Annotated in this window: 202 protein-coding genes, 2 tRNA genes and 1 pseudogene (2 of these 205 cut by a window edge); 72 read left to right on the top strand and 133 right to left on the bottom strand. The window is 34.2% G+C overall.

All coding sequences use genetic code 11. From position 1 onward, the window contains the following. Positions 1-372, bottom strand: the 5' end (the start) of a protein-coding gene (gene speB, locus DU428_RS04655; RefSeq protein WP_072349973.1) for an agmatinase. Its footprint begins 570 nt before the window's first position; only the first 372 of its 942 coding nucleotides appear in the window; it begins with the start codon at positions 370-372; its stop codon lies off the left edge, out of view. After that, positions 362-1,759 (bottom strand): type III PLP-dependent enzyme domain-containing protein, encoded by a 1,398-nt coding sequence (locus tag DU428_RS04650; RefSeq protein ID WP_072349974.1) that lies wholly within the window; start codon positions 1,757-1,759, stop codon positions 362-364. The genes speB and DU428_RS04650 overlap by 11 nt, the downstream gene beginning before the upstream one ends. A gap of 495 nt (positions 1,760-2,254) precedes the next feature. Here DU428_RS04650 and DU428_RS04645 point away from each other — a divergent pair, with 495 nt between their 5' ends. The 4 genes from DU428_RS04645 to DU428_RS04630 all read left to right on the top strand — a co-directional run bounded on the left by DU428_RS04645 (position 2,255) and on the right by DU428_RS04630 (position 6,466). Next, positions 2,255-2,827, top strand: coding sequence for a Crp/Fnr family transcriptional regulator (locus DU428_RS04645; RefSeq protein WP_072350026.1), 573 nt, complete (start codon positions 2,255-2,257; stop codon positions 2,825-2,827). Positions 2,828-2,939: 112 nt separating this feature from the next. After that, positions 2,940-4,313, top strand: a complete 1,374-nt coding sequence (locus tag DU428_RS04640; protein ID WP_113966209.1) for a TolC family protein — start codon at positions 2,940-2,942, stop codon at positions 4,311-4,313. 18 nt (positions 4,314-4,331) lie between these two features. Beyond that, positions 4,332-5,288 carry an HlyD family secretion protein gene (locus tag DU428_RS04635; protein WP_072349975.1) on the top strand — a complete coding sequence of 319 codons (957 nt, stop codon included), beginning with the start codon at positions 4,332-4,334 and terminating at the stop codon, positions 5,286-5,288. Continuing rightward, positions 5,288-6,466, top strand: a complete 1,179-nt coding sequence (locus DU428_RS04630; protein WP_072349976.1) for an ABC transporter permease — start codon at positions 5,288-5,290, stop codon at positions 6,464-6,466. Before DU428_RS04635 ends, DU428_RS04630 begins: the two co-directional genes overlap by 1 nt. 41 nt (positions 6,467-6,507) lie before the next feature. Here DU428_RS04630 and DU428_RS04625 read toward each other — a convergent pair whose 3' ends face one another. From DU428_RS04625 to DU428_RS04600, 6 genes are all read right to left on the bottom strand, one after another. Continuing rightward, a complete protein-coding gene (locus DU428_RS04625) occupies positions 6,508-6,942 on the bottom strand; it encodes a hotdog fold thioesterase (protein ID WP_072349977.1) in 435 nt (144 codons plus the stop codon). Between the two features lie 155 nt (positions 6,943-7,097). Next, the gene (locus DU428_RS04620; RefSeq protein ID WP_113966208.1) at positions 7,098-7,973 is read right to left on the bottom strand and encodes a pseudouridine synthase; all 876 of its coding nucleotides are present in this window, start codon (positions 7,971-7,973) and stop codon (positions 7,098-7,100) included. Between the two features lie 310 nt (positions 7,974-8,283). Continuing rightward, positions 8,284-9,195, bottom strand: a complete 912-nt coding sequence (locus DU428_RS04615) for a geranylgeranylglycerol-phosphate geranylgeranyltransferase (RefSeq protein WP_113966207.1) — start codon at positions 9,193-9,195, stop codon at positions 8,284-8,286. Between the two features lie 54 nt (positions 9,196-9,249). After that, positions 9,250-10,179, bottom strand: a complete 930-nt coding sequence (locus DU428_RS04610; protein ID WP_072349980.1) for a mevalonate kinase family protein — start codon at positions 10,177-10,179, stop codon at positions 9,250-9,252. Between the two features lie 273 nt (positions 10,180-10,452). Beyond that, entirely contained in the window at positions 10,453-11,535 is a 1,083-nt protein-coding gene (mvaD, locus tag DU428_RS04605; protein ID WP_072349981.1) for a diphosphomevalonate decarboxylase, read from the bottom strand. Positions 11,536-11,592: 57 nt separating this feature from the next. After that, complete coding sequence (locus DU428_RS04600) at positions 11,593-12,807, bottom strand: BaiN/RdsA family NAD(P)/FAD-dependent oxidoreductase (protein ID WP_113966206.1); 1,215 nt, start codon at positions 12,805-12,807, stop codon at positions 11,593-11,595. A 145-nt stretch (positions 12,808-12,952) separates the two neighbouring features. On the opposite strand from DU428_RS04600, the gene DU428_RS04595 reads away from it, so the two are divergent. After that, complete coding sequence (locus DU428_RS04595; protein ID WP_113966205.1) at positions 12,953-14,569, top strand: Kelch repeat-containing protein; 1,617 nt, start codon at positions 12,953-12,955, stop codon at positions 14,567-14,569. Between the two features lie 35 nt (positions 14,570-14,604). After that, positions 14,605-15,450: an SdiA-regulated domain-containing protein gene (locus tag DU428_RS04590; protein ID WP_072349984.1), complete on the top strand. Its 846-nt coding sequence runs from the start codon at positions 14,605-14,607 to the stop codon at positions 15,448-15,450. 55 nt (positions 15,451-15,505) lie between these two features. Here the strand turns inward: DU428_RS04590 and DU428_RS04585 are convergent. Beyond that, positions 15,506-15,587 (bottom strand) — tRNA-Leu (locus tag DU428_RS04585). 118 nt (positions 15,588-15,705) lie between these two features. On the opposite strand from DU428_RS04585, the gene DU428_RS04580 reads away from it, so the two are divergent. Further along, entirely contained in the window at positions 15,706-17,094 is a 1,389-nt protein-coding gene (locus tag DU428_RS04580) for a dipeptidase (protein ID WP_072349985.1), read from the top strand. 181 nt (positions 17,095-17,275) lie between these two features. Here the strand turns inward: DU428_RS04580 and DU428_RS04575 are convergent, their stop codons facing one another. The 11 genes from DU428_RS04575 to DU428_RS04525 all read right to left on the bottom strand — a co-directional run bounded on the left by DU428_RS04575 (position 17,276) and on the right by DU428_RS04525 (position 25,462). Further along, positions 17,276-18,649, bottom strand: coding sequence for a M28 family peptidase (locus DU428_RS04575; protein WP_113966204.1), 1,374 nt, complete (start codon positions 18,647-18,649; stop codon positions 17,276-17,278). A gap of 155 nt (positions 18,650-18,804) precedes the next feature. Next, complete coding sequence (locus DU428_RS04570; RefSeq protein ID WP_113966203.1) at positions 18,805-19,383, bottom strand: PhnA domain-containing protein; 579 nt, start codon at positions 19,381-19,383, stop codon at positions 18,805-18,807. A 60-nt stretch (positions 19,384-19,443) separates the two neighbouring features. Next, positions 19,444-19,722 carry an STAS domain-containing protein gene (locus DU428_RS04565; RefSeq protein ID WP_072349988.1) on the bottom strand — a complete coding sequence of 93 codons (279 nt, stop codon included), beginning with the start codon at positions 19,720-19,722 and terminating at the stop codon, positions 19,444-19,446. A 51-nt stretch (positions 19,723-19,773) separates the two neighbouring features. Next, positions 19,774-20,052, bottom strand: coding sequence for an STAS domain-containing protein (locus tag DU428_RS04560; RefSeq protein WP_072349989.1), 279 nt, complete (start codon positions 20,050-20,052; stop codon positions 19,774-19,776). Between the two features lie 204 nt (positions 20,053-20,256). Beyond that, the gene (locus tag DU428_RS04555; protein WP_072349990.1) at positions 20,257-21,081 is read right to left on the bottom strand and encodes a hypothetical protein; all 825 of its coding nucleotides are present in this window, start codon (positions 21,079-21,081) and stop codon (positions 20,257-20,259) included. 152 nt (positions 21,082-21,233) lie between these two features. Further along, entirely contained in the window at positions 21,234-21,596 is a 363-nt protein-coding gene (locus DU428_RS04550) for an MmcQ/YjbR family DNA-binding protein (RefSeq protein ID WP_113966202.1), read from the bottom strand. A gap of 2 nt (positions 21,597-21,598) precedes the next feature. Then, on the bottom strand, positions 21,599-22,210 hold the full coding sequence (locus DU428_RS04545; RefSeq protein ID WP_072349992.1) for a DUF4230 domain-containing protein: 612 nt from the start codon (positions 22,208-22,210) through the stop codon (positions 21,599-21,601). Between the two features lie 87 nt (positions 22,211-22,297). Next, on the bottom strand, positions 22,298-23,050 hold the full coding sequence (locus DU428_RS04540; RefSeq protein ID WP_113966201.1) for a cyclase family protein: 753 nt from the start codon (positions 23,048-23,050) through the stop codon (positions 22,298-22,300). Between the two features lie 51 nt (positions 23,051-23,101). Continuing rightward, positions 23,102-24,244 carry a radical SAM family heme chaperone HemW gene (hemW, locus tag DU428_RS04535; RefSeq protein ID WP_113966200.1) on the bottom strand — a complete coding sequence of 381 codons (1,143 nt, stop codon included), beginning with the start codon at positions 24,242-24,244 and terminating at the stop codon, positions 23,102-23,104. Positions 24,245-24,266: 22 nt separating this feature from the next. Next, on the bottom strand, positions 24,267-24,821 hold the full coding sequence (ruvC, locus tag DU428_RS04530; protein WP_072349995.1) for a crossover junction endodeoxyribonuclease RuvC: 555 nt from the start codon (positions 24,819-24,821) through the stop codon (positions 24,267-24,269). Then, on the bottom strand, positions 24,821-25,462 hold the full coding sequence (locus tag DU428_RS04525) for an outer membrane beta-barrel protein (RefSeq protein WP_113966199.1): 642 nt from the start codon (positions 25,460-25,462) through the stop codon (positions 24,821-24,823). Before DU428_RS04525 ends, ruvC begins: the two co-directional genes overlap by 1 nt. A 38-nt stretch (positions 25,463-25,500) precedes the next feature. Here DU428_RS04525 and DU428_RS04520 point away from each other — a divergent pair, with 38 nt between their 5' ends. The 3 genes from DU428_RS04520 to DU428_RS04510 all read left to right on the top strand — a co-directional run bounded on the left by DU428_RS04520 (position 25,501) and on the right by DU428_RS04510 (position 28,390). Continuing rightward, a complete protein-coding gene (locus DU428_RS04520; RefSeq protein WP_113966198.1) occupies positions 25,501-26,472 on the top strand; it encodes a lysylphosphatidylglycerol synthase domain-containing protein in 972 nt (323 codons plus the stop codon). Beyond that, positions 26,469-27,596, top strand: a complete 1,128-nt coding sequence (locus DU428_RS04515) for a glycosyltransferase family 2 protein (protein ID WP_113966197.1) — start codon at positions 26,469-26,471, stop codon at positions 27,594-27,596. Before DU428_RS04520 ends, DU428_RS04515 begins: the two co-directional genes overlap by 4 nt. 62 nt (positions 27,597-27,658) lie before the next feature. Beyond that, a complete protein-coding gene (locus tag DU428_RS04510) occupies positions 27,659-28,390 on the top strand; it encodes a Bax inhibitor-1/YccA family protein (RefSeq protein WP_072349999.1) in 732 nt (243 codons plus the stop codon). A gap of 49 nt (positions 28,391-28,439) precedes the next feature. Here the strand turns inward: DU428_RS04510 and DU428_RS04505 are convergent, their stop codons facing one another. After that, positions 28,440-28,916, bottom strand: a complete 477-nt coding sequence (locus DU428_RS04505; RefSeq protein WP_113966296.1) for a hypothetical protein — start codon at positions 28,914-28,916, stop codon at positions 28,440-28,442. 219 nt (positions 28,917-29,135) lie between these two features. Between DU428_RS04505 and DU428_RS04500 the strand changes: the two genes are divergently transcribed. Further along, entirely contained in the window at positions 29,136-29,645 is a 510-nt protein-coding gene (locus tag DU428_RS04500; RefSeq protein ID WP_072350000.1) for a DUF456 domain-containing protein, read from the top strand. 180 nt (positions 29,646-29,825) lie between these two features. On the opposite strand, the gene DU428_RS04495 is transcribed toward DU428_RS04500, so the two are convergent. The 5 genes from DU428_RS04495 to DU428_RS04475 form a co-directional block, all read right to left on the bottom strand. Next, positions 29,826-29,899, bottom strand: a tRNA-Asp gene (locus DU428_RS04495). Between the two features lie 81 nt (positions 29,900-29,980). Then, complete coding sequence (locus tag DU428_RS04490) at positions 29,981-30,910, bottom strand: DUF58 domain-containing protein (RefSeq protein WP_072350001.1); 930 nt, start codon at positions 30,908-30,910, stop codon at positions 29,981-29,983. Between the two features lie 195 nt (positions 30,911-31,105). Next, a complete protein-coding gene (gene trxA, locus DU428_RS04485; RefSeq protein ID WP_072350002.1) occupies positions 31,106-31,423 on the bottom strand; it encodes a thioredoxin in 318 nt (105 codons plus the stop codon). A gap of 393 nt (positions 31,424-31,816) precedes the next feature. Beyond that, on the bottom strand, positions 31,817-36,199 hold the full coding sequence (gene dnaE / locus DU428_RS04480) for a DNA polymerase III subunit alpha (RefSeq protein ID WP_113966195.1): 4,383 nt from the start codon (positions 36,197-36,199) through the stop codon (positions 31,817-31,819). A gap of 176 nt (positions 36,200-36,375) precedes the next feature. Further along, complete coding sequence (locus DU428_RS04475; RefSeq protein WP_113966194.1) at positions 36,376-37,053, bottom strand: DUF6252 family protein; 678 nt, start codon at positions 37,051-37,053, stop codon at positions 36,376-36,378. A gap of 137 nt (positions 37,054-37,190) precedes the next feature. On the opposite strand from DU428_RS04475, the gene DU428_RS04470 reads away from it, so the two are divergent. From DU428_RS04470 to DU428_RS04455, 4 genes are all read left to right on the top strand, one after another. After that, positions 37,191-37,691 (top strand): 30S ribosomal protein S16, encoded by a 501-nt coding sequence (locus tag DU428_RS04470; RefSeq protein ID WP_072350006.1) that lies wholly within the window; start codon positions 37,191-37,193, stop codon positions 37,689-37,691. 139 nt (positions 37,692-37,830) lie between these two features. After that, the gene (gene rimM, locus DU428_RS04465) at positions 37,831-38,358 is read left to right on the top strand and encodes a ribosome maturation factor RimM (RefSeq protein WP_113966295.1); all 528 of its coding nucleotides are present in this window, start codon (positions 37,831-37,833) and stop codon (positions 38,356-38,358) included. Between the two features lie 223 nt (positions 38,359-38,581). Beyond that, entirely contained in the window at positions 38,582-39,295 is a 714-nt protein-coding gene (locus DU428_RS04460; protein WP_243633447.1) for a tRNA1(Val) (adenine(37)-N6)-methyltransferase, read from the top strand. 137 nt (positions 39,296-39,432) lie between these two features. Then, complete coding sequence (locus tag DU428_RS04455) at positions 39,433-40,611, top strand: acyl-CoA dehydrogenase family protein (protein WP_072350007.1); 1,179 nt, start codon at positions 39,433-39,435, stop codon at positions 40,609-40,611. A gap of 138 nt (positions 40,612-40,749) precedes the next feature. Here the strand turns inward: DU428_RS04455 and DU428_RS04450 are convergent, their stop codons facing one another. Further along, positions 40,750-43,101 (bottom strand): GumC family protein, encoded by a 2,352-nt coding sequence (locus DU428_RS04450; RefSeq protein ID WP_113966193.1) that lies wholly within the window; start codon positions 43,099-43,101, stop codon positions 40,750-40,752. 10 nt (positions 43,102-43,111) lie between these two features. Further along, a complete protein-coding gene (locus tag DU428_RS04445; protein WP_113966192.1) occupies positions 43,112-43,888 on the bottom strand; it encodes a polysaccharide biosynthesis/export family protein in 777 nt (258 codons plus the stop codon). A 518-nt stretch (positions 43,889-44,406) separates the two neighbouring features. Between DU428_RS04445 and DU428_RS04440 the strand changes: the two genes are divergently transcribed. Next, on the top strand, positions 44,407-45,597 hold the full coding sequence (locus tag DU428_RS04440) for an OmpA family protein (protein WP_113966191.1): 1,191 nt from the start codon (positions 44,407-44,409) through the stop codon (positions 45,595-45,597). Between the two features lie 3,540 nt (positions 45,598-49,137). On the opposite strand, the gene wecB is transcribed toward DU428_RS04440, so the two are convergent. The 28 genes from wecB to trmB form a co-directional block, all read right to left on the bottom strand. Continuing rightward, the gene (gene wecB, locus DU428_RS04430; RefSeq protein WP_113966764.1) at positions 49,138-50,223 is read right to left on the bottom strand and encodes a non-hydrolyzing UDP-N-acetylglucosamine 2-epimerase; all 1,086 of its coding nucleotides are present in this window, start codon (positions 50,221-50,223) and stop codon (positions 49,138-49,140) included. 5 nt (positions 50,224-50,228) lie between these two features. Then, on the bottom strand, positions 50,229-50,927 hold the full coding sequence (locus DU428_RS04425) for a WecB/TagA/CpsF family glycosyltransferase (RefSeq protein WP_113966765.1): 699 nt from the start codon (positions 50,925-50,927) through the stop codon (positions 50,229-50,231). Continuing rightward, on the bottom strand, positions 50,917-52,107 hold the full coding sequence (locus tag DU428_RS04420; protein ID WP_113966766.1) for a glycoside hydrolase family protein: 1,191 nt from the start codon (positions 52,105-52,107) through the stop codon (positions 50,917-50,919). Before DU428_RS04420 ends, DU428_RS04425 begins: the two co-directional genes overlap by 11 nt. A 4-nt stretch (positions 52,108-52,111) precedes the next feature. Next, positions 52,112-52,591, bottom strand: a complete 480-nt coding sequence (locus DU428_RS04415; RefSeq protein ID WP_113966767.1) for a serine O-acetyltransferase — start codon at positions 52,589-52,591, stop codon at positions 52,112-52,114. Between the two features lie 2 nt (positions 52,592-52,593). Then, entirely contained in the window at positions 52,594-53,631 is a 1,038-nt protein-coding gene (locus tag DU428_RS04410) for a glycosyltransferase family 4 protein (protein ID WP_113966768.1), read from the bottom strand. Next, positions 53,632-54,609: a GNAT family protein gene (locus DU428_RS04405; protein WP_113966769.1), complete on the bottom strand. Its 978-nt coding sequence runs from the start codon at positions 54,607-54,609 to the stop codon at positions 53,632-53,634. Continuing rightward, complete coding sequence (locus DU428_RS04400; RefSeq protein WP_113966770.1) at positions 54,606-55,232, bottom strand: hypothetical protein; 627 nt, start codon at positions 55,230-55,232, stop codon at positions 54,606-54,608. The genes DU428_RS04405 and DU428_RS04400 overlap by 4 nt, the downstream gene beginning before the upstream one ends. Beyond that, positions 55,229-56,167: a polysaccharide deacetylase family protein gene (locus DU428_RS04395; protein ID WP_113966771.1), complete on the bottom strand. Its 939-nt coding sequence runs from the start codon at positions 56,165-56,167 to the stop codon at positions 55,229-55,231. The genes DU428_RS04400 and DU428_RS04395 overlap by 4 nt, the downstream gene beginning before the upstream one ends. Then, positions 56,164-57,450: a hypothetical protein gene (locus tag DU428_RS04390; RefSeq protein WP_113966772.1), complete on the bottom strand. Its 1,287-nt coding sequence runs from the start codon at positions 57,448-57,450 to the stop codon at positions 56,164-56,166. The genes DU428_RS04395 and DU428_RS04390 overlap by 4 nt, the downstream gene beginning before the upstream one ends. Then, on the bottom strand, positions 57,438-58,592 hold the full coding sequence (locus tag DU428_RS04385) for a glycosyltransferase (RefSeq protein ID WP_113966773.1): 1,155 nt from the start codon (positions 58,590-58,592) through the stop codon (positions 57,438-57,440). The genes DU428_RS04390 and DU428_RS04385 overlap by 13 nt, the downstream gene beginning before the upstream one ends. A gap of 1 nt (position 58,593) precedes the next feature. After that, a complete protein-coding gene (locus tag DU428_RS04380; protein WP_113966774.1) occupies positions 58,594-59,706 on the bottom strand; it encodes a glycosyltransferase family 4 protein in 1,113 nt (370 codons plus the stop codon). Further along, the gene (locus DU428_RS04375; protein WP_113966775.1) at positions 59,699-60,412 is read right to left on the bottom strand and encodes an acyltransferase; all 714 of its coding nucleotides are present in this window, start codon (positions 60,410-60,412) and stop codon (positions 59,699-59,701) included. The genes DU428_RS04380 and DU428_RS04375 overlap by 8 nt, the downstream gene beginning before the upstream one ends. Next, the gene (locus tag DU428_RS04370; RefSeq protein WP_113966776.1) at positions 60,409-61,827 is read right to left on the bottom strand and encodes a lipopolysaccharide biosynthesis protein; all 1,419 of its coding nucleotides are present in this window, start codon (positions 61,825-61,827) and stop codon (positions 60,409-60,411) included. Before DU428_RS04370 ends, DU428_RS04375 begins: the two co-directional genes overlap by 4 nt. Next, positions 61,827-62,408 (bottom strand): acyltransferase, encoded by a 582-nt coding sequence (locus DU428_RS13515; RefSeq protein WP_113966777.1) that lies wholly within the window; start codon positions 62,406-62,408, stop codon positions 61,827-61,829. Before DU428_RS13515 ends, DU428_RS04370 begins: the two co-directional genes overlap by 1 nt. A 118-nt stretch (positions 62,409-62,526) precedes the next feature. Beyond that, positions 62,527-63,525 (bottom strand): SDR family oxidoreductase, encoded by a 999-nt coding sequence (locus DU428_RS04360; RefSeq protein WP_113966781.1) that lies wholly within the window; start codon positions 63,523-63,525, stop codon positions 62,527-62,529. A 57-nt stretch (positions 63,526-63,582) separates the two neighbouring features. After that, the gene (locus DU428_RS04355) at positions 63,583-63,867 is read right to left on the bottom strand and encodes a GIY-YIG nuclease family protein (protein WP_113966778.1); all 285 of its coding nucleotides are present in this window, start codon (positions 63,865-63,867) and stop codon (positions 63,583-63,585) included. 159 nt (positions 63,868-64,026) lie between these two features. Next, positions 64,027-64,410 carry a GxxExxY protein gene (locus tag DU428_RS04350; RefSeq protein WP_072348830.1) on the bottom strand — a complete coding sequence of 128 codons (384 nt, stop codon included), beginning with the start codon at positions 64,408-64,410 and terminating at the stop codon, positions 64,027-64,029. A 94-nt stretch (positions 64,411-64,504) separates the two neighbouring features. Further along, complete coding sequence (locus DU428_RS04345; protein ID WP_113966779.1) at positions 64,505-65,788, bottom strand: nucleotide sugar dehydrogenase; 1,284 nt, start codon at positions 65,786-65,788, stop codon at positions 64,505-64,507. Positions 65,789-65,848: 60 nt separating this feature from the next. Then, a complete protein-coding gene (locus tag DU428_RS04340; protein WP_113966780.1) occupies positions 65,849-66,976 on the bottom strand; it encodes an MraY family glycosyltransferase in 1,128 nt (375 codons plus the stop codon). A gap of 296 nt (positions 66,977-67,272) precedes the next feature. Next, a complete protein-coding gene (locus DU428_RS04335) occupies positions 67,273-67,752 on the bottom strand; it encodes a UpxY family transcription antiterminator (protein ID WP_072347264.1) in 480 nt (159 codons plus the stop codon). A gap of 5,588 nt (positions 67,753-73,340) precedes the next feature. Beyond that, entirely contained in the window at positions 73,341-73,670 is a 330-nt protein-coding gene (locus tag DU428_RS04320; protein ID WP_113965877.1) for a 2Fe-2S iron-sulfur cluster-binding family protein, read from the bottom strand. 153 nt (positions 73,671-73,823) lie between these two features. Continuing rightward, complete coding sequence (locus DU428_RS13615; RefSeq protein ID WP_211307121.1) at positions 73,824-73,967, bottom strand: four helix bundle protein; 144 nt, start codon at positions 73,965-73,967, stop codon at positions 73,824-73,826. 35 nt (positions 73,968-74,002) lie between these two features. Then, positions 74,003-75,064: an NAD(P)/FAD-dependent oxidoreductase gene (locus tag DU428_RS04310; RefSeq protein WP_072347270.1), complete on the bottom strand. Its 1,062-nt coding sequence runs from the start codon at positions 75,062-75,064 to the stop codon at positions 74,003-74,005. A 212-nt stretch (positions 75,065-75,276) separates the two neighbouring features. Beyond that, on the bottom strand, positions 75,277-75,519 hold the full coding sequence (locus DU428_RS04305; RefSeq protein WP_072347272.1) for a NifU family protein: 243 nt from the start codon (positions 75,517-75,519) through the stop codon (positions 75,277-75,279). A 46-nt stretch (positions 75,520-75,565) separates the two neighbouring features. After that, positions 75,566-76,705, bottom strand: a complete 1,140-nt coding sequence (locus DU428_RS04300) for an Mrp/NBP35 family ATP-binding protein (protein WP_072347274.1) — start codon at positions 76,703-76,705, stop codon at positions 75,566-75,568. 228 nt (positions 76,706-76,933) lie between these two features. Beyond that, entirely contained in the window at positions 76,934-77,263 is a 330-nt protein-coding gene (locus tag DU428_RS04295; protein ID WP_113965875.1) for an MGMT family protein, read from the bottom strand. Further along, positions 77,263-77,853 (bottom strand): LysE family transporter, encoded by a 591-nt coding sequence (locus DU428_RS04290; RefSeq protein ID WP_317047498.1) that lies wholly within the window; start codon positions 77,851-77,853, stop codon positions 77,263-77,265. Before DU428_RS04290 ends, DU428_RS04295 begins: the two co-directional genes overlap by 1 nt. Positions 77,854-77,896: 43 nt before the next feature. After that, positions 77,897-78,571, bottom strand: a complete 675-nt coding sequence (gene trmB, locus DU428_RS04285; protein WP_072347279.1) for a tRNA (guanosine(46)-N7)-methyltransferase TrmB — start codon at positions 78,569-78,571, stop codon at positions 77,897-77,899. A gap of 120 nt (positions 78,572-78,691) precedes the next feature. On the opposite strand from trmB, the gene DU428_RS04280 reads away from it, so the two are divergent. Beyond that, a complete protein-coding gene (locus DU428_RS04280) occupies positions 78,692-79,744 on the top strand; it encodes a glycosyltransferase (RefSeq protein WP_113965874.1) in 1,053 nt (350 codons plus the stop codon). On the opposite strand, the gene DU428_RS04275 is transcribed toward DU428_RS04280, so the two are convergent. Both DU428_RS04275 and DU428_RS04270 read right to left on the bottom strand, forming a co-directional pair. Next, positions 79,730-80,770, bottom strand: a complete 1,041-nt coding sequence (locus DU428_RS04275; RefSeq protein WP_113965873.1) for a sensor histidine kinase — start codon at positions 80,768-80,770, stop codon at positions 79,730-79,732. The genes DU428_RS04280 and DU428_RS04275 overlap by 15 nt on opposite strands. Next, positions 80,770-81,450: a response regulator transcription factor gene (locus tag DU428_RS04270; protein WP_072347285.1), complete on the bottom strand. Its 681-nt coding sequence runs from the start codon at positions 81,448-81,450 to the stop codon at positions 80,770-80,772. The genes DU428_RS04275 and DU428_RS04270 overlap by 1 nt, the downstream gene beginning before the upstream one ends. Before the next feature lie 258 nt (positions 81,451-81,708). On the opposite strand from DU428_RS04270, the gene DU428_RS04265 reads away from it, so the two are divergent. Continuing rightward, the gene (locus DU428_RS04265) at positions 81,709-83,433 is read left to right on the top strand and encodes a DUF6130 family protein (protein WP_113965872.1); all 1,725 of its coding nucleotides are present in this window, start codon (positions 81,709-81,711) and stop codon (positions 83,431-83,433) included. Between the two features lie 74 nt (positions 83,434-83,507). Further along, on the top strand, positions 83,508-84,488 hold the full coding sequence (locus tag DU428_RS04260) for a LuxE/PaaK family acyltransferase (RefSeq protein ID WP_113965871.1): 981 nt from the start codon (positions 83,508-83,510) through the stop codon (positions 84,486-84,488). 190 nt (positions 84,489-84,678) lie between these two features. Here DU428_RS04260 and tyrS read toward each other — a convergent pair whose 3' ends face one another. After that, entirely contained in the window at positions 84,679-85,986 is a 1,308-nt protein-coding gene (tyrS, locus tag DU428_RS04255) for a tyrosine--tRNA ligase (protein ID WP_113965870.1), read from the bottom strand. A 182-nt stretch (positions 85,987-86,168) separates the two neighbouring features. Between tyrS and DU428_RS04250 the strand changes: the two genes are divergently transcribed. After that, positions 86,169-87,176, top strand: a complete 1,008-nt coding sequence (locus DU428_RS04250) for an NAD-dependent epimerase/dehydratase family protein (protein ID WP_113965869.1) — start codon at positions 86,169-86,171, stop codon at positions 87,174-87,176. Here the strand turns inward: DU428_RS04250 and DU428_RS04245 are convergent. From DU428_RS04245 to DU428_RS04235, 3 genes are read right to left on the bottom strand one after another with little or no spacing between them, the layout of a single operon-like run. Further along, on the bottom strand, positions 87,173-87,670 hold the full coding sequence (locus tag DU428_RS04245; protein ID WP_113965868.1) for a DUF4296 domain-containing protein: 498 nt from the start codon (positions 87,668-87,670) through the stop codon (positions 87,173-87,175). The two genes, DU428_RS04250 and DU428_RS04245, sit on opposite strands and share 4 nt — an antisense overlap. Beyond that, positions 87,670-89,016 (bottom strand): dihydroorotase, encoded by a 1,347-nt coding sequence (locus DU428_RS04240; protein WP_072347297.1) that lies wholly within the window; start codon positions 89,014-89,016, stop codon positions 87,670-87,672. Before DU428_RS04240 ends, DU428_RS04245 begins: the two co-directional genes overlap by 1 nt. Positions 89,017-89,020: 4 nt before the next feature. Further along, entirely contained in the window at positions 89,021-89,749 is a 729-nt protein-coding gene (locus tag DU428_RS04235; RefSeq protein WP_113965867.1) for a polyprenol monophosphomannose synthase, read from the bottom strand. Between the two features lie 106 nt (positions 89,750-89,855). Here DU428_RS04235 and DU428_RS04230 point away from each other — a divergent pair, with 106 nt between their 5' ends. Further along, positions 89,856-90,506 (top strand): DUF4271 domain-containing protein, encoded by a 651-nt coding sequence (locus tag DU428_RS04230; protein WP_072347300.1) that lies wholly within the window; start codon positions 89,856-89,858, stop codon positions 90,504-90,506. 23 nt (positions 90,507-90,529) lie between these two features. After that, positions 90,530-91,279, top strand: coding sequence for a uroporphyrinogen-III synthase (locus tag DU428_RS04225; RefSeq protein ID WP_072347302.1), 750 nt, complete (start codon positions 90,530-90,532; stop codon positions 91,277-91,279). Positions 91,280-91,356: 77 nt separating this feature from the next. Here DU428_RS04225 and DU428_RS04220 read toward each other — a convergent pair whose 3' ends face one another. The 3 genes from DU428_RS04220 to DU428_RS04210 all read right to left on the bottom strand — a co-directional run bounded on the left by DU428_RS04220 (position 91,357) and on the right by DU428_RS04210 (position 94,499). Beyond that, positions 91,357-92,340, bottom strand: coding sequence for a T9SS type A sorting domain-containing protein (locus DU428_RS04220; protein WP_113965866.1), 984 nt, complete (start codon positions 92,338-92,340; stop codon positions 91,357-91,359). 92 nt (positions 92,341-92,432) lie between these two features. After that, entirely contained in the window at positions 92,433-94,040 is a 1,608-nt protein-coding gene (pckA, locus tag DU428_RS04215; RefSeq protein WP_113965865.1) for a phosphoenolpyruvate carboxykinase (ATP), read from the bottom strand. 66 nt (positions 94,041-94,106) lie between these two features. Then, a complete protein-coding gene (locus DU428_RS04210) occupies positions 94,107-94,499 on the bottom strand; it encodes a DUF423 domain-containing protein (protein WP_072347308.1) in 393 nt (130 codons plus the stop codon). 79 nt (positions 94,500-94,578) lie between these two features. On the opposite strand from DU428_RS04210, the gene DU428_RS04205 reads away from it, so the two are divergent. Together DU428_RS04205 and DU428_RS04200 are read left to right on the top strand one after the other, a co-directional pair. Continuing rightward, entirely contained in the window at positions 94,579-95,943 is a 1,365-nt protein-coding gene (locus DU428_RS04205) for a saccharopine dehydrogenase family protein (protein WP_072347310.1), read from the top strand. A 172-nt stretch (positions 95,944-96,115) separates the two neighbouring features. Further along, entirely contained in the window at positions 96,116-96,586 is a 471-nt protein-coding gene (locus DU428_RS04200) for an Lrp/AsnC ligand binding domain-containing protein (RefSeq protein WP_072347312.1), read from the top strand. 53 nt (positions 96,587-96,639) lie between these two features. Here the strand turns inward: DU428_RS04200 and DU428_RS04195 are convergent, their stop codons facing one another. From DU428_RS04195 to leuS, 4 genes are all read right to left on the bottom strand, one after another. After that, the gene (locus tag DU428_RS04195; protein ID WP_072347313.1) at positions 96,640-97,365 is read right to left on the bottom strand and encodes a Bax inhibitor-1/YccA family protein; all 726 of its coding nucleotides are present in this window, start codon (positions 97,363-97,365) and stop codon (positions 96,640-96,642) included. Positions 97,366-97,471: 106 nt separating this feature from the next. Further along, positions 97,472-98,167, bottom strand: coding sequence for a zinc metallopeptidase (locus DU428_RS04190; protein ID WP_113965864.1), 696 nt, complete (start codon positions 98,165-98,167; stop codon positions 97,472-97,474). Positions 98,168-98,247: 80 nt separating this feature from the next. After that, positions 98,248-98,598: a hypothetical protein gene (locus DU428_RS04185; protein WP_072347317.1), complete on the bottom strand. Its 351-nt coding sequence runs from the start codon at positions 98,596-98,598 to the stop codon at positions 98,248-98,250. Next, the gene (gene leuS / locus DU428_RS04180) at positions 98,591-101,413 is read right to left on the bottom strand and encodes a leucine--tRNA ligase (RefSeq protein ID WP_113965863.1); all 2,823 of its coding nucleotides are present in this window, start codon (positions 101,411-101,413) and stop codon (positions 98,591-98,593) included. The genes DU428_RS04185 and leuS overlap by 8 nt, the downstream gene beginning before the upstream one ends. Positions 101,414-101,631: 218 nt before the next feature. Here leuS and DU428_RS04175 point away from each other — a divergent pair, with 218 nt between their 5' ends. The 5 genes from DU428_RS04175 to DU428_RS04155 all read left to right on the top strand — a co-directional run bounded on the left by DU428_RS04175 (position 101,632) and on the right by DU428_RS04155 (position 105,238). Further along, positions 101,632-102,507 carry a cell division protein FtsX gene (locus DU428_RS04175; protein ID WP_072347321.1) on the top strand — a complete coding sequence of 292 codons (876 nt, stop codon included), beginning with the start codon at positions 101,632-101,634 and terminating at the stop codon, positions 102,505-102,507. Positions 102,508-102,684: 177 nt separating this feature from the next. Continuing rightward, positions 102,685-102,939, top strand: coding sequence for a DUF3098 domain-containing protein (locus DU428_RS04170; protein ID WP_072347325.1), 255 nt, complete (start codon positions 102,685-102,687; stop codon positions 102,937-102,939). Between the two features lie 34 nt (positions 102,940-102,973). Continuing rightward, the gene (locus DU428_RS04165; protein ID WP_072347328.1) at positions 102,974-103,768 is read left to right on the top strand and encodes an undecaprenyl-diphosphate phosphatase; all 795 of its coding nucleotides are present in this window, start codon (positions 102,974-102,976) and stop codon (positions 103,766-103,768) included. A gap of 1 nt (position 103,769) precedes the next feature. After that, entirely contained in the window at positions 103,770-104,465 is a 696-nt protein-coding gene (gene truB / locus DU428_RS04160) for a tRNA pseudouridine(55) synthase TruB (protein ID WP_113965862.1), read from the top strand. Between the two features lie 77 nt (positions 104,466-104,542). Continuing rightward, a complete protein-coding gene (locus DU428_RS04155; protein ID WP_243633445.1) occupies positions 104,543-105,238 on the top strand; it encodes a hypothetical protein in 696 nt (231 codons plus the stop codon). A 69-nt stretch (positions 105,239-105,307) separates the two neighbouring features. Here DU428_RS04155 and DU428_RS04150 read toward each other — a convergent pair whose 3' ends face one another. Further along, positions 105,308-105,919: a thioredoxin family protein gene (locus DU428_RS04150; RefSeq protein WP_113965907.1), complete on the bottom strand. Its 612-nt coding sequence runs from the start codon at positions 105,917-105,919 to the stop codon at positions 105,308-105,310. Positions 105,920-106,208: 289 nt separating this feature from the next. On the opposite strand from DU428_RS04150, the gene DU428_RS04145 reads away from it, so the two are divergent. Then, complete coding sequence (locus DU428_RS04145) at positions 106,209-106,772, top strand: DNA-3-methyladenine glycosylase I (protein WP_113965861.1); 564 nt, start codon at positions 106,209-106,211, stop codon at positions 106,770-106,772. Between the two features lie 50 nt (positions 106,773-106,822). Here DU428_RS04145 and aat read toward each other — a convergent pair. The 3 genes and pseudogenes from aat to DU428_RS04130 all read right to left on the bottom strand — a co-directional run bounded on the left by aat (position 106,823) and on the right by DU428_RS04130 (position 108,817). After that, positions 106,823-107,446 (bottom strand): annotated as a pseudogene (gene aat / locus DU428_RS04140) (leucyl/phenylalanyl-tRNA--protein transferase). An 81-nt stretch (positions 107,447-107,527) separates the two neighbouring features. Then, entirely contained in the window at positions 107,528-107,905 is a 378-nt protein-coding gene (locus DU428_RS04135; protein ID WP_072347336.1) for a DUF3127 domain-containing protein, read from the bottom strand. A gap of 42 nt (positions 107,906-107,947) precedes the next feature. Continuing rightward, positions 107,948-108,817 (bottom strand): flavin reductase family protein, encoded by an 870-nt coding sequence (locus DU428_RS04130; protein ID WP_113965860.1) that lies wholly within the window; start codon positions 108,815-108,817, stop codon positions 107,948-107,950. A gap of 119 nt (positions 108,818-108,936) precedes the next feature. On the opposite strand from DU428_RS04130, the gene DU428_RS04125 reads away from it, so the two are divergent. Together DU428_RS04125 and DU428_RS04120 are read left to right on the top strand one after the other, a co-directional pair. Beyond that, positions 108,937-110,112: a sensor histidine kinase gene (locus tag DU428_RS04125; RefSeq protein ID WP_072347340.1), complete on the top strand. Its 1,176-nt coding sequence runs from the start codon at positions 108,937-108,939 to the stop codon at positions 110,110-110,112. 2 nt (positions 110,113-110,114) lie between these two features. After that, positions 110,115-110,462, top strand: coding sequence for a hypothetical protein (locus DU428_RS04120; RefSeq protein WP_072347342.1), 348 nt, complete (start codon positions 110,115-110,117; stop codon positions 110,460-110,462). Here DU428_RS04120 and DU428_RS04115 read toward each other — a convergent pair. Together DU428_RS04115 and greA are read right to left on the bottom strand one after the other, a co-directional pair. Next, a complete protein-coding gene (locus tag DU428_RS04115) occupies positions 110,453-110,842 on the bottom strand; it encodes an HIT family protein (protein ID WP_072347344.1) in 390 nt (129 codons plus the stop codon). The two genes, DU428_RS04120 and DU428_RS04115, sit on opposite strands and share 10 nt — an antisense overlap. A gap of 103 nt (positions 110,843-110,945) precedes the next feature. Beyond that, positions 110,946-111,419 carry a transcription elongation factor GreA gene (gene greA, locus DU428_RS04110; RefSeq protein WP_072347346.1) on the bottom strand — a complete coding sequence of 158 codons (474 nt, stop codon included), beginning with the start codon at positions 111,417-111,419 and terminating at the stop codon, positions 110,946-110,948. Positions 111,420-111,675: 256 nt separating this feature from the next. On the opposite strand from greA, the gene DU428_RS04105 reads away from it, so the two are divergent. Continuing rightward, a complete protein-coding gene (locus DU428_RS04105) occupies positions 111,676-112,113 on the top strand; it encodes a hypothetical protein (RefSeq protein ID WP_072347348.1) in 438 nt (145 codons plus the stop codon). Between the two features lie 73 nt (positions 112,114-112,186). On the opposite strand, the gene DU428_RS04100 is transcribed toward DU428_RS04105, so the two are convergent. The 7 genes from DU428_RS04100 to DU428_RS04070 all read right to left on the bottom strand — a co-directional run bounded on the left by DU428_RS04100 (position 112,187) and on the right by DU428_RS04070 (position 119,330). After that, the gene (locus DU428_RS04100) at positions 112,187-114,427 is read right to left on the bottom strand and encodes a TonB-dependent receptor (protein WP_113965859.1); all 2,241 of its coding nucleotides are present in this window, start codon (positions 114,425-114,427) and stop codon (positions 112,187-112,189) included. A 300-nt stretch (positions 114,428-114,727) separates the two neighbouring features. Next, entirely contained in the window at positions 114,728-115,135 is a 408-nt protein-coding gene (gene arfB, locus DU428_RS04095) for an alternative ribosome rescue aminoacyl-tRNA hydrolase ArfB (RefSeq protein ID WP_113965858.1), read from the bottom strand. After that, the gene (locus DU428_RS04090; protein WP_072347354.1) at positions 115,135-116,691 is read right to left on the bottom strand and encodes a DUF4301 family protein; all 1,557 of its coding nucleotides are present in this window, start codon (positions 116,689-116,691) and stop codon (positions 115,135-115,137) included. Before DU428_RS04090 ends, arfB begins: the two co-directional genes overlap by 1 nt. Continuing rightward, positions 116,688-117,254, bottom strand: coding sequence for an AAA family ATPase (locus tag DU428_RS04085; RefSeq protein WP_072347356.1), 567 nt, complete (start codon positions 117,252-117,254; stop codon positions 116,688-116,690). The genes DU428_RS04090 and DU428_RS04085 overlap by 4 nt, the downstream gene beginning before the upstream one ends. Continuing rightward, a complete protein-coding gene (pnuC, locus tag DU428_RS04080) occupies positions 117,215-117,925 on the bottom strand; it encodes a nicotinamide riboside transporter PnuC (protein WP_072347358.1) in 711 nt (236 codons plus the stop codon). Before pnuC ends, DU428_RS04085 begins: the two co-directional genes overlap by 40 nt. Positions 117,926-117,927: 2 nt before the next feature. Further along, entirely contained in the window at positions 117,928-118,656 is a 729-nt protein-coding gene (locus tag DU428_RS04075; protein ID WP_113965857.1) for a geranylgeranylglyceryl/heptaprenylglyceryl phosphate synthase, read from the bottom strand. A 44-nt stretch (positions 118,657-118,700) separates the two neighbouring features. After that, on the bottom strand, positions 118,701-119,330 hold the full coding sequence (locus DU428_RS04070) for a 4'-phosphopantetheinyl transferase family protein (protein ID WP_113965856.1): 630 nt from the start codon (positions 119,328-119,330) through the stop codon (positions 118,701-118,703). A 132-nt stretch (positions 119,331-119,462) separates the two neighbouring features. On the opposite strand from DU428_RS04070, the gene ahcY reads away from it, so the two are divergent. Continuing rightward, the gene (gene ahcY, locus DU428_RS04065) at positions 119,463-120,779 is read left to right on the top strand and encodes an adenosylhomocysteinase (protein WP_072347364.1); all 1,317 of its coding nucleotides are present in this window, start codon (positions 119,463-119,465) and stop codon (positions 120,777-120,779) included. A 201-nt stretch (positions 120,780-120,980) separates the two neighbouring features. Here ahcY and rpmA read toward each other — a convergent pair whose 3' ends face one another. The 3 genes from rpmA to DU428_RS04050 all read right to left on the bottom strand — a co-directional run bounded on the left by rpmA (position 120,981) and on the right by DU428_RS04050 (position 122,450). Then, positions 120,981-121,241: a 50S ribosomal protein L27 gene (gene rpmA / locus DU428_RS04060; protein WP_072347366.1), complete on the bottom strand. Its 261-nt coding sequence runs from the start codon at positions 121,239-121,241 to the stop codon at positions 120,981-120,983. A 40-nt stretch (positions 121,242-121,281) separates the two neighbouring features. Further along, complete coding sequence (gene rplU / locus DU428_RS04055; RefSeq protein WP_072347368.1) at positions 121,282-121,917, bottom strand: 50S ribosomal protein L21; 636 nt, start codon at positions 121,915-121,917, stop codon at positions 121,282-121,284. A gap of 80 nt (positions 121,918-121,997) precedes the next feature. Then, positions 121,998-122,450 (bottom strand): DUF4199 family protein, encoded by a 453-nt coding sequence (locus tag DU428_RS04050; RefSeq protein WP_113965855.1) that lies wholly within the window; start codon positions 122,448-122,450, stop codon positions 121,998-122,000. 183 nt (positions 122,451-122,633) lie between these two features. Here DU428_RS04050 and DU428_RS04045 point away from each other — a divergent pair, with 183 nt between their 5' ends. Both DU428_RS04045 and DU428_RS04040 read left to right on the top strand, forming a co-directional pair. Beyond that, positions 122,634-123,953: a M16 family metallopeptidase gene (locus DU428_RS04045; protein ID WP_072347371.1), complete on the top strand. Its 1,320-nt coding sequence runs from the start codon at positions 122,634-122,636 to the stop codon at positions 123,951-123,953. A 15-nt stretch (positions 123,954-123,968) separates the two neighbouring features. Beyond that, entirely contained in the window at positions 123,969-126,020 is a 2,052-nt protein-coding gene (locus tag DU428_RS04040) for a M16 family metallopeptidase (protein ID WP_113965854.1), read from the top strand. A gap of 46 nt (positions 126,021-126,066) precedes the next feature. On the opposite strand, the gene DU428_RS04035 is transcribed toward DU428_RS04040, so the two are convergent. Next, positions 126,067-126,942, bottom strand: coding sequence for a DMT family transporter (locus DU428_RS04035; protein WP_072347375.1), 876 nt, complete (start codon positions 126,940-126,942; stop codon positions 126,067-126,069). 95 nt (positions 126,943-127,037) lie between these two features. Between DU428_RS04035 and DU428_RS04030 the strand changes: the two genes are divergently transcribed. Next, the gene (locus DU428_RS04030; RefSeq protein WP_113965853.1) at positions 127,038-127,445 is read left to right on the top strand and encodes a heavy-metal-associated domain-containing protein; all 408 of its coding nucleotides are present in this window, start codon (positions 127,038-127,040) and stop codon (positions 127,443-127,445) included. Positions 127,446-127,500: 55 nt separating this feature from the next. On the opposite strand, the gene gldD is transcribed toward DU428_RS04030, so the two are convergent. The 4 genes from gldD to mutY form a co-directional block, all read right to left on the bottom strand. After that, on the bottom strand, positions 127,501-128,103 hold the full coding sequence (gene gldD / locus DU428_RS04025; RefSeq protein ID WP_072347379.1) for a gliding motility lipoprotein GldD: 603 nt from the start codon (positions 128,101-128,103) through the stop codon (positions 127,501-127,503). 42 nt (positions 128,104-128,145) lie between these two features. Continuing rightward, the gene (locus DU428_RS04020) at positions 128,146-129,450 is read right to left on the bottom strand and encodes a gliding motility-associated protein GldE (protein ID WP_072347381.1); all 1,305 of its coding nucleotides are present in this window, start codon (positions 129,448-129,450) and stop codon (positions 128,146-128,148) included. A 54-nt stretch (positions 129,451-129,504) separates the two neighbouring features. Further along, positions 129,505-129,942: a single-stranded DNA-binding protein gene (locus DU428_RS04015; RefSeq protein WP_072347383.1), complete on the bottom strand. Its 438-nt coding sequence runs from the start codon at positions 129,940-129,942 to the stop codon at positions 129,505-129,507. Positions 129,943-130,030: 88 nt separating this feature from the next. Beyond that, positions 130,031-131,071, bottom strand: a complete 1,041-nt coding sequence (gene mutY, locus DU428_RS04010; protein WP_113965852.1) for an A/G-specific adenine glycosylase — start codon at positions 131,069-131,071, stop codon at positions 130,031-130,033. Positions 131,072-131,207: 136 nt separating this feature from the next. Here mutY and DU428_RS04005 point away from each other — a divergent pair, with 136 nt between their 5' ends. Further along, the gene (locus DU428_RS04005) at positions 131,208-131,498 is read left to right on the top strand and encodes an HU family DNA-binding protein (RefSeq protein WP_072347387.1); all 291 of its coding nucleotides are present in this window, start codon (positions 131,208-131,210) and stop codon (positions 131,496-131,498) included. 341 nt (positions 131,499-131,839) lie between these two features. Then, on the top strand, positions 131,840-133,387 hold the full coding sequence (locus DU428_RS04000; RefSeq protein WP_072347389.1) for an Rne/Rng family ribonuclease: 1,548 nt from the start codon (positions 131,840-131,842) through the stop codon (positions 133,385-133,387). Between the two features lie 144 nt (positions 133,388-133,531). Here the strand turns inward: DU428_RS04000 and DU428_RS03995 are convergent, their stop codons facing one another. From DU428_RS03995 to DU428_RS03970, 6 genes are all read right to left on the bottom strand, one after another. Next, the gene (locus DU428_RS03995) at positions 133,532-135,427 is read right to left on the bottom strand and encodes an OmpA family protein (protein WP_113965851.1); all 1,896 of its coding nucleotides are present in this window, start codon (positions 135,425-135,427) and stop codon (positions 133,532-133,534) included. Positions 135,428-135,446: 19 nt separating this feature from the next. Then, positions 135,447-136,352, bottom strand: a complete 906-nt coding sequence (locus DU428_RS03990; RefSeq protein ID WP_072347393.1) for a PorP/SprF family type IX secretion system membrane protein — start codon at positions 136,350-136,352, stop codon at positions 135,447-135,449. Positions 136,353-136,368: 16 nt separating this feature from the next. Further along, a complete protein-coding gene (locus DU428_RS13370) occupies positions 136,369-141,462 on the bottom strand; it encodes a T9SS type B sorting domain-containing protein (RefSeq protein ID WP_165839143.1) in 5,094 nt (1,697 codons plus the stop codon). A 232-nt stretch (positions 141,463-141,694) separates the two neighbouring features. Next, the gene (locus DU428_RS03980; protein WP_072347398.1) at positions 141,695-142,732 is read right to left on the bottom strand and encodes an aldo/keto reductase; all 1,038 of its coding nucleotides are present in this window, start codon (positions 142,730-142,732) and stop codon (positions 141,695-141,697) included. 82 nt (positions 142,733-142,814) lie between these two features. Continuing rightward, positions 142,815-143,774, bottom strand: a complete 960-nt coding sequence (locus tag DU428_RS03975) for an OmpA family protein (protein ID WP_113965850.1) — start codon at positions 143,772-143,774, stop codon at positions 142,815-142,817. Positions 143,775-143,818: 44 nt separating this feature from the next. After that, positions 143,819-144,580: an exodeoxyribonuclease III gene (locus DU428_RS03970; RefSeq protein WP_072347402.1), complete on the bottom strand. Its 762-nt coding sequence runs from the start codon at positions 144,578-144,580 to the stop codon at positions 143,819-143,821. Between the two features lie 130 nt (positions 144,581-144,710). Between DU428_RS03970 and DU428_RS03965 the strand changes: the two genes are divergently transcribed. The 5 genes from DU428_RS03965 to DU428_RS03945 all read left to right on the top strand — a co-directional run bounded on the left by DU428_RS03965 (position 144,711) and on the right by DU428_RS03945 (position 156,120). Further along, positions 144,711-148,145 carry a hypothetical protein gene (locus DU428_RS03965; RefSeq protein WP_113965849.1) on the top strand — a complete coding sequence of 1,145 codons (3,435 nt, stop codon included), beginning with the start codon at positions 144,711-144,713 and terminating at the stop codon, positions 148,143-148,145. Positions 148,146-148,196: 51 nt separating this feature from the next. Then, complete coding sequence (locus DU428_RS03960; protein WP_113965848.1) at positions 148,197-148,586, top strand: hypothetical protein; 390 nt, start codon at positions 148,197-148,199, stop codon at positions 148,584-148,586. 69 nt (positions 148,587-148,655) lie between these two features. After that, entirely contained in the window at positions 148,656-152,969 is a 4,314-nt protein-coding gene (locus DU428_RS03955; protein WP_113965847.1) for a CusA/CzcA family heavy metal efflux RND transporter, read from the top strand. A 2-nt stretch (positions 152,970-152,971) separates the two neighbouring features. Next, entirely contained in the window at positions 152,972-154,117 is a 1,146-nt protein-coding gene (locus tag DU428_RS03950; RefSeq protein ID WP_113965846.1) for an efflux RND transporter periplasmic adaptor subunit, read from the top strand. A gap of 23 nt (positions 154,118-154,140) precedes the next feature. Then, on the top strand, positions 154,141-156,120 hold the full coding sequence (locus tag DU428_RS03945; RefSeq protein ID WP_072347412.1) for a heavy metal translocating P-type ATPase: 1,980 nt from the start codon (positions 154,141-154,143) through the stop codon (positions 156,118-156,120). 88 nt (positions 156,121-156,208) lie between these two features. Here the strand turns inward: DU428_RS03945 and DU428_RS03940 are convergent, their stop codons facing one another. The 3 genes from DU428_RS03940 to DU428_RS03935 form a co-directional block, all read right to left on the bottom strand. Then, a complete protein-coding gene (locus DU428_RS03940) occupies positions 156,209-157,753 on the bottom strand; it encodes a glycine--tRNA ligase (protein WP_072347414.1) in 1,545 nt (514 codons plus the stop codon). A gap of 64 nt (positions 157,754-157,817) precedes the next feature. Then, positions 157,818-157,949, bottom strand: a complete 132-nt coding sequence (locus tag DU428_RS13580) for a hypothetical protein (RefSeq protein WP_262510470.1) — start codon at positions 157,947-157,949, stop codon at positions 157,818-157,820. Positions 157,950-158,117: 168 nt separating this feature from the next. Next, the gene (locus DU428_RS03935; RefSeq protein WP_113965845.1) at positions 158,118-158,702 is read right to left on the bottom strand and encodes a hypothetical protein; all 585 of its coding nucleotides are present in this window, start codon (positions 158,700-158,702) and stop codon (positions 158,118-158,120) included. Between the two features lie 129 nt (positions 158,703-158,831). On the opposite strand from DU428_RS03935, the gene DU428_RS03930 reads away from it, so the two are divergent. Continuing rightward, positions 158,832-159,512: a ComF family protein gene (locus DU428_RS03930; RefSeq protein WP_072348836.1), complete on the top strand. Its 681-nt coding sequence runs from the start codon at positions 158,832-158,834 to the stop codon at positions 159,510-159,512. A 53-nt stretch (positions 159,513-159,565) separates the two neighbouring features. Then, complete coding sequence (locus DU428_RS03925) at positions 159,566-161,176, top strand: Ig-like domain-containing protein (protein WP_113965844.1); 1,611 nt, start codon at positions 159,566-159,568, stop codon at positions 161,174-161,176. Here the strand turns inward: DU428_RS03925 and DU428_RS03920 are convergent. From DU428_RS03920 to DU428_RS03910, 3 genes are all read right to left on the bottom strand, one after another. Further along, entirely contained in the window at positions 161,160-161,942 is a 783-nt protein-coding gene (locus DU428_RS03920; protein ID WP_113965843.1) for an amidohydrolase, read from the bottom strand. The two genes, DU428_RS03925 and DU428_RS03920, sit on opposite strands and share 17 nt — an antisense overlap. Positions 161,943-162,071: 129 nt before the next feature. Continuing rightward, positions 162,072-162,623 (bottom strand): hypothetical protein, encoded by a 552-nt coding sequence (locus DU428_RS03915; RefSeq protein ID WP_113965842.1) that lies wholly within the window; start codon positions 162,621-162,623, stop codon positions 162,072-162,074. Positions 162,624-162,685: 62 nt separating this feature from the next. Further along, entirely contained in the window at positions 162,686-163,828 is a 1,143-nt protein-coding gene (locus DU428_RS03910) for a methionine aminotransferase (protein ID WP_113965841.1), read from the bottom strand. 99 nt (positions 163,829-163,927) lie between these two features. On the opposite strand from DU428_RS03910, the gene DU428_RS03905 reads away from it, so the two are divergent. Then, positions 163,928-166,018 (top strand): S46 family peptidase, encoded by a 2,091-nt coding sequence (locus DU428_RS03905; RefSeq protein ID WP_113965840.1) that lies wholly within the window; start codon positions 163,928-163,930, stop codon positions 166,016-166,018. A 63-nt stretch (positions 166,019-166,081) separates the two neighbouring features. Here the strand turns inward: DU428_RS03905 and DU428_RS03900 are convergent, their stop codons facing one another. From DU428_RS03900 to DU428_RS03870, 7 genes are all read right to left on the bottom strand, one after another. After that, complete coding sequence (locus DU428_RS03900) at positions 166,082-166,591, bottom strand: hypothetical protein (protein ID WP_113965839.1); 510 nt, start codon at positions 166,589-166,591, stop codon at positions 166,082-166,084. Between the two features lie 18 nt (positions 166,592-166,609). Beyond that, positions 166,610-168,379 (bottom strand): MutS-related protein, encoded by a 1,770-nt coding sequence (locus DU428_RS03895; protein ID WP_113965838.1) that lies wholly within the window; start codon positions 168,377-168,379, stop codon positions 166,610-166,612. A 241-nt stretch (positions 168,380-168,620) separates the two neighbouring features. Continuing rightward, complete coding sequence (locus DU428_RS03890) at positions 168,621-170,633, bottom strand: CRTAC1 family protein (protein WP_113965837.1); 2,013 nt, start codon at positions 170,631-170,633, stop codon at positions 168,621-168,623. A 16-nt stretch (positions 170,634-170,649) separates the two neighbouring features. Next, the gene (locus DU428_RS03885) at positions 170,650-171,744 is read right to left on the bottom strand and encodes a hypothetical protein (RefSeq protein WP_113965836.1); all 1,095 of its coding nucleotides are present in this window, start codon (positions 171,742-171,744) and stop codon (positions 170,650-170,652) included. A gap of 76 nt (positions 171,745-171,820) precedes the next feature. Continuing rightward, positions 171,821-172,567 carry a succinate dehydrogenase/fumarate reductase iron-sulfur subunit gene (locus tag DU428_RS03880; RefSeq protein ID WP_072347432.1) on the bottom strand — a complete coding sequence of 249 codons (747 nt, stop codon included), beginning with the start codon at positions 172,565-172,567 and terminating at the stop codon, positions 171,821-171,823. A gap of 8 nt (positions 172,568-172,575) precedes the next feature. Then, positions 172,576-174,588 carry a fumarate reductase/succinate dehydrogenase flavoprotein subunit gene (locus DU428_RS03875; RefSeq protein WP_072347434.1) on the bottom strand — a complete coding sequence of 671 codons (2,013 nt, stop codon included), beginning with the start codon at positions 174,586-174,588 and terminating at the stop codon, positions 172,576-172,578. Between the two features lie 15 nt (positions 174,589-174,603). Next, a complete protein-coding gene (locus DU428_RS03870) occupies positions 174,604-175,275 on the bottom strand; it encodes a succinate dehydrogenase cytochrome b subunit (protein WP_113965835.1) in 672 nt (223 codons plus the stop codon). A gap of 250 nt (positions 175,276-175,525) precedes the next feature. Here DU428_RS03870 and DU428_RS03865 point away from each other — a divergent pair, with 250 nt between their 5' ends. The 4 genes from DU428_RS03865 to DU428_RS03850 all read left to right on the top strand — a co-directional run bounded on the left by DU428_RS03865 (position 175,526) and on the right by DU428_RS03850 (position 178,670). Continuing rightward, a complete protein-coding gene (locus DU428_RS03865) occupies positions 175,526-176,134 on the top strand; it encodes a Crp/Fnr family transcriptional regulator (RefSeq protein ID WP_243633444.1) in 609 nt (202 codons plus the stop codon). A gap of 66 nt (positions 176,135-176,200) precedes the next feature. Next, positions 176,201-177,493 carry an aminopeptidase P family protein gene (locus DU428_RS03860; protein WP_113965834.1) on the top strand — a complete coding sequence of 431 codons (1,293 nt, stop codon included), beginning with the start codon at positions 176,201-176,203 and terminating at the stop codon, positions 177,491-177,493. 81 nt (positions 177,494-177,574) lie between these two features. Next, positions 177,575-178,348, top strand: coding sequence for an alpha/beta fold hydrolase (locus DU428_RS03855; RefSeq protein WP_113965833.1), 774 nt, complete (start codon positions 177,575-177,577; stop codon positions 178,346-178,348). Positions 178,349-178,412: 64 nt separating this feature from the next. Next, positions 178,413-178,670: a hypothetical protein gene (locus tag DU428_RS03850; RefSeq protein ID WP_072347443.1), complete on the top strand. Its 258-nt coding sequence runs from the start codon at positions 178,413-178,415 to the stop codon at positions 178,668-178,670. Here DU428_RS03850 and thiL read toward each other — a convergent pair. Next, positions 178,661-179,713, bottom strand: coding sequence for a thiamine-phosphate kinase (gene thiL / locus DU428_RS03845; protein WP_072347445.1), 1,053 nt, complete (start codon positions 179,711-179,713; stop codon positions 178,661-178,663). The genes DU428_RS03850 and thiL overlap by 10 nt on opposite strands. 272 nt (positions 179,714-179,985) lie before the next feature. On the opposite strand from thiL, the gene DU428_RS03840 reads away from it, so the two are divergent. The 13 genes from DU428_RS03840 to DU428_RS03780 all read left to right on the top strand — a co-directional run bounded on the left by DU428_RS03840 (position 179,986) and on the right by DU428_RS03780 (position 192,171). Beyond that, entirely contained in the window at positions 179,986-180,315 is a 330-nt protein-coding gene (locus tag DU428_RS03840; protein ID WP_072347447.1) for a HesB/IscA family protein, read from the top strand. 55 nt (positions 180,316-180,370) lie between these two features. Beyond that, on the top strand, positions 180,371-181,819 hold the full coding sequence (gene sufB / locus DU428_RS03835; protein WP_072347449.1) for a Fe-S cluster assembly protein SufB: 1,449 nt from the start codon (positions 180,371-180,373) through the stop codon (positions 181,817-181,819). 36 nt (positions 181,820-181,855) lie between these two features. Continuing rightward, entirely contained in the window at positions 181,856-182,269 is a 414-nt protein-coding gene (locus DU428_RS03830; RefSeq protein ID WP_072347451.1) for a hypothetical protein, read from the top strand. Positions 182,270-182,342: 73 nt separating this feature from the next. After that, on the top strand, positions 182,343-183,095 hold the full coding sequence (gene sufC / locus DU428_RS03825; RefSeq protein WP_072347453.1) for a Fe-S cluster assembly ATPase SufC: 753 nt from the start codon (positions 182,343-182,345) through the stop codon (positions 183,093-183,095). An 87-nt stretch (positions 183,096-183,182) separates the two neighbouring features. After that, positions 183,183-184,496, top strand: coding sequence for a Fe-S cluster assembly protein SufD (gene sufD, locus DU428_RS03820; protein WP_072347455.1), 1,314 nt, complete (start codon positions 183,183-183,185; stop codon positions 184,494-184,496). A 71-nt stretch (positions 184,497-184,567) separates the two neighbouring features. Continuing rightward, the gene (locus DU428_RS03815; protein WP_072347457.1) at positions 184,568-185,782 is read left to right on the top strand and encodes an aminotransferase class V-fold PLP-dependent enzyme; all 1,215 of its coding nucleotides are present in this window, start codon (positions 184,568-184,570) and stop codon (positions 185,780-185,782) included. 170 nt (positions 185,783-185,952) lie between these two features. Next, on the top strand, positions 185,953-186,999 hold the full coding sequence (locus DU428_RS03810; RefSeq protein ID WP_072347459.1) for a zinc metalloprotease: 1,047 nt from the start codon (positions 185,953-185,955) through the stop codon (positions 186,997-186,999). Positions 187,000-187,084: 85 nt separating this feature from the next. Continuing rightward, complete coding sequence (locus tag DU428_RS03805) at positions 187,085-187,885, top strand: META domain-containing protein (RefSeq protein WP_113965832.1); 801 nt, start codon at positions 187,085-187,087, stop codon at positions 187,883-187,885. Between the two features lie 51 nt (positions 187,886-187,936). Then, entirely contained in the window at positions 187,937-188,359 is a 423-nt protein-coding gene (locus tag DU428_RS03800) for a SufE family protein (RefSeq protein WP_113965831.1), read from the top strand. Positions 188,360-188,379: 20 nt separating this feature from the next. Then, on the top strand, positions 188,380-188,703 hold the full coding sequence (locus DU428_RS03795) for an iron-sulfur cluster assembly protein (RefSeq protein WP_113965830.1): 324 nt from the start codon (positions 188,380-188,382) through the stop codon (positions 188,701-188,703). A gap of 10 nt (positions 188,704-188,713) precedes the next feature. Beyond that, positions 188,714-190,549: an ABC transporter ATP-binding protein gene (locus DU428_RS03790; RefSeq protein ID WP_072347467.1), complete on the top strand. Its 1,836-nt coding sequence runs from the start codon at positions 188,714-188,716 to the stop codon at positions 190,547-190,549. Positions 190,550-190,566: 17 nt separating this feature from the next. Continuing rightward, positions 190,567-191,085: a DUF2480 family protein gene (locus DU428_RS03785; RefSeq protein WP_072347468.1), complete on the top strand. Its 519-nt coding sequence runs from the start codon at positions 190,567-190,569 to the stop codon at positions 191,083-191,085. A gap of 96 nt (positions 191,086-191,181) precedes the next feature. Continuing rightward, positions 191,182-192,171, top strand: a complete 990-nt coding sequence (locus DU428_RS03780) for a DUF3078 domain-containing protein (protein ID WP_072347470.1) — start codon at positions 191,182-191,184, stop codon at positions 192,169-192,171. A gap of 130 nt (positions 192,172-192,301) precedes the next feature. Here DU428_RS03780 and hflX read toward each other — a convergent pair whose 3' ends face one another. Continuing rightward, the gene (gene hflX, locus DU428_RS03775) at positions 192,302-193,519 is read right to left on the bottom strand and encodes a GTPase HflX (RefSeq protein ID WP_113965829.1); all 1,218 of its coding nucleotides are present in this window, start codon (positions 193,517-193,519) and stop codon (positions 192,302-192,304) included. 122 nt (positions 193,520-193,641) lie between these two features. Here hflX and DU428_RS03770 point away from each other — a divergent pair, with 122 nt between their 5' ends. Continuing rightward, complete coding sequence (locus DU428_RS03770) at positions 193,642-194,613, top strand: endonuclease/exonuclease/phosphatase family protein (protein ID WP_243633443.1); 972 nt, start codon at positions 193,642-193,644, stop codon at positions 194,611-194,613. A gap of 20 nt (positions 194,614-194,633) precedes the next feature. Here the strand turns inward: DU428_RS03770 and DU428_RS03765 are convergent, their stop codons facing one another. From DU428_RS03765 to DU428_RS03755, 3 genes are all read right to left on the bottom strand, one after another. Further along, a complete protein-coding gene (locus tag DU428_RS03765; protein ID WP_113965828.1) occupies positions 194,634-195,011 on the bottom strand; it encodes a hypothetical protein in 378 nt (125 codons plus the stop codon). 67 nt (positions 195,012-195,078) lie between these two features. Further along, complete coding sequence (locus tag DU428_RS03760) at positions 195,079-196,530, bottom strand: DUF5689 domain-containing protein (RefSeq protein ID WP_243633442.1); 1,452 nt, start codon at positions 196,528-196,530, stop codon at positions 195,079-195,081. A 33-nt stretch (positions 196,531-196,563) separates the two neighbouring features. Beyond that, complete coding sequence (locus tag DU428_RS03755) at positions 196,564-199,338, bottom strand: peptidase associated domain and porin domain-containing protein (protein WP_072347478.1); 2,775 nt, start codon at positions 199,336-199,338, stop codon at positions 196,564-196,566. Between the two features lie 140 nt (positions 199,339-199,478). Between DU428_RS03755 and DU428_RS03750 the strand changes: the two genes are divergently transcribed. Then, positions 199,479-200,537, top strand: a complete 1,059-nt coding sequence (locus DU428_RS03750; RefSeq protein WP_113965826.1) for an endonuclease/exonuclease/phosphatase family protein — start codon at positions 199,479-199,481, stop codon at positions 200,535-200,537. 69 nt (positions 200,538-200,606) lie between these two features. Here DU428_RS03750 and DU428_RS03745 read toward each other — a convergent pair whose 3' ends face one another. The 10 genes from DU428_RS03745 to uvrC form a co-directional block, all read right to left on the bottom strand. Then, positions 200,607-201,047, bottom strand: a complete 441-nt coding sequence (locus tag DU428_RS03745) for a hypothetical protein (RefSeq protein ID WP_072347482.1) — start codon at positions 201,045-201,047, stop codon at positions 200,607-200,609. A gap of 107 nt (positions 201,048-201,154) precedes the next feature. Beyond that, positions 201,155-203,761: a TonB-dependent receptor gene (locus DU428_RS03740; RefSeq protein ID WP_113965825.1), complete on the bottom strand. Its 2,607-nt coding sequence runs from the start codon at positions 203,759-203,761 to the stop codon at positions 201,155-201,157. Between the two features lie 160 nt (positions 203,762-203,921). Beyond that, entirely contained in the window at positions 203,922-205,544 is a 1,623-nt protein-coding gene (gene pgi / locus DU428_RS03735) for a glucose-6-phosphate isomerase (protein WP_113965824.1), read from the bottom strand. A 3-nt stretch (positions 205,545-205,547) separates the two neighbouring features. After that, positions 205,548-206,822 (bottom strand): M23 family metallopeptidase, encoded by a 1,275-nt coding sequence (locus DU428_RS03730; RefSeq protein ID WP_072347488.1) that lies wholly within the window; start codon positions 206,820-206,822, stop codon positions 205,548-205,550. Next, positions 206,822-207,739 carry a tryptophan 2,3-dioxygenase family protein gene (locus DU428_RS03725; RefSeq protein WP_113965823.1) on the bottom strand — a complete coding sequence of 306 codons (918 nt, stop codon included), beginning with the start codon at positions 207,737-207,739 and terminating at the stop codon, positions 206,822-206,824. The genes DU428_RS03730 and DU428_RS03725 overlap by 1 nt, the downstream gene beginning before the upstream one ends. 7 nt (positions 207,740-207,746) lie before the next feature. Then, a complete protein-coding gene (locus tag DU428_RS03720) occupies positions 207,747-208,529 on the bottom strand; it encodes a DUF3108 domain-containing protein (protein ID WP_072347491.1) in 783 nt (260 codons plus the stop codon). A gap of 156 nt (positions 208,530-208,685) precedes the next feature. Continuing rightward, positions 208,686-209,849, bottom strand: coding sequence for a 4-hydroxyphenylpyruvate dioxygenase (gene hppD / locus DU428_RS03715; RefSeq protein ID WP_072347493.1), 1,164 nt, complete (start codon positions 209,847-209,849; stop codon positions 208,686-208,688). Positions 209,850-210,041: 192 nt separating this feature from the next. Beyond that, positions 210,042-211,199, bottom strand: coding sequence for a homogentisate 1,2-dioxygenase (locus tag DU428_RS03710; RefSeq protein ID WP_072347495.1), 1,158 nt, complete (start codon positions 211,197-211,199; stop codon positions 210,042-210,044). A gap of 136 nt (positions 211,200-211,335) precedes the next feature. Beyond that, positions 211,336-213,567 (bottom strand): patatin-like phospholipase family protein, encoded by a 2,232-nt coding sequence (locus DU428_RS03705; RefSeq protein ID WP_113965822.1) that lies wholly within the window; start codon positions 213,565-213,567, stop codon positions 211,336-211,338. Continuing rightward, positions 213,564-215,357, bottom strand: a complete 1,794-nt coding sequence (uvrC, locus tag DU428_RS03700; protein WP_072347499.1) for an excinuclease ABC subunit UvrC — start codon at positions 215,355-215,357, stop codon at positions 213,564-213,566. The genes DU428_RS03705 and uvrC overlap by 4 nt, the downstream gene beginning before the upstream one ends. A 131-nt stretch (positions 215,358-215,488) precedes the next feature. On the opposite strand from uvrC, the gene DU428_RS03695 reads away from it, so the two are divergent. Genes DU428_RS03695 through DU428_RS03680 form a run of 4 tightly spaced genes read left to right on the top strand, consistent with a single transcriptional unit; the run spans position 215,489 to position 218,341 of the window. Continuing rightward, positions 215,489-215,914 (top strand): ATP-dependent zinc protease family protein, encoded by a 426-nt coding sequence (locus DU428_RS03695; protein WP_113965821.1) that lies wholly within the window; start codon positions 215,489-215,491, stop codon positions 215,912-215,914. Continuing rightward, positions 215,911-216,792, top strand: coding sequence for a 30S ribosomal protein S6--L-glutamate ligase (rimK, locus tag DU428_RS03690; protein ID WP_072347503.1), 882 nt, complete (start codon positions 215,911-215,913; stop codon positions 216,790-216,792). Before DU428_RS03695 ends, rimK begins: the two co-directional genes overlap by 4 nt. 20 nt (positions 216,793-216,812) lie before the next feature. After that, positions 216,813-217,781 (top strand): succinylglutamate desuccinylase/aspartoacylase family protein, encoded by a 969-nt coding sequence (locus DU428_RS03685; RefSeq protein WP_072347505.1) that lies wholly within the window; start codon positions 216,813-216,815, stop codon positions 217,779-217,781. After that, positions 217,778-218,341 (top strand): 5-formyltetrahydrofolate cyclo-ligase, encoded by a 564-nt coding sequence (locus DU428_RS03680; protein WP_072347507.1) that lies wholly within the window; start codon positions 217,778-217,780, stop codon positions 218,339-218,341. The genes DU428_RS03685 and DU428_RS03680 overlap by 4 nt, the downstream gene beginning before the upstream one ends. Here DU428_RS03680 and DU428_RS03675 read toward each other — a convergent pair. The 9 genes from DU428_RS03675 to panC form a co-directional block, all read right to left on the bottom strand. Next, the gene (locus DU428_RS03675; RefSeq protein ID WP_072347508.1) at positions 218,338-218,958 is read right to left on the bottom strand and encodes a lipoprotein signal peptidase; all 621 of its coding nucleotides are present in this window, start codon (positions 218,956-218,958) and stop codon (positions 218,338-218,340) included. The two genes, DU428_RS03680 and DU428_RS03675, sit on opposite strands and share 4 nt — an antisense overlap. A gap of 31 nt (positions 218,959-218,989) precedes the next feature. Further along, positions 218,990-219,610 carry a DUF4097 family beta strand repeat-containing protein gene (locus tag DU428_RS03670; RefSeq protein ID WP_083584952.1) on the bottom strand — a complete coding sequence of 207 codons (621 nt, stop codon included), beginning with the start codon at positions 219,608-219,610 and terminating at the stop codon, positions 218,990-218,992. Between the two features lie 115 nt (positions 219,611-219,725). Beyond that, positions 219,726-220,106 carry a TraR/DksA family transcriptional regulator gene (locus DU428_RS03665; protein WP_072347510.1) on the bottom strand — a complete coding sequence of 127 codons (381 nt, stop codon included), beginning with the start codon at positions 220,104-220,106 and terminating at the stop codon, positions 219,726-219,728. A 4-nt stretch (positions 220,107-220,110) separates the two neighbouring features. Beyond that, positions 220,111-223,515 (bottom strand): isoleucine--tRNA ligase, encoded by a 3,405-nt coding sequence (ileS, locus tag DU428_RS03660; RefSeq protein ID WP_113965820.1) that lies wholly within the window; start codon positions 223,513-223,515, stop codon positions 220,111-220,113. A gap of 69 nt (positions 223,516-223,584) precedes the next feature. Beyond that, positions 223,585-224,943 carry a DNA repair protein RadA gene (gene radA / locus DU428_RS03655; protein ID WP_072347514.1) on the bottom strand — a complete coding sequence of 453 codons (1,359 nt, stop codon included), beginning with the start codon at positions 224,941-224,943 and terminating at the stop codon, positions 223,585-223,587. A gap of 84 nt (positions 224,944-225,027) precedes the next feature. Further along, positions 225,028-226,176 (bottom strand): alpha/beta hydrolase, encoded by a 1,149-nt coding sequence (locus DU428_RS03650; protein ID WP_072347517.1) that lies wholly within the window; start codon positions 226,174-226,176, stop codon positions 225,028-225,030. Between the two features lie 40 nt (positions 226,177-226,216). Further along, the gene (locus DU428_RS03645; protein WP_072347519.1) at positions 226,217-227,170 is read right to left on the bottom strand and encodes a lysylphosphatidylglycerol synthase transmembrane domain-containing protein; all 954 of its coding nucleotides are present in this window, start codon (positions 227,168-227,170) and stop codon (positions 226,217-226,219) included. A 2-nt stretch (positions 227,171-227,172) separates the two neighbouring features. Beyond that, positions 227,173-227,523 carry an aspartate 1-decarboxylase gene (gene panD / locus DU428_RS03640; protein WP_072347521.1) on the bottom strand — a complete coding sequence of 117 codons (351 nt, stop codon included), beginning with the start codon at positions 227,521-227,523 and terminating at the stop codon, positions 227,173-227,175. Positions 227,524-227,536: 13 nt separating this feature from the next. Further along, complete coding sequence (panC, locus tag DU428_RS03635; protein WP_072348842.1) at positions 227,537-228,385, bottom strand: pantoate--beta-alanine ligase; 849 nt, start codon at positions 228,383-228,385, stop codon at positions 227,537-227,539. A gap of 170 nt (positions 228,386-228,555) precedes the next feature. Between panC and DU428_RS03630 the strand changes: the two genes are divergently transcribed. Then, entirely contained in the window at positions 228,556-229,365 is an 810-nt protein-coding gene (locus tag DU428_RS03630) for a glycogen/starch synthase (RefSeq protein ID WP_072347523.1), read from the top strand. Between the two features lie 15 nt (positions 229,366-229,380). Next, positions 229,381-230,686, top strand: the 5' portion of a protein-coding gene (locus tag DU428_RS03625) for a DUF4270 domain-containing protein (RefSeq protein WP_113965818.1). The gene runs 284 nt beyond the window's last position; 1,306 of the gene's 1,590 nt are visible here — the first part of the coding sequence; it begins with the start codon at positions 229,381-229,383; its stop codon lies beyond the right edge, outside the window.

The following is a 230,686-nucleotide window of genomic DNA, read 5'->3' as shown; positions in this document are numbered from 1 at the left end:
GTTTGGATACATTTCATTAAAAGCACGAATAGTACCAATAGAAATGGAATGCTCTCCACCAAAAATGGTAACAAACTTATTTCTTTTAATATACTTTTTTGTTGCTTGGTGCACCGCAGCTACCATAGCTTCTGGTGAACTATTTTCTGTTACTGCATCTGCTAAATAAACACCTTGTTTGTACACTTCGGTATCTGTTTCAATATCATACAGCTCCATGTTTTCTGAAGCACTTAAAAAGGCTTCCGGCCCTTTATCTGCTCCTTTTTGCCAAGTACTTGTACCATCGTAAGGCACAGGTATTAATACAATTTTTGCTTGCTCTAATTTTGCATGCTCCTCTGGAATTCCAGCATAGGTATTAGTTTTCATAACCTAAAATTTTAAGTAAGTCTTCACTTTTTTGTTGTTCACTAAATATTTCTGTTGAAAGGTTTCCGTCTTTATCTTTCTGTATTAAAATATGCTTAGGTGACGGAATTAAGCAGTGTTGTAATCCACCAAAACCACCAATAGATTCTTGGTATGCTCCGGTGTTAAAAAAGCCAATATATAATGGTTTATCTTTATTGTATTTTGGTAAATAAATAGCGTTCATATGCTGCTCACTGTTGTAATAATCATCACTATCACAAGTTAAACCTCCAAGTAAAACGCGTTCATAACTTTGATCCCAGCGGTTAATTGGCAACATCACAAAGCGCTTGTTTATAGCCCAAGTGTCTGGTAAAGTAGTAATGAAAGAAGAGTTAATCATATTCCATTTCTCTCTATCGTTTTGTTGCTTTTGGTAAAGCACTTCGTAAATAGCACCCCCACTTTCACCAACTGTAAAACTTCCAAACTCTGTAAAAATATTTGGTACATCTACCCCCTCCTCTTCACAAGTAGTTTTAATTTGGTTAATAATTTCGTCTACTAAGTATTCGTAATCAAACTCATACGCTAAAGAGTTTTTGATTGGAAAACCTCCACCAATATTTAAACTGTCTAAACTCGGACAAATTTTCTTTAAGCTAGTATAAACTTTTAAACATTTTAAAAGCTCGTTCCAGTAATAAGCATTATCTCTAATCCCAGTATTAATAAAGAAGTGAAGCATTTTTAAGCTCACTTTTTCATTATTTGCTATTTGGTTTTTGTAGAAAGGAACAATGTTTTTATAACCAATTCCTAAACGAGAAGTATAGAACTCAAACTTAGGCTCTTCTTCTGAAGCAATACGAATTCCTACATTGAATTTTCCATTAATTTCTTCTGAAAGTAATTCGATTTCTTCGTAGTTATCAATAATTGGAATACAGTTTTTGTGGCCTTGGTTAATAAGTCTAGCAATATTTGTTATGTATTGCTCACGTTTAAAACCGTTACTTATCACATAAGTATCGTTAGTAATTTTCCCTTCCTTTTTAAGATTTTCTACAATATCAATATCAAAAGCAGAAGATGTTTCAATGTGAATATCGTTCTTTAAAGCTTCGTGTAAAATGTGCTTAAAGTGGGAACTTTTTGTGCAATAGCAATAGTTATAACTTCCTTTATAGTCATGCTTTTTTATAGCATCTTTAAACCAAGTTTTTGCACGGTTTATATTATTAGATATTTGTGGTAAATAGGTAAATTTTAAAGGTGCCCCATATTGCTCTACCAATTCCATAAGGTTGATATCATGGAAGTTTAATTTATTGTTCTCAAGGGTAAATTCCTCTTGAGGAAAATCGAAAGTTTGATTTATTAAATCAAAATACTTTGTGTTCATTTTTTTGTTTTTAATGGATAGAATATTATTCTCCTGGAAAATATTTTATACATGATAAAACACCTCTAGAAGAAAATAAAATTTTAATAAATTTATAGTAATTATTTAATATACAGAAGAATAAACCCTGTTTTTACAGAATATTAAATCTTATCAAACTTGGATTTTAAGCTCGGTAGTAGGCACAAAACCGTACTGATGCTGGCTAGCAAATATGGTAGTAAATACGGAAGTTAGCTTTAAAATTCGGTCACTTAATCTGTAAGCTGCTTTTGAATATGACTTCCTAATTTTCAAAAGCCCGAACATATAAACAGAGTTCAATTTGTTCAGCTAAATACAGTACAAAAGAAATACATTTTTTTGAATTGCAAGGATTTTTTGAAATTATTTTTAAAGATTCTTATCCTCTTGCTTTTTTAGTCTTTTTCTTACTTGAATTTACAACGGAAAAACTTTATGTTTGGTATCTTACACAGCCAAACAAACCTCCTTATGAGTATATCTGCGTTTTTATTAACACTAGTTCCTTTTACCAAAGAAGAATTAGAAGATATTCTGTCGCATTTTAAAAAAGAAACCGTTTCTAAAAACAAGGTTTTAGTAAGCCAAGGAGATATTTGTAATTATTTATATTTTTTAGAAGAAGGCATGGCAAGAAGCTATTATCTTAATGATAGCGGAAAAGAAATAACACAGTGGTTTTTTGGTGTGGGCAAATTCATGACAAGTGCCGATAGCTTTTTTCAGCAAACCCCAAGCTTATACTATTTAGAAACTTTAGAGGATTGCATTTTGTATAGCATTTCAAAAAGCCAAATCGATATGCTTTTTGATAAATATCCTAAAATGGAAAAACTAGGAAGACTTGCTACAACAGAAATGCTAACTAAAATAGTAAACAAACTCAACGCTATTCAATTTCAAACAGCAAGAGAACGCTATGAATATATGCTTGCTGAATTTCCAGATATAGCCTACCATGTCCCTCTAGGGCATATAGCTTCTTATTTAGGAATGACACAAGAGACCTTGAGCAGAATAAGAAAAAACAATTCTCAAAAATAACCCAAACCCACCACAACCTACTCATTTTCAAAACTTTCATTATTTGATATTGGTCAAATGATATCTCCTAAAATTTTACAACCTTTGCATTGTATCTATAAAATTATTTACAATGAATATAAAGCATGCTATTATAAAAACCTTGCTATTTTCCTTCCTAGCAATGGTACCAACTTTAACTATGGCACAAGATTTAGATCCAGTTTTAAAGGATTTAATCCATAAAGGCCTTGAAAAAAATCATCAAATAAACGCTAATCGTCTAGAAGGAGAACAAGCTAAAATTGACCAACAACTAGCAAAATCGGTTTTCTTACCTAAAGTAACCTTTAACGGAAGCTTCACAAGACTGAATGACGACATTACATTTGACGATGAAACACAAGTCCTATTAAAAGAAACACAAAAACTGGTTATAAAAGAAGCGCTTGGCTTACCTTTTAACGCGCCATTTCCAGAAAACATCCCTTTACAAGATGCACCAAACCTACAAGACAAAAATATTTTAAAATCGTCGGTAGATGTAGATTGGGTTTTGTTTAGCGGACTAGAAGCAAGCAACGCGCTAAAGGCTAGTAAGCACAAAGAAGCTTCTTTAAACTATGTAGGTATGGCAGAAAAAGATAAGCTTGCCCTACAAATTATTGAAGCCTATGATAAGCTTGCTTTGGTAAAAGCATCTAAACAAGTGCTTGATAACACAGAAAACTATTTAAACGAACAAGCCTTCTACGTAAATAAAGCTATTGAAAACGGTTTGACTACACCAATTAGCAGAAAGAAAATTGAATTAGCACAACAACAACTTGAGGCTAAAAAATTAGAATTTGAGCATAACAATATTTTATTAATTGAAGTGCTTCACCAACTAACAGGAGAAGCTAGAGAAAACCTAAGAATGTTACAACCGCAGTTAGCATCCTTTGTAGTTGCATCCAATGCTAATATTGAAAAACGTTACGAGGTAAAAGCTTTAGAAGAAGCTGAAAAAGCAACACTTTATAAGGCTAAAATGGAAAAAAGTAATTTTATCCCAAAAGTAGCCATGAAAGGACACTACGAATTTATTGAGGATGATTTATCCTTATTAGACCCAAAATGGTACGTTGGAGTTGGCGTTAGATGGAATATTTTTGATGGAAATCACGCAAGATTAAAAAGCAAACAAACTGCTTTAGAAGGTCAGAAATACCGTGATAAAATTGAAGAAGCAGAAGAAATGATTTCTTTAAGCATTATTAAATCAGAATTAGAATACCAATCGGCGCAGCAAAACACCCTGATAGTTAAAAAAGAAATTGAAATTGCAAACGAAACCTACGAACTAGTTAACAAGCAGTACAAAAACAACCTAACATCTATAACAGAGTTGCTAGATGCTTTAAACGATGTAGAAAAAGCAAATTTCAAACTACAAGAATCTTATTTTAACGAAAGAAGAGCTTTAGCCAATATGCTTCACGCCAAAGGAACACTTACTTACTAACTAGAAAAACATATAGAAATGAAATTATATAACAACATATTATTAGGCTGCCTTGCCCTACTCGCTTTACAATCTTGCAAAGACGATCAAATAACAACCTTAAGAGGAAAAGTAAAATTTGAAACTATTTCTGTAAGCGGAAAAGTTCCTGGAAGAGTAGAAAAGCTTTATGTAACAGAAGGACAAACTGTAAAAAAAGGAGACACTCTTGCTTTACTAGATATTCCGGAAGTACATGCTAAAATGATGCAAGCTGAAGGAGCTATAGCTGCTGCAAAAGGACAGTTAGATATGGCTTACAACGGAGCAACTTCCGAGCAACTAAGTCAGATTGAAGGAAAACTAAACGCTGGAAAAGCGCAATTAGACTTTGCTCAAGAATCTTATAACCGACTAAAAAACATGCTTCAAGACTCATTAATTAGTCAGCAGCAATTTGACGAAGTAAAAATGAAACTGAACATGGCAAAAGCGCAAGTTGATGGTTTAGAAGCAAAGAAAAAAGAAATTATAAAAGGAGCTAGATCCGAACAAATACAACAAGCAAAAGGGCAATTAGACAGAGCATTAGGAGCTAAAGAAGAAGTGCTTTCTGCTTCCAATGAACAGTATTTAATTGCACCAGCAAACATGTCTGTTGAAACTATTAGTTTAGAAGAAGGCGAACTGCTAACTCCAGGCTACACGCTATTTAACGGATACAAAACAGAGAGTGTTTATTTCCGATTTACCATTCCAGAATCTAAGATTTATGATTTTGAAGTAGGTCAAGAATTAACGCTTGTAAATCCGTATACAAAAGAAGAAACCAAGGCTAAAATCATTGCTATCAAACAGCTTGCACAATATGCCGACATCACAAGTACAGCTCCTTTATACCAATTATCAGAATCTATTTATGAGCTAAAAGTGGTTCCTGCAGAAGATGTTTCGGGACAAAAATTTTATACAAACGCAACTATTCTAATCAAGTAATGAAAAAATTCAAAAACTTATTGAAGATAGAGTTCAAACACATTTTTTCAAATAGTGTGTTGATGGCTATCTTTTTCGGAGCTCCAATAGGCTACGGTATTTTATTTGCTTTTGTATATCAGCAGGCAAAGGTTACCGATTTACCTATTGTAATTATCGACCAGGATAGAAGTCCGATGTCCGATAAAATGATTGATGCTTTTGAAGACAACGAAGGTTTATTTGTTACCGATGTTAGACCTACCGATGGAAACATTCGTGCAGAAATGCCTACCGAACAATATATAGCGGTTATAACAATACCTACCGATTTTGAAAGGAATATTCTTCAGAAAAAACACCCTGAAATTCGTGTAGATTTAAATATGACGAATATTTTAAACGCTAACACAGCGAGTAACAATATTAACAGAGTCTTGATGACGCTTAATGCCGGTGTAGAGATTGAAGGATTGAAAAAACAGGGACTACACCCAAATCAAGCTAAAGATTCCTATGAAAGCTTTAAAATCAACTTTAACAAGCTTTATAACTCTTCAGGAAACTATGTTACTTTTATGCTACCTGGTATTCTAGCAGCTATTATGCAACAGGTAATCTTTTTAGCTATGGCCTTAGTGTTTTCTAGAGATTTTGAAAGTGGATATTTCTCAGATCTTATACAAGAAAGTAAATCGTCTTTATATCATATCTTACTAAAAGCAACACCATTTTTGTTAATGCTTCCAATTATGTGGTTTTTTGTAAGTATGCTATTTGTGTACTTTAATATTACCGTAGATATTTTTAATCTGCCTATGCTAGTATTAACGGTGGTATTCACACTAGCTTCTATGTTTATTGGAATGCTATTTTCTATTGCAATTCCTAGTCAGTTGAAAGCTACCGAGCTACTAATGGTAATTTCAACACCTGCTTTTATTTTAAGTGGTTTTACATGGCCAACATCTGCCATTCCAGATGTTATAACAGGCGTAGCGCAGTTTATACCGGTAACGCAATTTTTAAACGGATTTAGAAAAATTGGATTTTACGGAGGGGATTTAGCTTCTATAAGTCTTGAGCTTACCAACCTATTCTTAATCATTCTTGTAGCTTTTGTAAGCATGGTAGTATTGCTACAGCTAAAGATTAATAAAACAAAAAAATCTTCTTTAGAAGAAGCTAATATAGCTTAAAGAAGATTTCTTATAGATTGTATGTGGATTAAGCGTTTAGCTTAATCCGCATTTATTCCCATTCGAATAAAATTATATACACCTTTTCCTTCTGCTATTAAAACGTCGTCTTGAAAGGCTTTCATTTTAACTACTAGAATTCTATTACCTAGTCTTACAATCTTCCCTTCTACTAAAACATCTTTTGCTTTAGCGCCGTGTAAATAATCTATTCGCAAATCGATAGTAGAAAGTTTATCTTCTAAAGAAGTAAAATGCATGGTTCCTACCAAACCTCCTAGAGAATCCATAACCGAAGCAATAACTCCACCATGCCATCTGTTATTTCTAAAATCGCCAATTAAATCATTTTTAAAAGGAACACGAACTCTAGTAAAGTTATCTTCAAGCAATTCGACTTTAACACCTAGAAACTTATGAAACGGAATTGTGTTTTCGTAAGTTGATTTAATAAAAGCTATTTTTTGATCTTCCATAGAATAGATTTTTTATGTGGCATAAACTTAAGTAATTCTTTATAAAATAGCATTTGCACATAAGCATTATAACCTATTATTAACACTTAGTAAAAAGCAAAAAAAAATATGCTCCCAAGCAGAAGCATATTATTTTATAATCGGCTAAAAAAAACCTATAACATTTTTAAAGTATTTAACTCTTGTTCTGTTAAGTGTTTCCAATGTCCACGAGGAATATCTTTTTTGGTAAGGTGTCCAATGGCAACACAATCTACACTAATAACATCGTATTTTAAATAATCAAAAATAGTACGAATAATAATATTTCCAGTGTTTTTGATTTTAAGGCCTATTTCTTTTTTAGATGCTCCATCTATATAGCTTATTTCTTCTACCGAAACTAGTTTCCCATCAATTTTAAAGCCGTCTTTAATTTTCTTAAAGTCTTCTGCTTTTAAATTTTTATCTAATTCAATATGAAATAAACGAGGCACACCATTTTTAGAATTGGTAAATTTTTTCACGATCAAATCATCATTGGTAAATAACAATAATCCCTTACTATTTCTACCTAACCTCCCTATTGGTTTAATTCTAGAGGTAGTTGCATTGGCAACTAAATCCATAACCGTACGACCTTTTCCTTCGCTTGTTGTAGTTGCAAAACCTTTAGGTTTATTCAATAAAACATAGGCTTTTTTCTCTGGGTTTATTCTAGCTCCGTCAAAACGAACCTCATCGTCTAACTTTACTTTATAACCCATTTCTGTAACTATCTTTCCGTTTACAGAAACTAGCCCTGTTGCTATATGTAAATCTGCATCTCTTCTAGAACACATGCCAGAATTAGCCACATATTTATTTAATCTAATCTCATCTGGATTAGAGGATCTTTTTTGTGGTATTGCTTTTTTTATTGGAGCATTTCCTCTAGCCGAACTCTTTGGTTTGCCAGTAGCTTCTCCTCTTGCTGAAGTTTTCCCCTTATTTACATCCTTTCCTCTACTTGAAGATTTTCCTTTTCCTTTACTTCCTTGTTGTCTACTCATGATTAATCTACTAATTATTTACATCTATACTTTTATTTGCGATGTATGAACTTGCAAAGATATAGTATAAATTATGATTTATGTTTGTTGTGTTCTGATTTTTGATGTAATACAATTCTTGCGTTAGCGATTGTGCAATTGTTGGAGCTCTTTTTGTCTTTACACACATCTTACTTACTTTATGACATTTAGCTTTAAATATAAAAGTTTTATAGCAAATAATAAAGACAAAAAAGCGACTTGCTAAAGCGCGGTGCTACGTAGTTAAAACGGAGTAGCAAACGCCCAAATGATAAAAGAATCTGTATAATTAAAGGGCAACCAACTTGTTTAAAAGCAGACCTACATCTATAAGTAAAATGCTAAAAACTCCTGCAACGATGATGAATTTCAGGATATTGTGAAGAACTAAAAACTGGGTTTTTGTTTTAGATTTAAAAAGTAAAAACAGAAAAACTAGGAGTAAAAAAGCCGCTAGATAGAAGAAGTAATCCATTCTTCCAATTTCGTATTTATACACTAGCAAATAGGTTGGAATTAAAGTAAGCGCACACAAACAGCTAAGCATAATTTTGGAAGCCTTTTCCCCATAAACTATTGGAATGGTTTTATAGTTTAAAGCCAAATCGCCTTTCATATTTTCTAAGTCCTTTACCAATTCGCGCATAGAAACTATCAAGATCAAGTAGCTTGCATGTGCAAAAATGACTTCCTCAAAATTTTTATAGTATAAGAAAACGGCGAAAAACGGTGTAATAGTTAGTATTGCCGATACAACATTACCTACAATTGGCAGTTTTTTTAGTTTGTGTGAATAAAACCAAATAGCAAAAATATAGGTAGAAAAGAATAAAACGGCTTTAAACGAAACCGCACTAGCCATGATTACCGCTAAGAAGTTAAGCACAAAGTAGAAAGAAAGTTTGGTGTTTTGACTCACCAATCTATCTAACATAGATTTTTCTGGCCTATTGATTAAGTCTTTTTCTGAATCGTAAAAATTATTGATAATATAACCACCTGCAATGGTTGAAGCTGAAGCTAAAACTAACATAAGAAGTTGCAGATCTAAAACCACATCGCGAACGGGTTTATCATGCGCTAAAATATATACAGAAGTAAGGTATTGCGCTAAAACTACAATTAACACATTGTATCCCCTCACTACAGAAAACATGCTAAAAAACTTTAAAAGAATATGCTTCTGTCTGCGGGTGAACATAAAAAAGGGTTTAATAAATTCCTGAAAATTTTCAGAAAGGTATGACTATAAAACCTAAAAATTATAAACTACCTCTAACTTATAATCTTTAAGGGATTGTTTTGCTTTTTCAAAGTTTTCTGTAAAACCTAGAATATAGCCACCACCACCAGAACCACAAAGTTTTAGGTAGTAATCGTTAGAATCAATTCCTTTTTTCCAAAGCTCATGAAACTGTTTAGGAATCATTGGTTTGAAGTTGTTTAATACTACTTTAGAAAGTTGCTTGGTGTTTTTGAAAAGAGATTTAATATCTCCTTTTAAGAAATCGTCAACACAAGCATCTGTGTGTTTTATAAATTGGTCTTTTAGCATATTACGGAAACCTTCTTGTTTCATGTTTTCCATAAAAATACTAACCATTGGTGCTGTTTCACCAGTCATTCCGCTATCAATTAAAAACACAGCTCCGGTTCCATTACTAGTTTGTGAAGGAATTCCTGCTGCCTCAATATTATCTTGCGAATGAATTAAAATTGGAATACTTAAATAACTGTTTAAAGGATCTAACCCCGAAGATTTTCCGTGGAAGAAAGATTCCATTACAGAAAAAATGGCTTTTAGCTGTAATAATTTCTCACGAGTTAGGTTTTCTAAAACAGTAATCTTATTGGTTGCATACTTATCGTAAATAGCTGCTACCAATGCTCCTGAACTTCCTACTCCGTAACCCTGAGGTATAGAAGAATCAAAATACATTCCTGCTTGCACATCTTCCTCTAATTTTTCAAAATCAAAAGAAACAATGCTTTTATCTATTTGCTTAAGATGCGTTACAAAACGCTTTAAGCTTTCATTAGACTTTACAGCTTGTTCTGTTGAAGAATCATCCATCTTTAAAGCTCCGTTATAAAAGCTATAAGGGATAGATAATCCTTTGGAATCTTTAATGATTCCATACTCCCCAAAGAGCAGTATTTTTGAGTAAAATAGAGGTCCTTTCATATGATAATGAAAAATGTATAATTTATAAATAAAAATTATTGTTTGCCGTTTAAAAAATGCACTTCAATAATGTAATAATTCTGTTTATTCTGTAGGTATTTCACCCAAGCAACAAGTGGTTTTAATTGCTTTCTGCCTATTGCTTCTGCGTCAATTCTTTATAAATATAAACAATATCTGCTGCAAAATTAAAACTTTTTGTCTAAATAATATTTTCTTTTCTAACAACTTAACTTCAGTTTAACCGAACTAAGCTGCGATTTTAAAATATTACTACTTCATTAATTTTGCTCCAAAGCCAATTCTGTCGCAAATATAATGCCCGTTTTGACAATACACAACTAATTCATTCTTAATAAATTCCATGCATTTTTCAGCTTCCGCTTCAGGGTATAAAACATGTACATTTGCTCCAGCATCTAAAGTAAAACTGATATGTAGTCCGGTATTTTTTCTAAATTCCCAAATAGCATGAATGATTTTAAGCGTATTTGGCTTCATTAAAATAAAATACGGCATGCTTGTCATCATCATTGCATGCAGCGTTAAGGCCTCACTTTCCACAATTTCTATAAACTGCTTTAAATCACCAGTCTTTAAAACTTCTTTTAGCTTTGTTATGTTTTCTTCGGCTTGCAAAAAACGTTGTTTAGCAAAAGGGTGCTGATACATCAGGTTGTGACCTACGGTGCTACTCACTTGTTTTTCCCCTTTATCTACCAATAAAATAGTGTCGTGGTATTTTTTGAAATTCTCATGAACTTCATAAGGATATTTTATTCCGAAAAGATCAGAACTACCTGCTATTTCACTATGTTCTCCCCAAACAATAAGATCGCCTTCTATACTTCTACATGCAGAACCCGAACCTAAACGAGCTAAAAAAGATGCTTTTTGATTAAAATACGTTTCGCTAATTTCTGGCTGAAGTTCTTTTTCTATACTCATTAAGCACAAAGCCAAAGCACTCATTCCAGATGCAGAAGATGCTATTCCAGAACTATGAGGAAAGGTATTAGATGTTTCAATGGTAAAATGGTATGCCTTTAAAAATGGCAGATACTTTTCTATTCTTTTGAAAAACGTTTCGATTTTTGGTTTAAAATCTAGGTTTTTCTCTCCTTCAAAAATCACATCAAAAGAAAAACCTGAAGTATTTTCTTTTTTAGAATAACTTAAACTTGTTATGGTCTTACAAGCATCAAGCGTAAAACTAATAGATGGATTTTCTGGTATTTGGTGTTCTTTTTTCCCCCAATACTTAACCAATGCAATATTACTAGGTGCAGACCAGGTGATTTTTCCTGATTCTAAATGGCTATTGTAGGTTGTGGGAATAAAGTTTTCTGCTTGCATTAAATTAAATTTTCAGCAAAGATAGTTTATAATTCTATTCTGTTAAACTTATAGCTTTTAGGATTTAGAAATATGCTGCGCTGCAATATAAGCGCCTGTCCATGCATTCTGAAAGTTAAACCCTCCAGTAATGGCATCTATATTTAATACTTCACCTGCAAAGTATAGGTTTTCATGCAGTTTACTCTGAAAATTTTTAAAGTTAATCTCCCTTAAATCAACGCCGCCAGCCGTTACAAATTCATCTTTAAAGGTGCTTTTACCATCTACTTTAAAAATAGCTTCGGTAAGTTGTTTCGCTAGCGCTTCCAACTGCCCTTTATTTAAATCTGCCCAACGAGTTTCGGCTGAAATGGAAGCTGCTAACACCAATTGTTGCCACAAGCGTTTAGGCAAATCAAACTGTGCTGTTTTTAATACAGTCTTTTTTGCTAAGTCAAATTTCAGTTGTTTTAATGCTTCTATACAATCTTGAAAAGATCTTTTTATGAAATTAATTGCAATCGAGAATTTATAATTTCGTTTTGCTAGTTCGACTGCTCCAAAAGCAGAGAGTTTTAAAATAGCAGGAGCACTCATGCCTACATGCGTGATAAGTAACGGACCTTCAGAATACAAATCGGAATCCACCACTTTAACCTCTACATGCTGAGCTACCACACCTGGAATTCCTTGTATGCGTTTATCTTTTATATCGAAAGTAAAAAGCGAAGGAACAGGTGGAATAATTGCATGGCTTAGTGTTTCTAGAAGTTTCCACATTTTCGGACTACTTCCTGTAGCTACTAAAAGTTTTTTAGCTTGAAATTCATCAGACTGTGTTTTAATAAGCCATGAATTTTCTTGAGGTATAATCGATTTTACAGTTTGACTATAAGCAACATGCACCTTGTGCTTTTTTGCTAAACCTAAAAAACAATCTATAATAGTTTGAGAGGAATTAGATTCCGGAAACATTCTTCCATCTTCTTCAATCTTTAAAGCAACCCCATTATTCTCAAACCATTCAATGGTATCTCCAGTCATAAACTGATGAAAGGGGCCGCGAAGCTCCTTTTCTCCTCTAGGGTAATTTTGCACCAATTCCTGCGGAATAAACTCTGCATGCGTAACATTACAGCGTCCTCCTCCAGATATTTTTACTTTCTGAAGTCCTTCTTTTCCCTTCTCTAAGATGGTTACCTGCAAATCTGGATTTTGCATTGCTATATTAATTGCAGCAAAAAAACCAGCTGCACCACCTCCTATTATTATTACGTCTTGTTCTTTCATATTATTTTAAAACAGGACAAATTTACCATTATTAAATCATAATCTTCTTGGATTATTTTTCTTTTAAAATGTTAAAAAAAGCTTCTCATACAGCTATGTATTTAAAATTAAACTACCTTTATATCAAGCTATTAATCAGTTTATTATGAAAAAAAGAAGATTTTCAATCTGTGACACCCCCTATCCTAAACTTTCTAGTTTTATTTTTTTTCTACTGATATATGGGTTTTCCCAAAATCTGTATGCACAAACTTGGCAGGAAAAAAATGAAGATGAAAACTATACGGCAAGACACCAATTCGGTTTTACACAAGTAGGTGATAAGTTTATTATGTTTGGAGGGCGTGAATCACCAACAGTATTAGATGTTTATGATTATAACACAAACACATGGAGTAACGGAGGTGCAGCACCAGTAGAGTTTAACCACTTTCAAGCAGTAACTTACGAAGGACTAATCTGGGTGATGGGCGCATTTAAAACAAACGAACCAACGCCAGAACAATCTACAGACTATATTTACATGTATAATCCTTCTTCTGAAGAATGGATACAAGGCATAGAAATTCCTAACGATAGAAAAAGAGGCGCTGCAGGTGTAGCTATGTATAATAATAAATTCTACATCGTTGGTGGGAATGTAAACGGACATAACGGAGGCTATGTTGCTTATTTTGATGAATTTGATCCTGCAACTGGCACTTACACGCAGCTAACAGATGCTCCGAACCCGAGAGATCATTTTCAGGTAGTCGTTTATAACGATAAACTTTATGCGCTTAGTGGTCGACTTTCAGGAGGGCCAGATGGACTTTTTAAACCTCAGGTACCAGAAGTAGACGTTTATGATTTTACAAGTAGCACATGGACAACCCTACCTGCAGCTAGCAATATCACACACCCTAGAGCAGGAGCCGCAGTTGTATTATTTCAAGATGAAATATTTGTCATCGGAGGTGAAACCACTTTTGGAAGCACCACTGGAAACAACGGTCAAAGAGATATTGTGGAGGCCTTTGATCCTGTAACAGAAACTTGGACAACCAAAGCAAGCTTAAACTACAGAAGACACGGTATTCAAGCCATTGTTTCTGGAGATGGAATCCATATTGCAGGCGGATCTGAAGGCGGTAACTCTATGAAAAAAATGGAGTATTATAATATAGACAACCCAACAGGCAGCCCGAATATTAACAGCATTTTCACTCCTGACGAAACAACAAAGCTGTTTCTATATGGCGAAAACCAAGGAACCGCAAACATTCAAATTACGATGTCTAATACCACAGGCACCACAGGAACCTATATAGATAACGTGACTATTTCTGGTGCGAATTACACCTTAGATGCTAATTATGATAATCGTTTAGTTGGCGCAAATCAAAACATGATAATCGAAGTTACTTTAAATGACACCACGCAAGAAACTAGCAGCGGTGTGGTTGTAGTTACCTATAATAACAATTATACTCATACTATTTATTTAGAAGGAACATTAGACCCTAGCTTAACCATAGAAGACAATGAAAGTTTCACTGATTTGATGGTTTTTCCGAATCCTACAAACAGTCATTTTTCTCTAAACAAAGCAGCTACAGAATTAACTTTATTTGATATTAGCGGAAAACTAATAAAAAAGTTTGAAGGAGAATTTCAAGCAAATCACAGATTTGATATTTCAAATATATCTCAAAGCATTTATTTTCTGAAAGTTAGAAACAAAAACCATAAAACACAGACACTAAAAATTATTAAGTTTTAAATTCTATGTAAATTTAGCATCCCAAAAGCTAAAACATGTTTAAAAAACTTTTTATTCTAGTAATTCTTTTACAATTTAGTTGTAAAACAAAAGACTTAAGAACCTTAGCAGACTTACCTAGTATCCTAAAGGAAGTTTCAGGTACGGAAGTAATAGAAAACTCCAATACCCTTTGGATGGTAAACGATAGTGGAAACAAACCTATCTTATACGGATTAGACAGAAAAGGAAACATAAAAAAAGAATTAAAGATACAAGCTAAAAACAATGACTGGGAAGACTTAACTAGCGACAACGAAGGGAATATTTATATAGGAGATTTTGGAAACAACGATAATAAACGTAAGAATCTAACTATCTTAAAAGTTCAAGCAAAAGATTTAAACAGTGAATCTAAAGTTGCTATCGAAAAAATTTCCTTTTACTACCCAGAGCAAAATAAATTTCCACCTAAAAAATCGAACCGTCATTTCGACTGCGAGGCATTTTTCTTTTATAAGGACAGCCTGTATTTATTTACAAAAAGTAGAGACAAAAGAGATTTCGGAAAAACGAACTTGTATAAAATCCCTGCGAAAGAAGGCAATCATGAAGCTAAATTTATTAGCTCTCTTACCACCTGTAACGAATCCCATTGTTGGATTACCTCAGCAGATATAAGTAGCGATGGCAAAAAAGTGGTTTTACTAAGCTCTAAATCCGTTTGGCTCTTTACAGATTTTGAAAAAGATGATTTTTTAAGCGGAAGGCTAAAAGAATATTCATTAGGATTTATTTCTCAAAAAGAAAGCATCAGCTTTAAAGATAGTACCTCTGTTTATATTACCGATGAGAGAAAAAGCGGTACTGGAGGAAAACTATACGAGTTTCCTTTAAACTAAAACCCTGATTTACAGAAAACAAAAAAGCTAACTCTTTTGAGTTAGCTTTTTGTTGTACAGGCGGAGAGACTCGAACTCTCACACCTCGCGGCACTAGATCCTAAGTCTAGCGTGTCTACCAATTCCACCACGCCTGCTTGATACCGATTAAATCGGGATGCAAATATAAACAAATGTTTAAAAAAACAAACGGATTTTTTTCAAAAATTAAATTCTTTTCAATTTTGTACTTTTGTATAAATCAAAAACAACAATATGCAAGACATTAAAAAGTATGTAGATCAGCATAAAGACAGATTTATCGACGAACTAATAGAGCTTTTAAAAGTTCCTTCTATTAGTGCCGACTCTGCCTATAAGCAAGATGTATTAAATACAGCAGAAGCTGTAAAAACCAGACTGGAAGAAGCAGGTTGTGACCTTGTAGAGGTTTGCGAAACCAAAGGCTACCCAATTGTATATGGTGAAAAAATTATTGATAAAAACTTACCTACCGTTTTAGTATATGGTCATTACGACGTACAACCACCAGATCCATTAGATTTATGGAACTCCCCTCCTTTTGAGCCTGTAATTAAAAAAACAGACTTACATCCGGAAGGAGCTATTTTTGCTCGTGGTGCCTGTGATGACAAAGGACAAATGTACATGCACGTAAAAGCATTGGAACTAATGACCAAAACAGACCAACTACCTTGTAACGTAAAGTTCATGATTGAAGGAGAAGAAGAAGTTGGAAGTGAAAGTCTAGGAGATTTCCTAAAAGAAAACCGCGAAAAACTTAGCAACGATGTTATCTTAATTTCCGATACCGGAATGATTGCTAAAGATGTTCCTTCTATCACAACAGGGTTACGCGGATTAAGCTACGTAGAAGTAGAAGTTACAGGTCCTAACAGAGATTTACACTCTGGTTTATATGGTGGTGCAGTAGCAAACCCAATTAACGTACTCAGTAAAATGATTGCTTCGTTACACGACGAAAACAATCATATTACAATTCCTGGTTTTTATGATAAAGTAGAAAATCTTTCTGCAGAAGAAAGAGCAGAAATGGCTAAAGCTCCTTTCTCTTTAGAGAATTACAAAAAAGCTTTAGATATCGATGCTGTTTACGGAGAAGCAGGTTATTCTACCAACGAAAGAAACTCCATCAGACCTACTTTAGACGTAAACGGGATCTGGGGAGGTTATATTGGTGAAGGTGCAAAAACAGTAATTGCAAGCAAGGCTTATGCTAAAATTTCTATGCGTTTAGTACCAAACCAAGATTGGGAAGAAATCACACAATTATTCAAAAAACACTTTGAAAGCATTGCTCCAGAAGGCGTTAAAGTATTAGTAAAACCTCATCATGGCGGACAAGGTTATGTTACACCAATTACTAGCGTTGGATACCAAGCAGCTAGCAAAGCTTATGCAGATACTTTTGGAAAAACACCAATTCCGCAACGTAGCGGAGGAAGTATTCCTATCGTTTCGCTTTTTGAGCAAGAATTAAAAAGCAAGACCATTTTAATGGGATTCGGGTTAGATAGTGACGCAATTCACTCACCAAACGAGCATTTCGGCGTATGGAATTACCTAAAAGGTATTGAGACCATTCCGTTGTTTTATAAGTATTTTACTGAATTAAGTAAATAATTTTATTGGGGTGTTTCCTCCTTTTGTTTAGGCAAAAGGAGGTCGCGCTTTCCATTATATCTTTTTTTGCCATATATCGAAGCAAAAAAAGGATGCCATTGCAATCGCTAACACAAAAACTTACTTCCATCAGAAATACTAGTTAGCCAATTGCATTTCTTTTTACAGAAAAACAAAAACTTTATTCCTTTACTATTTTAGAAACCTTATACTTATTACTCGCTTGGATTTTCAAAAAGTAAACTCCAGCATTTAAAGCACTAGTATGCAAAATAGTTTGTTGTTTCTTAGAAGTTTCTTTTATAATTACTTTTCCAGAAGCATCTAATAACTCTAGACTAATTTCGTCTATACCTGCAACCGTTTCAATACTTAGGTGATTTTTCATTGGATTAGGATACACAGATACTTCCCCTTCTTGAAATTCCGCAAGCCCTAAAGAATCTATAGTAATACATGCACTTCTTTCCACACAAGAACCAGAGCTAACCTCCACAGCATAATTTCCGTTTATAGTAGGAATAAAGGTCTGATTCGTTTCGCCAGCTATCTCCGTATTAGTATCACAGTTTATCCATTGGTAAGTAGCATTTTCCTGACTAGCAATTAGCGCATTCGTATTTTGTATAACCGTATTATCTACAGCTACCAAACCAGCCTTTGTAACCATATACCCCATAACCAACTTAGTAAGTTCATGGTAATACGGAAAATTTAAGGTAGCATATCTATCTGCCGAACTATGATAATAAGGTGTTTGATCATTGGTTTCCCATGACTCCCCAACCAAAACTGCAGAATACCCCTCATTCCAAAATTTAGAATGATCACTTGCAGAAGTTCCAGGATTCACAACATTTGCCACTAAATTAAATCCGTAATCTGTATTGTTTAAGACAGATATAATATCATCTTTCATTGCAATAGAATTGCCTATGTTTCTAACATCGATATCAAAATTATTGTCATTATCTCCGTCATAACCCATCATATCCAAGTTCAAAACCCCTAGAATATTATCGTTATTTGCTGCTGCCTGACTCGCATAATAAGCTGCCCCTCGTAAACCTACCTCTTCTTCATCCCACAAAGCATAAACAATGGTATTATCTAGACATTGCGTGGATAGGATTCTAGCAATTTCTAAAACAGCTGCTGTTCCAGAAGCATTATCATCTGCACAATAATCTGCCATAGAATCATAGTGCGCACAAATTATATAAATATCCTCCGGATTGGTTTTACCTAACTGACTTGCTATAACATTTCTCCTACCAGCTTCTCCGTTTATCAATTGATTACTAACGTTGATATTATCCAGCTTCTCTAGTTTTTCAAATAAATAATCGGCAGCCAACTCATTATTTGTATGTACACGGTTTATTATAGTTACTTCATTACCGTTTACTATGGTAGACTGTTCTCCTGTAAACTCTCTTAACGTTAACTGCAAAGAGTCTAAACTCACTTCATTTATAATATCTGTTATGGTTTGCGCATAACTAACAGCAGAAAGAAACAAACAACATAAAACATTAAACAACAACTTTTTCATAACTAGTATTCTGTAATTATAGGACGCTAATATACTGCAATAATTCTTTTAACTTAAAGAACAGTATATAGGTGAAATAAAAAAGCAACTATTAAAACAAAAGAGTTTCAATAATTGCCTTTTAAATAATTAGATATATAATCGTAAGGTAATTGTTATAATTTCTTCACGTATTCGGTAATAATCACAATTTGTGTTCCACCCACTTTACCTTCTATATACGTTTCGTTTTCACGATCTAAACGAATGTTTCTAACTGCAGTTCCTTGTTTTGCGACCATACTAGAACCTTTTACCTTAAGGTCTTTAATAAGCACAACAGAATCTCCCGTTTCTAAAACTACTCCGTTCACATCTCGGTGTACTAACTTATCTGCTTCATCTTCTCCTTCACCTGTAGCTTTTGCCCACTCTAATGTATCTTCTTCTAAATACATCATGTCTAATAAATCTTGAGGCCATCCTTCAGCACGTAAGCGAGAAAGCATTCTCCAAGCAACAACTTGAACCGCTTTATGCTCACTCCACATACTGTCATTTAAACATCTCCAATGGTTAGGATCTGTTGTATCTGGATTATCAATTTGGTCTATACAAGTTTTACAAGCCATTAGGCTTTCTTCTAAACCTCCATTTTTAATAGGAAGCACTTCATAAACACTAATATTTTCAGTACTTGTACATAGTTCACATAGCGAACCACTACGTTTTTGTAAATCTCTCTCTAAACTCATCTAAGTATATTTTAAAAAACAAAAATACACTTATTATCATTGTAGTACAAACCAAAAGCCTTAAGCTATTTTATGAATACCTAAGCGATTTGGTAAACCCTTATTATTAAAACCTATAACAGTCAGTTTTATATTTTTTGAAAGTGCTTCATTATGTAATTGCGCTATTGCAGCTACTCCCTGATTATCTATAGCTGTTAAGCCATTCAAATTGATGGTTAGCTCGTTTTCCTTTTCAAAAACATTATTGAATTCCTTTTTAAAATCTCTAATATGCATCTTGATAAGGCTACCTTCCACCTTATACTCCTGATCCTTCCCTGTTATTATAAGCTTCATAAATCTATATTCGTTTAACTAAATTCCTAAAGTGCCTAATTAAAATTATTACTAAGCAGCATCAATAGTTTTTAAGTGCTCAAACATTTCTTTACTTCCTAAACCTGTTATGTAAAATGGCTTTCGGTTGATTAAAGACTGTTTATAAATTTCTTCAAAAGCAGATACACCAACGTGATCTATTCTTTTAAGTTCGTTAATATCTATAACCAACTCGTCGGTAGAATGAAAGATATTTTTAAAATGAGATTGGAATTTTTCGACGTTTGATTTATCAAGTACTCCTTTGACTTGAAACGCCTCTAGTGAATTTGTGATTTCTAGTGCCATATTTTTTAGTTTTAAATCTATAAAAAAGGTAAAGCGCTATTAATCAGAATCAAATATAGATGAATATATTAAGACGCCTTCATAATTTCGATGAATGGCTTTTATACTTGGTCAATACTTTATAAGAGCAAGTTTTTCCTACAAAAAAGAAGAATCATTTAATAAAACAATTCTTCTTTTCTAATCTAAAAACAACATTACCAATTAAATACCAGACACATAAGTGTAAATATAGTCTCCATGATACGCAGTAAAATATCTTTTTGCTTTTTCTTCAAAGGCTTTTCTTTTACCCTCATCGGCCCAATGCTTTTTAAATAATTCTCCGTTATTTTTCAACATGTCATCTAAATCATCTAAAGAGTCTAAATAAAACGCTTCAACAAACTCCGTCTTATCTGCTCCCCATGCGTGTACATTTGGATAATATCCTTTTATATACTGATTTTTATGAAACACGTTTTCTATATATTCTTTATAAAAGGCATCAAATTCTTTTTTACTTCCATCTTCAGGAAAAGCAAAATGGCTTTTTCTAACATATAGAACAAGATCTTTAGTAGGTTTTTCAGTTAAAATCTTAGCACCATCCATAGGAGCATAAATTTCATCGGAATGCATATTAGCATAATGAGAACCTAACTTCTTAAAAAAGTCTTTTCGTTTAGCATCGTCTGGCCAAGCCAATTTTCTTAGCTCCTCATTTCTTAAAACCGCCTTATCAATTGCATCCCAAGAAGGGTAGGTATGCACGTAAAGTAACTCGGTATTATCGGCAGTAAAGCTATGCAAATAATAGCCTGCACTAATAATATGTTCGTTTTTCCTAGTCACCTTATCCATAACTTCTTTTTCCATAGACTTCCAGGTGTCCATATCAAAATCTTCCATATCCATATTCCAATGCATCGTAGTAACTACTACATACTTGGGTCTTTCAGGTTTATCTTGTGAGTAAAGTGCTGAGGAGGGAATAAGTAACATTAAAACCAATGTTACTAGCCAAAAGTTTGTTCTTCTTGTTTTCATAATCTCAAAAATTTAAATTAGTTTAAATAACTTATAAGTAGATTTAACTAAAGATTTGAGATGTACGCCGAGCTTAATCGAATTAATAATAATGGTTTATAAAACCATGTAAATTTACGCAATTAAAAACAAACATACTGGTAATCAGTATTTTATTTTATAGTGTCACGTAATTTTTTAGGAATTCCCTTCAGTACCATATCATAAGAATGGTCTATAAGTTCTAGAATAAACTTAGTGGGTAATTGGCTATTGTGAAGTTGTATAGTATTCCAATGTTTTTTACTCATATGGTAGCCTGGGGCAATACAAGGATGTGCTGCACGAAGCTCTTGTGCATACTCTGGATTGCACTTTAGGTTGATAGATTGTATTCCTTCTTCCCAAGCTTTTAAAGATGTTAATAAAAACATTTTATCAAGAACTTTAAATACCAAAGTGGTTTCATCAAAAGGAAAATGCTCTGTCACTCCCTTTTTGTGCAGACAGTATTCTCGAAGCTGCTCGATATTCATGACTACTTTTCTATTCGTTTGGTTTGTGTTTCCTCTAACTTTAAAGCAGAATAGTCTAGTTTCCAACCAATAGTTTCCACTATGTTCTCTATAAGCAGAATGGTTTCTAAGGCTTCCTTTTGTGCCACTTGAATTAATCCGCTAGCAGGAACCTTATCTATAATATGTTGCTTAGCTTCCTTATGGAGACCGGTTAAATCCGAAGATTCAAACTTATTAAAATAACCCTCTTTTTTATCGTAGTAGTTTAGGTTTGTTTCTACAGTAAGCACTTCTGGTTGCGGAAAATGCTTTAGTATAATCCTCTTGTTTTGCTTATCTGCTTCCAACTGAATTTTACTTAAATCATACCCTATATGAGCTTTTGCATTAATAACAACCAAAGCCTTCTTTTTACTTGAAACCAACTTTAAGAATCGTTCTTTTACATCTTCATAATGGTAAATTTCAGCAAAATCTCCTTCCACCGTAATAAACTTACAAACGGTTTTAATTTTATCTAGAAGTATCAGAGATTGCGAATCTACTAACTGCTTTTTTTTAACCGATTTGAAATAGGTATAAACTCCCAAACTAGCTAATGCTCCGATAATAATTCCTAAGAATGCTTCCATAAATTTATTCTTGATTCGTGGGTTAAATGTGTGATTATTGGACTATCTACAAAATTTAAGCCATAATAAACACCACATTTAAAATTCTTACTTCTCTATAATTTTATACAATATTGGCTTACTAGGGGAAGCATCATTTTCAAAAGGAGCTATTTGTAAATTTAAAAAATAGGTTCCGTCTTCCACCGTATTAGGTACAAATATAAATTCGGTAATAGTTGCTTTCAATCGTACTTTCTGGCTAGTATTCCAAAAGGCATTATGCGCTAACAACTCTCCGCCATCCTTTTCCTTGTCTACACTAGGCATATCCACCAAAAGGTGGTCAACTCCTTTTTCCCTTAAATAAATTGCAGCCTCCTCTAATAAATAAGGCGGATTGGTATGCGAATACTGCTTAGATAGTTTTTCTGAAGTATTTGGGAGCGTTCTAATAATTACTGCTTTTCGCTTTTTATTCCCTAAAGCAAATTGCAATTGTTTTTTAGAAATCACAAAGTCCTCCCCCTGCTTTTCTGGTGCAACAGTAATGACTTCAGCTAAAAAGAAAAACTTCTGTAAACTAGTATTTATAGAATGCACTTTTTCTACAATATGACCAACACACTCGGTATGCGTACCATGTGCATGTGGATTAAAATAAATATTATTGAAATTAATACTTGCCCCTTCTTTTACACTTGCAATCCACCCTTCATCTTGCACAGGCTCTATCTTAGGGCTATCAATATACCAAGCATTTACGTTGTTTTTGGATGCAATAAGCGGTATCGAAATATCTATAGGTTTTGAGAAATTGATCTTATATTTCTGAGAGTTCGTTTCAATGGTTGCAATCATCTAAGCTGAATTTATCTAAATTATTTTTTAAAATCTGTTCTTTCAAATATACTAAATCATAAATAGCTCAGAAGCAATTCCGTCAACTAAAAATGCCCCTTTTAAAGTTGTTTTTAATATTTCTGTAGTCTCCATTGCTGCCTGTTTTACTTCTAATAACTCCTGATCTATATATTTCTGGGAAGCTTTTAATATATATTTTAAATACACTTCGCCAAATTCTTGTTCTATTTTCTGTAATGAAACACCCCAAATCGTTCTTAGGCCAGTCATCACATACTCATTATACCGATCTTTGGTACTTAATGTTTCAACAGTACTTGGCAGTATATGCTTCTGAATATCTTGTATGTATTTCGTATTGTTTGCTACATTCCAACTACGCTGTGTTTTACTAAAGGAGTGTGCCGAAGGCCCTATACCGATATAGCTTTTCCCTTTCCAGTAACTGGTATTATGCTTAGAAAAGTAGTTAGGTTTTCCGAAATTGGAAGTTTCATAATGAACAAAACCTTGTTTTCCGGTTTCTGAAACCAAGTGATTAAAATGCTCTAAAGCTAAATCCTCATCTATTGGCGGATAACTTCCTTTTTTAATAAAAGTAGCCAAAGCCGTTTTAGGCTCTACCGTCAAGGCATAACTCGAAATATGATTTATACCAAAACGAAAAGCTTTTTGTAAATTTTGATGCCATTTCTCAAGAGACATATTCGGAATTCCGTATATCAAGTCAATGGTAATATTATCGTAATATTGCCTTGCAATTTCTAAACACTTTTCTGCTTCATTAGCATTATGTGCTCTATTCATGCTTTGCAAATCCTCCTCAAAAAAAGATTGAATTCCGATGCTTAATCGGTTGATAGCCGTTTTAGATAGCGATACAATTCGATCTTCTGTTAAGTCATCCGGATTAGCTTCTAAGGTTATTTCAGGATTTTCAATCACTTGATAGTGTTTCTGAATCGCTTTTAGCAATAATTCTATTTCTTCATTAGAAAGTAAAGACGGTGTACCTCCTCCAAAATAAATGGTTTCAATTTCTTGATTTAGCAACTCCTCTTTACGAATTTCTAATTCTTTTACAAGTGCCTGAATAAGCTCTTCCTTCTTCTTCATAGAAGTAGAAAAGTGAAAGTCGCAATAAAAACATGCTTGCTTACAAAACGGAATATGTATATAAATACCTGAGATACCTTTGGGTTTTAAATGAAAACTATTTTTTTACTCTGTCTTGATTCTGTTTTACAAAGCTATCCCAACCGGAATAACTTTTCCCTACAGTAACCTTTCCGGAATTATAGAAATGACAAACTGCTGCCGCCAAACCATCGGTAGCATCTAGGTTTTTGGGAATTGTCTTTAAGCCCAATAAACTCTGAAGCATCTTAGCAACCTGTTCCTTACTAGCATTACCATTTCCGGTGATTGCCATTTTTATCTTCTTAGGCAGGTATTCGGTAATCGGGATTTCTCTTGAAAGTCCTGCTGCCATAGCCACTCCTTGTGCTCTACCAAGCTTCAACATACTCTGCACGTTTTTTCCAAAGAAAGGCGCTTCAATAGCAATTTCATCTGGATGATGCGTGTCAATCAACTCGATAGTTCTTTCAAAAATAAGCTTCAGCTTCAGGTAATGATCGCTGTATTTCTTTAAATCCAACTCATTCAACTGCAGAAACTCCATCTTTTTATTTTTCACTCTTATGAGTCCGAAACCCATGATGGTTGTCCCTGGATCTATTCCTAAAATAATTTTTTCTTCACTCATTATTCACAAAAATAACAACCACTTAATGAAAAGGAAAGACCTACGGTTGCAGTTATAAGGTTTCCGTTGAAGGACCCAAATCCATCTGAAATAGGGTCATAATCTCCACCAAGGCTATAAATATAAGAAGCATCCAAAAACAGCGAAAGCGTTCTTGAAAGTCCGTAATGAAATTCTAATCCACCCATAAGATTTAAAAAGGAAGTATCGTTCCCTGCATAGTCTCCTAGCGGTTTTACCCAGCTATATCCCGGACCCGCATGACCAACAATGGCTAAATTATTAGACAATCTAATCACATCCCCTAAGTCGTACACAAGCTGTGCGTTTACTCTAGAATAGTTCAGTTTAAAGGCAGGCGATTTGGTATTATCTACATCAGAAATCCTATTAAAACCATAGTCTAATTTCGCACCAAGCCTTCTACTAAACATTCGTTGCAGCCCTAGATTAACTGTTGGCATATTTACCGATTTTGCTTTAAAGTTTGCTACAAAAGCACTTTGATTCGGACTATTAACACCTACAGCTAATTGCGCTTTCCAAGTATTGGTTTCGCTTTGCGAAAAACCTGAAAAACTAAAAAAACCAACAAGTAGAAATAAAAGCAATTGCTTAATTCTAGTATTTGATATGTTCATAAGGCAATATTGTTTTATTTTGCGCTTTTTAGCACCGTATGTATAAAGCGCTACCTTACAAAACTAAACATTTCTTTTTTGTACTTATTAAATTAAGCATTGTATTTGGCGCTTTTTATTTTATCTACAACAAACTAACTTCTAATAAAGAAATAGATTTCAATGAATTTATCCATTTTTTAAACGAAAAGCGTGTTTTTTCACTCAAAAACATCTTTTTCCTGCTACTTTTAAGCGGAATGAATTGGGTTTTAGAAATATTCAAATGGCAGATTTTAGTACAGGCTATTAAAAAAATATCTTTTAACGAAGCATTAAAACAAAGTTTAGGCGCCTTGACAGCTTCGCTTTTTACTCCAAACAGAATTGGAGATTATGGCGCAAAAGCTTTGTATTTTACTTCTAAATACAGAAAACAAATTCTACTTCTAAATTTTATTGGAAACACCGCTCAAATGCTCATAACTGTCCTTTTAGGAAGTATCGGATTGTATTATTTCACTACAGCACACCCAATAGAAATCAATTATCTAAAAACTATTAGACTACTGGCTGTAGCGCTACTTCTTGTTTTACTTTTCCTATTTGGAATAAAACAAAATCGGTTTAAGATAAAGGGATTTTCTATCGATAAAATCATATGTTTTATCCAGAAGCTTTCCTTTCCAATAAAGGCTTCTACTTTTTTATTATCCCTTTTAAGATATTTCGTATTCTCCTTTCAGTTTTATTTCTTACTTGGCATTTTCGGGATAGAAATCAGTTATTTAGATGCAATGATAGCAATTACAAGCATGTATTTATTAGCTTCTATCATCCCTTCCATTTTTATTTTTGATGTACTTATTAAAGGAAGTGTCGCGGTTTATATTTTTACGCAAATTGGTGTAGATACCTTCACTATTTTAAGTATTATATTACTCATGTGGATTTTGAATTTTGTACTACCAAGCATCCTTGGGAGCTTTTATGTACTTACATTTAAACTACCAAAAACCAAAAACGCATGATTAGCATCTTATTTATTTGCATCAGCTTAGCCTATGTTTTTTTAATAGGCGCTTTTATCCTAGGCTTTGATAAATTGAAAACCTTGCCTATAGAAGAAACGGATGCTAAAACTAGTTTTTCGGTAATTATTCCCTTTAGAAATGAAGCGGAAAATTTAGCAGCACTTTTAAATTCCATAGAAGCATTAGACTATCAGAAAGATTTAATGGAAGTGATTTTAGTGAACGACGCTTCAGAAGACGCCTCTCTTACCATCCTTGAAAAGTTTTTAAAGGAAACATCCGTACAAATAAAAGTAATAGACAATATTCGAAAAAGTAATTCTCCCAAAAAGGACGCTATTAATGCTGCCATGAAAATCGCCAAACACCAATGGATTGTTACTACAGATGCCGATTGTATTTTACCAAAATACTGGCTACATAGCTTTGACGCTTTTATTCAGAGAAACGACACGCAATTTATTATTGCACCTGTCACCTACCATAGCATAAACACCTTTTTTAAGCGCTTCCAGTTATTAGATTTTTTAAGTCTCCAAGGCGCTACTATTGGCGGATTTGGGATACAACAAGCATTTTTATGCAATGGAGCTAATCTTGCTTATAAAAAAGATTTTTTTGAAACTGCGAATGGCTTTGCAGGCAACAACGATATTGCCAGTGGGGATGATATTTTTATGTTAGAAAAAGCACATAATCTAGCTCCCGAAAAAGTGCATTATTTAAAATGTCAAGAAGCTATAGTAAGCACCAAGCCAGTAGACAATGTAAGCCATTTGATTTCCCAACGTGTCCGCTGGGCCTCAAAAACGACTAACTACAAAAACTCCTTTGCTAAAATTGTCGGTGTTCTAGTATTACTAATGAATGCTTCTGTAATTTGTATGCTCCTTCTAAGCTTTGCAGAAGCCCTTTCCTTCCAGCTGTTTTTATTTCTATTTATATGCAAGTGTTTTATAGACTATATATTACTTTTTAAAACACTTCGTTTTTTCAACCAGAAACACCACCTGACAGCTTATTTTTTCAGTTGTTTTCTATACCCTTTGTTTAGTGTGTATATCGTTTTTGTTTCCGTATTCGGCAAATACAAGTGGAAAGGAAGAGTTTTTAGCAAATAATTATTTTGTAGATTTACATACAGCCGCAAGCACTAATTTTATTAGCCTAAAACAAATACATCGTGCGATTTAGCAAAACATCTAATCCAGCATTTTCCAATTATTTTTGGAACGACAGAAAATCTTCCAACGAAAAGATGACCGTATCAGGCATCTTTATAAAATGTATGTGTTGTATAGCTATAGTCGCTAGCATTACAGCATATATCTGGAAATTATATAGTGACGGATTCGATGTAGAATGGTTTACTTACGGCGGAATGATTGCCGCTTTAATTATTAGCATTATAATTTCTTACAAACAACTTTGGGCTCCGGTATTAGTTCCACTTTACGCTATAGCCAAAGGCTGTTTTCTAGGTGGTATTAGCAGTTATACCTATGCGAAATTCCCTAATATGCCATACCAAGCAATTGGTGTAACCATTATCACCTTTTTTACCATTTTAGTTTTATATCAGACAAGAATTATCGTAGTAACTAAAAAACTGAGAAGCGTGATTATAAGCTCAGCAGCTAGTATTTTCTTGGTATATATTATTTCATGGATTTTGAGTTTCTTCGGAATAAAATCTTTTGTTTGGGGAGTATCTTGGATTGCTATCGGTTTCAATATCATCGCCGCCATTGTTGCATCGCTGACTTTATTATTAGACTTTGATTATATAGAAAGACAGAAGAATAGAGCTCCAAAAAGCAAAGAATGGTTTGCTACCTGGGGTCTTTTAGTATCTCTAATCTGGCTGTATGTAGAGATTTTAAGACTGATGAAGAAATTAGCTATTCGGTTTTAAAAGTATTCTAACTTCTAGAAGTTTTCGCTTTCGCGGAATAAGAAAGCTGTTAATCTACTTGAATTCGTATAGGTAGTGTAAACTGCGTTTTTACTTGCTGCCCTCTTTTAATGGCTGGATAAATTTCCGGAAGCCCCTCTAGGCTTTTATGCAAGATATTTTCCATGTTGGGAATTTCTAAGGTTGTTACGGAATCTATTTTAGCTTCTAACAGGCTTAGTTTTCCGAGTTCAGAAATTTCAAAACGCACGAGAATGGTATCTTGAATATCTTGCGTAACAATAATATTTTCGGAAGCAAAGGCATCGTAAATAGATGCTATTAAAGTATTTTCAAAACACTCCTTTTTACCAGCATTATTTTCATCGCTACCACAGGATGCAAAATTTGGGTACACATCTACCTCATTCCATTTAAAAGCCTCTAGTTCTTCTTGCAGAATAACCTCGGAAGATGTTTTCTTCACATGAAAGTAATCACAAGAGGTGATGCTTAAAAGTAGGAGAAAAATTAGTGCTTTATGCATGTTCATTAGAAAACCGAAATGTACAATATTATTAGTTCTTAAGCGCAAACAGGCTTAAATATTCGTTTGAAACCTATTTCCTTTACAAAAGGGAATTTACGATTTTTTTTAAAGCAGATAAAACGGACTAAAATTTTCTTTATCTAAGTCCTTAGCTCCTGATTTGTTTGCAACTTGTAACATTCTTTCCTTAAATTAGACCTATATTAAAAACAACACATGGATATATTCTTAACCATTCTAGGTTTCCTTTTTATGATTTTTGGCGTTTTAGGTAGCTTCTTACCTATTTTACCTGGCCCACCATTAAGTTGGATTGGACTATTACTTTTATACTTAACAGAAGCGGTTCCTAACAACAACAGCTTTTTAGTAATCACTTTAGTTATTGCCCTTATTGTTTTTGCTTTAGATTATATTATTCCTGCATTAGGAACAAAAAAGTTTGGCGGAAGCAAATTAGGAATGATAGGAACTACCGTTGGACTACTTGTTGCTATCTTTTTTCCAATTCTTGGTGCTTTTGGTATTGTGATATGGCCTTTTGTTGGAGCTTTGGTAGGAGAGCTACTAAACAAGGCAGATTCTAAAACTGCTATACGAGCTGCTTTTGGATCTTTTCTAGGCTTCTTGACAGGCACATTCTTGAAATTTGCTGTTGCAGTAGTTTATTTTGGATTCTTTATGATGACAGTATGGGAATTTAGAACTGCTATCTTCGCTTTTTAAAAGTAAAAACTAGCCTAAAATAAAAAAGCGTCCCAATCTTCAATTAAGAAAAAAGGAAAGCTTTCCATCGGTTTAACTACTTAAACCATTGATAGACTCTTACATCTATCAAACAACACAACTAATTTTTATCGCCAAAAAAAAGCTCCAAAATACTTTGAAGCTTTTTAGCAATTTTAGCGGTCTGGACGGGACTCGAACCCGCGACCCCCTGCGTGACAGGCAGGTATTCTAACCAGCTGAACTACCAGACCGTTGCTCAATTGCGATTGCAAATATACACCTCATTTCTAATATCACAAACATTTTTTTCATTTTTTTTAAAAAAATTTTTGCTAAAGGAACCTTTGACGCTCTATCATATAGGTTGTCAGGATGTTATCAAAATTTAAATTTATATCCGATTCCACATATTTTATTCGGTATTGTCCACATTTTAATCGCAGCTCCTGAAAATAACTTGAAATTGCTGCTTCATAATTATCTTTTATGCTTTCAGAATAGAGATTTATATGCTCTCCAGTCTCTACATCTACAAAACGCTTTGGTTTATTGTCAAAATCGAAGCTTAATTCTTTCTTTTTATCAAAGACATGAAAAAGTACCACTTCATGTTTATTGTGTTTTAAATGCCTTAGGGCTTCAAATAGCTTTGTTTCGTCCTCACCTGTTTGAAGCATATCTGTAAATAGAAAGATTAACGAACGTCTGTGAATCTTTTCTGCAATTAGATGTAAATAGTTATAAGTTTCCGTTTTTTTGTTTAGCTGCTTAGTAACTACCGTTTCACTTAATTGATGAAGCAGCATTTGGTGGTGCCTCTCACTTCCTTTCTCTGGTGCATAGAAATCATAGGCGTCACTATAAATACTTAAACCTACAGCGTCTCTTTGCTTTTTAAGCATATGCATTAAAGAAGCAGCAGCCAAAGCCGAAAAAGCTATTTTGTTTAAGTTGTTTATAGAGAAGTTTTGCATTTGAGGATAATGCATAGAACTACTATTGTCTATAATGATATGACAACGCAGGTTGGTTTCGTCGTCATAGCGTTTTGTATAGAGCTTATCTGTTTTTGCAAAGAGTTTCCAGTCTATATGCCGGGTACTTTCTCCTTGGTTGTAGATTTTATGTTCGGCAAATTCTGCTGAAAAGCCATGAAAGGGACTTTTATGCATTCCGGAAATAAAACCTTCTACCACCTGCTTAGCGAGTAGTTCTAGGTTTTTAAATCCTCCGGCTTTATGAAGTTCGTCTCTTAAGTTCAATGTTCTTTGGTTTAGCTTGCGTTAAGGATTGCAGCGGCATCCTTTTTTGCCATCAAAAGCAAAAAAGATATAGCGGAAAGCCTGGTTTTCTTTTGCTTTTTCTGCAAAAGAAAAAACGCCCTAATGATCTTAGCTCTAAACTAAAAAAGGTTTGCCATAACAGCAAACCTTTTATCTTTTCTTTTACTTTTTATATTATAAAAGAGAGTCTAAAGCTTCTGCATAAGCTTTTTTAGGAGATACACCTACTTGGCGACCTACTACTTCTCCGTTTTGGAATACTAAAACAGTTGGGATGTTACGAACACCGTATTTTGCAGCAAATTCTTGGTTTGCATCTACGTCTAACTTACCAACAACAGCTTTTCCTTCGTACTCTGTACTTAGCTCATCGATGATTGGTCCAACCATTCTACATGGTCCACACCAAGCTGCCCAAAAGTCTACCATTACTGGCTTGTCGCTTTTTAATACTGTTTCTTCAAAGTTTGCATCTGTGATTTCTAATGCCATAATTTTATGTTTTAATTAAATTGTACTTCTTGTTTATATGCAATATTAGTCAAAAATTTTGCCAAAGCTTACAACCTGTCAATTTGTTTTGTTTATAGAGCTATTGTTTCCTGCTATTAACTGATTTTCAATACAAAACAAGCTAATTCACCAGGTATCATTTTAAAAAACAATGGTTTAGCTTTTTCGGAATTTGTCAGTTCGCAAAACATTTGAACTGACAAACTCCACCAAATTGCTTTGCTAATATAATGCTATTGTTTTTGGAAATCAAACTGGAATACCACCTATATCAAACACTAGTGAATGAACATTTGTAACTCGCTTTAAAAGGACCACACTCACTCTTAAAAGGTGTTTAAGACATAAGTGCTCTATAGATACTTTATTAAGCTAGTTCAGTTTATAATAAACCTGCTGTGCTTCTAATTCATTTAAGAGTTCCTGACTTACTCGCACCTTTTGTTTTCTACTAATCATTTGTAGTTTTATCTGTTCCGCATTATCATACACCACAAAATTTAATGCCTGATTTCCTGGATGCATATTGAAAAGTTCTTTTAAGGAACGAATGGTATTTTCTTCAATATCTCTAATATTTAGTTGAATAGAAATCTTTTTCGCATAGGTTTCCATCACATCATGTAGCAATTGGAAACTATTAAACTGCATTCTAGGATCGGATTTTTTACCGGTATCCTTATTCACCCAACCTTCACGAATAAACACCTTTACATATACAAAGTTATTTTTCATCAAGAAGTGTCGGAACTTCAAATACTCTTCCCCAAAAATTCTAAACTCGAAACTATCGGTATAGTCTTCCATGGTAAAAAGCGCCCAACCTTTTCCTTGTTTACTAACTCGGTGCTGCACATCGGTTACCACACCACCGAAGGTAAGCTCTCTATTTACATATTTTTCCAGATCGTTAAACAGTGCCAAGTTTGCATTACAGAAAGTTTTCATTTCTGTTTTAAAATCATCTAGCGGGTGACCAGAAATATAAATACCAACTACTTCTCGCTCTTGCGCTAGTTTCTCCATGGTTCCCCATTCTTCACAAGGAGGAACAACCGGCTCTTCAATTTGTACATCACTAGCTGCACCAAACAGACTTACTTGGGCGGAGTTTTCATTCTCTTGGTGTTTTGCTCCGTATTTTACTGCTTTCTCTAAGAAAGTAATGCCATCTCCCTCATCATGAAAATACTGCGCTCTATGCGTATCTGCGAAGCAATCGAAACCTCCAGCAAGTGCTAGGTTTTCAAATGCTTTTTTATTTGCAGCACGTAAATCGATGCGTTTTGCTAAGTCGAAAATAGACTTATACGGACCGTCTTTTCTGTTTTCAACAATAGTTCTTACTGCTCCTTGCCCAACTCCTTTGATAGCTCCCATTCCGAAACGAACGGCGTTGTCTTGGTTTACAGAGAATTTATAGAAACTTTCATTTACATCTGGGCCAAGTACATCTAATCGCATACGCTTACATTCTTCCATAAAGAAGGTAACCGATTTGATATCGTTCATATTATTAGAAAGCACTGCTGCCATATATTCTGCAGGGTAATGTGCTTTTAAATAAGCTGTTTGGTAGGCAATCCACGCATAACAAGTAGAGTGGGATTTATTGAAGGCATAACTAGCAAATGCTTCCCAGTCTTTCCAAATTTTCTCTAGTTTCTTTTCGTCATGTCCGTTCGCTGCAGCCTGTTCAATAAATTTCGGTTTCATTTTATCCAGCACGGCAATTTGCTTTTTACCCATCGCTTTACGAAGTACATCGGCTTCACCCTTGGTAAAATCGGCTAACTTTTGCGACAGCAACATCACCTGCTCTTGGTAAACCGTAATACCGTAGGTTTCTTTTAAATATTCCTCCATGGCAGGAAGGTCATATTCAATTTCTTCCTCCCCGTGCTTACGTCTGGTAAAACTCGGAATGTATTCCATAGGTCCCGGACGATACAAGGCGTTCATCGCAATTAAATCTTCAAACACCGTAGGCTTTAATTCCTTTAAGTGTTTCTGCATTCCAGGAGATTCGTATTGGAACACTCCAACCGTTTCTCCTCTTTGGAAAAGCTCATAAGTTTTCTCGTCATCCAACGGAAAGCTATCTGGATCTAATAAAATATCGTGTTTCGCCTTAACGATTTTAACGGTATCCTTAATTAGGGTAAGTGTTTTTAATCCTAAGAAGTCCATTTTAAGCAGCCCAGCATCCTCCACAACGGAGTTATCAAACTGCGTTACATATAAATCGGAATCTTTTGCGGTAGAAACCGGAACGAACTTGGTAATATCATCTGGAGTAATAATCACCCCACAGGCATGTATACCGGTATTACGAACCGAACCCTCTAAGGTTCTAGCTAGGTTTACGGTTTCCGCTTGCAAATCTTCTCCTTCCGAAATATTTAAAAGCTCATTTACTTTCTCTAAATCTTCCGCACGGAACATGCCTTTCAGCTTCTTCTCATCGGCACCAAAGATCTTTCCTAACTTAGACATGGTAGGAATCAACTTGGCAATTCTATCGGCGTCGAATAATGGTAAATCTAGAACTCGGGCAGTATCTCGAATAGAAGATTTTGCTGCCATGGTTCCGTAGGTAATAATCTGCGCTACCTGGTTGCTTCCGTACTTATTGATTACGTATTCCATTACGCGACCACGACCTTCATCATCAAAATCGATATCGATATCTGGCATACTCACACGATCCGGATTTAAGAAACGCTCAAAAAGCAGGTTGTACTTCATCGGGTCGATATTGGTAATCTTCAAACAATAGGCTACCACCGAACCTGCAGCCGATCCACGACCTGGACCTACCGAAACGTCCATATTTCTTGCCTCGCGAATAAAGTCCTCCACAATTAAGAAATACCCAGGATAGCCCGTATTTTCAATCACCCCTAATTCGAAGTCTAGTCTTTCTGTAATTTCTTCCGTTAGTTCACCATAGCGTTCTTTAGCTCCTTCATAAGTTAAATGACGAAGAAATTTATTCTCCCCTCGTTTACCATTATCTGCTAAATCCGCTGCATCCTTAAACTCCTCCGGAATATCGAAGGCTGGTAATAAAACATCACGAGCCAATACAAAGGCTTCAATCTTATCTACTACCTCTTGAATATTTATAATCGCTTCCGGAACATCCTTAAAAAGGTTTTTCATCTCTTCCGAAGACTTGAAATAATACTCTTGGTTGGGTAAACCGTATCTATAGCCACGCCCTCTACCTATTGGAGTCGCCTGTTTCTCCCCATCTTTTACACAAAGTAAAATATCGTGAGCATTGGCATCTTCCTGTTTACAATAGTAAGTATTATTGGTTGCAACTAACTTGACATTATGCTTTTTAGAAAACTCTATTAGTACTGGGTTTACACGATTTTCATCCTCCTGGTTATGACGCATGATTTCGATATACAAGTCATCACCAAACTGTTCTTTCCACCATAAAAGTGCTTCTTCGGCTTGGTTTTCTCCCACGTTTAACACCTTACTAGGTACTTCCCCGTACAGGTTTCCGGTTAAACAGATTAGGTCTTCTTTATATTGTTCTATAAGTTTTTTATCAATTCTTGGTAGGTAATAAAAACCATCTACAAAGGCATGCGAAGAAAGTTTCGCTAGGTTATGGTAGCCCTTTTTATTCTTTGCAATTAATACTATTTGATAGCCGTTATCCTTACGGGTTTTATCTGTATGGTCTTCACAAACAAAAAACTCACAACCAACAATCGGTTTTATTTCTTTTAATTTAGGAGTTTCCCCTCTTTCAATCGCTTCGGCATTTTTGGCCTGCACTCCTTTATTATGATTACTTACTGCTTTTACAAAGTGAAAAGCTCCCATCATATTCGCATGGTCTGTAAGTGCAACGGCGGGCATATTGTGTTCTGCTGCTGCAGCTACCAAGTCCGGAATACTAATAGTGGATTGTAATACTGAGAACTGCGAATGGTTATGCAGGTGTGCAAATTCTACTGCCTCTAGACTTTCAATATTCTCCTTTATCTCACTGGTAGATAAATCGGAAGCCTGCGCCTTTTGTAAGCGTTCGTTAATCTTAGCACTTTCCCGCTTTAGGTTGATATGTTTTAAACCTATTAGCTGAATAGGTTGCGGATTCGCCTGTGAGAATTTCTGAAAATAATCTGGCTGTACATCTAATTGTTCTACGGTGTACTGCTCTCTTCTAATCAACTCTAAAAAACAACGCGTCGTTGCTTCCACATCGGCAGTTGCATTATGCGCTTCCGCAAAGGGAGCATCAAATAAAAACTGATGTAACTCCGTTAAAGTCGGCAGCTTAAACTTTCCGTATCTACCTCCAGGAATCTGACATAGGTTTGCCGTATCTTCCGTACAGGTATCTAAAACCGGAAGCTCCTGTAAGGGGTTTGCCACATCCTTACGCACAAATTCTGCTCCCATAATATTCAGGTCAAACTTTACATTCTGACCCACTACAAATTTCGCTTTACTTAAAGCGATATTGAACTTCTCTAAAACTTCCTCTAGGGTCACTCCCTGCTCTTGAGCAAGCTCGGTAGAAATACCATGAATTTTCTCCGCATCATAAGGAATATTAAAACCCTCTGGCTTCACCAAATAATCTTGATGCTCGATACAGTTTCCCATAGCATCGTGCAGTTGCCATGCTATTTGTATACATCGAGGCCAATTATCTGTATCCGTAATTGGTGCATCCCAACGCTTTGGTAAACCGGTAGTTTCAGTATCAAAAATTAAGTACATAGAATGTTTTCTTGAGAATAAATGAGAGCGTTAAAATTAAGAAAAAATATGCTCTTAAAAAGTTAAAGGATAGATAATATATTAAAGACAAAAAACCAGAGAAGTTTCCTTCTCTGGTTTTGTATGTATTTCAATATCTAGTACACTATAAACTAGTGTATAAAAATAGTGCTTTTTTATTCGCAGCTTAATCCGTCTATAAGTCCTTGTAATACGCCATTAGCATCTCCACAGCTTACTATTTGCGCTTCTAAAGCAGCCTTATAAGCATTACAAAGTTCGCTATAATTCGCATCACCCGTAGTAGCAGCCTCATAAGCAGCTTGCGCTGTTACACTTGCAGCAACAGCATCATCACAAGAAATGATATTAGAGTCTACCGTTCCTGAAACAGGGATTTGATAAAAAACGCCTTTGCTATAATTAACCGTTTGCATGCCGCTATCGGTAAAAGCATTAAACCAAAAAGAACCCGTTACTGTTCTATTAGATAAGTTAAATTCCTCTATAGTAATTTCTCCGTCAGCAGGGTATAATTGCAATGCAGGATCCGGATCATTATATGTAGAAAAATGTAGTTCTGCTACATTATTAAAAGCAGCTTCACTAGCACTTCCGTCTCCTAAGGAGTAGCTTCCTACATTGGTAGAAGCAATGGTTAACACCACCGTTTCTCCTCCTTTTCCACCAGTAACCACTAAATTTCCATTAGCGTCCATTGCTGCACTATAGTAGTCTCCTTTCCATAAAGAACCATCTTTATCTCCTTGAAAAGCTGGGGTATTGGACTCTAATTCGTCCCCACAACTCACTACAAATACTACTGAAACTAATAAAACTAATAACTTTTTCATGCCTTTTTATTTCCTTTTAGCCCCTAAAAGTAATATAAAAAAATGAGTAATAATTAAAGATGTAAATAAAAAATTTATAGTATCTTTGCACCCTTATTAACAACCAGAGGTCGAGAACCTCTAATGAATTAATTATTATGCCTGTAAAAATTAGATTACAAAGACACGGTAAAAAAGGAAAACCTTTTTACTGGATTGTTGCTGCGGATTCACGCGCAAAAAGAGATGGTAAATTCTTAGAAAAACTAGGAGTTTACAGCCCAACTACTAACCCTGCTACTATCGACATTAATGTAGATAGCGCTGTACAATGGTTAGAAAATGGTGCTCAACCAACAGATACCGCTAAGGCTATTTTATCTTACAAAGGGGTTCTTTTAAAGAAACACTTAAAAGGAGGAGTTGCTAAAGGTGCTTTAACAGAAGAGCAAGCAGAAGCTAAATTCACTGCTTGGTTAGAAGAAAAAGCAGCTAAAATTGAAGCGAAGAAAGAAGGTTTATCTAAAGCAGAAGCGGAAGCGAGAGCAAAAGCGCTAGAAGCAGAAAAAGCAGCTAACGAAGCTAGAATTGCAGCGCAAGCTCCAGTTGTAGAAGAGGCACCTGCTGATGAAGCAGAAGCATCAAACGAAGAAGAATAGAAAATTATTTTTTTATACTTTTAAACTCCAATACATTTGTGTTGGAGTTTTTTGTTTCCTAGCACGAACTAGTATCCTGTTAGCAGCAAATCTAAACAAACCAAATACCCGTTCCTAAATGGAACTAAAAGTTGTTTTTATGAAAAAAGAAGAATGTTTTTTTCTAGGGAAAATTGTAAAGAAATACAGTTTTAAAGGAGAAGTACTAGCAAAATTAGATACCGATGAACCGGAATTATATGACGGATTAGAATCGGTGTTTATCGACTTAAAAGGAAACCTGGTTCCCTTCTTTATCGAGCACGCACAATTACATAAATCGGAGTTATTACGTATTCAATTTGAAGATGTAGTGACAGAGGAAGATGCCGATGCCCTCTTGAAAAGCGATTTATACTTACCACTTTCCTTTTTACCGAAGCTAGCAGACGATAAATTCTATTTTCACGAAATCATTGGCTTTAGCGTTATAGATGAAAACTTTGGAGAAGTTGGAGAAATCACCGGAGTAAACGATACCACTGCCCAGGCGCTATTTGAAATTGATAGAGATGGGACGGAAATATTAATTCCTATCAACGATCATTTTATTAAGAAAGTAGACAAAGAGAATAAGACTATTTTGGTGGATACGCCGGAGGGCTTGATAGATTTGTATGTGGAGTAGGGATTAGGGATTAGGTAATAGGGATTAGGGATTAGGGATTAGGGAGTAGGTTTTAGGTTTTAGTTGTTTGTTGTTAGTAAATAGTGGGTGGTTTGTTGCTTAGTTGTGGAGTTATTTGTTGTTGAGGCGTTTGGGTGTTTATTGTATAGATGTGGGGATACTTGATGTAGACCATTTAATTTAGACCACTTAAAACAGACTGTTTATTAAAAAAATATCATTTGTGAAGAAGCCATTTCAGTTTAAAGAGTTTAGTGTAAATCAAGATCAGTGTGCTATGAAAATAGGCACGGATGGGGTCTTGCTTGGTGCTTGGACACCTCTAGAGCGCAACCCATATAGTGTTTTAGATATAGGTGCTGGAACGGGAATTTTATCCCTGATGCTTGCGCAACGAAGCAATGCAGAACTCATAGACGCTTTGGAAATTGATGAGAAGGCCTACGAACAGTGTGTGGATAATTTTGAGCAATCTCCTTGGGGAGATAGGCTTTTCTGCTACCATGCTTCTTTAATGGAGTTTGCAGAAGAAATAGAAGACAAATACGATCTGATTATTTCTAATCCACCTTTTTATTCTGAAGATTATAAGACTAAGGATAGTAACAGAGATCTAGCTAGATTTCAAGATGCCATGCCTTTTGAACATTTACTACAAGCTGTTTCGGTACTATTGGAAGAAGATGGTGTGTTTTCGGTAGTGCTTCCTTATTCTGAAAGCGAAAAATTTATTGCATTAGCTTCCCAAGTAGGATTATTTCCTAATCAAATACTTCAGGTAAGAGGGAATCCAACTTCCGAAATAAAAAGAAGCCTGATGACCTTTTCTTTCCGTAAAACGGAAATAAGCACTTCCGAATTAATCATTGAAACCGCAAGGCACGAATACACGGAAGATTATATCGCCCTTACAAAAGATTTTTATTTGAAAATGTAATTGCTATCTGCAAAGCTTTTCGTTAAATTTGCTCTTCTATGGCTATCATAGAATATATAAAATGCAATAAACTATCGGATGTAAAGCGCTTTATGTGAAGTACCTCTGAAAAACGAATCAACCTAAAAAAGACACAAATGAAACCAGATTTATTTGAAGCACCAGATTATTATAATTTAGACGAATTACTTACAGACGAACATAAATTAGTACGTGATGCTGCAAGAGAATGGGTAAAACGCGATGTTTCCCCAATTATTGAAGAAGCTGCACAGAAGGCAGAATTTCCAAAATCTATTATTGGGGGTTTAGCTGAAATTGGTGCTTTCGGACCATATATTCCGGAAGAGTATGGTGGAGCTGGTTTAGACCAAATCTCTTACGGACTGATCATGCAAGAGATTGAAAGAGGAGACTCTGGAGTGCGTAGTACGGCGTCGGTACAATCTTCTTTAGTGATGTATCCAATTTGGAAATATGGTAACGAAGAACAACGTAAAAAATACTTACCAAAATTAGCTTCTGGAGAATGGATTGGTTCTTTCGGATTAACGGAACCAGACCACGGTTCGAATCCAGGAGGTATGGTTACCAACTTTAAAGATATGGGAGACCACTATCTATTAAACGGTGCTAAAATGTGGATTTCTAATGCACCTTTCTGTCAGATTGCTGTCGTATGGGCTAAGAATGAAGAAGGAAGAATCCACGGACTTATCGTAGAACGTGGTATGGAAGGTTTCTCTACACCAGAAACCCATAACAAATGGTCTTTACGTGCGAGTGCAACCGGAGAATTAATTTTTGATAATGTAAAAGTTCCAAAAGAAAACTTACTACCAAACAAATCTGGTTTGGGAGCACCATTAGGATGCTTAGACTCTGCGCGTTTTGGTATTGCTTGGGGAGCAATTGGTGCGGCAATGGATTGCTATGACACCGCTTTACGTTATAGTAAAGAACGTATGCAATTTGGAAAACCAATTGGTCAGTTTCAATTACAACAAAAGAAATTAGCAGAAATGATTACCGAAATCACCAAAGCACAACTATTAGCTTGGCGTTTAGGAGTAATGCGTGAAAACGGAACTGCTACCTCTGCACAAATTTCTATGGCGAAACGAAACAATGTAGATATGGCAATTAAAATTGCACGTGAAGCAAGACAGATGCTAGGAGGAATGGGTATTACAGGAGAGTATAGCATCATGCGCCACTCTATGAACCTAGAAAGTGTGATTACTTACGAAGGAACCCACGATATCCACTTACTAATTACTGGATTAGATATTACAGGATTAAACGCTTTTAAATAAGAAAGCAAACATGATAAATAACAAAAGCGCATCTAGATTAGATGCGCTTTTTGTTTTTATTAAATACTGGAAGCATTGCTACTTCTACTATTTCATCATAGGAATCTTAAAATCCTATTTCCATTTTTTACTTGTTTATTATTTCCAGAATTGATACCAAGCCTTCTGCTTCATATCTGCATGGTAGCCGTAACCATAGCCATAATTATAACCATTGATACCATTATACTGCATATCGTTAATTACATAAGCCATTTGATTCATCTTCTTCTCCTCTATCATCTTCTTAGAAAACTCTATTAACTGTTTTTCTGTTTTTCCAGAACGCACTACATAGACGGTGAAATCTGTTTCATGCACAAAAGTTAGGGTGTCTGCCACCAATAAGGTTGGAGCAGAATCAATTAACACATAGTCATAATGTTTTCTAGCTTCCTGTATAAAGTCTTTAAATCGCTGACTAGATAATAAGACGCTTGGCATTGGTGGTATTTCTCCAGAAAGCAAAATATCAAATCGATTCGTTCCCTTATCCACGTGAAATAATAAATCTTGCCAATGCAGATCTTCGTCTACCAAATAATTAGACAAACCAGGCGTATCTCTAGACTCATTAATATAAGGGTGTAATTGCGGATTTCTTAAATCTGCTCCAACCAATAATACCTTTTTATTTAACTCGAAATAGGTTTGTGCTAGATTAAAGGAAACCGTTGTTTTTCCTTCTCCTTTAACAGAAGATGTGATACAAACCACTTTCCCCCCATCTATAACTTCCTCTGCAAGCATAAATTTTAAATTATGCCCAAGAGTCCTAAAAGCCTCTCTAGTTTGTGGGTTTTGTTCCGCATTATGCATCGCCTCTTTCGCATTGGTGATACTAGGTACCTCTACTAAGATTGGTGTCTTCGGGTTTATAGCCTCTACATCTTTACTAATATATATTTTATTATCCGTTAAGAATTTAAGATATAAAACACCAACAGGTACTACCAAGCCTATTAGTAGCGCCCCTAAATATATAATCTTTCGCTTAGGTGCTACCGGTATTGCATTGGTGATAGCATAGTCAATCACCTTTACATTCGCTGAAGTAACAGCCATTTTGATAGCAGCCTCTTCTCGTTTCTGTAATAAAAGTAAGTAAAGGTTTTCTTTTAATAATTGCTGACGCTCGATACTACGTAATATTTTCTCTTGTTTTGGCAATTTCTTAAAAGACTGTAATGCCTGGGATTGTGCACGTTGGTTTTTTCTTAAAGACTGATTTAACTGGGTTTTATAGCCTTTAATAGAACTATCAATATTGGCATTTAAATCTACTATGGTTTGCTTTAAGATTTTCACCTTCGGATTATTGTCTCCAGCACTGGCACGCCATTTTTGATACTCTAATAAAGCCTCATTATAATCTTTTACTAGATTATTAATAGCCCCACTATTTAAACCAATATTTGCTGGTAGTAACTGGAAGTCCTCTGCATCTCCAATACTTTCTTCTAATACACCTGCCAATAATAACTGGGTTTCCATTTCAAACAACTGCTCATCTTTAACCGCTCGTTTTTCAATGGCAGAAGCAGCATCTGCTTCAAAAACACTAAGATTATTATCTTGCTTAAATACACCTTTAGACACTTCTATAGAATCTAATTCTGTAGAAAGAAAAGCAAAACGCTCATCTATAAAAGCAATGGTACGTTTTGATATTTCTTGTCTATCTAAAATACCATCCTCCGTATATACTTCTATCAAGGTATTTAAAATATCCTGAGCACGATCTTTATTCGTAGCATCTAAACTCAAGATTAGAATATCACTGTTTTTACCGTCTGGCGAAATAGTAATAGCCTTTAGCAAGTCTTGAGTAGCACGTTCTTCACTTTTTATTCGTACCGTATAAACAGGATTTTCTCCTGGCACTATAGTACCAGGTTCTCTTGGTACCACCGTAAAAGGAAACGCTGCTGTTGGGGTTTCAAAATAAAAATTAGGCACCTCTAAGGTCTTTTCAGTCTCTATATGTCGCAACCTATAACCTCTATCTCTAATAGTTATTTCATATTCTAAAGAAACCTTGGTACTATCTACCTCTGGCATATAGCTTAGCCTAAAAGGCGTATGATATACTTGGGATTCTTTGATACGCCCAGTTTGAAAATATTGCACCTGTAAATTCAATTGTTCTACCACCTGTTTATTAAGGCGGTAAGAGGAAAGAACGGCACGTTCGTTTTCTAAATTCACATTGCTTTTCCCAAGCATTTTATCTAAATCTAAAGCAAAATCTGTAGCTTCCTTATCGGTTAGTACCTTTACTTTTGCAGTAGTATTATAACTATTAGGTGTATAACGTAAATAGTAAAAAGCAAGTACTAAGGCTATAAGTACAGTGGTTAGTATCCAAGGCCAATAGGCTAAGTAACGGAATAATATTCCTTTAATATCTATGTGTTCGTTTTCCGAATCTATTTCTATCTGATGATTCATAAAGGTTTTCTTATCGAGTTAACAAAATAGTGGCACTTAAAAGCAGAGATGCAATAGAAACAATGGTGGTTACATTTCCAATATAACCAGCTGTTTTTACTTTTGCACGGTTAGGCTGTACCACAATAACATCGTTTGGTTTTACCATATATTCCGGATTCCCCATCCAATTTGCAGTGGTTAAATCTAGGTGTTTGATCACTCTTTTACCGTCTATTTCACGAATTAGCAATACATCGTCACGAAGTCCATTTATGGTCAAATCCCCTGCATATCCTAAAGCCTGTGGTACACTTAAGTACTGCTCTGTAAAAGTGAAGGTTCCTGATTGCCTAACCTCTCCCAACACCGTTACTTTGGCATTCAATAATCGTACCATAACCACAGGATTTAATAGATGCCCTCCTTCTACTAAGAGCTCTGTAATGGTATCTTGTAATTCGTTGATGGTTTTTTGCTTGGCTAAAACCTTCCCTAAAACAGGAATAGAAATATAGCCATCTGTACCAACTAAATAACCTTGTAACTTCAGTGTTTCTAAATTATTAATTGTTGTAGTACTTGGAGCACCAACATTATAAGGAATGGCTGCTTCCGGAACCGAAGCACTAATAGTTACCGATAAAATATCGTTTGGCTGAATGGTATTTTCCTCATAATTTATAGCGGTTTCGCTGTAGGCTTCTCCATCTTGAAAATACAATATTTCTCTATTGCTTGTACAACTACTAATAAGTAATCCTACAAGCGCAAGAAAACCAAGCTTCTTTATTTGTTTCTTAATCATATACAATATTGTTTTATAAGTAGTTTTTACACAATAGAAGATTAAGCACTAAACCCCGTTTAATACTTAATCTCCTGATTGTATGATAGCTCCTCTTTTTATAGATATATAAAACACGCACTATTTATCGAGCATCTTTATATGTTTGCAAAAATAATAAGATTTTAGAATTTTAAACTAGAATATAAAGAAAATACCATTTATATTTTGGCTGTTTAAAGTTTTTTTATATATTTCTTACATAGCGTTTCTTACATTGCATCTAATAGCAAAAGTATATTTTCCTAAGCCCTTAGATAGTAGCAAACCCTAATTCAATACATATCATATGGGTATAACAACTAATAAAGAAAGCCTTTTAGGAGACTCTTATTGATACTTAAGCTATTAGGGAATTTTCGGATTATAAATTTGTAAGATAATTAGTTAGTATATCTTTCACAATTAAAGCAAAGTTATGTAACTTTGCGACTTCATTTAAAATAATTTTAAATTTTAAAATCAAAACAGAATATAACATGAAAAGAATTACATTACTTTCATTAAGTTTATTATTTACCACAGCATTTTTTGCTCAGGACGACTATAACCGTTGGTCTATAGAAGCAGGTGCTAATATGAACAAAGGAATAAAAGGATTTGCATCTTCAGCGAATGATGGAACAGAATCTGTAGGAGGAGAATTAACTGCTCGTTACATGGTTAACAATAAGTTTGGTGTACAAGCAGGAGGTTTCTTTACAGAATTAAAAGGATCTTATTTTGAAACAGAATACTACGGAGCACAACTAGAAGGGGTTGCCAACCTAGGGAACATCTTAGGTTTTAGAGAGTGGACACAACGTTTTAATGTATTAGGGCACGCTGGTGCAGGAGTACATATCATCAACCCAATGAATGGAAATGGTAATGGCTCAGAAAAGACTTTAGCGCTTATTGCTGGGGTAACACCGCAATTACGTTTAAGCGACCGTATTGCTTTATTTGCAGATGCTAGCTTCCATACTAATGCCTACCAAGACTATACTTGGGATACAACAGGAACACCATCTAACGAGTTCTTAAATGCTGGAATGATTACCGTTTCTGCAGGTATTCAAGTGTACTTAGGGAAAAACAAAAAACATGCTGACTGGGCAGATACTTCGGTTTACTTAGAAGATCTTGTAACACTAGACAACCGTATTCAAGTGGTAGAAGACGAACTAAATGACCTTAAAAAAGGCTTAGAAGCTACCAACACCATTGTTAAAGAAACGGAGACAAAAGTAGCAGCTTTAGAAGAAGCAAGCAAAGGTGTAGATGCATCTACAAAAGAGTATATTGATAACCAATTAGCTGCCGGTAGTACTGCTGGAGCAACTGCTAGAAACTTATTAAATAGTGGTTATGTAAACGTGTACTTTAAGTTTAGCAAAGCAGAACCAGAAACATATTCTTATGATGCTATTAACTACCTAGTTAGATACATGAAAGAAAACCCATCTGCTCAAGCGGAATTAATTGGATACAGTGATGAGATTGGAAGTACAACTTTCAACAAAGCTTTATCTGAAAAGAGAGCTAAGAAAGTATACGATATCATTGTAGCTGCTGGAGTTTCTGCAGACCGTTTATCTTATACAGGTGGTGGTGTTGATGATTCTGTAGATAAGAGTTCTAAAAATGCACGTCAGTTAGTTCGTCGTGTTACTTTTAAATTGAAATAAGACATTGTTATTTGAACAATAACTAAATTTATATAAAACGGTCGACTTCATAGTCGGCCGTTTTTTTTTGCTTTATTTTTTTGTTTAGAGGGAGAGTAGCGACTGAAGAATCTCATAAATGATAATGTTCATTTTTTTCCATTGATGAAAAAAACGAACCAAAAAAAATCTAGGCGGATTTTCGTTTACTTGAAAACTACACAAAAGCCTTATCATGCGGATGGCAAAACGCTGCGCTAGGCCATCCTCCGCATCCCCGCTGCGGCTTTTATTTGTTTTACTACGCAAACGAAAAATAAGCCGGGTGCCTACTAAGTAGCTTATTCTTTACAAAGATACTTTTTGGTAAAAATACTTTATAGATGTAAGCTGTAATGGATTCCTGCCTGCGCAGGAATGACAAAGTGCAATGCATAGACTATTGTCCTTCAGAGGGAAGAACGACCTAAGAATCTCATAAATGATAATGTTCATTTTTTTCCATTGATGAAAAAAACGAACCAAAAAAAATCTAGGCGGATTTTCGTTTACTTGAAAACTACACAAAAGCCTTATCATGCGGATGGCAAAACGCTGCGCTAGGCCATCCTCCGCATCCCCGCTGCGGCTTTTATTTGTTTTACTACGCAAACGAAAAATAAGCCGGGTGCCTACTAAGTAGCTTATTCTTTACAAAGATACTTTTTGGTAAAAATACTTTATAGATGTAAGCAGTAATGGATTCCTGCCTGCGCAGGAATGACAAAGTGCAATGCATAGACTATTGTCCTTCAGAGGGAAGAACGACCTAAGAATCTCATAAGTTATAATGTTCATTTTTTCCATCGATGAAAAAACGAACCAAAAAAATCTAGGCGGATTTTCCTTTGCTTGAAAACTACACAAAAGCCTTATCATGCGGATGGCAAAACGCTGCGCTAGGCCATCCTCCACATCCCCACTGCGGCTTTTATTTGTTTTACTACGCAAACGAAAAATAAGCCGGATGCCTACTAAGTAGCTTATTCTTTACAAAGATACTTTTTGGTAAAAATACTTTATAGATGTAAGCTGTAATGGATTCCTGCCTGCGCAGGAATGACAAAGTGCAATGCATAGACTATTGTCCTTCAGAGGGAAGAACGACCTAAGAATCTCATAAATGATAATGTTCATTTTTTTCCATTGATGAAAAAAACGAACCAAAAAAAATCTAGGCGGATTTTCGTTTACTTGAAAACTACACAAAAGCCTTATCATGCGGATGGCAAAACGCTGCGCTAGGCCATCCTCCGCATCCCCGCTGCGGCTTTTATTTGTTTTACTACGCAAAGGAAAAATAAGCCGGGGCATGCTAAGAGGTATTTATAATATAAAGAATAATTATTGGGAGAAATACTTTTTAGATGTAAGCAGTAATGACAGCTTTACTAATACACTTAGAACTTTACTTTCAAACTCCCCTTTCTTTGCTTTCGCGGAGCTTCAGCAAATTCATTCCCCTCTTTAGCTAAAGAGGGGAGCTGCTATACGATTAGCTATGTTGTTTTGTTATAATGTTTGTTGGCTGGTTGCTCCTTCCTTTAGTCAAAGGGAGGTGGATAGCTTGACGAAGGAGAGCTAGACGGAGGGTTTGAAATTTTTCGTTTTAGTCTTTGCTTAAATACAAACAGGATTGTCATTCCTATGGAAGCAGGAACTATAAAGAATAATTACTTTTTTACTCACTATTTTTTATTTATTTAAAGTTGTGTTCGTGAATCTTTGATTTGCATTGCCCAAAAAAGTAACCAAAAAAGTCTAGGCTGACGATGCTTTATCTAAATTTATCATTTGACACCTAAATTTTAGGAACTCGCTAGGTTAATTAAACTTCATAGAATATTATAACAAGCTCAAACAGCCTAAAATTTTACGGTGTCTGCATATCAAATTTTACGATAAATCCTCGATAGGCCGGGGGCATACTAAGAGGCTTTTTCAAAAGAAAATGTCATGCAGAGGAAGGTAACAATGGAAGAATCTTAAGTTTATAATAATATTCATTTTTTGCATTGATCAAAAAACGAACCAAAAAAATCTAGGCGGATTTTCCTTTGCTTGAAAACTACACAAAAGCCTTATCATGCGGATGGCAAAACGCTGCGCTAGGCCATCCTCCGCATCCCCGCTGCGGCTTTTATTTGTTTTACTACGCAAAGGAAAAATAAGCCGGGGCATGCTAAGAGGTATTTATAATATAAAGAATAATTATTGGGAGAAATACTTTTTAGATGTAAGCAGTAATGACAGCTTTACTAATACACTTAGAACTTTACTTTCAAACTCCCCTTTCTTTGCTTTCGCGGAGCTTCAGCAAATTCATTCCCCTCTTTAGCTAAAGAGGGGAGCTGCTATACGATTAGCTATGTTGTTTTGTTATAATGTTTGTTGGCTGGTTGCTCCTTCCTTTAGTCAAAGGGAGGTGGATAGCTTGACGAAGGAGGGCTAGACGGAGGGTTTGGTTATTTGATTTATTTATTGGTTTTGAAATGGATTCCTGCTTTTGCAGGAATGACAGGAAAATTTCTATTATTGATATTACTTTTTTGCATCGACCAAAAAAGTAACCAAAAAAGTCTAGGCGGATTTTCCTTTGCTTGAAAACTACACAAAACCCTTATCATGCGGATGGCAAAACGCTGCGCTAGGCCATCCTCCACATCCCCACTGCGGCTTTTATTTGTTTTACTACGCAAACGAAAAATAAGCCGGGTGCCTACTAAGTAGCTTATTCTTTACAAAGATACTTTTTGGTAAAAATACTTTATAGATGTAAGCTGTAATGGATTCCTGCCTGCGCAGGAATGACAAAGTGCAATGCATAGACTATTGTCCTTCAGAGGTAAGAACGACCGAAGAATCTCTACTTTATAATAATGTTCATTTTTTTACTCACTCTCTTTATTGTTAAATCGGTGTTCGTGAATCTTCAATTTCATCGATGAAAAAACGAACCAAAAAAATCTAGGCGGATTTTCCTTTGCTTGAAAACTACACAAAAGCATTATCATGCGGATGGCAAAACGCTGCGCTAGGCCATCCTCCGCATCCCCACTGCGTCTTTTGTTTGTTTTACTACGCAAAGGAAAAATAAGCCGGGGTCCTACTAATTAGCTTACTAGTAAAAAGGATACTTATTGGAAAAAACATTTTTTAAAGATATAGCTGTAATGGATTCCTGCCTGCGCAGGAATGACAAAGTGCAATGCATAGGCTATTGTCCTTCAGAGAGGGAGGAACGAGGGAAGAATCTCTTATCAAGTATTATGTTTTACAGTTATTAATTGGCTTTTTGTTTGGGCAGGAATGACCCATTTATGATAAAAAGATTCCCTCGGGGTGTATACGGAGTATGTACGGAGTATCTACGGGGTATATACGCTATACCTATATATTGCATTCGGGATTACATAGTAGTATAATAGTATAGTAGTAGAGCTTAATAAATAAAAAACGCCCCATACGAAGCTTTATTACTTGTATGGGGCGTCTTATTATTATGATAATATGATTAGTGACTTATGAAGTCAGTACCTTTATAATACGCTTTGCTGTTTGCCCGTCCCACATCGGGATAGTTTGTGTTTGTTTCCAGTTACCAGCAAATAGTTTTTGCAGATAGGGTTTCATGTTATCAGGATTCGTGCCTACTAATTCATTAGTTCCAAGTGTGATGGTCTCTGGGCGTTCTGTATTGTCACGTAAGGTTAAACAAGGCACGTTCATAATAGAAGCTTCTTCTGTGATTCCACCAGAGTCGGTAATCACTGCTTTGGCGTTTTCCACCAAGTAATTAAACTCTAAATAACTTAGAGGCTCTATCATATGCAATCTATCATCTTGCACCTGTAAACCTTCTAAAATCTTAGCTGTTCGTGGATGTACCGGGAACACTAAAGGAAGATTTTCTGTATGAGCTATAATTTGCTCTAGCATAGCTTTAAGCTGTGACTCCTCATCCACATTTGCAGGGCGGTGTAGGGTTAACACAATGTATTTCTCTCTAGCTAAGCCTAATTCTCCCCATATTGGAGGCGGCTTAAAGTTTGGGCGCTGTTTTAATAGGGTGTCTATCATGGTGTTTCCAACAAAGTGGATACGACTATCTGGAACACCAGCTTGACGTAAATTGCTATTTGCTAATTCTGAAGTCGTAAAGAATATATCTGTAATAGCATCCGTTAGCATACGGTTGATTTCTTCTGGCATAGAAAGGTCTCCAGAACGGATTCCAGCCTCCACATGTGCTACTTTAATATTTAATTTCTTAGCGGTAATACTACAAGCCATAGTAGAGGTTACATCTCCTACCACTAAAACCAAATCTGTTGGATGAGCTAAAAGTTCCTGCTCAAAGCGCAGCATGATATTCGCGGTTTGCGCTGCTTGGGTTCCACCTCCTGCTTCTAGATTACTATGTGGTTCTGGAATTTCTAATTGTTTAAAAAAGTTTCCAGACATTTTCTTGTCGTAGTGCTGCCCAGTATGCACCAATCTATAAGTAATATCCTTTCCTTGACTTTGTGCTTCGTGAATAGCATGAATGATAGGTGCTATTTTCATGAAGTTTGGTCTAGCACCAGCTATGATTGTTATTTTTTTCATAATAATTAATATCTATTAAGGTGTAAATTCACAAAGAATCTTACCAAATGTATTTGTCTTTTTATTCGCGATGGTTGTTTTATTAAACGGTAGGTCCACTCCATATTGTTTCTAACCCACCAATTTGGTGCACGTTCTACATTACCTGTATAGACATCAAAGCTTCCGCCTAAGCCCTGATAAAGTGCAGCGTGCTTTTGTTGCATTTCTTCCATTAAAAGTTCTTGTTTAGGTGAACCCATAGCCACAAATACAACATCCGGTTTTTTATCTATTATATCAGCAATTAATGCTTGTTTTTCGTGATCTGTTTTAATATAGCCGTTTCTATAATTAACAATTTTAATACCTGGGTACTCAAGTTTCAATTTATCAACGGTTTCTTGTATAACCTCTTGTTTACCTCCTACCAAATAAAAAGTCTTTTCTTTATAGTGTTGACTTACTATATCTAACCACAACTCACAACCTGGAATTTTTACAATATTTTCACAGCCTTTTTTCTGTAAGGCCCATACAGCACCTATCCCATCTGGGTAGCCTAAATTGCGATTAATGATATCACGTGACTCATCGGTTGCGTGAAGTATTTTCTCAGCGTTGATAGCGACTAGAATAGATTTGTTCTTGAACGCATAATCTATTAACTCTTTTCGAGATTGTGGTGCATAGGCTTTTACACCATTTAATTCTTTATAATTCATTTTCTTCTACTAATAGGTAACTCAAAGCATTAAACATAAACGCATTGCTCCATCGCATATACGGTATCTTGGAACTTACGCCTTCTTTTAACTGATAATAAAAGTAACCTTTTTTATCTTGCATGTTTTTGGTTACCCAATTGAAAACCGAATGAGCAAGGTCTTTATTTTCTTCATACTTTTTGTTGACGGATAAATTCACGAATAACTGTCCCGGACAATGAATATCTATTGGATAGGTTTTGTCATGATAATATTTTGGCGTGCCGTCTTCAAGGAAGAAGTTTTCCATATAATATTTAAATCCTTTTTCAATGCTTTCTTTAAATTGCGTATCCCCAGTTTTATCTTGATAGGTCTGAATGGCATCCAAATTATACCCAGTATGGAAAGAATCGATCCAAGATTGCACAGACAACATACCATATACCCATGAACCGTCTTTATTTTGCGCTTCTACGGCTGCTTTTATAGCTGTAGTAGCTGTATCTTTATAAAGCTCATTGTTGTTATATCTATATAACTGACTCAACACTTTTGCTCCTAATAAACTAGCATTGAAAACCGTATTGTTACCATTTAGCGGAGAATAAGAGAACAAAAACCCAGATTTATACTCTGTACGATTTAAGTCATTTAACACAAAATTACCTGCCGAAAGAGCGGTATCTAAATAACTTTGATTCTTTGTGATTTCATAAGCATTCAATAATGCTGTAACACAAAAAGAGGTAGCCACCACTGTAGGCGTATCTGCTGGGAATAAAAACAAACGACGAGCTTGCCAATCAAAATTATACCCCCAACAAGCTCCGGAATAGTCCTTATTTTGCATTTTTAAAAGTAGATCTGCCAATTCCTCAATACGGCTTAAAATTTCTTCTTGACTACCAAAACGAGTATCACCTTTCTCAACTAGTTTGTATAAGTTACAATAGCCATTTAGAAACAGCCCAATTCCCTTAGCATTATGCTGTTTTGGAACTAATAATAATTTTCTAAAATTAATAGGACTACGTTTAAAACCTTGAATCATAACCAAACGAGCAATATCCCAATGTTTTAAAGGTGTTGCCTTAAATATTTTGGAATTCAAGCCATCATAAGGATCCCAACCAGCGAAGTTTTCTTCTTCGCAGTAATGCTTTAATTTATTAAATGAATTTATTAAATTATTCATATTATTAATTCAAGTATTTCGAAAACCCTTCTTTATATTTAGGATTCGAAAAAACATCATAATCTAGATTTCTAACATCCCCAATAATCTTTGCTGGATTACCACCTACAATTTTATATTCTGGAACACTTTTATTAACCACTGAATTCGGTGCTATAATCACATTATCCTCTATTATTACAGGACCTATAATAACACTATTAACACCTATCCAAACTTTATCTCCTATTCTAGGTACATTTTTATAAGGAAACTTACGTCCTGTGGTTGCCCTCATTCCAATAATACAGTTTTCTCCTATCACTGTACCTTTAACTAATAAAGTAGAAAGCCCTTGATAGGCAAACTTAGAGCCTTTTCCAATACTAACATCTGAAGGAATGCGACTATTAAAAATTAAAAATATTAATGCTTCCATTAATTTAGGGAAAAATGGTATATTTTTTTTATAAAGAAAATGAGCAATTCTATGTAATAATAACATTTTTAATAGTTTAAAATTTCTTCTAATTTTAAAGCTACCTTTGAAGCCATAAAATTATTTTTAGCATAAATATGGTTGTACTCTCCTATCCTTTTGCACGTATCAGACTCTTTTAATAGCTGAGTTATTTTTCCCGCATATTTTTCAGGTTGATAACTTTCGATTAAATAACCGTTTTCACTCTCCTTAAAAAAATCTACTAACCCACCCACTGGTCTTGAAATAATTGGTATTCCAAACGCCATCGCCTCCAATACAGAAGTAGGCATACCTTCACCATGAGAAGGTAATATATATATAGATGCCTTAGAAAATGTTTTTATTAACTCATCACCAGAAATACTTCCTAAAAAGGTTACATCTTCTAATTTGTATTCCTTTACAAAATCTTTTGCATCTTCTAATTTAGAACCATCACCTGCTATAGTAAGGGACAGATTTGGGAAGTCTGGTTTCAAAATTTTATAGGCTTCAAGTGTTGTAAAAATACCTTTATATATCTCTATTCTTGTCAAAAAAAGAATATTGCTATCCCAAGGTTTATAATTAAAATCAAAATCTTTTAACATTTCATCGTTCACTTTTGTAGTGGTTAAATAAATCGGTCGAGTTATTCCCCACTTCATTAAATCGGTTTTAAAGGATTTAGCTAAGACAATTATTTTATCTGCTTTATTAAAAGTATTACAAAATTTTTTAGAACTAATATTTAATACATTAACCATGTCTGGGGACCAACCATGAAAAAATACTACCGTTTTTATTTTAAACACACTAGCTATTCTTAGAAACAAGGCGTCTCTTTTAATTGCTGTTTTACCTAATGATGGATTTAATAAAATAACATCATAGTTGCCAAAAGCGCACAAAATGAAAAATTTCAAATAATCATAAATCAATAATATAGGTCCTGGAATCCTCTTACGCCCTCCTACAAAGTTATATTTAACATTATGTGACCAATATGGCTTAAGGCCTTTATAGTGGTTGGCTACGCCACCAAAAAAAGAAGTGTCAGGAGTATTAATTAGCACTTTCATTTAGTAGCGTTGTTTTTTTAATTTGAAATTTTTATAGAAAAACATTAAAATCTCAATTAGATGATTTTTATAAAAACTCCACTCCCCATTATATTGTATTTTTTTTCCTCGTGATGCATTTTTAAATACATAAACACTATCTGTAGCATGATTACTAGGAGGTATCCTTCCAAAATCAAATTCTTTATAATTTTCTTTCTTCAAAACCTCAAATATACTTTGCATTATAAAATAAGTTGCACCCGTATCACGTGCCTCTATAGAATTTGCTGCATAAATATCTGATGCAAATGGTTTGTTATCATGAACAATTCTAGCTGCAATAGGAGTTCCTAGCTTATCATAAACCATAAACAATCTCATATCATGGCTTTTTAAAAGGCTTGTTAAACTATCTTCCTCTAATTGATAACCCAAATTCTTTAAATCTGCCATCTCTTTAAACATGGATATCACATCTAAAACAATTTCAGTTGACGTATTCTTAATTTCTTTAAATTGCAATTCAGCAGCTATTGCTTTTTTTACATTCCTCTTCCAGTTATTGTCAAACCTAAACTCCTCAGACACTTGAAAATTTATAGTTAACGGACACGAAAACAGACCTATAGGCCTTACAAAACCCGCTCGACGCAAACCAATCTCATAATCAATATTGTACTCAGAATTACTATTAAATTCAATAGCAGTATAATTTAATTCTAGAAGCTTCTTATAAAAAGATCTTATTTTTTTTTCATTTATATCTTGTGATATTGTTTCTCCATTAACAAAAAGAATTTTATTCTGAGTAAAAGGAATATTTTGTACTTTTCCCCAAAAAGCAATATTCGAATCTGTTTTGCTATCCACAAAAAAAACAATATTTCCTTTTTGTTGTAATTGTTGTTTATACCAACCTTCAGACTGGGTAAATGGAATTTTACCTATTTTTTTTTGAATCTGAAAAAAAACTTCTGAGTCGTTTATTTGTATCATTTAATTATGTGTTTTTTTTGAAAAACCCTACTCCAAATTCCTATTTTAATATACTTTATTGTCTTATAGTGATAAAACCCACTTCTATACTGCACTTTTAATGCAGGTTTATTTTCCTTTAATACTAGTACTAGTACTTCCGATTTACCTTTATCTAAAATTTTCTTTAATCTATAAATATTCATTTTAGAATGATAACCCTTTCCTCTATGATTAGGACTGCAATAAGAATCTTCCAATAATGCTTGATTAGATTCTAAAGCTTCACATTTGTCAAAAAATGTTGGATAATTCATATTATGCCAAGAAATCCAGGTTAAATACTGAATCTCATCGTCATTAACAATAGCGTAACAGGAGTAACTACCTTTATCAAATCTTTCCTTATAAAGTGCTAATTTTTCCTCATTAAAAAAACCGATTTTATATAAATTTTTTTCGCTTAGTTCTTGTACATCCGAATAATCAAGCTCATTAAATTTGTTTATAATATCAGTTTTATTGATCTCATATTTCAACAGAAAAAATGTTTCACTAACAATTCCAATTTTTCTACCTAGCGCTTTAAGAATTCTTGGAAAGGAAGACCACCTGTATTGGTTAATAAAGGATTTTATTCTCATTTCTTTCTATTTAAATATAATTTTAAAAGTAGAACACCTAAAGAATCGGATGCATTTACTCCAATTCTTTTTAATTCATATGGCTTGTCTGTTAAAGTATTAAAACCGGGCTTGGTTGTAAAACTATATTGTATATGATTCTTGTTTAAAATTTGAATAGACTCTTCATTATAAAGACCATTTGGGTATGCAAAATATTTAGAATCAATACTCAATTTATGCTTTATTGTAATTATAGAATTGTAAACTTCGTCCTTCTGTGCATTAAAATTTAGAAAAGATAATATTTCATGATTATGTGTATGAGGTGCAATTTTAAACCCTTCTTTGGATATTTTATTAACCTCATCCCAGTTCATCATTATACGATGAGAAGGATGCTGCATTAAGCAAGCCTTATTTTTGTTTAACCAATCCATTATTGATTCGCCTTGATTCATTTCCTTTAGTAATGTTTCAATTTCATTTTCACTTTTTATCCCCGTTTGCACAAGGTATCTAAGGATGTCGTGTGTGAGCCATTTTTTTGTTCCTATAACATTGGTCACAATAAAGAAAATAGCTTTTGCATTGTGTTTTTTTAGAACAGGTAAAGCAATGTCATAATTATCCTTGTAACCATCATCAAAAGTTATTAAAACATTAATACGATCTACTCTATTATTTGGGAAAAATTCTTCGGGATAGGTAAAATTAAAATGTTTTTTTAGAAACCGAATTTGTTTGTTAAAATTAGAAGCAAAATCTGTTTCTAATATCTTACCGCGGATTATCTTATAGTTATTATATTTTGAAAAATTATGATAGTTTAAAATTACTAAATAGTTATCCCCTTTTATGGAGTTTTTAAGTAAATAAACACCTCCAAAATTTAAAAATATAAAACCTATTATCTCCTTAATAACATGTAAAATAAGCCTTTTTATATATCTCATATTAACACTCTTCCGCGTTTAAGAAGTTCAACTAATGCCACACGCTGCTTCGGACTATTTAATAACACCATAACAATAACTAATATGGCGTTTATTTTTAAACTAATTGTGAAATCTGATGAATAAAAGAAATACGTGTACAGGAATACAATAATCATGGCATAGCGCATAACTGCTGAAAATTTTAATCTTATAGAATTATTATTTAATATGATTTTATAAAACAACAAAATAGTTAGCAAACACAAAAATAAACCACCAGAAATAATATCTCTCGAAAAACCAACAATTCCATAGTAATAACCTAACTTCAGCATCGTACTTTCTTCCTTTGTTGCTCCATACCCTTCGCCAAAAAAGAAAAAACTTGAACTTGAAAGTGTGTTTTCAATGATTCTAGTAGAGGTGTTAGAACGACCTATTGTTCGACCATATTGATCTGTAGCGTTCTCATAATCCTCTGCATACTCTAAGGAGTTAGAAATTACTTCAAAGGCAGATTCGTTACCTGTCAAAGAGTAATTTAAACCTTTTGAATTCACCATCCCATAAATGATAAGCGGAAATATAAGCAGTCCAAGTGAAGCTAGGCCAACTAGCTTTCTCTTTAATAACTTAAATTTTCTTAATTTAGGAATAGCTATTATAATTATTGAAATTAATACTAGTGGAATAATAAAATAAATTCCTCGCTTACCGCTTGAAAACCCAACTAAAAATCCACTAAAAAGCAACATACTTAAAACTAGAGTAATTTTAGTATTTAATTTTACTACAAAAAGATAATAAACTAACAATATAGCGGAGATTAATAGAGGAAACACCGTTGCTGTAGTACCTCCTAAACTAGACATTAAACCGACATAGCCTTCAACACGCTCTCCAAGAATAAAAATATTAAAAAGCGCCCCAAATCCCTGTAGAATTATCATTACTGCTATTAATTTCAATATACCATTCCATCTTTTTAAACTAATAGGGTTTGAAAACAGTTGGTTATAAATCAAATAGGTATATACTAAAAAACGCAAGTACATAAAAGTATCTATAACAGAATCCCCGTTAGCAAATCCTACAAAAAATGCAACAACACATAGCATTAAGAACAAGAAAGCCCCTGGAACTTTAAAACTATAGTTAAATTTATATAAAATAAATGCTAAAATTGAAGCATCTAACAAGACTTGGGGTAATGTTGAAAAAAGTAAGATTCTTTCCCACATACCTTGTGTAAATACTAGAAAAATCATCAAATAAAAAAGCTTGATTTTTATCTTATCCATAAGCTTTTACAAAATTCGAATAAATTGTTGGCTTGCCTATCCCATGTGTAATTATCTCCTACGAAATTAATTGCTTCTTGTGATACAAAATTATCTAATAAGTTGTTATCAATTATTTGAGCTATATTTTCACTTATTTGTTCTACCTGATTATCAGCTTTCGCATCGTATAAAAATATTAGGTTTGAATCTTTTCCAAATACATCTACAAAAGCCTCAATGTTTGGCGCTAAAACTTTTTTTCCCATTGCCAAATATTCCATCAGTTTTATTGGGCTAGAAACCCTCCATGCCATAAAATTTGGAAAAGGTAATACAGGAAGATCACAGTCCATTATATATTGAGGAATTTCTTTTAAAGGAACTGGAGGCAATAATTTACACCAATCCTCTATTTTTTTAGTTTTAATATAGGCTTCAATTTCTTTATCTACACAAATTCCAACTTGAATGAGCTGTATTTTATACCCTTTATTCACTAATGATTCACAAGCTTTTATTAAAACAAGACTCCCCCTAGAAACTGATATTCCACCATGATAAAACACAGTAAACTCCGATTTCTTACTTGATTTCACAAAACTTTTAGGATTAAATAAACCTGTATCCGCACCAGAGCTCCAATTTACAGTAGGTAAATTACTTGTATATTTTTCCATAACATACTTTTCCATATATGGGGTAATAAAGCTTAACCCATCAAAGTGCTTAATCGCAGCTTTAAACTTCCCATGAAATATAGCCATGTCTTTATCAAAGGTAGCAGGATTAGTAGGGGTTGTCCTAACATCTACTACAAATCTCTTATTTCTTTTGAAGATCTTATTTATAAAAACTGCAGGTAGCACATTAGTTACTAAATCTTGATTTACCATAATAACAATTGGCTTGGCACTCAAAACCAATAATATTGCTTTATAAATAACCAAAAGTCGAAACTCTATAGCCTTTAGATATTTGTTTTTAAAAACCCCTAAATAATTTATGTTATTTTCTAAGCCAAAGTATTTTTTTGACTTAGCAAAAGTGCAATAATATTGCACATTAATTTTAGCTATTAAACCTGCTTTTATAATTTCAGATCTAGATGAGAAGTTTGTTACTCTGTCTATTTGTTTTAACTCAAACCAATGAAGCTCCATCCTAATTAATTTTTAATAAATTAGTAATGACTTCTAAGTTTCGTTCTAAACTATGATTTTCTCTAGCGTATCGGAATGAATCTTCTTGCATTTTATATAAATTCTCAGGATTTTCTCTTAAACAATCCACTTTCTCGATAACTTGATTTATTGTGGGACACAAATATCCTACTTTATAGTTACTTAATATCTTATCTGGATTAGAATTCATACTTATAACAATATTTTTACGAAGCCAAGCTTGAATAAACGTATTAGAAAAACCTTCATAATCACTTGTGTTTATTAGGATATCCGTACTTAAAAGCAAGCCATTTACCTCTGTATTCGTTAATTCTCCTAAAAATTTGAAAGATGGATTATGATTTTCTTCTTCCTTTATAAGGGTGCTATATTTTGGACTCAACCTTCCTACCATTTTAAAGTGAATGCCAACTTTTCCTCGGTAGTGTTTAACTAACTCTATAAAAAGCTCAGGCCTTTTTAAAGGTTTCATATTTGCTATCCAAACGATATTTATAATATTATTATCTTTCTTGGGACTACTATCCTTTTCTAATGGCGCTGCTTGGCTTAAATAAACGCCCATACGATTATGCTTTTGTAGCAATTCGTGTTCCTGCCACTTATTTTGAACGATTATGTGTGTTGCTTTTTTAAAAGCATGTTTAACATATTTATTTTCAAATATATCTAATGGTTTAATTGGGTTTAGCGGCTGGTCCAAAACTTTTAAATCATTATCCGAAGCAATAGCCCAAACATGAGGGATACTGTTTTCATTGGCATATGTTGCTGCGAAGCCACTCCAAGAAGAATAAAACCTTGTATAAATACCATTAGGTTTTACTGCTTTTAAAATACGATTAATTTTATTTTGATATAAAAACCAACGGTTGCCAAATCGTTTAGATATTTTTATTCTAGGTAGTGGATATAAGATTAAATTATGATTATCTACGTCTTCCATTTTTATATTCTTATCCTCAAAAACATAATGGACTTGAACATTATTATCTAACAAATAATCTACCAAATATTTGATTTGAATTTCTGCTCCACCCATAGCTTGTTTCCAAAAAGCAGGGTGTAGTATTACTATTTTCTTATTCAATTCCTGCTGCTTTTAAGAAGTCATCAAAGCCATTAAATACAGCCTTATTATTTTTTATAAAATTCTCATAGGCTGGACCTAATTGACTTTTTATATTTAATTCCGGACAATCCTCACCCCCATTTATAAATAAAGGAAATTCTTCCCAGAAGTCTTCTATTCGAGGTCTACGATTATATCTTTCTTTTATACTCCTTGCATAATCAAGAGCTTCTTCCACTTGGAGGCTTTTCCTTTTTTTATAATAATCTTCAACGGTACCAACAACTTTAGCTGGCGCTCCAACAGCAACAGAATTTGATGGTATACTCTTAGTTACAATTGATCCATTTCCAATAATGACATTATCCCCAATAGTTACATTTTTAAAAACTGAGCAATTCCTACCAAAATATACATTGTTCCCAATTTTCACCCTTCCAGATTGTGAAATGAACTCTTTATACTTATTTAATAAAACGTAATACCCACCGTCATGCGTAAGAATAGTAAGGTTTTTATTTAATCTTACATTATTTCCTATCTCAATTAAGGATGGTCTAGTAATATCAATAGAAACAGATTTAACATCTGCAGACATCCAAATATTATCTCCAATTTTTATTCCTTTGGACCGAAGAAATTTAATATATCTCTCAGGAGAAGTCCTTGCCCAACGCAATTTAAGGTTTTCTATTTTTGATTTTATTTTACTTGTTCTACTCATTTAAATTTAATTTTATTTAAAAGTATATAAAAGGTTGTATTACTTGTTATTATATTAATAGTAACAAAACTTATAAGATATATTGGCGTAAATACTAGAAGGGATTTCCATGGTATAGTAACATTAAACCAATGGCTAAAAAACACAGCAACCATACATGATACTAATGGAGCTATAAATTGCTTTAAAGCTATAATAGCTTGTTCTTTTGGCTTAAAATTAATGTGCTTACCACATAAAAACACATCAATTATTACAGATATGTATCTAGCACATATTAATCCATATAAAATGATTTCAATTGAGTATTTATAAGTCAATAATAATGAAAACAGTATTAGCGTGTTTCTTAAAATTGTTAAATTACGGTAAAGCTGTGATTTATTTTCAATTTTAATGATGTTGGAATTTAAAGAAGACAACGGATACAAAAGAAAAGAAATAACTAATAATGCTAAAATTGGTCCTGTAGGCTCCCATTGATTACCAAACAAAAACACAACTAAACTATTTGAAGCTCCTATTATAAAGAGGCTAGCAGTAAATTGTATAAACAAAAAATAATTTAGTACATTTTTATACATACCCTTTCTAATCTCTTTACTTTTTTCTTTTGCAAGAATTGGATAAGATGTAGATAAAACAACCGCATTTATGGACTGAAAGCTAACATCATTAATTTTACTTGCTTGATTAAAAAAACCTAAAATTGCAGTTGGCTGAAATTTCCCTATAAAAACAGAATATATGTTTTGACCAATTTGATTTGTAAAATATGAAATGAGTAAGTTGTTACTAAAACCACGCATTTTTTTATACCGTTCCCAACTAAAATAAAAATACGGTATCCATTTATTTAAGATAATTATTAACACCAAATTAACTACTCCAATAGTTAGTGTTTGACATACAATAGCCCAATACCCCCAACCATTTAAAGCCATGACATAAGCTACTACCACAGATATAAGGCTACTAACTATTTGAATTAAGGCTATACGACTAAACTTTAGTTCTTTTTTAATACGTGTAAACTCAGTTAAGCTAATAGCTTTAATAACGATGCTTAACCCTAAAACACGAGTAATATCTGTTAACTCTGCTCTTTGAAAAAACGCGGAAATTAATGGCGCTGAAAAATATAAAACCAGGTATAAAAATAAAGAAAAAGCAATATTATGAATAAAAATTGTGGCATAATCTCTCCTGTCTGCATCCTGCTTTCTGATTAGGCAGTCAGCAAAACCTGCTTCAGTAAAATTCCATGATATACCTATAAAAATGGCTAGCATACCTACTAAACCATAATCGTCCGGTGTTAGTTGTCTTGCGATTAAAATATTCCCAACAAACCCAATAGCCTGGACACCAAACCTATTAAAAGCACTCCAAATATAATGTTTCGTATTAGACATTATCTTTTTCCAATAATTTTTGCCGGCACACCCCCAACTATGGAAAATGCTGGTACATTTTTATTAACCACTGCTCCAGCAGCTACTATTGAACCTTCTCCTATTGTTACACCATCTAAAACAGTAACATTAGCAGCTATCCAAACATCATCTTCTATTATTACACCTTCTAATTTTGATCCTTGTTCTTTTATCGAAATTGACACATCTTGAAATAAATGATTTGCTCCAACAATAACAACATTAGGAGCTATAGAACAATTCTTGCCTATAGAAACTTTAGCCAAAATACAAGTGTTTCTATTTATAGTTGTATTTCTACCTATTGAAATATATTCGTTTGATCGTATTAATACATTTTCATGTATAAAAACATTGTCATCTATTTTTATGTTTTTTCCTCTTATACAAGAATAATCTTGGATATAAATATTATTCCCTAATATAATTTCTCCAGCAAGTTTGACTTTTCTGCCAAACTTCACTTTACTTATTACCCCAAAAAGCAAAAAAGACCTTAGTTTACTTTTGAAGTTGTTAATTTCAAATAGTATTTTATTTTCAATTCGTATGTTATTCATTAACGTGCTACATATTAATATACATAAAGTATATGTCCTCTTCTATTTGTAAATTTTCTAAAAGCTAGAAATTTAATCTAAGCTTAAACTGTATTAAAGCAACATGGCTATCATATTATTATCCCAAATTCCCCCAATACCATTCCACAGCTTCTTCAATGCCGTTATCTATCGTATGGGTTGGATGATAGTTTAATAGTTTTTTTGCTTTTTCCACAGAGGCTAAAGAATGTGGAATATCGCCTTTACGGTTAGGACCATGCACAACTTCCACTTCTGCTATTTTCGAATCATATTTTGACAAATGTTTTTTCAACAAGTCTGTTAGTTGCACTAAGGTCGTACGATCGCCAACTGCTGTATTATACACTTGGTTTAGCGCTGCTTTATTTTCTGTAGTAATGGCACGTAAGTTCATTTGCACCACATTATCGATATAGGTAAAGTCACGAGAATAAGTTCCATCCCCATTAATCACTGGGCTTTCGTGATTCATAAATTGTTTTACGAATAACGGTATTACTGCGGCATAGGCACCGTTAGGATCTTGACGTCTTCCAAAGACATTGAAATAGCGTAACCCTATGGTGTTTAATCCGTAAGTCGCAAAAAAGTTGTCTGCGTACAGTTCGTTGACATATTTGGTAATCGCGTATGGTGATAAAGGTTTCCCTATAGTTTCTTCTACTTTTGGTAAGGCTTCGTGGTCTCCGTAAGTCGAGGAACTAGCTGCATACACAAATCGTGCAACCTCAGCATCACGAGCAGCTACTAACATATTTAAGAATCCACCAACATTCACATCATTAGAGGTAATTGGATCTGCAATAGAACGCGGTACAGAACCTAATGCTGCTTGATGTAAGATAAAATCTTGATTCGCACAGGCTTTGTGGCAGGTATCTAAATCACGGATATCGCCTTCTATTAGGGTGAAGTTATCATTACTTAAAAAAGGTTCTATGTTGTGTCTGTGACCTGTAGCGAAATTGTCTAGGCAGGTTACTTTGACGTTTAGTTTTAGTAGGGTTTCGCAGAGGTTTGAGCCTATGAAACCCGCACCTCCTGTTACGAGGATGTTTTTATTTTCTAACTTTTTAAATTCTTCTAAATGCATCATTTATTTTCTTGACCTGTGAAATCCTGTTAAACAAATCTTAGATTTCGTAAGGTATTATTTATTTTCACTTTTAGTTTGACAGGATAAATAAGATTTGAGGCGATTTCCCAAATACATTTTTCCATAGTGTGTTTTTAAATATTTTTCTCTTTTTAAAGCATCTTCTTGTGACAAACAAGCTTCAAAGTAAATTAACTTTAATGGCCTTCGGTGTTTTGTGGATGGTACTTTACCTTTTTGATGTGCCTCAAATCTTAATGGCAAATCAGAAGTATATCCGGTATACTTCTTACCATCTTTCTCACTTAAGAGTACATATATATAATAGAAGCCATCCATTTGCCATTATTTCACGGGATTCACCCTGTGTAATTGAGCTCCATTACACAGGGTAAACCCAGCACCTCCTGTTACGAGGATGTTTTTATTTTCTAACTTTTTAAATTCTTCTAAATTCATGTTGTTTTATTCATTAAAATTACGCGGATTTGTCACGGATTACACGGAGGTATTAATGAAGCGTTTCCATTTAAGACTCGCTTCTCCAAAGTTTATAAGTAATCCCACTTCTTTCTTCGTTGCTTTAAGGTAATTTATTACTTGGGCTTCCATATTCTTATGCATATAATCGGCTGCCTTTAATTCGATAATTATTTTATCATAGCACATAAAATCCGCAACAAAGTATTTGTCCATCCTTTCTCCGTTATAATATATACGAAGGCGCTTTTGTTTTTCATAGGGGATGTTCTCTTTTAAGAACTCCTTTTCAAGGGCTTCTTCATAAACAGATTCCAGAAAACCTTTACCCAAAGCTTTGTGGACTTTCATACATAACCCGATGATTCTATAGGTTTCCTCTTTATGTAATAATTTAGACACTTCAGTGAAATCCGTTTTAATCTACCAAATCCGAGAAATAATGTTATAAATAAATAGCTTTTAGATGCTTTAATTACTAAGCACTTGATACTATCTAAAGTTTCCCTTCCGATTCCGCTAAAACTCCTTTTACATCATATACCACAGCATTCTCTGCTTTTAAGCTATCTAGATTGGTGCTAAGGAATTCTTTATGTGCTACAGCTAAAACAACTGCTTCGAATTTTCCTTCTGGTTTGGTTTTAACGGTTTTTAGTTGGTATTCGTGGGCTACTTCTTCTGGAGAAGCTAAAGGATCATAGATGGTTACGTTGATTCCGTAAGATTCTAATTCCTGCACTACATCAACCACTCTAGTATTACGAACGTCTGGACAGTTTTCCTTAAAAGTAATTCCTAGCATTAAAACATTCGCTCCTTTTACTTTTACGTCCTTGGCAAGCATTAGCTTTACTACTTCTGAAGCTACATATCCTCCCATAGAATCGTTCATACGACGTCCAGCCAAAATGATTTCTGGGTGATATCCAACTTCTTGAGCTTTTTGTGCTAGGTAGTAAGGATCTACCCCAATACAGTGTCCGCCAACTAAGCCTGGTTTAAAATGCAAGAAGTTCCATTTGGTAGCTGCAGCTTCTAATACATCTTTGGTATTAATGTCTAAGCGGTTAAAAATCTTCGCTAGTTCGTTAACAAAGGCAATATTGATATCTCGTTGTGAATTCTCAATTACCTTTGCAGCTTCTGCCACCTTGATGCATGGTGCTAAATGGGTTCCGGCAGTAATCACACTTTTATATAGTGCATCTACCTGCTGTCCGATTTCTGGAGTAGAACCCGAGGTTACTTTTAAAATTTTATCTACTGTATGCTCTTTATCTCCCGGGTTGATTCTTTCTGGTGAATAGCCTGCAAAGAAATCGGTATTAAAAGTCATACCAGATACTTTTTCTAAGATTGGTATGCATTCTTCTTCCGTAGCGCCTGGATATACTGTAGATTCGTAAATAACGACATCTCCTTTTTTAAGTACTTTTCCTACGGTTTCACTAGCTTTATGTAGCGGAGTAAGATCTGGTCTGTTGTTTTTATCTACAGGAGTAGGAACGGTAATAATATAATGCGTACAAGTAGCAATATGTTCTAAATTGGTGGTACAAAACAATCCGTTTTCACCTTTTTCTAATAGCAATTCTGGATTTGGAACCGATACCGCTTGTAATACAGCGTCTTCTACTTCTAAAGTGGAATCGGTACCTTGTTGTAATTCTTTTACTCTTGCTTCGTTAATATCAAATCCAATTACTGGATATTTTGTTGCAAATAATCGTGCTAGTGGTAATCCCACATAACCTAATCCGATAACGGCTATTTTCATAGTATATATATTCGTTTTAATGTATTATTAATATAAACCTGCTAAAGGTTTTAATGGTATTTATGCTTTAGGAAATCGAAAACTCCATGCTCCCTCCTTTTTACAAATTGCAAATGGCAACAGCAATAAACAGGTTACTACCACAAGCATTATAATAAAAGCTATGTTTATAGGCAAACTGTTGATGCTAACTGCAACAATAGTTACCAACAGCGTATAAAAGGCTACTGCTAGACTAGCGTATTTATGGGCTAAACCTAGATCTATCAATCGGTGATGAATATGGTTCCTATCTGCTAAAAAGGGACTTTTTTTATTTAAAAGCCTTAGGCACATTACTCGTAAAGTATCGAATAAGGGATAGGATACTAATGCTAAGGCAAAAATTGGTGCGTTTTTAAAAACAAATGCTTCTGAATTGCCGTTAGCTAAGCTCAAGTACAACACCACTTGGTATGCTAGAACAAAACCTACTACCATAGAGCCAGTGTCGCCTAAAAAGATTTTCATTCTTCTAGAGAAGTTGTATATCAAGAAACTTATTAGGGCTCCTACTAAGGATAGGGATATTAAACTATAAAAGAAATTACCGCTTAAATAGAAGGCTAAGGCCATAAAACCAGAAACAATAACTCCTACCAAACCAGCTAAGCCATCGATACCATCAATTAAATTATAAGCATTGATAAGCAATACAATTACAAATGCTGAAAAAACAGATGCTAGCACATTTGGTATGTCATGAATTCCTAAAAGTCCGAAAAAAGAGTCGATATGAATATTGGTACCAAAAATGAAGACCAAGGAGATAAGTAACTGGTACAAGAACTTTTTTCTTGGAGAGGTGTTCATTAAATCGTCTGTAATACCAACCAATAAAAGTAATAGGGTAAGTATATTAAAAATAGATAAATTAACATACTGCTCATAGTCTGCAAATAGAATAGCAGCAAAATTTACTGTTAATATAAGCCCAGTAAAAACCCCTACTCCTCCAAGTGTAGGCACGACTCCTTTATGAGAGGTGCGTGAATTGGTCTGCGCTGTAAGGTTCTTCTTTTTACTAATTATTACAATCCTTGGCATGATAATCATGGTGACCACCAAAGAGTATAACAAGATAATAGCAGCCGAAAATATTTTATATTCGGAAAGAAATGCCATGAGTTCGGCGTGGTTGGTAGGCATGAGATCCAAAACTAGTTTATTTTTATATACATATAATGTTTACCAATATATTATAATTGGCTGGTTTAAGGATACTTGAAACAGAGGGGAGTTGCAAAATCACAAGTGTTTTCCTAAGAATATTTAGCTATTGGAATTCGTTCTAATCTACTGTATGTAAGCGTTTTTAAAAACACAAGTCCTGAGTTCTTTTCAGGGCTCCGCCATTACCTGTCACAAAAAGGCTTGGCGATTTACATAAAATTTTAATTAGTATAGGCTTTTTTTCCTCAATTTACAAGTAAAAAAAACACCGCTTAATTAATTTGCAATTTTACGACAAATCCGACAGAACGCAAAGCAACCCATAGATTATTTTTATTGGATTTCAAAATAATACCTTCCTGATTATCAACACCAAAGGAATCTAAATCGATAGAAGTTCCTGGTTCAAAAGCTTCCACACTATGGGAAGCAATATCTAAGGTTTCCACTTGGTTTTTTAAGAATTCGATTTCTTCATCTCTAACAATTCCGGGCTTCCCTTGGTCATACAAGTAGTTTAGGGTTCCTGGAATATGAAATACCTTGCTGCGGACTTTTTCGGTAGTATGTACAAATATCATTCTAGGCAATAAAGGTACTTGGATTTTTTTCTTGCGGTCACTCCAAACGCGTACTTCGGTACGTGTAGGACAAAATGCTGTTATATCTTCCCCCAAATCATTGATGCGCTTTTCCGCCTTCTTTTCGTGATTGAGTTTTACATATAATACATACCATTTTTTCTCCTGCATGGCTTGGCTTTAAGATTAATTAGCTCTGTAAAAATAGCAAAATATTAGACCAAATACCACATTTCTCTAGCAATATAAATGAAAGATAGAAGCTACAACTGATGTATGCTCTCTAACTAAGTGTTTTAAATTATATTTATGTTTTTAGAAGGCAAAGCCTTTCTATAAATGCTAAAAGGAATTTTACCTAAATATGCTGTTTTGGGTATTTTGAAAAAAATAGCAACAGGAGAAGTCTTTCATTTAGAAGGAGGTATCTAGGGAAGTATCTTAAGTTTAAAATAATATTTCTTGTTTCCCTGCTCCTCCCTTTAGTCAAAGGGAGGTGGATAGCTTGACGAAGGAGGGCTAGACGGAGGGTTTGGTTATTTGATTTATTTATTGGTTTTGAAATGGATTCCTGCTTATGCAGGAATGACAATAAGATTTATATAATTAACATTACTTTTTTGCATTGCCCAAAAAAGTAACCAAAAAAGTCTAGGCTGACGAGCCTTTATCTAAATTTTTCATTTGACACCTAAATTTTAGGAACTCGCTATTAGAATTTTAGGTAAAATAGTATTTTGTAAAGCTCAAACAGCCTAAAATTTTACGGTGTCTGCATTTCAAATTTTACGATAAATCCTCGATAGGCCGGGGCATGCTAAGGGGCTTATTCTTTAAAATAATGATTTTCTAGGAGAATTAGTTTAGATGTAAGCTGTAGTGGATTCCTGCTTTTGCAGGAATGACGATAAGATTTATATAATTAACATTACTTTTTTGCATTACCCAAAAAAGTAACCAAAAAAGTCTAGGCGGATTTTCGTTTACTTGAAAACTACTCAAAAGCCTTATCATGCGGATGGCAAAACGCTGCGCTAGGCCATCCTCCGCGTCCCCACTGCGGCTTTTGCTTGTTTTACTACGCAAACGAAAAATAAGCCGGGGCATGCTAAGGGGCATTTATATTATAAAGAATAATTATTGGGAGAAATACTTTTTAGATGTAAGCAGTAATGACAGCTTTACTAATACACTTAAAACTTTACTTTCAAACTCCCCTTTCTTTGCTTTCGCGGAGCTTTAGCAAATTCATTCCCCTCTTTAGCTAAAGAGGGGAACTGCTACATGATGAGCTATGTTGTTTTGTTATAATGTTTGTTGGTTGGTTGCACCTCCCTTTAGTCAAAGGGAGGTGGATAGCTTGACGAAGGAGGGCTAGACGGAGGGTTTGGTTTTTAATTTATTTATTGGTTTTGAAATGGATTCCTGCTTTTGCAGGAATGACAATAAGATTTATATAATTAACATTACTTTTTTGCATTGCCCAAAAAAGTAACCAAAAAAGTCTAGGCTGACGATGCTTTATCTAAATTTATCATTTGACACCTAAATTTTAGGAACTCGCTATTAGAATTTTAGGTAAAATAGTATTTTGTTAAGCTCAAACAGCCTAAAATTTTACGGTGTCTGCATTTCAAATTTTACGATAAATCCTCGATAGGCCGGTGGCATGCTAAGGGGCTTTTTCTTTAAAATAATGATTTTCTAGGAGAAATAGTTTAGATGTAAGCTGTAGTGGATTCCTGCTTTTGCAGGAATGACAGTAGGAATTTTATATTACTTTTTTGCATCGACCAAAAAAGTAACCAAAAAAGTCTAGGCGGATTTTCCTTTGCTTGAAAACTACTCAAAAGCCTTATCATGCGGATGGCAAAACGCTGCGCTAGGCCATCCTCCACGTCCCCACTGCGGTTTTTGTTTGTTTTACTACGCAAAGGAAAAATAAGCCGGGGCTTAATAATGGGCTTATTCTTTAAAATAATGATTTTCTAGGAGAAATAGTTTTTAGATGTAAGCAGTAATGACAGCTTTACTAATACACTTAGAACTTTACTTTCAAACTCCCCTTTCTTTGCTTTCGCGGAGCTTTAGCAAATTCATTCCCCTCTTTAGCTAAAGAGGGGAACTGCTACATGATGAGCTATGTTGTTTTGTTATAATGTTTGTTGGTTGGTTGCACCTCCCTTTAGTCAAAGGGAGGTGGATAGCTTGACGAAGGAGGGCTAGACGGAGGGTTTGGTTATTTGATTTATTTATTGGTTTTGAAATGGATTCCTGCTTTTGCAGGAATGACAGGAGAATTTCTATTATTAATATTACTTTTTTGCATCGACCAAAAAAGTAACCAAAAAAGTCTAGGCGGATTTTCGTTTACTTGAAAACTACTCAAAAGCCTTATCATGCGGATGGCAAAACGCTGCGCTAGGCCATCCTCCGCGTCCCCACTGCGGCTTTTGCTTGTTTTACTACGCAAACGAAAAATAAGCCGGGGCATGCTAAGGGGCTTTTTCTTTAAAATAATAATTTTCTAGGAGAATTAGTTTTTAGATGTAAGCAGTAATGACAGCTTTACTAATACACTTAGAACTTTACTTTCAAACTCCCCTTTCTTTGCTTTCGCGGAGCTTCAGCAAATTCATTCCCCTCTTTAGCTAAAGAGGGGAGCTGCTACACGATGAGCTATGTTGTTTTGTTATAATGTTTGTTGGTTGGTTGCTCCTCCCTTTAGGCAAAGGGAGGTGGGTAGCTTGACAAAGGAGGGCTAGACGGAGGGTTTGGTTTTTAATTTATTTATTGGTTTTGAAATGGATTCCTGCTTTTGCAGGAATGACAATAAGATTTATATAATTAACATTACTTTTTTGCATTGCCCAAAAAAGTAACCAAAAAAGTCTAGGCTGACGAGCCTTTATCTAAATTTTTCATTTGACACCTAAATTTTAGGAACTCGCTATTAGAATTTTAGGTAAAATAGTATTTTGTTAAGCTCAAACAGCCTAAAATTTTACGGTGTCTGCATTTCAAATTTTACGATAAATCCTCGATAGGCCGGGGGTCTGCTAAGGGGCTTTTTCTTTAAAATAATAATTTTCTAGGAGAAATAGTTTTTAGATGTAAGCAGTAATGACAGCTTTACTAATACACTTAGAACTTTACTTTCAAACTCCCCTTTCTTTGCTTTCGCGGAGCTTTAGCAAATTCATTCCCCTCTTTAGCTAAAGAGGGGAACTGCTACATGATGAGCTATGTTGTTTTAATATAATGTTTGTTGGTTGCTTGCTCCTCCCTTTAGTCAAAGGGAGGTGGGTAGCTTGACGAAGGAGAGCTAAACGGAGGGTTTGGTTTTTAATTTACTTATTGGTTTTGAGGTGGATTCCTGCTTTTGCAGGAATGACAATAAGATTTATATAATTAACATTACTTTTTTGCATTGCCCAAAAAAGTAACCAAAAAAGTCTAGGCTGACGATGCTTTATCTAAATTTATCATTTGACACCTAAATTTTAGGAACTCGCTATTAGAATTTTAGGTAAAATAGTATTTTGTTAAGCTCAAACAGCCTAAAATTTTACGGTGTCTGCATTTCAAATTTTACGATAAATCCTCGATAGGCCGGTGGTCTGCTAAGGGGCTTTTTCTTTAAAATAATGATTTTCTAGGAGAAATAGTTTTTAGATGTAAGCAGTAATGACAGCTTTACTAATACACTTAGAACTTTACTTTCAAACTCCCCTTTCTTTGCTTTCGCAGAGCTTCAGCAAATTCATTCCCCTCTTTAGCTAAAGAGGGGAGCTGCTACACGATGAGCTATGTTGTTTTAAAATAATGTTTCTTATTTCCCTGCTCCTCCCTTTAGTCAAAGGGAGGTGGGTAGCTTGACGAAGGAGGGCTAGACGGAGGGTTTGGTTATTTGATTTACTTATTGGTTTTGAGGTGGATTCCTGCTTTTGCAGGAATGACAATAAGATTTATATAATTAACATTACTTTTTTGCATTGCCCAAAAAAGTAACCAAAAAAGTCTAGGCTGACGATGCTTTATCTAAATTTATCATTTGACACCTAAATTTTAGGAACTCGCTATTAGAATTTTAGGTAAAATAGTATTTTGTTAAGCTCAAACAGCCTAAAATTTTACGGTGTCTGCATTTCAAATTTTACGATAAATCCTCGATAGGCCGGGGGTCTGCTAAGGGGCTTTTTCTTTAAAATAATGATTTTCTAGGAGAAATAGTTTTTAGATGTAAGCAGTAATGACAGCTTTACTAATACACTTAAAACTTTACTTTCAAACTCCCCTTTCTTTGCTTTCGCAGAGCTTTAGCAAATTCATTCCCCTCTTTAGCTAAAGAGGGGAACTGCTACATGATGAGCTATGTTGTTTTGTTATAATGTTTGTTGGTTGGTTGCACCTCCCTTTAGTCAAAGGGAGGTGGAAAGCTTGACGAAGGAGGGCTAGACGGAGGGTTTGTCTCTAAAAGCAAGGAAGTTTTCGTTTTATTCTTTGCTTAAATACAAACGGGATTGTCATTGCTGTGGAAGCAGGAACTATAAAGAATAATTACTTTTTTACTCACTATTTTTTATTTATTTAAAGTTGTGTTCGTGAATCTTTGATTTGCATTGCCCAAAAAAGTAACCAAAAAAGTCTAGGCTGACGATGCTTTATCTAAATTTATCATTTGACAACTAAATTTTAGGAACTCGCTATTAGAATTTTAGGTAAAATAGTATTTTGTTAAGCTCAAACAGCCTAAAATTTTACGGTGTCTGCATATCAAATTTTACGATAAATCCTCGTAGGCCGGTGGCATGCTAAGTGGTATTTATATTATAAAGAATAATTATTGGGAGAAATACTTTTTAGTTTTATGTTGTAATGGATTCCTGCCTGCGCAGGAATGATAGCTTTATAATATAACTTAGAGTTTCATTTTCAAACTCCCCTTTCTTTGCTTTCGCGGAGCTTCAGCAAATTCATTCCCCTCTTTAACTAAAGAGGGGAGCTGCTACATGATGAGCTATGTTGTTTTAATATAATGTTTGTTGGCTGGTTGCTCCTTCCTTTAGTCAAAGGGAGGTGGATAAACACCACCGGTTCCGTAAAGGAATGCCACCGTATCCATCGAGCAATGGAACCGCTTCCGTGATTCCTTCGCACCGGTTGTGGTTTTTTAGTAGTTTTTGTTTTTGGGGTTTTAGTGGATTCCTGCTTTTGCAGGAATGACAGGAGAATTTCTATTATTAATATTACTTTTTTGCATCGACCAAAAAAGTAACCAAAAAAGTCTAGGCTGACGATGCTTTATCTAAATTTATCATTTGACACCTAAATTTTAGGAACTCGCTATTAGAATTTTAGGTAAAATAGTATTTTGTTAAGCTCAAACAGCCTAAAATTTTACGGTGTCTGCATTTCAAATTTTACGATAAATCCTCGATAGGCCGGGGGTCTGCTAAGGGGCTTATTATTGTAAATGAACACATTACTTTTTTTAATTTGTTCTTAAGAAGATTCCTGTCTGCGTAGGAATGACATTGTTTTCTAATATAACTTAGAGTTTCATTTTCAAACTCCCCTTTCTTTGCTTTCGCGGAGCTTCAGCAAATTCATTCCCCTCTTTAACTAAAGAGGGGAGCTGCTATACGATTAGCTATGTTGTTTTGTTATAATGTTTATTTGGTGGTTGCTCTTCCCTTTAGTCAAAGGGACAATGCGGTATGGAAGAAATACTATACTTGAAATAAATAAAACAACTATTAACTTTCTGGGGCGAGTTCTACTTCAAGGCCATCCATTTCTGGGGTCATTTGGATTTGACAGCCTAAACGGGAGTTGTCTTTTACATAGAAAGCTTCGCTTAGCATTGCTTCTTCGTCATCTTGCATTTCTGGTAATTCGGTGTCGCTTAAAACATAGCACTGACAAGAGGCACACATAGCCATCCCACCACAAATACCAATGGTTCCTTCTGGAGCGAGCTCGTAGGAACGAACTACTTCCATCAAATTCATAGCCATATCTGTTGGTGCGGCAACCTCGTGTGTTACACCCTCTCTATCTGTTATTTTAATGTTGATATCTTGCATGATTTAGGGATTAGGGATTAGGGATTAGGGATTAGGGTATATGAGTTATTTTAGTGATTTAATGAAACCGAATAACATATTTGATATCTGATTGGAATTTGTAATCCGTTTTTCTGTTTGTTCTTTATCTTCAAAATGTCATCTTATAGCCAATTACAACATAGATCGCATTTCACTAGAGGAACCTGTTGCAAAATATAAAAATCTTTTAAAATCTGCATTGGAATTTTGATCAAAGCCTTCCGCTATATTATTAGAGTTTGAAACAGCCACTCTTACAATTGCTTCCAGAAACACAAAACAGCTGAGCCCAAACGCCTTACACCTAATCCCTATTCTATCTTCTTCACTACCGCTTTTGGTGCTTCTTTTCTGGTTCCGTCAAATCCATTTACTCCGGCAACAGTTGTGTATTTTAATACGTATCTTTTTCCTGGATTAATGATTTGGTAAGCTGCTTGACACATAAGTGTTGCTTCGTGGAATCCGCAAAGGATAAGCTTTAATTTACCTGGATAGGTATTTACATCACCGATAGCGAAAATTCCTGGTATGTTTGTTTGGTAATCTAGAGCATTATTCACCTTGATGGCATTCTTCTCAATCTCTAAGCCCCAGTTGGCAATAGGTCCTAGTTTTGGAGAGAGTCCGAATAAAGGAATAAAGTGATCGCATTCCAATTCAAATTCCTTTTCTATATGATCTGCCTGGCTTACAACGACTCCTGAAAGTTGGTCATCTCCTAAGATACCAACCACCTCTGCAGGGGTAATTAAATCGATTTTTCCAGCAGTTTTTAGTTCTTGCACTTTTTCTACCGAATCTAAATGTCCGCGGAACTCATTTCTCCTATGGATAAGCGTTACTTTTTTAGCCACATCACTTAAAAAGATTGCCCAGTCTAAAGCAGAGTCTCCTCCTCCAGCGATAACCACTTTTTTATTGCGGTACATTTCTGGTTCTTTAATCATATACTCTACCCCTTTATCTTCAAAGTCGGCGATATTATGAATTAAAGGTTTACGAGGCTCAAAACTTCCTAATCCACCAGCAATTGCTACTACTGGCGCATGGTGTTTGGTTCCTTTGTTTGTGGTAACGATAAAGGTTCCGTCTTCTAATTTATCAATGGTTTCTGCTCGCTCCCCAAGGGTAAATCCTGGTTCGAATTGCTTGCATTGCTCCATTAGTTTATCCGTTAGATCTCCTGCAAGAATTTCTGGATAAGCAGGGATATCATAAATGGGTTTTTTAGGATACAACTCCGAACATTGTCCGCCAATTTGCGGCAAGGCATCTATAAGGTGGCATTTCAGTTTTAGTAATCCGGCTTCAAATACCGTAAATAATCCTGTAGGTCCGGCTCCTATAATAAGTATATCTGTTTTAATCATTTTATTCCTGCGAAAACGAAACCTCCTAAGTTTCTGCTTTCCTTTTTTTTTATTTAATAAACTTGTTTGCTACTGTTTTATATGTGCAAATATCTACTAATTTCCTTAGTGTTTATATGATATTTATCAGTTGCGTGAAGGATGGAACGGCCTGTTTGAGCGCCTCGCAGAGCGCGAGTAGTGACAGCCTGACCCTTGTGGTCACGCCCAAACTAAGCTTCTATATTAATAACTTGTTCTATTTGTGGTGCGTATTTTTTGATGGTCATTTCTACCCCAGATTTTAGGGTCATTTGATTGACACTACAACCTACACAGGCACCTAGTAATTGCACTTTTACCAGCTTATCATCTTCTATAGATAATAAGGATATATCGCCGCCATCGCTTTGTAAGAATGGACGGATTTCCTCTAAGGCCTTTTCAACATTTAATCTAATTTCTTCTGTGCTCATCTGCTATATATTTACTCCGTGAAACCTCTATAAAAAAGGTGGTGCATTATTTTTTAGTTACTGCTGAACATCCAGCCATGGTGGTGATTTTGATTGCCTCAGTAGGTGGTAAGTTTTCGTTTCTTCTTACTACCTCTTGCACAACATTTTGGGTGATTTTTTCGAACTCCTTTTCTAAAGGGGTTGCTGTTTGTAATGCTGCTGGGCGACCTACGTCTCCGGCTTCGCGTATGCTTTGTACTAAAGGCAACTCGCCTAAGAAAGGTACTTGTAGGTCTTCGGCAAGGTTTCTAGCTCCTTGTTTTCCGAAGATATAATATTTATTTTCCGGAAGCTCTGCTGGTGTAAAGTATGCCATATTTTCTACGATTCCTAAAACAGGAACTTGTATAGAGTCTTGTTGGAACATAGCAACTCCTTTTTTAGCATCTGCTAAAGCTACGTTTTGCGGTGTACTTACTACAACCGCTCCGGTTATTGGTAGCGACTGCATGATGCTTAAGTGGATATCTCCCGTTCCTGGAGGTAGGTCTAATAATAAGAAATCTAATTCTCCCCAGTGTGCATCAAAAATCATTTGATTTAATGCTTTTGCTGCCATTGGTCCACGCCAAACCACTGCCTGATCTGGTTTGGTGAAAAAGCCAATAGAAAGCACTTTTACGCCGTAATTTTCTACGGGTTTCATTTTAGACTTTCCCTCTATATTTACTGCAAGCGGCTTTTCGTTTGCTACATCAAACATGATTGGAATAGATGGCCCATAGATATCGGCATCTAAAATCCCTACCTTAAAGCCCATTTTTGCTAAGCTTACTGCGATATTTGCTGTAACGGTAGATTTACCAACCCCTCCTTTTCCTGAGGCAATAGCCACGATGTTTTGAATACCAGGGATAGCTTTTCCTTTAATGACATTTGGAGCTGACTTGGTAGGAGCTTCTACTTTGATATTCACCTTTACTTTTGCTTTTTGATGCACTAGTTTGTGAATGGTTTGTAGAATTTCTACTTCGGTTTTCTTTTTTGCTTGTAGGCTTGGGTTTGCAATAGTAATATCTACAACAACCTCATCGCCAAAAGTGATAACATTAGTTACTGCACCGCTTTCTACCATGTTTTGTCCTTCGCCTGGAGCAGAAATAGTTTCTAATGCTTTAAGTATATCTTGCTTATTCAGTTTCATTTTTATCGAGCTAAAAGAAAATAGTACAGACAAAAAAATAGGTTTATCCTACTTATTTTGTCTAGACTATTCTCTTGTTTAATTAAGAATCATTCTAAATGCAAATATATATAATAATGCATTAAGACGGAAGCTAGTAGCTGTAAGTTTTTTTATAGTATAATTAATAGAATCTATCAGAAAGCGAATAGCTAAAAACGGAAGTTAAAGGGGCGAATTTGAAAAGAATTATAAGTTTTTGGCAGGATCCCAAAATAGGCTATCGAAATCTTGGATCTGGTTATCTATAACCTGCACTCCTTCGCTTTCTAAAAGTTGTTGCATGAGATTCGTTCCTTCAAAATGATGTTTGCCTGTGAGCAAGCCTTTTCGGTTTACTACGCGGTGCGCAGGAACATCTTTATTGTGAGAGCCATTCATAGCATAGCCAACCATTCTCGCGCTTCTAGCTGCCCCTAGGTATTTAGCAATAGCACCGTAACTAGTGACTCTCCCGTAAGGAATTTGCCGAGCGACCTCATACACTTTCTCAAAAAAACTTTCGGTTTTTGCCTGCATTATAAATCCCCAATAATATGAAATAGGGTAATAATAGAAATCACTCCGGTTACCGTTCCTATTAAATAATTCATACTTTTTTGTGAGGTAATAGATTTGTTTTTAATCTTATCGAAAAAGAAAATATAGATATAAAACATCACGAAACTACCACTTACCGCTCCTGCTACATAGGACAGAATACTGGTTTGCTCAAAATCCATCCAACCAAAAGAGGCTAGTGTAATACTCATATAGGCTTGGTAAGGAATAGGAAATACATTTAAAGCGGAAAGCAATACGCCTTGAAAATACCTGCTCTTTTTGCTTTTAACCTTAAAATCTACGTTCTTTTTTGCAGGGTCTTTTTTAGCTAGTAATAAAAAATAGATCGTGATAAGTACGAATAAAACAAAAGCTACGCGTTGCAAAATAACTACTACATCCTGATGATTACTAAGGTAACGAGCAAATAAAACCCCGATATAGGTTTGGGCTATAACAATAGTACAAGCGCCGGCAGAAAACATAATTCCTCTAGAATGCCCGTCTTTTAAACTAATTTTTGCAGCCGTCATATTGAGTAATCCCGGGGGAGTTACACCTACCAAGGCAACAAGAAATCCTAGAAAAAATATGATAGTGATATTCAAACTACTTTAATTTAAAGCGAATATACGTAATTGCTTTGTTTTCTTGAAGATACTGACTCTCATAAAAGGTTTGAATGCTAGTTACTTCTTCTGGAGAACCTTCTTGTTTATACACGTTGTGGTTTGCATATAAAACCTCATGCCCTGCACCGTGTAAGAGCCCTAAGGTATAACCATGCATAAACTCGCTATCCGTTTTCAGGTTAATCACCCCATCTTCTTTTAGAATCTTTTTATAACGCGCTAGAAAATCGGCATTAGTCATTCTATGCTTGGTACGCTTGTATTTTATTTGTGGGTCTGGAAAGGTAATCCATATTTCATCTACCTCATTGGCAGCAAAAGCATGTTCTACCAATTCGATTTGCATGCGTAAAAAAGCCACATTCGGAATATTTTCCTCTATAGCTGTTTTTGCTCCTCTCCAAAAACGCGCTCCCTTAATATCGATACCAATAAAGTTTTTGTTAGGATATTTCTGAGCTAATGCCACGCTATACTCTCCTTTTCCACAACCAAGTTCTAGAATTAGCGGATGCTCATTTTTAAAAAAGCTTTTATTCCAGTTTCCTTTTAAGGAAAATTGCCCTTCTACAAGCTCTTCTCTTGAAGGTTGAAAGACGTTATCAAAGGTTTCGTTTTCTCTAAAGCGTTTTAGTTTGTTTTTACTTCCCACAGTTACATAAAGTTTTGGCGAAAATAAAGATTTTTTTTCAACAATAAATCCAAATTACAAGCTATAAAGTGTTTTAGTAAAAATATTTACACGCATAGATTATGCGTATCTTTGTTTTTAATGAAAGAAAAAAAGCGCATACTAGTTGCTGCACTACACTGGGGACTTGGCCACGCGACCCGTTGCATACCTATCATTCAGTTATTATTGAAAAATAATTTTGAAGTTATTCTTGCTAGTGACGGTGCTGCTCTTTTATTATTACAGAAAGAATTTCCAGAGCTAGAAAGCATCCAGCTACCTTCTTACAATATAAGCTATTCTAAACATCCGAAGTTCTTAAAGTGGAAACTGCTCTTGGAAGCGCCAAAGTTTTTTAGAACGCTAAAAGCAGAAGAAAAAGCCACAGCAGCCATCATGGAAAGCCACAAGGTAGACGGCATTATAAGCGATAACCGTTTTGGGGTGTATAGCGACAAAGTTCCTTCGGTTTTTATCACGCATCAGCTACAGGTTTTAAGCGGAAACACCACCTGGCTAAGTACCAAGATGCACCAAATGATCCTAAAGAAATTTACAGAATGTTGGGTTCCGGATTATCAAGGAAGTTCAAATTTAAGCGGAAAATTGGGGCATGTGGAGCTGCCTGAAACACCCATTAAATACATAGGCCCATTGAGTAGGTTTTCTAAAAAAGAAAAAGAGCCGCTATATGATGTATTGGTTTTATTGTCTGGCCCAGAACCACAACGAAGTCTGCTAGAAGAAAAACTTTTAGTAGAACTAAAAAACTTTTCAGGAAAGACCCTATTTGTTAGAGGTGTCTTGGAAAAAAAACAGACCATCACCCAAAAAGAACATATCCGCATATATAATTTTATGCATGGTCAAGAATTAGAAGAAAGCATAAACGCAAGTGCTTTGGTTCTTTCTCGTTCTGGTTATACCACTATAATGGATTTGGCGAAACTAGAGAAAAAAGCTTTTTTTATACCCACTCCGGGGCAAATGGAACAGGAATATCTCGCGAAACGATTGGACGCTTTAGGGATTATCCCATTTTGTACGCAGAATGCATTTCGTGTAACTCAATTAGAGCGAGTGCGTGATTATACCGGATTTACAGATTATAAAAACGCTAATAATTTAGAGGGTTTACTAAGCCTTTTCTAGGGTAAAAGAGAATTCGCTTCCCACTTCAAACTCACTATCAATATACATTTTCTCGTTATGTGCTTCTAGGATATGCTTTACAATAGCTAGACCTAATCCAGAACCACCTTCCTTACGAGAACCACTTTTGTCTACACGGTAAAAACGCTCGAACAATCTAGATATATGCTGTTTTTCTATTCCCTCTCCGTTATCTGTAACACGAACAATGACTTTCTTTTTGGTAAGATTTTCAATGCTTACTTCGGTAGTTCCTTGCTGTCTTCCGTACTTAATGGAATTCACTACTAAGTTGGTAAGTACTTGTTGCATGCGCTCCTTATCTGCTCGAACTAAAATGGGCTCTTTATAATCGATATCAAAAGTTAAGCTAATACTTTTCTTAGCTGCCTTCATTTCAAAAAGTTCAAAAACACTCTCAATGAGGGCTACAATATCAAAGATTTCTATTTTAAGCCTTAAATCACCAACCTCTAATTTGGTGATCATATCCAAGTCTTTCACGATATATATAAGTCGCTCTACCCCCTTACTGGCATTTCTTAAATACTTATCGCGAACGTTTTTGTCTTTAACCGCACCATCCATTAAGGTTAGAATATAACCCTGCACGGTAAACAGTGGTGTTTTAAGTTCGTGGGATATATTTCCAAGAAACTCCTTTCGGTATTCCTCTCGTATTCTTAAGGTTTCTATTTCTAATTTTCGATCTTTGGTGTACTTATCAATTTCTTTGGTAAGCGTTGCCATATCGGTAGTAATACTATCTTTACTAATGGTAGAATCTTCGAGCAACTTTAAATCATCATAGATTTTTTTTACTCGATTGTAAATAAATTTCTCTACGCGATATTGAATTAGAACAAAAGAGAAAGCAAAGCAAAAGATAGTTAGTACTGCTATTTGCAGGAACTGAACATTGTAAAACACATATAAAAAAACAGTGATAAGGACTGCTATAAACAAACTGATAAATGCAGTTGTTTTTAAGGCAAACTTATATGTTTTTTTTAGCTTTTTTTGCATTATTCAACAAACTTATATCCCACACCTTTTACGGTTTTGAAATAATCATCCCCTAATTTTTCACGAAGCTTTCTAATATGCACATCGATGGTTCTTCCACCTACAACTACTTCGTTACCCCAAACATTATCTAAAATATCTTCACGCTTAAATACTTTTCCAGGCTTAGAAGCTAGTAAAGAAAGTAATTCGAACTCTTTTCTAGGAAGCACAATCTCTTCGCCTTTTAGTACGATTTTATATTCGTCTCTGTTAATAACAAGGTTTCCTAAAACCACATTGCTAGTATCTTCTTCGTCCTTAAACCTTCTCAACAATGCCTTAACCTTACTAACTAATACCTTTGGCTTAATAGGTTTTGTAATATAATCGTCTGCTCCGGCATCAAAACCAGCAACCTGTGAATAATCCTCGCCTCTAGCGGTTAAAAAAGTAATAATGGTATTGTCTAAACTATCTATTTTTCGGATTTGCTCACAAGCCTCAATACCATCCATTTCTGGCATCATAACATCTAAAATAATCAGGTGAGGCTGCGTTTTTTTAGCTTTCTTTACTGCTTGCACACCATTTTCGGCCGTGATAACCTGGTAGCCTTCCGCAGTTAGATTATAGCCTACTATTTCTAGTATGTCTGGCTCATCATCTACTAAAAGTATTTTAATGTCTTTCTTCTTCATAAAAAGGACTAAAGTTAATTTTTTGTAAAGATAAAATTAAAACTAAAGTTGAATTAGAACTTTACATACAAATAACGATTTGGTAACATTGTGGAGCTGTAAACCTACAAAATATCGCATAGCAGCCTATAAATCTGATGTTTATGTAAGAATTATTATATTAAAAAATTATGAATATTTTAATAATCAGTAGCTTATAGTAATAATTCTCATTATATTTGTGCTAATAAACCATAAATTATACTTAATAACACAATTATGAAAAAACTTTACTTTTTATTATTTACAGTATTAACTTTTAGCTATTCTTTCGGGCAAGAGCTAATGGTTAATGGCGACCTAGAAGCTTGGGACAACCCTACTACCCCTACAGGTTGGTCTAAGATTGAGAGTATTGCTCAAGAGACTACAGAAATTCATGGAGGAACTTATGCTGCCAAACATACTGGGGGAACCTCAGATTTTGGACAGACTATTACAGGTATTGTACCGGGAACTTCTTATACCATCTCATTATGGTATAAAGTGGATGCAGGCTTTGGTGATGGTACCGATGCTAGAATTTGGAGTTATTGGAAAAACGGCAATACGAATATTAACGATAATGCAAGTGAACTAAGAGGGCCAAATAACGCATATTTTGACAATAACGGTAATCAATGGACGCAATACTCAGTAACTTTAACAGCTCCTGCAACAGCAGATTCATTTTACTATGAAGTAAGAACTTATGGTACAGCTGTTGTGTATTGGGATGATTTTTCTTTCTTTCAAGAGGCTACCGCAGTTCCTACTTTAGGAGTGGTTTCTCCTGGAGACGGAGATAATGTTGCTGGACCAGATGTAACTCTAGATTTAAGTGTTCAAAACTTTACCGTTGGTAATACAGGAACTGGTGCTGACGGACATATTCATTATTCCGTTGATGGTGGTGCTACTATCATGAAATATGATACAGACCCAATAATCCTAACAGGATTATCTGCAGGAGACCATACAGTGGATTTAGAATTGGTGGATGATGATCATAACCCTTTAGCAACTCCAATCACAACTAGTGTTACCTTTACCGTATACGAAGTACAAACTCTTCCATTTGTAGAGTCTTTTAATTATACTGTTGGAGAAGCATTAGCAGCACAACCAGCTTGGACAAACTACTTCTCTGGGGATGATGTATTAGTAGAAGCAGGAAGCTTATCTTATTCTACCTTAAATGGAGAAGGAAACGCTATTGCCTTTGATGGATCTGGAGCAGACCCTGTTGTAGATTACACACCAACTAGTGCTGGAAAAATATACTCTTCATTCATGCTTAAAGTAACTTCTCTTGAAGCTGGTGCAATAGATGGTTATTTTGCTATCCTAAGAACAGATAGTGGTGATTATGCAGCTAGATTATGGATTTCTCCTACTGGAGCATCTACTTACCAAATTGGAATTAGCAATGGTGGTACTTTAACGCAAGTTACAGCTGGTGCAGACTTTAACATAGATCAAACCATTTTTGTAGTATTTAACTACGATATAGATAACGATACCGTAAACGCTTGGGCAAATCCTGCTTTAGGGGTTGCGGAACCAGTTGCAGATATATCTGAGCCTTCTACATCCACTGCAAATACCTTTTCACAATTCATGGTTAGACAAGATTCTACCAATGAAACTCCAGGTATTGTTATGGATGAGTTAAGAATTGGAACGACTTGGGCAAGTGTAACTCCAGCAACTTTATCTATAGAAAACCTACAAACTAGTACCTTTGGTGTTTACCCTAACCCAGTAACAAATGGTACCGTAACTATTACATCTACTTCTCAGGATGCAATGAACGTACAAGTGTTTGACATCTTAGGGAAACAAGTTAAAAACGAAACTTTAACAAACAATACCTTAAATGTTTCCAACTTAAAATCTGGTGTTTATATCGTGAAAATCACGCAAAACAATGCTTCAACTACTAAGAAATTAGTGATTAAGTAATAAGATTTAAAAAATATCCTTAAAGCGTAGCTCTGTTTAGAGCTACGCTTTTTTATTTTCCATATTTTTGCTTTATGATTTCTAAAGACACTATTTTTAATATATCATCTGAGGCTGCATTTGAAGCTGTAGCCTTACAGGTTTTTAAATTTCAGTTTGAGAACAATCCGGTGTATCGTTCTTTTTGTGATTTATTGTATAAAAATCCTAGCGATATTAAGCGCGTGGAAGACATTCCCTTTTTACCTATTTCCTTTTTTAAATCCCATGAGATATTAAGTTCTTCGGAAGAAATTCAGGAAATATTCACCAGCAGTGGAACTACCGGAAGCACCACGAGTAAGCATGCCGTTACCGATATTTCTATATATGAAGAAAGCTTCAGAAAAGGTTTTAAACACTTTTACGGAGACATAGAAGACTATACCATACTTGCATTGCTTCCTAATTATTTAGAACGAGAAGGCTCTTCCTTAATCTATATGGTAAACGACTTTATTGAAAAATCTAAAAAGCCAGAAAGCGGTTTTTATTTAAACAACCTAGAAGCACTTACTAGCAAACTATTACAGCTAGAACAACAAGGAGAAAAAGTCTTACTGATTGGCGTTTCCTTTGCCTTATTAGATTTGGTAGAAAAGCATCGTTTTCAATTAAAAAACACCATTATTATGGAAACTGGTGGTATGAAAGGAAGGCGAAAAGAATTGATTCGAGAAGAACTACACGCTATTTTAAAAGATGGCTTTGGGGTGTCAAATATTCATAGCGAATATGGTATGACCGAATTACTGAGTCAGGGCTACTCAAAAGGAAACGGCATTTTTACTTGTCCGAATTGGATGCGAATCCTTACTAGAGATACAGAAGACGCCTTATCTATTCAAGCCCCTGGAAAAACAGGCGGACTAAACGTAATAGATCTAGCCAATATAAATTCCTGTTCTTTTATTGCCACCCAAGACCTAGGAAAACTACATAGCGATGGGAGCTTTGAAATCATTGGCAGATTTGATCATAGCGATATTCGTGGGTGTAATTTAATGGTCTTGTAAGGAATGAAAAAAGTTACCGACTAATATATAGCTAGAAAAAGAAAAATTGTTTTTTAGTAAATTGGTTAGTTTTTGGTTAGCCTGATTACTCGAGTAATCAGGCTTTCTATTTATACTACTTTGCTAAAAAGAAAATGCTCTATCTTTTAAAGAAAAAGATGGAGCATTTTTTTATGAATTAGCCATACATTTATACCGCTTTTATAATATAGGTATTACGTTTTCCTTTATTAATAACTACGTACTTACCGTTAATTAGATCTTTTTCGGTAATGGTATAATCTTCTTTCACCTTCTCTTTATTTACAGCAATAGCATTCTCTTTTAAAGATCTACGCGCCTCCCCGTTAGAAGCTAAGAAGTTTGTTTGTGCGGCAAGTGCAGCAATCATATCTAAACCTGCTTCTATATCTTTTAGAGGGATTTCCGCTTGCGGTACTCCTTCAAAAACATCTAAAAAGGTGTTTTCGTCTAAGGTTTTAATATCTTCTTTAAAGCTTTTACTAAACAGAATATTCGATGCTTTTTCTGCATTTTCAAATTCTGCTTTGGTATGTACTAAGGTAGTAACCTCTTCTGCTAAACGCTTTTGTAACAAACGCAGGTGCGGCATTTCTTTATGCTCAGCAATTAAAGCTTCAATAGTTTCTTTGTCTATAAAAGTAAAAATCTTGATATACTTTTCTGCATCCTCATCACTAGTGTTTAACCAGAATTGGTAGAATTTATACACGGAAGTTTTATCGGCATCTAACCAAACATTTCCACCTTCGGTTTTACCAAATTTCGTTCCGTCTGCTTTAGTAATTAAAGGGCAAGTCATTGCGTAAGCTTTCGCTTCTTCGCCAACATGCATACGTCTTACTAACTCTGTTCCGGTAGTAATATTTCCCCATTGGTCACTTCCACCCATTTGTAATAAGCAGTTATGCTCTTTATATAAATGGTAAAAATCATATCCTTGAATTAATTGGTAGGTGAACTCTGTAAAGGACATTCCTACGCTTCCTTCTTCTCCAGAAAAACGCTTTTTTACAGAATCTTTAGCCATCATATAGTTTACGGTAATACGTTTTCCTACATCACGAGCAAAGTCTATAAAACTGAAGTTTTTCATCCAATCGTAGTTATTTACTAACACTGGAGCATTTTCTTTATCGGAAGAAAAGTCTAAGAAACGGGATAGCACGCCCTTAATTCCGGCAACGTTTTTAGCAAGCGTTTCTTCATTAAGTAAATTACGCTCATCGCTTTTACCGGAAGGGTCGCCAATCATTCCTGTTGCACCACCAACCAAAGCCATTGGCTTATGCCCAGCTTTTTCTAAATGCATTAATAAGATAATAGGAACTAAACTACCTATATGTAAGGAGTCTGACGTAGGATCAAAACCAATATAAGCCGTTGTCATTTCTTTATTTAATTGCTCTTCCGTTCCAGGCATGATATCTTGTACCATTCCTCGCCATCTTAATTCTTCTACTAAATTATAATTCATTGCTTCTTTATTATTCAAATCTTGGGCAAAGATAAGTTTATCTCTTGAATAGATAAATACTAATAATAAAAAAGTAGAGCAAAGGAAACCGTTTATATCATTTGAAACCGCTTCGAAAAATATTCTTATTGAAATAAAATCCCTAATTTCGCTATTAGCGAAAAAGCCCAGATAAGCAAGAAATGATTTTAGTTACCGGAGGAACAGGTTTAGTAGGCTCCCACCTACTTTTTGAATTGGCTAAGAACAAGCAACAGGTTCGTGCTATATACCGAAGCGAAGAAAAATTGGAAGCCGTTAAAAAAGTGTTTTCTTATTTTACGGAAGATGCTGAAACGCTATTCCATAGAATTTCTTGGGTACAAACCGACCTTTTAAATATTCCGGAACTGACTTCCGTTTTTGAAGGAGTCACCCATGTATATCATTGTGCGGCATTGATTTCTTTTGATCCTAGTGATTATCATATTCTTAGAAAAACAAATATTGAAGGTACTGCTAACATCGTAAACTTAAGCATAGACAATGAAGTAGAAAAGCTATGTTATGTGAGTTCGGTAGCTACTATAGGGCATAAAAAAGACGGCAGCTTATTAGATGAGGAATCCTACTGGAATCCGGAGGCTGATAATAGTGTATATAGCATTACTAAGTATGGTGCTGAAATGGAAGTATGGCGAGGTACACAAGAAGGTTTAGATGCCGTTATTGTGAATCCCGGACTGATATTAGGTGCAGGTTTTTGGAATACTGGAAGCGGACAATTATTTAAAAGAGTGGCTGGCACACTACCGTATTATACTACAGGAACTGCTGGATATGTAGATGTAAAAGATGTTGTGGTAGCTATGTTGCAACTTATGGAAAGCAACATTAAAAACGAACGGTTTATACTAATTGCTGAAAACCTAAGTTTTAAAGACTTTGTGACGATGGCTTCGAAACAGCTTAAGGTAAAAATACCAACAAAGCCTGTTAAACCATGGATGTTACAAATTGCTTGGAGATTGGATTGGCTAAAAAGTTTCCTAACCAAAAAGCCTAGAAGCTTAACCAAACAAAATGCGGCTTCTGCTTTAAGTGCTACCAACTATAACAATGAGAAAGTTGTAAAAGCTTTAGACTATACTTTTATTCCTATAGAAGAAAGTATTGCTTCCATTTCGGAACAATATTTAAAAGAGCTTTAGTCTGTTTTACGACTTACTTTCATATACCCTGGTTCTGCATCTAAATCTTTTTGAGCTTTCAGAGGTCTTTTGATAAGTTGTATGGTATTTTCTTGGGTTCTTACTTTTATACGATTAAGAGAATCCTCATTAGCCCTTTTTCTAACTTCCTCTCCTTGAATAGCAATAAACTTTTCCTTTAACACCTCTAGACTATCTTTTACTTTGGCATAAATATCTTGATAGTCATCCATATTAAACGCGTAGTACTCATTGCTTTTAGCAAACTGAACGCTATCTATTTGGTGTTTATTATAAATATATTTCTGTAAGTCGATACCCTTTTGCTCCAACAACTTTTTGTTAACTCCCTTTGCGGAATTCAGCATAGACATTTCGATAATAATATCTACCATTTTATCTTTAGAGAGAAGGTTGTCTGGCTTTTTAGGTTTGTCTACAGTACTACAAGACACGATAAGCAATATAGAAAATTGGTATAATAGCTTTTTCATTATCTGTCAAACGTTAGTTGCTTGGCAGCTTTTACATCATAAAACTTAAAGTTTTTATATGCTAAAGTACCATTTACAAAAGTATGGGTAATTCTAGATCTAAAAGTAGCGCCTTGGAAAGGAGACCAACCACATTTATACAAAATATTGTCTTTGTTTACCGACCAAGGGTGGTGTAAATCTACCAATACCAGATCTGCAAAATATCCCTCTTTTATAAATCCGCGTTTCTCCACTTGGAATAAGATTGCTGGATTGTGACACATTTTCTCTACAATCTTTTCTAAAGAGATTTTCTCCCTATGATACATTTCTAACATAGCAGGAAGCGCATGCTGTACCAATGGCCCTCCCGAAGGAGCTTTGGTGTACACATTATTCTTTTCTTCTAAAGTATGAGGAGCATGATCGGTTGCAATCACATCAATCCTATCGTCTAATAAAGCTTTCCATAACCCATCTTTATCGGCTTGTGATTTTACCGCAGGATTCCATTTTATAAAAGTTCCTTTCTCCTCATAATCCTTATCGGTAAACCAAAGGTGGTGTACACAAACCTCCGCAGTGATTTTCTTATCTTTTAAAGGAATTTTATTGGAAAACAAGCTAGTTTCCTTAGCTGTGGAAAGATGAAAAACATGTAATCTTGCTCCTGTCTTTTTAGCAAGTTCAATTGCTTTAGACGAAGATATATAACAAGCTTCTTCACTTCTAATATCTGGATGGTGCTTGATAGGAATATCCTCACCAAATTCTTCTTGATACTTCGCAAGATTTGCTTTAATAGTAGCCTCATCTTCACAGTGAACCGCAATAAGCAGTTTGGTACTAGAGAATATTTTCTCTAAAACTTCGGGATTATCTACAAGCATATTCCCAGTAGAAGAACCTAAAAACAGCTTTAATGCAGCTACTTGCTTAGGATCTACTTTTAAAATTTCTTCTAAATTATCGTTTGTGCCACCAAACATAAAAGAATAATTGGCAGCAGACGTTTTGGCAGCAATGTCAAATTTCTCTTGAAGCTTTTCTATGGTAGTAGTTTGCGGATTGGTATTTGGCATCTCTATAAAAGAAGTTATACCACCAGCTATAGCTGCTCTAGATTCTGTTTCAATAGTTGCCTTTTGAGTTAATCCCGGCTCTCTAAAATGTACCTGATCATCAATCACACCAGGAAGCAAATACTGTCCTTCGGCATCAAACACATGTACATCGGAAGTTTTTGCACTAATAGACTCATTTATTTCCTTAATGTATTCGCCTTCTATAAGAATATCGCCATCAAAGATACTTCCTTCGTTAACTATTTTTACATTCTTAATTAGTGTTTGTTTTGCTTGCATGTGTTTATTTTCCCTTTTTAAATATACTTCTTATTTTCATTGAAATCACTCCGAAGATAGCTTCAGAAATTATGCCAGAACTCATTTTTGACACACCTTTAGTTCGGTCTGTAAAAATGACTGGAATTTCGACTATTTCAAATTGCTTACCGTATGTTTTAAACTTCATTTCAATTTGAAAAGCATAACCGGTAAAACGGATTTTATTTAAATTTAATGCTTCTAGCACCTTCCTTTTATAACAAACAAAACCGGCAGTAGTATCGTGTATTTTCATACGCGTAATAAAACGCACGTATTTGGAGGCCAAAAAGGATAGTAACACCCTACTCATTGGCCAGTTTACCACATTTACTCCTTTTACATAGCGCGAACCAATAGACATATCTGCTCCTTCTACATGACAAGCCTTATACAAACGAATTAGATCTTTTGGATTATGCGAGAAATCTGCATCCATCTCAAAGATATAATCATAGTGTCTAGCTAAGGCCCACTTAAATCCGTGGATATATGCGGTACCTAGTCCGGATTTCTCCTTTCGGACTTCTAAAAATAATCGTTCTGGAAATTCCTTTTGAAGTGCTTCTACTTTTGATGCGGTTAAATCTGGCGAATTATCATCTACAATTAAAACATCAAACGCCTTTTCTAAAGAAAACACTGCTCTAATAATAGCCTCAATATTTTCTATTTCGTTGTATGTTGGTATAATGACAATGGCGTCTTGCATAAAAGCATTTAATTTTAGCAAATGTAAGCTATTTAAAAGACACTTTTTTTTAAATATTCCTTAAAAATTGGAATAGGATTCAGATTATTATTGATAATTTTACAGAATGCTTCGCGAAATTGTATCTAATGAAATATTTACCGTATTACTAGTAATTTGCCTAGTACTACTTGCCATTGCTAAGCTTTTGTATACCAAAAGATTTCACGACTTTATAAATATTATTAGCAATTTTAGATATCTAAAAGTCTACTCTAGAGACCAGAAATTTATTGATGGTTTTGAAGCCATACTTTTTACCAACTTACTCATTTCTGGTTCTATTTTTGGCTATTTACTTTACGAGAATTTTATTGGCGAGGTGAAAGACAGCTACACTTTGCTGTTTCAAATAGCTGTAGGCTTTGCAGCTGTTGTTTTAAGCAAAGTATTAATAGAGAGATTAATTGGAAGTTTATTTAGCATAGATAACATCATGGATGTTTATGTTTTCCAAAAACTTAGCTACAAAAATTTTATTGGTGTACTCCTTGTTCCTATAAATGCGACACTACTTTTTAGCATTTCTATTAGCCCTACAATCCTCCTTACTATACTTATAGTTTTTCTATTAATTAATTGTATCGGATTAATTGCATCGTACAAGACCTATCAAAGTTTGATAAAACCCAATTTGTTTTATTTTATTTTGTATCTTTGCGCACTCGAAATTTCCCCTTATCTAGTAATATATAAGTTGTTTATAGATTATGCATAAGGACCTAAAAAGTTAGCTATTATATGAAAGTGAAAACAATTTTAGTATCTCAACCAGAACCTAAAATAGAAAATTCGCCTTATTTTGATTTACAGGAAAAGCAAAAAGTCAAAATCGACTTCCGCCCTTTTATACATGTAGAAGGTGTTCCTGCAAAAGAAATAAGACTGCAAAAAATAGACCTAAGTAAGTATACTGCAATTATTTTAACTTCAAGGAATGCAGTAGACCACTTTTTTAGAGTTGCAGATGAGATGCGTTTTAAAGTCCCAGATAGCTTAAAGTATTTTTGTCAATCTGAAGCGGTTGCCTACTACCTTCAGAAATATGTTGTTTACAGAAAACGTAAAATTTATGTTGGAAAGAGAACTTTTTCAGAGTTATCTCCAATCATAAAAAAATATAAAGACGAAACCTTTTTATTACCAACTACAGATAAGCTAAAACCAGAAGTTCCTGAAACTTTAAATGCTTTAGGCCTGAATTGGAAACAAGCAGTTTTTTACAAAACAGTAATTAGTGATTTATCCGACTTGGAAGATGTGTTTTATGACATTCTAGTATTCTTTAGTCCGTCTGGAATTGAATCTTTATTTCATAACTTCCCAGATTTCAAACAAAATGATACTAAAATTGCCGTATTTGGAAACACAACTATTAAAGCTGTAGAAGAACATGGATTACGTGTGGATATTGCTGCACCAACTCCTGAAACACCTTCTATGACCATGGCTTTAGAAAAGTATATTGACAAAGTGAATAAAGGAAAATAAGACCTTTCATCCTATAAAAAAAAGCGTAACATAGTTACGCTTTTTTTATTTAAAACTAGTTTATCTAACAGCTAATACTATTCAATAATTAACTTTTTGGTAAGAGATTTGCTTTGAGCATCTACCTTTACTAAATATACTCCAGCAGAAATACCACTAAGATCTATTTTGTTTTTTTGAAAATTTAAGTGCTTTTTCAATACCAGCTTACCAGTAATATCATAGACTTCTATTTTACTATCCTGTAAATTCGTTATAATATTTAAGATGTTTTTAGTAGGATTAGGATATATATTAAAAGCAAGCTGATTCTTCGCACCAATACTTAAGGCATTACAATCTGCTTCATTATTAACAAAAATATTGCTCGTGTGCTTTTCCCAAGTATTCAAATATGTAGCATCCTTATCATCTACATAAATACAAATTAGATCGTTTGTAAAATAGGAATTAAAAGTAATCATATTCGCGTTATTACCATTTCGCAGATCTAGACTTGTTAAAGGCGTATTTCTACATTGCAAGCTTATTAAGGAACTATTAGAGGATAAATCTAAACTCAGTAAACCCGAGTACCTAACTTCTAATGTGGTCAAGCCTGTGTTTCCTGACAAATCAATACCAGTAATCGGACAACCAGGAATAGACACTTCGGACAAGTTGGCATTTGCTCCTGTTATAACAGAAGTCAAAGCAGAGCAACCCTCGGTGTTTAGCGTAGTCAAACTACTGTTTCCTGAAACATCTAAGCTAGTAACAAAATCGTTATAGGTAATACCTAGGCCCGTAATACCTGTTAAAGCTTCAATACCTGTAAAGTCATCAATGGTATTATAAGGTGCTTGATTACTTATATTTAGCACACCAGTAATGGCGGCTGCTTCCGCATTAGATATCTGTCCGTCTAAAGGGCCAGAAATAGAAGTAAAAGTAATTAAGAATTGTTCGAAATCTGCATTTGGGACACAAGTATATCCCGGAGCAGGTGCTCCAGGACACTGTGAAAATACATTAAATTGGAAAGCACACAAGAATGTGCATAATAGTGTAATTTTTTTCATAATTAATAGCTTTAAATTCAACACTAAATTTAAAGCTATTAATCATTAATTGCAATGCTATTCAGCTAATTTACAAGCAGTTTGACTAAAAACTACTTCACTACAGGGGCTCCATCAAGGATTTCTTGATTAGCATACTCTTCAAACTGCTTAAAGTTATTCATAAAAGAATCAGATAACTTTTTGGCTGTTTTGTCATATTCAGCAGCATCTGTCCAAGTTGCTTTAGGGTTTAATACCTCTGTTGGCACACCAGGAACTGTTTTAGGCATTGCTAATCCGAATACAGGATGATTAATATAGTTTTCTGGGTCATTACTTAATGCACCTGAAATAGCAGCGTTAATCATTGCTCTAGTGAATTTTAATTTCATTCTGTTACCAACACCGTAAGGACCTCCCGTCCATCCAGTGTTAATAAGCCATACATTCACTCCTGTTTCTTTCATTTTAGCACTTAGCATCTCTGCGTACTTTGTTGGGTGTAACGGCATAAATGGCGCCCCGAAACAAGCAGAGAAACTTGGTAATGGCTCATCAATTCCAGCTTCCGTTCCAGCTACCTTAGCAGTATATCCTGAGATAAAGTGGTAAGCTGCTTGACCTGGAGTTAATTTAGATATTGGAGGCAGTACACCAAAAGCATCTGCTGTTAAAAAGAAGATGTTTTTTGGGTTTTCCCCTATAGAAGGTTTACGAATGTTTTCTATATGATAAATAGGGTAACTAACTCTAGTATTTTGTGTGATAGAAGAATCTTTGAAGTCTACTTCTCCATTTTCATCCATTTTTACGTTTTCTAGAATAGCTCCTTTTTTGATAGCTGCAAAAATCTCTGGTTCTTGCTCTTGAGATAAGTTGATTACTTTAGCGTAGCATCCACCTTCAAAGTTGAATACAGTGTTTTCGCTAGTCCAACCATGCTCATCATCACCAATTAAGCTTCTTTCCGGGTCTGTAGAAAGTGTTGTTTTTCCTGTTCCAGATAATCCGAAGAAAATAGAGGTATCTCCTTCTTTCCCAACGTTTGCACTACAGTGCATTGGTAAAGTGTTTTTAAATACTGGAAGGATAAAGTTTAAAGCAGAGAAAATTCCTTTTTTGATTTCTCCAGTATATCCGGTACCTCCAATTAAAGCGATCTTTCTTGTGAAGTCTAAAATTGCGAAGTTATGCTGTCTTGTTCCATCTACTTCAGGATCTGCCATAAACCCTGGAGCATTTACAACAGTCCATTCTGGAGTAAAGTCCTTTAATTCTTCTTCTGTTGGACGTAAAAACATGTTATATGCGAACATGTTCATCCATGGTTGTTCGTTAATTACTCTAATGTTTAATTTATAAGAAGGATCTGCACATGCATAACTATCTCTTACATATAAATCTTTATTAGATAAATAAGTTACAACCTTGTTATATAGTTTTTCGAATTTATCCGCGTCAAAAGGAATATTAATATTTCCCCACCATACTTTATCTTTAGTAATAGCATCTTTTACTATAAATCTATCTTTAGGAGATCTACCAGTAAACTCCCCGGTATTCACAGCTAAAGCACCTGATGAAGCAGTAACACCTTGGCCTTTTTCAACTGTAGCCTCATGAAGGGCATCAGATGATAGTTGATAATTTACTTTTGCATTTTTGATTCCATATTGTTCTAACGAAATCGTTTTCGTTGTTTGCTTATGATCCATCATGTTTTAGTATAGTGTTGTATTAAAGTGCAAAATTAAAACAATATTTTAATCTAACCACCTAAATCTTTAATTATCCTTTTGGACTTTTAAAAAGTTTATTAACAAGCAAGTCCAAGCCCCTATTAACAATACTCCTCCAAGTGGGGTAACCAATGCTATTTGTTTAAAATTAAAAGCTGTTAAATCATCTGTAGCTAATCCGTAAATCGAGCCAGAAAAGAATAAAACTCCTACAAGCACTAGTAGGTAAACTACTTTTTTGCTGCTTTCTTTTAAAATATTGGTGCTTCCCAAAATTAAAAGTAGAAATGCGTGATAGATTTGGTAACGCACCCCAGTTTCAAACGACTGAATAGCTGTTTCCGACACTAATTCTCTTAATCCGTGAGCGGCAAAAGCTCCTAAAACAATTCCCAATACACCTAAGATTGCCCCTGTTATTAATAGTTTTTTATTCATATAAAAGTAAGTTTAAGGTTTCTTTAAACCATAGTATTTATTACATTCGTGTTTACAAAATTAGACAACAAAATTCATTATGCGAAAGATTTTAGTTATTGGTTCTGGAAAATCAACTTCCTACCTTATTAAATACTTATTAGATAAATCCACAGAAGAAAATTTACACATCATAGTAGGAGATATTCAGTTATCGAATGCAAAGAAAATGATTGGCAACCATGAAAATGCACAGGCCATTGTGTTAGATGTATTCGACAAAGATTCTCGTGAGAAAGCAGTTAAAAATGCAGACATAGTTATTTCTATGCTTCCTGCTCGCTTTCATATAGAAGTTGCTAAAGACTGTATTGCTTACAACAAAAACATGGTAACTGCATCCTATATAAGTCCTGAAATGCAAATGCTAGATAAGGCTGCAAAAGAAAAAGGCCTTGTATTTATGAACGAAATAGGTGTAGACCCAGGAATAGACCATATGAGTGCGATGCAAGTAATTGACAGCATTCGCGACAAAGGCGGAAAAATCATCTTATTCGAATCCTTTACTGGAGGACTTGTTGCTCCAGAAAGCGACAACAACCTATGGAACTATAAGTTCACTTGGAACCCAAGAAACGTGGTAGTTGCTGGACAAGGCGGAGCTGCAAAATTCTTACAAGAAAACACCTATAAGTACATTCCGTACAACAGACTTTTTAGAAGAACAGAGTTTTTAGAAGTAGATGGTTTTGGTAGGTTTGAAGGCTATGCAAATAGAGATTCTTTAAAATATCAAAGTGTTTACGGATTAGAGAATATCCAAACATTATACCGAGGAACTATGCGTCGTGTTGGCTTTTCTCGCGCTTGGAATGCTTTTGTGCAACTAGGAATGACAGACGACAGTTACACTATTGATGATAGTAAAAACATGAGCTATCGCGACTTTGTAAATGCTTTCCTTCCGTATAGCCCAACAGATTCTGTAGAACTTAAATTTAGACATGCTTTAAAAATAGACCAAGACGACGAAGTTTGGGATAAATTCTTAGAGCTAGACATTTTTAGTGAGACTAAAATGGTGGAACTAGATAAAGCTACTCCTGCTGAAATTTTACAAAAGATTTTAATGGACAGTTGGACACTGGATCCAGAGGACAAAGATATGATTGTAATGTACCATAAGTTTGGCTATGTGCTTGACGGAAAAGAGCACCAAATAGATTCTACCATGGTAACCCTTGGGGAAGACCAAACCTATACAGCTATGGCAAAAACCGTAGGTTTACCAGTAGCAATTGCAACACTTGCTATTTTAAACGAGAAGATTACCACACCGGGAGTACAAATTCCTATCAATAAAGAAGTGTATAATCCGATTTTAGAAGAATTAAAAGACCACGGAATTGCCTTTAAAGAAAAAGAAGTTCCGTATTTGGGATACAACCCAATGCACCTATAATTTCCTTAGAAACTTCCCTACTCTCTTTTAACAAGTAAAGTAGGGGAGTTTTTTATTCCATTACTTCCTTCTTTTAAAAATTAGAATACATCCAAAGCCTTATTGCGATAATTGTTTCTATTTAAAATCGTTTTAGTATTTTTAGCTTTTAATATGAAACGCTAAAACTGCTATGAAAAACGCGAACAATAATATGCAATTAGATGGTATTGATAAAAAGATACTTCGCGCATTAATGAAGGATGCAAGAACCCCGATTCTTGAAATAGCTAGAGGCGTTGGTATTTCTGGAGCAGCAATTCACCAAAGATTACGAAAGCTAGAAAAGTCCGGATTGATTTCTGGTTCTAAATTTATGATAAATCCAAAGGTTTTAGGCTATACCACCATGGCTTATATAGGGATTTATCTAGACAAAGCTATGAGCAATCCGGAAGCAGTAAAACAACTAAAGCAAATTCCAGAAGTTTTAGAGTGTCATTATACTACGGGGAATTGGAGTATTTTTATTAAAGTATTATGCAAGGATAACGAACATTTAATGCAGGTGCTCAACAAGGATATTCAATCTATTTCTGGAATATCTAGAACGGAAACCTTTATCTCCCTAAATCAGCAAATAGATAGACAGATAGAAATATAAACAAAAAAAGCTTCGGTTTCTACCGAAGCTTTTTTAATAGGACTTATTTTATTTTAATCTCTAGACATAAAAATGCTTAGAATATACCAGAACAATAACATTAAAGACGCAAACAAACCTAAGGCTGCAGGAATATAGTCTTCCGTAGTATATTTATTTACCAAGTTAGATGTTTGATATAAAATAGAACCTCCGGCCAATAAACACATACCTACCGAAAACCATAGTCCTAAATTAAATCCGAATAAGGTTCCGGCTATGATTAATCCGATTGCTATAAAAAACCCGATAGTTAAGCCGGTTCTTAAAAATGAAAAATCTTTTTTAGTCACAAAAACCACCGCTGTTAAACCGGTAAATAATGCTAGGGTTACAATGGCTGCCTGATTTAAAATCTCTGGACCGGAATCCATATAATAAGCGGCAATATAAATTAAGGGCACAAATATGAATGCTTCCGCTAGTATGTATAAACCAAAAGCTAGGTATTGTTTGTTCTTATCTGCTGATTTCATCGCGATACTTTCAGCATAATTAGTTATAAACATAAAACCTCCCAACATAAGAAGCCATTTGAATCCTTGGGTCATCGATAAAGCGAATGATACGATTGCATCACTCTGAAGCAATAGGTATTCAAACAAAATAAATACTAAAACCCCACCCGCCACATGCGCATAGGTCTTTTTATAAAATGCTATCCTATCTGTTTCAGAAAGCGTGGCTAATAAGGCACTTTGCCCCATAGGTTCGAAAGTGTTTTGAGTTTGATTTTCCATAAATAGTTTGTGAATCATTGATTATTTAGTGCAATAAATATAATAAAAAAAGAAACCGAACACCTAGGAAAAGGTATTCGGTTTTTTCTTACAATATATATTTTAATTAGTCTCTACTTCCAAAAATCTGTAAAGCCCAGTATAGTAAAGATGCTAAAGCACCAATAGCTGCTACTAAATAGGTTCTAGCTGCCCATTTAAGAGCGTCTTCTGAACCAGCAAACTCTTCTGGAGAAACCATATTTTTATTCTTTAACCAAGCCAAAGCTCTGTTACTTGCGTCATATTCTACTGGTAAAGTCACAAAGCTAAATAAGGTTGCAAATCCCATAAAAATCAAACCTGCAAGCGCTACATAAAAACCTAAGCCCATTCCAGCACCTGCTCCTAAAACAAGTCCACCAATGACTAACCATTGAGACATCCCCGAAGTTACACTAACAATAGGAACCAAAGCAGAACGCATACCTAAAGCACTATATGCTTGGGCATGTTGCACAGCGTGACCACATTCATGTGCTGCTACTGCTGCCGCTGCTGCATTTGCATGATTATAAACTACCTCACTTAGGTTTACGGTTTTATTTTTCGGATTGTAATGGTCTGTTAACTGCCCTGGCGTAGAGATAACGGCAACATCTGTTATACCATGATCGGCTAACATCTTTTCGGCAATCTCACGACCGGTCATTCCATTACGTAAATGTACTTGCGAATATTTTTTGAATTTCTTCTTTAATTGGTTACTAACTAACCAACTCACTAGAGCTATTGCTCCAATTAAAATATAATATCCAATCATTTTTTTTAAATTTTATAAATGTAAATATAGACTATGTATAGCAAAAAATAAGCCAAATATTCGTTAAGAAATTTTGTCAGTTATCTCCGAGAATGCAGCACCTTAACTACTTTATCTTCTTCAAAAATAACCACTAAGCTTTCTGCTGCCGCTTCAAAGAAACTTGGCGCTTTTCCTAAATCGAAAACCAAATGATCTCGCCCTTCTAAATTAGAAGGAACCGCTTTTCCTAACAAATCTTCCACCTCATCCTGTGATTTACCTAGTAAGATATTACTGGATACAATATCCTTCGCCATTTTATAACGTGTTAAAGGACGAATATGCCATTGGGTTTCGTCAAACTGCTTTTCATTCGCATCGATAAGAAAATAACTTATTGCTCCTGCTAAAGCTAAAACAGCTAGGATTATTTGAATTTTCTTAGCCAACGATATTTACAATTTTCCCAGGAACAATAATCACTTTTTTAGGTTCGCGACCTTGTAACTGCGCTATGGTTTTTTCGTGAGACATTACTGTTTTCTCAATTTCCTCTTTGCTCATATCCATTGGTAACTCTAAGGTAAAACGCATTTTACCATTAAAAGAAATTGGATAATTCTTGCTACTTTCTACCAAATGACTTGCATCAAACTTCGGGAAAGCTGCTGTTGCAATAGAGGTTGTGTTTCCTAATTGGCTATAAAGTTCTTCTGCAATATGTGGCGCATAAGGAGAAATTAAAACCAATAAAGGTTCTAACACTTCTTTACTAGTACATTTTTGAGAAGCTAATTCATTAACCGCAATCATAAAAGTAGAAACAGAAGTATTAAAAGAGAAACTCTCGATATCCTCTTCTACTTTTTTAATGGTTTTATGAAGGGTCTTTAAATTGTCTTTGGTTGGAGCTGCATCGTTTACTTTTAAACCGTCTTCACCAACATACAGTTTCCATAGTTTTTTCAGGAATCCATGCACACCCGTGATTCCTGCAGTATTCCATGGTTTTGCTTGTTCTAAAGGCCCAAGAAACATTTCGTACATACGTAAGCTATCTGCCCCGTACTGCTCACAAATAGCATCTGGATTAACTACATTGTATTTAGATTTAGACATTTTTTCAACCTCACGACCTACTTTATACACGCCGTCTTCTAAAACAAATGTTGCATCTTTATAATCTTCTCCAAATTCGCTATCGTTTTTTAATCCTTCGATATCTAATTCATCCGAAGCATTTACGTATTGTACTTTTACATGAATAGGAGCTACTTTCTTCCCTTCAATTAATCCTTCAGAAAGATAGTTATTAGTTCCTTCCTCACGATAAATGAAAGCACTTGTTCCAAGAATCATTCCTTGGTTTATTAATTTTTTGAAAGGCTCTTCTACCCCTACAAAACCTCTATCTTTCATAAACTTCACCCAGAAACGAGAATACAGTAAATGTCCGGTTGCATGCTCGCTTCCACCAATATATAAATCTACATTTTCCCAGTAATTAAGCGCCTCTTCACTTGCGAAATTCAGCTCATTATTAGCATCCATATATCTAAAGAAATACCAAGAACTTCCTGCCCATCCTGGCATGGTGTTTAGCTCTAAAGGAAAGATAGTTGTGTCATTAATTTTATTGTTGGCAACCACCGAATTGGTTTCTGTACACCAAGCCCAAACATCTGCACGACCTAATGGCGGCTCTCCCTCTTCGGTTGGTAAGTACTTTTCTACTTCTGGCAGAGTGATTGGCAAGTGTTTTGCTTCAATCATTTGTGGCATTCCGTTTACATAATAAACAGGAAATGGCTCTCCCCAATATCTTTGTCTGCTAAATACAGCATCTCTTAGTCGGTAGTTGGTTTTCCCTTCTCCTTGACCAAGTTGTTCTAATTCGTAAATAGCACGTTTGCTTGCTTTCTTATAGTTCATTCCGTTAAGGAAATCGCTATTTGTAATTTTCACATTCTCCTTTGCTGCATAAGCTTCTTCAGAAATATCTACTCCTTCAAAAATATTAGGAATAGGTATTTGGAAATACTTTGCAAAATCGTAATCACGTTGATCTCCGCAAGGAACAGCCATTACAGCTCCTGTTCCGTAGCCTGCTAAAACATAATCTCCAATCCAAATCGGAATTGGCTCTTTAGAAAAAGGATGCTCGGCATAAGCACCTGTAAACACCCCAGAAATGGTTTTTACATCTGCCATACGCTCGCGCTCGCTTCGTTTTGCAGTTGCTTTGATATATGCTTCTACCGCTTCTTTTTGTTCTGCAGTAGTAATTTTGGAAACTAACTCATGTTCTGGTGCAAGAGTCATAAAGCTTACACCAAAAATAGTATCTGGTCTTGTTGTAAAAACTTCAATAAGCTCCTCGTGATTATTCACATGGAAAGTTACCGATGCTCCAACCGATTTTCCTATCCAGTTTTTCTGACTTTCCTTTAAAGAATCTGTCCAATCTATAGTATCTAGTCCTTGTAGCAAACGCTCTGCATAAGCAGAAATTCGCATAGACCATTGAGTCATTTTTTTACGAACTACCGGATGCCCACCACGTTCTGAAACACCGTTTACAATTTCGTCGTTAGCTAAAACGGTTCCTAAGGCCGGACACCAGTTCACTTCTGTTTCTGCTAAATAAGTTAGTCGGTATTGTAGTAGAATTTCTTGTTGTTTTTCGGAAGAAAAAGCCTGCCATTCTGCTGCTGAAAACATCTCCACATCATCATCGCATACCGCGTCAACATTGGTATTTCCCTCCGAAGAAAATATGTTTATTAAGCTAGAAATTTCTTCTGCTTTATTCGTATCGTTGTTATACCAAGATTCGAATAATTGAATAAAAATCCATTGTGTCCATTTATAATAATTAGGATCTGAAGTACGAACTTCACGAGACCAATCGAATGAAAAACCAATTTGATCTAATTGTCTTCTGTAGGTTTTTATATTGGTTTCTGTGGTAATAGCAGGATGCTGCCCTGTTTGAATAGCATATTGTTCTGCTGGTAAACCAAAGCTATCATAACCCTGTGGATGCAATACATTAAAACCTTTGTGACGCTTATAACGCGCATAAATATCACTAGCAATATACCCTAATGGATGCCCAACATGTAGTCCTGCTCCAGACGGATAAGGGAACATGTCTAATACATAATACTTTGGTTTATCACTATTACTGTCGGCTTTAAACGTTTGGTTTTCTGCCCAATATTTTTGCCATTTGGCTTCTATTTCGTTGAAAAGGTAATTCATCTGCTAGGTCTTGATATTTAACGTAATTAAGAAATAGTTGGAATTTTTAGGCTGCAAGACTCTCTATAAAAGAGTGTTTCAAGCCGTTTCCTACTTATTAAAAACGATTTTTAAAAACGCAAATTTAAACTTATTATAAGACTATTAAAAGTTTAAACGTTATAAACCATAAGTATTCATTTTCTTTATTATTTTTACATCATTAACAAACCCAATTTATGAGTGCATCTTTTGAAAAATACCAAAAACGTAAATTAATTTCATCTTACTTTTCGGTTGTATTAAGTATTGCTTTAGTCTTATTTTTATTAGGCTTATTAGGCTTGTTAGTGCTTAATGCTAAAAAGGTTTCCGACCACTTTAAAGAGCAGGTAGTAGTTACTATTTACCTAAAAGACACCGCAAAAGAGGTAGAAACAAAACAGCTTGAAAAAAGTTTAGCTCTGGCAGATTATGTGAAGTCTACCGAATATGTTTCTAAGGAAGAGGCAGCAGCTTCCATGAAGGAGGAAAACGGTGAAGATTTCATGGATTTCTTAGGATATAACCCACTACAGAATTCTATAGATGTTCATCTAAAAGCTGATTATGTGACCTCGGAACATTTAGAAGAGGTTTCCAAAGAAGCACTGAACAAAAATTTTGTAGATGAAGTACGCTATGATAACGACCTAGTGACTTTAATGAATAATAACGTTAAGAAAATTAGTTTCTGGGTATTAATACTGAGTGGCATATTTACGCTTATTGCAGTATTGCTGATTAATAGTTCTATTCGATTAGCGGTTTATGCGAAGCGATTTACCATAAAAACCATGCAAATGGTTGGAGCAACCAAACGCTTTATTCGCAGACCATTTATTTGGAAGAGCGTGCAATTAGGAATCCTAGGAGCAATTATAGCACTTATAGGAATGGCAGTAGTTTTATACTATTTAAATCAAACATTCCCAGAATTAGATTTAATGAGAAACCCAATTTTAATTGGGGCCTTATTTATAGCGGTGTTTATTTTAGGAATTATCATCACATGGATTTCTACCTTTTTTGCAACACAGCGTTTCTTAAACCTAAAAACAGACCAACTTTATTAAGAGCTTGTTTTTAAGTACATCTTGCTTCAGATGCTAGATGAAATTTAGATTCTCTTAACTTAAAAGTTTGAAATAAAACCTTTACTTTGCATCTAGCTAATTTATTAGCTTTTAGCATAAAAATAATGGATATAGAATATCCCTCTTCCACTACATTTACAGAGGGTTTTTAAAATTATGGGAAAACAAAAACAGAACGAATCGCCTAAATCCGATTTTATTTTCGGGAAGAAGAACTATACATTTATGTTTATTGGCTTAGCTTTTATCGCCTTAGGATTTATTTTAATGTCTGGCGGAGGAAGCGATGATCCTAATGTTTTTAGCCCAGATATCTTTAGCTGGAGAAGAATTAGATTAGCACCAACACTAGTACTTATAGGATTTGGCTTTCAAGTTTATGCCATTCTTCTAAACCCTAATAAAGAGTAATACAGCACTTTTCAATTCAAAAATTTTATAATTAATGGAAATTATAGACTCTATAATTTTAGGAATAGTACAGGGGCTAACAGAGTTTTTACCTGTTTCATCTAGTGGACATTTAGAACTAGGAAAAGCCATTCTTGGCGACCAATCTGTACCAGAAGAAAGTTTACTATTTACTGTAGTGCTTCACTTTGCAACTGCTTTAAGTACTATCGTAATTTTCAGAAAAGATATATGGAGCCTGATACAAGGGGTTTTAAAATTTGAATGGAACGAAGACTTACAGTTTGTTTCTAAAATTGCACTATCTATGCTTCCAGCAGTTTTTGTTGGCTTATTTTTTGAAAAAGAATTAGAAGCTCTTTTTGGAAACAATATCCTATTAGTTGGTTGTATGCTAATCGTAACAGCCGTTTTATTATTTTTAGCAGACAAGGCAAAAGACACCGATAAAAAAGTAACTTTTAAAAACGCCTTTGTTATTGGTATTTCGCAAGCAATTGCCATGCTTCCAGGAATTTCACGTTCTGGAGCTACAATTTCTACTTCGGTTTTATTAGGAAATGATAAGACTAAAGCTGCACGTTTTTCCTTTTTAATGGTAATCCCATTGATATTTGGAAAAATCGCTAAAGATGTTTTAAGCGGGGATTTAACCTACGATGCACAAAACTTCACTTCGCTTTCTCTTGGCTTTATTGCTGCCTTTGTTTCGGGACTTTTTGCCTGTACTTGGATGATTTCTTTAGTGAAGAAAAGCAAACTTTCCTACTTTGCTTACTACTGCGTTATAGTAGGTGTTATAGCAATCATTTTCTCCCTAATGAATTAATATGTTAACAGAAGAAGACTACAAATCCGGACAAGTTTTATTAATAGACAAACCTTTAAATTGGACCTCTTTTCAGGTAGTAAACAAACTACGTTGGAAAATAAGACAGACCTTTAATATTAAGAAAATAAAGGTTGGCCATGCAGGAACCTTAGACCCTTTAGCAACTGGCTTACTAATTATTTGCACAGGTAAAATGACCAAGCAAATAGATACTTTTCAAGGGCAAATTAAAGAATATACCGGAACGATTGTATTAGGAAGCACCACTCCTTCTTTTGATTTAGAAACCGAAATAAACGAAACCTTTCCTACAGATCATATCACCAAGGAGTTAGTCGAAGAAACTACCAAACAATTTATTGGCGATATAGAACAATTCCCTCCAGTGTTTTCTGCAATTAAAAAAGACGGTAAACGCCTTTACGAATTTGCTAGAGCCGGAGAAGAAGTAGAAATAAAATCGAGAAAAATTACTATTGAGGCTTTTGAAATCAGGCGTTTTGAAAATAACGAAGTAGATTTTAGAGTGGTTTGTAGCAAAGGAACCTATATACGTTCTTTAGCCCATGACTTTGGTAAAGCGCTGCAATCTGGCGGACATCTTTCTGTTTTAAGACGTACCAAGATTGGCGATTTTCACGTAGACAATGCGCTAAGCGTAGATGCTTTTTTAGAGCAGTTAGACGCGAAGTAGTTTTTCTAAAAATCCATGCATTAGAATTTAACGTATCTTTAAGTGACAGTAGTTACTAGAATACCTTATCTCCCTATATGACTTGGAACAACAAACAAAAAGCATTGTGCATCACCATTCTAATGGCAGGATTGGTGCTTTTTATATTGTTTCAATTTCATATTTCTAAACAAGAACATATTGCGGAAACTTTTTACGAAATAGAACCAGCTGAAACACTGCCGGAGGAAGAGAATATAGAAAAAGAAAGCAGTTTAGAAAAAGCCGAAACCAATCAAGCACATAACCAGAACCAAAAAAGGGAAGTTTTCTCGCAAGCTTATAAAAGAATTGCTCCTCCAGAAGACTATATAAAACCGGATATAAGCAATGCCGATCATGCATTAAAATCGAAAACCGAAACCCCAGAAAAAGATTCGCATATAAAAGAGGAAGAACGAAACGCTTTTAGCAAAATAAACAAGCTATTAAAAACACCAAGCGAAAAACCCTCTAATAATGCGAGGAGTACCGTACATTATTCCCTGGTAAACCGAAAACATAAGCACTTACCCATTCCGATATATTTATGTGAAGAAGGCGGAAAAATCATTATTAATATTACCGTAAACGCTTCCGGGAAAGTTATAGACACCTCTTATAATAATGCATCGTCTTCCTCCAACAAATGTTTAATAGATAGCGCTATAGAATATGCGAAAATGGCAATATTTAATAGTGGTTCCAAAAAGGAACAACTAGGAACCATTACTTTTTATTTTGAAGGTAAATAAAAAAAGACATTCTCTTTTAACTAAAAGAAAATGTCTTTAAAATAGGATATAAAGAAACTACTATATAAACTAAGCGAATTGTAATTCTTTCGTTAATAATGCTACCAAATCGTTTACGGTAGATTGCCCCTTATCTTTATTATACCAAACTTGTAAGTTCTCTTTAAGCTCGGCAGTTATTGCTCCGTGTTTTTCTTTATAGTCTAATACCAATTGCGTTGCTTCCTTTGGTCTAGGCCCAAAAGAACCAAATACTTCTCCTGAAGTCTCTTCAATCATTATCAACTTCGGAATAGACTTCCCACCATTGGTTAAAAACTGATTCATTAAAGCCTCGTTTTCATCTCTAAAAACCAATCCTAAACTAATATTCTCACTCGCTTCCGCTACTTTATTTATTACCGGTAGAACGTGAGCAGCATCACCACACCAAGTTTCGGTTAAAACCAGCCAAGTTACTTTTTTATCTAACTTCTCTATTTTTGCTTTCGCTTCCTCAGAAACTTTTAAGGTTTTATCCCAACGTTTCATTCGTTTTGCATTCAACTTCGTGTATGCTACTAAATCTTCACTTTTATTTTCCCCGGAAGTATCGTTGTTTGCAACTTGTGTATTTATTACATCTAAATATTCCGAATAGCTAATGCTTTTATCTAAACTTTCTCTAATTATTTCTTTCATAGTTTTTTCTTCTTCAAACAAAAATACTTGTATATCTATTAATAAATGATGATTTTTATCAGTTCTATGTCTATCTTTAACTCTCTAACTTACAAAAGAACATGAAAACATTAAAAATTATTTGCCTTTTTGGCTTTCTTGCCTTAGTTGCTGCTAAATACTTCAACTTATTTAGCGACTTTAATATTTCAGGCTCCTTCTCCTTATTTGATGTGAGGTACATATTTCTTGTCGTTTACTTTTTAATTAGTTTATACGAGTTTATTCAAAGGAAAAAAGCCTAAGAAACATGTCTAAACATAGATGCGGATGGTGTGTTGGAGATGCTTTGTACGAAGCCTATCATGACCAAGAATGGGGCGTACCGGTTTATGATGATGCTACCCTTTTTGAATTTTTAATTTTAGAAACCTTTCAGGCTGGCTTGAGTTGGATAACCATTTTGCGAAAGCGTGAAAACTTCCGAAAAGCTTTTGATGCTTTTGACTATAAAAAGATAGCCAATTATAATCAGGATAAAATAAACAGCCTTTTACAGGACGCAGGAATTGTAAGAAACAAATTAAAAATAAATGCGACGGTAAGTAACGCTAAAGCCTTCATGAAAATACAAGAAGAGTTTGGTAGCTTTAGCAAATATATTTGGAACTTTGTGGATGGAGAACCTATTAAAAATAAAGTTACATATTATAAAGACGCCCCTGCCACAACCGAAATTTCTGACGCCTTGAGTAAAGACTTAAAAAAACGAGGCTTTAAGTTTATTGGCTCTACCGTAATGTATGCCCATATGCAGGCAACTGGAATGGTCAACGACCACGAAGTTTCTTGTTTTAGATATGAGGAAGTGTAGTAATTGCTTTTAAACAGAGCTAAATGCTATTGCATTCCGATGGAAATCTTTTAAAGATATTTCAAAAATGCTTCTCTAGAAATATCTTCTGCACCCAGACTTTCTAAATGATTGGTATATACCTGGCAATCTATAAGGGAATAGTTGGTATTTTGAACAAAGGTTATAAACGCCGCTTTACTTGCATTACTCACTTTGGTAAACATACTCTCTCCACAGAATACTCAATTATTTAAATCGATACCATAAAGTCCGCCAACCAATTCCTCCTCTTGCCAAACCTCAACGGATTTCGCATAGCCTAATGCATGCAATTTAACATAGGCCTGAATCATGGAATCTGTAATCCACGTTCCTGCCTGCCCGGTTCTTTTTACTTTAGAACAGGCTTCAATAACACCGACAAAATCTTTATTTACAGTGATAACAAAGTCTTTATTCCGAAGCACCTGCTTCATACTTTTAGATACCTTAAGTTTTTCTGGAAACAGAACAAACCTAGGGTCTGGAGACCACCATAATATTGGCTGACCTTCTTCAAACCAAGGAAAGATACCGCTTTTATAGGCTAGCAAAAGTCTATCTAAACGCAAATCGCCACCAATGGCAAGCAATCCTTGTTCATCGGCTTCTTCTACACTTGGGAAACGAATACTTTTATTTAATATATGCATGAGCTAAAAATAAAAAACCCCAATGAATTTTCACATTGAGGTTATATTTATAAGACTCCTACCTTCGCAGGAAGTTCTGAATTAAAACGGTAAATCGTCGTGATCTTCCTCTTTCACATTCGTAGCTGGCTCAAAAGCATCAGCTGGTGGAACCGGTGGCATTTCACCTGGAGCACCTGCTGGTTGTACAGCTTCAATTCTCCATCCTTGAATAGAGTTGAAATATTTTGTTTCTCCTTGTGGGTTAACCCATTCTCTACCTCTTAAGTTGATGTTCACTTTTACAGATTGTCCAACTTGGTAGTTGTTTAAAAGGTCTGTTTTGTCTTGTACAAACTCTACTAATATATGCTGCGGATATTGCTCTTCTGTTGTAACCACTAACTCTCTCTTTCTAAACCCATTACTTCCAAAAGTTTGAGTTTCTCCAATCAATTTTACTTTTCCTTGTACTTCCATTATATATAATTATTAAATATTCGTCTATTTTTAAATGCTATTTTACGATAATAGCAATTTCCATGCGCTTGAAACATCTCCGTAGCTTAAATAATTTTTAGCTATTTTATGTTTTTCTCTGTGTGTAGCGCCTTTGATATTAGGGTAGCGTTCACTTATTTCTTCTACAAAAGTATTAATTTCTTTTGGCGTAGGCAAGGCATCTACATTCCCTAACATACCTAAATCATTCCCGGTTAATATCATGCTGTTTCTAATTTCCTCAGGAATAGCGTCTACACCAATTCCTAAACTAGAAAGCGGTTTAGGTATTTCAAAGAAACCAGTTTTTGCACGGCTATAATAGCTTCCTCCCGCTCTTGCTACCAAATCTAAAAGTTCTTGGTTAATAGTTTGGTCTTCGTTTAAAACATCTTTCGAAATATGTAGCTTTACCACTTCGCATATCACTAAATTTCCTGCTCCACCTTCGGTTCCTAGCTTTACAATTTCATTTACCTTGCACTCCAATTGTATTGGGGATTCTGCCACACGAAAAGGTTTCACTATATCCGATTTTAACATGGTCAAACCTGCTTTATCAAACTCGTTTACGCCTTCTGGATATTCTGTACTACTTAAAGAAGCTTGGTGTACCATATCATAATTCACCACATTAATAACCACTTCCTTAGTTGCTTCTACATTTGCAAGGGTATGCTTTGTAGTATTATCACGTACTCTACGAGCAGGTGAAAAAATTAACACTGGCGGATTCGCACTAAATAAGTTAAAAAAACTAAAAGGCGATAAATTCGGATTCCCTGCTGCATCCACCGTACTTGCAAAAGCAATTGGTCTTGGAGCAACTGCACTTAGTAAATAAGCATGTAGGTTTTTTGTAGAAAGATCTTTTGGCTGAAATGATATCATGTAAACAAGAATTTGTGCAAAATTAACCAATTAGATGCGCAACAAAAAATGATTTAGAAAAAGCTAACACAATATTATTAACAGATTTTACATTATATTGACATATTAAAATAACACAAATGCTTTTCTCGAAAAACAGAAATCTTTTTAGATGGATTATTGTTATAGCTTCCTTTGCTATTATCTCTCTTATACTTTGGAATACCTATGTTTTCTTTCAGAAATTTAAAACGGAAGAACGTATTAAAATGGAAAATTGGTCCTTTGCGCAAAACGAATTACTAAAACTAGTTGACGAAAATTCTATTGAAGAAAACATTAATGTTAATACCGATTTAATTTTTAAGGTTTTATCCAGCAACAACACCACTCCTATTATTATTATAAATAAAGATTCTTCTATTTACACCTTTAGTAATATAGGAGAAGGCACAAAAAAGGATTCTATTTACGTACAAAAGAACTTAAAAAAGTTAATAACTCAGTTTAGCAAGGAAAACACTCCTATAGAAATCAAGGAAGTGAACCAAACACTTTATTATGCGAATTCCCCACTACTAAACAAATTAAAATATTACCCTTTAGCGCTTTTATTAATCATCATTCTATTTGCTGCAGTTGTATATTTCTTTTACCGAAGCAATAAAACCGCAATAGAAAACAAGCTTTGGTCGGGTATGGCAAAAGAAACAGCACACCAGATAGGAACTCCCTTATCTTCTTTAATAGGTTGGACGGAAATTTTAAAAACAGAAAACGTGAGTCCAGAGTACATTCAAGAAATGGAAAAAGATATAGGCCGTCTAGAAACCATCACAGAGCGATTTAGCAAAATAGGCTCTTTACCAACCTTAGAAAAAGCAGATCTAGTAGCGGAAACCTTAGCGTCTTATGATTATCTAAAAGCAAGAACTTCTAAGCTTATAGATTTTGAAATTCTAGTTCCTGAGAATACAATTTATGTAAACTTAAACAAACAGTTATTCAGTTGGACTATTGAAAACCTAGTAAAAAATGGTATTGATGCCATGAAAGGAAAAGGGAAAATTACCATAAAAATCACCCAACTAGAAAAAACAGTAAATTTATATATTTCTGATACAGGAAATGGCTTGTCTAAAAGCCAATTTAAGACTATTTTTGAGCCCGGTTATACCACCAAGAAAAGAGGTTGGGGATTAGGACTTTCCTTAGTAAAACGCATTATAGAAGAGTTTCACAACGGAAAGATAAAGGTCTCAGAATCTGAAATCAACAAAGGTACGACCATGCAAATTATTTTAAAAAGTGTTTAAAAATGGACGAAAAACTGATTACGATTAAAGAGGCTAGCTTGAATAATAATTGTCCTGAATGCTTTAATACAAATGGCTTACAATTAACTTTCAAACAAAAGTTTGTAGAGACTTCCCTATATAAATCTATTACTAGTGAAACTACGCAGTCTATTTACTGCAACACCTGCAATACAGATATTTTTCCTGTAATGTGGACAGAAGATATTGAACGCGTTTTTGCTTATCACCAAAAAGCCTTTGTGCCTAAAAAAAAATCAACCAAGCTTAAAAGGAAAGCTTGGCTGCTAATTGGTTCTTTTGTAATAGTAATTCTAGCCGTAATTATTGCAGCTGTACTCTATAGATAAGATTGAATAGCTTTTGCTATTTCTTGAAATTCTTCTGGACTTAGCTTCACCTTTTCAATAAACCTAGCGTTTTCCATAGAATGCAACGGAATTAAGTGTACGTGAACATGTGGCACTTCTAATCCTATAACAGTTAAACCAACACGTTTACAGTCTATCGCTTTTTCCATAGCAATGGCAACCTTACGTGAAAATTGCATCAATCCGTTATAGGTTTCTTCGTCTAGATCAAAGATTTTATCCACCTCTTTTTTAGGAATACAAAGTGTGTGTCCTTTAGCATTAGGATTTACATCTAAAAAAGCTAGAAAATCATCTGTTTCTGCTACTTTATAACAAGGTAACTCTCCTTGTATGATTTTTGTAAAAATAGAAGCCATAAGGTTTAAGGGTTTATTTGTAAATATAAAAATTCCTATTTAAAACTGAATGCTTTTCAGCTAAAAATAGGAATCCCTATATAATTACCTTTCTTAATATGAATTATCTAGATATTTCTAAAATATCAAATTTAATAACACCGTTTGGCACTTGAATTTCTGCAACTTCCCCAACCGTTTTACCTAATAAACCTTTCCCTATAGGAGAGTTTACAGATATTTTTCCGGCAGCTAAATCTGCTTCACCATCTGCCACCAAGGTATATAGCATTTCCATACCATTGGTTTGGTTTTTAATCTTTACCTTAGAAAGCACTAAAATTTTAGAAGTATCCATTTGGGACTCGTCTATTAAACGAGCACCAGCAAGCTGTTCTTCTAATTTAGAAATACGCATTTCTAACATGCCCTGAGCTTCTTTTGCAGCATCATATTCGGCATTCTCACTCAAATCTCCTTTGTCTCTGGCTTCTGCAATTGCTCTTGAAGCTTTTACACGCTCTACATCCTTAAGATGCTTAAGCTCATCTCTTAGTTTTTTCAAACCTTCCGCAGTATAATAAGATACTTTACTCATAATTTCTTCGTTTTATTATATAAAAAGATGCTGAAATCTTTTTAAAAACATTGTTTCCATAAAGATTTCAGCATAAAAAAATCCCGCTTTCACGAGATAGTCTCACAAAAATACAAATTTTTAATTACAAAAAGAAAATTGTACTTAAAAGTACTAAAAATCAATAAAATATTAAAAACTTAATTAGTGTCTAATATACAAAATAATTTAATACAAAGTGCAATTTTTGTACCTTGCTAATCAAAAATAACACAAAATGAAGAAGATATTTTTAGCAACGCTAGCATGCGTTTCTATACTTGCCTGTAGCAAAAGCGATAATGATACTTACAACCAGTATATACCAGACCAAGCTTTTGATACAACTAGTACAATAAATACTAGTTTTCCGCAATTTAATAGCTTGAAATACCCGGGAAACCATGTTGTGGTTCAGGAATACGGAATTAACGGCATTGTAGTTTATTATTCCGGAAGCACGTATCTAGCTTTTGAATTAAGCGATCCGAACCATCATTTACAAAGCTGCTCTAAACTTACCGTAGAAGGCGTTATTGCTTCTTGTAATTGTGATGACGGAAATACCTATGATATTTTAACAGGACAACCAAATAGCGGAACTTCTGCGCAGTTTGGTTTAAAGCAATACCATACAGAAGTAAGCGGTAATATTATTAGAGTATATAATAACTAGTAAAAACTTCCAATTTACGAGTTATATAGAAAAAGAAACTCCTTCCCTTTTTAAAGAGAAGGAGTTTTTTGGTTTAGAATTTTAAAGTAGCTCCTACTAAAAAGTTTCTTGTTGCTTGCGGATAATATCCTGCACCTTCAATGGTTGTTGTCTGATTAGGAACAGACCAAGTATCATCATAGGTATAGTAATATCCATTAGAAACATATTTTTCGTTTAAAATATTATTTACTAAAGCAGTAAAGTTAACAGACTTAATAAATGGTGACTTTTCATTAGACGCTTTTACGAAAGATAGTTTATAAGAAACATTTAAATCGTTTACAAAGTAGCTATCTAGTTTGGAAGCTTCGCTATCGGTATTCCCCATAAACTGCTCCCCAACATATTTAGTTAATAATGCTATATCAAAATCTTTTGCAGGGTTAAATACTAAAGCATTAGATACTACAACTTCAGGAGAGAAAGAAATATTTGTTTTTCCTAAGTCTACTAAAGATCCGTCTTTAGAAATCACCGTGCTTTTGTTTTTATTAGAACTTAAAGTAACAGCTGGTTGAATAGTTAACCATTCTATTGGTTTTACAGCAGCTTCAATTTCTAAACCTAATCTGTAGCTCTCTCCACTATTCGTACGAATTGGATTTCCAACATTATCTCTATCACCAGTTAATATTAACTGTTCGTTATATAACATATAATATAAGTTGGTATTGATACTAAACTTTTCCGATTGGTGTCTGTACCCTAATTCGAAATCGTTTAACTGCTCTGGCTTTACTGTTTCGTTGTTTTCAAAATCATCTCTATTTGGTTCTCTATTTGCTCTAGCATAAGAGAAGTATAAGTGATTTCCTCTGTTAAATCTATACGTAATTCCGGCTTTAGGATTGAAGAAGTTATAGTTTTCATCTATTTCTAAAGGAATTCTATCTGAAGTTAAACCAGTAGTTTTATAATCTACCAATCGAAGTTGCAGATCTCCAAAAAGGCTCAGTTTATCATTTAAATTAACCGTTGCCTTCGTAAAGAAACTTAAGTCCTTTTTCTTTCCGTTACTATCGTAATAAGGAGCATTTATTTCACTAGAACTTGCATTTCTAGCCCAAATGATTTTTCCAAAGTGATCTCCGTCATACGTACTATACGAACCACCGAATATCATATCTAGCTTATTCTTTTTAAAATTCGCATTCGCATTTACCACATAAAAGTCGTTATCTAACCAACGTCTTCTAATTAAGTCGGTAGAATTAATAGTTTCTCCACCAATAGTGATTTCTTCTAAATCATAATCTTCAAAATCCTGATCTTCCTTATACTGCTCAAAATATCCTTGACCATGCGTATAATTCAAACTTAAGTTAGTTGACCAATAGTTATTAATTCTTTCGCTATAGTGAAGTTGATAGTGGTCTTGCTGGTAATTGTCTTCTTCATTTTCATGGAATCTAATAGTACCTTCTTCATCTGTGTACATTCCAGCAGTATTGAAAGTTCTATCGTTTTCTAACAAATCTAAATCTTCTAAACCATTCCAAGCTTGGTAAGTAACCTCTTTACCACTAAATGTAATAGCTTTAATTAATCTATTATCATCTACATAAGCTCCTTGTAAGAAGTAAGATTTTAAATCGGAACTTGCTCTATCTATGTATCCGTCTGATTTTATTTGCGAAAGACGCCCAGCAATTTCAAAGTGATTGTTTAGTTTTCCTGTGCTGAATTTTATATTATGTTTTCTAGTATTGAAGCTTCCGAAGGAATTAGAAATTTCGGCATTTGCTTCCTCTGAAACAGCATCGGTTAATACATTGATACTCGCTCCAAAAGCACCAGCACCATTAGTAGATGTACCAACACCACGTTGTAACTGTAAACTTTCTACCGAAGAAGCAAAGTCTCCTAAGTTCACCCAAAAGGTACCAAGAGATTCCGCGTCATTATACGGAATTCCGTTAAGGGTAATATTCGTAGACTGTGCGTTGATTCCACGAACACGAATATAGGTATAACCAACTCCTGTTCCTGCATCGGAAGAGGTTACTACAGATGGTAAAAAGTTTAATAAAATAGGGATGTCTTGCCCTAAATTGCGTTTTGCTAACGCTTCTTTACTAACATTACTATGCGTAATTGGTGAGGTTGCATTTACTCTAACAGCTTTTACTAAAACCTCATCTAAGTAATGTGGTAGAATAGAATCTTGTACTTTTTCTTGTGCCTTGGCAAAAGTAAAACCTAAAAAGGCTAATAAAATAAAAATAAAATCCTGCCTGCGAAGGTGGAACAAATTAGATAATGAATTATTCATACGACTATTCTTATAATCGAATAAAAAGAGGCAATTATTCTTTGTTTTTATTGATTTATTTTGAATTATAAGGATCATAATTGGTCCATGATAATTCTTTATTCCTAAACAGCATTACCTGTTCTAGGTTCAATGGGTATGATCTCAGCTTGAAATGTTTTTGGTCGTATAAAGCTTATTCGTTTTCTAGATTACTCCTAAGTTTTAAAGCGACTGCCAACAAATTTTAGCACCCCTTTTTTGAGAACGCTGCAAATGTATAGAAGATTAAAACAATTAGCAATGTAATAGGTAGAATAATTAATCGATGTTTGGCTTTCTTCTATTCGCCTTCTTTTCTGAAGTATTCCGCTTTGCTTTTAATCTTTTAATTTTTACAGATCTAGGCACTTTGGTTGGCTTTCGTTTTTTAGGAACTTTTAATCCGTTTTGTATAATTTGAAGAAATCTTTGAATTACAATTTGCTTGTTTTTATGCTGGCTTCGGCTTTCGCCACATTGTAAGATAAGCACATTTTCTTTGGTTAACCTGGTTTGTAGTTTAGCTAAAAGACGTTCTTTTTGTTCTTCATTTAAAACAAGAGAGTCTTCTAAACGAAAACTTAATTCCATTTTAGAAGACACTTTATTTACATGTTGCCCACCTGCACCTGAGCTTCGTATTGCTTTAAAGTGTAACTCTGCAATCAGGGCTTTTTCAGAAAACATTAGCCGTTAATTTGATGGGTTGCTTTTAATAAATCTGTTACCGTTTTCACCGGATTAAAAGTAATTAAAGGCACCTCTACAAAAATAGTATTCCAATCTGCCATAGAGCCATTCCATAATCCAGGAAGCTCTAAGGCTTTTAACTCCTTACCCATTCTAGTCTTCGTGGTTATAAAAGCGGTATTGGGATCTACAAATTTATTCAGATCAAATTTTTCACCCTTATAGTTTTTAATTCCGCAAACTAAGTCTACAGGATTAAAATGTGTAGCGTTGTTTAATATAGTTTTCTGCAGCTTGTTTGTTGTATCAATTTGAGCAGATTCTACAATTTGTAAAGAGATTTTTCCGCTTTCATCCTTCACCCAAAATGGTCCGCCTCCAGGCTCTCCTTCATTTTTAACCATTCCGCAAACGCGAATAGGTCTATTTAGTTTTTCTTTTAAGTATGCTATTTGATTAGCTGTAGAATATTTTTCAAACTCATTACTAAACACGACATATAGCTTGTTTTTAAGAAAATCTACAATCGCATGTAATTGCTTCTCGGAAAGCTGATTTTCATCTAACTGCTTTACATATGCAAAAGATTGTTCCTGTAATTCTAACAGAATACCTGCTAGCATTTTTTTGTATTCAGCTAGTTCTTCGTCGTATTTAAAAACCACAATATTGTCGATGTTTTTTATAAAAACAATATCGGCATCCTGCTTGTTTAAATTATTTAATAAGGCACCATGACCAGAGGGTCTAAACAACATCTCGCCATTTTCTTCTCTAAAAACTTTATTTTCTGGAGTTACCGCAATGGTATCTGTAGACTGACATTGATAGGAAAATGAAATATGAAATTTGGTGTTGGTTTTCTCTTCTACTACCTCTTGAATACGCTTAAATTCGGTATCAAAAACACTTTTATGTTTTTCTGAAATAGTAAAATGTAAATTAGCTTCATTATTAGATGATGCATATAAAGAAGCTTCATACAAATGCTCTTCAAAAGCTGTTGAAACATGGTCTTTATACTTGTGAAAAGGTAATAATCCTTTTGGATAGAAGCCGTAATTTAATTTGTCTTCATCTAATAACACCTTAATAAAAACCACCTTTTTTTCGTCTTCGGAAAGGCTGTTGTAATCAGGGTACAGTTTTTTTGCTTCCGATATAACTATATCATAAAAAGGAAACTTCTCTATACCGACGAAAAATAAAGACAAATCGCTTGCTTGCTTTCTGTTGATATAAGAGTTAATAGTTTCCTTAGTTATATCGTATTCATGTAGAAACTGAAACAAAAACTTAAACATTCTGGTTGCTGCCCCAGAAGCGGGAATAAACTTTAGGATATTCTTTTCGTGCCTTTTACTTTTAAAAAACCTTATGGCATTCTCTTTTTTAGATTTTGAAAGTTTTAATATGCCATTTTTCACACTAGCGGCTTCCTGTAGATCTACAAAAGCAATTCCTGTAATAAACAACTGTATTTCAGCACGAACCTTTTCAACGCTTATGCGTTTAGAAGCAATCTGTTTTATATCCTTTTCTGTAAAATTCACTTTTCCTTATTTAATAAACCATCAATTAGTTTTACAGCCATTTCAAAACGAGTTTCTAAATCTCCTTTTAGTAAAACATAAGGTTTGTTATACTTTATTAAAGCGGTTTGAAAAGCTTGAAACATATACTCTCTTTCATTTGGCTTATCCCGTATACCATCAGCTTCCCAAGGCGTATCAATATACGTCAAAAAGTATAAATCGTAAGTATTTTCTACAGCATATTTTTCTATAAGCGGATAGTTTGCTTCAGGATAATAGACTTCAGAATACACTTTGGTTTCCAACAAATCCGTATCACAAATTAAAACAGAATCTGTTTTTTTAGCGAATCTGTTTTCGTTTTTCATTTGCCCAATAGCAATTGGCAATACATCCTCACTTGTTAACAGTTCCTTATTTTTAAATTTTTCTTCTGCATATTCTCTAGAATATTCTGGAACAAAAACAGTTTGGTAATGTACAGCCAAGCGTTTTGCAAGTACGGTTTTTCCAGTAGATTCCGGACCAAACAAAACTACCTTTATGCAGGTACTTGCTTCTTGTTTAAGTTTTTTTTCCATTGTTTATATGCTAGAATAGCTAGAATTAAAAAAATAATATACTGAATACCGGTAAAACCATAACCTCTTATAAAATATAGTGGAATAGATGCAGCATTACCAATAATCCATAAACTCCAATTTTCTATTTTTTTAAGCGCCATCAACCACATAGCAGCGAAAAATATTCCTGTGGTAAAAGTATCTATAAAAGGAGTCGCTATTTTAAAGTCTTCTATATTTCCTGAGGTTAATTTTGTAAAAGCATAATTTACACTTTCGTTAAAATTTAATGAATTAGGCATGACATCGTAATAACGATAGACAATGATTACAAAAACAGAGGTAAATAGAAAGATACCAACTGCTTTTATTTTATCTAAAGTATTGGTTCGTGAGATAGAAATACTTCCTGCATCATTATCAACTACCCTACTCCACATATACCAACCAAAAACACTCATCAACGTATAGTAAATATTAATAATTAGATCTCCATACAAACTCCATTGGTACAACAAATACACATAAATTCCAGTACTTATTATTCCCGTAGGGAAAACCCAAATATTCTCTTTTTTAGCATAAATCACACTAGCAACACCAAAGGAAGCTGCTAAAAACTCTAAGAGGATGTGAAGGGTAGAAGCTGTACGATAAGGCTCTAAAAAAAAATCTATTATTTCGTTCAAAGTTAGTCTCTTTTTAATTTATTAAAAAACGTGTCATCTTCTTCAAAAGCGGTTCCTATTACAACCATATCTGCTCCTGAGGCATATGCCGCATCTAGTGCTTCTTTGCTTCTTATTCCTCCTCCTACAATTAAAGGAACCTGAATTTGTTGTTTCACTTCAGAAATAATATTCGATTCTATTGGGTGTGTTGCTCCACTTCCTGCTTCAAGATAAATGAGTTTCATACCGAGAAACTCTCCAGCCTTTGCAGTATCTTTAATCACCTGAACTTCCCTTCGCTTTAAAGGCTCTGTTCCACTTACGCGTTGCACAGCTGTTTCCTTTCCGTTTTCTATAAGCAAATAACCGGTTGGAATCACCTCTAAATTGGTATTTCTTAACTTAGAAATAGAAGCCACATGCTTTCCTATTAAGTATTCCGGATTTCTTCCAGAAATTAAAGATAAAAATAATAAGGCATCTGCATGATTGGTAATTTGCGATATATCTCCAGGAAATATCACAATTGGTAAATCACTCAGCTTCTTAAGTGCTTTTACAAGCTTTTCTGTTTCGCCCTTTTCAACAGTACTTCCTCCAACAAAAATATGTGTGGCAATAGAAGTGTTTAACTTCAACATAAAACTAGCTAAACTTTCTGCTTTCGTGTTATCAGGATCTATTAAAACCGCTAAAAGCTTTTCTTCTTTAGCAATAGCCTGTAATATTTCGTTATAAATGCTTTTCATTTACTAGCTTTTGGATACTTTCTGTTTTGTACTTGTTTTTTGCATCAAGCTGGTAAAGCATAAGCACAGGTAAACCCTTCAAACTCAAAAAAAGTAGTTTGATAACTGTACTTTTTCTCTTGATAATCAATCCAAGCTATGGTAGAAGCTTCTTCCATAGTAAACGGAATCACCAAGGTATGTTGTAAAAAACTCAATCCTGGAGTAGCAAACAATTTATAAAGCGATTCTTTAATACACCAAATCACGCTTAGTTTATTAATATAATCTGTAGCTTCTTTTTCTAGATAACGGTTTTCGTAATCTAAAAACTTATGAGCAATTACGCCTATTTTCTCTCTTTGCTTTTCAATATCAATACCCACAACAGCATCACTAACTACAACAGCCGAAAAAGTAAAAGAATGGGTAATAGAAATATGTTTACCATCTTTTAAATGTGGTTTTCCGTTGCTATCATAAACCAAATCTTGATCGGTATAGCCAAATTCTCTGAGTAAATGTCTCACGCTTAAAAATCCACGACGATGCAATTCACTTTTCATACCAAGAACGCGTTGCATGTTTTCTGGTTTTAGTGTAACAGACTCTAACAGATCTTCATAGGATTCTGTAATCTTCCAGATTTTAACAGTAGTTTGTGAGTTTGGCCTAAGAGTTTTATAAAGAGGCATTTATTATTTTAAATGTTATTGATTATCTTTGCAACGCCTAAGGCGAATTTAGCTTTTTTGGTTAAGCGAATTTAACCAATTTATATACTAAATACCAAGGGTGTATCATTTTAAAAAATCAAGAACAAAAATATGAGTACAAAAACTGTTGCTTACGTACCTAATAAGGTAAAAGATATGTCGCTTGCGGCTTGGGGAAGAAAGGAAATAAATTTAGCCGAAGCAGAAATGCCAGGTTTAATGAGTTTACGTGAAGAATACAAAGACGAACAACCACTTAAAGGAGCTAGAATTGCTGGTTGCTTACACATGACCATCCAAACGGCTGTTTTAATTGAAACGCTACAGGCTTTAGGTGCAGAGGTTACTTGGAGTTCTTGTAATATATTCTCTACACAAGATCAGGCAGCGGCTGCAATTGCTGCTACAGGAACTGCTGTGTATGCATGGAAAGACATGACAGAAGAAGAGTTTGATTGGTGTATAGAACAAACTTTATTTTTTGGAGAAGATAGAAAACCATTAAACATGATCTTAGATGATGGTGGAGATTTAACAAATATGGTTTTAGATAAATATCCGGAACTATCTGCTGGTATCAAAGGACTTTCGGAAGAAACTACTACAGGAGTTCACAGACTATATGAGCGCGTTAAAAACGGAACATTAACAATGCCGGCTATTAACGTAAACGATTCTGTTACTAAATCGAAGTTTGATAATAAATATGGTTGTAAAGAATCTGCAGTAGATGCGATTCGTCGTGCAACAGATATTATGTTAGCTGGAAAACGTGTTACGGTTTGTGGATACGGAGATGTTGGGAAAGGAACAGCTGCTTCATTTAAAGGTGCTGGTAGTATTGTTACCGTTACGGAAATTGATCCTATTTGTGCATTACAAGCTGCAATGGACGGTTTTGAAGTGAAAAAATTAGAAACTGTTGTTGCTAATTCAGATATCATTATCACCACTACAGGAAACAAAGATATTGTACGTGCAGAGCACTTTGAAGCAATGAAAGACAAAACGATTGTTTGTAACATCGGACATTTTGATAACGAAATCCAAATGGGTTGGTTAAACAAAAACTACGGTCATACAAAAGACACAATCAAGCCTCAGGTAGATAAATATAACATCAACGGAAAAGATATTATTATTCTTGCTGAAGGACGTTTAGTGAACCTAGGTTGTGCAACTGGTCACCCAAGTTTTGTAATGTCTAACTCCTTTACAAACCAAACTTTAGCACAAATCGAACTTTGGAATAACAGCGATAAATATGAAAACGATGTTTATATGTTACCAAAGCATTTAGATGAAAAAGTAGCTAAATTACACTTAGAAAAAATTGGTGTAGAGCTAACGGAACTAAAAGAAGACCAAGCGAAATACATTGGTGTAACTGTAGAAGGACCATATAAGCCAGAGCACTATAGATACTAATAATTTTATCGCATTAGCGAAAGATGTATAAATAGAGAAATCCCAAGTAATTATGCTTGGGATTTTTTTGCCATATACTACAAGTACAGAAAGGAAACTATTAAAGCTGTAATAAAAATATAAGTTTAGGGCACAAAAAAACGCCTTATAATTTCGATTTCTCGAAATAAAAGGCGCTTTTATTCTTTAGAAAAATATTTCTTAAGCCTCGAAAGGTACTACAGAAACATAAGACTTATTGTCTTTTTTCTTTGTGAATTTCACAAGACCGTCAACTTTAGCGTGTAAAGTGTGATCTTTTCCTTGGTATACATTCTCAGCTGGGTGATGTGTATTACCACGTTGTCTTAATATGATATTTCCAGCAATAGCAGCTTGTCCACCAAAAATCTTAACACCTAAGCGTTTCGATTCTGATTCTCTACCGTTTTTAGAACTACCAACTCCTTTTTTATGAGCCATTGTCTTAAGGTTTTATATTGTTAAACTTAAGTGGTTGCAATTAAGCTTTACCACCATCTAATTCGTCTTGCCATTTCTTTAGCTCGTCCCATTTACCTTCTGCAGCTAATTTAGCTTGTGCAGGCCAAGTATCTGTAACGTGGTTACCACGAACACCAGCAATGATTTCAGAAATTTTTGCTGCATCTGTTTTTGCTAAATCAGCATAAGTTGCAATTCCTGCTTCTACTAAAGTAGATGCAATCTTAGGTCCAATACCCTCAATTTTCTTTAAATCATCCGCTTTACCTGTTGCTGTTTTAGCAGCAGTTGCTTTTGGTTCAGCTTTTTTAGCTTCTTTTTTTGGAGCTGATTTCTTTGCTCCTGAAGTTACAATATTTTCAATAACGATTTCAGTTAAGGCTTGTCTGTGACCGTTTTTTACACGGTAACCTTTTCTTCTTTTCTTCTTGAAAACAATAACTTTATCACCTTGAAGGTGCTTAATGACTTTTGCACTTACTTGTGCTCCGTCTATAGCTGGGGCGCCTACAGTTACATTGTTACCGTCTGATACTAAAAGAACGTTATCGAAAGAAACTTCCTTACCTTCTTCAGTTTGTAAACGGTTAACAAAAACTTTTTGGTCTTTTTCAACTTTAAATTGATGCCCTGCTATCTCTACAATTGCGTACATAGCGTAACGTTTTTATTAATTAATTTGTTCAAAAATTGAGTGCAAATATACTGCTAAATTCTTAAACAACAAACGTTTTATCAATTTTGAAGGACTTTTGTGCTATTTTTAAATGCCTGCATGAAAGTAAGTGTCAAAATTATAGAAGAAGACAAGCCCTCCATAATAATCACAAACACCAATATGCCGCCACCATAACTTACATCATCAAACCATCCTTTTAGTAAATAATTCATAAATGCTACATCTATATGAAACATATAAATACCCATAAATAAAGCAAAAACAAAAGTTGCTAGGAAACCCGTGAGCATTCCCACCTTAAATCCGTTTATATAATTAAAGTCTATACCAGAAACGACTTTATAATGTTTGATTGCAGAATAAATTCCAAAAGCCATAAAGAAGCCGTTTAACAATCTAAACCAAATATTAGTATGTAGGCCAAAAAGTTTTATAATTAAAAAATATGCTATAAGGGCAATAGTTGTAAAAACACCATATTTAATAACTACAGATGCAGAAGTATTCATATCGATTTTGCATTTAAAGTTATGTGATAATAAATTTCGTGAATATTTTTCAATTAAAATAATTTAACACTAACTTTCTGATATAGTGAATATTAAAATATTATTAACAATTATAAAGGAAAAGATGTAACTTTACCTATATATTAAAGACATATACTTTATAAATCTATTAAATCACACACAATGAAAAAAAACATTTTGGCTTTAGCTTCTTTATGTTTAGTTGGTCTTTCAGCTACAGCACAAGAGGTTAAGTATGAAGAGTATGATTTAGATAACGGCATGCACGTTATCTTACATCAAGACAACTCTGCTCCCGTAGTAACAACTTCTGTAATGTATCACGTTGGTGCAAAAGACGAAAACCCAGAACGTACTGGTTTTGCGCACTTTTTTGAACACCTATTGTTTGAAGGAACAGAAAACATCCCTAGAGGAGAATGGTTTACTATTGTAACTTCAAACGGTGGTAGTAACAACGCAAACACAACAGACGACAGAACCTACTACTATGAGGTTTTCCCTTCTAATAGTGTAGAGTTAGGTTTATGGATGGAGTCTGAAAGATTAATGCACCCTATCATCAACCAAGTTGGTGTAGATACGCAAAACGAAGTAGTAAAAGAAGAAAAACGTTTACGTGTAGATAATGCCCCTTATGGTAAGTTTTTTGAAAATGTAAAAAAACACATGTTTAAAAAACACCCATACAGATGGACAACTATTGGTGAAATGGAACACTTAGATGCTGCAACTTTAGAAGAGTTTCAAGCGTTTAATAAAAAATTCTACGTACCGAACAACGCGGTATTAGTTGTTGCTGGAGATATTGACGTTCCTGCTGTAAAGAAAATGATTCAAGATTACTTCGGACCAATCCCTAGAGGAGAAGAAATCACAAGAAACTTCCCTAAAGAAGACCCTATCACAGAGCAAATAAATGCTAAAGCATACGATGCTAACATTCAAATTCCTGCTGTTGTTGCTGCTTACAGAACACCATCTATGAAAGAAAGAGATGCTTATGCTTTAGATATGTTATCTAACTATTTAAGTGACGGTAAATCTTCTAAACTTTACAAAAAGTTAGTAGACGAAAAGAAAATGGCTTTACAAGTTGGAGCATTTAATAACAGTCAAGAAGACTACGGTACATACATCTTATTCGGTTTACCATTAGGAGACGTTACACTAAACGACTTAATGAATGAAATTGATGAAGAAATTGTAAAAGTGCAAAACGAATTAATTTCTGAAAGAGATTACCAAAAACTTCAAAACAAATTTGAAAACCAATTCGTAAACTCTAATGCAAGTGTAGAAGGTATTGCAAACTCTTTAGCTAGATACTATATGTTATATGGAGACACTGCTTTAATTAATAAAGAAATTGAAATTTACAGATCTATAACTAGAGAAGAAATTCAAGAAGTAGCTAAAAAATACTTAAACACAAACCAACGTTTAGTATTAGAGTATTTACCAGAAGAAAAAGATCAATAAAATACCATAGAAGAAATGAAAACTAAAATATTCACAGTATTAACCTTGTTTTTAATGTCTCTTGGGCTTCAAGCACAAGTGGACAGATCTAAACAACCAAAACCAGGACCAGCTCCTAAAATTGCTTTAGAAGTACCTGGTGAATTTACATTACCTAACGGACTGAAAGTATTGGTGGTAGAAAACCACAAATTACCTCGTGTTTCTTACAGCTTAACGATAGACAATAAACCAGTAAGAGAAGGAGATATCGCAGGAGTTTCTTCTTTATTAGGAAGCATGCTTGGTGGTGGAACAGCAACTATTTCTAAAGACGATTTCAATGAAGAAATTGATTTCTTAGGAGCTAGAATGATGTTCAGATCTAATGGTGCTTTTGCAAGTTCTTTATCTAAATATTCGGAAAGAATTTTAGAGCTTATGGCAGACGCTGTAATGAGCCCTGTTTTTTCTGAAGAAGAATTTCAAAAAGAAAAAGATAAAACTATTGAAGGTTTAAGATCAAGCGAAAAAAGTGTAGATGCTGTTGCTGGAAGAGTTGGTAGCGCCTTAGCTTATGGAACACACCATCCTTACGGAGAGTTTGTAACAGAAGAAACAGTTAACAAAGTAAGTATTAATGATATCAGAACTTTCTACGAAAAGAACTTCACGCCAACAAACGCTTATTTAGTAGTTGTAGGAGATGTTGATTTTATGACTGTTGAAAGACAAGTTAGAGAGCATTTTTCTAACTGGGAAAGCAACTTACAATTAGAAGTAAAAGTTCCAAATGCAATGCCAAATGCGCAATACACACAAATTAACTTTGTAGATATGCCTAACGCTGTGCAGTCTAACATCTCGGTTACTAATAATGTAGATTTAAAAATGAGCGATGCAGATTATCACGCAGTTTTAATCGCAAACAAAATTTTAGGTGGCGGTTTTAATAGCTACTTAAACATGAACTTACGTGAGAAGCATGCTTATACTTACGGAGCTCGCTCTAGTGTTGGTGCAGATAAATACGCATCTCGTTTTAGAGCTGGGGCAGCTGTTCGTAACGCTGTAACAGATAGTGCAGTAGTGCAAACTTTAAAGGAAATTAAAAGAATTAAGGAAGAGCCTGTAACTGCAGAAGCACTTGCAAATGCAAAAGCGAAGTATGTTGGAGATTTCGTATTAGCTCTTGAAAGCCCTCAAACTATTGCTCGTTATGCATTAAATATCAAAACACAAGACTTACCAAAAGATTTTTACACAACCTATTTAGAAAAAATAAACGCAGTAACTATCGAAGATGTACAACGCGTAGCTAATAAGTATTTTAAAACAGAAAATGCTAAAATCATTGTAGTTGGAAAAGGAAGCGAAGTTTTAGAAAACTTAGAAAAAACAAATATTCCAATCATGTACTTTGATGCTTATGCGAATAAAGTAGAAAAGCCTAACTATAATGTTGCTTTACCAAGCGGTGTTGATGCTAAATCTGTTTTAAATAAATATTTAGAAGCAGTTGGAGGAGACAAAATCGAAACGATAAACACTATCGCTTTAAAATACGAAGCTTCAGCAATGGGTGCAACTATTGTTAGTGACGAAAAAAGAATGGAAGGTAAATTAGCACAATTCGTTTCTATGAACGGAAACCAAATGATGGCTTCTATCACTACACAAGAATCTGCTGTAATCAACAACAACCCTCTTCCGGAAAACATGACGAAAGACATGGCTCCATTAGCTGGTTTATTTGCGGAATTAAACCTTTTAAAATCAGATAAAACAAAATTAAAAGGAATTGAAAAAGTAGATGGTAAAGATGCTTATGTGGTTGAATTACCTGGAGAAGTTATTTCTTTAAGCTACTTCTATGATGTAGAAACTGGTTTAAAAGTAAAAGAAGTACAAACAACTTCTATGCAAGGTAAAGTACAAAGCCAAGAAACTTTCTTAAAAGATTACCAAGAGTTTGGCGGAGTAAAATTCCCAAGCGTAAGAGAAGGATCTCAAATGGGACAAGTAATTACTTTTAATTTAAAAGAAGCTAAAGTGAACGAAGGTGTTACAGAAGCTGATTTTAAATAAGTAAAACTTTTATATATTTTAAAAACCACGCAATTGCGTGGTTTTTTTATATTCTTTTTTGAGATAAATATACACCTAGCAAAACAATAGCTGCAGCAAAACCTTGCAACAAACTAAAACCTTCCCCATCTAAAACTCCCCATCCTAAAGCTACTAAGGGCATAATATAAGTAACCGAAGATGCAAAAACCGGTGTAGATATTTGCACCAACTTAAAATAGAAAACCTTCGCTAAAGCAGTTCCAAAAAGAGATAATATCACCACGTACACAATGGACATTCCTATTTCGGAATTATTAAAAGTAGCCTCGCTAAAGAACCCTGTAAATAACAAAACGATCAATGCTGGAATAAATATTACTACATAGTTACCCGTTGCAATTGCTAGCGGTTTTACATCTTGTAAATAACGCTTTATAATATTTACATTTGCTGCATACATAAAAGTAGAGGCTATGATATAACCAGCATACATATAATTTTGATCTGGATTTAAAGAAGCACCTTGAAGAATCAGAATGGCAGTCCCAATAAAACCAATAATAACACCTAGCACCTGTCTTTTTGTGGAAGCAATTTTAAACACAGCAAAGCCAAACAAAATAGTATTTAAAGGAACTAGGGAATTTAATACCGAAGCAACAGCACTATCAATTTCGGTTTCTGCAATAGCAAAGAAAAACGCCGGAATAAACGAACCACAAAACCCTGAAACAGCCAACCATTTCCAATCAGTTCTCTTTATCGTTTTAACCGTTTTATAACCCGCTATAAATAAAAACAAACCGGTTATGATAGTCCGTAAAGCACCTAATTGATATGGATTTAAACCTATAAGCGCCTTTTTAATAAGAATAAACGAGGTTCCCCAAATTACAGACAAAGCAATAAGATAGACCCATTTTATATTATTTTGTAACATAACAATTTTTAAAAATGCAAATGTCTTGTTTTTAACACAATTAAAGACAAATTATTCTTAATTTTGTACATACTAGAAGAATAAAAATTTATACTATGAAACAAATAAAAACAATACTAGCAGTTACAGTATTAGCAATCATTGCTTTTAGCTGTAAAAACGAAAACAAGGCAGAAATAGTTACCGTTCCTACAGCTACAGAAACTGCTGTGGAAACAGAAAAACAACTAGACACAAATGCAAGCTACGCAAAAGCAGAGTTTACTGTAGAAGGAATGACGTGCGCTGTTGGATGTGCAAGAACTATTGAAAAGAAGTTAGCTAAAATGGAAGGCGTAAAGTCTGCGAAAGTAGATTTTGAAGGCAAACTAGCTATGGTAGAATATGACGAAGCTAAAGTTACTACAAACGCCTTAGAGGAAACAGTAACCAATGTAAGCGAAACCTATTCTGTGAAAGACATGAAAACGGTAGAAGAGTTTGGAGCTGAAAAAAGTTTATAAAACAGCTTATCAAATAAATAATAAAAAAGGCTTCTCAATTGAGAAGCCTTTTTTATTATTTCCAATCTATAGTTTCCATGATATGCCTGATATCATTTTTCAGATAATCTGCTGCTGGATAAATAGAATCATAATTTGGCTTGGTATAAAAGTACAGAGACCCCGTTAAAAAGTGATTTACACTATCTGTAACATAAAACTGCGACTGAGAAGCAGCATTCCCTCCTACTTCATAAAACATTCCGTAAACCTTCTTTTCAGGATTTTCGTAAAGGTCACTAAAAATTTCATCTGCTTTTTGTGTATGCTCCTGAGTGAAGTTTTGTGCATCTCGTAAATAAGAAATCAGTTTTTCTTCACTATTATGAATAGCTTTATAAGTAAGATAAACAGTTCCTTTCAATCTTGGGTACTCTAAGTTTAAACCATAACTAGCATCTCCTGCTATTTTCCTGGTTTTTATATTACTTGCTAGTTCGTTCTTTTCAAAAGAAAAAGGAAGATCTATAATGGTTTTTTTATAAACAGGCTCCGGATATTCCAAGCGTAGTTTTGCAGCTGGCTTAGGAGTAACATCTTCTTGACACGAAACCACACTAAGGCTTACAACTAGTATGATACAGGAAAATAAAACAATATGTTTAAAAGGATATTTCATAAAATATTCGGTTTAAAATAACAGCTTCTGGTAGAAAATGTTTTAAGGAATGGTAACTTTTACTCGTGTTATTCTTTTTTTATCTAATGCTTCAATAGTAAAAATATAGTCTTCAAACTTTATTTTACTATTCGTTTTCGGGAAAATTCCATTTATTTCTAAAACAAAACCTGCAATGGTTTCTGCTTCTCCTTTATTGTTTTCAAAAATAGAATCGTCTTCTAATCGTATTACTTTATAGAAATCTTTAAGAGCAGTTTTTCCTTCAAAAACATAGTTATTATTATCTAACTTAGAATAAATTAAACCTTCGTCATCATATTCGTCACTAATATCTCCTACAATTTCTTCAATAATATCTTCTAGAGAAATAAGTCCGGATGTTCCTCCATATTCATCAACAACAACAGCTAGATGCACTTTCTTCTCTTGGAATTCTGCCATCAAATCATCTAGTTTTTTGTTTTCAGGAACAAAAAATGGCTCCCGTAGCAAGGTTTTCCAATCCATTTGCTTTCTATCTATAAATGGCAATAAATCTTTAACGTATAAAACCCCTATAACATTATCGATATTCTCTTTATAAACAGGAATTCTAGAATAACCATTCTTTATTATTTCTGGTATGATTTCAGAATACTTTTGCTCTACATTTAAAGCAAAAATATCTATCCTCGGGCGCATTACCTGTTTGGTATCGGTATTACCAAAAGATACGATTCCTTGTAATATTTTCTGCTCTTCCTTTGTTGTATCCTCATCACTGGCAAGTTCTAAAGCTTGTGAAAGCTGATCGACACTAAGATTAGACTTCTGCCTTCCCAATTTATTATGAATTCCAAGCGTGATGCTTCGCATTGGAATACTTAATGGAGAAAATATAAAATCTAAAATTCGTAATGGGTAAGCCATAAACATAGCAAACTTCAAGCGGTTTCTGCTTGCATATACTTTTGGAAGAATTTCACCAAAAAGTAAAATTAAAAAAGTCACTAATACAACTTCTAATATAAATTTTAGAATAGAGGAATAAATACTTTCAAACATAAAATTCCCTAAATAAGCAAAGAGTATTACTATCGCTATATTTATAAAGTTGTTAGCTACTAGAATAGTTGCCAATAGTTTTTTTGGCTTTTCTAATAGATTAGAGACAATTTGAATTGGCTTAGAATTTTGCTCTAAACCTTCATCGATATCGGTAGAGGTTAGAGAAAACAAAGCTACCTCTGCTCCAGATATTAATGCGGAGCAAATTAATAAAACGAATAGGAGTACAAAACCAATAACAATAGAAAAGTCTATAGTTAGATTATTGATTAAAAAACTCGTGGGTTCTGGGTCCAATATTATAAATTTGGTTATACTTAATTTTCAACTTAAAGAATTAGAAGTTGGTTTTTAAAATGGAAGATCACTTTCTGCATCATCTGCCATTGGCTCAGTAGGCTTAGGCTGTTCTGCTGCTTGCGGTGCTGCATTTCCTGTAGCTTGACTTTCTTTCTTGGTAGTTAAAAAAGTAAAGTCTGTACATTGTATTTCTGTAGAATAACGATCATTACCTCCTTCATCTTGCCACTTTCTAGTTTTAATCCTTCCTTCTATATATACCTTATCTCCTTTGCTTAAATATTTTTCGCAAATTTCAGCTCCTTTATTACGTACCACAACATTGTGCCATTCAGTATTTGAAATACGCTCATTGGTTTGCTTATTTGTATAGGTTTCGTTTGTTGCAAGTGGAAAACGTCCTACGCAACCTCCGCCTTCAAAATAGTGCATCTTCACTTCATCACCTAAATGACCAATTAGCATTACTTTATTTAATGTTCCTGACATAATATCTTATATAATTAATTTGCAAAATTAAGCTTTTGCAATTGATAAACTTAAAATTAACAAAAATATATCACACTTCCCAAATGCTTTAAAAATTAAATTCTTCTATAAAGTTAGAAAGAAGAACAGGCACCGGGTAGTCTTTTATTATATCTACCGAAACTCCTTTACTAGCAAGGCTATCTATTGCAACTATCCAAAATTTGGTATGTAAATGTTGATGAGATAACTTATGAACAATTGCTTCTTCATTATATAAGGTCAAATCGTAATTGGAAGAAGGAATTAATTCGTGCTTTTCTAAAAGAGAATGCATAGTATCAAAACTGGTACTTGTTTCAGTCTCTATTAAAGGAAACTGATATAGGTTTTGCCATATCCCTTTACCTTCTCGCTTCTCTATTATTGTCTCTCCTTCATTAAATATAAATACAATAAAATTGAAATGTTTAGTTTTTGGTTTTAAGCTTTTCAATTTAACCGGTAAATCACTTATGCTATTTTTTTGCAAAGCCATACAACCATCTTGTAGCGGACATACAGTACAATCCGGATTACTTGGTTTACATTGTCTAGCACCAAACTCCATAATAGCCTGATTAAATTCTCCGGGATTCTTCGGGCTAATGAGTTTTTGTGCCAGTGCTTTAAATTCTTTATTTCCCTGCGAAGTGTTTATGGGCGTATCAATGCCAAAATACCTAGATAGTACTCTATATACATTTCCATCTACTACAGCACATACTTCATCAAAGCAAAAAGAAGCAATAGCACTTGCTGTATAATCACCAACTCCTTTTAATTTTAATAAATCTTTATAATTATTTGGAAAAACGCCATCCAATTCAGCTACAATATATTTAGCGGATGCGTGTAAATTTCTTGCTCGAGAATAGTAACCCAGACCCTGCCATAATTTTAATACCTCGCTTTCGGAAGCATTTGCAAGATCAAAAACACTTGGATATTTGGTCACAAAAGCTTCATAATAAGGTAAGCCTTGTTCTATTTTTGTCTGTTGAAGTATTATTTCTGATAACCATATAAAGTAAGGATTCGTGGTTCTGCGCCAAGGCAAATCTCTTTTATTTACTGAATACCAACTGGTTAAAATATTATTTATTATCATTTACGTTATATACTAAATGCAAAAATAAACGTTTATAAGGTTAAATTTAAGTGAATTAGGTTTGAAATATTGAATTTTTAATTCTTATATTTGCAACCCCTTAATAACCGATTACAATAATTAAAATATATAGAAAATGACTAAGGCTGATCTAGTAGCAAAGATTTCTGAGAAATTAGGAATTGAAAAAGGAGATGTTCAAGCAACTGTTGAAACATTTATGGAAGAGGTGAAAACATCTTTAGAAAGTGGAGACAATGTGTATTTAAGAGGTTTTGGAAGCTTCATCGTTAAAACAAGAGCTGAAAAAACGGGTAGAAATATTTCTAAAAACACAACTATTAAAATACCTGCTCACAATATCCCAGCATTTAAACCTGCTAAAGTATTTGTAGAAGGTGTAAAGACTAATGTAGACGTTAAGTAAGACGCTAAAAAAAATATTAATTTAAAAAAAGACACATCTTATGCCAAGTGGAAAAAAACGCAAAAGACACAAGGTTGCAACGCATAAGCGTAAAAAAAGAAGACGCGCTAACCGTCACAAAAAGAAAAAATAGATTAAAAAAGTAGTTAATAGCTACTTTTTTAGTTTTTACAAAAAGTTCTTTGAAATGAGTTCTAAAACCACGTATTACCTTGCATGGTTAGAGCTCCACGGATTTTATTAAAATCCTGTGATTTCTAATCATAGCCCATAAAGCTATGATTAGATTTTATAATGTATTAATCCATCTGTACGTAATTGTATGGATAAAAATTAACAAAATGGAAAAAGAATTGATCATTAGATCTAGTTCCAACCAAGTTGATTTTGCCTTATTAAAAGATGGAAAACTTAGTGAATTACATAAGGATGAAGATAGTAACAACTTCTCTGTTGGCGACGTGTTTATCGCCAAAATAAGAAAAGCTGTTCCGGGTCTAAATGCCGCATTTGTGAATGTTGGCTATGAGAAAGATGCATTTTTGCATTATCATGATTTAGGACCTAAACTACCCTCTCTTTTGAAATTCACAAAAAGTGTAAGCACAGGTAAACTAAATGATTTTTCATTAAAAAATTTCCCATTTGAAAAAGATATTGATAAAAACGGAAGCATTGCTGACGTCATAAAATCAAATCAATCGTTACTAGTACAAATAGTAAAAGAACCAATATCTACAAAAGGCCCTAGAATAAGCTCAGAGCTTTCTATTGCTGGTAGATACATTGTTTTAGTACCTTTTTCTGATAGAATTTCTATTTCTCAAAAAATAGAAAGCAAAGAAGAAAAAGACAGACTAAAACGATTGGTTAAAAGCATCACTCCTAAAGGTTTCGGTGTAATAATACGTACAGTAGCAGAAGGCAAAAAAGTAGCTGAACTAGACAAGGATTTACAGAATTTGCTAGGTCGTTGGACCGCAATGTGTAAAAAGCTACATAAAGCCCACCATCCAAGTAAAGTATTAGGAGAGATGAACAAAGCCTCCTCTATTTTACGCGACATATTTAACGATTCCTTTACAGGGATTTATGTGGATGATGAAGAGCTTTACATTCAAATTAAAGATTACGTGCAAGAAATTGCACCTAATAAAGAATCAATAGTTAAATTGTATCAGTCAAACGTTCCAATATTTGAAAAATACGGAGTAGAAAGACAAATTAAAACCTCTTTTGGAAAAACTGTTTCCATGGCAAAAGGAGCTTATCTGGTTATAGAACATACCGAAGCACTTCATGTTGTAGATGTAAATAGTGGAAACCGCTCAAACAAAGCAAATTCTCAAGAGGATACAGCATTAGAAGTTAACTTAATAGCAGCATCAGAAATTGCCAGACAATTGCGACTTCGCGATATGGGTGGAATTATAGTTGTTGACTTTATTGACCTAAATACTGCTGAACACAGAAAAAAACTCTATAATCATTTACGAGATGAAATGAAAGATGATAGAGCAAAACACAAAATATTACCTCCAAGCAAGTTTGGATTGATACAAATTACCAGACAAAGAGTAAGACCAGAAATGAACATAAAAACTAGAGAGGAAAACCCGGATAGTTTACATGATGATTCTGAAGTAGAAGCACCAATTAGTATTGTGCCTAAAATTACTCATGACTTGGAACAACTATTGAAAAAAGACTATAAAAAGGTGACTTTAAACACACATCCTTTTATAGCAGCCTTCTTAACAAAAGGCTTTCCATCTATACGTTCAAAATGGTTTTTTGAACATAAAAAATGGGTGAAAATTTTACCAAGAGATGCTTACACATATCTAGAATATCATTTTTTTGACAAAGATGGTAATCAAATTAAATAATTAAAAAAGCCTTACTTTTTAAAAAGTAAGGCTTTTTTGGTTTTAAACATATTGTCATTGCACCATTAGACATTTTCTATAAAGAGTGAAATAAAAAACCATCTCGCTAGAGATGGTTTTAAACTATATGCTTAATGAATTTGTCTATTGTTGGTTTGGACCACCACTTACAATAATAAACTCACTACGTCTATTTAATTGGTGTTCTTCTTCAGTACACTTAGAGCCACAGTTAACTCGTAAGTCACTTTCTCCTTTTCCAACACCTGTTATTCTACTTGCATCAATTCCTTTCGAAATAACGTACTGTACAGTCGATTGCGCACGTCTGCTAGATAACTTTTCGTTGTATCTTGCCGAACCTCTATTATCTGTATGAGATTCTGCTAAAATAACCATCTCTGGGTATTTCTTCATTACAGCAACAAGCTTATCTAATTCAAAAGCTCCTTGTGCAGTTATATTAGACTTATCGAAGTCGAATAAGATTGGATTTAACACTACACGATCTTCAACAATAATTTTTTCGATTGGATCTAGTGGTAAAATTAATTCCATTGTCTCTTCTTTACTACCAGCAAAGTCTATGGAGTTACTTTCGAAATCTTCTAAACTACCTGCAATAAGCAGTGCATTTTCGCAAGGAACAGTATACGATACTTTTCCTTCTGCATTTGAAGTTTCTGTAGCAAGAACTTGTCCTTTTACATCTTTAATAGTAACTGTAACTCCTGCTAGTGGAGTATCTGTTTCGTTGTTTACAACTGTTGTAGTAACTAGAACATTACATGGTTTTAATCTTTTAACAGCATAAATATCATCGCTTCCTTGTCCACCTTCTCTGTTTGAAGAAACAAAACCTTCACCAGTTTCTTCGTTAATAGTAAATGCTAAATCATCTGAATTACTATTAATAGGAGCTCCAGCATTTACAACATCACCAGATGCTGTTGTATAGAATACATCTAATCCACCAAGTCCTAAATGACCATTAGAAGAGAAGTATAAAGTTCCGTTATCACTAATGAATGGGAACATTTCTTGTCCTTCTGTGTTTACTTTAGCTCCTAAATTTTCTGGGTCACCAAAAGAACCATCTGCATTTACAGTAGCCTTATAGATATCATATTTCCCAAAACCTCCAGGCATGTCGGAAGCAAAATATAATGTTTTACCATCAACACTTAAAGAAGGGTTTTTTACAGAATAAGAATCACTGTTAAAAGGAAGTGCTTTTACATTTTTCCAAGAGTCACCAGATTTAGTAGCTTTAAATAAATGAATGACACTAATTTTAGTTTTTGAATCTTCTATTTTCTCATAAACGCCATCATAGAAGCTTTCTCTTGAGAAATACATGGTGTTTCCATCTGGACTAAATGTTACAAGTCCTTCGTGATATTTTGTATTAATAGATCCTTTAACTGGCTCAGCTTCTGCATTATCTCCTTCTGAAACAGCAACTTGATAAATATCTAAGAAAGGCTCTTCATTCCATCCGTAAGTACGTCTTGCATTGTTTCTAGCAGAAGTGAAATATAATACACCATCTTTTAGAGTTCCTCCAAAATCTGAAGCTTCAGAGTTAAATCCTAAACTTTCTAGTTCGTATTTTTGAACTCCTTCTAAAATACCTGGAAGATAATCTTGATTTGCTAAAAATGCTTTAGCACGATCGTCTTTCGGATTCGCTTTAGCGAATTTATGCATCCATTGGTTAGACGCATCGTATTTCCCATTAGCTTTAAGCATTTGAGAATACTTATACATCATTTCTGCATCTTGAGAAGATTCTAAAGCTTTTGCATACCATTTCTCAGCTTCGGTAGTACTGAATATATTATAATTAGCTTCTGCTAATTTTGTATATACATAGGCATCGCCCTGACCTTTTTCAACCAGTTTGTTATAAGCTGCAATAGCTTCAACAAATTCAAATTTGTCAAAATGCTTATCTGCTGTTTGCGTATATTTATTTTGAGCAGTTATACTTAAGCTACTCAATAATAGTAATGTTATAAATATTTTTATTTTTTTCATTTTTATTTAGCTTAAGTGATTAGAAATAACGTGGTGAACGAGATACTTTTTTAGCAAAAGAAATATCGAAATTAACAAACACTTCGTGAGAGGAACTAGTAGTATAATTTAAATCTGATTGAATAGCGTCATATGCATATCCTATTCTTAGATTTGGTGTAACCATAAAGTTTACCATACCACTGAATGAATCTTCTAAACGATATCCAACACCTACTTCCACTAAATCATACATAAATACGTTGGCATTTACATCGAAACTTGTTGGAGCATCAAATGCAGTTTTTACTAAAGCATGCGGTTTTAATTTAAAGTTTTCTGATAAATCAAATACATATCCAGCCGCTGCAAATAAATGCTGCGTTTCAGAACCAATATTATATCCACCTGCATCTAAATGCGTAGCATTTAAAATATTTGGCATAGAAACTGAAACATAATACTTGTTTGGCTTATAAAAATAAACTCCTGCACCAATGTTAGGGGTAACCTCATTAATGTCCTGGAATAATTGGTCATCTGAATCTGTTAAAACTAAACCATTTAATCCTATATCATGAAATGTTGCACCTGCTTTTACTCCAAACGCTAACTTTGTTTCAACTCCTACTGGTAATGTATATGAGAAATCTGCATAAGCATTGGTTTCTCTTACCGGACCAACTTCGTCACTAATAAGAGACATTCCTAATCCAACCCTTTTTCCTACAGGGGAATGAATAGCAAGAGTACCTGTTTTTGGTGCTCCTTCTAAACCAACCCACTGACTTCTATATAGTAAACCTACAGCAAGTCCGTCGTAAGACCCAGCATAAGCTGGGTTTACAACGTTCATGTTATACATATACTGTGTGTACTGCGGATCTTGTTGTGCATGTATTTGTGCCACAAACAAGAATGCGAGAATTATATATAATTTTTTCATTTTAATTAGTTAGTTTTTAGTTTTCTCTATTTAAATATACCCAAGATGTTTTCGTCTTATTTCCGTCATATTCCATCACATAGAAATAAGTTCCAACTGGTAGTTCATCTCCATTGTCTGACTGACCATACCATTGGTTTGTATAGTTAGTTCTAGAGTAAACTTTTACACCATGTCTATTAAATATTTCTAAACGACTTACATTAAACTCAGTCAAGTCAAAAGTATCATTTCTACCATCACCGTTAGGAGATATTCCTTGAGGAATTTCAGGTAATTCACAATATTCCGTTGTAAACGACTCAGTAATTACTACTGGACATTCACCAGATGTAGTATATTCAATAGTATAAGTTGTATCAGATTCTCCTCCTGTAACTTCTCCCGTTTGTGCATTTACAGTAATTCCACTATCTGGAGAACTAAAAGTTCCTCCTGCATCACCAGTAATAGTAACGGTTGCTCCCTCACATGTTGGCATAAAATCAAAAGTTACTTGGAAGTCATCTGTAGTAAGAACAGTCACCGTTTCGGTTGTAACTGCAGGACAAGAATCTTCTCCTACGGTATAGTCAACATTATACATAGCGCCTGGAACTGCATTTGTAATTTCCCCAGTAGCTGCATCTATAGTTGCACCATCTGCTGGTTCAGGGTTGAAAGAGAATGTTCCTCCTGCATCACCTAAAATAGTTGCAGTTGCACCATCGCAGTTTGCTGTCATTTCAAAAGAAGCATCAAATGTAGATAGGTTTTCATAAGTAACTACAACATCATCAGATACCGTAGCTGTACCTCCTGTACATAACTCATAAGTTACTGCGAAAGAGTAAGTGGTTGTCTCACTTGGTGAAACCGTTACAGATTCCTCAGTACTAATCACAGTACCTTCTTCGTCTGTCCACTCTAAAGTATAGTTTGGAGTTCCTGAAGGAGAGAATCTATACGACTCTGGGCTATCAGGAGCTACGCTCCATACACCTGTATTACGACCTGGAGGCGATGCTGCCTGTGTATCATCTACACTTTGAATACCTACTACCGCAAGTCCGTCATTCCAAGCTGCACATGTAGGCTTTTCTAAAATATGAATATCAATATTATTAGAAGACTCATGTAAAATGATTTGACTTGTAGTTGTTAATCCAGTACAAGAAGAACCAAAATAACAAACCTCATTATAGTTTACTACGAACTGTCTGTAAGGAGCGGAACCTAATACTACATAATCAATACTACCACAAACTGAAGGGTCGATATCATGACCAACACCAAATATATTTCCTTGCGATATAGCATTATTAGTTGCATTTGGTAATGTAGAAACAGAACTTAAAGCCCAACTATTGTAGCCACCAGCATGCTCAACTTCAAAACTAACTACTCCGTTAGAACCTACAATTACTTGGTCATAAACACCACCGTAGAAACAGAAGTCAAATCCAAGATCAATTACCTCAGACCAAGTATCATCTACGTTTACACTTGTAGGAGTCGCTCCGTCAACTGGAGGAGTCGGACAAGTATCAATTGCATTTATCTCATAGTTTTCTGTGTCTTGACCATATAAATGGAAGTTACTTTCTAAAACAACCTCTGGCGTGTTACAGTCTACCGTAGCGTCTTCACCTGCAAACACAATAGAACATGGGTTTGGTGGAGGTGGACATATAAAGGATAATGGGTTACTTTCTATAATACAGTTAGGGTCATCTGCATTCGCAACAGTTACCACTACGTTTGTACTTGCTGGGTAAGGCCCCATAATTACAATCCCTGCTTCTGTAACAGTTTGAACGGCACTCCCTTGGTTATCTGTTAACTCAAGAGATGCTGCATCTCCCATATCTGTAATATTAACCTCTACTTCAAAAACTGGGTTATCTGGATCGGTATCACAGTCTCCATTAACCACATTAAATGTAGCTGTTTGAGGTAGACAAGTTAAACACCATACATCAAAATCCCAAGGAGTATATCCATTCGTTGAACAACTTCCAGAACCATCTGAAGTTATCATAACAGTTAATGAAGGACCGGTTGATGTAAACGTTAATCCTGCTAAGTTTCCGTTGTTACCATAGCCATTATATAGTTCTGAACCGTCAGAATCTAATACGATTAACTCATCCCAGTTGTTTTCAACTTGACCTGCGTTAAATTCTAGTACTAATGGGTTACCCGTTGAACTAGCAAAGTTAAATTCCATCGTATCATTAGGTGTATAACAGTAAGTTGTATTTACAGGACCTGCAGAACAATCAACAATGACATTCGGGTCATTTCTAATTGTAAAACTTTCTTCTGTACAGCCTGTTGCATCTCCGTTATCATTGTAAGGAACAATAGTTACATAAATAGTTTCAGAAAAAGGAAGTGTTCCTGGATCGTAAGTTGTTACGTTTCCTACATCTACTCCATTTAAAATATCAGATCCTCCTGGCGTAGTTCCTAAGGTTAGTTTATACCCAGTAACTAAAACAGAAGCTGCACTCCATGTAATATCGTCATTTTCATTTATATCTACAGCTCCATTAGCCGGAGAAATTAAAGATGCATTACAGTTTGGTAAAGCGGTTGTATCAACACAAGTTACATCAAAATCAACTGGAGTATATCCCCCTGTCTCACAACTTCCGGAACCATCTGCGTCAAAGAAAATATATAAATTACCACTGTTAGCTACGAAAGAGAAGCCAGCTAAGTTGTTATTTCCTACAATTCCATCGTTAGAATCATATAATAAGGTTCCTGTATTATCTGTACCGTCATAAATATATAAGTCATCCCAAGTATTTCCAGAAAAGTTGCTTTCCTCTAAAACACCAGCGTTAAAGAATATAGAAATAGGATCTCCGTTGGAAGAAGCAAACCAATACTCAATTATATCATTATTTGCATAACAAAAAGTTGTATTTATCACTTGAGAAGTATCACAATCTACAACTTGATTTGGATCATCTTTTACTGTAAAGCTTTCTTCAGTACATCCTTGCGCATCCCCGTTAGCATTGTAAGGAACAATAGTAACATATATAGTAGCACTGTAAGGTAAAACACCTGGATCATACGTTGTAACGTTACCTACATCAAATGCATCTAAAATATCCGTTCCACCTGGAGTAGTTCCTAAAGATAGCTTATAACCATCTACTAAAACAGAAGCTGCGCTCCATGTGATATCTTCATTTTCATTAACACCTACAGCTCCGTTTGCAGGAGTAATAAGGGAAGCGTTACAGTTTGGCAATGCAGTAGTATCTACACAAGAAACGTCAAAATCAATTGGATCTAATGCATTACTAGACTCACAGCTTGTAAATCCATCTGAATCTAAAACAATATATAAGTTCCCCGTATTTGAAACAACAGAAAGTCCTGCTAAGTTTCCTGTACCAACAATCCCGTCATCAGAATCATATAATAAGGTACCTGTATTATCAGTTCCGTCATAGATAAGTAAGTCATCCCAAGTATTTCCTGAAAAAGTACTTTCTTCTAAAGAACCTGCGTTAAAGAATATAGAAATAGGATCGCCATTTGAAGATGCAAACCAATATTCAATTATTTCATTATTACCGTAACAGAAAGTGGTATTGATAACCTGACCAGTATCACAGTCTACAATTTGATTTGGATCTGCTTTTACAGTAAAGCTCTCTTCTATACAACCGGAAGCTTGACCATTATCATTATAAGGTATAATAGTTACATAATATGTTTGATCGTAATCTAAAACTCCTGGGTTATAAGTTAAAACATCACCTACATCTACACCATTAAGAACATCTGTTCCTCCTGGTGTTGTACCCATATTAAGAATATATCCTGTCACAAAAACAGTTGCTGGTCTCCAAGTTAACACTGTATTTTCACTTACATCTACAGCTCCATTTATAGGAGTTGTTAAACTTGCATTACAGTTAGGTAAAGCAGTTGTATCTAAACAATATACATCAAAATTCCATGGATTATTAGTACAGCTAATCCCAGAACCATCTGAAGTCACCCCTACCGTAATAGTATCACCAGAAGACACAAACATCAATCCGGAAAGATCTCCTCCATCACCATATCCTGTATAAATATTAGTTCCATCGGAATCTGTTATAATTAACTCGTCCCAGTTGTTCTCCGTACTACCTGAATTGAAGAATACCACAAGTGGTGCACCATCAGAACTTTGGAAGCTAAATGTTGTTGTATCATTATTTGAATAACAATAAACAGTATTAATAGGAATACCACTCGCACAATCTACTGGCGCATTTGGATCTGCCCCTGTAGTAAAGGAGGTTTCTTGACAACCTATTGCGTCTCCATTATCATTATACGGAGTTACTCTTACATAATATACAGTAGAATACTCTAATGTTGGTAAATCATAAGTAGTAGATTGACCTACATCCACATTATCAAGTAGTTCAGAACCACCTGCAGTTGTCCCTACAGATAATCTATATCCTGAAGGAATTCCTGTAGCTGCTTGCCAGCTTAAGTTTTCATTAATATCAACTCCGGTAGCACCGTTAGCTGGATTAATAATGGCTGAACAAGAAGGTGGATCTACCACAACCTGCGAAGCAGTTACATTATCTACATAGAAATAATAATTTCCTGAATAGAAAACATTTTCAAATTTTATTTTCACATCCGAACCTGTAGGTAATTCAGCAGCAGGTACTACAAAGCTTATGTTTGAACACTCGCTTGATGTTTGATGATTTGAATCATCTAAACTACCAACGGCAGTCCATGCTCCACCATCATCGGTTGAAAAATAAACATTAAATTCTCCCCATCCTGGAGGAGTTGGATCTACTGCTGCAGACCAATCAACAATCTTATAATCAAAAGCAATTGTTAAATCTGTTCCATTGGACTCTCCAGTAATATTTGGAGAAACTAATTCAGCAGACATGTTAGAGTCACTTAAGTTCGATCTAAGTGAAACAACACTACATGGTTCAAACACAGATCCGGCATATCCACTACCTGTCCATCCTGGAGGCAATGTTAAACCAGCGTCAAAATTTTCTACTAAACCTATTTGAGAATAGCCTATCAAAGCCATCAACCCAAATATAAGAGAAAGAGTAATTTTTTTCATTTTACAGGTTAAAGTTAGTTGTTAATTAATGTAACAACCTGCTAAGCAAGTCACTACAATGGTTTATTCTATTTATTTAGTTTAATTCCCTGCCAAGTTAGGGATTTTAATTAAAAATCCAAAGTATAAAAAAAGATATTGTTAAGTAAATTAACAAATGTTTACTAGTCTAAACACTCTTTATATCGATAAAATACACTTTCTTTTAACAGTTCCCTTTTAAGTGTTAAACTTATGTTGCAGGATTCGGATTTAAATCATGAATCTCCTTAATCTTGGAAAGTATATTTTTATTCAAACTAAGATTTATACTTTCAATATTTTCTTTTAACTGCTCCATAGTAGTTGCTCCTATAATAGTACTGGTTACAAATGGTTGCTGACTAACAAAAGCCAATGCCATTTGTGCCGCACTCAGACCATGGTCTTCTGCTAGTTGCACATACTTACTTGCTGCTTCTGTACAGGAAGCACTACTATATCTTGAATAACGAGAAAACAGGTTTAGCCTAGAGTATTCTGTATCTGTTCCTTTTATATATTTTCCGGATAGAACACCAAAAGCCATAGGCGAATAGGCTAACAACCCAATATTCTCTCGCATGGAAATCTCGGCCAAATCTCCTTCAAAAGTTCGATTCAATAATGAATATGCATTTTGAATGGTTATCATTCTAGGCAAATGATGGTACTTTGCTTCTTCTAAATAACGCATGGTAGCCCAAGCCTTTTCATTAGATATTCCTATCTGGCGAACCTTCCCTTCTTTTATAATTCTATCAAAGGTATAAAGTATTTCATGAAAATTATCCTGCCAAACCTCCTCCGAATCATGGTCATAATCACGAATTCCAAAAGTGTTTGTTTGCCTTTCTGGCCAATGCAATTGATACAAGTCTATATAATCGGTTTGCAGTCTTTCTAAACTTTTATCTACCGCATCTTTTAAAGCCGAAGGACGAAAACCATTGGTTCTTATATGCGCAGTATAGTCACCAGGACCAGCAATTTTAGATGCCAAGACTACCTTGTCTCTATTTCCAGTTTTTTTAAACCAATTTCCTATTATACGCTCCGTATCTGCATAACGTTCTTCGGTTGCAGGAACCGGATAAAGCTCTGCTGTGTCAAAAAAGTTTATCCCTTGATCTAAGGCATAGTCCATTTGCTCGAAACCTTCCTCTTGGGTGTTTTGACGCCCCCAAGTCATGGTTCCCAAACAAAGTTTACTTACTTTAATATCGGTATTAGGTAGTCTGGTATATTTCATCTTTATCTCCCTACAAAAGCAGAAATGTCTTTTTTAATTAAACTACTTTTTGCTAAATGACATAAAAGTAGTTTTTATAGTATTAAATATCCTGTAAGAGCTTAGTAACCTCATCTAATTTTGGCGTTAGAATAACCTCAATTCTTCGGTTTTTTGCTTTTCCTTCTGCTGTTTCATTAGAAGCTATAGGAGCAAACTCTCCTCTTCCTGCTGCAGTTAAGTTTTCTGGATGAATAGCATTATTTTCTCTTAGAATATTTACAATTGCCGTAGCTCTTTTTGTTGATAAATCCCAGTTACTAGAAATCGGACCAGTTCCGGTATATGGTACATTATCTGTATGCCCTTCAATTAAAACAGCAATTTCAGGATTATCACCTAAAACACTTCCTAATTGTTGTACTGCTTTTTTTCCTTGCACACCAACAGCCCAACTACCGGATTGAAATAAAAGTTTGTTTTCCATAGAAACATAAACCTTTCCGTCTCGTTGTACTACCGTTAATCCCTTCCCTTCAAAATCGGTTAAAGCTCTTGAAATTGCGTTTTTCAACGTGGTCATTGCAGCATCTTTTACAGCAATCAAATTTTCTAATTCCTCTACCCTGTTTGAACGTTGCTCTAATTCGTTTTTTAACTTATTTAGTCTAGCGTTTTCTGTTTCTAAAGCTTGCTCTTTCGCTTCTAATTGTGCTAATAATTCTCTGTTTTTCTTAGAGTTTGCCGCTAAAGAAGCAGAGCTATTTTGCTCTAATGCATCATAAGAAGCCTTAAGTGCTTCTAAATTAGTTTTAACCGCATTATAATCTGCTTGCAATCTATCTCTTTCTGCTATTGCTGCATCATAATCGTTTTTAAGAGCTGCAAAATCATTTTCTGTTTTATTATTTGCTCCTAAAAGGGATTCATTATCATCAGAAAGTTTTCTGTTTTCTTTTTTTAAGGCAGCATATTTGCTTTCTAAGTCTTTATATACTTTTGGCGAAACGCAAGATGATAGTAGTATGGTGGTAAGTACTGCGGTTAAGAGGATGTTTTTCATGTTGTATTTGGGTTTATTTTTCTTTTTCTACTAAAAATTAATGCTTAAGCTTCTATTTCAACTAAAACCGGACAATGATCACTATGTACAGCTTCTTGTAAAATAACGCTTCGTTTTATCTTTTCTTTTAAAGGTTCTGAAACCATGGTATAATCTAGACGCCAACCTTTATTATTGGCTCTTGCGTTTGCACGATAACTCCACCAACTATATTCTTGTTTGCTTGGATGTAAATAACGAAATGCATCTATAAATCCGCTTTCAATAAAATCTCCAATCCATTCTCTCTCTACAGGAAGGAAACCAGAAACTCCTTTCATTTTCGGGTTGTGAATATCTATTTCTTCATGACAAATATTATAGTCACCACATATGACAAGATTAGGAAGATCCTTTTTAAGATGGTTTACATATTCCTGAAACATATCCATATAATCTAACTTATGTTGCAACCTAGCATCATTAGTTCCTGAAGGTAAATACAAACTCATTACCGAAACAGTATCATAATCCACACGAATATTTCGACCTTCAAAATCCATAGATTCTATTCCTGTACCGTATTCTATATGATTTGGTTCGGTTTTACACAAAATAGCAACGCCGCTATACCCTTTTTTTTCTGCAGAAAACCAGTAATTGTAGGCGTAACCGGCTTCCTCAAAAAGTGTTAAATCCAACTGCTCCTTCATGGCTTTTATTTCCTGTAAACAAAGCACATCTGGGTTTGCTGCTTTTAACCAATCGATAAAGCCTTTATTAATTGCGGCACGAATTCCGTTTACATTGTAAGAGATTATTTTCAAGATTTTCTATTTTAGAATTTATATGTTTTAGCTAAAATAAATAATGCTTTACATTTACACTATATTTTTAAACCCTTTTAACAAAAACTATCCATAAAATAATTTAGACAATTTGTAGTTTAAGTAATGCATGAAGTATCTATATTTTCTTTTTATGTTTTTTATTGGTTTTGCTGCTTCTGCTCAAGACCAAGACTCTAATTATAAAACAAAAAAGATTGCTGTACAGGATAGCATTACTATAGATAGCCTAAGCATTAATGCTGCTTACTTTTCTATCAGAAAAAAAGACAATACTATAATAGACTCTAGTTACTACGATATTGATTTTGCCAAAGCGCTTTTAACTTTTAAAAAACCTATTGCTACCGATTCGATTATAGTTAATTATCTAAAGTATCCAGAATTCTTAACAAAAACTTATAAGCAGTTAGACGAAAATATTATTGTTGAAAACACCGAAAACCAACAACAACTTTTCAAAATAAAACAGTCTAGAATAGAAAACACCTTCACTCCTTTTGATGGACTAAGCACCTCCGGAAGCATCTCCCGAGGAGTTATTATTGGTAATAACCAAAACTCGGTTTTAAATAGCGAATTAGATTTGCAAATCACCGGAAAACTAAACGAAAAGGTTTCACTACGAGCTTCTATTCAAGATGCTAATATTCCTTTACAAGAAAGCGGATATTCACAGCGACTAGACGAATTTGATCAAGTATTCATCGAACTTTTTAGTGATAACTGGAAAATTAGAGCCGGAGATGTAGATCTTCAAAACACCCAAACCGCTTTTGCTAATTTCTCAAAACGAGTACAAGGCTTGGCTCTTAATGCAACTTTAAACCATTCCGATTCTAAAACAAATGTTTTCGCATCTGGCGCTATTGTTAGAGGGCAGTTTACCTCAAGCCAATTCACCGCCCAAGAAGGAAATCAAGGTCCATACAAACTAAGAGGCCCTAACAATGAGCTTTATGTGCTTGTAGTTTCAGGAAGTGAAACGGTTTACGTGAACGGAATCGCTCTAGAACGAGGGGAAAACAAGGATTATATTATAAACTACAACGCAGGAGAAATTATTTTCAACGCCACTTTCCCCATAACTAGCGAAATGCGAATTACTGTAGATTACCAATATAGCGAAAGAAACTACTCCAGATTAGTGGTTTTTGGCGGAAGCAATTACGAAAGCGAGAAACTAAATCTAGGCTTTTCTGTTTATAGTGAGAATGACGCAAAAAACAATCCACTGCAACAAAACCTTTCTACAGAACAAGTAGAAATTCTTGCAAATGCAGGAGATGACCCATCGCTTATGACAGCTCCTTCTGCTACTCCCGAAACTTATAACGAAAATAGAATTCTGTATAAAAAAGAAATAATAAACGGCGTGGAAGCTTTTGTTTTTTCAAACGATCCAAGCGACGAATTATACAGCGTAAATTTTTCCTTAGTTGGCGAAAATCAAGGAAACTACATCGTTAGCAGTATTAATGCGATAAACACCATATATGAATATGTTGAACCTATAGCTGGAATTCCGCAAGGAAAATACGAACCTATCGTAAAACTTGTTGCTCCAAACAAATTACAGTTAGCCGTTTTAAACGGAAGCTATGCACCTACCGAAAAAACAAATATCGGATTCGAATTTGCAGGGAGTAAAAACGATTTAAACTTATTTTCAAATTTAGATGATAAGGATAACGACGGATATGCTGCAAAAATAAAGCTAGAACAGACAATTATAAAAAATGACAGCACTTGGAATGTAAAGACATTTGCTGATGCTAATTATATTCAAGAAAACTTCAGAACCATTGAACGTTTGTATAATGCCGAGTTTATTCGCGACTGGAATATAGAGCAACCTACCAACAATCAAAATGTAATTAACAACGGAAATCAAACGCTTTTTGCTTCTGGAATTCAAGCTTCTCACTCCAAAAAAGGGATAGCTAAATACCAGTTTGAGTATTTAAATTATTCTGAAAATTTTAATGGAAGCAGACATATTCTATTTAGCGATTTACAATTAAAAAAATGGCATATCCTCTCCAATTCTAGTGTATTAAACGCTACATCAAATATGAATAACTCTAAATTCATCCGAAGCTATAATCGCATAACCTATAGTTTAAAAAATGCTTGGCTTGGAACAAGATTGGCTTTAGAGGATAACGAGCAAAAAAACAAAGAAACAGATGCTTTTTCAGCACTAAGCCAACGATACAAATCATATGAGCTATTTACTGGAATTGGAGACAGCACCAAGGTTTTTGCCGAAATAGGTTACAAACACCGAGTAAATGACAGTTTAGTTTCAAATAATTTACAAAAGGTAAATACCTCAAATACCTATTATATAGATTCTAGAATTATTCAAAACAACAACACGAATTTATCTCTTTACGCGAATTACCGAACACTAAATAACGTAGACGAAAATATAGATACCGAAGAATCTTTAAACTCTAGACTGCAATTCAGTCAGAAATTATTCCATCAAATGCTCCATTGGAATACCGTTTACGAAACCAACTCTGGAACCTTAGCTCAACAAGAATTCACTTACGTAGAAGTAGAAGCTGGTCAAGGAGCCTATACATGGATTGATTACAATAATAATGGCATTCAGGAATTAGAAGAGTTTGAAATCGCACAGTTTGCAGATCAAGGAACCTATATAAGAGTATTACTTCCTAATCAAGTATTTGTAAAAACCCACCAAAACCGATTTAGCCAAACACTAACTTTAAATCCACAACAATGGTCAAGCTCCGAAAACGAATTTAAAAAAGTACTATCGCACTTTTATAGTCAAACTTCCTATTTAGTAGACAGAAAACAAAAACGCGAAGGAACAGCTTTCAACCTAAACCCTTTTAAAGATGATGTAGACAAACGACTTGGTCTGCAATCTAGTTTTAGAACCGTTTTATTCTTCAACAGAGGGAAGCAGCATTATACTTCTTCCTATACTTTTTTAACAAACGATTCTAGAAACCTGCTTTCCATTGGTTCTTTAGAAGCTATTTCTAAAAGTCACCAATTACTATTCACGCACAAATTTGCAAGCAATTGGTTGGCTAATCTGCAAACCAACTTTAATACCAACGAATCTAAAAGCGAAAACTACACAAGCAAAAACTACTTGATTGAAGAATCGCAATTCCACCCAAAACTGTCGTATTTACTTAACGACAATGTGCGCTTCGATGTGTATTACCAATACACGAATAAAGCTAATACCATTGCTAGTTTTGAAAGTTTAGAACAGCAGAAATACGGAGTTTCTTTCTCCTTTTCCAATAAACAACAAATGGCTGTTTCGGGAGAAATAAATTACTTTGCAAATGATTTCGAAGGAAATGCAAACTCCCCGGTAGCATATCAAATGCTTGAAGGATTACAACCTGGGAAGAACTTCACTTGGACATTATTAGCACAAAAAAAATTAACAAAATACCTAGACTTAAACCTGAGCTATTTTGGGAGAAACACAGAAACCAGCAAAACTATTCATACCGGAAACATACAACTGAAAGCTTATTTTTGATAGCTGATAAATATCACCTTTATCCAGTTTATTTTTAATAACTTTGTAAAAATGCAAAACCTATTTTCCATATCCTTTTCTATTTTAATACTTATACAAAGTATTAATATTGGCGTGGAAGATATTTCAAGAATCAACACTCTAATCGAGCATGCAGTTTATCACCAAGAAACCTACGGAGATTCTTTTTTTGAATTTTTAGTAGAACATTATGGAGACACAGACGAAGCCCATGACGCTAAACATGAAGAGCACGAGGACCTTCCTTTTAAACATCACAACAAAAACTGTATTCACATAAGTACTGCATTTACTTTTGAATCTATAGAATACCAATTCAACCACTTACCTTTTATAGAAATTCCTTTTAATTTCTTTTACAAAGAAGGCATTTCATCTTTTGAAAAACCTAGTATTTTTCAACCACCTAGATTCGCATAATTTCCTTCAAAATTTATTAAAGTAAGCCCTATTCTATTGGGATTATCCTATTAATTTTTCATACGAATTATGTTAGAACACATTATAAAATTTAGCTTAAAAAACAAGCTGATAATTTTCCTCTTTACAGCATTAATTATAGGTTTCGGAATACTTTCCTTAACAAAAATTTCTATTGGCGCTGTACCAGACATTACCAACAACCAAGTACAAGTAATAACAACTTCTAGAAACCTATCTACACAAGATGTAGAACAGTTTATCACTTATCCAGTAGAGCTAGAAATGGCAAACTTACCAGGAGTTGTTGCAATTAGATCTATTTCAAAATTCGGACTATCAGTAGTTACAATCGTTTTTGAAGACGATATGGGTACCTACCTGCCAAGGCAATTAATTGCTGAAAAAATAAAAATGGCTTCAGAGAAAATCCCAGATGGTTTTGGTGAGCCAGAAATGGGTCCGATAACCACCGGGTTGGGAGAAATATACCAATACATTCTTGACGTAAAGCCAGGATATGAAGACAAATATTCCATTACCGAACTACGTACCATTCAAGATTGGATTGTAAAACGACAACTTTCTGGAATACCAGGCGTAGTAGAAGTAAACACTTGGGGAGGTTTTTTAAAACAATACGAAGTTGCCATTAACCCAAACAAACTAAATGCCATGCAAATTTCTATTGCGGAAGTGTACACCGCTTTAGAAAAAAACAATAGTGTTGCCGGAGGTGGGTATATAGAAAAAAATGACAAAGCGTTTTTTATTCGTGGAGAAGGTTTAGTGGGTTCTTTACAGGACATTGAAAATATAGTTGTAAAAAATGACGGCGCTCCTATTTATATTAAAGATGTAGCTGAAGTTGGTTTTGGAAGCGCAACAAGGTTTGGAGCTATTACTGGAAATGGAGAAGGCGAAAAAGTTCTTGGCCAAATCATGATGTTGAAAGACGGAAACTCCAAAAAAATTATTGATGCTGTAAAAGAACGAGTAGCTTCCATTCAAAATACTTTACCCGAAGGTGTTTATATCAATGCCTTTTTAGAACGTAGCGAACTTATAAACAAAACAACTTATACCGTTGCCGAAAACCTCATCTTAGGTTCCCTAATCGTGATTTTTGTAGTGGTCTTACTTCTAGGAAACTGGCGCTCTGGACTGGTAGTTGCTTCGGTTATTCCTTTAAGTTTATTGTTTGCCATTATCCTTATGAATCTTTTTGGTGTAGATGCCAATCTTATGAGTTTAGGGGCTATCGACTTCGGAATTATCATTGATGGTGCGGTTATTATTGTCGAGTTTATTGCCTTTCAAATCATGACAAAAACCTCTCATATCTCTGGTTTAAAGAAACATGAAAAACAAGCAGAAATTGACAAAATAACGATAAAAAGTGCTTCAAAAATGATGAATTCGGCCATTTTCGGGCAATTAATCATTCTTATTGTATTTATTCCTATTCTTTCATTAAGTGATATAGAAGGGAAAATGTTTAAACCTATGGCAATGACATTTAGTTTCGCTTTAATCGGAGCTATGATTCTTTGTTTAACCTATGTTCCGGTGGTTTCTTCTTTGTTTTTAAAACCTGTAAAACAATCGCCAAAGAACATTTCTGTTAGGCTAATGAAATTTTTAAACAAAGGCTACCAACCAATCATTAATTGGGCTTTATCTAACAAAAAAATTGTTGTGACGCTTTCTGTTATTCTATTAGCTTCAAGTGTTTGGATTTTCAACAGAATGGGTGGCGAGTTTGTTCCTACCTTAGATGAAGGGGATTTTGTTATTCAACCTGTTTTAAAAACAGGAACTTCTTTAAGTAAGACTATGGATATCACAACAAGAATAGAACAAGTTCTATTAGACAATTTCCCTGAAGTAGAACAAGTGGTTACTCGTATTGGAGCGGCAGAAGTTCCTACAGACCCAATGTCTATGGAGGAGAGTGATGTGATTATTAAATTAATTCCTAAAAAAGAATGGACCTCAGCAAGTAGTAAAGACGAGCTAGCAGACAAATTTAAAGAAGCGCTTGCAGTTATTCCTGGAATGGAAGTAGAATTTACACAGCCCATAGAAATGCGTTTTAACGAATTAGTTACTGGTGTTCGTGCTGACGTAGCTATTAAAATTTTTGGAGAAGATTTATCAGTTTTAGCCAATAAGGCAGATGAAATTAGAAACCTAATAAAAGATGTAGAAGGAGCAGCAGATATTTCGGTAGAAAAAGTAGAAGGCTTACCACAAATGAGCGTAAACTTTAATAGAAGCAAAATTGCGCGATACGGTTTAAATATTTCCGATTTAAACGAAATGATTTCCATGGGATTCGCAGGAGCAACCATAGGAAATGTGTTTGAGGGAGAAAAGCGTTTTGACTTGGTAATGCGCCTACAAGAAAACAATAGAAAAAACCTAGAAAGCCTTCAAAACTTATATGTAGATACTCCAAACGGAAGCAAAATACCCTTAAGCGAATTAGCGGAAATAAGCTATACAACCGGTCCTGCACAAATTTCAAGAGACGATACTAAAAGACGAATTGTTGTTGGAGTAAACGTAAGAAATAGAGATTTACAATCTGTTGTTCACGACGTGCAAGCAATTCTTGACAAAAACCTGAAACTTCCGGTAGGATATAGCATTACCTATGGCGGACAATTTGAAAACTTACAAAGTGCAAAAGACAGATTATTAATTGTAGTACCTATTGCATTAATTTTAATCTTTTTATTACTCTATTTCGCCTTTAACTCGGTAAAAGAAGCACTATTAGTTTATTCCGCAATCCCTTTAGCTGCAGTTGGTGGGATATTATTATTATGGTTCCGTGATTTACCTTTTAGTATTTCGGCAGGTGTTGGCTTTATTGCTCTTTTCGGAATTGCAGTGCTTAACGGAATTGTTCTTATAGAACATTTTAAGGAACTAAAATCACAGGGAATAAACAATATAGAAGAACGTGTAAAACGCGCTACTAGCGAAAGACTAAGACCAGTACTACTAACTGCTTCTGCAGCAGCATTAGGTTTTTTACCTATGGCAGTTTCAACCAATGCTGGGGCCGAGGTACAAAGACCCCTAGCCACAGTAGTTATTGGCGGCTTGATAAGTGCCACCATTTTAACCCTAGTAGTATTACCTGTTCTATACGCTTGGTTTGAAAAGAAAAACGAAAATAAAATGAATAAAACAAACATACTATCCATCCTCATTTTAGCCTTTACTTTTAACCTACACGCCCAACAAGCGCCGTTAACAGCAGAGCAAACATTGGCACTTGCATTAGAAAATAATGCAGGCTTAAAAGCGCAGAAATTAAAAGTAAAAGAAGCGAGTCAAAACATCGCAACAGCTTTTAGCTTCGATAAAACCCATGTGTATTATAATTATGATGAAGCTAATTTGGGTTCCAACAACAAACCAATGGATGTATTTGGTATTTCGCAAGACTTTAAATTTCCAACTGCTTATTTTGCAGAGAAAAAAGTAAACGAAACCAAAAAACAACTAGAAAGCACCAATTATATTATTAAAGAAAAGGAGCTTACACGGGAGGTTTACGCCAAGTACTATCAATTAAATTATGCGAAAAACAAAGCAAAAACATTTAAGTACTTAGATAGTCTATACCAAGATTTTGCAAAAAAATCGAATCGTCGTTTTGAACTTGGGGAAACCAATTACCTAGAAATGATAACTGCAAAATCGAAACAAAAACAATTACAAACGGCATATAAACAAATACAACAGGAAGTTGTTATTAGCAAAGAGCAACTACTAAAAGTAGTACAAGCAGACAGTGTTTCTATTGTTGATACTCCCTTAGAAAAACTAGAGTTAACAACTATCAATATAGCCGAAAACGAAGGTTTAAAATATTTTGAACAGACTAAAAAAATGTATGAAGCTGCTACCAAAATGGAAAAACAAAACCTGTTCCCAGATCTAACAGCAGAATATTTTCAAGGAAAAGACAAAGGTTTAATCCAAACAGTTTCTGGCTACCAAATCGGATTGAAAATTCCTTTGTTATTTGGCGGACAAAACGCAAAAATAAAAGCTTCAAAAATTGCTTCAGAAGTATTACAAGAACAAGAATTAGATTATAAAGCAGGTCTAACCGCAGAATATAATTCTTTAATGGCTAGGCTTCAGCAATACGAAGCAGCAATAAACTATTATGAAATACAAGGAAAAAATCTTTCCGAAGAAATTATAGAAACTGCCAACAGAACTTTTAAAGAAGGAGAAATAGATTTCTTCCAATACATACAGAGTATAGAAACTGCTAAAGAAATTCAACTAGAATATTTAGATAATTTAAATCTATACAACCAAACCATCATCCATATCAACTATTTAATTTTATAATAATGAAACAGCTATATATCCTTTTATTTCCACTGCTTGTATTAGCCTGCGGAAACTCAGAAAAGACAGAAGAAACAACTACGAAAGAAGAAACACATTCCGACGAACTAGTAATTAGTAAAGCGCAATTTGAAGGCGAAAAAATGGCATTTGGAAACTTAGCCGAATACGATTTTAACGAGTCTGTAAAAGTTAATGGAATGATCGATGTGCCACCAGAAAATAAGTCAAGCATTTCTACTTTTATTGGTGGATACGTTACCAAAACCCCATTGCTAATTGGTGATAAAGTAAAAAAAGGGCAACTTTTAGTAAGTCTTGAAAACACAGAATTTGTAGAAATACAACAAAGTTATTTGGAACTCGCCGAGCAACTTAACTATCTTAAATCGGAATTCGACAGACAAAAAACCTTATTTGAGGAGCAAATTACCTCCCAAAAAAACTATCTTAAAGCAGAAAGTGCTTACAAAAGCAGTTTAGCCAACTACAATGGTTTGCGCAAAAAATTGCAAATGATGCATATTAACCCTAAAAATGTAGAACAAGGAAATTTTACTTCTAATATTAATATATACGCACCTATAGATGGGTTTGTAACAAAAATGAATGTTAGCAACGGCACCTACGTTTCGCCAAGCGATATGATATTAGAAATCGTTGACACAGAGCATATTCATTTAGAATTATCTGTTTTTGAAAAGGATATCATGAAAATTAAGAAGGATCAAAAAATCTTATTTCAAATTCCAGAAGTATCCAATAAAACCTATACCGCATCTGTGCACTTAGTTGGAACAACAATAGATGAAAAAACAAGACGTGTTCGAGTGCATGGTCACGTAGATAATGAGGAAGATAACTTTATTGTTGGTATGTTTGTAGAAGCAGAAATTATAACAAACCAAACCAAAGGAGTTGGTTTACCAAAATCCGCTATAATTGAAGTAGAAGATCATGCATTTGCTTTAATTCTAGAAGAACAAAATAACGCGGAATATCATGTAGAAAAAATAGTGCTAAACCTAGGTAAACAAACAGAAGATTATGTAGAAATTTTAAATGCGGAAGCTTTAAAAAACAAGCAAATCATAGTAAAAGGTACAAGCATGTTATTAAATGATAGTGAAGGAGGTCACAGCCATTAATCTATTAATATTTATACATTAAAATGAACCATTCTAAAACCGAAACACATAAACACGATCATCATAATTTAATTTTTGGACCTAAAACCGAGATTTATTTCTCCATACTTTGTGGTATCTTTTTAGTGCTTGGTTTTTCTATGGAAAAACTAACCGATTTACCAACCTGGGCAGCATTAGTTAGTTATATCTTATCTTATTTCTTCGGTGGGTATTTTATAAGTATCGAAGCTTATCAAAAAATATCTAAAGGAGGTTTTGATATAGATTTCTTAATGATTCTAGCTGCAATTGGAGCTGCTTATATAGGAAGTTGGGCAGAAGGAGCTTTACTTTTATTCCTTTTTAGCTTAGGGCACGCATTAGAGCATTACGCAATGAATAAGGCGCAAAAATCTATTGAAGCCTTAAGCGATTTATCCCCAAAAACAGCTTTAATTAAAAAGGGAAATAACATCAAAAGAATTCCGATTGAAGAGTTAGATGTCGGGGACATTATAGTTGTAAAACCAAATACAAAAATTGCTGCAGATGGTGTTATTATTACCGGAAGCAGTAGCATAAACCAAGCACCTATTACAGGAGAAAGCATGCCTATAGATAAAACGGCAATTGCTTCAACCGAGAACTTACCGGACTTTAAGCATATAGATAAAAGTCATATTGTATTTAGCGGAACCATAAATGGCGACAATAATATAGAAGTATTAGTACTAAAACTAAGCAAGGATTCTACCGTTGCAAGACTAGTAAAAATGGTTAGTGAGGTAGAAACACAAAAATCTCCTACACAACGATTAACCAAGAAGTTTGAGAAATGGTACGTGCCAATCGTTCTTATTGTTGTTACTCTTTTATGCTTTGCCTATGTTGTAATCGACGAAACTTTTGAGGAAAGTCTCTACAGAGCCATAACCGTTTTAGTTGCCGCAAGTCCTTGTGCATTGGCAATTTCTACACCAAGTGCAGTACTTAGTGGTGTTGCAAGAGCAGCCCAAAAAGGAGTTTTGATTAAAGGTGGAAAAGCCTTAGAAGACTTAGGAAGCATAACAACCATTGCTTTTGATAAAACAGGGACTTTAACCGAAGGAAAACCGAAACTTACCAATATTAATCCTTTAAATAATTTTGATAAAAACGAGTTTTTACAAATCGTTTTAGAAGTTGAAAGTTTAAGTAATCATCCACTAGCTAAGTCTATTTCAAAAGAAATTAAAGAGCAGTATCATTTAGATTTTAAGCATATTGCTACAGATATTGAAGCAATTCAAGGAAAAGGAATTACCGCCTTATATAAAGGCTCTAAAGTTTTTATTGGAAACCTTAAACTAATGCAAGATGAAGGAATAAAAGTTTCTGAAGCGACAATCTCTCAAATGGAAAACCTCTTAAAGGGCGGTCATACCGTGATGCTTGTAGCATATGAACACAAAATAATTGGTGTTATTAGCGTTATGGACGTTCCTAGAGCATCTGCAGCAAGCACCTTAAGGAAACTTACTTCCATTGGTATTAAACGAATGATAATGCTTACAGGAGACCATCAAAATGTTGGAGATGCTATTGCGAAGCAAATTGGCTTAACAGAAGCAAAAGGGAACCTGCTACCTGAAGATAAAGTATCGGCAATTGAAAGTTTACTAGCTACAGATGGCGAAATTGCAATGGTTGGTGACGGTGTAAATGATGCTCCAGCTATGGCCCTAAGCACCGTTGGTATAGCAATGGGAGCTGCAGGAAGCGATGTAGCTTTAGAAACTGCAGATGTAGCTTTAATGTCGGATAAAATTGAAAGACTACCTTTTGTAATAGGCTTAAGTAGAGAGTCTAAACGTATTATTAAACAAAACCTCTTTATCAGCTTAGGGGTAGTTATCATACTAGTACCAGTAACCATCTTAGGGTTAACTAACATCGGACTTGCAGTACTTTTTCACGAAGGTTCAACCATTGTGGTAGTGGTAAACGCACTAAGGTTATTAGCTTATAAAAAATACTTATAACAATAGCTTTCTGAAGTACAGAAAGCTCTAAAAAAGAAAAACCCAAGGGAATCTCTTGGGTTTTTTTATATTTCTACTTTCGTTAGAATTATTGCATTTTTTGAAGCCAATGTTTTACATCTACTTCTGCATTAATAATATCTTTTAAGTCTGCAATCTTCACACGTTTTTGTTCCATAGTATCTCTATGACGTATAGTAACAGAATCATCTTCTAAAGAATCGTGATCTACTGTTATACAAAATGGCGTACCTGCCGCATCTTGTCTTCTATAACGTTTTCCTACAGCATCTTTTTCATCGTAAAACACGTTGAAATCCCATTTTAAATCTTCTACTATCTGTTTTGCAACTTCTGGTAGACCATCTTTTTTAACTAATGGGAAAATTGCCGCTTTTACAGGTGCTAAAACTGCTGGCAGTTTTAATACCGTTCTTGTGGTATTGTTTTCTAATTCTTCTTCCACTAAAGAATTAGAGAAAACTGCTAAGAACATTCTGTCTAAACCAATTGAGGTTTCTAAAACATACGGTGTATAACTCGCTTTTTCTTCATGGTCAAAATACTGTAGTTTTTTACCAGAAAACTCCTCGTGTTGTTTTAAATCGAAATCTGTTCTAGAGTGAATTCCTTCTAATTCTTTAAATCCGAATGGGAATTTAAATTCAATATCTGTTGCAGCATCAGCATAATGTGCTAATTTTTCGTGGTCATGGAAACGGTAGTTTTCTACTCCCATACCAAGCGAATGATGCCATTTTAATCTAGTTTCTTTCCAATACTCAAACCATTCTTTTTGTGTTCCTGGTTTGATAAAGAATTGCATTTCCATTTGTTCAAACTCACGCATTCTAAAAATAAATTGTCTTGCAACAATTTCGTTTCTAAAAGCTTTTCCTGTTTGTGCAATTCCGAAAGGTATTTTCATACGCCCTGTTTTTTGCACATTCAAGAAGTTTACAAAAATTCCTTGTGCGGTTTCAGGTCGTAAATATAAATCCATTGCAGTGTCTGCAGAAGCACCAAGTTTAGTTCCAAACATTAAGTTAAACTGCTTAACTTCTGTCCAGTTTCTGCTCCCTGTTAAAGGATCTGCAATTTCTAATTCTTCAATAAGTGCTTTTACATCGGCTAAATCTTCAGCTTCTAAAGATTTTCCCATTCTTGTTAGAATGCTATCAATTTTTTCTTGATATCCTAAAACACGTGGGTTTGTAGAAAGAAACTCTTCTTTATTAAAAGCTTCACCAAAGCGTTTTTGTGCTTTAGCTACTTCTTTATCTATTTTGCCTTCAATTTTAGCACAATAGTCTTCAATTAAAACATCTGCTCTATAGCGTTTTTTAGAATCCTTATTATCAATTAAAGGATCGTTAAAAGCATCTACGTGGCCAGAAGCTTTCCAGGTTGTCGGATGCATAAAGATAGAGGAGTCAATACCCACAATATTGTCATGCATCTGAACCATGGCTTTCCACCAATAGTCGCGAATGTTCTTTTTTAACTCTGCTCCGTTTTGAGCATAGTCATAAACTGCACTTAATCCGTCGTAGATTTCACTACTCTGGAATACGTAACCATACTCCTTTGCGTGAGAGATTACTTTTTTAAATTGATCGTCTTGATTTGCCATATTGCAAAAATAGAAAACCACTCCATATTAATGGAATGGTTTATCTTAAATTATTAGTTAATTTTTATTGTAATACAATGCTGTTACTTCCTATTAATGTTGTATTTTGAAACACATGAACCTGAAATCTTCCTGGTTTAAGTTCTTCATTTTCAAAAATACTAATTTTTAAGCAAGTTTTAATAGTTTCCGGCATGTTTTCAATAGTGGTTTTTCCACTATAACTTATGTTTTCTCCTTGATACTTTAGAGTTCCTCGTTGAGAAACAACATGATTATCTGAGTCTAGAATTTGTACGTAAATATTTTTATTTCCTTTAGCCGTAAACTCGTTACTTTCTATAGTTGCACAAACTTCAAAATGTTAAATGTTGGAAGTTGTATTGCTTTCTATCACTTCCATAGAGCGAGAGCTTGCAAGTGCTGAAACCTTAACATTCTCAGCTTTAAGCGCAGCAACCTTATTCACTAATTTTGATAAGCTATTATTTTTTGCAGCTAAAGCGGAAAGTCGAGATTTTTGGATATCTAATTGCTCGGAGGAAGCATCTACCTGATCCTGTAACTGCTTATTATTTCGTACTAACGAATCTATTTTACTAAAAATAAGCTCTCTTTCTTTTTTAAGAGATTGTACTTGATTTTTATAATGAGATAATAATGATACATCTGTTTTTGTTTCAGTCAAATAATTTAAAACAGATTGTATTCTTGTTTTAGAATCTTCTAACTGATTTTCAATAGTTTTATTTTCTGTCGTTACATCTTCATTTATAGACATCATTTCCACTAACTCATTTTGAATAAGAAGAACTTCTTGCCTCAAGAAATCTTCTTGTTTTTTAAATGAATTATAATTGAGAATGCTAAATGTACTTAAACCAGCAATTACTATTACTAACGCACCAATAATTAATCTGTTATTATAAGTTTTAGGGAAAACTAACATATTATTTATTTTACCATGCAAAACTAGCTGATTACTTTGTGAATACGCATTTTAATCGATGAGTAGCAAGAATAATTGTTAAAGCAATTTAATTTATAAGATTGCAATATTTTATGTATGTTTATTTCTATGTTTCAAGCAATTATCGATTTATTCTTTCCGAAAGTCTGTTTTGCATGTTATGCACTTCTAAAAGATTATGAAATGCATATTTGCACTACCTGTAGGCATAATTTACCGGTAACAAATTTTCATTCTAACGGTAATAATGCCATAGAAAAAATACTTTACGGACGTGCAAAAATAGAACAAGGAACAGCCTTACTGTGGTTTGAAAAAAAAGGCATTGTACAGCAACTTATTCATAATTTAAAATATAGAGGCTATGAAGATATTGGTGTTTTCTTGGGAGAATGGCTGGGCAATGAGCTAAAAGAAATAGAAGCTTACCACAATATTGATGTGGTTATTCCTGTACCATTGCATAAAAAGAAACGTAGAAAAAGAGGTTTTAACCAAGTAACCAAATTTGGAGAAGAAATAGCCAAAGCACTACAAGCGGACTTTAACGAGAATTGCTTAATAAAAATAACAAACACCAAATCGCAAGTAACGAAGAAACGTTTTGCTAGATGGCAGGCAAATCAAGAGCTTTTCACTATTAAAAACCCAGAACAGATAGAGAACAAACATATCTTATTAGTAGATGATATTATTACTACCGGCGCTACAATGGAAGCTTGCATAGAAGTTTTAAATAAAGCTAAAAATGTTAAAATAAGTATTGCTACAATGGCAATAGTTAATTGAGTGTTTTCAGAATGGCAAATAAGTTGTTTCTTTGTACCAAATCATGATACAAAATGCGTAATAAGCTTCAAAATATATTCTTTGTACTTACAATTAGCTTGATTATTATAAGTTGTGCAAATAGAGGAAACCCTAGTGGCGGACCAAAAGACACAACACCTCCTGAAATTATTAAGACTACTCCAGAAAATTACAGCACGAATTTTACAGGAAAAGAAATTAAAATATATTTTGATGAGTACGTAAAAATACAAAATTTACAGAAACAGCTTATTATTTCGCCACCAATGGAAAATGCTCCAGAAGTTACCCCACTTGGTACTGCGAGCAAGTATATTACCATAAAAATTAATGACACTTTAGCTGCGAATACAACCTACGCTTTTAACTTCGGGAATAGTATTCAGGATAATAACGAAGGAAACCCTTACTCCTACTATAAATTTGTAATTTCTACCGGAAGCTATATAGACTCGCTTTCTGTAAAAGGAGAGATTCTAGATGCCGCTTTACGCAAACCAGATGAATTTGTTTCCGTACGTTTATACGAAGTAGATAGCACATTTAACGACTCGATAGTTTATAACAAACTACCTAAGTATGTTACTAACACCTTAGATAGCACTACGACATTTAGCATAGATAATATTAAAGCAGGAAAGTATATGCTTGTTGCTTTAAAAGATGCAAATGAAGACAATAAGTTTCAGCAAAAAACAGACAAAATTGGTTTTCATCAAGACTTTATAACGGTTCCTTCAGACACATCATACACTTTAAAATTATTTAAAGAAGAAGCTGAATTCTCTATAATACGTCCTCGCTTAATTTCGGGCGAAAAAATTGCTTTTGGCTTTCAAGGAGGTTATAAAGACAGTAAAATCCAAATAAATTCAGAACTTCCTCAAGATTTTAAATCGGTGGTAACCAAAGATCCTAAAACCGATTCTTTATACTATTGGTACAAGCCAAGATTTAAAGATACAGACTCTTTGCTTTTTACCGTGAAGAATAAAAAATATTCGGAAGATTTTACCGTAAAAATAAGCGAACAACCTAGAGATACTTTAATAATAGAAGCCAGCCCAAAAAGAGGTCTTGGATTTAATGAAGACTTTAAAATAAGTGCTAATGTACCTTTGGTGAATTTTGATGAAAAAAAACTTACTATTTTAGATAAAGATTCTCTAAATATAACTTACCAAACTGCTTTTGACACCTTAAGCAACACCTATACTTTTGCTTTTGATAAAACGGAATCCAACCGATATAAAGTACAGGTTTTACCGGAAGCCTTTGTCGATTTTTTCGGAAATAAAAACGATACCCTAAACTTTAATCTAAGCACCAGGAAGTTTGCCGATTATGGTAATGTAAGAGTTACATTATACAATGCAAAATATCCTGTAATTGCGCAGTTAACAGATGCTAAGGGAGAAGTAAAAGCAGAAAAGTACAGCACGAAGCAGGAACCTTTAGATTTTAGCTACCTAGAGCCTGGAAAATATTATCTACGTGTGGTTTTTGACAGCAATAAAAATGGAAAATACGATGCTGGAAACTATCTGAAGAAATTACAACCAGAGCGAATAAGCCATTTTAACGAAGAAATTGAAGTACGTGCAAATTGGGATCCAATTATAGACTTTACACTTTTAGACTAAAAGCATCTCTATCACCTAAAAAATGTAACCTTTCGCGATATTTTTTAATATGACTTTTACTTAATATCACCACTTCTGTTTGCTCTTTACCCAATGCGATATTTGTGATTTTTTCACCCAAAACATCGTAAACTGCAGAGCTTCCAGAATACGCATAGTCGTTCACATCATATCCAACTCTATTTACACCTACGCAATAAGCCATGTTTTCTATAGCACGAGCTTTCAGAAGAGCATCCCAAGCAGTGGTCCTAATTTTTGGCCAACTAGCAATATAAATTAGCATATCGTAGTCTTCGGTATTTCTTGCCCAAACAGGAAAACGCAAGTCATAACAGACAAGCGGACAAATTTTCCATCCCTTGTATGCTACAATAATCTTTTTATTTCCGGCCTGATACACCCTGTCCTCACCAGCTAGGGTGAAAGTATGGCGTTTATCATATAACTCCGTTTTTCCGTCTGGATGCACAAATAAAAGTCGGTTGTAAAATTTTTTATCTTCCTTTATAACGATACTTCCAACAAGTGCTGCTTTACTACTTTTTGCAGTTTCCTGCATCCATTTTACAGAATCTCCCTGCATGGTTTCTGCAACTCTTTCTGGTTGCATTGTAAAACCTGTAGTAAACATTTCAGGAAGCACTATAAGATCTACCTCTTCTGTAATGGCGTGTATTTTTTTTGTGAATTGTGCTCTATTTGCTTTTGCATCTTCCCACACCAAATCAGATTGAATAACTGCTATTTTTAAATTTTCTTCCATAGTTTAAAAGTACGAAGTTTTACATAATTATACTATAGGAATAATAGTCACAATATTTGGAAATAAAAAATCTAGATACATGAATTTCATATACCTAGATTTGAATAAGAGTTTTACTTGAAAAATATACTAAGATCTAGATAAGTTTCTGTTTGCCTTTCTAACATCCTCGTTGTATCCTTCTATTCTTTTAAGCCATTTTGCTTCGTCTTTAGGAGATAGTTTACCTCTTTTCTTTAGCTTTTCGTATTTTGCTTCAGAACGAGCTAATTTATCTTTTGCTCTTGCTAGTCTATTTTGAGCCTTTTCTTTCTTCTTTAAAGCTTTTTCTAGCTGTTTCTGCTTCTTTACTGCCTTTTTTAATTCCTTTTCCTGCTTTTTAAGTGCTTTTTGACGTTCTTTCTCCTCTTTTTCAGCCCTCTTTATTGCTTGCTGCTTTTCCTTTTCTAATGCTTCAAGCTGCTTTGCTTTTTCTACTTCTATTTGTTGGATCTCGGATTTCTTAGAGAAGATCTGCATTTTTTGCTCTTCTGTCAACTCATTAGTTACATCAACACCCTCTTTTAAAATAATTTCGTTTTTTACTTCATAAGTCACATCTTCCAATACAATTTGTTGCGCAAAACCAAAAGCAGTTGCTACGAATAATAGACTAGATAAAATATATTTTTTTGTATGCATTTTTTATAAGTTTTATGTTGCTATATACTAATCAAAAACACTGCCAAATGCGAGGATTATTTTTAAATATTATTTAAAATATCTGCAGCCTTTTTTAGCGTCTCATCGGTCTTGGCAAAACAGAATCGCAACACCTTGTCATCCTTATTGTTTTCGTTAAAAACTGAAAGTGGAATTCCAGCTACTTTATTTTCTATAGTCAATCTTTTTGCGAAATCCACATCGTATTCTTGGGTGATTTCAGAAAAATCTAAAACCTGAAAATAGGTCCCCTTTGCTGCTTGAAATTGAAACCTGGAATCTTTTATCAAACGTAAAAACAAATCTCTTTTTTCTTGATAAAAAGAAGAGAGCTCTAAATAATGATTGGGCTCTTGTAAATAATCTGCCAACCCTTTTTGCATTGGGTGATTTACAGAAAACACATTAAACTGATGCACTTTTCTAAATTCTTCCATGAGTTCTTTTGCTGCACAGCAGTAGCCCATTTTCCAACCGGTATTATGAAAGGTTTTTCCAAAAGAGGCCGTAATAAAACTTCTAGCTTTTAAATCGGGATACAAACAGGCACTTTGGTGTTTATTTCCGTCAAAAATAATATGCTCATAAACCTCATCGCTTAAAACAATAATATTGGTGTTTTTCGTGATATCTTGAAGTGCTAACATATCTGCTTCCGTAAAAACGGTACCGCTTGGATTTTGTGGCGTATTGATAATAATCATTTTGGTTTTACTATGCACCTTTTCTCTTACAGCATTCCAATCAATACTATAATTTGGTGCTGCCAATTGTATAGCAATCGTTTTTCCACCATGTAATTCTATTGCCGGTTCATAACAATCATAAGCAGGTTTAAATAGAATTACTTCATCGTCTTGTCTAATAAAAGCAGAGATAATAGTAAAAATCGCCTGTGTTGCCCCAGCAGTTATGGTAATTTCGGTTTCGGGATGATAACTAGTTCCGTAAAGCCTTTCAAATTTTCTGGAAATTGCTTTATTCAACTCTAAATTCCCTGGCATGGGAGCATATTGATTGTAGCCGTTTTGCATTGCTTTACTAACCAAGTCTTTTAAAAGCGGATCACTTTTAAAATTAGGGAATCCTTGTGATAAATTAATGGCATCGTGCTTGTTTGCCAATGCACTCATAATAGAGAAAATATTTGTTCCTATATTAGGAAGTTTAGTTAGATGCTTCATGCTATTAATATAAACAATTCTTATCACATAAATTTAGACCTTTTTAACATCTTTTATAATTGGGTTTTCTATCTTTGAAGTTATTCAAAAAATTAAATTATGAAATTCTTTAAACTCCTGTTACTATTAGTAACAATGAACCTTTCTGCACAGCAAGGTGGTATGTGGATTCCTTCCCTTTTAGAAGGTATGAACGAAACAGAAATGACCAATCTTGGTAGTAAACTTACTGCGCAAGACATTTATGATGTAAACAACTCCAGCTTAAAAGACGCCATCGGACACTTTAATGGTGGTTGTACTAGTGAAGTAATTAGTGATAAAGGTTTAATTTTAACAAACCATCACTGTGGATTCGGGCAAATCCAATCGCATTCTTCCTTAGAAAACGATTATTTAAAAGATGGTTTCTGGGCTATGTCTCTAGAAGAAGAATTACCTAATGAAGGTTTATATATTGAATTCATTGTTAGCATTGCAGACGTAACAGAAGAAGTTCTTGCTGTTGTAAGTGATGATTTAACAGAAAAAGAAAAACAATCTGTTATTGACCAAAACAGTAACGGAATCATGAAAAATTGGCCTAGAGAATCTTGGCAAGACGTAAAAATTAAATCATTTTACAAAGGAAACCAATACTTCCTTTTTGTTACAGAACGTTTTGAAGACATTCGTTTAGTAGGTGCTCCACCTAGCAGTATCGGTAAATTTGGAAGTGACACAGATAACTGGGTATTTCCAAGACACACTGGAGATTTCGCTATGTTCCGTATTTATGCAGATGAAAATAACAGACCTGCAAAATACAGCAAAGACAATAAACCTTATAAGCCAAAGCACTTCTTACCTATTTCTTTAGATGGTGTTGAAGAAGGTGATTTCACTATGGTATTTGGATTCCCAGGAAGAACAGACGAATACCTTCCTGCAGTAGCTATTGAACATATTACAAAAGAATTCAACCCTACAAATATCGCTATTCGAGAAGCTGCATTAGAAGTTATTGATGCTAAAATGCAAGAAAGTGACGAGGTAAGAATTAAATATGCTTCTAAACAAGCAAGAATTGCTAATGCTTGGAAAAAATGGAAAGGAGAAAACTTAGGAATAGAAAAAAGTGATGCAGTTGCAAAAAGACGTGAATTTGAAGCAACATTCACAAAGGCTTTAGCAGAAAAAGGTTTAGAAGACAAATACGGAAACATCTTACCAGAATTTGATAAACTATATAGCGAATTCGCTCCGGTAAATATTAAACGCAGAAACTTTATTGAAGTATTCTTAGTTACCAATGAGCTAATGCAAATGACTTTTAGAGCTTACCAAATGGAACAAGCAATTACTGCTAAGCCAGAAATATTTGAGCAAGCGAAAGAAAGCTTCGCTTCAACGCTTAAAGGCATCCATAAAAACTATGACGCAGATTTAGATAAAGGGGTTTTCAACAATGTAATGCCTTTTTATAATGATCATGTAGATGCTTCTATCTACGAAAAAACGGCTTTTACGAATCTAGAAGATGCTTTAGCTCTTTTAGAAGGAAAACCTAAAGATGTATTGAAAAAATTGAATAAAGATGCTGCATATAAATATGCAAAGCCTATGATTGAAGATTTTTACAATAATGTAGACAAAGAGTTCCAAGAGAAAAACGAGCCTATTACAGCATTACAGACAAATTATATGACTGCTTTAATGGAAGCTTTACCAAACGCTCGTTACTTCCCAGATGCTAACAGTACTCTTCGTGTTACTTATGGACAAGTAAGAGGATACTCGCCAAGAGATGCTGTTTACTACAACCCTGTAAGTTATTTAGATGGTGTTATAGAAAAATACATTCCTGGAGATTATGAGTTTGATGTTCCAGAAAAACTTATTGAATTATACGAAAACAAAGATTACGGACAATACGCAGATACTAACGGAAAAGTTCCTGTTTGTTTCTTAGGAACAAACCATACAACAGGAGGAAACTCTGGAAGCCCTGCTATTGATGCTCACGGTAACTTAGTGGGACTAAACTTTGATAGAGTTTGGGAAGGAACTATGAGTGATATGAATTACGATCCAGAGATTTGCCGTAACATTATGGTAGACCTACGTTATGTACTTTTTATAGTTGATAAATATGCTGGAGCAAAACATCTAATCGATGAAATGAAATTAGTACACCCAAAGAAAAAGTAATTACTTTCAAACAAAAAAGGCTAGAGATAAACTCTAGCCTTTTTTTATAATAATTTTCACTTATTAATAACGTTTTAAGTTTTGCTCTAAATCTTGAACGTCTTGCTCTAAACCTTTTAATTTTTCTTCCCATTTCTCAATTGCAACAGGAGATAATTTTCCTCTATCTAATCGCTTTTGATATTTAGCTCTTTGCTTTTTCAGTTTGTTTTTAGCCTGAAAGAAATCTTTTCTAGCATCCTCTTTTGCTTTCATTTTCTTCTCCAACTCCTTTTGCTTCTTTTCAGCTTCCTTTCTTGCCTTTTCTGCTTTTTTCTGAGCTGCTTCTAATGCTTCTTTTTTTTCTTTAGCTTCTTTTTCAAAAGCCAATCTTTGATCTAAAATCTCTTGGATTTCTGTTTTCTCTTCGCTTGATAATTCTTCCGTAACATCTGCTCCGTTAGAATAGAATTTACCCCCTTTTAGTTCATAAACTCTTCCGTCTGTTGTAATTACCTTTTCTGTACTTCCGCAAGAAAAACATAATAAAATAGCAAAGACCGATGCTACTTTAAAAAATTGAAATGTTTTCATTATATATTTTATTTGTTTTTAAATAATTTCCATTTTCTTTAATAAGAAACTTGCATTCATATTCTGACAAATTCCCTGCTTTAATTTATAATCAAAAAAGAGCTCGTCATTAATAATTTCAGCATCAAAATAATAGTTTTTTACTTCTTCTAATTCTTTTTCAATTTTGCACAAACTCAGGTCATGAGTAGCAATAATTCCTATAGCATTTTTAGAAACAAGCTTTTCTACAAATTTACGGGAACCTATTGCTTTATCGGTAGAATTTGTTCCTTTTAAAATTTCATCTAAAATAATAAAGTACCTATCGTCTTTTAAAGTGTCTACAATAAATTTTAAACGCGTTAATTCACTAAAGAAATAACTACTATCATCGGTTAGCGAATCGCTAGTACGCATGCTTGTAATCAATTTTATCGGGTTGTACTTACTAGATGAAGCACAAACCGGCAAACCAACATTTGCCATAACAATATGAAGGGAAACGGTTCTTAAAAAAGTACTTTTTCCTGCCATATTTGCTCCTGTTACTATAAAAAACTGCTGATCGCCTATTAGTAAATCACTTGTAATACGTTTGGAAGCATCTAATAAAGGGTGTCCTAAATCTTTAGCATGAATAACTTCATTTGTATTCACAATTTCTGGAATAACATAGTCTGGATGATTAAACACATAATTACCCAAAGTATTATATGTATCGAAAAAAGAAACTACCTCAAACCAATGCGCTACCGTGGTTTTATATTGTGCTATCCATTGCTCTATCTGGTAGGCATTTCTTAAATCAGACAAAAAATATCCATTTGCAAAAATGGCATAGAGGAAATTATTTCGATTATCTAAAGCATCTAAATTTTTGGAAAACTGCTGAAAAATAAAGGAAGCCTTTTTAGATTCTTGCTGAATATATGCTTGCTTTTCCTTTAATAAGGCAGAGCTAAAATTCGCTGATTCTATTTGCTCTAATAATGAAGCATACTGCTTAAAGGTGTCTTTTACAATATCTGTATTTGCAGAAAGCATATTTATTTTCTTCAAATAAACCCCCGATATCCCCAAACCTAATAGCAACCAAAAACCAACATACAAAAAGGATATGACATTAAAAATTGCTAAAAGTAAGATCATTATAGAACAAACAGTGAACACAAGTGGTAAAACACGAATGATTTTTGGCAAAAAGGAACTGTGGTTTTTAAGCCAATCTACTATCTGTAAAGCCGGCGTTTCTGTTTTTATCAGACTCGCAACTGCAGAAAAATGTTGTCGCCATGTAGGTTTTTCAGCTAATTCCTTTATAGCTTCTTGTCGAGATGCAATCGATGTAATATTATTTGCAGTAAGTTCTGCCACTAAGGCTTTTGCTCCTTCTTCGGTAGCAGTTCTATTTATAAACTGAAAGAAAGAACCTTTACCGAACAAATCTATATCTAAACTAAAAGCATGATTAGGGTTTTGAAATTGTAAACCATCTTCTCTATCATGAAAATCTCCGGAAGCTATTTTTAATTCTTCTTCATTAATAGCAACCAAAGCCTTCTTTAAATGATGCTGCGCTTTTAAATCGGTGTATTTAGATAGAAGAACAGCAAAGCCAACTATTCCTGCTATTAATATTAGTACAGCGATTTGAAGATTGCTAAAAGTAAAATAAACAGCTACAAAAGTGGATACAAACACAAGTAGTCGAGCGACACTTAAAGTAGTTAGTTTTTGAAACAATAGCTTAACATCTTTTTGATGTTGTTCAAGCGCTTGTTTATAAAATGTATTCGGGTTTTCCATAACTAAGATTGAAATGTAAAGAAACAAAAATCCCAAGACATTGCTTGGGATGTATACAAGCTTAAGCTTTATTACAGTATAAAAATTACTCTAAACTAACCTATAGTTCTTGTTTAACAAATAATAACGCCTATCAAAACCTAAATAAATCTAAAACATAAATGCAACACAGATACAGAAACCGGAAAATATAACATACTGTATTTCTATATGACAACTAATAGATATGCATAAAACACTCTTACTCTTTGATAATTTTGTGTTGATATATTTTTTGTCCTTGCTGCAAAGTTAAAATATAAGTCCCCGCCTGTAAATGATGTACATTAATATGGTCTTCGTATTTTTTAAAATTAAAAACACGTTGTCCATTTATACGGTATAAAAGCACTTGGGTAGTACGTAAATCTATATTCTTTATAAAAATTCTTTCCTCTGTAGGGTTTGGATATACAATAAAGTTATCACTTTCAAAACTATTTACACTTAATGTAGAACCTTCTACAATATTTAAAGTGCTATTAATTTCAGGATTATATATCACATCAATTATACCTGATGGCCAGATGACTTTAACTTGTGATATACTAGTATCCGAGCCTAAACCAAAATGGGTTGTTAAGGAACTCATATGTCTAAACCCGTCTCCAGATCTAACTTCGCGTATTTGCGCACCTAATGCACTTACTAGTTCTACTCTTGCCCCTATACCGTTTAAATTACTTCCGCTAGGATTATCTACATCACCTATAGTGTTTACTTTAATCCAATTATTTGAGTTACCTTCGTTTCTATACCAATTCCCATTACTGTTAAAAACATCTAGAAAACCATCGTCATTTAAATCACCTACAGCTCCCACAGAAAAGTACACATTGGCTTCCGTAAAGGTTAAATCCTGGTTGTTTATAAGAATTTTATTGCCCGCAGTAAAAATATCCAAATAACCATCATTATTAAAATCATGTGTTATATGCTCTATTCCCGTGTCAGTAAACGTATCTATCCCAGATCCATTGGTAATATCAGTAAAGGTACCATCTTGATTATTATGCATCAACTTATGGGAACCATCTATAAAGGTACTAGCGCCAACAAAAACATCCATCCAACCATCGTTGTCAAAATCACCCCAAGCAGAAGACCAGGTTTGAATAGGATCGTTTAAACCAGCAGATTCACTTACTTCATTGTAATTACCAAATCCGTCGTTTTGATAAAGTTGATTATATCTGGCGGATGCAGCAGCACCTCCACCGTTACACTTGGAAAGAAATAAATCTATATCACCATCATTATCATAATCTGTCCAAAGTGAAGCATAATTCCCTCCACTCGGTGAATCACCTAATCCTCCTTGGTTGTGTATTAAACTACCATTACCATCATTTAAATAAAATTGATTTGGACCAACGTCATGACAAACAAATGCATCTAAATATCCATCATTATTGATATCTACAAAATTAGTTCTCTGAGAAAAAACATACTCCGGACCCGAAGTTTCTAAATATGCGCTTCCATCATGATTGGCCTTCATAAAGGTAACACCATTTCCAGCGCCATACATTAAATCATTATAACCATTATCATCAATATCCCCAGCAGCAATACTCCAACTAGGCAAGAAATCTGCATTGGTAGTTGTGAATTCTTGAGCTATAAATTCTCCACTTGATTGCTGAAAATTAATATGTATTTGATTCTCACTTATTGCAACCACATCGTCTAAATAATCACCATTCATATCTACTACACAGTTTTTATATGTTCCCGTACTATTAATGGGAGTTGTAACAAAAGAAACTAAAGGAGCTACATAAACGCCTTCAGTTAACTCAAAATCAAATCCATCAGAACTCCAACGGTTATCAAAAACTATATAATATGTAGTGCCTGCTAAAGCAGTAAAGGAAGCTACTGACAAAAAACCAGAACCTCCGTCATCGTCTCCTGAGTGACAAACCAAGGAATCACAACTACCGCTATAAACTTGAAATCTAGTGTCGCCTCCTGCGTTTACATCTAAATCTGTGGATACTGTAATGGTGTAATTGTTGGTTGGTGTATAACGAAACCATTCTGCATTAGTTGCACTTTGGTTCCCGGTACACACTAAGCTTACACCTTCAGGACCATCTATGGTAGCAACTGTATGCATTCCTGCAGTAATTACTTGTGCACTAGAACAACTGTCTTGGGCAAATACGATAGCGCAATAAAATAAAGCAATAAGAAGGATGATTTTTTTCATAGGTATAAGGTTGGGGTTATTCACAGATTTCAGTCAAAGAGTCTATCCACTCATTGATTAAACTAACGGCACTTTCATCTACTAAATTTCGGCCAATTAAAGGCATTTTGATACTTTCCTCAGTAGAATTCATCCTATAAGAAAGTACAGATCTTTCAAATCTTCCTGGCGAAACTATATGCGTCAAAGATGCATCAATATCTTCATCTGGTAGTACACATAATCCTAAGTTAGTAGAAGAATATTCTGTATCATGAAAGGATAGCCTAATAGGCCTATAAGAACAATGGGTATCGTCTGAATGACAATGTGCACAATTAGCATCTAAATAGGATCTTGCTCTTAACGAAAGATCCTTAGAGGAGTCTTTCCAATCTACAACGGTAGATATAGAGGAGGTATTAAAACTTCGTAAATAACCTAACTCTTGGAGCTTTTGAAGTTGGTTCTTAACATCTCCTGAAGGATAAGTATAATTACTATTTATATTTTGTGGCTTAACACCTATGGGAGAAGCAATATTACCTACTTTATGACAAGTCATACACTCAGACACAGATGGAATCCTGTAGTTTGTAGTTTTTGTAATACCTGCTTCTAAAAAAGAAACAGACACAAAACTACCTGAAGTATCTAATACCGCCTCTGTTTGATCTTCATTCCAAACATAATCAGAAAAAATCCATCCTGTTGGCTTTTTAATTAGCAGCCTTGTTTCAATAAATTTAGTAACGCCAGAGGGTAAAACATGATCATAATAAAAAGATTTAATAAGGATAGTCCCTACTGGAAAATCAAAAACCTCATAGTCAGATACAAAATTAGCAGAGCTGTTTTCTGGCATCCAGATAAATCGCATCTTTTTTGCATAATCCGTAAAAAGAGAAGAAATAGGCTTATAGGGTACAACGCCTATTACAGGATCTTGATTTTGCAAATCCCCTTTAAAAAAATTATAATCCGATAATTTTTCATAAGGAAATGCTTCTAAATCATAGTTTACTGGAGATTCGTAGGATACATATTCCCCATGAGGGTCATCATGAGAACAGGATATTAAAGCTGTTAAAAAAATAAGGAAAACAAACCTTATTGCTAGTATATTTTTCATATAAACATAAGTTTCCTACACAATATAAGAAAAAGCTATATTTAAAATGAAAAATATACTAAAACAATAAAAAAAATTATCCTTTTAAAGAAGCTTTTAAGTATTCTGTATTCATACGAGCGATGTTTTCTAAAGAAATTCCTTTAGGACATTCTACCTCACATGCTCCTGTATTTGTACAGTTACCAAAACCTTCTTCGTCCATTTGTTTTACCATGTTTAATACACGGTCAGTAGCTTCAACTTTACCTTGTGGCAATAAGGCATATTGAGAAACTTTTGCTCCAACAAATAACATAGCACTAGAGTTTTTACAAGTTGCAACACAAGCTCCACAACCAATACATGTTGCTGCGCTAAAAGCGTCATCTGCATCGTGTTTGTTTACTGGAATTGCGTTTGCATCTATAGTGTTTCCGGAAGTGTTTACAGAAACAAACCCTCCCGCGTGTTGAATTCTATCAAAAGCAGTTCTATCTACAACTAAATCTTTTATTACTGGGAATGCAGTTGCTCTAAATGGCTCGATAGTAATCGTATCGCCATCTTTAAACATACGCATATGTAACTGACAAGTTGTTACGCCACGGTCTGGTCCATGAGCTTCTCCGTTAATATATAAAGAACACATTCCACAGATTCCTTCACGACAATCGTGATCGAATGCTACTGGAGATTCTCCTTTATAAACTAGTTGTTCGTTTAAAACGTCAAGCATTTCAAGGAAAGACATATCTGGTGAAATATCATTGACTTTATAGTCAACCATTTTTCCTTTATCACTTGCGTTTTTCTGACGCCAAATTTTTAGTGTTAAATTCATAGTTTTCCTTATTTATAACTTCTTTGTTTTAACTCAATATCTTTAAATTCTAATTGCTCTTTATGTAAAACAGCATCGCTTGGTTCTCCCTTATATTCCCAAGCTGCTACGTAAGCAAAGTTTTCATCGTCACGTTTCGCTTCACCTTTTTGCTCACCGCTTTCTTCCACAGCGTCTTCTCTAAAGTGACCTCCGCAAGACTCTTCTCTGTGTAAAGCATCTTTTGCAAACAATTCACCTAATTCTAAGTAATCTGCTACACGAGTTGCTTTTGCTAATTCCTCATTAAACTCTTCGTTAGTTCCTGGAACCATAACTTCTTTCCAGAATTCTGCACGAAGTGCTTTAATTTCTTGAATAGCTTCCGTTAAACCTTTTACGTTACGTGCCATTCCAACTTTATTCCACATGATTTTTCCTAATTTCTTATGGAAATAATCAACAGAATGTTTACCCTTATTATTTAATAAACGGTTAAGTAAATCTCTAACGTTTTTCTCTGCTTCTTCAAATTCTTTTGAATCTGTAGAAATAGGTCCTGTACGAATATCATCTGATAAGTAATCACCAATAGTATATGGTAATACAAAATACCCATCCGCTAATCCTTGCATTAAAGCAGAAGCACCAAGCCTGTTTGCTCCGTGATCAGAGAAGTTTGCTTCTCCAATAGCGTATAATCCTGGAACAGTTGTCATTAAGTTATAATCTACCCAAAGACCACCCATAGTATAGTGAACCGCAGGATAAATCATCATAGGTGTGTTGTAAGGATCTTGATCTACGATCTTCTCATACATTTGGAATAAGTTTCCGTATTTGTTCTTTACAACTTCCTGACCTAATTTTTTAACAAGCGCTTTATCGTTAACATCTAAGTGTCTAACTGTCGCTTGCTCTTTTCCGTAACGCTCAATAGCAGATGCGAAATCTAAGTAAACAGCTTCTCCTGTAGCATTCACACCGTAACCAGCATCACAACGCTCTTTAGCAGCACGAGAGGCAACGTCACGAGGTACTAAGTTACCAAATGCAGGGTAACGACGCTCTAGGTAGTAATCTCTATTTTCTTCAGCAATTTCAGTTGGTTTTAAACGACCTTCACGAATTGCTTTTACGTCTTCAATATTTTTTGGAACCCAAATACGTCCGTCATTTCTTAAAGACTCAGACATTAAAGTAAGTTTAGACTGATGATCTCCAGAAACAGGAATACATGTTGGGTGAATTTGTGTAAAACAAGGGTTTGCAAAATAAGACCCACGTTTGTGAGCTTTCCAAGCCGCTGTTACGTTACTTCCCATCGCGTTAGTTGATAAGAAGAATACGTTACCATAACCACCAGTTCCAAGAACAACAGCATGCGCTGAATGTCTTTCAATTTCTCCAGTAATTAAGTTACGTGTTATAATTCCACGAGCTTTTCCATCTACAATCACCACGTCTAACATTTCGTGACGGTTGTACATTTTAATCTTACCACGACCAATTTGACGGTTCATAGCAGAATAAGCTCCTAATAATAATTGTTGTCCTGTTTGTCCAGCAGCGTAAAAAGTACGTGATACTAATACTCCACCAAACGAACGGTTATCTAATAATCCACCATATTCACGAGCAAAAGGAACCCCTTGAGCCACACACTGGTCGATAATATTTGCAGATACCTCAGCTAATCGATAAACGTTAGCTTCACGAGAACGGTAATCTCCACCTTTTACTGTATCGTAAAATAAACGGTAAGTAGAATCCCCATCTCCTTGGTAGTTTTTTGCTGCGTTAATTCCCCCTTGTGCTGCAATAGAGTGTGCACGTCTTGGAGAATCTTGGAAGCAAAAAGCTTTTACGTTATAACCTAGTTCTGCTAAAGTTGCAGCAGCAGAACCTCCTGCCAATCCTGTTCCAACAACGATAACATCAATATTACGTTTGTTTGCAGGATTTACTAAGTTAATCTTGTTTTTATAATTAGTCCATTTGTCTGCAATTGGACCTTTTGGTATTTTAGAATCTAAAGCCATATTTAGACGAGTTTTTTAGTGATTAAAATGATGAAATAATGCAATAAAAATGAATCCTAATGGAATAATAATCGCAAAAGCTTTTCCGAATCCTTTTAATCCTTTTGTGTATTTATTATTTGCTCCAACAGATTGGAATGCAGATCCAAAACCATGTAATAAGTGAAGTGCTAAAAACACAAAACCTACACAGTAAAAAGCTACTCTCCATAAAGGAACAAACTTTTCTTGTAACTCATGGAAATATCTGTACTCACCATTGTGCATACCAGACATATCTCCAAGAACATACTTTGTGTTCATTTCTGGAAACCAGAAATCGATAAAGTGAAGAATTAAGAATGCAAGGATAAAACCTCCACTCCAAATCATGTTTCTACTCATCCAAGTAGAATTTGCAGCTCCGTTGTTTTTCACATAAGCAATATTACGTGCTTTTTTGTTTTTAATTTCTAAGATGAATCCCATTACAAAATGGAAAATTACACCAAAAATTAAAATTGGCTGCATTAAGTATTGTACTGCCCAAAAGGTTCCCATGAAGTGAGATACTTCATTAAATGCATCTGGACTAAACACTGATAGTAAATTAATTACAAAGTGTTGTAAAATAAAAATCATAAGGAAGAGTGCCGATAATGCCATGGCAAACTTTCTTCCTATGGAAGAATTTAATATTCCGCTCATTATAATTGTGGTTGAATGTTTGTTAGACAAATGTAATACACCTCTTTAAGTGAAGCAAGTTTTACACCTTTTTTAAAATTTATTTAGAATCGATTTAATTAATAAACCTTTAAATCGGTAGGCTTTTTATTTTCTATAAAACAGTAATTAGCTTAAAAATTAGCTAGAACAAATTTTATTGTTATTAAAATATTAAAAGGAACTTAAAATTAAACCTCTTGTTTGTTTCCTTAAAGAGAAACGCTTTACTTTGAAGTACAGATATCATTTCTTGATGACAGAAAGCAAAATACATATTGAAACCTATCTTAAAAAAACCATAAACGATGAATCACTAAATCATTTAGTCTCACCTATTTTAGATTCGTTTCACAAATTAACTTTGCACAAAAACGACTTTCTTGTAGAAGAAGGCAAAGTGTGTAAATATTTCTGTTTTATAGAAAGTGGGATCTTACAACATTCCATTATGGTATTTGGGGAAGAGAAAACCACTTATTTAGGCCTGAAAAACACTTCTACTTCAGCACTAAAAAGCTTCACTCAAAATATCCCTGCTAGGAAAAACATCAAAGCTTTAAGCGATTGCAAACTTTGGGCTATAGATCAAAAGGCTTTTAAGCATTTATTAGAAAACAACCCTGCTTTTACTAAATTCTACTATAATCTAATTGAAAATCAAATACACCTGATTGACGATTACCGCATAAACCTACTAACACTATCAGCCGAAGAACGCTACAAAAAGCTACTTGCCAACGACCCAGAACTACTACAGGAAGTGCCGCTACACTACCTCGCTTCCTTTTTAGGCATCTCCTCTAGACATATGAGTAGAATTCGAAAAAACATAAATTAGTGCCATTTGGCTTATACAATCAGCTTTTCTTTAATTACTTTTGGGTGAACATATAATTTTACACAAATGAAATATCACCCAATAGACAAATCCCTTTTTATACAAAACAGAAAAAACTTTGCAGCCCAAATGAAACCTAACAGTTTGGCTGTATTTAATTCTAATGATATTTACCCTATTAGTGGAGATAGCACCATGCCTTTTGCACAACATAGAGATATCTTTTATTTAAGTGGTGTAGATCAAGAAGAAAGTATTTTAGTTCTTTTTCCAGACTGCCCTAACCCTAAGCATAGAGAGTTGCTTTTCTTAAAAGAAACCAACGAACATATTGCCATTTGGGAAGGGGAAAAACTTACTAAAGAAGCTGCTTTTAACACAAGCGGAATAAAAACAGTGTATTGGTTAAAAGACATGGAAAAAATCATGTTTGAAATGATGACGCAATGCGACACTGTTTATATAAACACAAACGAACACTATAGAGCTAATGTGGAAACAGAAACTAGAGAAGATCGTTTCACTAAATGGCTAAAAGACAGATACCCTGCGCATAGCGTAGCAAAAAGCAACCCGATTTTACAAAGGTTACGTTCTGTAAAAGACCCTTTAGAATTAGACTTAATGCAACAAGCATGTAATATTACAGAAAAAGGTTTCCGCAGAATTTTAAACTTTGTAAAACCTGGAGTTTGGGAGTACAATATCGAAGCAGAATTCATGCACGAATTCCTAAACAACCGTTCCAAAGGATTTGCTTACACGCCAATTATTGCTTCTGGAAATAATGCTAATGTTTTACATTATGTAGAAAACAACCAAGAGTGTAAAGCGGGAGATTTAATTCTTTTAGATGTTGGAGCAGAATATGCAAACTACGCAAGCGATATGAGTAGAACTATTCCTGTTTCTGGAAAATTCACAAAAAGACAACGCGAAGTTTATGACGCTGTAAACAGAGTAAAAAACGATGCTTCAAAATTATTAGTTCCTGGAACACTATGGGGAGAATACCACGTAGAGGTTGGGAAATTAATGACTAGCGAATTATTAGGATTAGGCTTATTAGACAAAGCAGATGTTCAAAACGAGAATCCAGATTGGCCAGCATACAAAAAATACTTCATGCACGGTACATCTCACCATATCGGTCTAGATACGCATGATTACGGAATATTAACAGAGCCAATGCAAGCAAACATGGTATTTACTGTTGAGCCTGCAATTTACATTCCTGAAGAAGGTTTCGGAATCAGATTAGAGGATGATCTTGTAATTCAAGAAAACGGGGAACCATTCAACTTAATGAGAAACATTCCTATTGAAGCGGAAGAAATTGAAGAAATCATGAATGCTTAACATAGCAAAACACATATTAAAAAAGTGAACCTTAGGGTTCACTTTTTTAATATTTCCTTAGATTCTAAATAGATTTTCAAAATGACTTTACAACACAAAGGCATTAATATTCATTATACCGACGAAGGTCAAGGAACAGCAATAGTATTCCTACATGGCTTTCTTGAAAATAGCACCATGTGGAATGCTTTTAAACCAGCTCTCACTAAAAAACACAGAGTAATCTGCATAGACCTTTTGGGTCATGGTAAAACAGATTGCCTAGGCTACGTGCACAGCATGCAAGAAATGGCAGATGCCGTAAAAGCAGTTTTAAAACATCTACGTTTACGCAAATACTATATGATTGGTCATTCTATGGGTGGATATGTAGCCCTAGCTTTTGCTGAAAATTTTGCAGATGCATTAAAAGGTTTATGTTTAATGAACTCTACTTACGAAGCAGATGACGATGAACGAAAAGCACTTCGTATACGAGCAAACAAGATGGTTCAAACAAATTTTGAAAATATTGTAAGAATGTCTTTTGCGAATTTATTTAGCGAAACAAGCAGAAAAAAATATAAAGCAGAAATAGATGAAGCACTACAAGAAGCTTTAAAAACCTCTGCCCAAGGATATGTTGCTTGCCAAGAAGGGATGTTATTACGAGAAGACAAGAAAGAATTATTTCATGCTTTAACATGCAAAAAACTATTAATTATCGGGGAAAAAGACACGATTTTAAATAGCGAAAAACTAATAAATGAAACGAATAACACAGATATAAAAACAAGAATTTTATCGGAAGGCCATATGAGTCATATAGAAAACAAAGAAGAATTCTTACAAGAAATATTACATTTCATCGAATAAATCAAGCCTTTAATCGTTAGCGTGGAATTATTATTTACATTTAAATCCCCTAAACTACCTAACTATGAAAACTTTAACAAAAAACCCTAAATTACTTCCAAGTTTAGTTTGCAGCATACTTGGACATAAATTTGAGATTACAAAAAAGGTGACATATTATGTAAAGGAATACAAGTGTAGCCATTGCAAAAAACAAGTGACTACAAACAGCAACGGTAACCTTATTCAGCTCACTCCAAAACGCAAAGAAATAAACTACATTTTAGAGCGAGTTCACAAGAAAAAAACAAAACAATTAAAAGAAGGAAGACCCTACTCCTGATTGTTTAACGCATTCCAGCCTTGCGCTTTTAAAGGAATTTTCGTTTCCGCTCTGGTTACCAAATGCATTCCTACATGAGGTTCTGTCATATATCCAATTACAGAAAAATTCGGATTTGCTTTTATCTTATTATAGTCCTCCTGAGAAATAGTAAATAGTAACTCATAGTCCTCGCCACCATTTAAAGCTACAGTGGTACTGTCTATATTAAATTCTTCACAAGCAGTAATTACCGTTGGATCTAAAGGAATCTTATTTTCATACAAGTCACAACCAACATTACTTTGCTTACATAAGTGAATGATTTCAGAAGATAAACCATCACTAACATCAATCATAGAAGTAGGTTTTACATCTAAATCTTTAAAAAGCTTCACAATATCTTTTCTTGCTTCCGGCTTCAATTGTCTTTCCATGATATAAGCATAAGGCTCCATATCTGGCTGGCTATTCGGATTTACCAAAAACACTTGTTTTTCACGCTCTAAAACCTGTAAACCCATATAGGCTCCTCCAAGATCTCCTGTAACAACTAGTAAATCATTTGGTTTAGCACCATTTCTATAAACCACATCTTCTTTTTCAACTTCTCCTATAGCTGTAACAGAAATCAATAAACCTGAAGTGGAAGAAGTAGTATCCCCTCCTACAACATCAATATTGTAAATCTTAGCAGCTGTTTCAATTCCCGCGTATAATTCTTCTAAAGCTTCTAATGAAAACCTATTCGAAACAGCAACAGAAACAGTAATTTGTGTTGCATTTGCATTCATAGCAAAAACATCAGATAAGTTTACAATAACAGCCTTATAACCTAAGTGCTTTAAAGGCATATAGCTTAAATCAAAATGCACACCTTCAACAAGAAAATCTGTTGTAACTACAATTTGTTTATCCTTAAAGTCTAATACCGCAGCATCATCTCCAATTCCTTTAACAGTAGATGTATGCGAAATATCAAAATGAGAGGTTAAGTGATCAATTAGTTTAAATTCACCAAAATCACTTAATGAGGTACGTTGTTGGTTTTTATCTTCTATCATATTGCAAAAATAAGAAGCTTATTTTTAATGCCTATCACATTTCAAAAAAATATAACATTCTCTTGTGAATCATGGATTTCAAAAGAAAAAATTTACACACAAAATACTAAGCTAAAATTTCTTTCAGCCCTTAAATTTATTAACATAACGACTTTCTATCGTTTATAAATTATTCCTATTATAACATATGCTAATATAATGTTAGTATATATGGTAATCCGTGACTTATATTGTATATTTGCACTCTATTTAGAGATAATCTAATTAAGAATATGATAAAAGTATCTGAAACAGCTAAAAAGAAAGTCATAGAACTTATGACTGAAGATGGCTATGACGCAACAACAGATTTTGTTCGTGTTGGTGTAGTAAGCGGAGGTTGCTCTGGTTTATCCTACAATTTAAAATTTGATAAGGAACAACTAGAAGAAGACAAAGTTTTTGAAGACAACGGTGTGAAAATTGTTGTGGACAAAAAAAGCTTTTTATACCTAATAGGAACAACTCTAGAGTATTCTGGTGGTTTAAACGGAACTGGTTTCGTTTTTAACAACCCGAATGCCAACAGAACCTGTGGTTGTGGTGAAAGTTTCTCCTTATAAGAAACCAGCCTAATCTTCCGGAACGGAAGATGTATGAAATTTTACAAAAAATATTATGACTAAATATACAGAAGACGATTTAAGAGAAGAACTAAAAACCAAAGAATACGAATATGGTTTTTATACAGATATTGAGTCTGACACTTTTCCTATTGGACTAAATGAAGATGTTGTTCGTGCTATTTCTAAAAAGAAAAACGAACCACAATGGATGACAGACTGGAGACTAGAAGCTTTCAGAATTTGGAAAGAAATGGAAGAGCCAGAATGGGCTAATGTAAAATATACGAAGCCTGATTTTCAGGCAATATCTTACTACTCTGCTCCTAACAGCAAACCTAAGTACGATAGCCTAGACGAAGTAGATCCAGAACTATTAGCTACTTTTGAAAAACTTGGAATTTCTATAGACGAACAAAAGAAATTAGCTAACGTAGCAATGGATGTTGTTGTAGATTCTGTTTCTGTAGCAACTACTTTTAAGAAAACCCTTTCTGAAAAAGGAATTATTTTCATGAGTATCTCGGAAGCTATTCAAGAGCACCCAGAGCTTGTAAAAAAATATCTAGGAACCATCGTTCCGCAAAAAGACAACTTCTATGCTGCTTTAAACTCTGCAGTATTTAGCGATGGTTCTTTCTGTTATATTCCAAAAGGCGTTCGTTGCCCAATGGAACTTTCCACGTACTTCAGAATTAACCAGGCAGGAACAGGACAGTTTGAAAGAACATTGGTAATTGCAGACGAAGGAAGTTATGTGTCATACCTAGAAGGCTGTACGGCACCAAGTAGAGACGAAAACCAATTACACGCTGCTGTAGTAGAATTAATTGCCTTAGACGATGCAGAAATTAAATACTCAACAGTACAAAACTGGTTCCCAGGAAATGCCGAAGGAAAAGGTGGTGTTTACAACTTTGTAACAAAACGTGGATTATGCGAGAAAAACGCAAAAATATCATGGACACAAGTAGAAACAGGATCTGCAGTAACTTGGAAATACCCTTCTTGTATTTTAAAAGGAGATAATTCGGTAGGAGAATTCTATTCTATTGCTGTAACAAACAATCACCAGCAAGCAGACACAGGGACCAAGATGATTCACCTTGGAAAAAACACCAAATCAACTATTATATCTAAAGGTATTTCTGCAGGAAAATCACAAAACTCGTATCGTGGTTTAGTACAAATAAACTCTAGAGCAGAGAACGCACGTAACTTCTCGCAATGTGATAGTTTATTAATGGGTAATGAATGTGGCGCACACACCTTCCCATATATCGAAGCTAAAAATAAATCTGCAATGATCGAGCATGAGGCTACAACAAGTAAAATTGGTGAAGACCAAATTTTCTACTGTAACCAACGTGGTATAGATACAGAAAAAGCAATTGCACTTATCGTAAACGGATTTAGTAAAGATGTATTAAATAAACTTCCTATGGAGTTTGCTGTTGAAGCACAAAAACTTTTAGAAATTTCTTTAGAAGGAAGTGTAGGATAAACAAGCCAGAAGGTTTTATTGAATTACTAAGCACCTATGAAAAAATTTATAATCGTATGCATTTTAGCTTTAAGCTTTGCAAGTTGTAAACAAGAAGCTAAATCAACCGAAGAAACTGTTGAAACTACAGAAGCTAAAACTGCTAATCAAAATGACGGACTAACACTTCTAAGAGGAGAGTTTGTTTATTATTCAGATGCAGCGGTTTTACAAACACCTAATCAAATTTATGGGGTGATTTTAAACGAAAAGCTTGACGAATTAAATAAACAAGCAGAACCATTTAAAAAAGAAGCTACAGATTTCGTAATGGTAGAAGTTAGAGGAAAAGTGCAAACAAAACCGGAAGGCGAAGAAGGTTGGGAAAACCGAGTAGAAATAAAAGATATACTGAAAGTTTCAGCTGTAGAGAAACAAGTAGAAGTAGTAAAATTAGGAAGCAAGAAATAAATTCAATCCATAAAACAGCTGTTGTACATAACAGCGTTTTAAATCTTGAGTTTTAAACATTGAAATATAAAATATGTTAAAAATTAACAACTTACACGCTAGTGTAGAAGGAAAGTCTATTTTAAAAGGAATAAACTTAGAAGTAAAAGCAGGAGAAGTACACGCAATCATGGGACCAAACGGTTCTGGTAAAAGTACTTTAGCTTCTGTTATTGCTGGAAAAGAAGAGTACGAAGTAACAGAAGGAAACATCCTATTACACGAGGAAGATATTGATGAGCTTGCAGCTGAAGAAAGAGCACACAAAGGAGTGTTTTTATCTTTTCAATACCCAGTAGAAATTCCTGGAGTTTCTGTAACAAACTTTATCAAAACAGCAATTAACGCGAATCGTAAAGCTAAAGGTTTAGAAGATATGCCTGCTAACGAAATGCTAAAGCTTATTAGAGAAAAAGCTGAATTGCTAGAAATGGACAGAAAATTCTTATCTCGTTCTTTAAACGAAGGTTTCTCTGGAGGAGAAAAGAAACGTAATGAGATTTTCCAAATGGCAATGTTAGATCCAAAACTTGCGATTCTAGATGAAACAGACTCTGGTTTAGATATCGATGCATTACGTATTGTTGCAAACGGTGTTAACAAACTTAAAAGCAAAGACAATGCTGTAATTGTAATTACACACTACCAACGTTTATTAGACCATATTGTACCGGACTATGTACACGTACTTTATAACGGTAGAATTGTAAAAACTGGTGATGCTTCTCTAGCACATGAGCTAGAAGAAAAAGGTTATGATTGGATTAAAGAAGAAGTAAACGCTTAACTGTTACGCCTAAAAAGGCAGAGTTCTACAAAATTAGAAAAACAGTTAAATTAAAAATATTTCTGCTTTAGCAGGAATGACAACAACATGGATTTAAAAGAAAAATTAGTTTCCTCATTTTTAGCTTTCGAAGATCGTGTAGATGTAGATACATTTGTACACGGTATTAGAAGTGAAGCTATAAAAACATTTGAAACAGAAGGATTCCCTTCTAAAAAGAATGAAGCTTGGAAGTATACCTCATTAAATAGTATTTTAAAACACGACTATAGTGTTTTCCCGAAACAAGAAAACCAAATAGATTATAACGATGTTAAAAAGTACTTTATTCATGAAATAGACACGTATAATTTAGTGTTTATTGATGGGAAATTTGCTTCACACTTATCTCAAACTACGCATGACGGAATAGACGTTTGCTTAATGTCTTCGGCTTTAAACAAACCTAAATACCGTTTAGTAATTGAAAACTATTTCAATAAAGTAGCTGGAAAAGATAGTGTTACTTCACTAAACACTGCCTTTGCACAAGAAGGAGCTTATATTCATATTCCAAAAAACAAATTGGTAAACAAACCAATTCAAATTATAAATTTCTCAACAGGAAGTGAAGCTGCTTTAATGCAACAACCAAGAAACTTAATTGTTGTAGACGAAAATTCTCATGTTCAAATTATAGAACGTCACCAAAGTTTAACAGACAACCCTGTTTTAACAAATAGTGTAACGGAGATTTTTGGAAATAAACGCGCTATAGTTGATTATTACAAGATTCAAAACGATAATCAAAATGCTTCCCTAATAGATAACACCTTTATCAACCAAAAGAAAGAAAGTCATGTTTCTGTACATACTTTTTCATTCGGTGGAAAGTTAACACGTAACAATCTAAACTTTTACCAAAATGGTGAACGTATAGATTCTACAATGAACGGAATAACTATTATAGGAGACAAACAACATGTAGACCACAGCACCTTAGTACACCATATCGAACCTAACTGCGAAAGCCACCAAGACTATAAAGGTATTTATGGCGGTAATTCAACAGGTGTTTTTAATGGTAAAGTAGTTGTTAATAAAGAAGCACAGAAAACTAATGCTTTTCAAGCTAATAACAATATCCTATTAGATGATAAAGCAACTATCAATACAAAACCTCAGTTAGAAATTTTTGCAGACGATGTAAAATGTTCTCACGGTTGTACAATTGGTCAATTAGACGAGAGTGCAATGTTCTACTTGCGTTCTAGAGGTATTCCAGAAAAAGAAGCAAAAGCTTTATTAATGTATGCCTTTGCTAATAATGTATTAGAATCTGTAAAAATTACAGAAATCAAAAAACGTATTAATAAGTTAATTGCAACGAAATTAGGAGTAAATATTGGTTTTGATCTTTAATTATTAGGAAGAAAAGCAACTAACAATACAACAAAATCATCGTAAGGATTACTTAGGATATAATAATAAATATGTTCGACACAGATAAAATTAGAAAAGATTTCCCAATACTTTCTCGTGAAGTAAATGGCAAGCCTTTAGTGTATTTTGATAATGCTGCAACATCACAAACACCAAAACAGGTAATTGATGTTATTGTAGATTATTATTCAAATTTCAATGCAAATATTCATCGTGGCGTACATACTTTAAGTCAAGAAGCTACAGATAAATACGAAGCTGCTAGACATACTATTCAAAAGCATTTTAATGCAAAACATGCACACGAAATTATTTATACTGCTGGTACAACAAACAGTATTAACTTAGTTGCAAATGGTTTTGCATCCCTTTTAGAAAAAGGGGACGAAATCATAGTTTCTGCATTAGAACATCACAGTAATATTGTTCCTTGGCAAATGCTTTGCGAAAAAACAGGAGCTGTATTAAAAGTAATTCCAATGAACCAAAACGGGGAATTACTTATGGAGGAATATGATAAACTTCTTAACGAAAACACAAAACTCGTTTTTGTAAATCATATTTCAAACGCTTTAGGAACCATTAATCCTATCAAGGAAATCATAGACAAAGCACATAAACATGGTGCTGCCGTTTTAATTGATGGTGCACAATCTTGCCCGCACATCAAACCAGATGTTCAGGCTTTAGATGTAGATTTTTATGTAGCTTCTGCTCATAAAATGTGTGGACCAACAGGAGTTGGAATGCTTTATGGAAAAGAAGAATGGCTAAACAAACTTCCACCTTACCAAGGAGGAGGCGAAATGATTGCAGAGGTTTCTTTTGAAAAAACAACCTATGCAGGTTTACCGCATAAATTTGAAGCTGGAACTCCTAATATTTGTGGAGGAATTGCCTTTGGAGCCGCGATAGACTACATGAATACCATAGGTTTTGAAACTATTGCAAACTACGAACACGAACTTTTAGAATACGCTACCAAAAAACTTTTAGAAATTGAAGGTTTAAAAATTTATGGTACAGCAAAAAATAAAACTTCAGTAGTATCCTTTAATCTGGAGGGCATTCACCCTTATGACGTAGGAACCATTTTAGATAAAATGGGTATTGCAGTAAGAACTGGCCACCATTGCGCGCAACCAATCATGGATTACTTTAAAATCCCTGGTACTATTAGAGCGTCCTTTGCCTTTTATAATACAAAACAAGAAATAGATGCCTTAGTAGAAGGAGTTAAGAAAGCACAAAGAATGCTATCTTAATTAAAACTTTAAGACATAATCAATAAAACACCTTCCGAGGTGTTTTTTTTGTTTTAAACCGAACCCTAAAATACATTAAATGTAATTTTAGCTAAAAAAAGTTAACACATTCTCACCTTATGTGCATAATTTTTATACTTTAGCAAACATCTTAACCAAAACCATAAATTATGAAGAAACTAGTTTTAAGCTTTGCCGCCCTAGCAATGCTGTTTACATCATGTAACGAAGACCAAAACACTATCGATCCTGTAGATCAAGCAGAAGTAGACATGAGTGATTTTTATGTGTACACAAATGGTGATATGGAAGAAGCAAATAAAGTTGCTGCAAACAATGGTTTAAAAACCTGCTACACGATGGTAAACCTAAACAGGATGTTAAATGAAAATCCAAGTTTAGAAGAAAAGATGTATGATATAGAATATCAAACTAGAAAATCTATAGCTCAAAAAGGAAAACCGCCAAAAGGAGGTGGTGGTGATGGAGGAACAGAGCCTACTCCAGATGATTTAGGAGTAATTAACATTCCAGTGAATGTACATGTTGTGTATAGCAACGCTGAACAAAATGTAAGCGATAGCCAAATTAACTCGCAAATTGCAGTTTTAAATAAAGATTTTAGAGCAAATAATACAGACGCAAATCAAGTTCCTAGTGAGTTTGCAGGTTTAGTTGCAGATACAGAAATCAACTTCACCCTAGCTAATACCTACAGACACTTTAATGCTACTTCTGCATGGAGTACAAATGATGCTGTAAAAGCTGCTTATCCGCCAGTATCTCCATCTACACATCTAAATATTTGGGTTTGTAATATAAGTGGTGGTATTTTAGGATACGCACAATTTCCAGGAGGACCTTCGCAAACAGACGGAGTGGTAGTTTTATACTCTAGCTTACCAGGAGGATCTGCTGCACCTTATAACAAAGGAAGAACATTAACACATGAGGTAGGTCACTATTTAAACTTACGTCACATCTGGGGTGATGGTAGATGTAACAGAGATGACTTTGTTTCAGATACGCCAAAATCAGATGCTGCAAACTACGGATGCCCATCTTACCCAACAGTTAACTGTCGTTCAGCAGATATGACGATGAACTATATGGATTACGTGAATGACGATTGTATGTATATGTTCTCTAAAGGACAGAAATCAAGAATGAGAGCAATCTTTGAAGCTGGTGGTGCAAGAGCAAGCATGTTAAATTAATACTAAAAACATTTATTAAAATATAAAGACGTCAACTTTGGCGTCTTTTTTGTATATTCTATGTAAAATACAAGACCAAATAACTATGAAAATAATTACGATACTTTTATCGGTGATTGCACTAAATTCCTGTGGAAACACTAAAGCTGCTTCAAACATGCAAGAAAACCTAGACGCAAAAAAAACCGAAACCCTTTCGGGGAAATACATCATATCTAATCTAATAAACACGGAAGAATTACCAGAAGACATACACCTAATCTTTGATGAAACTACAAATAAGGTTTCCGGTTATGCTGGCTGCAATACTTTTTCGGGAAACTACACAATAGAAGGAAATAAAATCAAATTAGACTCTTTTATAGCTACCAGAATGTATTGTGAAGACACGATGGAAATAGAACAAAACTTAATGAACGCATTACAAGAGGCTGATTCCTTTTCTTTAGAAAACATGGAGCTTAGCATAAAAAATGAAAATGGGATTTTACTTACCGGAAAGAAAAATACTACTTCAAAAATATCACAAAAGGAAGATCTTTTAATCGAATACAAAGCAATTTCCAGAGGCCTGTTTCAAAGTGTAACCATAAAAGGAAATACAATTCTAGTACAAAAAGACAGGAGCTCAGAACCACAAGTAAGAAAATGTACAAATGAAGAAATAGCTTCTATTGAAAAATTATTAGCAGAAATAACCCTAAAAGAATTAGAAAATTTAGAAGCTCCTACAAAAGCACACCAATATGATGGTGCAGCTGGAGCTACTTTAAAAATCACTAAAAAAGGGGATGTTTTTCGTACGGTAACTTTTGATCATGGCAATCCGAATAAGAAGATTGCAAAATTTGTAAACAGTATTTTAAAAATGGCTGAATTACAATAATTCTATGGTTAAAACCGTAGATAGTTGTATTTTTGCATAAAACAAAATAACGTGACTATTCAAGAGATACAAAACGAAATTATAGAAGAATTTTCAATGTTTGAAGACTGGGAGGAGCGCTATCAATACATGATAGATTTAGGGAAATCTTTACCGCTTATCCAAGAGCAATACAAAACGGAAGATAATATTATTAAAGGCTGCCAAAGTAAAGTATGGGTGCATGCAGAGATGCAAGATGATAAAGTGGTTTTCACTGCAGATAGTGATGCAATAATCACCAAAGGAATTATTGCTATTTTAATCCGTGTTTTCTCTAAGCAACATCCAAAAGATATTATTGCAGCAGACACAGATTTTATTGATGAAATCGGACTAAAAGAACATTTGTCTCCTACAAGAGCAAACGGTCTAGTAAGTATGATTAAACAACTTAAAATGTATGCAATCGCATACCAAACACAACTAAGTTAGTTGTCATAAAAAAAATTAATATGAGCGAAACTATAGATACAGAAGTATTAGGAGAAAAGATTGTAAAAGTTATAAAAACCATTTACGATCCAGAAATTCCTGTAGACATTTACGAATTAGGTTTAATATATGACGTATTTGTAAATGAAGATTATGATGTTAAAATCTTAATGACTTTAACAACACCAAACTGCCCAGTGGCAGAAACACTTCCTTTAGAGGTAGAAGAAAAAGTAAAATCTATTAACGAAGTAAGAGACGCAGAAGTAGAAATTACTTTCGATCCGCCTTGGTCACAAGAACTAATGAGCGAAGAAGCAAAATTAGAGCTTGGTATGCTTTAAATAAATAAGAATGCCAAGACCTAAGCTTAAATCACTAAAAGAAGGGAAGAAAACCGATTTAAAAAAATCTTTTAGTGCGCTAATTTTTATACCTAGATTCTTTAAAGAAATCTGGAAAACCAACAAAAAGCTCTTTTTAGTCTCCGCATGCTGTAGACTAATTGGAGCTGTTTTGCCTGTAATCATTCTGTGGATAGGGAAAATAATTATTGATGAAATAATTTTACAAACCAAAACAGAGGTCTCAGACTTAAACATACTATGGACCTATGTAGCCATCGAATTTGGGTTAATAATCCTTTCCGATTTGGTTAGTAGAGCCATCTCCCTAACGGATGGTTTATTAGGAGATGCTTATTCTATAGATTCTTCCGTTAGGATTATAAAAAAGACTAATCAAATAAACATTAGTCTTCTAGAAGATGCGGAGTTTTACGATAAATTAGAACGCGCAAGAACACAGACTACGGGTCGTGTCGGACTTATGTCTAATGCGTTGGGAGAAGTACAGAGCTTGATTTCTATACTTACCCTAGTTGCCGGTTTAATTTATTTTGAACCTTATCTTATCATTCTTTTAGTACTGAGTATTATTCCTTCGTTTATTAACGAAATTTGGTTTAGCCAACAACAATACTCTTTAGCGAGAGGGTGGACAGCAGAACGTAGAGAATTAGATTACCTAAGATTTATTGGTGCTAACGACAAAACAGCTAAAGAAATTAAGCTTTTCGGTTTAACAGATTTTGTAGTAGACAGATTTAAGAATCTAGCACAAGAATACTATGAACTAAACAAAAAACTAGCAGTAAAACGTTCCGCCTTAGGCTTCACCTTTAATGTTTTAGGTACTTTAAGTTATTACGGAGCTTATGTTTTTATTATTTACAGAGTAATTTCTGGAGCAATCACTTTGGGAGAACTTACCTTCTTATCAGGTTCATTCAACAGACTAACTAAAAACTTACAGGAGTTCTTTTCAAAATTCACACGAATTACAGAAAGCGCCCTTTACCTAAAAGATTATTTCGATTTCTTAGATATATCTATAGAACCGAATCACAAAGAAGACATGCCGCTTCCGACAACAATAAAAGAAGGATTCGAATTTAAAAATGTACGCTTCTCCTATCCAGGATCAGATACCGAAATACTAAAAGGCATTAGCTTTAAAATGAAAGCAGGAGAAAAACTAGCTTTTGTTGGTCAGAATGGTGCAGGGAAAACAACTTTAACAAAATTATTGCTTCGTTTTTACGAACCAACTTCTGGAGAAATTCTTCTAGACGGAGTAAATATCAACCGATTCGACAAAGCAGCTTATCAAGAGTTTTTTGGCGTAATATTTCAAGACTTCTTTAAATACGAATTTACTGTAAAAGAAAATATTGCTATTGGAGACATTGATGAAATTGAAAACCAAGAAAAAATAGAAAATGCAGCAGCACTAAGTTTAGCTGACGAGGTGGTAAAAGAGCTGAAGTATGGCTATAACCAACAACTTGGTAAGCGATTTGCTAAAGGACAAGAACTCTCTGGCGGACAATGGCAAAAGGTAGCACTTGCAAGGGCTTATATGAAAGATGCCAAAGTGATGATACTAGATGAACCAACTTCTGCCCTTGACGCAAAAGCAGAAAGCGAAGTATTTGATCGTTTTATTGGCTTAACACAGTCTAAAACAAGCGTTATTATTTCGCATAGGTTTAGTACCGTAAGACAAGCTGATAGAATTTTGGTTTTAGAAGAAGGTCGGGTTTTAGAATTTGGAACCCACCAAGAATTAATGAACAACAAATCCTTATATGCAGAGTTATTCACACTACAAGCAGAAGGATATCAATAAATATAAAAATTTGTAATATGGCGGAAGAAATTATTAATCGCGTTGCGAATAGTAAATTAGAAGTTTTTGATCTTGAGGATTTTTACCCTGCAGGACGGCGAATCCATTTTGATATAAAAGATTGGCTTATGGAAGGCTTGGTATTACGTGAAAAAGATTTCAGGCAACAAGTAAAAGAACATGATTGGTCACAATACAAAGATGCTTATGTCGCTTTATATTGCAGTACAGACGCTATTGTTCCTGATTGGGCCTATATGCTTTTAGCCATTCAGTTAGAGCCATTCGCGAAAAAAACAGTCTTTGGAAGTTTAGAAGATTTAGAAGCATCCCTTTACCAAGAAATTATTACTAACCTAGATGTATCATCCTACAAAGGCAAACCAGTAATTATTAAAGGTTGTTCCAAAAAACCGGTGCCTTCAAGTGCTTATTTAATGATCACAAACAAGCTAAAACCTCTTGCAAAATCCATTATGTTTGGGGAAGCCTGTTCCGCTGTGCCGCTTTATAAACACAATTCATCTACAAAATAAGCAATTCATCTATATTTAGATAAATATACCACGGGACTTTCAACTATTTATACTTGTTATAACTATTTTTGCCCCGTTAAATAAAAACACTATACAATGAAAAGATTTTTATTATTAGCTGCATTATTTATTGGAGTAACTTCAGTAAACGCACAAACGGATGAAAACACAATATCTAAAGAGGAATTAAAAGCTAAAAAAGCAGAAAAACAAGCTATAGCAAATGCTGCGCAAGCGGAAGCAAATGCTTTACAAGCACAAATTGACAATTTACCAGGATGGAGAAGAGGTGGAAACATCTTAATTACTTTCAACCAATCTGCATTCAATAATGAATGGACTGGTGGAGGAATCGGTAACATAGCCGGTAATGTATTAATCAACTATAACTTCAACTTAAAAAGAGGAGATTATATTTGGGATAACAAATTCATGGTAGACTATGGTGTTAACAAAAACAAAGGAGATGAAGCTTTCACAAAGTCTAACGACAAAATAGAATTCAACTCTATTGGAGGTAAAAAAGCTGGTAACAACTGGTTCTACTCTGCTTACTTTAATGCTAAAACACAATTAGACAAAGGTGCAGATGGTAACACACACTTTTTCTCTCCTGCTTACTTCCAGGCTGGTCCTGGCATGTTCTGGAGAAAATCGGATAACCTAAACGTGATGATCTCTCCTGCTGCTGCTAAATTAATCGTAGTACACAGCGAATACACGGATGTTGAAGACAATCTGTTTACACCTACTATCAATGAGATAGCTGAATTTAACGCTAATGGCGGATACTTTGGCGTAGAAGCTAACGAAACTACTCGTTTTGAACTTGGAGCTGCTGTAAGAGCTTACTACAAATTAGGTTTAGCTAAAGGAATTGCTATGGAAAACATCTTAGCTCTTTACACAAACTATTTAGAAGAACCTAAAAACGTGGACATAGATTACACCATGAATCTTGCAATGTCTGTAAACAAATACATCTCTGCTAACTTAGTGTTTCAAGCAATTTATGATGACAATGCGAACAGCAACGGATTCCAAATTAGAGAAGCTTTTGGTGTAGGATTTAACTATGCATTCTAAGTATTAACAAAGAATAATTTTATATAAAAACGCAATTCTATAGAAGTGCGTTTTTTTTATGGTCTAAACTAAACAAAAATCCCAAGACAGGAAGCCTTGGGATTTTTAATATATAATGTTTTAGGGAATACTATTCCTCTTCTTCAGTATAATCTGGATATAAGAAATGATTATAAGGAAAACGTGTTACATGTATTTCACGAACTTCATCGTAAACACGTTTCTTAAATTCTTCTAAGTTTTTCTTATTCAAGGCAGAAACAAAAAGGGCATTATCCTTCCCTACTCGATGCATCCAAGTTTTCTTCCATTCACTTAGGGTATAATGAGATTCATTTCTTTCTGCAATTAAATCGGTTTCATCAAAAGGCTCTGGTTTGTACTTATCAATCTTGTTAAAAACCATGATAATTGGCTTATCAGAACTTCCTATTTCTCCTAAAATTTTATTTACAGACTCGATCTGATCTTCAAAATTAGGATGCGAAATATCTACAACATGCAGTAGTAAATCTGCTTCGGTAACTTCATCAAGCGTACTTTTAAAACTATCTACCAATTGTGTTGGTAGTTTACGGATAAAGCCTACCGTATCGGATAACAGAAAAGGTAAGTTTCGAATAACTACTTTACGAACCGTGGTATCTAAAGTTGCAAATAGCTTGTCTTCTGCAAACACTTCACTTTTACTTATCACATTCATTAAGGTAGATTTCCCAACGTTTGTATAGCCCACAAGCGCGACTCTAACCATCTTACCACGATTACCTCGTTGAATAGACATTTGTTTGTCTATGGTCTTTATTTTATCTTTTAAAAGAGCTATTCTATCACGTACTATACGTCTGTCTGTTTCAATTTCTGTTTCCCCAGGTCCACGCATTCCAATTCCCCCTCTTTGTCGCTCTAAATGCGTCCACATTCCTTTAAGTCTAGGAAGTAAATATTGGCATTGTGCTAACTCTACTTGAGTTCTTGCGTAGCTTGTTTGTGCTCTTTGCGCAAAAATATCTAGGATTAAATTGGTTCTATCTAAAACCTTACATCCTAAGATTTTACTAATGTTTCGCTCTTGAGCAGCTGAAAGCTCGTCATCGAAAATGGCAGTACCTACTTCATTTTCTTCTATAAATTGCCTAACATCCTCCATCTTTCCAGAACCGATAAAGGTTTTAGGATTTGGCATATCCATCTTCTGGGTAAAGCGTTTTAAAACTTCGCCACCAGCTGTAAAGGTTAAAAATTCTAACTCGTCTAAATATTCTCTAGACTGTACTTCATCTTGTTCTCTAGTTATTACTCCTATAATTACGGCTTTTTCTAAGCCTATGTCTTTTTTTTCTATCATAAATCAATATATAGTGCAAAGTTAATCAATTGTAAGCAGTTTTATTTTTATATTTTTGGGGAAACGCAAAAGTGTGACTTTACACTAATTTCATTTATACTTTTTCTTTTAAAAACCCCATTATGATTGGTTTATCTAATAACACAAATCAAGAACATATGCATACCATAGCTTTTTATAATACAGAAAATCTGTTTGATATTTATGATGATAAAAAGAAGTATGATAATGATATGCTACCTACTACCGATAAGCGCTGGACGAGGAAAAGATACAACGAAAAACTTAAAAAAATAGGACAAGTAATAGAGAATATTGGAAAAAAGGAAACAGAAAAGCATCCTGCTATAGTTGGTTTAGCCGAAATTGAAAATGCTAAGGTGCTAAAGGACTTAATAGCTTCAAAACATTTAGATGCGTGCAATTACAAATTTGTGCATTACGAATCAAAAGATGAACGCGGTATTGACGTGGCACTGCTTTATGATAAAACTCTTTTTACGGTAGAGCATTCTGAAATATTTTTTTTAGAACTTTATAACGATGCTGGGCTTCCAGATTATACCAGAGATTTATTATTAGTTTCCGGAGAATTAGAAGGCATTAAAACGCATTTTATTGTAAATCATTGGGCATCTAGAAGAGAAGGTCAAAAAGAAACAGAACATAAAAGAATAGCCGGATCGAATAAAGTAGCGGAAATTATTTCGAATTTAAAAAGAAATGATCCGGAAGCTATAATTATTGTGATGGGTGATTTTAACGATAATCCGTCGAGTTATACTATTAAACGTATAGTAGAAGGATTCAATTTATTTAATCCAATGGAAAGTTTACGAACCTACTCAAGAGGAACGTCTAAACACAAAAGACAGTGGTTTATGTTCGATCAAATATTTTTTTCTAATAATCTATTAAATGAAACAGAAACCTCGTTACGGTTTGACAAAGCAGATATTTTTGATGCAGATTTTTTAAAAATATCTAGTGGAAAATTTAAAGGCGCTCCCTTTAGAACCTATCTTGGAAAGAAATACAAAGATGGCTACAGCGACCATTTTCCGGTGTATATTACACTGAAAAATAATATATAGAGAATCTACAGCACCAGTATTTAAACAGCTTGATAAATTATTACAGAAAGAACAATACATGCAACTGGTAATAGCCAAAGCATTAACAAACTGTGGTTGGCAGATTTCTTTCTAAGCATTTTTGCATTTAAAACTTTTCTTTTCTGTCCGGCATACTGAATCCAATTTTTAAAGAATATAAAGATAGTCGCTAACACAAACAATATAATTGCCTTGTCTTGCGAAATAGCATCCAAGTGCATCTGCTTAGAAAAACCAGCAAAAAACACCCCTAAAACTAATAAAATAGAGCTTTGCAACACAGATATATAAACTGTAGCAATCTGATTGGCGTTTTTGTTTTTAGCATTTTTATAATGCTTAAATACATTAAAGAATAAAGACTCGAAAAGTGTCATAATTTTGTGTTTAAAAAACAAAAACCACATCTTTAAGATGTGGTTTTGTTTAAGGCTTAAAGTTATTTTAATTACTTAAAACTTTAAGATTATCTATATGATATCTTGTAGTTTGTGTTGGATCTGAACCTTCATAAAAGAAACCTATAAAAACATCCCCACTGTAAGAAGAAACATCTATGGTACCAATTGGTTGTAATCCTCCAAATCCACTAGATGGACCATTAGGTATTGGAGCATTTAACGGCTCCCAAGTAGCAGTTGTTGGATCACCAGTAAAATCTGTTGATATATAAGCAGATAAATGAATACCTGTTGAGTAAGCTATCTCTAAATCAAAAGTTAATATTTTACTTGAATTAGCAGATAAGTTTATTGCAGGGGTAACTAACCATACATCAGCTTCAGAATTATTAGAGTTAAAAGCAGAAATTCTAGCATAGTCATTATTATTAAAACCACTTACAAACCAATCTGTACTAGTACCACTGATATTTACATTCGTCCAACCTTCTGCTGTAAACCCATTGAAGTTTTCAAAGTCTTCTTCAAAAGTAACCGTAAAATCATTAATATCTAATAAAGAACACCTAGTTCCGTTCATATCCACATCTGCAACATCATTCAAGGCTAAAATAATTGTACTACCATCAAAAGTTTTGTTTACAATAGCTTTTATAGAACCGTTACCTGTTGGTAATAAATGTTCCTTAAATGTAGCAAAAGAACTGGTTTCTAAAGCCATTTCAGTATAATCAAAACCTTCGCATGCTTGCATAGCTCTTTGTGTATCATAAACTTGTACAGCGTCAAAGTAACGCTCTCCTGCTAAGTTATCTGCAAACTCTACTCCATCAACTTGTACAAAAACACCTACATGTTCGTTAGTAATAGAAGAAAAACTAACGGACAAAGGTGTTATTGCTTCTGTTACATCAGAACGTAATAAGTTTGTTCTAATTTGGTTTGTATTTAACCTTGTAACGGTTCCTCCATATTGGTCAAACTCGGTTCCTCCTCCAATAGTAATGATACCGTTTCCAACTCTTTCTTCTCCAATATAAAGTCCTTTTAAGTTGATATAAACTTCACGACCTTGATTGTATTGGTTGTAAGTATCAACTTGCTCAAGGATTATTTTTAAAGCTCCTGTTGGATCTGAAGGTGCATCTTGTAAATAAAACTCTTTAAAGAAGTTTCCAGATTTGTCACTTGAAGAAACATATCCTTTTACATAAATATCATTTTCTACATAAAAAGGAACAGTACTAGATCCATCTTCTACATATAATTCTTTTACATAAGCAAGATCTACTTCTGTAGAATTTGCTAACATTTTAGTTAGTGCTTCGTTTTCCTCATTTCCTAAACTTGTAGGAACTGTATAATCGTCATCTTGCACACATGAAGTAATAGCTACCGAAGCTACTAAGGCAAGTATAAGTGTTAAAAATTTGTTTGTTCTATTCATGGCTTTGTTATTTATAATTTGTGAATTCTGGAATGGCTGGCATTTCATAATTCTGATGTTTTATTGTTTATTATTTCTTTTCTAGAATCTAAAGTACACATTTACAAAGTAGTTAGTACCACGACCGTACCAATATTTAGGTCCAAAAACACGTTTTGGGTTTGCATTGTCGTCTCTTAACTCTCTAAAGTTTGCATTTCTACCTTGCTCAAAACCACCTGTTTTGTACTCTTTATCTAATACGTTTCCGATACTAGCAAAGAAACCAACATAGTATTGATCAATTTTCCAAGATTTACCTCCTACAAGATTAACAACCATATACTCGTCGAATTTTTCTTGTTTTAATAATTCGTTAGCTAACTCAGCATCGTAATCATTAAAAGGTAATCCATCTGCGTCTAAATAGAAGTTCTTAGTTCTAGTTAAAGCATTAACATCTAAATAAGCATTAGAGAAAAAGTTTGCTGTTGCACCAAACCACCAGTAATCTGGGTCACGGTATTCAAAACCTACAGAAGCAGCACGTTGTGGTCCTCCTGCAACTTTATAATCTTTTAAGTTTGCTTGTCCGTAAGAAATAGAACCGTCAGCCGATTCAAAACTTGCAGATGTTAAGTATAAGTTAGGATTGTTATCATAAGTATATTCTCCTAGAGAAGCAGCTCCTTTTAATTTAATAGTTGGAGTTACTTGTGCTTCAACACCTAATTCTACACCAATATTCTTTTTATCAATTCCAGTTAATACTTCTTGTACGAAAGCGGAAGTAGAGTTTTCAGCAATTACATCACCACTTAATCCATCTGCGTAATAGAAACCAACTTCGTTAGCATCTTTAATAGTAGAATAGAATCCTGTGATTTTTGCTTGAACAATTGGAGATCTGAAAATATAACTAGCATCAAAAGCATTTACTTTTTCTTCTTCTATACCTCTTACCACATTGTGATTTTCTCTTGAGTTAGAGAATGTATTACGTAAAGAAGGAGCTCTTGTTATATAACCACCATTAACATCTAATAAATGTTTTCCTGTAATTTTATAAGTAAATCCAGCTTTAGCACCAAATCCGTTAAAAGTAAGTTTCTCACCTTTTCCGTATGATTTATCTCCAGCAAATCTACTGTGCTCCCATAAACCTTCTCTTTGGTAAGTAGTATTTGTTACACTACCAGAAAGATAAAAATCTATTTTGTTGTATTTGAATTGCGCTTGAGCATATCCAGAAATCACATCTGCAAATAAATTATAGTTGTATCTAAATTTATCTCCCTCTCCTACAATTCTGTCTGGGTTTTGGGCGTCGTATTGGAAATTATCAAAAGAATCTACGTTAGAAGCACCAATAGTAGAACCTAATAAATCTAATATTTCACCAAAGTTTTCAGATTTTAATTTCTTATAGTTAATAGAAGCATTAAATAAGATGTTTTCATTTATTTCTGAACTTAAGATAGAGTTTACGGTAAGTTGTTTATCGTCTGCACGGTCTTCGTATAGTACGTATGCTGCAGGACTGCTTCCGTTAATATCTGTGTTGTTATTTAAGTTAGCTGTAAAAATATAATTCCAATCAATTTGACCGTTGTTTATAAATTCTTGCTCTGCTAAATAAGCACCAGCGTAATCTGGTCCATCGCTATCAGCTAAATGATAACTTGGTAAGTCTTGGTAGTATGCTGGACTTGGGTTAGAACCTCCAGAATAATCTAAACGGCTATTTCCTAATTTACCAAATTGGTATCCAACGTTGGTATTTAATCGGGTTTTAGAAGAAAGATCCCAGTAGTGGTTTAACATTAAAACTGGCTCTTCTACTTCTTTAATACGAGAGTTTCTTTTGTCGCCGTCAAGGTATCCCCAGTATTCGTTATACTTGATTCCTTTTAAATCATATACTTCTTGCGTATTAGGAGAAGATTTCCCTCTTCTGTTAGGTGCATATATAGAAGTAAAGTTTAAGCTATGCTTATCATTGATTTGCTTTTCAACAGATACAAAGAAAGAGTTTGAGTCATATAAAGAGGCATCTTGGAAACCTTCATTACCCCAACGTCTTCCTGCCATGATAGCATAAGACCATCCGCCTTCCATCAATCCAGATGCATAACTAGCCATTAAACGGTTAGTATAACTTCTGTTTGAAGAAGAGTAAGTTACACGACCACCTTCTCTGTAGCTAGAAGCTCTAGTGTTCATGTTAGTTGTCCCTAAAATACCACCAAAGTTGTAAGCAGAAGGAGTTAATCCTGAAGTTAATTCTTGGTTACGCATAACATCGTTAAGCCCTCCCCAGTTACTCCATTGTGGTCTTCCATTGTAAAGCTTGTTCATTTCAATTCCGTTGATTAGAACTGAACCGTTTTCTGAATCTAATCCTCTCACCTTAAAGAAAGAAGAACTGAATTCAAAAGCAGCTGTACGTTGAAAAACATCTTTAGAGGATGATAAAAGACCAGAAATATTATCTGCTCCACTAGTATCATCATTTAACTCATCGTCAGATAATGTAATAGTAAATAAATCATTTCCTGAAAGATCTTTTTCCATTACCATATCATCAATGGTTAAGGTTTCACCTTCATTAACAATAATTGGGTAACGCTGTGGAACGAAACCATTTTTTGTTAATCTTAATACTTGTTCGCCAAAAGGCAATTTACTGTTAAAAGCAAACACTCCTAGCTCATTGGTTAGAGTAGAAAGGTTTGTTCCTTCAATTGTAACAGTAACGTCTGAAATTGGCTCTAACGAAATAGGTTGTTTTACACTACCCGTCACTACCGTTTGCTGCGCAAACATGGTAAAGCCTGATAAAATTCCGAAGAAAAGAATTAAAAATCTTTTTTGCATACTTAAATTTATAGTTAATAAACTTTTTATACGTTAAATAAATACTATTTAACGCATGCAAATTTACATTATTTATAATAAATATCTACTTTTGGCAGAGGTTTTGTATTAACATAACTATAACATAACAATATTACTACATGAAAAATTTAAAATTTTGGCTAACAACCCTTTGTTTAGTAGCTATTATTAGTGTTGAAGCACAAGAAAAAAAGAAGTTCAAAGTCCATACAGTTGGTTTTTATAATCTTGAAAATTTGTTTGACACCATTAACGACCCAACAAAATTTGATGAGAGAAGTCCGATAATGGAAATGAAAACAAAGCAATATGAAACCTACCAAAAAAAGGTAGTAAATATGGCTAAGGTTATTTCCGAAGTAGGGAAAGAGGTAACCAATAACGCTCCGGTAATTATGGGAGTTTGTGAGGTAGAAAACAGAGAAGTATTAGAGGATGTGGTAAACGACCCTTCTTTAATTAATTACGACTACGGAATTGTTCATTATAACTCTCCAGACCTAAGAAGTATTGATGTAGCACTTCTATACCAAAAGAAATTCTTTACGCCACTTTCCACAAGTAATCATGAATTAAAAATCTATGATGATACTTCTAGAAAACGTATTTATACAAGAGATCAATTATTAGTTAGCGGTAAACTTGATGGCGAAATGGTACATTTTATAGTTAATCACTGGCCTTCTCGTAGCGGTGGAGAAGCGAAAAGTAGACCAAAACGTGTTGCTGCGGCAAGATTGACAAAGAGTATTTTAGATTCCTTACAATCTATTGATCCTTATGCGAAAGTATTTATTATGGGCGATTTAAATGATAACCCTACAAACGCTAGCGTATTAGATGTGCTAAAAGCGAAAAACAAAAAACATAAAGTTGGATTAAAAGGAGTTTATAATCCTTATATCGATATGTTTAAAAAGGACGGATTAGGATCTAACGCATATAGAGATGCATGGAGTCTATTTGATCAAATCATGGTTACACAACCACTAATTGAAAAAGACTATTCTTCTTTTAGACTTTATAAAGCTGGGATTTTCAATAAACAATACCTAGTAAATAAACACGGTAGATACAAGGGATACCCTAAACGTAGTTTTGCCGATGGCGGATTTACAGATGGATATAGTGATCACTTCCCAGTATACAATTATATCATCAAAGAGGTTTCTGAATAAGAAAACTTGAAATTATAGAAACAAAAAAGGCTTCCAATAACGGAAGCCTTTTTTGTATGCTAGAAGCTATTAAGCCAGCCATACATTCCATGGAATTCTAGATAAGAACAACACCAAACCAATACTATAGAAAATTGCTATAGCATTGAATTTAGGTAAAGATGTTAATTTCTTTTTGTGTTTAGAATAACCAATAGTTATAAACACAATTGCTAGAATATTAATAATAGGATGCTCTACTAAATATAATCTATTCATAGAGTCCTTCATCACCGCTCCCATACCAAGCTCACTAAATAAGCTTAATCTTGGGGAAACAAAATAAAGCACAAGACCAATAAGTAATTGCGTATGAGATACTATTAAAGTAAATAATGCAATTCTAAAATCTGTAGCTTGATACTCTTTATTAGAAAATCTTTTATAAATAGCATTTACAACTGCTATTAATAAAATAATAAGAACCAAATAAGCCCAATAAGAGTGAAGAGTTTTTACAGTACTATACATATTTTTAAGTTTGAATTAGTTGAAACAAAGGTACTCATTTTTAGATATAAAAAAACCTCTTCCAATCAGGGAAGAGGTTTTTTATAAAGTTTTAACTTAATTGAAAATTAGAATTTATATCTAATTCCAAAGTTCCAAGTTCTTCCGTTTCCAAAGTATACTTGGTTCTTTTGGTTAAGACCCATATAAGTAGCATCTCCAGCTTCTGCTTTGATGGCAGTACTTGATTGAGAAATATACTCTTCGTCAAGTAAGTTGTTGATGTTAAATCTTAAGTTAACAGAGTTAGACTTGTCTTTTCCTACTAACATTTTGTAAGATAATCCCATATCTACTAAACCAAAGCTTGGTAATTCAATATTTTCTTTTCTTGCTCCAGAATCAGCATATAAGTTATCATAGTGTCTGTAATCTGCATCAATAGAGAATCTTTCAACAATGTCGTAATCAAACCCTAAACCTAAAGTAGTTTGTGCAGCACCTCCTACTTTACCTCCGTCTACATCTTCCATATCTACAGAGATAGTTTCAAGATCTTCGTTTCTTGTTGTTGTTTGTGCATCTCCAATATATTCCCAGTTACCAACAGAAGCAAATCCTTTTAATTTTAAAGAATTGATAGGTCTGTATAATAATTGTAGCTCAGCACCTGTGTGTAGTTGCTCTACACCTTCATCAGTTTCAAAGAATAATGCGTTTGTATTATCTGTATAAGATGAAGATACTACACGATCTTTCCAAGATGTTCTATATAAATCAATAGCTGCAGAGAATACAGATGAAGTATAAGAGTAACCAACTTCTAACCCTAATATCTTCTCATTTTCAGTTAATGGGTTCACTTCGTTTGTGAAGTTTAAGTAGATATTATCGTGGTAAGGTTGACGTGAGTAATATCCTGCGTTAGCATAAATTTTACCATTTTCACCTAAAGAATAGCTACCTCCAGCTTTAATATTATAACCAGTATTATTTACTTTTTCTGATTCTTCGTTTTCTTTTGTGTAGTTGAATCTATCCCATCTTTGGTGACTTTGAGTAGAAGCAGCTGCTTGTACGAATGCAGAATATTTATCTTTAGAATACTCTAACTGACCAAATACTCCTGCGTAAGTAATACGCTCATCGTAATCGTATGCAATTCTTTCGTCTTCGTCTGCAAAGTTAAATAATGAAGACCATGGGTCTGTACTAAATGTTGAAGATACTACATAAGGATCTGCATATTGTTCGCTAATTCCACCTTCGTTAAATCCGTTTAACCCTAAAAGGTTAACTAATTGTCTAAAGTGTGTTCCTTTATAAGTACGTAAATCTGCACCAAAGTTTAAGCTTAAGTTATCAGATAATTCATTTTCATAGTTAGTAACTAAACCATACCAAGCGTGATTATTCATAGAAGCACGAATACCAGAACCTGTGTAAGAACCAGCATTACCAATTCCTCCGTTTACAGTGCTGTTATAATCTTGAAGTGCATCAAAGTTAACAAGACCATCTGCAGTTACTCCATTAGGTACATAGTTGTTTCCGTTTCCGTAACCACCAGTTCCTCCTCCACGTCCCCATGAAGCATAAACAACTGTTGATAAGCTTGATTTTTCATTAATTGTCCAATCCCAGTTTAAGTTAGTTACTGGTTTGTGGTAGAAGTTTCTTCTTAATGTTGTGTATTCACCATTAAGGTAACCATAGTTATAGTTATATTTCTTACCGTGCTCTAAATAGTCAGAAATTCTTTTTCTAAAGTTTTGGTCATGCCATTGTGGTGCACCAGTAACTAAGAAGTTTAAGCTATGTGCTTCGTTAATTTCGTAACCAAAAGAAACAAAATATGTTTGTCCTTGCCCTTTCGTTCCAAAGTTGTAACCATCACCTTGCCAATGAGACAACATAACTGTTGCTCCAAATCCATTATCACTTACACCAGTACTATAACCTAAAGCAGTTTTAACGTAATTGTTGTAACCTGTAGAAACCGCAGCAAAACCACCTTCTCTTTTATCTGTAGATTTTGTTACAAAGTTAACAGTACCTCCAACAGAAGATATTGCTAATTTAGAAGAACCAAGACCTCTTTGTATTTGAACCGCAGATGCGATATCAGATACTCCAGACCAGTTAGACCAGTACATTTTACCGTCTTCCATACCGTTAATTGGCTGTCCGTTTAATAAGAAAGCAGTGTTATCTTGGTCAAATCCACGAACACGCATGTTAGTGTCTCCAAAACCTCCAGCTTGTCCAGAAACATACACAGATGGTGTGTTTACTAATGTTGCTGTAACATCTTGAGTTCCTATTTTTTGTTGAATCTCAGCTGCTTTAATCGTAGATACAGCAACAGGTGTTTTTCTGTCTTCTGCTAAATCGATTACACCAGATCCCATAACAACAACCTCTTCTAATGAGTTGTCACTTTTTAATACGATTTTACCTAAATTAGTATTACCGTTAAATGGCTTTCTGATAGTAGTATAACCTACATAAGAAATCTCAATTACTCCTGAGTTTGCTTGTGTTGTTACTGTGAAATTACCATCAAAATCAGATGACACTCCGTTTTTAGTGCCTTTTTCAATAATGTTCGCAGCAGGAAGCGGTGCGTTCATTTCGGCATCAATAACAGTACCTGTGATAGTACTTTGTGCCATAGTTCCTGTAGTAAGCACAAGTGCCCCTACTAAAAATAAAAATCTTTTAATGTTCTTCATCTTAATGAATTTGGATTGTTTAAAATTTTTTGCAAAAATACGAGGAATTAATGGTTTAACATTAACTTAAGGTTAACATTTTTCTTGAATCACTAAGATATCACTTATTTATACATATCTAATAATCAGTATAAAAAGCTATAAACAGAGTTTTCAACAATTATTTTGTTAAATTAACATAATATTTTAATAATTCTGAAGTGGAAGTATCATGATTGACAAAAGCACCTTCCTCTAAATCATTTAATATATCCCCTGCTAATTTCTTGCCTAATTCAACTCCAAACTGATCGAAACTGAAGATGTTCCAAATAATTCCTTGTACAAATATCTTGTGTTCGTACATAGCAATGAGCTTTCCTAAACTTTCCGGTGTGAGTTTATTTATTAAAATGGTATTTGTTGGCTTATTTCCTTCAAAAACCTTAAAAGGAATAACTGCTTCATTTCCATCTACCTCAGTAATGTTTTTCCCATTTAAAAGAGCTTCGGTCTGTGCAAAAAAGTTAGACATGAGTTTGTCATGATGGCCTTTATTTCCGTGTAAGGATTGTACAAAGCCTATAAAATCGGTAGGAATAAGTTTGGTTCCTTGGTGTATTAATTGAAAAAAAGCATGCTGCGCATTCGTTCCTGGCCCACCCCATATAATACTACCGGTCTGGTAATTTACTGGCTTGCCATTTCTATCTACACCTTTACCGTTACTTTCCATAACTCCCTGCTGCAGATATGCAACAAACTTGTCGAGGTATTGAGAATAAGGAATAACCGCCTCACTTTCTGTCTGATAAAAATTAGTATACCAAACTCCTAATAAGGCAAGAATCACAGGGATATTAGACTTAAATGCTTCCGTCTTAAAATGAATATCCATTTTATTTGCTCCCTGTAAAAGCTTTTCAAAATGATCGTTTCCAACAGCTAAGCTTATAGACAAACCTACTGCGCTCCATAAGGAGAAACGACCTCCAACCCAATCCCACATCGGGAAAATATTAGTTGGATTTATACCAAATACTTTAGCTTTCTCAATATTTGCTGAAACCGCAACAAAGTGTTTAGCTATATCCTCTTGTTTTGCACCAAATTCTCTAGACAGGAACCAATCTTTAATCGTCTTAGCGTTAGAAATAGTTTCTTGCGTAGTAAACGATTTAGAAACAACAATAAAAAGGGTGGTTTCAGGATTAATTTTATTAATTATATCTTGAATATGATCCCCATCTACATTACTCACAAAATGTGTTATTAGATGGTTTTTATAATACTGAAGTGCCTCAACAGCCATAGCAGGCCCAAGATCGGAACCACCAACACCTATGTTTACAACATCTGTAAAAGCTTTATTGGTAAACCCTTTTTGTTTTCCAGAGACTATAGCTTCCGTGAAGTGTTTTATTTTTTCTTTTACAGAAATAACTTCCGGCATGATATGCACACCGTCTACCTTAACATCGGCATTCCCAGATGCTCTTAGAGCTGTATGTAGAACTGCTCTATTTTCGGTTTCATTAATTTTTTCTCCTGAAAAATATGCTTGAATAGCTTCTTTTAAATGCACCTCATCTGCTAATTGAAGCAAAAGACGAAAGGTTTCATCTGTGATTCGGTTTTTTGAAAAGTCTACATAAAAATCTTCCCACCTAATAGTGAAGTCCTTTGCTCGGTTAGGATTTTGAGCAAACAAGTCCTTCATGGCTACATGCTGCACTTTCTTGAAATGTTTTTCAAGATTTTTCCAAGCAGCAGTAGTTGTTGGGTTAATTTTAGAAATATGCATGAATTAGTTATTAGCTTCAGTAATTAAATTACCATCTAATATACTATCTATTTCTGAATATGAAAACGGAATATTGTCTAATTGTGTTTTTAACGGCTTAATAAAATCTAAATATTTAGCTTTTAAACTATCAGATATTGGTTCCGCTTCCGGAAGATCTTCCTTGAAAGGATCTACTTGTTTTCCGTTTTTCCAGAATCGGTAACATACGTGAGGGCCAGATGTATTTCCTGTCATACCAACCCAACCAATAATATCTCCTTGTTTTACATATTGCCCTGCCTTTACATTTTGCTTTTTCATGTGAAGGTACTGCGTTTCGTAAGTAGCATTATGTCGGATTTTTACATAATTACCATTTCCTCTAGTAAAACTAGACTTTGTAACGGTTCCATTGGCTGTGGCACGAATTGGCGTACCAATATTGGCAGCAAAATCTGTTCCCTTATGTGGACGGATTCTGTTTCCGTATAAAGCAATACGTCTTCTTAAATTATATCTAGAAGAAATTCGTTTGTACTCCACCGGTGCTTTTAAAAAGGCACGACGTAGATTATTTGCTTCTTCGTTAAAATAATCTTTTAACCCTCTAACAGAATCAGTTTCAAATTCGAAGGCATAAAAAGGCTCTTTATTGTGCTCAAAGTAAGCGGCTTTAATATTATCTATTCCTGCATAAATAGAATCGTCAATAAATTTTTCGGTATAAATAACCTTAAATTTATCATTCTTTTGAAGGCGGAAGAAATCTATAGTCCAAGCATAAATATCTGACATTTTATATGCCAATGCAACGCTTACACCCTGATCGTCTAGTGCCTGTGAAATATTAGAAGTAATTATTCCTGTTACTTCTTTTTCAACATACTTTATAGGTTTTCTGCTAGTATAAGCATGAATAGAGTCTTGGAAGTTTATAACCACATACTCTTCCTTGTTTGGCTGGTAAATAAAACATTTAGGCTTCTCTAGCGAATCTCCTTTTGCACATAAAAGCGTATAAGGTTTTCCTATTTGCAACTTTCTAATATCAAAAGTGTCTTTCGCTTTTTCTGCAATTTGAAAAATTTGAGGGTAGCCAATATTATTTCGTTCTAAAATCTCTCCGAAACTATCGCCTCTTCTTATGGTATCTCTTTTAACAATATAATCGTTAAGGTTAAACCCAAACTCTAGTATTTGTTCCGGCTCGGCTTCAACAACCGCTAAATCTTCTAATTCTTCTTCTTTTGGATCTTCTTTACAACTATAAAATAGACATATAGCTGCAAATAGCATTATACATTTGTTCCCCACTCTCTTAATTCTTTCTCGCTCCATAGTTCTGGAAAAAATATTCTTCTTTGATATTTTGGATGCATGTATTTTGTCCAATCACTTCCTCCTGTCGCTTCTGCAGTTTCACCTCCTATATTTAAGTAGTGATTTGCTGCATTATAATGGGCCATAACCCATTTTATATTAACAGTATAATCGTAATGACGCATGGCATCAATTAGTTTTTTGTCTTCTCTAGCTTCTTGTGGGAGTTCTTTAAACTTTGTCCACAAATTATGCGTATTATAGAATGCAGCAAATCTAAGAAATTCGTCTTTATATCTTTCTTCAAAAACTGTTAATAAATAGCTTTTCTTCCCGGTTTTATAATCTTTTCCTGCAGCTTGCCAATATAAATGATCAAAAGCATGCTCGTATGGAGTATTTCGGTCAATAGTTTCTCTAAATCTATTATCTATAAGATTGATTAATTCTGTTGAAGCAAATTCAATTTTTCGATATTGTGCACTTTGGAAACCACTTGCTGGAGCTAAGGTGTTTCGGAATTTATTGTATTGCTCTATCTCCATCCCGTCCTGCATAATAGTAAAAGAGGAAGAAAGCATATCGAAATAACGACTTACACGCATAAGTTTTTCAGAAAAGAAATCTACCGTTAGATTTTCTTTTTTTGCAACCTGACCAATTTCCCATAGTATCATTTTAAACAACAACTCGTTTATTTGATGATACATGATAAACACCATTTCATCTGGTAGTTCGGTACGTTGAATTTGCAGGTTTAATAAGGCATCTGTTTGAATATAATCCCAATAATTCATTGGTTTACTATACAGTAACCCTTCTAAATGCGTATCTAGGTTCTGACCTATTTTACTGTATTTATCTTTAAGCTGGTTGGTTATTTCTTTTTCCATGGTTTTTTTAATTATTCACAACAATATTGAAAGGATATTTTAATCCTTTAAAGGCTTCTAAATCAGATCGAAGTGAGCCTACAGCTAAATCTGCTTTTATACGTAAAGGCACTTTGTTTTTGTCTTTAGAAACCCAAAGCGTTAAACTTTCCTCTTCTTTAAAAACTCTACCTGCCATTACGTAAGGTCGAAACTTTACTGTTTGCACTTTTCCAAATTTAGTAGATATTATTTCTTCTCCTAAATATTTCAGCTTAAAACCATAGTTTTCTTCATCAAAAAACATATCTGTATGAATTTCGTCCCCTACTTTAAGAGATGCAATATCTATTTTATTTCTTAAATAGTAATACATAGAAACCATATCTTGAACGTTTGGCTTCGTATCTATCACCGATTTTTCATGGTACTTTTTGTTATGTACGTAAGCTTTTTGATTTTTCTGATCAAAATGAATTTCGATATCTTTCGTATGGCCACCTTCATCTATATTTCTTATAAACCTGTATGGCAATAGGGTTTGCTTATCAAAATAACTTTCATATCTATCTTTCACCTTAAAAAACCACTTAATAGCACCGGTAGTCCACCCCTTACCAACAACATGGTAAACTGGCCTTCCTTTAATTTGGTCTTCTTTTACAGTAAGTGTGGCATTTCCCGCTTTTAGGAAACCACTATAACTCATCTCAAAACGAAACCACTCTCCGGCCTGAAAAGCGCTTTCTTCTTGAGCAAAAGAGCTTGTCATTAAAAATATAGAGGCTAATATAAATAATGTCTTTTTCATAGTTGTTTGTAATTGTAGATGTAATTTAAAAAGAACTTTTCATCTTACATAAATTATTATAAATCAATAAATACAATTACTATTCCAAAAGTATAAAAACAAAAAAACTCTAAGCCTATAAACTTAGAGTTTTATAATTGTTAGCATGAAGATTTACTATAGCGTTCCTCTTAAAGCTTGCTCTCTCTCAATAGATTCAAAAAGTGCCTTAAAGTTTCCTGCTCCAAATCCTTGTGCTCCCATTCGTTGAATGATTTCAAAGAATAAAGTTGGTCTGTCTTCTACAGGCTTAGTAAAGATTTGTAATAAATAACCTTCTTCATCTGCATCTACTAAAATAGATAGCTTTTGAAGTTCTTTAATATCTTCTTTCATGATTTCCATATGATCGCCTAAACGTCTTGGAATATCATCGTAATATGCTTGTGGTGGTGGTGGAAGAAATTCAACCCCTCTAGATTTAAGTTGCGAAACCGTTTTTATAATATCGTCTGTTGCTACTGCAATATGCTGTACTCCAGAACCTTCATAAAAATCTAAATATTCTTCAATTTGAGATTTCTTAGCTGCTTTTGCTGGCTCGTTGATTGGGAATTTAATTCTTCCGTTACCATTACTCATCACCTTACTCATAAGCGCCGAGTATTCTGTATGGATTTGCTTGTCATCAAAGGATAGGAAGTTAACAAACCCCATTACTTCTTCGTACCATTTTACCCATGTGTTCATTTGGTTCCAACCTACGTTACCAACCATATGATCGATAAACTTAAAACCTACCGGCTCTGGGTTGTATTCGCTTTTCCATTCTACAAATCCTGGCATAAACACACCGTCGTAGTTTTTACGCTCTACAAACATATGTACCGTTTCACCATAAGTATAAATTCCCGCTCTTACTACTTCACCATATTCGTCTTTTTCAACAACTGGCTCCATATAAGATTTTGCGCCTCTTTTTGTAGTTTCTTCGTATGCTTTCTTAGCATCTTCTACCCAAAGAGCAATCACTTTTACACCATCACCATGTTTTACAATATGATCGTTAATTGGTGATTTACTATTTAAAGGAGTTGTTAATACTAAACGGATTTTATCTTGTTTTAAAACATAGCTCACAGAATCTCTAGAACCTGTCTCCAAACCTTTATAAGCGTACGACTGAAAACCGAATGCTGTTTTATAGTAGTGCGCCGCTTGTTTTGCATTACCTACATAAAACTCTACATAGTCGGTACCTAAAAGTGGTAAAAAATCTTGCGCGCCGTCAAATATTTTTTCTAAACCGTAATTTACTGATTTTACTTCTTTTTTACTCATTGTGTTTCTTATTTAGAATAATAGAATTTGGAGGTAAAAGAAGTATTATAAAGCACTGCAGCTTAAATTGCTTCTTCCTATTTTAAATTCTACTATTATAATTAATTATTATTTAGTTGTGTTAATCCTCAAATATAAGAACCAATAGATAGTTATAAAAATATCTCCCGTATCAATTCTTCTTCCTTATAACTACTCTAACCAAGATTTTAGGTATTCTTCGTCTGCAATTTTCATTGCTTCCTCAGTAACCATTAATGGTTTAAAAGTATCTACCATAACAGCAAGTTCGTCTGTTTTTGTTTTTCCAATACTGCGTTCTGTTGCTCCTGGGTGCGGACCATGAGGTATTCCCGCAGGGTGTAAAGAGATATGACCGGCATCTATATCATTTCTACTCATAAAATCACCATCTACATAATACAAAACCTCATCACTATCTATATTACTATGGTTATAAGGTGCTGGGATAGAATCCGGGTGATAATCATACAGCCTTGGAACAAAACTACAAACCACAAAAGCATCTGTTTCAAAAGTTTGATGTACTGGTGGCGGTTGATGAATTCTCCCGGTTATTGGCTCAAAATCATGGATAGAAAAAGCATACGGATAATTATATCCATCATAACCTACTACATCAAAAGGATGCGATGCGTAAACCATTTCGAAAATATCATCTTGCTTTTTTACTTTTATAATAAAGTCTCCGTTTTCATTATTGGTTTCTAGCTCTTGCGGGCGACGAATATCGCGTTCGCAAAAAGGAGAGTGTTCTAATAACTGTCCAAACCAGTTTCTATAACGTTTTGGTGTATAGATTGGTCTTTTAGACTCTACTATAAATAGTCTATTATCTTCTGTATCAAAATCTATCTTGTAGATAATTCCTCTTGGAACTAGTAGATAGTCTCCATACTTAAAATCTATATTACCCAACATGGTTCTTAACTTACCAGTGCCTTTATGGATAAAAATAAGCTCGTCTGCATCTGTGTTTTTATAGAAATAATCTCTTGTAGATTCTTTTGGCGCCGCTAAAACAATAGTACAATCGCTATTGGTAAGCACTGCTTTCCGGCTTTCTAAATAATCTTTTTCTGGTTTTACTTGAAAACCTCTAAAGCGATACGATTGTATATGATTGGCTTTGGCAATTTTAGGAGCAACACTATATTGTTTTCTAATTTCCTTTACTTGTGTTGGTCGCTGTTCATGGTATGAATTGGTATACATACCATCAAAACCTACAGTTCCAAAAAGCTGCTCTGCATAAAGTGAGCCATCAGGCTTTCTAAACTGCGTATGTCTTTTTGGTGGAATTTTTCCAAGTTTATGATAAAATGGCATTTTTATAATTTTTGGTCTGTCACAAATATCGTGATTTTTTTATTAATCAGCCTGCTTTTTGGCTTAGTGATTACGTCTTGATTCATCACACATAACAACAAAAAACGCAACTTCTACATTTAAACATTAGACCTTCTTAAAACCAGAAGCCTACATTAAAAAACCAATTGCCATCTTTAGCCTCAGGAGACCAAGAATATTTCGCTTCAATAGGACCTATAAAAGTATCTAAAGAATACCCAACTGCATACCCCGAGTAATCTGGGGCAGTAAGCCATTCCCCTGTTTCAAAAATATTATCTTCTACATTCGCGTAATTCGCGGCAAAATTTATATGGTTCTTTTTAAAGATTTCGTAATCTAAAGTAATAGTTCCTTTTACAAAGCTATTTCCGGTAATAGACATAAAATCATATCCGTAAAACGATTTGAAATTATTTATAAAATCATTTCCATATCCCCCCAAAACAAAATCTAAGTATCTAACACCTGTATCTCCAACTTTAAAACCTCCCTGCGTAGTAATATTCGTGGTGAATTTTCCAAAACTTTTGGTATAACCTATGGTTGCTTTAGCTAAAGAAAACTGCTCGAAATTATTATTGTAGTCGGATGAATAAAAATACAAATGAAAGTCTCCATCAAAGTACATGCCGTCTTTAGGGAAATATTTATTATCATAAGTATCAAATTTTAACTTTCCATACAGACTTAAATAATCACTATTATCAAAGGTAGTTTTATCTTTATTTGTATTGGTCAAAATGGTTTTAGTGTTAATTTTTAAATGCTTGTGTTCTGCACCAAGGGTTAAAGAAAAGTCTTTTCTAAAAAGAGTTTGCAAATAAAACTGATTGGTAAAATCCGTTAGCTTAGCATCTAGCTGATTAACATTAATAATTTCTTGCTGTTCTGGAGTTAATATAATTCTAGCATTTATATTATGTTTAAATTGATTAAACCTGGATCGAAGCCCAATACTCCAATAAAAACCTTTATCTATATAATAATCAAAATTATATCTAATATTATCCCCTAAAACAAAATCTAAGGAAGCCACATCACTATTAAAAAGCAATTTCTTTTGAGTTACATTTAATAAAAGGCCACTTTTATATAAATCATCATAATGAAGCCCTAGTTTTAACAGGGTGTTTCTATTACTTTCCTTTAGGTTTACGTTCATAATATAAGTATCGTCTACCAAAGAATGCACCAACTTATAGCTAATATTTTCAAAGTTATTTGTTGCTGCTAAATTATTTACCCCTTCTTGAAAAGTGTTATAACTAATCTTATTTTGGCCTGGCTGAAACTTCAGCTTTCCTAAAACATAAGCTCGAGTGTATTTATCTAAGCCTCCAATATTTACTTCTCGTATAAAAAGACTATCAATTGGCTTAATCGCAGGGAACTGCTCTTTCTTTTTTACCTGTCGATTTAGAACACTATCTAAGGCATCAATATGCTTTAATGTTTCTTTAAATCCGTTGTCAATAATAGTTCTGCCTTCTCCAAAGGAAACCACATTGAAGTTTGAAATATCTGGTTTAATATAAATGTCTGTCATTTTAGACTTGACTTTCATATCATTAATCGTTCTGTAGTTGTTAATTTGAAGCAGAATACTTGCTGCCGATTCTAACTGCTCACTAGTTGCTAGGTCGTCTTGCACATCTACACCTATAATAACATCCATTCCTTTAGCACGGAGTTCATCAATTGGGTAATTATTTACCACACCGCCATCAATTAATACCTGATCATCTATTCTCACGGGTTTAAACAAAGAAGGAAATGCTCCAGAAGCCAATATTGCTTGTGGCAAACTCCCTGACTCTAAATAAACAGCCTCTCCATTTTCTACATTGGTTGCAACACAGAAAAACGGAATTGGTAACTTAGAAAAATCTTCAACATCACTAACATGCAAGGTTAACTTAGTAAGCAAACTCATAGTGTTTTGCCCTCGAGATAGCGCTTGAGGCAATTTGACTTTAAAGTTTTTAAACGGAAGTGTTACCGCATATTTTTCGGAGTTTTCTCGCTCGTAGAATGTTTTGGCCTTACGTGGTAAATTATCATTTATAATGGCATCAAAATCTACTACTTTAAAAATAGAATCTATTGCTTTTCCAGAGTACCCCGAAGCATATAAAGATCCAATAATAGCCCCCATACTAGTTCCTGCCACATAATCTACTCGCACTCCTAAACTATCTAAAACCTTAAGTGCACCAATATGCGCAAGCCCCTTTGCACCTCCTCCACTTAAAACCAACCCAACTTTTAAGTCTTTTTGCTCTTGTTTTTGAGAATAGCCTGTTAAGCCTAAAAACAAAATTAATATAATGATGATTTTTTTCATGTACTATGATAATAATTATAAATTTTTTCTGCTCTTGAAACGCCTATCACAGCTTCTAGCTCATCTAATTTAGCATGCGAAATTCTTTTAACCGATTTAAAATGTTTCAACAAATCTACTATAGTCTTCTCACCAATTCCTGCAATAGACTCTAACTCGGTATTTAAAGCGGTTTTGCTTCGCCTATTTCTATGATGTTCTATTCCAAAGCGATGCGCTTCGTTTCTTAATTGCTGAACAATTTTAAGTGTTTCGCTTTTTTTATCTAAATATAACGGAATTGGATCATCTGGATAGAATAATTCTTCCAAACGCTTTGCAATTCCGATGATTGCAATTTTTCCTCGTAAACCTAAAGCGTCTAGACTTTTTAAAGCCGAGGAAAGTTGCCCTTTTCCTCCATCAATAATAATAAGCTGTGGCAAACTTTCCTTTTCTTCCAACAAGCGCTTATATCTTCTGTACACAACTTCTTCCATAGAAGCAAAATCATCAGGCCCCGCTACTGTTTTTATATTAAAATGCCTGTAATCCTTCTTACTTGGCTTCCCGTTTTTAAAAACTACACATGCAGCAACCGGGTGTGTTCCTTGAATATTCGAGTTATCAAAACACTCAATATGCCTAGGTTCTTCATGCAATCGCAAATCTGTTTTCATTTGCGCCATGATTCTATTGGTATGCCTATCTGGATCTGTGATTTTAATTTGTTTAAATCGATCCATTCTATAGTATTTCGCATTGCGAATAGATAAATCTAAAATGTGTTTTTTGTCTCCTAACTGCGGAACCGTAACCTTTAAATCTTCTCCTACATCTACTTTAAAAGGTACGTAAATTTCTTTTGAATTGGAATGAAATCGCTGTCTAATTTCAGTGATTGCTAGCTGTAGTAATTCCTTATCGGTTTCGTCTAGCTTTTTCTTGATTTCTAATGTATGCGAACGTATAATAGAACCGTAAGAAATCTGAAGAAAATTCACATAACCAAAGCTTTCATCACTAACTATACTAAACACATCTACATTGCTAATCTTAGGATTTATAATAGTAGATTTTGCTTGATAATTTTCAAGAACCGCAATCTTGTCTTTCATTTTTTGCGCTTCTTCAAACTGTAGGTTTTCAGCAAAACGCTTCATTTGCAACCTGAATTGCGATAGAGAGTCTTTAAAATTTCCTTTTAAAATCTCTCGAATAGCAACAATATTCTTGTCATAAGATTCCGTGGTTTCCAATCCTTCACAGGCTCCCTTACAGTTTCCTAAATGGTATTCTAAACAGACTTTATATTTTCCGGAGGAAATTTTATCAGCAGCCAAATCGTACTTGCATGTTCGTAACGGATACAGCCCTTTGATTAAGTCCAACAAAGTAGAAACGGTTTTCATACTGGTGTATGGACCAAAATATTCGCTTCCATCTTTTATAACTCTTCGCGTAGTAAAAACTCTTGGAAAGCGTTCTTTTTTTATACAAATCCAAGGATAGGTTTTATCATCTTTAAGCAAGACGTTATACCTTGGTCGGTTCTTTTTAATCAGATTGTTTTCTAGAAGCAAAGCATCTGTTTCGGTTGCAACCACAATATGCTTAATGCTTGCAATCTTTTTTACTAGAACTCTCGTTTTTCCGCTATCATGCGTTTTAGTGAAATAAGAGCTTACTCTTTTTTTTATATCTTTAGCTTTTCCAACATAAATAAGCGTACCTTCTTCATCAAAGTATTGATATACTCCGGGAGACCTAGGCAGTGTTTTTATTTGAATTTCTAAAGCAGAATTGTGCATGTTGTAAATGTACTTCTTTTTAATTTTTTAAGAAAAATTTACTACCTTTTAAACAGGAATTTTTTATTTTAAAAAGATATTTTTTACAAGTTCTAATTCATTACATTGCGCCTCTTTTTTAAAAAATTAACATGACAAAAAAAACAATAGGAAGGGTGGACAGAGTAGACTTCCCTAAACTAGAATTATACAATATAGATGTTAAGATAGACACTGGTGCTTATACATCTGCCATCCATTGTTCTGAAATTAAAGTAGAAGGAGAAACCTTAAGATGCACCTTTTACAGCAAAGGACACCCAAACTTTAACGGAAAAGAGGTGATTTTTGACACTTATTCTAAAACCGATGTTAAAAGTAGTAACGGATTTAGAGAAAACAGATACAAAGTAAAATCAGAAGTCATTTTTTTTGGAAAAAAGTACAAGATTAACTTAACTTTAAGCACTAGAGAGGACATGAAGTTTCCTGTTCTTATAGGTAGACAATTTTTAAAACAAAAATTCTTGGTAGATGTAGACCAAGAAAACATATCATACAATTTAAAGACATTATGAACATAGTTATTTTATCACGCAACGCGCATTTATATTCTACAAAAAGATTAGTTGAAGAAGGCGTAAAACGTGGACACAAGGTGGAGGTTATTGATCCTTTAAAGTGTGATATTATTATTGAACAAGAAAAGCCTACCATTTTTTATAAAGACAGATATCTAGATTATGTAGATGCAATCATACCAAGAATTGGTGCTTCTATTACCTTTTATGGTTGTGCAGTGGTAAGACAATTTGAAATGATGAACGTCTTTACCATTGTTACTAGTAACGCGATACAACGTTCTAGAGATAAACTACGAAGCTTACAACACTTAAGCAAAGCAGGAATTGGAATGCCTAAAACGGTTTTTACAAACTATTCTAGAGACGTAGAAGAAGTTATAGAACACGTTGGTGGCGTACCAGTAATTATAAAATTATTAGAAGGAACTCAAGGACTAGGTGTAGTTTTAGCAGAAACTAAAAACGCAGCCGAATCGGTACTAGAGGCTTTTAACGGACTAGAAGCAAGAGTAATTGTACAAGAATTTATTGGCGAAGCGAAAGGAGCAGATTTACGTGCTTTAATTGTAGATGGGCAAGTGGTTGGTGCAATGAAAAGACAAGGTAAAGATGGAGAATTCCGCTCTAACTTACACAGAGGAGGAAGCGCAGAAGTTATAAGGTTAAGCGAAGCAGAATTACGTTTAGCAATTAACGCTTCACAAGCTTTAAAACTCCCTGTTTGTGGTGTAGATATGCTACAATCTAGTAGAGGACCACTGATCCTAGAAGTAAATTCTACCCCTGGATTAGAAGGTATTGAAGGTGCTACTCAGAAAAATATTGCAAAAAATATTATTGCCTATATCGAAAGAAATAGAAACAAGAAATAGCATATCGCAAAACGAAAACAATGATATACAATAAGGAAGTAATAACTATTCTTGGGGAAAAGATAAAGCTAGGCGAAAGTAAGGAAGTTACTTTTGAGGTGGCCAAGTTACACACTTCTAACTCGGTAGAAGTCCCTGTATTTGTTGAACGCTCTAAAAAACCAGGACCTACGGTTTTACTTACTGCTGGAATTCATGGAGACGAAGTAAATGGAGTAGAAATTGTAAGACAAATCATTGCAAAAGGGATTAACAAACCAAAATCGGGAACCATTATTTGTATTCCTGTAATCAACGTTTTCGGATTTATAAATATCACAAGAGATTTCCCTGACGGAAGAGATCTTAACCGCGTATTCCCAGGAAGCCTAAAAGGCTCTTTAGCAAGTAGGGTTGCCCACAAACTTATCAAGGAGGTAATTCATGAGGTAGATTTTATAATGGATTTCCATACAGGGGGAGCTGGCCGATTTAATGCGCCACAAATTAGAATTATAAAAGGAAGCAAAAAACTAGATCAATTAGCTCAAAAGTTTGGAGCTCCTTTTGTTCTATACTCAAAAAACCTCAACAAATCTTTCAGAAGCACTTGCCATAAATTAGGGAAACCTATGTTGCTTTTTGAAGGAGGAAAGTCTTTTCATATAGATAATACGGTTACAAATCATGGTGTGAATGGTGTGAAGCGAGTGCTTCATAGTTTAGGAATGCTTTCTGCGAAGTTTAAGGTTTCAAAACCTAAAAAAGACTGTGTTTTTATTCATGAAAGCAAATGGATAAGAGCTAAGTATTCTGGTATGTTTAAAGCTACTGCTGCAATAAATAGCATTGTTCAAAAAGATGAAATCATAGGAAATATTACAGATCCATACGGAAAGTTTAACCACTTTGTAAAAGCAGATAATACCGGGTACATCATCAATGTAAACGAATTGCCAATTGTTTACCAAGGAGACGCATTGTTTCATATTTCAAAAGACAAGATATGACAAAAGCAGAGTTAAGAATAGCGTACCGATTAAAGCGAAAAAAACTATCTCCAAGCAAGGTAGATGATTATAGCTTGCAAATTGCCAATCAGTTATTGAACTTAGATATTTGGAGCCACTCTTTTTATCATGTATTCTTATCTATTGTACAACAAGAGGAAGTAAACACAGACTATATTCTAAATATTCTATCAGGAAAAGACAAAAATATTGTAATTTCTAAAAGCGATTTTAAAACAGGATTACTTCAAAACTTCCTACTTACAGATAACACTGTTATCAAAAAAAACAAATATAATATTCCCGAACCAGTGGACGGAATTCCTATTGCTGCAGAAAGTATCGAAGTGGTGTTTGTTCCGCTTTTAGCCTTTGATAACAAAGGAAATAGAGTTGGTTACGGAAAAGGTTTTTATGATAGATTTCTATCAGACTGCAAACCTGAAACCATTAAAATCGGCCTCTCTTTTTTTGAAGCAGAGCCTTTAATTTCAGACATCTACGAGAAGGATATTCCTTTGGATTATTGTGTGACTCCAATGAAAGCATACACTTTTTAATCTTTAGAAAAAGCTTTTTTATTAAACACTAAAAGCATGATAAACCCCGTGCTTATAGCCATATCTGCCACATTAAAAACAGGCTCAAAAAAAGTAAAATACTTACCTCCATATAGTGGCAACCACTCTGGTAAATAACCTTTCCAAATTGGAAAATATAGCATATCTACCACCCTACCGTGAAGCAAATTATCATAACCACCACCTTCTGGCAAAAAAGTAGCCACTTGATGGTAGCTATCATCAAACAAGACTCCGTAGAAAGTAGAATCAATTATATTTCCTAAAGCACCCGCAAAAACAAAGGTAATTGCAAGTATAAGTACCGTAGCGCTTTGCTTCTTCACCGCATCATATAACCAATACCCAATTCCGAAAATAGCAACAATTCTAAAAAGTGTCAGCGCTACCTTCCCTGTTCTTTCACTAATAAAAGAAGCGAAATCACTAAATTTTGTACCCCAAGCCATACCGTCATTCTCTATAAAATAAATTTTAAACCAGTCGAAAACCGCATAGCTTTCTCCTAGAATGAAATTTGTTTTGATATATATTTTACTAATTTGATCAATTAATAAAATGATAATAATAAGAAGGATAGATTTCTTTAAAGTCATGGCATAGTATCAACTAACAAAAATAGAAATATTATTGACTTTTAGTGAGTCTAATGTTTCCGTTTATAGTTTTTGTGCTAATAACATGTTCACCTGCCACTATTTTTTCTTTTTCGATTTTGCCATTTTTAGAGTGCGCAGTGATTTTAGCATAGTTTGTTTCTAGGTAAACATTTCCATCAATAGTGTTTATTTTGGCATTCCCACGAAAGGAATGAAAGTTACAATTTCCATTAAAGAGACTAACAACTGCTTTTTTATAAATGCCTTTTAAATCTACCGAAGCAATGTCTGATACAATAGAAAGCTCCTTATTTTCAGGAAAAACCAAAAATAGTTCTATCGAAATAACTTTATGGGCACTTAACTTATCGTTTGCATTTTTAAAACTAGGTTGCTTTTTTACGGCAATATAAAGCGTCTCATTTTTGATTTCTGTAACAAGAATATAGCCTGCATTATTTTCTCCTTCTACCCTAGATTGTATGCTAATTTCATCAACAGGTTTCGATTCTACTTCTATTTTAAACATAGAATTCCCATCAATTTGAATACTTGTTATATCTGCAGCAACAATTATTTTCTCCGAAACACTTTGTGCTTGTGAAATAAAAGTGAAGAATAAACTTAAAATAATATATAATTGCTTCATAATAGGAGCCCGCTTACGAAAAGCTAAAATGCGATAAAAAAGAAACGCCTCAATATAATTGAAGCGCTTCTAAAAGTTAAAATATTTTTATAATTCCTTATTACTAAGGAGTGAATTATTGCATGTTTTTAGCTTCGATGCTTAAAGTAGCATGAGGAACTAATTTTAAACGCTCTTTGTTTATCAGTTTACCTGTAACTCTACAAACCCCATAGGTTTTGTTTTCAATTCTAATTAAAGCATTTTTAAGATCACGAATAAACTTCTCTTGTCTAATTGCTAATTGTGAGTTCGCCTCCTTACTCATGGTTTCACTTCCTTCTTCAAAAGCCTTGAAGGTAGGTGACGTATCATCTGTACCATTATTATGGTCATTCATATACGCACTTTGTATGAGCTCTAAATCGTGCTGTGCTTTCTTAATTTTTTCTTGAATAAGTTCTTTAAATTCCGCTAGGTCTTTATCTGCGTATCTTACGTTAATGTCTGTCGCCATAATTCTAATTTTTAATAATAAATAATCTGGTATTTACAGCATCAAACGCTATTTCTATACCATTATTTAATTGTTCTACAATTTCTAACTTCTCGGTTAAGGTTTCGGTTTTAATATAATCCATATTAGACGCTATTGCCTTAACAATTTGGTCGTCTTTTTGAAGCTGAACATTAATCCTGTCGGTAACTTCAAATCCAGAGTCTTTACGTAAATTTTGAATGCGGTTCACGAGCTCACGTGCAATTCCTTCTTCGCGTAATTCTTCTGAAATTGTAACATCTAAAGCAACGGTTAAGTTTCCTTCATTTGCTACAAGCCAACCTTCAATATCTTGAGATGTAATCTCTACATCAGTGAGTTCTAATGTAAGACTTTTTTCGTTAATTTCAATATCTAAACTACCCCTTTGTTCGATTATTTTGATGTCTTCAGCGGTAAATTGCTGAATTTTCGCAGCAATGGCCTTCATATCCTTACCAAATCGAGGTCCTAGGGCTTTAAAATTAGGCTTTATTTGTTTTACTAAGATATCTGAAGCATCTTCTAAAAGCGTAATTTCTTTAATATTTACTTCGTGTTTTATTAAATCTGCAACCGCTAAAATCTCTTCCTTTTGTTCTACAGAATCTATAGGAATCATTATTTTTTGTAATGGCTGACGTACTTTGATTTTTTCTTTCGCTCGTAAGGACAAAACTAAAGAAGAAATAGTTTGCGCCGCTTCCATTTTGCGCTCTAAGCTCTTGTCTACAAACTTTTCGTCATAAACAGGGAAATTTGCTAAATGTACACTTTCAAACTGCTCCTTTTTGGTTACCGAATTTAAATCTTGATATAATCTATCCATAAAGAAAGGAGCAATTGGCGCACCTAACTTCGCGATAGCTACCATACAAGTATATAAGGTTTGGTAAGCTGAAATTTTATCGGTTTGATAGTCTCCTTTCCAGAAACGTCTTCTACTTAAACGCACATACCAGTTACTTAAGAACTCTTGCGTAAATTCTGAAATAGCTCTTGCTGCTTTTGTTGGTTCATAAGAAGCATAGAAGGCATCTACTTTCTGAATTAAAGTATGTAATTCGGAAAGAATCCAACGGTCAATTTCTGGTCTTTCACTTAATGGTACATCTGCTTCCGCGTAACTAAAATTATCTAAATTAGTATATAGTTGGAAGAAAGAATAGGTATTATAAAGGGTTCCGAAGAACTTACGTCTTACCTCCTCTATACCATCTACATCAAACTTTAAGTTATCCCACGGATTTGCATTTGAAATCATATACCAACGAGTGGCATCTGCTCCATAAGTTTCTAAAGTTTCAAAAGGATCTGTAGCGTTTCCTAAACGCTTAGACATTTTTTGTCCGTTCTTATCTAAAACCAGTCCATTAGAAACCACGTTTTTATAAGCTACTGAATCAAAAACCATAGTTCCTATAGCGTGAAGCGTATAGAACCAACCTCTTGTTTGATCTACCCCTTCTGCAATAAAATCTGCTGGGAAAGATTTATTCTCATCAATTAACTCTTTGTTTTCAAACGGGTAATGCCATTGTGCGTAAGGCATAGATCCAGAATCAAACCAAACATCTATCAAGTCGCTCTCACGCTTCATTGGTTTTCCTGAAGGTGAAACCAATATAATTTCGTCAACAATATTCTTATGTAAATCTATTTTAGCATAGTTTTCTTCAGAGTTGTTTCCAACTTCAAAATCTTCATAAATATCTTTTGCTAAAACACCTGCTGCAACAGCTTTTGCCATTTCAGCTTTTAATTCTTCTACAGAACCAATGCAAATTTCTTCGGTACCATCTTCGGTTCTCCAAATTGGTAATGGAATTCCCCAGTAACGTGAACGAGATAAGTTCCAATCGTTAGCATTTGCCAACCAGTTTCCAAAACGACCGGTTCCTGTAGCTTTTGGCTTCCAGTTGATCGTTTCGTTCAATTCGAACATTCTATCTTTAATATCGGTTACTTTAATAAACCAAGAATCTAATGGATAGTATAAGATTGGTTTATCGGTACGCCAACAGTTTGGATAACTGTGTTTATATTTTTCAACCTTAAAGGCTTTGTTTTCTTCTTTTAATTTAATGGCAAGCTCCACATCTATAGATCTTTCTGGTGCTTCGCCATCATTATAATATTCGTTTTTAACATACTTACCGGCAAACTCACCCATTTCCGGACGAAAACGACCTTGTAAATCTACTAGTGGCACAAGGTTTCCGTTTTCATCTTTCACTAACATTGGTGGAATTTCCGGACTTGCTTGTTTTGCAACCAAGGCATCATCGGCTCCAAAAGTTGGTGCGGTATGCACAATACCTGTACCGTCTTCGGTAGTTACGAAGTCTCCCGAAATTACTCTAAAGGCATTTTCTGGATTGTCGTTAGGTAATGCGTAAGGTAAAAGTTGTTCGTAAGTAATTCCGACTAAATCTTTTCCTTTAAACTCTTTAACAACGAAGTATGGAATCTTTTTATCGCCAGATGTATACGCTAATAATTCTGGTTTTGTTTCCACACGCTTGAACTTTCCGTCAAACTGATTGTTTACTAAAGGCTTCGCAACAACCACATTGATTGGCTCAAAAGTATATTGGTTATAAGTTTCAACTAACACATAATCAATCTTTGGCCCTACCGTTAATGCGGTATTACTTGGAAGTGTCCAAGGAGTTGTCGTCCAAGCAAGGAAGTAAATGGTTCCTTCGTTTTGTAAAAAGTCTGGAAGCGAATCTTCGTTTGCTTTAAATTGCGCAACAACCGTTGTATCGGTAACATCTTGATAGGTTCCTGGCTGGTTTAACTCGTGCGAGCTAAGTCCAGTACCTGCCTTTGGTGAATATGGTTGGATGGTATACCCTTTATATAATAAGCTTTTATTATAAATTTGCTTAAGCAACCACCAAACAGACTCCATGTATTTAGGTTCGTAAGTAATATATGGATCATCCATATTTACCCAGTAGCCCATTTTGTTGGTAAGGTCATTCCAAATATCGGTATAACGCATAACTGCTTTTCTACAAGCTGCATTATAATCTTCTACAGAAATGGTTTTACCAATGTCTTCTTTAGTAATTCCTAATTCCTTTTCTACACCAAGTTCAACTGGCAAACCATGCGTATCCCAACCAGCTTTACGCTTTACTTGATACCCCTTCATGGTTTTATAGCGCGGAAAAATATCTTTTATAGCACGTGCAAGTACGTGATGTACTCCTGGAAGACCGTTTGCTGAAGGTGGTCCTTCAAAAAACACAAATGGTTCTGCTCCTTCACGAGTGGTTACACTTTTTTCGAAGATGTTGTTTTCTTCCCAATAGTTTAAGATTTCTTCTGCTACTTTTGGTAAGTTAAGTCCTTTGTATTCAGGAAATGTCGTGCTCATTTTGTCTTTTACTTTTAAGAGTTGCGAAATTAAGGATTTTTAAGAAATTAGGCCTTGCATTATAGCTTTTTAAACTATAAAATTTACTAAATCCTCGATTTTAGAAATCAATTGAATTTTGATAGCGGTATTTTTAAGGGCTATTTTATTGTATTTAGAAACAAAAATGGTTGAAAAACCTAGCTTTTCTGCTTCTAAAATACGCTGCTCTACGCGTTGTACCGGACGAATTTCTCCAGACAAACCTACTTCTGCTGCAAAGCAATAATCCTTAGGGAGTGCTTCGTCTTCATTAGAGGACAAAATAGCTGCAACCACAGCCAAATCAATTGCTGGATCATCTACCGAAATACCCCCGGTAATATTTAAGAAAACATCTTTTGCCCCCAAACGAAAGCCTGCACGTTTTTCTAAAACAGCCAAAAGCATATTTAGTCTTTTTGCGTTAAAACCAGTGGCACTTCGTTGTGGGGTTCCATAAACTGCAGTACTTACCAATGCCTGCACTTCAATCATTAAAGGTCGAAGTCCTTCTAGGGTTGAAGCCACCGCATTTCCAGATAGTTCCTCGTCTTTTTTGGAGATTAAGATTTCACTCGGATTAGAAACTTCTTTTAAACCGGAGCCTTGCATTTCATAAATACCAATCTCACTTGTAGATCCGAATCGGTTTTTATTGGCTCTTAAAATTCTAAAAATATGATTTCTGTCGCCTTCAAACTGCAAAACAGTATCTACCATATGCTCTAGAATTTTTGGCCCTGCAATATTTCCGTCTTTGGTGATATGCCCGATTAAAATTACCGGAGTCGCTGTTTCTTTTGCAAATTTAATTAGCTCTGTAGTACATTCTTTTATTTGTGAAATGCTTCCGGAAGAAGATTCAATATAATCACTATGCAAAGTTTGAATAGAATCTATAACCACAATATCTGGCTCTAGTGCTTCTATTTGCTTAAATATATTTTGTGTCTTGGTTTCGGTTAAAACATAACAAGTTTCGTTATTCGCATGAATACGCTCCGCTCGCATTTTTATTTGTTTCTGACTTTCTTCACCAGAAACATATAAGGTTTTATACGGAAGTTTTAATGCAATTTGAAGCAGTAAGGTACTTTTTCCTATTCCAGGTTCTCCTCCTAAAAGAATTAAAGATCCAGGTACAATTCCGCCCCCAAGAACCCTATTAAATTCCTGGTCTTGGGTATTTAATCTTGCGTCTTCCGAAGAGTCAATTGCATTGATAGTTAACGGTTTGGAAACTCGTGTTTTTACCGAGCTTGGTGTTTTCCAGTCACTTTTTTCTGGTTTCTGAATCACCTCCTCTACAATAGTATTCCACTCCTTACAGGCAGTACATTGCCCTTGCCATTTAGCAAATTGTGTACCGCAATTTTGACAAAAAAAAGTTGTTTTTACTTTAGCCATGCTTACTTCCTACAAAATAGGAATCTCTTAATTTTACACTTGTTATTAAACCTAAATTAGGTTTCTAAAATTTCACAAAACTAATTAATAACCGAAATCTAATTTAATTTCCTCTGCTTTTTCTAACATCATATCTTTTGTTAACCCAGCAATTTCTTCAAAAGCATAGGCTGCATGATAGGCTTTCATGGCCTTTTTAGGCGCATTGGTTTCTTCATAAAAACGGGCTAAATAATAGTTTCCTAGCAGCGTTTCTGGGTATTGCTTACGTGCTACTTTCGATAAGTCTTCATAATATGCAAATTGTTCCGTTTTGTTTATTGCTGCTGCAATTGCATTGAAATCATTAACTAGTATTTGTTTTTTAATTCCGAATAAATCTTCAATAGATTGGTATTTATCTAATAGATAAGTCACCGGAGATCCTTCTAACTTCAAGATGGTTTCTCTATATTCTTTTCTGCTTATAGGCTGAAAAACTAAAAAGATACTTTCTAATGCTTTAGGCACAACATGCGCCGGTAAAGCATAATGCGAAGGTTCTTCGAAAGTTTTAAAATTATAAAGAACGTTTTTATTTTCAATAGCAGCGATACTCGCATCTAAAGCTTGGGTTCTTTCTTTTATAGATTTTACATCATTATTAGAAGTTGCTAAATAATAAAACAATTTGCTATTAAATTTCTGAAGTCTTTCCGGAATATAATTTAGCATGTCTGGAGCTAAATCCGGACTAATACTTATGTATGCCTGAAATAATGGTGCCGGCTTTAGCATAAAATAGTTAATATAATTTGCCGTTTCACCATGCCCTACAGCTACTTTAAAATCTTCAATTCGGTAGTGTTTTTCTATGTATGGAATCAACTCCATCCCTACAAATTCAAAGAAATTTGCACCTTCTTCTATTGGAAGTGAGTTTTGCTGCGAATATCTGGTATCGTCTCTACGCTTGTTATACTGATTAACTCCTACAACTATCGCTTCTGGCATATCTTCCCAATAAGACAAATAATCTACATTCCCTGCAACCAACTTAAACATGTAATCGGCATCAAAAACCACAATTAAAGGATAGTTTTTATCAGTATTAAACTCATAACCTCTAGGTAGCTGAATTTGGATTTCACGAGTATCATTCAGTTTTTTAGATTCGAAAGTTTCAAATTGTGCTTGCGCATATAGGAAAGGAGTAGTAAAAAGAAATAAAAAAGCGTAGATTAATAACTTCATCTTTAAAAATTTAGGATTTGAAAAGAGGCAAGTTAAGAAATTATTTATTTCTGTTGTAGATTGGTAAGAATAATAAAGAAAGTCCGCCAAGAACAATAAGCATAAGGGTTTGTGAGGTCCACATGATCCATCCAAACGCAATACTTGGCTCTTTAGCTATACTGAAAATGGAAAAAGCAGCAAAAACAGCAACTGGATAAGAACCAATTCCGCCATTGGTAGCTGCAACACTAAAACTTGCCGATATAAACCCTACTAAAATAGCTCCTAAGCCTATTCCATGAAGTTCTTCTACCGAAAATGTAGTAACATAAAACATGAGCAAATACATAACCCAAATGAAGATGGTATGAAAAATAAACGCCCATTTCTTCTGCATCTTAAAAATACTCAAAGTGCCTTCTAGTAAACCAGTAACAAATGTTTTAATTTTTATAGCTATAGCTGATTTGCTCTTTTTAATATATAAGGTGAAGATTACAAACAGGATTACTAATAAAACAACGCCGACTATAATCAAGTTCGGATTGAATGTATCGGACAAAAAACCATAAATAAAATCAAACTGAAGGAATAGCGTGATAGAAATAATGGAGAATATCATTATCAAATCGGCTATACGCTCTGCTACAATAGTTCCTATTGCTTTTTCAAAAGGAACCCCCTCGTAATTGGTCAAAATAGATGCTCTAGCAACCTCACCCGCTCTAGGAATCGTATAGTTTATAAGATACGTTACAAACACCGCCATAATACTATTTGGTAGTTTTACCTTAAAACCTAAAGGCTCTAATTGAAATAACCATCTATAGGCTCTAGAAAGGTGACTTAGAAGTCCAAAGAACAAACCTAGAGCAATCCAACCGTAATTGGCACTCTTAAAATAACTTAGAAGATCACTAAAAGAAAGCTTGGATAGCGAATAGCCTATTAAAAAAACTCCCAATAAAATTGGGAGTGTGATTTTTAATATTTTCTTTAGCGATCTATGCATCCTTATTTTAAAAGATTAGTAGCCTCATCAGGGAAAACCAAGGAAGGCTTAAAGGTTTTAGCTTCTTCTATATCCATAAAACCATAAGTAATTAAGATAAGCACATCACCTGGAGAAACTAATCTTGCTGCTGCTCCGTTTAATGTTATTTCCCCAGAATTTCTAGGTCCAGGAATAGCGTATGTTTCCAAACGAGCACCATTGTTATTATTAACAATTTGTACTTTTTCACCTTGAATAATATTAGCTGCATCCATTAAATCTTCGTCAATAGTAATACTACCAATATAATTTAGGTCTGCACCTGTTACTTTTACTCTGTGAATTTTAGATTTTACTACTTGTATTTGCATAAGACAAAGATAATTAATTTAGCGCGATATTATCAATTAATCTGATGTCATCAGCATAAACTGCAATAAACGCTCTGTATTTTTTTTGTTTAGATTTTCTTTTTACGGTTTTTAGGGTTTCTGCATCTGCAATAATGAAATATTCTAATTCTAATAAATCATGCTTTGCAAATTCACTATGAACCCATTCTGTAACTGTATTAGCACTTTTTGTGCCAAACTGCTCTTTAGCAGACTCTAAGGTTTTGTAAATAAAAGGAGCTGCTTCTTTATAAGCTGGTTTCAACCTAGTGTTTCTTGAGCTCATAGCTAGACCGCTTACCTCTCTATGAATGGCACAAGGAATAATTCTTACAGGTATACGATGTTTTTCAACTAGCTTTTTAATAATGGCTAATTGCTGAAAGTCTTTTTCACCAAAATAAGCATGATCTGGAGTTACAATTTCAAAAAGTCGTTTTACAATAGTTCCTACTCCGTCAAAATGTCCTGGTCTAAATTTTCCTTCCATTTCATTTTCTAATCCATCAAAACTAAACTGCTCAGCAGCAACATTATTTTGATAAATATCTTCTACAGTTGGGGCATAAATCAAGATATCTGGAGAAAGTGTTCGTAAAAGTGCCGCATCATTCTCTAGAGTTCTTGGGTATTTTTCTAAATCTTCGGCGTTATCAAACTGCGTAGGATTAACAAAGATACTCACAACAGCAACGTCATTATTTGCAAGAGCTTCGGATACCAAAGAGAGGTGTCCAGGGTGCAAAGCTCCCATAGTTGGCACAAATCCAACGCTTTGTTTATCTAGCTTTAATTGCTCAATAAACTTTTTTATTTGTTTTAATTCTGTAAATATCTTCACCTTTAACATTAAATTAGCGAGTGCAAACTTAATATTTTACCAACAAACTGCATAAAATTTTGTATTTTTGCTTGATTTTTATTTTGATTATCAAAAACTGCAAGTACATTAAATGAGCTTATTGCTTTGAAAGCGCATTGCGAATTACATAAAACTTTAAAAAAAACTTTATGAAAGATAAGAGGATATTATACGTATCATCTGAAGTAGTACCTTATTTACCAGAAACAGAAATTTCATCTATGTCATTTGAAACACCTAGAATGGTAAACCAACAAGGTGGGCAAATTAGAATATTTATGCCTAGATATGGTAATATTAATGAGAGAAGACATCAACTACACGAAGTAATTAGACTTTCTGGTATTAACTTAGTGATTAACGACTTAGATATGCCACTAATTATTAAAGTAGCATCTATACCAAAAGAGCGAATTCAAGTATACTTTATTGACAACGACGAATACTTTAAGCGTAAAGCTACATTGACAGATGAGGATGGAAAATTATTTTCAGATAATGATGAGCGCGCTATTTTCTTTGCTAAAGGAGTAATAGAAACTGTTAAAAAACTAAACTGGGCACCAGATATTATTCATGTGCATGGCTGGTTGGCATCTTTATTGCCATTATATCTTAGAGAGTACTATAAAGACGAACCTTTATTTAATGATAGTAAAATAGTTACTTCTATTTACAATCAAAACTTTGAAGGAACGTTAAACAAAGATATGTCTAACAAGGTGAAATTCGATAACATTAATGGCGAAGCTATTAAAACGCTAGAAAAACCAACTTTCACAAACTTAATGAAGGTTGCTATAGATTATTCTGACGCTTTAATTGTTGGTTCGGAAGAATTGCCAGAAGACATAACTAAACATTTAGAAGATTCTAAAAAACCAGTACTTGCTTACAAAAGAAAAGATGAATTTAGTGAAGCTTACACTAACTTCTACAACACAGAAGTATTAAAATAGCATCAAAAATTACTTATGAAGAAAACATTTAAAGCCCTTAAAATAACAAGCACCTTGTTATTTATAACCATTGCTTTTATTGGCTGTGATAAGGATTTCACAAATATTGATAGCGACATAAAAGGATCGGAAAATTTTAATACGCCATCTATAAGATTTCCAGTTTTAACGTATAACCAAAAACTGAACCCGGTACAAACAAACAATCTTTCCTCTAACTTATTAGGGGTTTATAAAGATCCTATATACGGATTCACCACAGCAAATGTGGTAACACAGGTTTTACCAAACGGATATAACCCAGACTTCGGAACGAATGCAGCTATAGACTCTGTAATGCTTATCATTCCTTATCACTCTAAAAAAGAATTCGACGCTTCAGGGGAAAGCGAATATAAAATAGACTCCTTATTTGGAGATGTACCAATTAAATTAGAGGTTTTTAAAAACAACTATTTCTTAAGAGACCTAAATCCGGAAAACATTGAAGAGTTTCAAAAATACTACTCCAACGGAAACGGAATTACTTTTGACGAAAGCACCTTATTATTTAAAGACGAGCAATTTATTGCAAGCGACGACGAAATAGATACAGATCTTTCTGAAGAAGGAGAAGAACTTATTGCTCCTAGCTTATATTTAAATACTACAGATATTGCTTTCTGGGAAGACCTTTTAAAAGTAGGCGACACATTAACACATCCAGAATTAAGCAACTCTAATAACTTCAAAGATTATTTTAGAGGACTGTACTTTAAAACCTCCCTTATTGATGGAGCCGATTTTGGAAATATGACACTGTTAGATTTTAGCAAAGCCAAAATTCAAGTAAAATATACTACAGACGGTACCGAAATAGACGACGAAGGAAACCCTATAAGAGTGCCTAAAGTGTTTAACTTGAATTTCATCGGAAACCGTTTCAATATTTTTAAAAACGACCAAACAAATACAGTTATTGCAGATGCAGATGCTTCCGCAAATACTACCGATGGAGATGAAAAACTATATTTAAAAGGTGGCGAAGGATCTATGGCTATCATAGATTTATTCAAAGGAAATATTACCGTTAACGGAGTAGAACAAGATGCTTACGAATACTTCAAAAGCAAAAAAGACAAATGGCTAATCAACGAAGCTAATATTGTTTTTCATGTAGATCAAACTGCCGGTTTAAACAAAGACTTTCAGCCAGAAAGAGTAATTCTTTACGACCTGAAAAACGATGCTGCGCTAGTAGATTATTATATGGATGTAGCAGATGTAAATAACCCAAGATCATCAAAAAGTTTTCACTCAACCGTTTTAGAAAGAGATAGTG

It is taken from the genome of Oceanihabitans sediminis (assembly GCF_003337215.1).
Lineage (GTDB): Bacteria > Bacteroidota > Bacteroidia > Flavobacteriales > Flavobacteriaceae > Oceanihabitans > Oceanihabitans sediminis.
This window is presented reverse-complemented; position numbering and strand designations above follow the sequence as displayed.

Bases quoted from the DNA above. Each gene is read 5' to 3' on its own strand.
- gldD (WP_072347379.1), bottom strand. From the start codon at position 128,103: ATGAAATATCCTTTTAAACATATTGTTTTATTTTCCTGTATCATACTA.
- DU428_RS04175 (WP_072347321.1), top strand. From the start codon at position 101,632: ATGAGTGCATCTTTTGAAAAATACCAAAAACGTAAATTAATTTCATCT.
- DU428_RS04570 (WP_113966203.1), bottom strand. From the start codon at position 19,383: ATGAGTTTAGAGAGAGATTTACAAAAACGTAGTGGTTCGCTATGTGAA.
- DU428_RS03785 (WP_072347468.1), top strand. From the start codon at position 190,567: ATGGCGGAAGAAATTATTAATCGCGTTGCGAATAGTAAATTAGAAGTT.
- DU428_RS04105 (WP_072347348.1), top strand. From the start codon at position 111,676: ATGAAGAAGATATTTTTAGCAACGCTAGCATGCGTTTCTATACTTGCC.
- DU428_RS04260 (WP_113965871.1), top strand. From the start codon at position 83,508: ATGATTTCTAAAGACACTATTTTTAATATATCATCTGAGGCTGCATTT.
- DU428_RS04565 (WP_072349988.1), bottom strand. From the start codon at position 19,722: ATGAAGCTTATAATAACAGGGAAGGATCAGGAGTATAAGGTGGAAGGT.
- DU428_RS04440 (WP_113966191.1), top strand. From the start codon at position 44,407: ATGAAAAGAATTACATTACTTTCATTAAGTTTATTATTTACCACAGCA.
- DU428_RS04505 (WP_113966296.1), bottom strand. From the start codon at position 28,916: ATGCATAAAGCACTAATTTTTCTCCTACTTTTAAGCATCACCTCTTGT.
- DU428_RS03915 (WP_113965842.1), bottom strand. From the start codon at position 162,623: ATGCATACAAAAAAATATATTTTATCTAGTCTATTATTCGTAGCAACT.
- DU428_RS03930 (WP_072348836.1), top strand. From the start codon at position 158,832: ATGTTTCAAGCAATTATCGATTTATTCTTTCCGAAAGTCTGTTTTGCA.
- DU428_RS04525 (WP_113966199.1), bottom strand. From the start codon at position 25,462: ATGAACATATCAAATACTAGAATTAAGCAATTGCTTTTATTTCTACTT.
- DU428_RS03875 (WP_072347434.1), bottom strand. From the start codon at position 174,588: ATGGCTTTAGATTCTAAAATACCAAAAGGTCCAATTGCAGACAAATGG.
- DU428_RS04385 (WP_113966773.1), bottom strand. From the start codon at position 58,592: ATGGAGCTTCATTGGTTTGAGTTAAAACAAATAGACAGAGTAACAAAC.
- DU428_RS04085 (WP_072347356.1), bottom strand. From the start codon at position 117,254: ATGGAAAAAAAACTTAAACAAGAAGCAAGTACCTGCATAAAGGTAGTT.
- DU428_RS03765 (WP_113965828.1), bottom strand. From the start codon at position 195,011: ATGACACTTTTCGAGTCTTTATTCTTTAATGTATTTAAGCATTATAAA.
- DU428_RS13580 (WP_262510470.1), bottom strand. From the start codon at position 157,949: ATGCCGGAAACTATTAAAACTTGCTTAAAAATTAGTATTTTTGAAAAT.
- sufC (WP_072347453.1), top strand. From the start codon at position 182,343: ATGTTAAAAATTAACAACTTACACGCTAGTGTAGAAGGAAAGTCTATT.
- DU428_RS03675 (WP_072347508.1), bottom strand. From the start codon at position 218,958: ATGACTTTAAAGAAATCTATCCTTCTTATTATTATCATTTTATTAATT.
- DU428_RS04345 (WP_113966779.1), bottom strand. From the start codon at position 65,788: ATGAAAATAGCCGTTATCGGATTAGGTTATGTGGGATTACCACTAGCA.
- DU428_RS04410 (WP_113966768.1), bottom strand. From the start codon at position 53,631: ATGAAAGTGCTAATTAATACTCCTGACACTTCTTTTTTTGGTGGCGTA.
- DU428_RS03705 (WP_113965822.1), bottom strand. From the start codon at position 213,567: ATGAAAAAAATCATCATTATATTAATTTTGTTTTTAGGCTTAACAGGC.
- DU428_RS04515 (WP_113966197.1), top strand. From the start codon at position 26,469: ATGATTAGCATCTTATTTATTTGCATCAGCTTAGCCTATGTTTTTTTA.
- DU428_RS13370 (WP_165839143.1), bottom strand. From the start codon at position 141,462: ATGAAAAAAATTACTCTTTCTCTTATATTTGGGTTGATGGCTTTGATA.
- DU428_RS04415 (WP_113966767.1), bottom strand. From the start codon at position 52,591: ATGTTATTATTACATAGAATTGCTCATTTTCTTTATAAAAAAAATATA.
- tyrS (WP_113965870.1), bottom strand. From the start codon at position 85,986: ATGAATTATAATTTAGTAGAAGAATTAAGATGGCGAGGAATGGTACAA.
- DU428_RS04045 (WP_072347371.1), top strand. From the start codon at position 122,634: ATGAAAAAAAACATTTTGGCTTTAGCTTCTTTATGTTTAGTTGGTCTT.
- rplU (WP_072347368.1), bottom strand. From the start codon at position 121,917: ATGTACGCAATTGTAGAGATAGCAGGGCATCAATTTAAAGTTGAAAAA.
- DU428_RS04590 (WP_072349984.1), top strand. From the start codon at position 14,605: ATGTTTAAAAAACTTTTTATTCTAGTAATTCTTTTACAATTTAGTTGT.
- DU428_RS04300 (WP_072347274.1), bottom strand. From the start codon at position 76,705: ATGAAACTGAATAAGCAAGATATACTTAAAGCATTAGAAACTATTTCT.
- DU428_RS04240 (WP_072347297.1), bottom strand. From the start codon at position 89,016: ATGCAAGCAAAACAAACACTAATTAAGAATGTAAAAATAGTTAACGAA.
- DU428_RS04130 (WP_113965860.1), bottom strand. From the start codon at position 108,817: ATGATATCATTTCAGCCAAAAGATCTTTCTACAAAAAACCTACATGCT.
- DU428_RS03665 (WP_072347510.1), bottom strand. From the start codon at position 220,106: ATGGCGACAGACATTAACGTAAGATACGCAGATAAAGACCTAGCGGAA.
- DU428_RS04250 (WP_113965869.1), top strand. From the start codon at position 86,169: ATGATTTTAGTTACCGGAGGAACAGGTTTAGTAGGCTCCCACCTACTT.
- DU428_RS04540 (WP_113966201.1), bottom strand. From the start codon at position 23,050: ATGATTGCAACCATTGAAACGAACTCTCAGAAATATAAGATCAATTTC.
- DU428_RS03955 (WP_113965847.1), top strand. From the start codon at position 148,656: ATGTTAGAACACATTATAAAATTTAGCTTAAAAAACAAGCTGATAATT.
- DU428_RS04360 (WP_113966781.1), bottom strand. From the start codon at position 63,525: ATGCATTTAGAAGAATTTAAAAAGTTAGAAAATAAAAACATCCTCGTA.
- DU428_RS03960 (WP_113965848.1), top strand. From the start codon at position 148,197: ATGCAAAACCTATTTTCCATATCCTTTTCTATTTTAATACTTATACAA.
- DU428_RS04450 (WP_113966193.1), bottom strand. From the start codon at position 43,101: ATGAATCATCAGATAGAAATAGATTCGGAAAACGAACACATAGATATT.
- DU428_RS04445 (WP_113966192.1), bottom strand. From the start codon at position 43,888: ATGATTAAGAAACAAATAAAGAAGCTTGGTTTTCTTGCGCTTGTAGGA.
- hppD (WP_072347493.1), bottom strand. From the start codon at position 209,849: ATGAGTAAAAAAGAAGTAAAATCAGTAAATTACGGTTTAGAAAAAATA.
- DU428_RS03850 (WP_072347443.1), top strand. From the start codon at position 178,413: ATGAAAACTTTAACAAAAAACCCTAAATTACTTCCAAGTTTAGTTTGC.
- DU428_RS03815 (WP_072347457.1), top strand. From the start codon at position 184,568: ATGTTCGACACAGATAAAATTAGAAAAGATTTCCCAATACTTTCTCGT.
- radA (WP_072347514.1), bottom strand. From the start codon at position 224,943: ATGGCTAAAGTAAAAACAACTTTTTTTTGTCAAAATTGCGGTACACAA.
- DU428_RS04050 (WP_113965855.1), bottom strand. From the start codon at position 122,450: ATGAATACTTCTGCATCTGTAGTTATTAAATATGGTGTTTTTACAACT.
- DU428_RS04305 (WP_072347272.1), bottom strand. From the start codon at position 75,519: ATGAGCACAGAAGAAATTAGATTAAATGTTGAAAAGGCCTTAGAGGAA.
- DU428_RS03975 (WP_113965850.1), bottom strand. From the start codon at position 143,774: ATGAAAAACATCCTCTTAACCGCAGTACTTACCACCATACTACTATCA.
- DU428_RS03950 (WP_113965846.1), top strand. From the start codon at position 152,972: ATGAAACAGCTATATATCCTTTTATTTCCACTGCTTGTATTAGCCTGC.
- pckA (WP_113965865.1), bottom strand. From the start codon at position 94,040: ATGATGGATCATAAGCAAACAACGAAAACGATTTCGTTAGAACAATAT.
- DU428_RS04600 (WP_113966206.1), bottom strand. From the start codon at position 12,807: ATGAAAGAACAAGACGTAATAATAATAGGAGGTGGTGCAGCTGGTTTT.
- DU428_RS03645 (WP_072347519.1), bottom strand. From the start codon at position 227,170: ATGCATAGATCGCTAAAGAAAATATTAAAAATCACACTCCCAATTTTA.
- DU428_RS04115 (WP_072347344.1), bottom strand. From the start codon at position 110,842: ATGGCTTCTATTTTTACAAAAATCATACAAGGAGAGTTACCTTGTTAT.
- DU428_RS04280 (WP_113965874.1), top strand. From the start codon at position 78,692: ATGAAAGAAAAAAAGCGCATACTAGTTGCTGCACTACACTGGGGACTT.
- DU428_RS03910 (WP_113965841.1), bottom strand. From the start codon at position 163,828: ATGAAGCATCTAACTAAACTTCCTAATATAGGAACAAATATTTTCTCT.
- DU428_RS04220 (WP_113965866.1), bottom strand. From the start codon at position 92,340: ATGAAAAAAATTACACTATTATGCACATTCTTGTGTGCTTTCCAATTT.
- DU428_RS03900 (WP_113965839.1), bottom strand. From the start codon at position 166,591: ATGAAAACATTTCAATTTTTTAAAGTAGCATCGGTCTTTGCTATTTTA.
- thiL (WP_072347445.1), bottom strand. From the start codon at position 179,713: ATGATAGAAGATAAAAACCAACAACGTACCTCATTAAGTGATTTTGGT.
- DU428_RS04295 (WP_113965875.1), bottom strand. From the start codon at position 77,263: ATGCAGGCAAAAACCGAAAGTTTTTTTGAGAAAGTGTATGAGGTCGCT.
- pgi (WP_113965824.1), bottom strand. From the start codon at position 205,544: ATGCATATTTCTAAAATTAACCCAACAACTACTGCTGCTTGGAAAAAT.
- mvaD (WP_072349981.1), bottom strand. From the start codon at position 11,535: ATGCAAGCAGAAAACTTTATTCCCACAACCTACAATAGCCATTTAGAA.
- DU428_RS03885 (WP_113965836.1), bottom strand. From the start codon at position 171,744: ATGAAAAATATACTAGCAATAAGGTTTGTTTTCCTTATTTTTTTAACA.
- DU428_RS04210 (WP_072347308.1), bottom strand. From the start codon at position 94,499: ATGAATAAAAAACTATTAATAACAGGGGCAATCTTAGGTGTATTGGGA.
- DU428_RS03880 (WP_072347432.1), bottom strand. From the start codon at position 172,567: ATGAATTTAACACTAAAAATTTGGCGTCAGAAAAACGCAAGTGATAAA.
- DU428_RS03680 (WP_072347507.1), top strand. From the start codon at position 217,778: ATGACAAAAGCAGAGTTAAGAATAGCGTACCGATTAAAGCGAAAAAAA.
- DU428_RS04120 (WP_072347342.1), top strand. From the start codon at position 110,115: ATGGACGAAAAACTGATTACGATTAAAGAGGCTAGCTTGAATAATAAT.
- DU428_RS03980 (WP_072347398.1), bottom strand. From the start codon at position 142,732: ATGAAATATACCAGACTACCTAATACCGATATTAAAGTAAGTAAACTT.
- DU428_RS04395 (WP_113966771.1), bottom strand. From the start codon at position 56,167: ATGAGATATATAAAAAGGCTTATTTTACATGTTATTAAGGAGATAATA.
- DU428_RS04155 (WP_243633445.1), top strand. From the start codon at position 104,543: ATGACTTGGAACAACAAACAAAAAGCATTGTGCATCACCATTCTAATG.
- DU428_RS03890 (WP_113965837.1), bottom strand. From the start codon at position 170,633: ATGAAAAAAATCATCCTTCTTATTGCTTTATTTTATTGCGCTATCGTA.
- DU428_RS04335 (WP_072347264.1), bottom strand. From the start codon at position 67,752: ATGCAGGAGAAAAAATGGTATGTATTATATGTAAAACTCAATCACGAA.
- DU428_RS04320 (WP_113965877.1), bottom strand. From the start codon at position 73,670: ATGCAAGATATCAACATTAAAATAACAGATAGAGAGGGTGTAACACAC.
- DU428_RS04615 (WP_113966207.1), bottom strand. From the start codon at position 9,195: ATGTTCACCCGCAGACAGAAGCATATTCTTTTAAAGTTTTTTAGCATG.
- DU428_RS04580 (WP_072349985.1), top strand. From the start codon at position 15,706: ATGCAAGACATTAAAAAGTATGTAGATCAGCATAAAGACAGATTTATC.
- DU428_RS03780 (WP_072347470.1), top strand. From the start codon at position 191,182: ATGAAAAGATTTTTATTATTAGCTGCATTATTTATTGGAGTAACTTCA.
- DU428_RS04400 (WP_113966770.1), bottom strand. From the start codon at position 55,232: ATGAGAATAAAATCCTTTATTAACCAATACAGGTGGTCTTCCTTTCCA.
- rimM (WP_113966295.1), top strand. From the start codon at position 37,831: ATGAAAAAAGAAGAATGTTTTTTTCTAGGGAAAATTGTAAAGAAATAC.
- uvrC (WP_072347499.1), bottom strand. From the start codon at position 215,357: ATGCACAATTCTGCTTTAGAAATTCAAATAAAAACACTGCCTAGGTCT.
- DU428_RS03990 (WP_072347393.1), bottom strand. From the start codon at position 136,352: ATGAAAAAATTATATATAATTCTCGCATTCTTGTTTGTGGCACAAATA.
- DU428_RS04245 (WP_113965868.1), bottom strand. From the start codon at position 87,670: ATGAAAAAGCTATTATACCAATTTTCTATATTGCTTATCGTGTCTTGT.
- DU428_RS04650 (WP_072349974.1), bottom strand. From the start codon at position 1,759: ATGAACACAAAGTATTTTGATTTAATAAATCAAACTTTCGATTTTCCT.
- DU428_RS04145 (WP_113965861.1), top strand. From the start codon at position 106,209: ATGTCTAAACATAGATGCGGATGGTGTGTTGGAGATGCTTTGTACGAA.
- DU428_RS03740 (WP_113965825.1), bottom strand. From the start codon at position 203,761: ATGAAGAACATTAAAAGATTTTTATTTTTAGTAGGGGCACTTGTGCTT.
- ruvC (WP_072349995.1), bottom strand. From the start codon at position 24,821: ATGAGTGAAGAAAAAATTATTTTAGGAATAGATCCAGGGACAACCATC.
- DU428_RS04625 (WP_072349977.1), bottom strand. From the start codon at position 6,942: ATGGAAGATCAAAAAATAGCTTTTATTAAATCAACTTACGAAAACACA.
- DU428_RS03695 (WP_113965821.1), top strand. From the start codon at position 215,489: ATGACAAAAAAAACAATAGGAAGGGTGGACAGAGTAGACTTCCCTAAA.
- DU428_RS04015 (WP_072347383.1), bottom strand. From the start codon at position 129,942: ATGTCAGGAACATTAAATAAAGTAATGCTAATTGGTCATTTAGGTGAT.
- truB (WP_113965862.1), top strand. From the start codon at position 103,770: ATGTTAACAGAAGAAGACTACAAATCCGGACAAGTTTTATTAATAGAC.
- DU428_RS03730 (WP_072347488.1), bottom strand. From the start codon at position 206,822: ATGCTATTTGCAGCTATATGTCTATTTTATAGTTGTAAAGAAGATCCA.
- dnaE (WP_113966195.1), bottom strand. From the start codon at position 36,199: ATGTACTTAATTTTTGATACTGAAACTACCGGTTTACCAAAGCGTTGG.
- DU428_RS04550 (WP_113966202.1), bottom strand. From the start codon at position 21,596: ATGAATATCGAGCAGCTTCGAGAATACTGTCTGCACAAAAAGGGAGTG.
- DU428_RS03995 (WP_113965851.1), bottom strand. From the start codon at position 135,427: ATGAAAAAAATAAAAATATTTATAACATTACTATTATTGAGTAGCTTA.
- DU428_RS04100 (WP_113965859.1), bottom strand. From the start codon at position 114,427: ATGAATAATTCATTATCTAATTTGTTCCACCTTCGCAGGCAGGATTTT.
- DU428_RS03855 (WP_113965833.1), top strand. From the start codon at position 177,575: ATGACTTTACAACACAAAGGCATTAATATTCATTATACCGACGAAGGT.
- wecB (WP_113966764.1), bottom strand. From the start codon at position 50,223: ATGAAAAAAATAACAATCATAGCTGGTGCTAGACCAAACTTCATGAAA.
- DU428_RS04195 (WP_072347313.1), bottom strand. From the start codon at position 97,365: ATGGAAAATCAAACTCAAAACACTTTCGAACCTATGGGGCAAAGTGCC.
- DU428_RS03790 (WP_072347467.1), top strand. From the start codon at position 188,714: ATGCCAAGACCTAAGCTTAAATCACTAAAAGAAGGGAAGAAAACCGAT.
- DU428_RS04135 (WP_072347336.1), bottom strand. From the start codon at position 107,905: ATGGAAGTACAAGGAAAAGTAAAATTGATTGGAGAAACTCAAACTTTT.
- DU428_RS03905 (WP_113965840.1), top strand. From the start codon at position 163,928: ATGAAATTCTTTAAACTCCTGTTACTATTAGTAACAATGAACCTTTCT.
- DU428_RS04340 (WP_113966780.1), bottom strand. From the start codon at position 66,976: ATGCCTACCAACCACGCCGAACTCATGGCATTTCTTTCCGAATATAAA.
- DU428_RS03750 (WP_113965826.1), top strand. From the start codon at position 199,479: ATGAAAAATTTAAAATTTTGGCTAACAACCCTTTGTTTAGTAGCTATT.
- DU428_RS04125 (WP_072347340.1), top strand. From the start codon at position 108,937: ATGCTTTTCTCGAAAAACAGAAATCTTTTTAGATGGATTATTGTTATA.
- DU428_RS03710 (WP_072347495.1), bottom strand. From the start codon at position 211,199: ATGCCATTTTATCATAAACTTGGAAAAATTCCACCAAAAAGACATACG.
- DU428_RS04390 (WP_113966772.1), bottom strand. From the start codon at position 57,450: ATGGATAAGATAAAAATCAAGCTTTTTTATTTGATGATTTTTCTAGTA.
- DU428_RS04270 (WP_072347285.1), bottom strand. From the start codon at position 81,450: ATGAAGAAGAAAGACATTAAAATACTTTTAGTAGATGATGAGCCAGAC.
- DU428_RS03650 (WP_072347517.1), bottom strand. From the start codon at position 226,176: ATGAAGTTATTAATCTACGCTTTTTTATTTCTTTTTACTACTCCTTTC.
- arfB (WP_113965858.1), bottom strand. From the start codon at position 115,135: ATGTTTTCTGAAAAAGCCCTGATTGCAGAGTTACACTTTAAAGCAATA.
- DU428_RS03630 (WP_072347523.1), top strand. From the start codon at position 228,556: ATGAAAGATAAGAGGATATTATACGTATCATCTGAAGTAGTACCTTAT.
- DU428_RS04420 (WP_113966766.1), bottom strand. From the start codon at position 52,107: ATGAATAATTTAATAAATTCATTTAATAAATTAAAGCATTACTGCGAA.
- DU428_RS04405 (WP_113966769.1), bottom strand. From the start codon at position 54,609: ATGATACAAATAAACGACTCAGAAGTTTTTTTTCAGATTCAAAAAAAA.
- DU428_RS04520 (WP_113966198.1), top strand. From the start codon at position 25,501: ATGTATAAAGCGCTACCTTACAAAACTAAACATTTCTTTTTTGTACTT.
- greA (WP_072347346.1), bottom strand. From the start codon at position 111,419: ATGAGTAAAGTATCTTATTATACTGCGGAAGGTTTGAAAAAACTAAGA.
- DU428_RS04475 (WP_113966194.1), bottom strand. From the start codon at position 37,053: ATGAAAAAGTTATTAGTTTTATTAGTTTCAGTAGTATTTGTAGTGAGT.
- DU428_RS04545 (WP_072349992.1), bottom strand. From the start codon at position 22,210: ATGGAAGCATTCTTAGGAATTATTATCGGAGCATTAGCTAGTTTGGGA.
- DU428_RS03870 (WP_113965835.1), bottom strand. From the start codon at position 175,275: ATGAGCGGAATATTAAATTCTTCCATAGGAAGAAAGTTTGCCATGGCA.
- DU428_RS03935 (WP_113965845.1), bottom strand. From the start codon at position 158,702: ATGTTAGTTTTCCCTAAAACTTATAATAACAGATTAATTATTGGTGCG.
- panD (WP_072347521.1), bottom strand. From the start codon at position 227,523: ATGCAAATACAAGTAGTAAAATCTAAAATTCACAGAGTAAAAGTAACA.
- DU428_RS03760 (WP_243633442.1), bottom strand. From the start codon at position 196,530: ATGAAATGCCAGCCATTCCAGAATTCACAAATTATAAATAACAAAGCC.
- DU428_RS03965 (WP_113965849.1), top strand. From the start codon at position 144,711: ATGAAGTATCTATATTTTCTTTTTATGTTTTTTATTGGTTTTGCTGCT.
- DU428_RS04645 (WP_072350026.1), top strand. From the start codon at position 2,255: ATGAGTATATCTGCGTTTTTATTAACACTAGTTCCTTTTACCAAAGAA.
- DU428_RS03940 (WP_072347414.1), bottom strand. From the start codon at position 157,753: ATGGCAAATCAAGACGATCAATTTAAAAAAGTAATCTCTCACGCAAAG.
- DU428_RS04005 (WP_072347387.1), top strand. From the start codon at position 131,208: ATGACTAAGGCTGATCTAGTAGCAAAGATTTCTGAGAAATTAGGAATT.
- DU428_RS03745 (WP_072347482.1), bottom strand. From the start codon at position 201,047: ATGTATAGTACTGTAAAAACTCTTCACTCTTATTGGGCTTATTTGGTT.
- DU428_RS04630 (WP_072349976.1), top strand. From the start codon at position 5,288: ATGAAAAAATTCAAAAACTTATTGAAGATAGAGTTCAAACACATTTTT.
- DU428_RS04205 (WP_072347310.1), top strand. From the start codon at position 94,579: ATGCGAAAGATTTTAGTTATTGGTTCTGGAAAATCAACTTCCTACCTT.
- DU428_RS04375 (WP_113966775.1), bottom strand. From the start codon at position 60,412: ATGAGTAGAACAAGTAAAATAAAATCAAAAATAGAAAACCTTAAATTG.
- DU428_RS03860 (WP_113965834.1), top strand. From the start codon at position 176,201: ATGAAATATCACCCAATAGACAAATCCCTTTTTATACAAAACAGAAAA.
- DU428_RS03725 (WP_113965823.1), bottom strand. From the start codon at position 207,739: ATGGAAAAAGAAATAACCAACCAGCTTAAAGATAAATACAGTAAAATA.
- DU428_RS04355 (WP_113966778.1), bottom strand. From the start codon at position 63,867: ATGGATGGCTTCTATTATATATATGTACTCTTAAGTGAGAAAGATGGT.
- DU428_RS03720 (WP_072347491.1), bottom strand. From the start codon at position 208,529: ATGAAAAAGACATTATTTATATTAGCCTCTATATTTTTAATGACAAGC.
- sufB (WP_072347449.1), top strand. From the start codon at position 180,371: ATGACTAAATATACAGAAGACGATTTAAGAGAAGAACTAAAAACCAAA.
- rimK (WP_072347503.1), top strand. From the start codon at position 215,911: ATGAACATAGTTATTTTATCACGCAACGCGCATTTATATTCTACAAAA.
- DU428_RS13515 (WP_113966777.1), bottom strand. From the start codon at position 62,408: ATGAATAACATACGAATTGAAAATAAAATACTATTTGAAATTAACAAC.
- sufD (WP_072347455.1), top strand. From the start codon at position 183,183: ATGGATTTAAAAGAAAAATTAGTTTCCTCATTTTTAGCTTTCGAAGAT.
- DU428_RS04230 (WP_072347300.1), top strand. From the start codon at position 89,856: ATGCTTCGCGAAATTGTATCTAATGAAATATTTACCGTATTACTAGTA.
- DU428_RS04595 (WP_113966205.1), top strand. From the start codon at position 12,953: ATGAAAAAAAGAAGATTTTCAATCTGTGACACCCCCTATCCTAAACTT.
- DU428_RS04310 (WP_072347270.1), bottom strand. From the start codon at position 75,064: ATGATTAAAACAGATATACTTATTATAGGAGCCGGACCTACAGGATTA.
- DU428_RS04070 (WP_113965856.1), bottom strand. From the start codon at position 119,330: ATGCCTCTTTATAAAACTCTTAGGCCAAACTCACAAACTACTGTTAAA.
- DU428_RS04030 (WP_113965853.1), top strand. From the start codon at position 127,038: ATGAAACAAATAAAAACAATACTAGCAGTTACAGTATTAGCAATCATT.
- DU428_RS04235 (WP_113965867.1), bottom strand. From the start codon at position 89,749: ATGCAAGACGCCATTGTCATTATACCAACATACAACGAAATAGAAAAT.
- DU428_RS04620 (WP_113966208.1), bottom strand. From the start codon at position 7,973: ATGAGTAGACAACAAGGAAGTAAAGGAAAAGGAAAATCTTCAAGTAGA.
- DU428_RS04455 (WP_072350007.1), top strand. From the start codon at position 39,433: ATGAAACCAGATTTATTTGAAGCACCAGATTATTATAATTTAGACGAA.
- DU428_RS04225 (WP_072347302.1), top strand. From the start codon at position 90,530: ATGAAAGTGAAAACAATTTTAGTATCTCAACCAGAACCTAAAATAGAA.
- ahcY (WP_072347364.1), top strand. From the start codon at position 119,463: ATGAGTACAAAAACTGTTGCTTACGTACCTAATAAGGTAAAAGATATG.
- DU428_RS03670 (WP_083584952.1), bottom strand. From the start codon at position 219,610: ATGAAGCAATTATATATTATTTTAAGTTTATTCTTCACTTTTATTTCA.
- DU428_RS04275 (WP_113965873.1), bottom strand. From the start codon at position 80,770: ATGCAAAAAAAGCTAAAAAAAACATATAAGTTTGCCTTAAAAACAACT.
- leuS (WP_113965863.1), bottom strand. From the start codon at position 101,413: ATGAATTACCTTTTCAACGAAATAGAAGCCAAATGGCAAAAATATTGG.
- DU428_RS04000 (WP_072347389.1), top strand. From the start codon at position 131,840: ATGGAAAAAGAATTGATCATTAGATCTAGTTCCAACCAAGTTGATTTT.
- DU428_RS04500 (WP_072350000.1), top strand. From the start codon at position 29,136: ATGGATATATTCTTAACCATTCTAGGTTTCCTTTTTATGATTTTTGGC.
- mutY (WP_113965852.1), bottom strand. From the start codon at position 131,071: ATGATAATAAATAATATTTTAACCAGTTGGTATTCAGTAAATAAAAGA.
- DU428_RS04470 (WP_072350006.1), top strand. From the start codon at position 37,191: ATGCCTGTAAAAATTAGATTACAAAGACACGGTAAAAAAGGAAAACCT.
- DU428_RS03795 (WP_113965830.1), top strand. From the start codon at position 188,380: ATGAGCGAAACTATAGATACAGAAGTATTAGGAGAAAAGATTGTAAAA.
- DU428_RS04170 (WP_072347325.1), top strand. From the start codon at position 102,685: ATGGGAAAACAAAAACAGAACGAATCGCCTAAATCCGATTTTATTTTC.
- DU428_RS03840 (WP_072347447.1), top strand. From the start codon at position 179,986: ATGATAAAAGTATCTGAAACAGCTAAAAAGAAAGTCATAGAACTTATG.
- DU428_RS04635 (WP_072349975.1), top strand. From the start codon at position 4,332: ATGAAATTATATAACAACATATTATTAGGCTGCCTTGCCCTACTCGCT.
- DU428_RS03945 (WP_072347412.1), top strand. From the start codon at position 154,141: ATGAACCATTCTAAAACCGAAACACATAAACACGATCATCATAATTTA.
- DU428_RS03920 (WP_113965843.1), bottom strand. From the start codon at position 161,942: ATGGAAGAAAATTTAAAAATAGCAGTTATTCAATCTGATTTGGTGTGG.
- trxA (WP_072350002.1), bottom strand. From the start codon at position 31,423: ATGGCATTAGAAATCACAGATGCAAACTTTGAAGAAACAGTATTAAAA.
- DU428_RS03810 (WP_072347459.1), top strand. From the start codon at position 185,953: ATGAAGAAACTAGTTTTAAGCTTTGCCGCCCTAGCAATGCTGTTTACA.
- DU428_RS03755 (WP_072347478.1), bottom strand. From the start codon at position 199,338: ATGCAAAAAAGATTTTTAATTCTTTTCTTCGGAATTTTATCAGGCTTT.
- DU428_RS04555 (WP_072349990.1), bottom strand. From the start codon at position 21,081: ATGAAAACAAGAAGAACAAACTTTTGGCTAGTAACATTGGTTTTAATG.
- DU428_RS04640 (WP_113966209.1), top strand. From the start codon at position 2,940: ATGAATATAAAGCATGCTATTATAAAAACCTTGCTATTTTCCTTCCTA.
- DU428_RS03830 (WP_072347451.1), top strand. From the start codon at position 181,856: ATGAAAAAATTTATAATCGTATGCATTTTAGCTTTAAGCTTTGCAAGT.
- DU428_RS04370 (WP_113966776.1), bottom strand. From the start codon at position 61,827: ATGTCTAATACGAAACATTATATTTGGAGTGCTTTTAATAGGTTTGGT.
- DU428_RS04190 (WP_113965864.1), bottom strand. From the start codon at position 98,167: ATGATTGGATATTATATTTTAATTGGAGCAATAGCTCTAGTGAGTTGG.
- DU428_RS04165 (WP_072347328.1), top strand. From the start codon at position 102,974: ATGGAAATTATAGACTCTATAATTTTAGGAATAGTACAGGGGCTAACA.
- ileS (WP_113965820.1), bottom strand. From the start codon at position 223,515: ATGAGCACGACATTTCCTGAATACAAAGGACTTAACTTACCAAAAGTA.
- hflX (WP_113965829.1), bottom strand. From the start codon at position 193,519: ATGATAGAAAAAAAAGACATAGGCTTAGAAAAAGCCGTAATTATAGGA.
- DU428_RS03805 (WP_113965832.1), top strand. From the start codon at position 187,085: ATGAAAATAATTACGATACTTTTATCGGTGATTGCACTAAATTCCTGT.
- DU428_RS04035 (WP_072347375.1), bottom strand. From the start codon at position 126,942: ATGTTACAAAATAATATAAAATGGGTCTATCTTATTGCTTTGTCTGTA.
- DU428_RS04200 (WP_072347312.1), top strand. From the start codon at position 96,116: ATGAAAAACGCGAACAATAATATGCAATTAGATGGTATTGATAAAAAG.
- DU428_RS03685 (WP_072347505.1), top strand. From the start codon at position 216,813: ATGATATACAATAAGGAAGTAATAACTATTCTTGGGGAAAAGATAAAG.
- DU428_RS04560 (WP_072349989.1), bottom strand. From the start codon at position 20,052: ATGGCACTAGAAATCACAAATTCACTAGAGGCGTTTCAAGTCAAAGGA.
- DU428_RS04075 (WP_113965857.1), bottom strand. From the start codon at position 118,656: ATGAAAAGCATTTATAACGAAATATTACAGGCTATTGCTAAAGAAGAA.
- DU428_RS04040 (WP_113965854.1), top strand. From the start codon at position 123,969: ATGAAAACTAAAATATTCACAGTATTAACCTTGTTTTTAATGTCTCTT.
- DU428_RS04425 (WP_113966765.1), bottom strand. From the start codon at position 50,927: ATGAATTATAAAGAATTAAATGGTGTAAAAGCCTATGCACCACAATCT.
- rpmA (WP_072347366.1), bottom strand. From the start codon at position 121,241: ATGGCTCATAAAAAAGGAGTTGGTAGTTCTAAAAACGGTAGAGAATCA.
- DU428_RS04610 (WP_072349980.1), bottom strand. From the start codon at position 10,179: ATGAAAGGACCTCTATTTTACTCAAAAATACTGCTCTTTGGGGAGTAT.
- DU428_RS03770 (WP_243633443.1), top strand. From the start codon at position 193,642: ATGATTGGTTTATCTAATAACACAAATCAAGAACATATGCATACCATA.
- DU428_RS03925 (WP_113965844.1), top strand. From the start codon at position 159,566: ATGCGTAATAAGCTTCAAAATATATTCTTTGTACTTACAATTAGCTTG.
- DU428_RS03895 (WP_113965838.1), bottom strand. From the start codon at position 168,379: ATGGAAAACCCGAATACATTTTATAAACAAGCGCTTGAACAACATCAA.
- DU428_RS04150 (WP_113965907.1), bottom strand. From the start codon at position 105,919: ATGAAAGAAATAATTAGAGAAAGTTTAGATAAAAGCATTAGCTATTCG.
- DU428_RS04575 (WP_113966204.1), bottom strand. From the start codon at position 18,649: ATGAAAAAGTTGTTGTTTAATGTTTTATGTTGTTTGTTTCTTTCTGCT.
- DU428_RS04265 (WP_113965872.1), top strand. From the start codon at position 81,709: ATGAAAAAACTTTACTTTTTATTATTTACAGTATTAACTTTTAGCTAT.